Origin of the sequence: Allomuricauda sp. F6463D (genome assembly GCF_023015965.1) — a bacterium.
In the GTDB taxonomy this organism is placed as follows: Bacteria; Bacteroidota; Bacteroidia; order Flavobacteriales; family Flavobacteriaceae; genus Flagellimonas.
Map to the genome: position 1 here is coordinate 519042 of NZ_JALKAN010000002.1, position 230686 is coordinate 749727.

At 38.7% G+C, this 230686-nt stretch carries 190 protein-coding genes, 4 tRNA genes and 1 pseudogene (2 of these 195 only partly in view); 70 read left to right on the forward strand and 125 right to left on the reverse strand.

The genetic code is table 11. From position 1 onward, the window contains the following. From MWU56_RS10850 to MWU56_RS10860, 3 genes are all read left to right on the forward strand, one after another. A protein-coding gene (locus MWU56_RS10850) for an outer membrane beta-barrel protein (RefSeq protein WP_247044466.1) crosses the window boundary here: on the forward strand, nt 1-1276 show its 3' portion. 143 nt of this gene lie to the left of the window's left edge; only the last 1276 of its 1419 coding nucleotides appear in the window; its start codon lies off the left edge, out of view; its stop codon occupies nt 1274-1276. 141 nt (nt 1277-1417) lie between these two features. Beyond that, the gene (locus MWU56_RS10855; RefSeq protein ID WP_247044468.1) at nt 1418-2581 is read left to right on the forward strand and encodes a histidine kinase; all 1164 of its coding nucleotides are present in this window, start codon (nt 1418-1420) and stop codon (nt 2579-2581) included. A 3-nt stretch (nt 2582-2584) separates the two neighbouring features. Further along, complete coding sequence (locus MWU56_RS10860; protein ID WP_247044471.1) at nt 2585-4456, forward strand: sensor histidine kinase; 1872 nt, start codon at nt 2585-2587, stop codon at nt 4454-4456. A gap of 4 nt (nt 4457-4460) precedes the next feature. On the opposite strand, the gene MWU56_RS10865 is transcribed toward MWU56_RS10860, so the two are convergent. Continuing rightward, nucleotides 4461-5198 (reverse strand): lysophospholipid acyltransferase family protein, encoded by a 738-nt coding sequence (locus MWU56_RS10865; protein ID WP_247044473.1) that lies wholly within the window; start codon nt 5196-5198, stop codon nt 4461-4463. A 133-nt stretch (nt 5199-5331) separates the two neighbouring features. On the opposite strand from MWU56_RS10865, the gene trpS reads away from it, so the two are divergent. Continuing rightward, on the forward strand, nt 5332-6300 hold the full coding sequence (trpS, locus tag MWU56_RS10870; RefSeq protein ID WP_247044475.1) for a tryptophan--tRNA ligase: 969 nt from the start codon (nt 5332-5334) through the stop codon (nt 6298-6300). 332 nt (nt 6301-6632) lie between these two features. Here trpS and dprA read toward each other — a convergent pair whose 3' ends face one another. Then, complete coding sequence (gene dprA, locus MWU56_RS10875; protein ID WP_247044476.1) at nt 6633-7739, reverse strand: DNA-processing protein DprA; 1107 nt, start codon at nt 7737-7739, stop codon at nt 6633-6635. A gap of 105 nt (nt 7740-7844) precedes the next feature. On the opposite strand from dprA, the gene MWU56_RS10880 reads away from it, so the two are divergent. Together MWU56_RS10880 and MWU56_RS10885 are read left to right on the forward strand one after the other, a co-directional pair. Then, nucleotides 7845-8789: an SPOR domain-containing protein gene (locus MWU56_RS10880; protein WP_247044477.1), complete on the forward strand. Its 945-nt coding sequence runs from the start codon at nt 7845-7847 to the stop codon at nt 8787-8789. A 59-nt stretch (nt 8790-8848) separates the two neighbouring features. Beyond that, nucleotides 8849-9361, forward strand: a complete 513-nt coding sequence (locus MWU56_RS10885; RefSeq protein WP_247044478.1) for an acyl-CoA thioesterase — start codon at nt 8849-8851, stop codon at nt 9359-9361. A 3-nt stretch (nt 9362-9364) separates the two neighbouring features. Here the strand turns inward: MWU56_RS10885 and MWU56_RS10890 are convergent, their stop codons facing one another. The 19 genes from MWU56_RS10890 to MWU56_RS10980 all read right to left on the reverse strand — a co-directional run bounded on the left by MWU56_RS10890 (nt 9365) and on the right by MWU56_RS10980 (nt 27354). Beyond that, complete coding sequence (locus tag MWU56_RS10890) at nt 9365-10201, reverse strand: aldo/keto reductase (RefSeq protein ID WP_247044479.1); 837 nt, start codon at nt 10199-10201, stop codon at nt 9365-9367. Between the two features lie 4 nt (nt 10202-10205). After that, nucleotides 10206-11432, reverse strand: a complete 1227-nt coding sequence (locus tag MWU56_RS10895) for a murein hydrolase activator EnvC family protein (RefSeq protein ID WP_247044480.1) — start codon at nt 11430-11432, stop codon at nt 10206-10208. A gap of 1 nt (nt 11433) precedes the next feature. Next, the gene (locus MWU56_RS10900; protein WP_317236538.1) at nt 11434-12171 is read right to left on the reverse strand and encodes a DUF4292 domain-containing protein; all 738 of its coding nucleotides are present in this window, start codon (nt 12169-12171) and stop codon (nt 11434-11436) included. A gap of 41 nt (nt 12172-12212) precedes the next feature. Continuing rightward, nucleotides 12213-13088, reverse strand: coding sequence for a tetratricopeptide repeat protein (locus tag MWU56_RS10905; protein ID WP_247044482.1), 876 nt, complete (start codon nt 13086-13088; stop codon nt 12213-12215). 86 nt (nt 13089-13174) lie between these two features. Further along, nucleotides 13175-14191 (reverse strand): sugar phosphate nucleotidyltransferase, encoded by a 1017-nt coding sequence (locus tag MWU56_RS10910; RefSeq protein WP_247044484.1) that lies wholly within the window; start codon nt 14189-14191, stop codon nt 13175-13177. A gap of 86 nt (nt 14192-14277) precedes the next feature. Further along, nucleotides 14278-14712: a dUTP diphosphatase gene (gene dut / locus MWU56_RS10915; protein WP_247044485.1), complete on the reverse strand. Its 435-nt coding sequence runs from the start codon at nt 14710-14712 to the stop codon at nt 14278-14280. After that, nucleotides 14702-16165 (reverse strand): lipopolysaccharide biosynthesis protein, encoded by a 1464-nt coding sequence (locus tag MWU56_RS10920; protein ID WP_247044486.1) that lies wholly within the window; start codon nt 16163-16165, stop codon nt 14702-14704. Before MWU56_RS10920 ends, dut begins: the two co-directional genes overlap by 11 nt. A 139-nt stretch (nt 16166-16304) precedes the next feature. After that, nucleotides 16305-17165, reverse strand: a complete 861-nt coding sequence (gene atpG, locus MWU56_RS10925) for an ATP synthase F1 subunit gamma (protein WP_247044487.1) — start codon at nt 17163-17165, stop codon at nt 16305-16307. 79 nt (nt 17166-17244) lie between these two features. Then, nucleotides 17245-18825 (reverse strand): F0F1 ATP synthase subunit alpha, encoded by a 1581-nt coding sequence (gene atpA / locus MWU56_RS10930; protein WP_247044488.1) that lies wholly within the window; start codon nt 18823-18825, stop codon nt 17245-17247. A gap of 54 nt (nt 18826-18879) precedes the next feature. Then, nucleotides 18880-19419, reverse strand: a complete 540-nt coding sequence (gene atpH / locus MWU56_RS10935; protein ID WP_247044489.1) for an ATP synthase F1 subunit delta — start codon at nt 19417-19419, stop codon at nt 18880-18882. Between the two features lie 6 nt (nt 19420-19425). Then, nucleotides 19426-19926, reverse strand: coding sequence for a F0F1 ATP synthase subunit B (locus MWU56_RS10940; protein WP_247044490.1), 501 nt, complete (start codon nt 19924-19926; stop codon nt 19426-19428). Nucleotides 19927-20022: 96 nt separating this feature from the next. Beyond that, on the reverse strand, nt 20023-20214 hold the full coding sequence (atpE, locus tag MWU56_RS10945; RefSeq protein WP_053970734.1) for an ATP synthase F0 subunit C: 192 nt from the start codon (nt 20212-20214) through the stop codon (nt 20023-20025). 31 nt (nt 20215-20245) lie between these two features. Further along, nucleotides 20246-21382 (reverse strand): F0F1 ATP synthase subunit A, encoded by a 1137-nt coding sequence (gene atpB / locus MWU56_RS10950; protein WP_247044491.1) that lies wholly within the window; start codon nt 21380-21382, stop codon nt 20246-20248. Nucleotides 21383-21497: 115 nt separating this feature from the next. Then, on the reverse strand, nt 21498-21890 hold the full coding sequence (locus MWU56_RS10955; protein WP_247044493.1) for a DUF6168 family protein: 393 nt from the start codon (nt 21888-21890) through the stop codon (nt 21498-21500). Next, on the reverse strand, nt 21887-22117 hold the full coding sequence (locus tag MWU56_RS10960) for an AtpZ/AtpI family protein (RefSeq protein WP_247044494.1): 231 nt from the start codon (nt 22115-22117) through the stop codon (nt 21887-21889). Before MWU56_RS10960 ends, MWU56_RS10955 begins: the two co-directional genes overlap by 4 nt. Continuing rightward, nucleotides 22095-22514, reverse strand: a complete 420-nt coding sequence (locus MWU56_RS10965; protein WP_247044496.1) for a polymer-forming cytoskeletal protein — start codon at nt 22512-22514, stop codon at nt 22095-22097. The genes MWU56_RS10960 and MWU56_RS10965 overlap by 23 nt, the downstream gene beginning before the upstream one ends. 20 nt (nt 22515-22534) lie before the next feature. Then, nucleotides 22535-25066, reverse strand: a complete 2532-nt coding sequence (locus MWU56_RS10970; RefSeq protein ID WP_247044498.1) for a hypothetical protein — start codon at nt 25064-25066, stop codon at nt 22535-22537. 101 nt (nt 25067-25167) lie between these two features. Next, nucleotides 25168-25863, reverse strand: coding sequence for an ABC transporter ATP-binding protein (locus MWU56_RS10975; protein WP_247044499.1), 696 nt, complete (start codon nt 25861-25863; stop codon nt 25168-25170). 21 nt (nt 25864-25884) lie between these two features. Then, on the reverse strand, nt 25885-27354 hold the full coding sequence (locus MWU56_RS10980) for a DUF5687 family protein (RefSeq protein ID WP_247044500.1): 1470 nt from the start codon (nt 27352-27354) through the stop codon (nt 25885-25887). Between the two features lie 118 nt (nt 27355-27472). On the opposite strand from MWU56_RS10980, the gene MWU56_RS10985 reads away from it, so the two are divergent. After that, nucleotides 27473-28519: a ferredoxin--NADP reductase gene (locus MWU56_RS10985; protein ID WP_247044502.1), complete on the forward strand. Its 1047-nt coding sequence runs from the start codon at nt 27473-27475 to the stop codon at nt 28517-28519. Between the two features lie 12 nt (nt 28520-28531). On the opposite strand, the gene MWU56_RS10990 is transcribed toward MWU56_RS10985, so the two are convergent. Beyond that, nucleotides 28532-29305: a patatin-like phospholipase family protein gene (locus MWU56_RS10990; RefSeq protein WP_247044504.1), complete on the reverse strand. Its 774-nt coding sequence runs from the start codon at nt 29303-29305 to the stop codon at nt 28532-28534. 249 nt (nt 29306-29554) lie between these two features. Between MWU56_RS10990 and MWU56_RS10995 the strand changes: the two genes are divergently transcribed. Continuing rightward, nucleotides 29555-29890 (forward strand): arsenosugar biosynthesis-associated peroxidase-like protein, encoded by a 336-nt coding sequence (locus MWU56_RS10995; RefSeq protein WP_247044506.1) that lies wholly within the window; start codon nt 29555-29557, stop codon nt 29888-29890. Nucleotides 29891-29905: 15 nt separating this feature from the next. Beyond that, nucleotides 29906-30994: an arsenosugar biosynthesis radical SAM (seleno)protein ArsS gene (gene arsS, locus MWU56_RS11000; protein WP_247044508.1), complete on the forward strand. Its 1089-nt coding sequence runs from the start codon at nt 29906-29908 to the stop codon at nt 30992-30994. Between the two features lie 77 nt (nt 30995-31071). On the opposite strand, the gene MWU56_RS11005 is transcribed toward arsS, so the two are convergent. The 4 genes from MWU56_RS11005 to MWU56_RS11020 all read right to left on the reverse strand — a co-directional run bounded on the left by MWU56_RS11005 (nt 31072) and on the right by MWU56_RS11020 (nt 34348). Beyond that, nucleotides 31072-32088 carry an SPFH domain-containing protein gene (locus MWU56_RS11005; RefSeq protein ID WP_247044510.1) on the reverse strand — a complete coding sequence of 339 codons (1017 nt, stop codon included), beginning with the start codon at nt 32086-32088 and terminating at the stop codon, nt 31072-31074. An 88-nt stretch (nt 32089-32176) separates the two neighbouring features. Next, nucleotides 32177-33277: a DUF6620 family protein gene (locus MWU56_RS11010; protein ID WP_247044512.1), complete on the reverse strand. Its 1101-nt coding sequence runs from the start codon at nt 33275-33277 to the stop codon at nt 32177-32179. A gap of 33 nt (nt 33278-33310) precedes the next feature. Further along, entirely contained in the window at nt 33311-34078 is a 768-nt protein-coding gene (locus tag MWU56_RS11015) for a hypothetical protein (protein WP_247044513.1), read from the reverse strand. Nucleotides 34079-34117: 39 nt separating this feature from the next. Beyond that, nucleotides 34118-34348 (reverse strand): hypothetical protein, encoded by a 231-nt coding sequence (locus MWU56_RS11020; RefSeq protein ID WP_247044514.1) that lies wholly within the window; start codon nt 34346-34348, stop codon nt 34118-34120. A gap of 196 nt (nt 34349-34544) precedes the next feature. On the opposite strand from MWU56_RS11020, the pseudogene MWU56_RS16675 reads away from it, so the two are divergent. Further along, nucleotides 34545-34728, forward strand: a pseudogene (locus tag MWU56_RS16675) (radical SAM protein); the annotation flags it as partial. Here the strand turns inward: MWU56_RS16675 and MWU56_RS11025 are convergent. Genes MWU56_RS11025 through MWU56_RS11035 form a run of 3 tightly spaced genes read right to left on the reverse strand, consistent with a single transcriptional unit; the run spans nt 34725 to nt 37335 of the window. Continuing rightward, a complete protein-coding gene (locus MWU56_RS11025) occupies nt 34725-35774 on the reverse strand; it encodes a glycosyltransferase family 9 protein (RefSeq protein ID WP_247044515.1) in 1050 nt (349 codons plus the stop codon). The pseudogene MWU56_RS16675 and the gene MWU56_RS11025 overlap by 4 nt on opposite strands. Beyond that, on the reverse strand, nt 35758-36363 hold the full coding sequence (locus MWU56_RS11030; RefSeq protein WP_247044516.1) for a DUF4254 domain-containing protein: 606 nt from the start codon (nt 36361-36363) through the stop codon (nt 35758-35760). Before MWU56_RS11030 ends, MWU56_RS11025 begins: the two co-directional genes overlap by 17 nt. A 42-nt stretch (nt 36364-36405) precedes the next feature. Beyond that, the gene (locus tag MWU56_RS11035; protein ID WP_247044517.1) at nt 36406-37335 is read right to left on the reverse strand and encodes a DUF6427 family protein; all 930 of its coding nucleotides are present in this window, start codon (nt 37333-37335) and stop codon (nt 36406-36408) included. Between the two features lie 39 nt (nt 37336-37374). On the opposite strand from MWU56_RS11035, the gene MWU56_RS11040 reads away from it, so the two are divergent. Beyond that, a complete protein-coding gene (locus MWU56_RS11040) occupies nt 37375-37596 on the forward strand; it encodes a DUF6341 family protein (protein WP_247044518.1) in 222 nt (73 codons plus the stop codon). Here MWU56_RS11040 and purD read toward each other — a convergent pair. From purD to MWU56_RS11140, 20 genes are all read right to left on the reverse strand, one after another. Next, a complete protein-coding gene (gene purD, locus MWU56_RS11045; protein ID WP_247044520.1) occupies nt 37591-38862 on the reverse strand; it encodes a phosphoribosylamine--glycine ligase in 1272 nt (423 codons plus the stop codon). The genes MWU56_RS11040 and purD overlap by 6 nt on opposite strands. Nucleotides 38863-38904: 42 nt before the next feature. Beyond that, nucleotides 38905-39882 (reverse strand): UDP-glucuronic acid decarboxylase family protein, encoded by a 978-nt coding sequence (locus tag MWU56_RS11050; protein ID WP_247044522.1) that lies wholly within the window; start codon nt 39880-39882, stop codon nt 38905-38907. 5 nt (nt 39883-39887) lie between these two features. Further along, nucleotides 39888-41240 (reverse strand): undecaprenyl-phosphate glucose phosphotransferase, encoded by a 1353-nt coding sequence (locus MWU56_RS11055; protein ID WP_247044524.1) that lies wholly within the window; start codon nt 41238-41240, stop codon nt 39888-39890. 57 nt (nt 41241-41297) lie between these two features. Then, on the reverse strand, nt 41298-42194 hold the full coding sequence (locus MWU56_RS11060) for a GDP-mannose 4,6-dehydratase (RefSeq protein WP_247044525.1): 897 nt from the start codon (nt 42192-42194) through the stop codon (nt 41298-41300). Further along, on the reverse strand, nt 42178-43212 hold the full coding sequence (gmd, locus tag MWU56_RS11065) for a GDP-mannose 4,6-dehydratase (RefSeq protein WP_247044526.1): 1035 nt from the start codon (nt 43210-43212) through the stop codon (nt 42178-42180). Before gmd ends, MWU56_RS11060 begins: the two co-directional genes overlap by 17 nt. Nucleotides 43213-43227: 15 nt before the next feature. Continuing rightward, nucleotides 43228-44367 carry a glycosyltransferase family 4 protein gene (locus MWU56_RS11070; protein WP_247044527.1) on the reverse strand — a complete coding sequence of 380 codons (1140 nt, stop codon included), beginning with the start codon at nt 44365-44367 and terminating at the stop codon, nt 43228-43230. Then, entirely contained in the window at nt 44364-45407 is a 1044-nt protein-coding gene (locus tag MWU56_RS11075; RefSeq protein ID WP_247044528.1) for a glycosyltransferase family 4 protein, read from the reverse strand. The genes MWU56_RS11070 and MWU56_RS11075 overlap by 4 nt, the downstream gene beginning before the upstream one ends. 494 nt (nt 45408-45901) lie before the next feature. Beyond that, the gene (locus MWU56_RS16630) at nt 45902-47125 is read right to left on the reverse strand and encodes an O-antigen ligase family protein (protein WP_247044529.1); all 1224 of its coding nucleotides are present in this window, start codon (nt 47123-47125) and stop codon (nt 45902-45904) included. Further along, nucleotides 47112-48404, reverse strand: a complete 1293-nt coding sequence (locus tag MWU56_RS11085; protein ID WP_247044530.1) for an O-antigen ligase family protein — start codon at nt 48402-48404, stop codon at nt 47112-47114. Before MWU56_RS11085 ends, MWU56_RS16630 begins: the two co-directional genes overlap by 14 nt. A 56-nt stretch (nt 48405-48460) precedes the next feature. After that, nucleotides 48461-49489 carry a polysaccharide pyruvyl transferase family protein gene (locus MWU56_RS11090; RefSeq protein WP_247044532.1) on the reverse strand — a complete coding sequence of 343 codons (1029 nt, stop codon included), beginning with the start codon at nt 49487-49489 and terminating at the stop codon, nt 48461-48463. Then, on the reverse strand, nt 49486-50943 hold the full coding sequence (locus tag MWU56_RS11095) for an alkaline phosphatase family protein (RefSeq protein WP_247044535.1): 1458 nt from the start codon (nt 50941-50943) through the stop codon (nt 49486-49488). The genes MWU56_RS11090 and MWU56_RS11095 overlap by 4 nt, the downstream gene beginning before the upstream one ends. Before the next feature lie 80 nt (nt 50944-51023). After that, nucleotides 51024-52334, reverse strand: coding sequence for an oligosaccharide flippase family protein (locus MWU56_RS11100; RefSeq protein ID WP_247044537.1), 1311 nt, complete (start codon nt 52332-52334; stop codon nt 51024-51026). A gap of 74 nt (nt 52335-52408) precedes the next feature. Continuing rightward, nucleotides 52409-52951: a dTDP-4-dehydrorhamnose 3,5-epimerase gene (gene rfbC / locus MWU56_RS11105; RefSeq protein ID WP_410548943.1), complete on the reverse strand. Its 543-nt coding sequence runs from the start codon at nt 52949-52951 to the stop codon at nt 52409-52411. Beyond that, nucleotides 52951-53820: a glucose-1-phosphate thymidylyltransferase RfbA gene (gene rfbA / locus MWU56_RS11110; protein ID WP_247044539.1), complete on the reverse strand. Its 870-nt coding sequence runs from the start codon at nt 53818-53820 to the stop codon at nt 52951-52953. The genes rfbC and rfbA overlap by 1 nt, the downstream gene beginning before the upstream one ends. A 6-nt stretch (nt 53821-53826) precedes the next feature. Continuing rightward, entirely contained in the window at nt 53827-54888 is a 1062-nt protein-coding gene (gene rfbB / locus MWU56_RS11115) for a dTDP-glucose 4,6-dehydratase (RefSeq protein WP_247045240.1), read from the reverse strand. Between the two features lie 37 nt (nt 54889-54925). After that, a complete protein-coding gene (gene rfbD, locus MWU56_RS11120; protein ID WP_247044540.1) occupies nt 54926-55702 on the reverse strand; it encodes a dTDP-4-dehydrorhamnose reductase in 777 nt (258 codons plus the stop codon). 64 nt (nt 55703-55766) lie between these two features. Next, on the reverse strand, nt 55767-56816 hold the full coding sequence (locus MWU56_RS11125; RefSeq protein ID WP_247044541.1) for a hypothetical protein: 1050 nt from the start codon (nt 56814-56816) through the stop codon (nt 55767-55769). A gap of 2 nt (nt 56817-56818) precedes the next feature. Further along, nucleotides 56819-58507 carry a DUF6909 family protein gene (locus tag MWU56_RS11130; RefSeq protein ID WP_247044542.1) on the reverse strand — a complete coding sequence of 563 codons (1689 nt, stop codon included), beginning with the start codon at nt 58505-58507 and terminating at the stop codon, nt 56819-56821. Nucleotides 58508-58557: 50 nt separating this feature from the next. Continuing rightward, a complete protein-coding gene (locus tag MWU56_RS11135) occupies nt 58558-60057 on the reverse strand; it encodes a GH3 auxin-responsive promoter family protein (RefSeq protein ID WP_247044543.1) in 1500 nt (499 codons plus the stop codon). Then, nucleotides 60058-60927 (reverse strand): M23 family metallopeptidase, encoded by an 870-nt coding sequence (locus tag MWU56_RS11140; RefSeq protein WP_247044544.1) that lies wholly within the window; start codon nt 60925-60927, stop codon nt 60058-60060. Nucleotides 60928-61095: 168 nt separating this feature from the next. Here MWU56_RS11140 and tatA point away from each other — a divergent pair, with 168 nt between their 5' ends. From tatA to MWU56_RS11155, 3 genes are all read left to right on the forward strand, one after another. Then, nucleotides 61096-61293: a twin-arginine translocase TatA/TatE family subunit gene (gene tatA, locus MWU56_RS11145; protein ID WP_247044546.1), complete on the forward strand. Its 198-nt coding sequence runs from the start codon at nt 61096-61098 to the stop codon at nt 61291-61293. A 189-nt stretch (nt 61294-61482) separates the two neighbouring features. Then, nucleotides 61483-63570 carry an OmpA family protein gene (locus tag MWU56_RS11150; protein WP_247044548.1) on the forward strand — a complete coding sequence of 696 codons (2088 nt, stop codon included), beginning with the start codon at nt 61483-61485 and terminating at the stop codon, nt 63568-63570. Between the two features lie 251 nt (nt 63571-63821). After that, nucleotides 63822-63992 carry a DUF6747 family protein gene (locus tag MWU56_RS11155; RefSeq protein WP_247044550.1) on the forward strand — a complete coding sequence of 57 codons (171 nt, stop codon included), beginning with the start codon at nt 63822-63824 and terminating at the stop codon, nt 63990-63992. Nucleotides 63993-64125: 133 nt separating this feature from the next. Here MWU56_RS11155 and MWU56_RS11160 read toward each other — a convergent pair whose 3' ends face one another. The 3 genes from MWU56_RS11160 to MWU56_RS11170 all read right to left on the reverse strand — a co-directional run bounded on the left by MWU56_RS11160 (nt 64126) and on the right by MWU56_RS11170 (nt 68050). After that, a complete protein-coding gene (locus MWU56_RS11160) occupies nt 64126-65127 on the reverse strand; it encodes a DUF4837 family protein (protein ID WP_247044552.1) in 1002 nt (333 codons plus the stop codon). A gap of 12 nt (nt 65128-65139) precedes the next feature. After that, the gene (locus MWU56_RS11165; RefSeq protein WP_247044553.1) at nt 65140-66741 is read right to left on the reverse strand and encodes a LysM peptidoglycan-binding domain-containing protein; all 1602 of its coding nucleotides are present in this window, start codon (nt 66739-66741) and stop codon (nt 65140-65142) included. Nucleotides 66742-66859: 118 nt separating this feature from the next. Further along, nucleotides 66860-68050: a phosphoglycerate kinase gene (locus MWU56_RS11170; RefSeq protein ID WP_247044554.1), complete on the reverse strand. Its 1191-nt coding sequence runs from the start codon at nt 68048-68050 to the stop codon at nt 66860-66862. Nucleotides 68051-68232: 182 nt separating this feature from the next. Here MWU56_RS11170 and MWU56_RS11175 point away from each other — a divergent pair, with 182 nt between their 5' ends. From MWU56_RS11175 to MWU56_RS11190, 4 genes are all read left to right on the forward strand, one after another. Continuing rightward, nucleotides 68233-69384 (forward strand): ATP-binding protein, encoded by a 1152-nt coding sequence (locus MWU56_RS11175; protein ID WP_247044555.1) that lies wholly within the window; start codon nt 68233-68235, stop codon nt 69382-69384. A 12-nt stretch (nt 69385-69396) separates the two neighbouring features. Continuing rightward, the gene (locus MWU56_RS11180) at nt 69397-69792 is read left to right on the forward strand and encodes a DoxX family protein (RefSeq protein ID WP_247044556.1); all 396 of its coding nucleotides are present in this window, start codon (nt 69397-69399) and stop codon (nt 69790-69792) included. Nucleotides 69793-69946: 154 nt separating this feature from the next. Then, entirely contained in the window at nt 69947-70669 is a 723-nt protein-coding gene (locus tag MWU56_RS11185; protein WP_247044557.1) for a nitroreductase family protein, read from the forward strand. Nucleotides 70670-70769: 100 nt separating this feature from the next. Continuing rightward, nucleotides 70770-71345 carry a DUF7010 family protein gene (locus tag MWU56_RS11190; RefSeq protein ID WP_247044558.1) on the forward strand — a complete coding sequence of 192 codons (576 nt, stop codon included), beginning with the start codon at nt 70770-70772 and terminating at the stop codon, nt 71343-71345. A 46-nt stretch (nt 71346-71391) separates the two neighbouring features. Here the strand turns inward: MWU56_RS11190 and MWU56_RS11195 are convergent, their stop codons facing one another. The 5 genes from MWU56_RS11195 to MWU56_RS11215 all read right to left on the reverse strand — a co-directional run bounded on the left by MWU56_RS11195 (nt 71392) and on the right by MWU56_RS11215 (nt 79004). Next, the gene (locus MWU56_RS11195; protein ID WP_247044560.1) at nt 71392-71898 is read right to left on the reverse strand and encodes an OmpH family outer membrane protein; all 507 of its coding nucleotides are present in this window, start codon (nt 71896-71898) and stop codon (nt 71392-71394) included. 242 nt (nt 71899-72140) lie between these two features. Then, complete coding sequence (locus MWU56_RS11200; protein WP_247044562.1) at nt 72141-72971, reverse strand: class I SAM-dependent methyltransferase; 831 nt, start codon at nt 72969-72971, stop codon at nt 72141-72143. Nucleotides 72972-73412: 441 nt separating this feature from the next. Further along, nucleotides 73413-75281 (reverse strand): tRNA uridine-5-carboxymethylaminomethyl(34) synthesis enzyme MnmG, encoded by a 1869-nt coding sequence (mnmG, locus tag MWU56_RS11205; protein WP_247044563.1) that lies wholly within the window; start codon nt 75279-75281, stop codon nt 73413-73415. Between the two features lie 2 nt (nt 75282-75283). Beyond that, nucleotides 75284-75703, reverse strand: a complete 420-nt coding sequence (gene ybeY, locus MWU56_RS11210) for an rRNA maturation RNase YbeY (protein WP_247044565.1) — start codon at nt 75701-75703, stop codon at nt 75284-75286. Continuing rightward, on the reverse strand, nt 75696-79004 hold the full coding sequence (locus tag MWU56_RS11215; protein ID WP_247044567.1) for a hypothetical protein: 3309 nt from the start codon (nt 79002-79004) through the stop codon (nt 75696-75698). The genes ybeY and MWU56_RS11215 overlap by 8 nt, the downstream gene beginning before the upstream one ends. A 277-nt stretch (nt 79005-79281) precedes the next feature. On the opposite strand from MWU56_RS11215, the gene gltX reads away from it, so the two are divergent. Both gltX and MWU56_RS11225 read left to right on the forward strand, forming a co-directional pair. After that, complete coding sequence (gltX, locus tag MWU56_RS11220) at nt 79282-80778, forward strand: glutamate--tRNA ligase (RefSeq protein ID WP_247044568.1); 1497 nt, start codon at nt 79282-79284, stop codon at nt 80776-80778. Between the two features lie 92 nt (nt 80779-80870). Continuing rightward, nucleotides 80871-81803 (forward strand): SPFH domain-containing protein, encoded by a 933-nt coding sequence (locus MWU56_RS11225; RefSeq protein ID WP_247044569.1) that lies wholly within the window; start codon nt 80871-80873, stop codon nt 81801-81803. 73 nt (nt 81804-81876) lie between these two features. Here MWU56_RS11225 and MWU56_RS11230 read toward each other — a convergent pair whose 3' ends face one another. From MWU56_RS11230 to MWU56_RS11245, 4 genes are all read right to left on the reverse strand, one after another. Then, entirely contained in the window at nt 81877-82092 is a 216-nt protein-coding gene (locus MWU56_RS11230; protein WP_247044570.1) for a DUF6327 family protein, read from the reverse strand. Next, entirely contained in the window at nt 82089-82439 is a 351-nt protein-coding gene (locus MWU56_RS11235; RefSeq protein WP_247044571.1) for a hypothetical protein, read from the reverse strand. Before MWU56_RS11235 ends, MWU56_RS11230 begins: the two co-directional genes overlap by 4 nt. Before the next feature lie 3 nt (nt 82440-82442). Further along, nucleotides 82443-82772, reverse strand: coding sequence for a YtxH domain-containing protein (locus MWU56_RS11240; protein ID WP_247044572.1), 330 nt, complete (start codon nt 82770-82772; stop codon nt 82443-82445). Nucleotides 82773-83087: 315 nt separating this feature from the next. Further along, nucleotides 83088-84773: a glutamine--tRNA ligase/YqeY domain fusion protein gene (locus MWU56_RS11245; protein ID WP_247044573.1), complete on the reverse strand. Its 1686-nt coding sequence runs from the start codon at nt 84771-84773 to the stop codon at nt 83088-83090. Nucleotides 84774-85038: 265 nt separating this feature from the next. Between MWU56_RS11245 and MWU56_RS11250 the strand changes: the two genes are divergently transcribed. The 7 genes from MWU56_RS11250 to MWU56_RS11280 all read left to right on the forward strand — a co-directional run bounded on the left by MWU56_RS11250 (nt 85039) and on the right by MWU56_RS11280 (nt 105220). Further along, the gene (locus MWU56_RS11250) at nt 85039-87297 is read left to right on the forward strand and encodes a gliding motility-associated C-terminal domain-containing protein (RefSeq protein WP_247044574.1); all 2259 of its coding nucleotides are present in this window, start codon (nt 85039-85041) and stop codon (nt 87295-87297) included. A 6-nt stretch (nt 87298-87303) separates the two neighbouring features. Then, complete coding sequence (locus MWU56_RS11255; RefSeq protein WP_247044575.1) at nt 87304-89370, forward strand: PorP/SprF family type IX secretion system membrane protein; 2067 nt, start codon at nt 87304-87306, stop codon at nt 89368-89370. A gap of 12 nt (nt 89371-89382) precedes the next feature. Further along, complete coding sequence (locus tag MWU56_RS11260; protein ID WP_247044576.1) at nt 89383-103539, forward strand: T9SS type B sorting domain-containing protein; 14157 nt, start codon at nt 89383-89385, stop codon at nt 103537-103539. Nucleotides 103540-103560: 21 nt separating this feature from the next. Then, a complete protein-coding gene (locus MWU56_RS11265) occupies nt 103561-104520 on the forward strand; it encodes a type IX secretion system membrane protein PorP/SprF (protein WP_247044577.1) in 960 nt (319 codons plus the stop codon). Between the two features lie 44 nt (nt 104521-104564). Then, nucleotides 104565-104921: a dihydroneopterin aldolase gene (gene folB / locus MWU56_RS11270; RefSeq protein ID WP_247044578.1), complete on the forward strand. Its 357-nt coding sequence runs from the start codon at nt 104565-104567 to the stop codon at nt 104919-104921. 60 nt (nt 104922-104981) lie between these two features. Next, nucleotides 104982-105053, forward strand: a tRNA-Cys gene (locus tag MWU56_RS11275). A gap of 96 nt (nt 105054-105149) precedes the next feature. Further along, nucleotides 105150-105220, forward strand: a tRNA-Cys gene (locus MWU56_RS11280). A 31-nt stretch (nt 105221-105251) separates the two neighbouring features. Here the strand turns inward: MWU56_RS11280 and MWU56_RS11285 are convergent. The 3 genes from MWU56_RS11285 to rnr are packed head-to-tail and all read right to left on the reverse strand — an operon-like array spanning nt 105252 to nt 108828. Next, nucleotides 105252-105908, reverse strand: a complete 657-nt coding sequence (locus tag MWU56_RS11285; protein WP_247044579.1) for a LysE family translocator — start codon at nt 105906-105908, stop codon at nt 105252-105254. A 3-nt stretch (nt 105909-105911) separates the two neighbouring features. Continuing rightward, nucleotides 105912-106592: a head GIN domain-containing protein gene (locus MWU56_RS11290; protein ID WP_247044580.1), complete on the reverse strand. Its 681-nt coding sequence runs from the start codon at nt 106590-106592 to the stop codon at nt 105912-105914. A gap of 52 nt (nt 106593-106644) precedes the next feature. Next, nucleotides 106645-108828, reverse strand: coding sequence for a ribonuclease R (rnr, locus tag MWU56_RS11295; RefSeq protein WP_247044581.1), 2184 nt, complete (start codon nt 108826-108828; stop codon nt 106645-106647). 593 nt (nt 108829-109421) lie between these two features. Here rnr and rpiB point away from each other — a divergent pair. From rpiB to MWU56_RS11310, 3 genes are read left to right on the forward strand one after another with little or no spacing between them, the layout of a single operon-like run. Beyond that, the gene (rpiB, locus tag MWU56_RS11300; protein WP_247044582.1) at nt 109422-109853 is read left to right on the forward strand and encodes a ribose 5-phosphate isomerase B; all 432 of its coding nucleotides are present in this window, start codon (nt 109422-109424) and stop codon (nt 109851-109853) included. A gap of 5 nt (nt 109854-109858) precedes the next feature. After that, on the forward strand, nt 109859-110779 hold the full coding sequence (locus MWU56_RS11305) for a cation diffusion facilitator family transporter (RefSeq protein WP_247044583.1): 921 nt from the start codon (nt 109859-109861) through the stop codon (nt 110777-110779). Next, on the forward strand, nt 110779-111219 hold the full coding sequence (locus tag MWU56_RS11310) for a GNAT family N-acetyltransferase (RefSeq protein WP_247044584.1): 441 nt from the start codon (nt 110779-110781) through the stop codon (nt 111217-111219). Before MWU56_RS11305 ends, MWU56_RS11310 begins: the two co-directional genes overlap by 1 nt. Nucleotides 111220-111229: 10 nt before the next feature. Here MWU56_RS11310 and MWU56_RS11315 read toward each other — a convergent pair whose 3' ends face one another. The 8 genes from MWU56_RS11315 to MWU56_RS11350 all read right to left on the reverse strand — a co-directional run bounded on the left by MWU56_RS11315 (nt 111230) and on the right by MWU56_RS11350 (nt 120746). Continuing rightward, a complete protein-coding gene (locus tag MWU56_RS11315) occupies nt 111230-111838 on the reverse strand; it encodes a hypothetical protein (RefSeq protein WP_247044585.1) in 609 nt (202 codons plus the stop codon). Continuing rightward, nucleotides 111816-113063 (reverse strand): DNA (cytosine-5-)-methyltransferase, encoded by a 1248-nt coding sequence (gene dcm / locus MWU56_RS11320; RefSeq protein WP_247044586.1) that lies wholly within the window; start codon nt 113061-113063, stop codon nt 111816-111818. Before dcm ends, MWU56_RS11315 begins: the two co-directional genes overlap by 23 nt. Nucleotides 113064-113104: 41 nt before the next feature. Beyond that, on the reverse strand, nt 113105-114061 hold the full coding sequence (locus MWU56_RS11325) for a hypothetical protein (protein WP_247044587.1): 957 nt from the start codon (nt 114059-114061) through the stop codon (nt 113105-113107). A gap of 113 nt (nt 114062-114174) precedes the next feature. Next, nucleotides 114175-115800 carry a S41 family peptidase gene (locus tag MWU56_RS11330; RefSeq protein WP_247044588.1) on the reverse strand — a complete coding sequence of 542 codons (1626 nt, stop codon included), beginning with the start codon at nt 115798-115800 and terminating at the stop codon, nt 114175-114177. Further along, entirely contained in the window at nt 115784-116236 is a 453-nt protein-coding gene (rnpA, locus tag MWU56_RS11335; RefSeq protein ID WP_247044589.1) for a ribonuclease P protein component, read from the reverse strand. Before rnpA ends, MWU56_RS11330 begins: the two co-directional genes overlap by 17 nt. Nucleotides 116237-116347: 111 nt before the next feature. After that, nucleotides 116348-118201: a M1 family metallopeptidase gene (locus MWU56_RS11340; protein WP_247044590.1), complete on the reverse strand. Its 1854-nt coding sequence runs from the start codon at nt 118199-118201 to the stop codon at nt 116348-116350. Between the two features lie 3 nt (nt 118202-118204). Continuing rightward, a complete protein-coding gene (locus MWU56_RS11345) occupies nt 118205-119854 on the reverse strand; it encodes a S8 family peptidase (RefSeq protein ID WP_247044591.1) in 1650 nt (549 codons plus the stop codon). A 25-nt stretch (nt 119855-119879) separates the two neighbouring features. Continuing rightward, a complete protein-coding gene (locus MWU56_RS11350; RefSeq protein WP_247044592.1) occupies nt 119880-120746 on the reverse strand; it encodes an MBL fold metallo-hydrolase in 867 nt (288 codons plus the stop codon). 218 nt (nt 120747-120964) lie between these two features. Here MWU56_RS11350 and MWU56_RS11355 point away from each other — a divergent pair, with 218 nt between their 5' ends. Further along, a complete protein-coding gene (locus MWU56_RS11355; RefSeq protein ID WP_247044593.1) occupies nt 120965-122815 on the forward strand; it encodes a cation:proton antiporter in 1851 nt (616 codons plus the stop codon). A gap of 198 nt (nt 122816-123013) precedes the next feature. Here MWU56_RS11355 and lepA read toward each other — a convergent pair whose 3' ends face one another. Next, complete coding sequence (gene lepA, locus MWU56_RS11360; RefSeq protein WP_247044594.1) at nt 123014-124810, reverse strand: translation elongation factor 4; 1797 nt, start codon at nt 124808-124810, stop codon at nt 123014-123016. 151 nt (nt 124811-124961) lie between these two features. On the opposite strand from lepA, the gene MWU56_RS11365 reads away from it, so the two are divergent. Further along, on the forward strand, nt 124962-127382 hold the full coding sequence (locus tag MWU56_RS11365) for an outer membrane beta-barrel family protein (RefSeq protein WP_247044595.1): 2421 nt from the start codon (nt 124962-124964) through the stop codon (nt 127380-127382). Between the two features lie 52 nt (nt 127383-127434). Then, nucleotides 127435-128427, forward strand: a complete 993-nt coding sequence (gene dusB / locus MWU56_RS11370; protein WP_247044596.1) for a tRNA dihydrouridine synthase DusB — start codon at nt 127435-127437, stop codon at nt 128425-128427. Here dusB and MWU56_RS11375 read toward each other — a convergent pair. Both MWU56_RS11375 and rbfA read right to left on the reverse strand, forming a co-directional pair. After that, nucleotides 128424-129629 carry an ABC transporter permease gene (locus MWU56_RS11375; protein ID WP_247044597.1) on the reverse strand — a complete coding sequence of 402 codons (1206 nt, stop codon included), beginning with the start codon at nt 129627-129629 and terminating at the stop codon, nt 128424-128426. The genes dusB and MWU56_RS11375 overlap by 4 nt on opposite strands. A 2-nt stretch (nt 129630-129631) precedes the next feature. After that, nucleotides 129632-130027, reverse strand: a complete 396-nt coding sequence (rbfA, locus tag MWU56_RS11380) for a 30S ribosome-binding factor RbfA (protein WP_247044598.1) — start codon at nt 130025-130027, stop codon at nt 129632-129634. Nucleotides 130028-130128: 101 nt separating this feature from the next. On the opposite strand from rbfA, the gene mce reads away from it, so the two are divergent. Together mce and MWU56_RS11390 are read left to right on the forward strand one after the other, a co-directional pair. After that, a complete protein-coding gene (gene mce, locus MWU56_RS11385) occupies nt 130129-130536 on the forward strand; it encodes a methylmalonyl-CoA epimerase (protein WP_247044599.1) in 408 nt (135 codons plus the stop codon). Between the two features lie 59 nt (nt 130537-130595). After that, nucleotides 130596-130669: transfer RNA gene (locus MWU56_RS11390), tRNA-Ile, on the forward strand. A 169-nt stretch (nt 130670-130838) separates the two neighbouring features. On the opposite strand, the gene MWU56_RS11395 is transcribed toward MWU56_RS11390, so the two are convergent. Together MWU56_RS11395 and MWU56_RS11400 are read right to left on the reverse strand one after the other, a co-directional pair. Next, nucleotides 130839-131576 carry a hypothetical protein gene (locus MWU56_RS11395; protein ID WP_247044600.1) on the reverse strand — a complete coding sequence of 246 codons (738 nt, stop codon included), beginning with the start codon at nt 131574-131576 and terminating at the stop codon, nt 130839-130841. A gap of 71 nt (nt 131577-131647) precedes the next feature. Then, on the reverse strand, nt 131648-132307 hold the full coding sequence (locus tag MWU56_RS11400) for a hypothetical protein (protein ID WP_247044602.1): 660 nt from the start codon (nt 132305-132307) through the stop codon (nt 131648-131650). Between the two features lie 391 nt (nt 132308-132698). Here MWU56_RS11400 and MWU56_RS11405 point away from each other — a divergent pair, with 391 nt between their 5' ends. After that, the gene (locus MWU56_RS11405; protein ID WP_247044603.1) at nt 132699-134021 is read left to right on the forward strand and encodes a sigma-54-dependent transcriptional regulator; all 1323 of its coding nucleotides are present in this window, start codon (nt 132699-132701) and stop codon (nt 134019-134021) included. A gap of 178 nt (nt 134022-134199) precedes the next feature. Then, nucleotides 134200-134559, forward strand: a complete 360-nt coding sequence (locus tag MWU56_RS11410) for a hypothetical protein (protein WP_247044604.1) — start codon at nt 134200-134202, stop codon at nt 134557-134559. A gap of 160 nt (nt 134560-134719) precedes the next feature. Here the strand turns inward: MWU56_RS11410 and MWU56_RS11415 are convergent, their stop codons facing one another. Genes MWU56_RS11415 through MWU56_RS11425 form a run of 3 tightly spaced genes read right to left on the reverse strand, consistent with a single transcriptional unit; the run spans nt 134720 to nt 137887 of the window. Then, nucleotides 134720-135166, reverse strand: coding sequence for a 3-oxoacyl-ACP synthase (locus tag MWU56_RS11415; RefSeq protein WP_247044605.1), 447 nt, complete (start codon nt 135164-135166; stop codon nt 134720-134722). Nucleotides 135167-135170: 4 nt separating this feature from the next. Beyond that, nucleotides 135171-136523: a sensor histidine kinase gene (locus MWU56_RS11420; protein ID WP_247044606.1), complete on the reverse strand. Its 1353-nt coding sequence runs from the start codon at nt 136521-136523 to the stop codon at nt 135171-135173. Further along, nucleotides 136523-137887 (reverse strand): sigma-54-dependent transcriptional regulator, encoded by a 1365-nt coding sequence (locus MWU56_RS11425; RefSeq protein WP_247044607.1) that lies wholly within the window; start codon nt 137885-137887, stop codon nt 136523-136525. The genes MWU56_RS11420 and MWU56_RS11425 overlap by 1 nt, the downstream gene beginning before the upstream one ends. Nucleotides 137888-138092: 205 nt before the next feature. Here MWU56_RS11425 and MWU56_RS11430 point away from each other — a divergent pair, with 205 nt between their 5' ends. The 9 genes from MWU56_RS11430 to MWU56_RS11470 all read left to right on the forward strand — a co-directional run bounded on the left by MWU56_RS11430 (nt 138093) and on the right by MWU56_RS11470 (nt 154348). Further along, the gene (locus MWU56_RS11430) at nt 138093-139433 is read left to right on the forward strand and encodes a TolC family protein (protein ID WP_247044608.1); all 1341 of its coding nucleotides are present in this window, start codon (nt 138093-138095) and stop codon (nt 139431-139433) included. An 8-nt stretch (nt 139434-139441) separates the two neighbouring features. Beyond that, nucleotides 139442-140692, forward strand: coding sequence for an efflux RND transporter periplasmic adaptor subunit (locus tag MWU56_RS11435; protein ID WP_247044609.1), 1251 nt, complete (start codon nt 139442-139444; stop codon nt 140690-140692). 66 nt (nt 140693-140758) lie between these two features. Continuing rightward, entirely contained in the window at nt 140759-141454 is a 696-nt protein-coding gene (locus MWU56_RS11440) for an ABC transporter ATP-binding protein (RefSeq protein ID WP_247044610.1), read from the forward strand. Between the two features lie 106 nt (nt 141455-141560). Continuing rightward, entirely contained in the window at nt 141561-143909 is a 2349-nt protein-coding gene (locus MWU56_RS11445) for an ABC transporter permease (RefSeq protein WP_247044611.1), read from the forward strand. A gap of 21 nt (nt 143910-143930) precedes the next feature. Further along, entirely contained in the window at nt 143931-146348 is a 2418-nt protein-coding gene (locus MWU56_RS11450) for an ABC transporter permease (protein WP_247044612.1), read from the forward strand. Nucleotides 146349-146373: 25 nt separating this feature from the next. After that, nucleotides 146374-148773: an ABC transporter permease gene (locus tag MWU56_RS11455; protein ID WP_247044613.1), complete on the forward strand. Its 2400-nt coding sequence runs from the start codon at nt 146374-146376 to the stop codon at nt 148771-148773. 32 nt (nt 148774-148805) lie between these two features. Beyond that, nucleotides 148806-151238, forward strand: coding sequence for an ABC transporter permease (locus tag MWU56_RS11460; protein ID WP_247044614.1), 2433 nt, complete (start codon nt 148806-148808; stop codon nt 151236-151238). 24 nt (nt 151239-151262) lie between these two features. Further along, on the forward strand, nt 151263-153674 hold the full coding sequence (locus MWU56_RS11465; protein ID WP_247044616.1) for an ABC transporter permease: 2412 nt from the start codon (nt 151263-151265) through the stop codon (nt 153672-153674). Between the two features lie 11 nt (nt 153675-153685). Continuing rightward, nucleotides 153686-154348, forward strand: a complete 663-nt coding sequence (locus tag MWU56_RS11470; protein WP_247044618.1) for an ABC transporter ATP-binding protein — start codon at nt 153686-153688, stop codon at nt 154346-154348. Here the strand turns inward: MWU56_RS11470 and MWU56_RS11475 are convergent. The 7 genes from MWU56_RS11475 to pdxA all read right to left on the reverse strand — a co-directional run bounded on the left by MWU56_RS11475 (nt 154345) and on the right by pdxA (nt 160541). Continuing rightward, complete coding sequence (locus MWU56_RS11475; RefSeq protein WP_247044620.1) at nt 154345-155463, reverse strand: NAD(P)/FAD-dependent oxidoreductase; 1119 nt, start codon at nt 155461-155463, stop codon at nt 154345-154347. The genes MWU56_RS11470 and MWU56_RS11475 overlap by 4 nt on opposite strands. A 33-nt stretch (nt 155464-155496) precedes the next feature. Next, nucleotides 155497-156855 (reverse strand): acetyl-CoA carboxylase biotin carboxylase subunit, encoded by a 1359-nt coding sequence (gene accC, locus MWU56_RS11480; RefSeq protein ID WP_247044621.1) that lies wholly within the window; start codon nt 156853-156855, stop codon nt 155497-155499. A gap of 87 nt (nt 156856-156942) precedes the next feature. Then, the gene (accB, locus tag MWU56_RS11485; RefSeq protein WP_247044622.1) at nt 156943-157440 is read right to left on the reverse strand and encodes an acetyl-CoA carboxylase biotin carboxyl carrier protein; all 498 of its coding nucleotides are present in this window, start codon (nt 157438-157440) and stop codon (nt 156943-156945) included. A gap of 26 nt (nt 157441-157466) precedes the next feature. Continuing rightward, nucleotides 157467-158462, reverse strand: coding sequence for a beta-ketoacyl-ACP synthase III (locus tag MWU56_RS11490; RefSeq protein WP_247044623.1), 996 nt, complete (start codon nt 158460-158462; stop codon nt 157467-157469). Nucleotides 158463-158636: 174 nt separating this feature from the next. Next, nucleotides 158637-158837 carry a 50S ribosomal protein L32 gene (gene rpmF, locus MWU56_RS11495; protein ID WP_247044624.1) on the reverse strand — a complete coding sequence of 67 codons (201 nt, stop codon included), beginning with the start codon at nt 158835-158837 and terminating at the stop codon, nt 158637-158639. Nucleotides 158838-158844: 7 nt separating this feature from the next. Further along, nucleotides 158845-159378, reverse strand: coding sequence for a YceD family protein (locus MWU56_RS11500; RefSeq protein WP_247044625.1), 534 nt, complete (start codon nt 159376-159378; stop codon nt 158845-158847). Between the two features lie 110 nt (nt 159379-159488). Further along, a complete protein-coding gene (gene pdxA, locus MWU56_RS11505) occupies nt 159489-160541 on the reverse strand; it encodes a 4-hydroxythreonine-4-phosphate dehydrogenase PdxA (protein ID WP_247044626.1) in 1053 nt (350 codons plus the stop codon). Between the two features lie 58 nt (nt 160542-160599). Between pdxA and MWU56_RS11510 the strand changes: the two genes are divergently transcribed. Continuing rightward, on the forward strand, nt 160600-161190 hold the full coding sequence (locus MWU56_RS11510) for a riboflavin synthase (RefSeq protein WP_247044628.1): 591 nt from the start codon (nt 160600-160602) through the stop codon (nt 161188-161190). Here MWU56_RS11510 and MWU56_RS11515 read toward each other — a convergent pair whose 3' ends face one another. Next, a complete protein-coding gene (locus MWU56_RS11515) occupies nt 161191-162993 on the reverse strand; it encodes a sodium:solute symporter family protein (RefSeq protein ID WP_247044630.1) in 1803 nt (600 codons plus the stop codon). It abuts the gene before it with no gap. 68 nt (nt 162994-163061) lie between these two features. Here MWU56_RS11515 and MWU56_RS11520 point away from each other — a divergent pair, with 68 nt between their 5' ends. Beyond that, on the forward strand, nt 163062-163817 hold the full coding sequence (locus MWU56_RS11520) for a sulfite exporter TauE/SafE family protein (RefSeq protein ID WP_247044631.1): 756 nt from the start codon (nt 163062-163064) through the stop codon (nt 163815-163817). Between the two features lie 129 nt (nt 163818-163946). Here the strand turns inward: MWU56_RS11520 and MWU56_RS11525 are convergent, their stop codons facing one another. The 8 genes from MWU56_RS11525 to MWU56_RS11560 form a co-directional block, all read right to left on the reverse strand. Beyond that, on the reverse strand, nt 163947-166562 hold the full coding sequence (locus MWU56_RS11525) for a M14 metallopeptidase family protein (RefSeq protein ID WP_247044632.1): 2616 nt from the start codon (nt 166560-166562) through the stop codon (nt 163947-163949). Between the two features lie 130 nt (nt 166563-166692). Beyond that, nucleotides 166693-167103, reverse strand: a complete 411-nt coding sequence (gene arfB / locus MWU56_RS11530) for an alternative ribosome rescue aminoacyl-tRNA hydrolase ArfB (RefSeq protein ID WP_247044633.1) — start codon at nt 167101-167103, stop codon at nt 166693-166695. After that, entirely contained in the window at nt 167081-168100 is a 1020-nt protein-coding gene (locus MWU56_RS11535; protein ID WP_247044634.1) for a sulfate/molybdate ABC transporter ATP-binding protein, read from the reverse strand. Before MWU56_RS11535 ends, arfB begins: the two co-directional genes overlap by 23 nt. 126 nt (nt 168101-168226) lie before the next feature. Beyond that, nucleotides 168227-170383 carry a prolyl oligopeptidase family serine peptidase gene (locus MWU56_RS11540; RefSeq protein ID WP_247044635.1) on the reverse strand — a complete coding sequence of 719 codons (2157 nt, stop codon included), beginning with the start codon at nt 170381-170383 and terminating at the stop codon, nt 168227-168229. A 76-nt stretch (nt 170384-170459) separates the two neighbouring features. Continuing rightward, complete coding sequence (locus MWU56_RS11545) at nt 170460-171473, reverse strand: aspartate-semialdehyde dehydrogenase (protein ID WP_247044636.1); 1014 nt, start codon at nt 171471-171473, stop codon at nt 170460-170462. A gap of 192 nt (nt 171474-171665) precedes the next feature. Then, nucleotides 171666-172073 carry a large-conductance mechanosensitive channel protein MscL gene (gene mscL / locus MWU56_RS11550; RefSeq protein ID WP_247044637.1) on the reverse strand — a complete coding sequence of 136 codons (408 nt, stop codon included), beginning with the start codon at nt 172071-172073 and terminating at the stop codon, nt 171666-171668. A gap of 75 nt (nt 172074-172148) precedes the next feature. Beyond that, nucleotides 172149-173258 (reverse strand): alanine racemase, encoded by a 1110-nt coding sequence (gene alr, locus MWU56_RS11555; RefSeq protein ID WP_247044638.1) that lies wholly within the window; start codon nt 173256-173258, stop codon nt 172149-172151. Next, nucleotides 173251-173895 carry a thymidine kinase gene (locus tag MWU56_RS11560; RefSeq protein WP_247044639.1) on the reverse strand — a complete coding sequence of 215 codons (645 nt, stop codon included), beginning with the start codon at nt 173893-173895 and terminating at the stop codon, nt 173251-173253. The genes alr and MWU56_RS11560 overlap by 8 nt, the downstream gene beginning before the upstream one ends. A gap of 156 nt (nt 173896-174051) precedes the next feature. Here MWU56_RS11560 and MWU56_RS11565 point away from each other — a divergent pair, with 156 nt between their 5' ends. Together MWU56_RS11565 and rsmI are read left to right on the forward strand one after the other, a co-directional pair. Continuing rightward, nucleotides 174052-174738 carry a hypothetical protein gene (locus MWU56_RS11565; RefSeq protein ID WP_247044640.1) on the forward strand — a complete coding sequence of 229 codons (687 nt, stop codon included), beginning with the start codon at nt 174052-174054 and terminating at the stop codon, nt 174736-174738. 51 nt (nt 174739-174789) lie between these two features. After that, nucleotides 174790-175464 (forward strand): 16S rRNA (cytidine(1402)-2'-O)-methyltransferase, encoded by a 675-nt coding sequence (gene rsmI / locus MWU56_RS11570; RefSeq protein ID WP_247044641.1) that lies wholly within the window; start codon nt 174790-174792, stop codon nt 175462-175464. On the opposite strand, the gene MWU56_RS11575 is transcribed toward rsmI, so the two are convergent. The 3 genes from MWU56_RS11575 to MWU56_RS11585 all read right to left on the reverse strand — a co-directional run bounded on the left by MWU56_RS11575 (nt 175465) and on the right by MWU56_RS11585 (nt 177387). Beyond that, nucleotides 175465-176049, reverse strand: a complete 585-nt coding sequence (locus tag MWU56_RS11575) for a Crp/Fnr family transcriptional regulator (protein WP_247044642.1) — start codon at nt 176047-176049, stop codon at nt 175465-175467. A gap of 35 nt (nt 176050-176084) precedes the next feature. Further along, on the reverse strand, nt 176085-176702 hold the full coding sequence (locus MWU56_RS11580) for a hypothetical protein (protein ID WP_247044643.1): 618 nt from the start codon (nt 176700-176702) through the stop codon (nt 176085-176087). Nucleotides 176703-176784: 82 nt separating this feature from the next. Then, nucleotides 176785-177387, reverse strand: a complete 603-nt coding sequence (locus MWU56_RS11585; RefSeq protein WP_247044644.1) for a carboxymuconolactone decarboxylase family protein — start codon at nt 177385-177387, stop codon at nt 176785-176787. Nucleotides 177388-177443: 56 nt separating this feature from the next. On the opposite strand from MWU56_RS11585, the gene MWU56_RS11590 reads away from it, so the two are divergent. The 4 genes from MWU56_RS11590 (at nt 177444) to MWU56_RS11605 (ending at nt 181601) form a co-directional block, all read left to right on the forward strand. Next, the gene (locus MWU56_RS11590; RefSeq protein ID WP_247044645.1) at nt 177444-177869 is read left to right on the forward strand and encodes an OsmC family protein; all 426 of its coding nucleotides are present in this window, start codon (nt 177444-177446) and stop codon (nt 177867-177869) included. Between the two features lie 96 nt (nt 177870-177965). Next, nucleotides 177966-178637, forward strand: coding sequence for a lysoplasmalogenase (locus MWU56_RS11595; RefSeq protein WP_247044646.1), 672 nt, complete (start codon nt 177966-177968; stop codon nt 178635-178637). 9 nt (nt 178638-178646) lie between these two features. Further along, complete coding sequence (recJ, locus tag MWU56_RS11600; protein WP_247044647.1) at nt 178647-180335, forward strand: single-stranded-DNA-specific exonuclease RecJ; 1689 nt, start codon at nt 178647-178649, stop codon at nt 180333-180335. Nucleotides 180336-180341: 6 nt separating this feature from the next. Continuing rightward, nucleotides 180342-181601, forward strand: coding sequence for an MFS transporter (locus MWU56_RS11605; RefSeq protein WP_247044648.1), 1260 nt, complete (start codon nt 180342-180344; stop codon nt 181599-181601). Here MWU56_RS11605 and MWU56_RS11610 read toward each other — a convergent pair. From MWU56_RS11610 to MWU56_RS11625, 4 genes are all read right to left on the reverse strand, one after another. Continuing rightward, nucleotides 181598-182365 carry a UDP-2,3-diacylglucosamine diphosphatase gene (locus MWU56_RS11610; protein ID WP_247044649.1) on the reverse strand — a complete coding sequence of 256 codons (768 nt, stop codon included), beginning with the start codon at nt 182363-182365 and terminating at the stop codon, nt 181598-181600. The two genes, MWU56_RS11605 and MWU56_RS11610, sit on opposite strands and share 4 nt — an antisense overlap. A 101-nt stretch (nt 182366-182466) precedes the next feature. Continuing rightward, nucleotides 182467-183234 (reverse strand): enoyl-CoA hydratase/isomerase family protein, encoded by a 768-nt coding sequence (locus MWU56_RS11615; RefSeq protein ID WP_247044650.1) that lies wholly within the window; start codon nt 183232-183234, stop codon nt 182467-182469. Between the two features lie 34 nt (nt 183235-183268). Next, nucleotides 183269-184603: an MATE family efflux transporter gene (locus MWU56_RS11620; protein WP_247044651.1), complete on the reverse strand. Its 1335-nt coding sequence runs from the start codon at nt 184601-184603 to the stop codon at nt 183269-183271. Nucleotides 184604-184615: 12 nt separating this feature from the next. Further along, entirely contained in the window at nt 184616-185116 is a 501-nt protein-coding gene (locus MWU56_RS11625) for a GNAT family N-acetyltransferase (protein ID WP_247044652.1), read from the reverse strand. A gap of 53 nt (nt 185117-185169) precedes the next feature. Between MWU56_RS11625 and MWU56_RS11630 the strand changes: the two genes are divergently transcribed. The 6 genes from MWU56_RS11630 to MWU56_RS11655 all read left to right on the forward strand — a co-directional run bounded on the left by MWU56_RS11630 (nt 185170) and on the right by MWU56_RS11655 (nt 190958). Further along, nucleotides 185170-185967, forward strand: coding sequence for a universal stress protein (locus tag MWU56_RS11630; protein WP_247044653.1), 798 nt, complete (start codon nt 185170-185172; stop codon nt 185965-185967). 56 nt (nt 185968-186023) lie between these two features. Further along, nucleotides 186024-186097, forward strand: a tRNA-Ala gene (locus MWU56_RS11635). Between the two features lie 504 nt (nt 186098-186601). Then, nucleotides 186602-187291: a response regulator transcription factor gene (locus MWU56_RS11640; RefSeq protein WP_317236554.1), complete on the forward strand. Its 690-nt coding sequence runs from the start codon at nt 186602-186604 to the stop codon at nt 187289-187291. A gap of 4 nt (nt 187292-187295) precedes the next feature. Continuing rightward, on the forward strand, nt 187296-188678 hold the full coding sequence (locus tag MWU56_RS11645) for a sensor histidine kinase (RefSeq protein ID WP_247044656.1): 1383 nt from the start codon (nt 187296-187298) through the stop codon (nt 188676-188678). Between the two features lie 82 nt (nt 188679-188760). Continuing rightward, entirely contained in the window at nt 188761-189243 is a 483-nt protein-coding gene (locus MWU56_RS11650; RefSeq protein WP_247044658.1) for a universal stress protein, read from the forward strand. 38 nt (nt 189244-189281) lie between these two features. Then, nucleotides 189282-190958, forward strand: a complete 1677-nt coding sequence (locus MWU56_RS11655; RefSeq protein ID WP_247044659.1) for a SulP family inorganic anion transporter — start codon at nt 189282-189284, stop codon at nt 190956-190958. Nucleotides 190959-191117: 159 nt separating this feature from the next. Here the strand turns inward: MWU56_RS11655 and MWU56_RS11660 are convergent, their stop codons facing one another. Next, nucleotides 191118-191942, reverse strand: coding sequence for an RluA family pseudouridine synthase (locus MWU56_RS11660; protein WP_247044660.1), 825 nt, complete (start codon nt 191940-191942; stop codon nt 191118-191120). Nucleotides 191943-192115: 173 nt separating this feature from the next. On the opposite strand from MWU56_RS11660, the gene MWU56_RS11665 reads away from it, so the two are divergent. Then, nucleotides 192116-192826 (forward strand): SDR family oxidoreductase, encoded by a 711-nt coding sequence (locus MWU56_RS11665; protein ID WP_247044661.1) that lies wholly within the window; start codon nt 192116-192118, stop codon nt 192824-192826. Nucleotides 192827-192874: 48 nt separating this feature from the next. Here MWU56_RS11665 and MWU56_RS11670 read toward each other — a convergent pair whose 3' ends face one another. From MWU56_RS11670 to MWU56_RS11685, 4 genes are all read right to left on the reverse strand, one after another. Continuing rightward, on the reverse strand, nt 192875-195607 hold the full coding sequence (locus MWU56_RS11670; protein WP_247044662.1) for a PD-(D/E)XK nuclease family protein: 2733 nt from the start codon (nt 195605-195607) through the stop codon (nt 192875-192877). 62 nt (nt 195608-195669) lie between these two features. Beyond that, nucleotides 195670-197028 (reverse strand): OmpA family protein, encoded by a 1359-nt coding sequence (locus tag MWU56_RS11675; RefSeq protein ID WP_247044663.1) that lies wholly within the window; start codon nt 197026-197028, stop codon nt 195670-195672. A gap of 123 nt (nt 197029-197151) precedes the next feature. After that, nucleotides 197152-198345, reverse strand: coding sequence for a glycine C-acetyltransferase (gene kbl / locus MWU56_RS11680; RefSeq protein WP_247044664.1), 1194 nt, complete (start codon nt 198343-198345; stop codon nt 197152-197154). Nucleotides 198346-198360: 15 nt separating this feature from the next. Then, a complete protein-coding gene (locus MWU56_RS11685; RefSeq protein WP_247044666.1) occupies nt 198361-201486 on the reverse strand; it encodes a UvrD-helicase domain-containing protein in 3126 nt (1041 codons plus the stop codon). A 121-nt stretch (nt 201487-201607) separates the two neighbouring features. Here MWU56_RS11685 and MWU56_RS11690 point away from each other — a divergent pair, with 121 nt between their 5' ends. Then, the gene (locus tag MWU56_RS11690) at nt 201608-202216 is read left to right on the forward strand and encodes a superoxide dismutase (RefSeq protein WP_247044668.1); all 609 of its coding nucleotides are present in this window, start codon (nt 201608-201610) and stop codon (nt 202214-202216) included. 669 nt (nt 202217-202885) lie between these two features. Here MWU56_RS11690 and MWU56_RS11695 read toward each other — a convergent pair. The 9 genes from MWU56_RS11695 to purN form a co-directional block, all read right to left on the reverse strand. Beyond that, nucleotides 202886-203278, reverse strand: a complete 393-nt coding sequence (locus MWU56_RS11695; RefSeq protein ID WP_247044669.1) for a hypothetical protein — start codon at nt 203276-203278, stop codon at nt 202886-202888. Beyond that, nucleotides 203275-203562, reverse strand: coding sequence for a glutaredoxin domain-containing protein (locus MWU56_RS16680; protein WP_410548942.1), 288 nt, complete (start codon nt 203560-203562; stop codon nt 203275-203277). The genes MWU56_RS11695 and MWU56_RS16680 overlap by 4 nt, the downstream gene beginning before the upstream one ends. Nucleotides 203563-203597: 35 nt before the next feature. Continuing rightward, a complete protein-coding gene (locus MWU56_RS11700) occupies nt 203598-203903 on the reverse strand; it encodes a hypothetical protein (protein WP_247044670.1) in 306 nt (101 codons plus the stop codon). A 54-nt stretch (nt 203904-203957) separates the two neighbouring features. After that, entirely contained in the window at nt 203958-204713 is a 756-nt protein-coding gene (locus MWU56_RS11705; RefSeq protein ID WP_247044671.1) for a hypothetical protein, read from the reverse strand. Continuing rightward, nucleotides 204670-206145, reverse strand: a complete 1476-nt coding sequence (locus MWU56_RS11710) for a hypothetical protein (RefSeq protein ID WP_247044672.1) — start codon at nt 206143-206145, stop codon at nt 204670-204672. Before MWU56_RS11710 ends, MWU56_RS11705 begins: the two co-directional genes overlap by 44 nt. 440 nt (nt 206146-206585) lie before the next feature. Then, nucleotides 206586-208484 carry an amidophosphoribosyltransferase gene (locus MWU56_RS11715; RefSeq protein WP_247044673.1) on the reverse strand — a complete coding sequence of 633 codons (1899 nt, stop codon included), beginning with the start codon at nt 208482-208484 and terminating at the stop codon, nt 206586-206588. Nucleotides 208485-208527: 43 nt separating this feature from the next. Further along, nucleotides 208528-209454, reverse strand: coding sequence for a PfkB family carbohydrate kinase (locus MWU56_RS11720; RefSeq protein ID WP_247044675.1), 927 nt, complete (start codon nt 209452-209454; stop codon nt 208528-208530). A gap of 97 nt (nt 209455-209551) precedes the next feature. Continuing rightward, nucleotides 209552-210187 carry a viroplasmin family protein gene (locus MWU56_RS11725; RefSeq protein ID WP_247044677.1) on the reverse strand — a complete coding sequence of 212 codons (636 nt, stop codon included), beginning with the start codon at nt 210185-210187 and terminating at the stop codon, nt 209552-209554. Continuing rightward, nucleotides 210188-210751, reverse strand: a complete 564-nt coding sequence (purN, locus tag MWU56_RS11730) for a phosphoribosylglycinamide formyltransferase (protein ID WP_247044678.1) — start codon at nt 210749-210751, stop codon at nt 210188-210190. 162 nt (nt 210752-210913) lie between these two features. Between purN and MWU56_RS11735 the strand changes: the two genes are divergently transcribed. The 5 genes from MWU56_RS11735 (at nt 210914) to pyk (ending at nt 215265) form a co-directional block, all read left to right on the forward strand. Continuing rightward, nucleotides 210914-211147, forward strand: coding sequence for an acyl carrier protein (locus MWU56_RS11735; protein ID WP_009778413.1), 234 nt, complete (start codon nt 210914-210916; stop codon nt 211145-211147). 99 nt (nt 211148-211246) lie between these two features. Then, on the forward strand, nt 211247-212497 hold the full coding sequence (gene fabF, locus MWU56_RS11740; RefSeq protein WP_247044680.1) for a beta-ketoacyl-ACP synthase II: 1251 nt from the start codon (nt 211247-211249) through the stop codon (nt 212495-212497). 9 nt (nt 212498-212506) lie between these two features. Then, nucleotides 212507-213244: a ribonuclease III gene (gene rnc, locus MWU56_RS11745; protein WP_247044682.1), complete on the forward strand. Its 738-nt coding sequence runs from the start codon at nt 212507-212509 to the stop codon at nt 213242-213244. A gap of 105 nt (nt 213245-213349) precedes the next feature. Continuing rightward, nucleotides 213350-213820 (forward strand): IPExxxVDY family protein, encoded by a 471-nt coding sequence (locus tag MWU56_RS11750; RefSeq protein ID WP_247044683.1) that lies wholly within the window; start codon nt 213350-213352, stop codon nt 213818-213820. Nucleotides 213821-213822: 2 nt separating this feature from the next. Next, the gene (gene pyk, locus MWU56_RS11755; RefSeq protein ID WP_247044684.1) at nt 213823-215265 is read left to right on the forward strand and encodes a pyruvate kinase; all 1443 of its coding nucleotides are present in this window, start codon (nt 213823-213825) and stop codon (nt 215263-215265) included. A gap of 69 nt (nt 215266-215334) precedes the next feature. Here the strand turns inward: pyk and MWU56_RS11760 are convergent, their stop codons facing one another. Next, on the reverse strand, nt 215335-215913 hold the full coding sequence (locus MWU56_RS11760) for a TetR/AcrR family transcriptional regulator (RefSeq protein WP_247044685.1): 579 nt from the start codon (nt 215911-215913) through the stop codon (nt 215335-215337). Nucleotides 215914-216160: 247 nt separating this feature from the next. Between MWU56_RS11760 and MWU56_RS11765 the strand changes: the two genes are divergently transcribed. Further along, nucleotides 216161-218941, forward strand: a complete 2781-nt coding sequence (locus MWU56_RS11765) for a M16 family metallopeptidase (protein ID WP_247044686.1) — start codon at nt 216161-216163, stop codon at nt 218939-218941. 142 nt (nt 218942-219083) lie between these two features. Here the strand turns inward: MWU56_RS11765 and dinB are convergent, their stop codons facing one another. Next, complete coding sequence (dinB, locus tag MWU56_RS11770; protein ID WP_247044687.1) at nt 219084-220184, reverse strand: DNA polymerase IV; 1101 nt, start codon at nt 220182-220184, stop codon at nt 219084-219086. A 27-nt stretch (nt 220185-220211) separates the two neighbouring features. Between dinB and MWU56_RS11775 the strand changes: the two genes are divergently transcribed. After that, a complete protein-coding gene (locus MWU56_RS11775) occupies nt 220212-220685 on the forward strand; it encodes a CYTH domain-containing protein (protein ID WP_247044688.1) in 474 nt (157 codons plus the stop codon). A gap of 168 nt (nt 220686-220853) precedes the next feature. Continuing rightward, nucleotides 220854-221735, forward strand: a complete 882-nt coding sequence (locus MWU56_RS11780; RefSeq protein ID WP_247044689.1) for a DUF6268 family outer membrane beta-barrel protein — start codon at nt 220854-220856, stop codon at nt 221733-221735. Between the two features lie 115 nt (nt 221736-221850). On the opposite strand, the gene MWU56_RS11785 is transcribed toward MWU56_RS11780, so the two are convergent. The 6 genes from MWU56_RS11785 to MWU56_RS11810 all read right to left on the reverse strand — a co-directional run. After that, nucleotides 221851-222990: a permease gene (locus MWU56_RS11785; RefSeq protein ID WP_247044690.1), complete on the reverse strand. Its 1140-nt coding sequence runs from the start codon at nt 222988-222990 to the stop codon at nt 221851-221853. After that, the gene (locus tag MWU56_RS11790; protein WP_247044691.1) at nt 222990-224189 is read right to left on the reverse strand and encodes a pyridoxal phosphate-dependent aminotransferase; all 1200 of its coding nucleotides are present in this window, start codon (nt 224187-224189) and stop codon (nt 222990-222992) included. The genes MWU56_RS11785 and MWU56_RS11790 overlap by 1 nt, the downstream gene beginning before the upstream one ends. Nucleotides 224190-224648: 459 nt before the next feature. Next, nucleotides 224649-226049, reverse strand: coding sequence for an efflux transporter outer membrane subunit (locus MWU56_RS11795; RefSeq protein ID WP_247044692.1), 1401 nt, complete (start codon nt 226047-226049; stop codon nt 224649-224651). Nucleotides 226050-226066: 17 nt separating this feature from the next. Further along, nucleotides 226067-229210, reverse strand: coding sequence for an efflux RND transporter permease subunit (locus MWU56_RS11800; protein WP_247044693.1), 3144 nt, complete (start codon nt 229208-229210; stop codon nt 226067-226069). 32 nt (nt 229211-229242) lie between these two features. Next, the gene (locus MWU56_RS11805; RefSeq protein ID WP_247044694.1) at nt 229243-230319 is read right to left on the reverse strand and encodes an efflux RND transporter periplasmic adaptor subunit; all 1077 of its coding nucleotides are present in this window, start codon (nt 230317-230319) and stop codon (nt 229243-229245) included. A 21-nt stretch (nt 230320-230340) separates the two neighbouring features. Further along, on the reverse strand, nt 230341-230686 hold the 3' portion of the coding sequence (locus MWU56_RS11810; protein WP_247044695.1) for a transcriptional regulator. 143 nt of this gene lie beyond the right edge of the window; the window shows 346 of its 489 coding nt (coding positions 144-489); its start codon lies off the right edge, out of view; the stop codon is at nt 230341-230343.

Here is a 230686-nt window from a genome sequence, read left to right on the forward strand (position 1 = left end):
CTTAGGTGGCATTGCAGCTACTTTAGCCATACTTATGTTGGTGTTTAATCCGTTAACCGAAAATAAAGAAAAGGAACAGATTATTTCCGATATAGAGAATACGTCAGATCCAAAATCATTGGAAAACACGGAAAACAATACTGAAAGTTTAACAAATCCATCAAAGGGCAGCCAATTAACCGAACAAAATAAAATTCAGACTCCAAATCAGAAGATAGAATCAAGTGCTGACACGGAAATGACTAAAAATGGGGTTCCAAACCCTAAAAAGCACGGTTTGACTGTGGCAACCCGGACTGCAAACAATTTGAACAAATCAAAAACGTCCGCTGTCCCTAAAAATGCTATTTTAAACGATACTGATGTAATCGCAAGAAACAGGGATACTATTACATCTGTAAAAAATCAAGCTATTTCTGAAAGCCAACAGAACGTAGAAATAGTAGCAAGCACTGAAGAGAAAAAAGATAAGGCAGAAAAGAAATCCATATATGAGGCAATAGCGGAGCAGCAAGACGAAAAAGAAGCCCTTGCTACAACCCCATCGGGCAAATGGTCTGTTGGTCCTTCATTAGCACCAGTTTATTTTGATGCAAGCGGAGATGGTTCTCCTGTTGGGTCTGATTTCACCTCCAATTCAAAATCGGGAAAACTAAATCTAAGTTATGGTTTGGCCATTGCCTACGAAATAGGTAAAAAAGTGAAAATCCGCTCTGGTGTGCATAGGGTAAATTATGGCTATAACACCAATGATGTAGTTTTTTCTTCTACCCTACGATCTGCCTCCGGTGATAAGATTGCTAATATAGATTATAGCCAAAACTCTGAATCTATTGTTGTTGAGAGCAAAGAAAATAGTAAAAAAACTCCCTCGCTAAGCTCCAAGGAAATCGCATTGAACGAAGCTCCTTCCCTGGACGGAAGAATGGTTCAACAATTGGGATATATTGAAGTTCCATTGGAAGTAAACTATGCCGTTTTGGACAAGAAATTTGGGATTGACCTAATTGGAGGGGTAAGTTCCCTTTTTCTTGTTGACAATTCTATTTTGCTTGAATCCAATGATTTGATCACAGAAATGGGAGAAGCCAATAATATTAATTCCTTGAATTTTAGTGCCAATCTGGGTATGGGTCTCAATTATCAATTCTCACCAAAAATTAGATTTAATGTAGAGCCTGTGTTTAAATATCAACTCAATACATTTTCCAATGTATCGGGCAATTTTCAACCCTATTCCATTGGAGTCTATAGTGGATTTAGTTTCAGGTTTTAGAATTAAAGAAGTTGGTTAGGAAGATTGCTCCTTAATGCAATCAGTTAAGCGCTCTGATTAGATGGAGCGCTTTTTTTAGCCAATACATTCATATTATTTTCTTACATTATGAGCTAAAACAAGAACCAACTCCATAATAATGTGAAAACTGAACAGTTTGAGGATATCCTTATTTATTTTTCCAAATCACTTATGGGGAAGAAAAATGAAGAAGATATTTTGTGGGATATTGCAAAGAATTGTATCTCAAAGTTAGGTTTCATAGACTGCGTTATCTATTTAGTGGACGAAAATGAAAACTTACTGGTTCAAAAGGCTGCCTACGGTCCAAAAAGTCCAAAAGATCGAACACTTAGTAACCCTGTGGAAATCCCTATTGGTAATGGGATTACTGGAAGCGTAGCGAAATCCAGAAAAGCTGAACTTATTCTTGATACTTCCAAAGATTCTCGATATATAATTGATGACGATAACAGACTTTCGGAGATATGCGTTCCCATAGCTTATGAGGACAACCTTTATGGTGTAATTGATTGTGAGCACCCGGAAAGAAATTTTTTTACAAAAGAGCATCTTAGAATGCTCACTGCCATTGCCTCAATTTGTGCAATTAAAATTAAAAATATTAGGGACAACAAAATATTGGCGGAAAAAAAGGAAAATCTATTAAAGATAAAAGGAGAAATGATTGAGCTTAAGCTCAAATCCCTTAATTCCCAACTAAATCCCCATTTTGTTTTTAACGCCCTTAATTCCATCCAATATTTTATCACATCTGGAGAAAAAAAATCAGCGCTACAATATTTATCCCTTTTTAGTAAGCTTATTCGGTTTTACCTAAAAAGCTTGGACAGCGACACCGCAAGCTTGCAGGAAGAGGTTGAAATGCTAAACTTATATTTAAAACTTCAGAGACTTAGATATCATAATCGCTTTGAATATACAATTACATCAAATGCCAATTCAAAAAAAAACGATTGTATAATTCCTTCTTCCATTATTCAAACACTATTTGAAAATATAATAGAAACTATTATAATAAATCAGCATAAAAATGAAAAATTGGATATTAGTTTTAATGTTTCGAAAGCGTATGTCCTCTTAACTGTAAAACACCGGCATAATATCATCGGTCATGAACAGAAATACCAACCAGAATATAGACAACGTATAATTCAATGGGAAGATCATATTAAGTTTCTTAATTCCGTTAAAAACTATGGCATCGAAAAAAATGTAGTTTATAATGAAAAAACAACGGAACACTCGGGAGAAATCACCCTCAGATTACCAAATTTATCCTAACCCATGCCAGTATTTTCTAAATGCATCTATTTGTTTTTGGGTCTCTCCCTTATCTTAAATGGTGAAATAAGCGGGCAAAAAACCAATATAAACACTGAAAATGTAATTCCATTTACCATATTCAAAACCCAAAACAAAAGTATCTCTCTTCAAGATCTAGCAGGGTCTTCTCAAAAGTTTTCTGAACTTAACGATTCTTTCGAAAAGACACATCCTGATGATATTTTTTGGATAAAGTTGGATTTAAAAAAAGTAGCGCCTCTTTTAAACGAAAGTAGCTCGTGGTATTTAATCCATAACAGTTTCGATTATGGCACTTTGTTTTATCAAAAGAATGATTCAATACTAAAAAAAGATATTGGACGATTTAATCTAGACAATGCTGGTCAACGGATAAAATCCTCCAAGTACTTTGCCGAAGTAAAAATTAACCAAGATACTCTTATAAATGACCGTTTTATCTTTCTCAAAGTTCAACAGGTCCTATTTATTGACAACCTAAAGCACTGGAAGTTTACTGTTGATTTTGAGCCCTCAAAAGATATTTTTTCATGGGAAGAAGTAAAAAGAGTACTCCCAATATATATTTTTAGTGGCGTTGCTGGTTTAATGGCAGTAATTATGCTTGTTTTTTTTGGTTACTTTAAAAAAGCGGAGTTTTTCCTTTATTCTTTTTACGTTTCCTTTCTTCTCTTATTTGTGCTCAAAGATGATTTACAGTTATTTAATGCATGGTTGCCCAATAATATGCTTCTCAAGGTGTGGTTGCTGGAAAATATCGCCTTATTCGTGGGAGTAGGGTATATGTACTTTATGATTTACTACTTGAACTTAAAAAAGAATTATCGCTTTGCGTACTTTGTAATAATAACATTATTGGGCTTTCATGCAGTGTATCTAATAGTAGATATTCTCTTCTATGTTTATGATTATTATATAGGTCATATCTTTCTTGTCAAAGCACTACCTATTTTTGATACCATATTTGGCGGGGTTGCCATATTACACGTTTTAATCACGACCAGGAATTTAATAGGGTACCTGTTTGTTGCAGGATCCGCAACTTTTATGTTTAGTGTTGCCAGTCATTTCTATTTAGGTATAGATATCGACACCGACCCCTTAAGATATTACAATAAACTAAATTTAATTATTGGATCTACTGTTGAGATTGTGATCTTTGCATTTGGATTAACTTATAAAATGTTTGTGGATCATGTAGAACGCTTAAACTTTCAGCAAGAGGCTTTTATTAATAAAAACAAAGCCTTAAGAGCTCAGGTAAACCCGCATTTTATCTTTAACGCACTTAGTTCCATCCGGCATTTAGTATCCATTGACAACAAGAAAAGTGCATTAAAATACTTATCAAAATTTAGCAGGTTAACACGAAATATTTTGGAAAGCTCCCTAGAGACCAATGTTGTGCTCAATGAAGAGATAATCATGATTCAAGACTACTTAGAGCTTGAATCCCTTCGTTTTGACAATGCTTTCTCCTACACTATCAATATAGATGAAAATCTAAACATAGATGACATTGAAGTTCCTTTTATGATTTTGCAACCTTTCGTTGAAAATGCAATTATACATGGGCTTTTACCCAAGAAAGGAAATCATAAAGAACTTGTAATAAATTTTATAAAAGGAACGGATGTTGTAATCTGTGAAATTGATGATAATGGTGTTGGTAGGCAAGCGGCTAAGAAAAGACTGCATATCTATCAAAAAGAAAAAAAATCCAGAGGTATCGAATTAACCATACAGCGGTTGGAATCTTTGGGAAAAAATCAAGATTGCATAGCCATAATCGATAAAATTGATGACACAGAGCAACCTGCGGGGACAAAAGTGATTCTAGAAATCCCTTTGTGAGACTCTATTGTTTGGTCAACTCTGTAAAAATTACCGTTCTAACCTCTTCCCTCAATGTAGATGTATCCTCGGCGCTTAGTATACCCGTTTCAAAAAATTGATGGACCTTTACCCTTATCCTTCCAGGCCCCCCACTGTAAAAAGTAAACGAAAACCTCTTTTTATTATCCAAAAAAGTCATGGGTACCACAGGTATTTTATGGGCAATGGCCATTTTAAAAGCTCCATCCTTAAAAGTGTCCAGCACTATTTCTTCTTCGGGGACACCTCCTTCCGGGAAAATACAAATGCTCAAACCTTGATCTAATCGTCTTTGCGCTCTCCTATACACCCCGGTCCTGCTATTTACATTGTCTCTGTCCACCAAAATACAAACACGTTTATAAAAAAATCCAAAAACAGGAATCTTGACCAGCTCTTTTTTACCAACAAAAACAAAAGGATTCCTACTCACATGAAGCATCAACATAATATCGAGCATACTTGTATGATTGGCAACCAACATGTAGCTCATTTTTCTCCTCATCCGTTGCTCTCTCACAATTTTTGGAAAACAGCCCATACCAAATAAAATAGGGCGAGCCCATAAATTCCGGGCCAACCAAAAAAATTGCGCATATGTTTTTTCAGAAATGGTAAATACCAATAGTATGGGGAAAAACAATAATATAGGAACCGCAACCAATACATAGAACCATACCCTGTACAAAACGTGCCCAACATTTCTGATTATTCCAAGCATCTGCCAAAAGTAAAGTATTTCAATATTTTACGCTACATCCATATTTAATAGGGAACATACCTTTTATAACTAGTGGTCCTTCCCGCTTTTTTTATATGTCTGGGATGCTTACATTTACTGGCAAAAATTTAGCATGGCCCGAATTCTCACTGGAATACAAAGTACAGGAACACCACACTTGGGTAATATTTTAGGTGCGATCTCACCCGCCATTGACATGGCAGAGGATCCTAACAACGATTCGTTCCTTTTTATTGCCGATATGCACTCACTGACCCAGATTAAAGATGGGGAGCTTTTGAGAAACAACACCTACGCCATTGCAGCCACTTGGCTCGCTTTTGGTCTTGATATTGAAAAAACTGTATTTTATCGACAAAGTGATATTCCACAAACTGCAGAATTGGCTTGGTATCTTAGCTGTTTTTTTCCTTATCAGCGTTTGACCTTGGCCCATGGTTTCAAGGACAAAGCCGACAGATTGGAAGATGTAAATGCTGGGCTGTTTACTTATCCAATGCTTATGGCCGCCGATATTTTGCTGTATGATGCAGAAATTGTCCCCGTAGGCAAGGATCAACTTCAGCATTTGGAAATGACCCGTGATGTAGCTTCCCGCTTCCACAACCAAATGGGAGAAACCTTTGTGATGCCCCAGGGTAAAGTTCACGAACAAACTATGTATGTTCCTGGTACAGATGGTCAAAAAATGAGTAAAAGCCGTGGCAACCTCATCAATTTGTTTCAAACGGACAAGAAACTGCGCAAGCAGATCATGGGCATTGTTACGGACAGTACACCAATGGAAGAACCCAAAGACCCAAGCAAGGATAATGTGTTTGCATTGTACAAACTACTTGGAACTCCAGAACAGGTTGAGGAAATGAGCGCCAATTACCTCGCAGGAAACTATGGATATGGCCATGCAAAACAAGCACTGTACGAGCTTATATTGGAAAAGTTTGAAGAGCCTCGCGAAAGGTTTGAATATTACATGAACAATAAAAGTAAGGTGGACGAAGCTTTGGCCTTTGGTGCTGAAAAAGCACGTAAAGTAGCGGATCAAGTATTGGTGCGCGTTCGTGAAAAATTGGGATATTAGCCATTCATCGAACATGGGGCCATTTACCCTCCTTTGCACCAATTTAAAATACTGCAAACATCTATAAACCCAAGACACATTTTTTAGCCAATTCTCGATTTTTGGCGTTAACCTTTCGTTGAAATGCACTTAAAAACAGAGTGACCGTTCTGTTAGCTCCCGTCTCGACATACAGTTATTTTCTTGTTTGTTCTACGATAATTTCTATTGGAAATTAAGTTCAAAAGCTTGGATAGTTCGACCAATAACCCTGATTTTATCAATTTGTAAAGTTACTCGACCAACGTCTTCAATTTGTAAACTTTCAGTACTTAAAGCATAAAATTGTACGCTCACACTACCTCGAACAGTTTACCGGGCAATGGACGGACAACACCTTTCATTTCCATATTTAAAAGTGTGGACGAAACTTTAAAAATGGGCAATTTACACTCCAAAGCAACGGTATCCAGTAACTGTTTACCGTTCAACTGCAAATAAGAGTAGATTGACTGTTCTGTTTCGTTCAACTCGACGAACAGCTGTTTTTGTACTGTTTTTTCTTGATTTTTCTCATCAATTTCCCATCCCAGAAGATAAATTAGTTCTGCTGCCGATGTCAATAAATGGGCTTTTTGATATTTGATAAGGTCATTGCAGCCTTTACTCCATTTGTCCGTTGCCCTCCCTGGAACCGCAAAAACATCTCGATGGTAGCCGTGAGCCAAATCCGCCGTAACCAAGCTGCCTCCTTTTTCAGCAGATTCAATTACAATGGTCGCTTCACTTATACCTGCAATAATTCGGTTACGCTTCAGAAAATTTTCTCGGTTCGGTTGACTCGTACTCCAAAACTCGGTCATAAAACCACCGTTGTCTTCAATCTTGGATTTATATTTTGAATGAACCTTTGGATAAATTTGATTTAGGCCATGGGCCATACAGGCTATAGTCTGTAACCCATGATTAATGGCCGCTTTATGTATCGCAATGTCCACCCCGTAGGCCAATCCACTAATTATAATGGGGTTTAAGGGCGCTATTTCCTCTATAAATTGATTACAAAAAGAAGTGCCGTAATTCGTTACGTTCCTTGTTCCTACTACGCTGATAATCTTTTGATCTTTTAAATTGATATTGCCCTTTTGGAACAATAAAATTGGCCCATCCAAACAATGTTTTAAACGAGTCGGGTAGTCATCGTTCATAAAATAAGAGAAGGTGATGTTTTCTTTGGACAAAAACGCATACTCTTTTTGGGCTTCCTCAAGGTAAATAGGGTCATAAAGTCCTTTCAAAGTCATCTTCCCTATACCATCAATGGTTAAAAGATGTTGTGGTTTAGTCTCAAAAATGGCGATTGGGCTCCCACAATGTGCAATTAATTTCTTGGCCGTAACATCTCCGATATTGGGAATATTTTGCAGCCGTAAAGCCGCAATAATTTCAGGTTCAGTCATTTGATTTGGGTGTCAAAGTTGTTCACAAAATACAGATTTATAAATGTTAATAAAAAGTAATCAGGCTTATTTCGTACTCTTTCTTTTTTTGCAATATTTGTGGCTATGCGGATCGATTCATATATAAAACAACTGTTGTTTGATTACAACTGTGTAGTAATACCGGGTTTTGGGGCTTTTTTGGCACATACTAAATCCGCAGAAATTGATTTGGCCACCAACACTTTGGCACCGCCAAGTAAAGCTATTTCCTTTAATGCCCAACTTTCCAAAAACGATGGTTTATTGGTTTCCCATATTTCCAAAGAAAAAAAACTGGGATACGAGGAAATGCTCGTAGAAATCGAGAAAATTGCCCAAGATTGGAACAATACCCTCCATAAAGGTGAAAGCATAGAACTTTTTGGTATTGGTAAACTTTGGCACAACAACGAAAAACGAATCCAGTTCCAACCAGAAGAAAAGGTGAACTTTTTAACCTCTTCATTTGGTCTAACATCTTTTGCCGCAACACCTGTACAGCGCGAAGTGATCAAAGAGGAAGTGGAAGCACTTGAAGAACGAATTCCATTCATTATTACTCCGGAAAAAAGAGAGCAAACCTCTTTTAGACCTTGGTTAAAGTATGCAGCTGTCATATTATTGGCAGTTTCAATGGGTGTTACTTCTTACAGCACCTATGGAGATATACAACAAAAAGAAGTGGCTGCACAGCAAGATGCACAACAGGAAGTGTCCCGCTTGATCCAAGAAGCTACTTTCTTTGAAAGCTCCCCGTTAGAGCTTCCTGCAATAAACATTAAAGTGACCAAAAAACAATTGGGCAAACACCATGTTATCGCAGGGGCGTTCCGTGAGGAGAAAAACGCAGATAAAAAAGTGGCCCAACTTAAGGAAAGAGGATATAATGCCTTTTATTTGGGCGTGAACAAATACGGGCTACACCAAGTGGCCTACGATAGTTTTGAAAACCCGAAGGAGGCACTTGCCTTTTTAAGAAAGGTTAAAGCTTCAGATTCTAGGGATGCTTGGATGCTTTCCGAGAAATAACCTCCCTTTCCTTTAAAAACCATTCTACACTTCAATATCTTTGCGCAAAATTTTAAGCTATGCAGGCTAAAGCACCAAGTGAATCCCGTACGGTAATGACCGATTTGGTATTACCCAGTGAAACCAACCCCCTCAACAATCTTTTTGGCGGAGAACTATTGGCCCGTATGGACCGAGCTGCCAGTATATCTGCACGTAGGCACAGTCGTAGGATTACGGTGACCGCTTCGGTTAACCACGTAGCGTTTAATCGTGCGGTCCCACTGGGCAGCGTGGTAACGGTTGAAGCATCGGTTTCCAGAGCGTTTAAAACTTCCATGGAAATATTTATTGATGTTTGGATCGAGGATCGGTTCACGCAGGAACGTACAAAAGCCAATGAGGCAATTTATACGTTTGTAGCAGTAGATGATACCGGAAAACCGACAGACGTCCCACCTTTAAAACCAGAAACAGAACTGGAAAAGGAACGCTATGCCGCCGCCCTCCGAAGAAAGCAATTGAGTTTGGTGCTTGCCGGCAAAATGAAGCCTGCCGATGCCACGGAATTAAAGGCTTTGTTTACTTCATAAAATCTAGAAATCAAAATTATCCGGATCTGGGCCAAATCGTTTGCCTACGTCCAGTCCATCGAGCAGTTTCACATCCTCTTCTGAAATTTCAAAATTGAAAAGGTCAGAGTTAGCAATGATACGCTCTTTTTTGGATGATTTTGGAATGGTGACCACACCTTTTTGTAGGTCCCAGCGTAGCACGATCTGGGCGATGGTCTTATTGTATTTTGCTGCTAATTCCTTCATAACATCCAAATCAAATATATTCCCCTGCATTAGTGGGGACCATGCTTCGTACTGGATACCTTTGATATTGCAGAATTCTATTAAATCTTGTTGCACCAAATACGGGTGAAACTCCATTTGGTTCACCATGGGTACAATCTCTGCCGAAGTTAACAGGTCTTCTAAATGGTGCTTTAAAAAGTTGCTGACACCAATAGCGCGTACTCGTTTTTCCTTATATAACTTTTCAAGTGCCCTCCAAGTTTCTTTGGATATTTCACCTTTGGGCCAATGAATCAAATACAGGTCTAGGTAATCTGTACCCAAACGCTCCAAACTGGCATCAAAGGCTTTTAAGGTAGTATCATACCCTTGATCGGTATTCCAAACCTTACTCACCAAAAACACATCCTTCCTATCCATATTACTTTCCCTTATCCCGGCACCAACACCTTCTTCATTTTTGTAAATGGCAGCAGTATCAATATGCCTGTAACCATGGTTTAATGCCTCTTTTACCGCATTTATCACTTCATTTCCATCTTTGGAAAGATATACACCCAATCCCAAATAAGGCATTTTCACGCCATTGTGCAGTTCAAATGCGCCTTGCAAGTCTGTTATTTTTTTCATAGTACTAAAGTTGATAGATCCATTCTTCGGGGTTCAGTCTATTGGCGTCCTTATAAAGGTAAAACTTTAGCTTTGTAGCGCCGTCAAACCGATTGGTATTTATTTCTCCAAGAAGTTCTTTGGCGGCAACCCGATCCCCCTTTTTTACATATAGATCGGATAAGTTGTAGTAAGTGCTAATATAGTTACCGTGTTTTATCTGAACGCCTTTGTTCCCTCCAGGTGCAGCGAGTATAGCTATTACTTCTCCCTCGAAAATGGCCCTCGCTTTACTACCTTTATCGGTTGTTATGGTTACCCCATTGTTTCTATGTTTAATACCGGGATAAAGTTTATCTGCATAAACACCGTATCCTTGGCTCTTGATTCCCTTTTCCACTGGCCAAATCAATCTTCCTTTATTGGATGAGAAATTATCCGCCAACAATTTTGCCTCAGGTGTAAGTGCAAATGTTGCGCTACTGACCGAATTTCCGGAACTTTTGTTGGAACTGGCAATGGCACTTTTTATTAAACTCTCAATCTCACGATCAATCCTACGTGCCTCAGCTTGCTTTTTTGCGATTTCGGCAGTGTACTTCGTCTCATTTTGTTTAATGCTCCTTAAAAGGTTCTTCTGTGCGTCTATCTCTAGCGAAAGTTCGTTTTTGGCACGTTGGTTTTCTGCAAGAAGTTGTTCTTTCTCTTTTCTTTGACGTGCCAAATCCTGATTTAATGCGGTAAGCTCTTCCGTTTTTTGCTCAATGTCTTCACCTTGCTTTTTACGATGTTTTGCATATTGTTGCATATACTGAAGCCTCTTGAATGCCTGAAAGAAACTTTCCGAAGATAAAAGGAACATCAATCGATTGTTTTGGGATTTGTTCTGATACGTTTTTTGAATCAGATTTGCGTAATCTTCCTTTAATATTTTTAGATCCTCCCTAAGTTTACTAATGCTTCTTATGTTAACATTAATTTGTCTATTGAGAAGGTTAGCCTGTTGATTGGTTACACGTATAAGTTCCTGCCTAACATTTATTTTATTATCCAATGCCTCCATTTGGTCCAATACAGTACCTTTTTCCTTACGTTCTGCAAAGAGCAATCTATTGATTTCCTTTATTTCTTTTTGCAAGTGCTCCCGTTTTGTCTCCAGCATTTTTTGTTCGCTGGTCTGAGCATGAATTTTAGTAGAGGTAATAAGTATAACTACCGCACAATAAAGCCAATATGGTATTTTATATTTCATATTACTTTAATGTAATTTTGTCAAACCCTTTTGGGACTTTATAGGGAAAACTCATAGGCTTGTCCAATTCCAAATTACGAAAACTTAAATCTATTGTAGTTAAATTATCTGCCTCTTGTGCCACAATTTGTATTTCATCTGGAAACACGTTTCCGTAAATATCCTGATAGGTATATTTAGCCTCTAACTGTCTTGTTTGTTCTGGTTGTGATATTTCTTGTGCAGCAATTTTAAAGTTTTTGGGTTCCAACTGAAATAAAATTTTAAAAAACTCTCTGGCTTTTTTGGGCTTTAATTGGTAGTTACCATTATACACTTCCGAATTGAACTTTTCTTCCCTAAGGTCCAATACAGCATTCCCCAGCAATAGATTTTGTACTTTTTCAAAATCAAGCTGTGTACCTAGCATTTGACTCAAATAACTAAAATCTCCATCAAAATATTCATTTTGAAGTTTATTGTAGAAAGAGACTTTATTTGGGGTAATATGTGCCTTAACAATGCCCAGAGGTGCACTCATCCAAATTACCTTGTCCTTTTCCATGCGTAAGCTCACATTGACACCTTGTGATTCTTCTCCATTGGTATAATCAATTTTGAGCCTTCCTCTCAAGGTCTTAAAGTTTGGTTGGTTTAGATAGTGGGCATGGATAATGTTCTTAGCGGACATTCTCGAATTTGCCTCTCCTCCTGTAATGGACTTGGTACTTTTACAGGAGCCCAACGTAATCAGAAGCACTGTAAATAAGCCGATTTTTGTTATGTGTTTACATAAAAACATTATAATCCAGAATTAATCTTGTTCAAATATTCATTTGCTTTTTGTGTGTTTCCTATTTTGGAGTGGCCTTGTGAAAGCTCCTTATATATCCTATTTTTCAAGGTATCATCATCTAAAAGGTAATCGAGTCCACTTTCCAAAACCTCTATACCTTTGTTTGGGTTTCCAGTATTATTAAGAGCTCTGCCATACGCATAATAAAAATACGGCTGTAATGGATATGAATCCACGGCACCTTCAGAAATCTCCAGTAATTCTTTATAATTGGATTCCGATATCAACTGTTCCATGTTTGATCTTAGCGCTTCAAAAGGGTTATCAGCTTCATCTTGGTCTTGATTAGCTATTGGAACTGTTGGTTTTTCTTTTCCTTTTTGAAGAGAGTCTTTTATTTTTTGATTCAAATCTGATTTAAGTTGAGAATTTTCCAGTTGGTCGAGCACCTTTAAGGCTTCTTCATACTTCTTCATTTTGAAGAAAAAGACAGCCATATTCTGTTGGAGCTTTTTGTTCTCATAAGGTATTCGTTGTTTTACGGTCTCTATTGGACTGCCCTGCTTATCCAATATAGTGAGTAAGTTGTCCAAATACCAATAATCTGTAGGTTTTGATTGCAGTGCTTCAATTGCATAATCTTGCGCTTGAATATATTTTTTATCGAGCATATAAGACTTGCCCAACTCATAATCCACTACACTATTGTTGGGTTCCAATTGCTTACATTTTAGAAACAAATCTACCGCCCTATCATAGTTTTGGATGCCTTTTTGCTTTAAGGCTTCAAAGAAATTTTCCTGAAACTCATCGGTATATTCTTCAAGATAGACTTCGGCGCTTTCCTGTTCTTCTTGGCCATAAGCTGTGTGAAGTGTCATTGCTGACACCGATAAAAGCACACAAAGAAAAAGCGTTTTTCTCATAACATCCTATGTCCCCATCAAACTAAAAATCTATTGTAAAGTTATTCCAAAACCGAATAATCACCAATACTAATGGTCTCAAAATTACCATTGTAAACAACATGGTTACCAATCATGGCGTTGTCCAAGTTGGCATTGCTGATTTTACTATTGGTCTGTATAAGACTGTTCTTTACCGTTGAGTTTTCTATCACGGTATTTGCCCCAACTGACACATAAGGCCCTACCGTAGTATTTTTTAGCTCTACATTTTCTCCTATAAAACAAGGTTCAACAATATTTGCATTTTCTTGTTTTACGGTTTTGGCAATCATCTGTTCTCCTTCTTTATCCAAAAAGCCCAGCATGCGTTGATTGGTTTCCACGGTTACATTCTTATTGCCACAGTCCATCCATTCATCCACCTTACCGGGAACAAATTTCATGCCCTTTTCCATCATTCGTTTGATACCGTCATTGATCTGGTATTCCCCACCATGTGTAATATCATTATCCAATACGTGCTGAAGTTCGTTTTTGAGCACTCCCACATCTTTAAAATAGTAAATACCTATTACAGCAAGGTCGGATACAAACTCTTCTGGTTTTTCGACCAACTCAACTATTTCGTTGTCTTGATTTAGTTTAACCACTCCATAAGCTTCAGGTCGCTCCACTTGTTTTACCCAAATAACGCTGTCTGCAGATTTATCTAGATCAAAATCAGCTCTTATCAAAGTATCGGCATAGGCAATCACTGCTGGGCCACTCAAGGATTCTTTGGCGCTCATTATGGCATGGCCTGTGCCCAACGGTTTGTCCTGCCTGTAAATTGAACCTTTGGCGCCTAATTCTTCGGCCAAAGTCATTAAACTCTCTATAACGTCATCACCAAAAAAGGCTGGGTCTCCCAAAATAAAAGCAACTTCCTCGATGGGTTCTCCCAATACTTCGGCAATATCGCTTACCAAACGATGAACAATGGGCTTTCCGGCTACAGGAATCAAAGGTTTTGGAACTGTTAATGTATGTGGTCTTAATCGAGATCCTCTTCCCGCCATTGGTACAATTATCTTCATAATGAATTCCCGTGTATACAGGTGAGTTTTAAAGTTAGACTCTATTTAAAAAAAGATCGCGACTTTACACGATCTTAATTATATTTTTATTTGGTGCCCGTACTTCCAAAGCCGCCTTCACCCCTATCGGTATCGGACAGGGTTTCAACTTCTTCCCATTCGGCACGTTCGTGCTTGGCTATGATCATTTGGGCAATACGCTCGCCGTTTTCTATGGTAAAATCCTCATTGGATAGGTTCACCAAGATGACCCCAACATTTCCACGGTAATCGGCATCAATGGTGCCTGGGGCATTTAGCACGGTTATTCCTTTTTTGGCTGCCAATCCGCTACGCGGTCGCACTTGCGCCTCGAAACCCACGGGAAGCTCCATAAAAAGTCCTGTCGGTACAATGGCTCTTTCCAATGGCTGTAATACTATTGGCGATTCAATGTCTGCCCTTAAATCCATTCCTGCTGATGCAAGGGTTTCATAATGGGGCAACTTATGGCCTGATTTATTTATAATCTTAATCTTCACGTCTTATTAATATGTTTCGTAGTTTATCTCCTTCCATCTTGTATACTAACCCCAAAAATAACAAAAGTAGTATGCTGCCAGCTATTAAATTTCTATTAAAAACATAGAATGAAAGTATTGAAAATAGTAGCGACACGGATAGGTAAAACACAATTTTTCGCATGTTATAGGGAACGGGGTAGTACTTTCTTCCAAAATAATAGGATAGGAGCATCATACTGCCATAAGCAGCCAGAGTGGCCAAGGCGGATGCCATATATCCGATTGTTGGGATAAGTGCAATGTTGATTACCAATGTAATAATGGCCCCAATGGATGAAATATAGGCCCCGAATTTAGTGCGGTCCGTTACCTTGTACCAAACTGACAAGTTGTGGTATATGCCTAAAAAAAAGCTTCCCAAAAGAATTATGGGTACTACATCCAAGGCTTCCCAAAAGGCAGGGTCTCTGACCAGTAATCTTTTCAGTGGGTCTATCAAAACAATAACGCCCAAAAATATAATACTGCCCATAATCACAAAATAGTTGGTAATCTGTGCATAGGTTTTTTGGGGGTTTTCCGAATTGGCATGGCTAAAAAAGAATGGCTCCACTCCCAAACGAAAAGCAGTGCCGAACAGGGTCATAAAAACCACTAACTTATAACAGGCCGAATATTTTCCTATCTCTGCCTTGGCAACATCTTCTGGCAACAAATAATCAAGTAGTATGCGATCAAAAACCTCATTTATGGTAAATGCTATTCCAGCCACCATTACAGGCAGCGCGTATTTGACCATTTCCTTCCATAAACGTTGGTCAAAACTATATTTACTATCAAAATAGATTCCGCTAACCCATAAAAAGGCTACGCCGCTGGATATTACATTGGCAATAAAGACATATTCAATCTGAAAATCCGGTTTATAAAGAGTCGCCCAAATTGATTCCCCATTTTGAGCCAATTCGGGTAACATGGTCAAGAAAAATATGTTTAACAGCAAGTTCACTGCCACTGTGGCCACTTTTACCACAGAATACCTTAGTGAGCGTTCTTTGGCCCTTAGCCATGCAAAAGGAACAATGGTCAAAGCATCCAAGACCAATATCAATATGATATAAACCATTAAGGATTCCTTGACTGCTATCAACGATGCAAACGCTTGTTTAAACAGTAGGGAAGCACCAAAGAAAACCAAAGAGGAAATCAACAATGAAACCAAAGAAGTCGAAATTACACGTTCTCTATCCTCATATTTATTGAAAAAACGGAAAAATGCCGTTTCCATTCCGTATGCTAACACCACATTAAATATGGCAAACCATGAAAAGATTACGGAAACTTCTCCATAGGTTTCTGGGTCCATTACCGATGTGTACAAAGGCACCAATAGAAAGGAGAGTACCCTCGGCAAAACCGTGGCCAAACCATAGATAAATGTTTGTTTAAAAAGCTTTTTTAGTGGATTCAATCGGTGTTGCTTCTTTAAAAACCATGATTAGGTGGCTACAAGTTACGCAAAAGCCCTTATTACCTAAACCTTATTGTCCTAAGAAAAACAAAAAGGCCACCGAATGGGTGGCCTTTGTATATGTAAAAATATAACTATTCTAATTGTTCAATGCCTCCGCACCACCAACAATCTCTAAAATCTCGCTGGTAATTGCTGCTTGACGTGCTTTGTTGTAGGTCAATTTTAACTCATCTCTAAGTTCGGCCGCATTGTCGGTTGCCTTGTGCATGGCTGTCATACGGGCACCGTGTTCACTTGCAAAGGAATCCCTAATGGCCTTGAACAATTGTGTCTTCAAGGATTTAGGAATCAATTCCTTAACGATTTCAACTTTGGACGGCTCAAAAATATAGTCTGCCGCTATGGCCGTGTCACCTTCAGCTCCCACAATAGGTAAGAACTGTTCGGTCATTACGATTTGCGTAGCGGCATTCTTGAACTTGTTGTATACCAACTCAATTTTGTCATAATCACCTTTGGTGAACAAACGCATCAAAAACTCGGCAATTTCGGCAACATTCTCAAAAGTCAAATCATCGTACACCTTGCTTTGGTCACCCAAAATTGTGTGCTTTTTACCAAGGATATCATTTCCTTTCTTACCAATGGTATAAAAATCAACTTGCTTTCCTGAGTACTTGCTGGACACCAAGCTGTTGCTCTGCTTGATGATATTGGAGTTGAATCCACCACAAAGACCACGATTTGAAGTAATGGCAATCACCAATACCTTGTTCACTGGCCTGTTATCGGCATACTCGCTTCCTCCATCCCCTTCCAAACTGGCACTTAACCCTTGTAAGAGTTCAGTAAGCTTGTCAGAATAAGGACGCATAGCTGTGATAGCGTCCTGCGCTTTTTTCAACTTTGCAGCAGAAACCATTTTCATGGCACTGGTTATCTGCATCGTTGAAGAGATGGATGATATCCTGTTCCGTATTTCCTTTAGATTCGCCATATTGTTGAGTATCTAGACTCTAGTATTGAGTATTGAGCTCTTTTAAACTTACTCAATACTAACTACTGAATACTTTAGACTAATTTTTGTACTTACTTGAAAGGTCTTTACAAACAGCGGTCAATGTATCGGTAACCTCGTCAGTCAATTTACCGGCTTTAAGGGTGTCCAATACATCTCTGTGCTTAGCATTCAAGAACTCTAAGAAATCCTTTTCAAACTCTTTTACCTTGTTCACAGGAACATCCCTCAACAAGTTTTTGGAACCTGCAAAAATGATTGCTACCTGATCTTCTACGGTAAAAGGATCATTTTGACCTTGTTTCAAGATCTCAACGTTTCTACGTCCTTTTTCAATTACATTCAATGTAGCGGCATCCAAATCGGAACCGAACTTGGCAAACGCTTCCAATTCACGGAACTGCGCTTGATCCAGTTTCAAGGTACCTGCAACCTTTTTCATAGATTTAATCTGAGCGTTACCACCAACACGTGATACGGAGATACCTACGTTGATCGCAGGGCGAACTCCTTGGTTGAACAAGTCTTGCTCCAAGAATATCTGACCATCAGTAATAGAAATTACGTTCGTTGGGATATATGCGGAAACGTCACCTGCTTGTGTTTCTATAATTGGAAGTGCAGTCAAAGAACCGCCTCCTTTCACAATCGGTTTCAATACCTCTGGAAGATCGTTCATGTTCTTGGCGATATCATCATCTGCGATAACCTTCGCGGCACGCTCCAACAATCTTGAGTGCAAGAAGAAAACGTCACCTGGATACGCTTCACGTCCTGGAGGTCTTCTCAAAAGCAAAGACACCTCTCGATATGCAACAGCTTGTTTCGACAAATCATCATAGATTATCAAAGCAGGTCGCCCTGTATCTCTAAAATATTCGCCAATTGCTGCGCCAGCAAATGGAGCATAAACTTGCATTGGTGCAGGATCGGAAGCGTTAGCGGCTACAATGGTCGTATAGGCCAATGCGCCTTTTTCTTCCAAAGTTTTGGCAATTGCGGCAACCGTTGATGCTTTTTGACCTATGGCAACATAGATACAATACACAGGTTCACCTGCATCGTAAAATTCTTTTTGGTTCAGGATGGTATCGATACAAACAGTAGTTTTACCAGTTTGCTTATCTCCAATTACCAACTCCCTTTGTCCACGGCCTACTGGAATCATGGCATCAATTGCCTTAATTCCTGTTTGCATAGGTTCATCTACAGGTTGTCTAAAAATTACACCAGGAGCTTTACGCTCTAAGGGCATTTCGTAGGTTTGACCAGAAATTGGTCCTTTACCGTCGATAGGTTTACCCAAGGTGTCCACCACACGGCCAACAATCCCTTCACCAACATTTATGGAAGCAATTCGTTCGGTTCTTTTAACAGTTGCGCCTTCCACAATTTCTTTAGATGGGCCCAACAATACAACACCTACGTTGTCTTCCTCCAGGTTAAGAACGATACCTTGCATACCACCCTCGAACTCTACCAACTCCCCATATTGGGCATTGGCAAGTCCATATACACGGGCAATACCATCACCCACCTGTAATACGGTACCTACTTCGTCCAAAGAAGCGGACGCTTCGAAACCTGATAATTGTTTTTTCAAAATTGCTGATACCTCAGCGGCTTTTACTCCTGCCATTTTACTTAGATATAAGATGTAGACGTAAGGTGTTGGACACCTCTTGTCCTTTATTTATAGACTATTTGTAAATTCTCTTTTTAATCCGTTCAATTTATTTGCGATACTCGCATCATATTGAGTGTCTCCTACCCTTAACACAAATCCTCCGATAATACTCTCATCGATTTTATTTTCTAGGGTAATTGAATTGCCCGTTGCCGTGGTAACGGTATCCAAAATTTTCTTTTCCAACTCTGCCGTCAATGGAACTGCGGTTGTCACATAAGCAACTTCCTCACCCTTCATTTTTTTGTAAAGGATGATGTATTTATAAGCCACTTCCTGTAACATTGCAATCCTTTTGTTGCCGATCAAAGTTTGTAACAATCCTTTGGTGATTTCGTTGGCACCTTTAAAGATTTCCAACAAACTATTTTTCTTCACCTCCGATTTTATGATGGGGCTTTCCAGAAGGTTCTGGAGCTCCACGTTTTCAGAAATGGTTACAGCAATCTCCTGCATGTCCTTTTCAACGGCTTCTGCCGCCTTCTTTTCAACTGCGAAATCCAAGGTTGCTTTTGCGTAGCGTATGGCTGCCCTGTTTTGGTTCATGGTTTGTTAGTTCAGTTTAATATCACCCAACATATCCTCAACCAACTTTTGTTGTTTGCCTTTATCGGACAATTCTTCTTTGATCACTTTCTCAGCAATTTCCACGGATAGGTTTGCTACCTGCGCCTTGATATCGGCAACAGCTGCTTTCTTTTCACTTTCTATGGCTGCTTGAGCTTGTTTGATCATTTTATCACCTTCTACCTGTGCTTGTTCTTTAGCCTCAGAGATAATGCTCTCCTTAATTTCTCTAGCCTCTTTTAATAACGAGTCTCTTTCAACTCGCGCTTCTTTCAAAAGCTTTTCACTGTCTGCAGTAACATTCTGCATTTCTTTTTTTGCAGCTTCTGCAGCTTCAAGAGCACCTTTAATCCCTTCTTCTCTCTGCTCTACTGCACCAAGAATTGGTTTCCATGCATATTTCCTCAACAAAAATAAAAGGGCCACAAAAAGCAGCAATTGCCAGAAAAACAACCCAAAGGAAAACTGTTCTATTAATTTTTCCATTTATATTATACTATTAAGTTCTTTAAAAATATATCATTAAAATTAATGAAGGGCCATAGCCAACCGCTATGGCCTTCACTAATACTGTTACGGTTATTACGCTGCAAAAAGAGCGGCGAAACCGATACCTTCAATAAGGGCTGCTGCAATCAACATTGCTGTTTGAATCTTACCAGAAGCTTCAGGTTGACGAGCAATGGCTTCCATTGCCTGTCCACCGATTCTACCGATACCCAATCCTGCTCCGATTACAATCAAACCAGCACCTACGATGTTTGGAATTGTCATGATATATGAATTTAAATATTAAACGTTCTACTTAATGATCTTCTTCTACCGCCATACCAAAATATAATGCGGACAACATGGTAAAAATATATGCCTGTAATGCGGCCACCAGCAATTCCAATAATGCAAGTGCAAAAGCCAACAAAAAGGACAATGGACTTCCTATCCAGTTCTTAAATATGAACATAAGTCCTATAATACTCATTAAAACTACGTGACCCGCAGTAATGTTGGCATACAAACGAATCATCAACGAAAATGGTTTAATGAACGTTCCCAACAATTCAATGGGCGCTAAAATAATTTTCATAGGAACTGGTACACCGGGCATCCAAAAGATATGCTTCCAGTAATTCTTGTTTCCTGTAAAGGTTGTAATTAGGTAAGTAATCATTGCCAATGCAAAAGTAACAGCAATGTTATTGGTTACGTTGACCCCAAGTGGCGTTAATCCCAATAGGTTTATAATCCACACAAAAAAGAAAACGGTAAGCAAATAGCTCATATATTTCTTGTATTTGTGCTCGCCAATATTGGGTATGGCAATCTCGTCCCGAACGAAAAGCACCAATGGCTCTAAAAATCTTCCCACACCTCTCGGCATCGTGCTTTTTTGATACCTTTTAGCCATGGAACGGAACACCAAAAACATTAAAAGCGATACGGCTATAATAAAAACAACGTTTTTGGTAATGGAAAAATCCAAAGGTTTTTCGTTCGATGGATGAGCATCCTCGACAACCAGGTTCTCGCCAAAAGCATCTTCAGTATGCGTTTCTTTAGCGTGGTCAACGTCATAATTGATGGTTCCGTTAGAATCTGTTTTGTAAATTTTATTATGGTACAAAGTGTAGTAAACACCGTCAACTTCTGCAACGCCTTCTCCATGCTTTAATTTAGAAGAGGAAAAAACCTTAAGTCCGTTATCCCATAATATTACTGGAAGAGGAAACCCTATATATTTGTGATTCCCATCTTCTGTTGTATAAGAATATAGATTAAAATCATGCGAATCCAGAAGGTGGTGATCTATATATTCCTTAATCTGGGTCTTTAAATCGTGTGCGCCCGCTTCAACATCTTCTCCCTCATGGTTTTGGGCCGATAAAACTCCCGCAATCAAAAAAATTACGGCTACTAATTTTTTACTAAAAAAAGAATTTCGCATATGATCCAAATATGGGTCCTCAAAAATTGGTGCAAAAATACATCCCCCATTCAAAAGAAAAAAGCTTTTTTCAGTATTATTTTTCCCTTTGCTTTTTTTTAATGGTTTTGGCTATTTAGCTCTCATTATTAAGCAATTTCACCAAAAAGAATGTTTCTAGGATAAGTGCAAATCCGTAGGGAACAAAAAATGCAAGAAACTCTAAACGCTCCAATGCTCCATCTTCATTATATCCTCGATATAGAAAAATGAAGAAAAGTGTAAATTTTAATAAGCTCCCGCCCAAAAAAAAGAATCCGAGCAAATCCCTGTATTTATTTCTGAAAATATAAATGGTAAAAAAAACGATCAAGGCCATAATAACATTGAGCGTATAACTCTTTGTCAATTGAAGGGAAGAAAGATCGTGCCCATTGTTTTCTAAAAACCTTGTTTGGAGAAAGTATAGAAGAATCAATCCCACAAAAAGGAAAGAAGTAAAAAGAACCGGAAAAAACCTGATTTTCAATCGTTGATCTTTTTTAATTGTTGAATCACCAAATATATGGAAATAGCAACGGCTAAAATTGTACAGATCGGTAAGAACACCTTATTGGTGTCAAAATGGGTGTCGAGCCATTTTCCACCCCACACTCCTAAATAAATAACAATGCCCATTTGAATGGCGGAACCAGACAAACGGGCGGCTGTATTAATCGTCTTTTTATATTTTTTACGAGGCTTTTGCTGGCTCATTTTTCTTTGTAGACGGCATTTTTGGCGCAGATGTTACTCCTTTGCCCATGGTACAGGCAGCATTAAAGGTAGCTCCGGGTTCTACTGCCAACTTAGCCACGCTCACGGTGCCCTCTATAGTGGCTGAAGATTTAAGAGAAAGCAAATCCTTTACCATAAGTTCTCCATTAAACCTGCCCTCGATATCAGCATTTACGCATTCCACTTTTCCATTGATATAGCCATCTTTTCCAATGACTACTTTACCGGATGTGGTTACATTTCCCTCCAATTTACCATCTATTCTAAAATCGGCTTCGGAGGTAATATCACCCTTTATCTTTGTGTTCTTTTCTATTCTATTTGGTTGTCCGCCAAATTCATTCATGGGTCGGGGTTTTTTGTTGTCAGAAAACATGGTGTTCTAGGATTTTGGGGTTAAAATTGTGCTTTGTATGATTCTATGTTCTTATGTACCTGTATTATTTTGTAATTGTCTGATAAAATTACAAAATTCTCATCTTTAATAAGGTAGTCCCTGTTGTTTTTTATAAGCTCCGCAAAGCCAAGGGCAAAGTCTTTGGAACGGAAACCGTGGACCACAATAAACTCGTCTTCTAAATTATAGATGTCTTTAGATACAATATTGCCATATCGCAGTTCTTCGATCACATCTTCCAAACGCTGTTTTAGTTTTACGGCTTTTTCATCATTTTTGATTTTAAAATGAAAAACCACTTTCCAATTTCCAGCTCCTGTCGAACCTGTTTCCGGTGAGAATTCCTTATTCTCCAATTTGGGAAGCTGTTCTTCTACCATTTGTTCTGCTTTCTTGCCTTCGGGATTGTTAGGGTAGGTAAGCGCCACATAGTTGAGCGCTTCCTTAAAGGGTTCAAATCCCTGCAGGCGGCCGATTGCATTGGCCTTCAACATTTCAAACTTGGGTACGATGGGGTCGCCGGTAAATTTGTTGATATAGTCCTCAGATTGGGTTATTACTCTCAAAAAATGTTGTTGTCGGTATTCTTTGAACAAGGCTGCGTATCTGGCATCGGGGCTATCGGTATTACCATCGAGAACGGCCTGAGGGTTCAGCAAAATTTCGGCATATCGAGTATTCGCATGGTTTGTAACAATGTCTTGTTTCATGCTACTGGCCAAGGGACTCCCCGTTTCCTCATAAATTTTGTAGAGGTTATATTTTGAAGGTAAAATCAATCGTTCTTCTGGGTTCGAAGATAGTACCCGTTCCAATTTCGCTGCCGCCAATAAATTGTCCTTGAATTTTTCTTTATAAATCAGCCCCAACTGATAATTGGCAAAGTTGCGTTCGTTTTTTAAGCTATCTATTTCAGTAATTCTGGTAGGTACTTGTTCCAGATAATAGTCCGCAGAATACTTTTGATCCTCGGTCACGCTTTCCTCTGCACTTACAATTTCCTCGCCCGTAGCTTCAGAAAAAGAGACATTGGCTTTATTGCTCCAGCGCCAATCATCTTCTAATGTTCTATTGCCCCAACGGGTTTTAAAATCATTTCTGCCATAGCCCAAACTTGTGATGTTATAAAAATAAAACTTTCCTTGGTTCTCTTTTCCGCCGCTACTATTGGCAAAAGTGGCAAAGCCAGCTGTGGTTCGTTCCAGTTCTTTTTCTGCAGCGGCTGCTTCCTTTCGCTTCAATTCCGCAATATGCTCCTCGAAATACTCCCTTCGTTCCTCTAGAGGCATTTGGTACAATGTAATCACGCTATCGGCATGGTGTACAATATCCTCGTATTTGATAACGTCCTCAAGATTGTCCAACTTCTTTTTAATATCACGGTGCTTTCTTGTGTTTTCGTTGAGATTGGTCAAGGTACTGTCATAATATGCCCCCGCTATTCTGTATTCATCTTCATCAAAAAAATGATCGGCCAAGCTTTGGTAGTTAAGTGCGTTCAATTTACGTTCTCCCAAAGTTGCCTGCAATGACTTATTGTAGTAGACCAATGCTAAACTATCGGATTCGTAAGCCATATGAAATTGGGCCACTTGCCGATAAATTTTATCCAAAAATGGCCGGTTCTCTCTATTTTCTTCCAAATCGGTGAGGTATTCCAACATTTCTTCCCGGTTGGCTTCGGTAAGTTCGGTGTTCTGGGTTTTTTTCAGATGTGCGTTGATCATATACACCCTTGGCGATTTACGGTTAAGGGCTATTACCTTTTCATAGGCAATATTGGCACTATCCTTATGCCCCAATTGATCATACAACTGTCCGATTATAAAAAGATATCTTCCTTTTTCGGGGTTTTTTTTGGTATAAGCGTGGGAAATTTTCAGTTTTTGTATAGCTGTATCGGGTGCATTCAGGTTAATGTAACATTGCGCTAAAACGGCATTGGCATCTGCATATTCCTGATCTTTCAGCTTTTCATATTTGAACAAACGCTTCAAGTTTTTAATGGCCACTTCGGGATTGTCCAATCGCATGTTGGTTTTTTCACGCCAAATGGTAGCTTCGTTCAACTTGTCGCTCTCTACATATTTTCTTAGGATATAGTTGAAAGATTCCAAAGCGGGTATATAGCGCTGATCAAAATAACGAGATTTTCCTAGCAATAGGAACCCTTCATCTGTTTGAGGATTGCGCTCCTCATCTTTGATGTCCATACTGTGCTTTTGAATGGCTTTCGTGGCCTTTTCTTCTGCAATGATGAAATTGGGATTGTTGTCCTCGGAATCCAATTTTATCTCATCGGTGACCTTGAGTCGCTCCACGGGCAGTATTTCCCAATAATCGTCACGATAGTTGGCATTGATCTCTTCCAAACCTTTTTGAAATGCGAGATTACCATTGTACAAGGTGTTGTACTTGGTATTGAGTGCGTGCCAATTTCGGTTTATAAATTTATCCTTTTGGGTGGAACATGCATTAAATACAAGCCCTCCCAAAATTATGGCACCTAAAAATGTGTGTTGAAGCTTCAAAATTATCGATAATCTTGTGTAACCATAAACTCAAAAAAAAGCAGATTATTATAAGGCTTATCGATAAAATACAAGAATTTTTACGGATCAATTTTCAAATATCAACCTGCAAAGAAAGCTTCCAGTTCTTTCATAGTCTCTGTTGATGTATGAAGGTCCTTCACAATTTCTCCTTTGTTAAGTACCACTATGCGTTCACAGACTTCTGTAACGTGAATCAAATCATGACTGGAAACCAAGACAGTAACCTCTTCTTTTGCTGCTAAATCCTTAATAATTCCTTTTAATCGGATTTGGGTGGTCGGATCTAAATTGGCAAAGGGCTCGTCCAAAATCACCACTTCGGGGTTACCTATAAAACTGGCCACAATGCCCACCTTCTTTTGGTTTCCTTTGGAAAGATCTCGCAGGTATTTTTTTTGTCCCAATATCTCTCCATGAAAGAAATCATCAAATTGGGACAATAAACCATCTACATCTCCTTTGTTCCTACCGCGCAGTTCTCCGATAAAGTAGAAGTATTCTTCCGCTGTTAGATAGCCTATCAAGAAGGACTCGTCAATAAAAGCGGAGGTAAAAGGTTTCCATGCTTCACTCTGGTCTACTTGCACCCCATTGTTTATTATGTGTCCGGATGTAGGTTGTATCAAATCCAATAACAGACTGAAAAGGGTGGTTTTACCGGCCCCATTATTCCCCACCAAACCAAAACTCTGTCCTTTCGGAATTTCCAAATGTTCTATGTTTAAAACGGTTTGCCCTGCGTAGGTTTTGGTTAAATTATGAACTGTAATCATGTATTTTATGTTAATGGTTGATTATTTCTGTTTGTATGCTAGTAATGTTTTGTACTTCTCTTTTTTATAGATGCCCTCGATCATGGTAAACACCCTTTCCTTGAAAATAAATCCTAGCAATCCAAAAACAGCTACAAAAATGTACCCGGCAACGGGGCCAATCAAAAAATGACCGACGGCATAAATTATAATGGGCAATACCAATTTGGGCAAAGTGAGCAAAAGTGTTTTGGCGTTAAAGGCTTGTTTGTCGCCAAACGCCTTTTTATTGGAGGTAAGCTCAATTGGGGTTTTCACATACGCTCCTCCCCAAAGCACCAAATAACTATTAATGCCAATATTGTAAATTCCACCAACCAATACAGCTGCATAGGCCTCCCATCCAAAATAGAGGTAAAAAGTGGCCAAAATGGTAGAAATAATGGTAGCAATGATCACCAAATACCATTTGGATGACAAATATTCCCGGTATTTAATGTTCTGGCTCATCATGAGCGGATAGTAGCTACTGTCCCAACTGGGCACATACTGTCCAAAACTGAACATGAATCCTCCTGTAACAAAGATTCCTGCAAATATTTTCCAAAATGGGCCGTCGTACACCTCTATAGCACTAGTAAAAAAAAGAAGCCCATAAAAAATAAAGAAAAAGCCCATAAGCACTGCAGTCCGTGATCTTTTATTTCGTTTGATGAGTTTGATATCGTTCTTTAAAAAGGTTCCAAGGTTACCAAAGCGATCCAACCATTCCATATTCTCCATTTTGGCCTCGGTCTGTTTTTTCGCTAAGCCACCATCGAGATACATATGTTTTTTAAAGTATGTGAAAGCACCGTAGTACAATCCTACCAATACCAGCCAAGGGATGGTGGCCGTCCAAGGAATATCGTAGAAAAAATCGAAAATGGGTTGTGTATACAGGGTGATATCGAACCACTGATAATATTGTGAAGCTCCGGCGAACAGAAACAAAACCACAAATACATAAAAAACTGAATTCTTGTTGTTTACCATAACATTCAAAAAGTTGTTACAGTAAATAAGGGCCATAAAGGCCAAATGCCACCCAATTACTTGGATGGGCGAGTAACCCTGGGTGAGCAGTACAATGCTGAACGGTATAAAGAAAAATGCATGGGAAAGGTTAAAGAACGAGATTACAGTTTTACCTAAAGAAAAATTGACCACCTTGGTTTTATCAATAGGTAAATACAGCAAGGGTTTAATGTTGGTCACTGGCATTTTTTGCAGCATATACCTAAAAACAAGGTCGAAAGCCAGGTAATACACCATAAACCTATTGACCACACGCAAAGGGTCGCCAATATCCATTTTTTCTATAATAAAATAGGCACCGACACCCATTCCCAAGAAAACTGCTATAAAATAAAGTGCTCCCAGGGCCATCAATATTTTAAACCAGATCTCTGTTTTAAAGCTGGCAGACCTGAAAAATGACTTCCATTGGAGTCCAATAAAATATTTGAGCATGGCTGGTTTTTTTTAGTAAGTATCTAATTTATTGGATTTGTTACATACAGGCACGCTTTTTCTTAAAATTGCTGTGCAAAAGATGTGTAATGCTTAATTTTGTATCAAAATTCTTTACATGAGCGATTTCCATGCTTTAACTATAGCTGCGGTGGATAAATTGACCCCAAATGCCGTAGCACTTACTTTTGACATTCCAGAAAATCTTAAAGATGCCTTTTCCTTTAAGGCTGGGCAGTACATCACCATAAAACACCAACTGAACGGAAAGGAGCTACGTAGGGCCTATTCCATTTCTTCTCCTCCATCTTCCGGAAAACTAACCGTGGGTATTAAGAAAATGGAGGGCGGCACATTTTCAGTGTATGCCAACGAGAGTTTAAAGGCGGGAGACACTTTAGAGGTGATGCCTCCTGAAGGTCGTTTTGTCTTTGAGGCAACCACACCACAAAAAATTGCTGCATTTGCAGCTGGAAGTGGGATTACTCCGATAATGAGTATTGCCCAAAGTGTTTTGCAAAGCAATCCAGAAAGTACATTTGTATTGGTTTTTGGCAACCAGTCTCCTGAAGAAACCATGTATTTTAAGGAGATTCAGGCTATTAAAGAACAATATGGCGAACGCTTTTTTGTACAGTATGTGTACAGTAGATCCACCGTAGATGAAGCTTTGTTTGGTAGGATTGAAAGATCATCGGTAAATTTTGTCTTAAAAAATAAGTTCAAGGAAACGGAATTCGATGGATTCTATCTGTGTGGCCCTGCAGATATGATCCATCAGGTATCGGACACCCTAAAAGAGAACGGTATTGGTGAAGATAAAATTCATTTCGAGCTTTTTACCAGCCAGGATACAGAAGACGAGCTTGCAGAAGAATTGGAGGGAAAAACCCAAGTTACCGTTATCTTGGATGACGAGACCTTTACTTTTGTAATGGATAAAAAGGAAATAGTGCTCGATGCTGTTTTAAAACAGGACATTGACGCTCCCTATTCTTGCCAAGGTGGGGTTTGCAGTAGCTGTATTGCACGCCTTACCGAAGGAAAGGCCGAAATGGTAAAGAACCAGATTCTTACCGACGGGGAAATTGAAGAAGGTTTTATACTGACGTGTCAATCACATCCACTCACACAAGAAATTACAGTGGATTACGATGATGTTTAGCTCGGGAACCAACTAGGTCTGGGACAATAGTTTTTCCAGAGCCCTACTTGCGTGTTCATATCCAATGTTAAATGCTTTTTCGATACCCTTTTTGTCCAACACCGCTATTTTGCCCAATCCATGGGGTTCAATAACAAGGTCGCACTGGTGCAATTTTTCGTCGTTGGACGCATGGATCATCAAACTAGTGACCCTCCCTGTTAGCTGAAAAGAATTACGAAGGTCTTTCTTTTCTAATGGTACAGTTACGGATACGTTGCTTCCGATGATAAACTCGGTTTTATCATCCACATACTTCTTTGGGAAATTGTTCATGATTCCTCCGTCTGCATAAAGGATACCATCTATATCCACCGGACTGAATACAGGGGGAAGCGCCGCTGAGGCCAATAAAGGTTTTATAAGCTCTCCCTTATTAAAAACAGTTTCCGTACCATTCAGTAAATCTGTAGCTACAATGTATAATGGCCTGCCCAAGCTTTCAAAAGAATTGGTCGGGAAAAAATTCTTGAAAATATTGGTGTACCGCTCCGTATCGATAAAACCAGGTTTGTTAATGGTGAAAAAGCTATACTGGAACAAGGGGGTTTCCTTAAAAAAGGAAAGCATATCTTCTGCCGAATTTCCATTGGCGTAAAGTGCACCGACCAATGCTCCAATACTTGTTCCTGATATAATGTTGGCTTCAATGCTGTATTCTCTCATTGCTTTAATGAGTCCAATATGTGCCATTCCCCGTATACCCCCACCGGAAAGAACAAGACCTATGGATTTATTTTCTAGCATTTTCTGATTCTATTTTCACAAGAGCAAAAATAACCTATTGATACATTTCTTTTCTCATATTTTTGAATACTATCACCATTTTACGTACTTCATCACATTAGGTAATTCTCTCATTATCAAAACCAAGTAAATTCTTTATAGATGATTATAGTGATTATCCTGATAAATTGTAATCTTTTATGTAGACTTGCGACGAAAGTATATAATGATATTTGTTGTATGTTTAAGTAAAACATTAAATTAGAAAACATGGCCAAATCATATTACGACCCAGCTGACTTGAGAAAGTTTGGTAAGATTACCGAGTGGAGCGAAGAACTGGGCAACAAGTTTTTTGACTATTATGGAAAAGTTTTTGAAGAGGGAGCATTGAGCGCCCGAGAAAAATCTTTGATTGCCTTGGCCGTAGCACATGTAGTTAAATGTCCATATTGTATTGATGCCTACACCAAAGATGGACTACAACGTGGAATCACCAAAGAAGAAATGATGGAGGCCGTACACGCTGGAGCAGCTATAGAAAGCGGAGCTACCCTCGTACATGGTGTACAGATGATGAACAAGTACGATAAACTTTCGATGTAACCCTATATTTGATTAATGGCACAAAGCATACTCACGGACATAAAAAAAGCGGCAAAGAAATCCTTAAAAGCACAAAAAGACGTACTTGCCAATACCCAAATGCAATTGGAAATACTGAACGGAGAACTTTTTGCGGATGGAGAACTCCCCTATTTTAAGGATATAATTGCGGAAACCGGTCAATTTCCGTTACGTCCCAAAAAGTTAGAGGTACTACAAATAAATGTGGGGTACATGTGCAATCAAGTATGTGGTCATTGTCATGTGGACGCGGGACCGGACCGAAAGGAAATTATGACAAGGGAAACCATGCAACAATGTTTGGATGTAATACGAAAAACGGGCGCCCACACTCTTGATCTTACAGGCGGTGCTCCAGAAATGAATCCTGATTTTCGTTGGTTTGTTGAGGAAGCTTCCAAAGCGGGCATCAAGGATTTTATAGTTCGTTCCAATCTCACTATTATTTTAGCAAACAAAAAGTACCACGATTTGCCAGAATTTTTTAAAAGGCACAATGTACACGTGGTATCATCCATGCCGCACTACACCCGAGGAAAAACGGACAAACAACGTGGTGATGGTGTTTTTGACAAATCGATAAAAGCCCTGCAAATGCTCAATGAAGTTGGGTACGGAATTCCCGGCAGCGATTTAAGGTTGGATTTGGTATACAATCCATCGGGAGCATTTTTGCCTTCCGACCAAGTGGCTATGGAGCATGATTTTAAAAAAGCATTGAAAGAAGATTTTAATATTGACTTCCACAACCTTTTTGCGATTACCAATCTACCCATTTCACGGTTTTTGGACTACCTTATCGCCTCAGATAATTATGAAGATTATATGTACTCTTTGGTGGAAGCCTATAACCCCACTGCAGTAAAAAGTGTGATGTGCACCAACACCATTTCCATAAGCTGGGACGGTTGGTTGTACGATTGTGATTTTAATCAAATGTTGGATTTGAAAGTGGCGAGCAAGGTAAAACACATTAAGGACTATAATGATGAGGTTTTGAACAACCGAGACATTATCATTTCGCAGCATTGCTACGGATGTACAGCAGGAGCGGGAAGTAGTTGCCAGGGAGCCGTGGCTTGATTAAACAACTAAAGAAGAGCCTTTACTATGTTCCATTGACCAAATAAAATTGCAACTTTGGTATCCTGGATCAAAAACTACATTTTGTCCAATACTTGCTGTTTTTTACTACTGTATTCATTTTCAGAAATCAATTCCTTCTCAAACATTTCCTTTAACATTTTTAGTTTGGTCATTGAATCGTCAGAAGCTGGCTGATATTGAGTCTGTTGCTGCATCGGACTCCCTATATTCTGCCCCATCATATTTCCAACTTGCATTCCAGCACCCAAACCTGCTCCAATTCCAGCAACTCCTCCTTCATTCTTAGCAGCATCTCGAAGGGCCTTTAGCTGCTCAACTTGAGCGTAGTCCAGACCCGCCAGTTTGGCGGCCTGAACCTCTGCATTCATATCGGCTATTTTACCAATACGTTTTTGAGTATCCTCATCAAAAGAATTGCCCTCGATTCTAAAATCCAATAAATCAAACCCTAATTCAACAAAAATGCTTTTTGTTTCTTCTTTGGAATATCTAGCTATTTCATTTAATTGACTATCAATGTCCGCATAAGAAAACTTGGCCTTGGCCAAATAATCCATAATAGGCTGAACAATTCTAGAAACAAAAATCTCCTGTATTTGATCTAATGTAAATGTGTTTTCTCCGGCTACTATGTTTTTAAAAAAGCTTTTGGCATCGGTGATTTTTATAGAGTAGTTTCCAAATGCCCTTAATCCTACCGGAAAGGTATAGATAGGATCATTGTATTTGATTGGTGAACGAGTCCCCCATCTCATATTTACGATATCTGCCCTTCTATAAAACCATAAGCCTGTCTTATGTTCACTCTCGCTGCTTTTGTATAGGGTAATAAATTTTTTAATCGTGGTAAAAAAAGGGGTGTTGTCGGTCTTTAAATTATATAATCCCTCTTCCTCCAATACCCCTTCAATTTTTCCCTCATACACAAACAAACATCCTTGACCTGGACCGATTATTAATTTAGAAGCATTTTTTAGTTCATCGCCACTTTCTCTAAACTTGAAAAAAATGTCGTTTGGGTTGGGATTTTCCCACTGTACTACCGACTTTAATTGATTCTGAAATGCCATAATTAAGGTGTGTTTATTTGTTTGCTTTCTTTTTAAAGAGGAAAGAAAACATCCTATGCTATTTTCGATTTTATTCTATATAAAAAGATTAAAAGTCTATATCCTCTCCGGCTTTTTTAGTGTTGGCAGCGAATTCAGCATCATATTTCTGTGTTAATTCGGCCATTTTCATGACCAAAGATATATCTGTAGTCATTTTAACTGCCCAATGAGCTCCAATAGCTCCCCAATCAGCAGGGGACAGGCCATATTCTTCCAAAATGGTATTGGCAGCTATTCCTTGTGAAAAGGCCACATTTTGATGTGATTGAATCTTTATATAAAGTTCAAAATCATCTTTTACTTTTTGCATAGCACCAGAATCAACACCCTGGGCACTTTCACTCCCTTTTGTGGTTTCGATGGAAGCAAATTTTCCAATATTGGGATTTACAAAAGCGTCTGCATATACTTGAGAAATTGCATAAGTGGTATCCTGTGACATTCTGGCGGTCCAGTCTGCAGAGACCTTATCCCATATTGGTTTTTCCACTCCCACAACTTTTAACACCTGTTCCAAATCAGCTCCATTGGCAATTTTGGCATTGACAGCTGCCCAAGTTTCGATATCTACTCCTTCTATTGGGTCTAATAATCCTCCTGTTTTAGCTGCTTCCACATTGGCATTCTTCTGGTGCTCCATGTTTGTGGAAAGATCCTTTAACGTTTTGTTTGTCTTATAGATCTCTTGTTGGGACAACTGTGTTTTTTTGTTATACAGATAATGCCAATAATCAAAATGCTTTGCATCAATAAATTCATATTCTTGCAGTTTTTGATAGAATACATCAGCATTACTTGTTTGTAATTCCTTCATTTTTTCAAGTGTCTTTTTAATATCAGACTGAAGTTCACACTCTAATTTCTCTGGTAGTTTTAATTTAAGCAGATACCCATACCTTTCAAGTCCATTACGAAATTGGTTAAGGTCTACCCAACTTACTGCATGCATTGACATATCAATATCTGGTTTAAAAGGCCATACATCATGTTTTTCATTCGGGTCTAAATCAGGGAAGCTCATATCAGCACATGGCCATTTAGTAGGATCATAGCTTTCCCAATCCATTTCTTTATCGATTTTGTTAATATAGGTAATGTCTTTACCCATTCCTTTGTGATTTTCGTACAAACTATTGTTGTCGCTCATAATTTTAAATTTTTAGTTTTTATTTAATTAACTTCAAAAAGTTGTTTTTTGGATAAACTCCAACTTTGCTTCAATATCTTTTTCATATCGTTTCTCATACTCTGGGATAATTTCAATTCTTTTATTGAGGAATTTTTCTATATAGGAACGGTATGCCTTTAACACATCTTTCCTAGTGGCATTATTTTCCGTTCTCAGTTTTTGTATCTTGACGTACTGAAAATATTCATTCAAGGCTGCTTCTTCTCCAAGTGCATTTAGCGCAAAATGCTCCACCATTCTGGCGATAGATCCAGGCTCAAACGTATTTGTCGTTGTACAGAATTCACAGATTTGATAGTAGGATCTAAAAAAATTGTCCTTAACGTTTAATTTGGCGTTGCACTGTGTGCATAAAAAATCTTTAGAGAGTTCTTCTTTCGCTTTTTGAACTAATTTTTTAGCCGCATTAGCATAGGTTCTTACTTCGTAAGATTTAAGTTCATTTTCCAGTCTTTCCTGCGTTTCATATAGTTTGTCACGTTCAATCCCTATTTTTTTAGAAAAACCCTCCGAATTATCATCTTCATTTTCAAAAGCTTGTTCAACTTTATCGTCCCAAGAATTCTCGATCTTGTTTATCAAGTTTTTTGCTTGCATTGATATGCCATTCCAAGCATTGATGAATGAACCGGTCTCAAAATTCTGATAATCCAATAATGTTGGTAAGACTTCCTCAGCCTTTTTCAAGGTGTTATGAAAACGGTCTTCAATTTTATCAAGGAATCCGTCCCACCTTTGTTGCACACTTTCAAATGACATCTATTAATAATTGCTTATACAATATGCTTTGATTGGGGTTTACTGATTCATATGATAAAATTCATAGCCACAATAATCACAATATTTTAAATTGGTATCTTTTGGTCTTGCAGCACCACAATTCTTACATATTTTGGTTTCAAGCCCTGCACTGGTCTGCACATTGTTTTGATTAGATTCAATGGCATTTGTCAATATTCCATTCAATAAATCCTTCTTAGAGGATACATTTTCATTATTGCCAGTTTTATTGTCCTTTGAGTTATTCATTAATATGGCTATTGTTTACTTAAATCGAATTTCTCATATTTAATATTAAGAAATGGTGTGTAATTTATGGATTGCCCATATTATTTGATGAATGCCTGTTTTTGATTGACAATTGAAACTTTTACCTATTGAATGCCCTATTACAATTCATTTCAATAACCTCATTGTTCTTTTTAAGTTATTTAATCCCTTGGGTAATAATGAAGAAACTTTACCCCAATTGATAAAAGTCTATAATCCAGTGTAGTAACTATTATTGTACATACCAACACGATTGCCATAGATTGGGCTGGTTGTACGATTGTGATATTATCATTTCGCAGCATTGCTACGGATGTTCAGCAGGAGCGGGAAGTAGTTGCCAGGGAGCCGTTATCTAAATCTCCAAAAGCCCCAATAACTTATTCAAAACTTCTTGTTGCTTAATGGTTTTCATAGCATCTTCATAGCCATCCGGAACTTTGTTGCCATACACGGAGGTAGGAATTAATGGATAAGCTTCACGATTGGCCAAAAGTGCATTTTCCAATGATTGACCAAACGGATAAAAACCAGCATAGGGGTGGGTAACTCCCCAAAGGGTTACCACAGGAATACCATAGTTTGTTGCCATATGAGCGTTGCCACTATCCATGGACAACATCACATCTAAGTTGGAAATGAGTTGCAGTTCTTCAGAAAGATTAAGTTTACCGGCCATGCACAACGCATTTTCATAAGTGTCCGCAAGCTTTTCCAGTACTTCCACTTCCTTTGCTCCACCACCGAACAATAGTATTTTATACTTTTCGGTATGGTTTAGGGTTTTAATTATCTCCTCTGTGGATTCCAACGGATACATTTTACCCACGTGAGCAGCAAATGGCGCAATCCCCACCCATTTTTTGGTGTCTTGCTGTACCAACCCGAGCACTTTCTCAGAAAGTTGGACTCGTTCCAAGGGTTTGGCATTGGATAAATTTATTGGAAAACCGAGCTTTCGAAAAACATCAGCGTACCGTTCATGTGTACTCTTTAATTGCTGGAAGACTTTGTTTTTAGAACGGGTTAGGGCTTTTTTCTCCTGCCGGCCTTTATCAATTTGTACAAACGGCACTCCCTCTAATCCAAAATATTTTTTGAGTATGCGACTTCTTAATACATTATGTAAATCTGCAACGGCATCAAATTTTAGGGGTTTAAGTTCTTTATATAATCGCCACAGCCCCATAAGTCCTTTGTGCTGTTTTTTTACATCGGCTTCTTTTACCTCTACGTTCTCCAACCCATCAAAAATGGGTTTGAAATGTTTTTTAGTGAGTATGGTAAGCCTTACCTGTGGATATTGTTGGGTAAGTGTACGAATAACGGGAATGGTCATGGCCACATCACCCATAGCCGATAACCTGATCAATAAAATATGGGTCTGTTTACCCTTTTTGTCCACGAAGTACTGGGTTTAGTTCGTCGTCGTTGTACATTTTCATCTGCTTGTAGACTTTCATGTACTTCTCACCAGCCTCAATATCGGCCAATAGCTGATCAATGGCTGTGGAAAGGTCTTTTTTCTGCTCCAAGAGTACCGCGAGTTTTTCACTACATTTTTGAATATGTTCTGGAGAGGCATCCTTACGGTTCACCTCTTCTTGCATATGATATATTTTTAAGGCCAAAATAGAAAGTCGGTCAATGGCCCATGCCGGGCTCTCGGTATTTATAGTGGCACTGTCCATTACTTGTACCGATTGGTATTTGTTTAAAAAATAACCGTCGATAAACTCCACCAAATCCGTTCGATCTTGATTACTGGCATCTATTTTGCGTTTAAGATCTAACGCGACCACAGGTTCAATATCTGGATCACGGATAATATCTTCATAATGCCATTGCACTGTATCTATCCAGTTTTTTCTATAGAGCAAATGCTCAATTTTATCCTTTGAATAAGGGTTCGAGAATTCTTGGTGCACATCATCCTTAAGGTGATAGGTGTCTATACTTTCTTGAAAAATCTTATATGCAAAATCGCTGAACATAGCTCAAATAAATTTATTCAAAGATATTGCTTTATGATATACTTACTTCAGGTGGAAGGCAAAAAGGCTTAAGGCAACCAACAAAGAAAGTATCAAAATCATTTCCTGAAGTTTTCTTTTTCTGATGCTTTCAAAATAGTTGGTGAAAAAAATAGATGCTGGGAAAAATGTGAGCAATACCGGAGAATCGTCTACTGGATTGAATAAAATCAAAACAATTCCCAACATAAAAACAAGAAATACAATTCGAAGCAAGAGCAGTTTGCCTCCACTTACATTTCGTAATCGAATAAAAACGGCAATGGAAACAATGATTGTCAAAATAAGATACACCAGGGTCTTTATGTTCAGCACCTGAAAAAATGATTTCGTAGTGAAAAGTCCCAATGAAAACTGATAATGATTTTCAAAATAATCCAAGGAACCTTGTAATGTAAGTACAGTGAAGGTTAAAATAAAAATTGCCATCATTCCCAAAAATGGAACCAACCAGTTCTTAAATGTCTTGCGGTCGTAGGCCCCTATGACAAAAAAAACAAGTAGCATAAATACCAAGGCCCAATCGTAGAACAAACTTGCAATAGAGATCAATAAAGAGGCATCAAAAATTTTATGCTTTACATTTCTTATAGATTTGATGGACAATATTCTCCAAAATGCCAGAAGCAAGAAAAAGTTGGAAAAAATCACGTTTTGAACAATAAGTTCGTCAGAAAATGCCACGATCAATAGCACAAAAAAAACCATGGCATAGGAATTAAACTCTGTTGCCTTTTCAGTCTTTATAATTAAGTTGATGATGAACATCGCCAATAATAAAGCGACAAACAGTAAGATTTCCAAAGGAATAAACTCATTCAATCTTTGCCCTCTCAGCTGAAAAATGACATTGGCGAAGTAAAAAAGAAACAAAAAGATTGCAAGAACAATATAATTTATGGGTTTTGTTTTACCGAAAAAGCTTGAAATCATACTATCTTTTGCTACTTTTGTAGAGTAAATATAACCAACATGAGCAAGTTTTTTTACGGTATAGATGACTTATTTGTTAACTACCTTTTCGCACCATTGGATTTTTTCCGTTTTACGCACAGCTGGTGGGGTGCCAATACCATTAACTGGATATTCATGATTATAGGTGCTATAGCCATGGTATATTGGATGGGGCAGTTAAAAATTTTCAACGATAGCGGTGAAGAGAACAAAAGCAGTACTTCTCACTCTTATTTATAGATCGAATCCTAAATCCTTTCGGTAATACATTCCATCAAAATGGAGCTTTTCCATATTTTGATAGGATTTCTGTAGTGCCTCTTTATAGCCTTTACCAAAGGAGGTAATTGCTATTACACGTCCTCCATTGGTTACCACTTTGCCATTGGACTCCTTGGTTCCTGCATGAAACACAATGGAATCTTCAATATTTTCGGTTCCTGTGATTTCCTTGTCTTTTTCGTAGGCTTCTGGATAACCTCCCGACACTGCCATGACCGTTGTTGCAGTTCTTTCGTCGATATGGAGATCCACTTGATCCAAAGTTCCATCTGCCATTGCCGATAATACTTCTACAAGATCGTTTTTAAGCCGCGGTATCACCACTTCGGTCTCGGGATCACCCATTCTAACATTATACTCGATTACTTTGGGTTCTTCCCCAACTTTTATCAAACCAATAAAGATAAAACCAACATAGGGCAAATCGTCCTTTTTAAGCCCTTCTACAGTAGGCTTTACAATTTGGCGCTCAATCTTGTCCATAAAAACCTTATCGGCAAAAGGGACTGGTGAAATTGCGCCCATTCCGCCCGTGTTGAGGCCTGTATCTCCTTCGCCTATCCGTTTGTAATCTTTAGCCGTTGGAAGTATTTTATAATTGGTACCGTCAGTAAGTACAAAACAACTCAATTCTATACCATCCAAAAATTCCTCAATTACCACAGTGGCACTTGCACTACCAAACTTAGAATCCAGTAACATGGATTTTAATTCATCCTTGGCTTCTTGAATATCCTGAAGAATCAATACGCCCTTGCCTGCTGCCAAACCGTCGGCCTTGAGCACGTAGGGTGGTTTTAGGGTTTCCAAAAAGGCATAACCTTCTTCCAAGGTTTTATCTGTAAAACTTTGATATGCTGCCGTTGGAATATTATGTCGCATCATAAACTCTTTGGCAAATTCCTTGCTCCCCTCGAGTTCGGCTGCCGCTTTTTGAGGTCCTATAACCGCAACGGGTTTTAATTCTGTATCATTCAAGAAAAAATCGTGAATTCCATTTACCAAGGGATCTTCGGGTCCAACAACAACTAAATCAATGTTTTCTTTTAACACTAATGTTTTGATGGCTTCAAAATCGTTTACCCCTACCTCAACATTTGTGGCTATTTCAGATGTCCCGGCATTTCCAGGTGCTACAAATAGTTTAGATGTTTTTGGGCTTTGGGAAATTTTTAGGGAAATGGCGTGTTCGCGTCCGCCAGAACCTAGGACCAAGATGTTCATGTTTCAACGTTTTGGCAAAAATACGTTTTGACGGGAACTTGTCTAGCTATTTGATGAAAAATCTCTGTGCACTGCCCACAACTGATCGGGAGATAGTGATTTAAAGTATTCATATACTTTTTTGAGTCCTTCGGAGCGATGCACTTTGGGTTCCCAGTCCAAAATATTCTTGGCTCTAGAAATATCGGGCTGACGTTGCATGGGGTCGTCCTGTGGTAAGGGTTTAAAAATAATCTTTTGGTCCGTCCCCGTTAGATTGATGATTTCTTGGGCAAATTCCAAAATAGTAGTTTCATCCGGATTCCCAATATTAATGGGCTCCACATAATCACTCATCAACAAGCGGTAGATACCTTCGACTTGATCATCAATATATGTAAAGGATCTTGATTGTGAACCATCTCCAAAAACGGTCAAATCTTCTCCTCTCAGTGCCTGCCCCATAAAAGCGGGAACTACTCGACCATCATTCAATCGCATACGTGATCCGTAGGTGTTGAATATCCTAACGATTCGAGTATCCAGGCCATGGTGTCTATGGTAGGCCATGGTTATTGATTCCATAAATCGTTTAGCCTCGTCATATACTCCTCTAGGGCCTATTGGGCTCACATTGCCAAAATAGTCTTCGCTTTGCGGATGTACCAAGGGGTCTCCATATACCTCTGAAGTCGATGCTACAAGGATACGTGCTCCATGATCTCTGGCCAACCCCAACAGGTTTAACGTGCCCAAGGAACCCACTTTTAGTGTTTCGATGGGGATTTTTAAATAATCAATTGGGCTTGCAGGTGAGGCAAAGTGAAGGATGTAATCCATTTTACCTGGAACATGGACAAATTTGGTGACATCGTGATGGAAGAAATCAAACCTTTTTAGGTGAAACAAATGTTCAATGTTCCTAATATCTCCCGTGATTAGGTTATCCATACCAATTACATGATGCCCTTCTGCTATAAACCGATCACAAAGGTGTGAGCCTAAAAATCCTGCTGCTCCGGTAATGAGTGTTTTTTTCATATAACCTAATAGGCTTTAGCCTCTCCTTTTAATGCATTAAGAATTGTTTGCAACATAATCTTTAGGTCAAGAAACATAGACCAGTTCTCAATATAAAAAATATCGAACTTAATCCGGTTTTGAATATCGGCCTCCTGTTCAATTTCACCGCGATATCCCCTTACTTGTGCCAATCCTGTAATGCCTGGTTTAACAAAGTGGCGAACCATATATTTGTCTACACTGGAAGCATACTCGTTGGTATGCTTAACCATGTGTGGGCGAGGTCCTACTACGGACATCGTTCCAAAGAGCACGTTGTAGAATTGTGGAAGTTCATCTATACTTGTCTTTCGAATAAACCTCCCTATTTTGGTAATGCGCATATCATTTTTTGTGGCTTGTATATCATCAGCTTTGTGATTCGGCGCCATAGATCGAAACTTATAACAGTAAAATTCCCGATTATCTATTCCATTTCTTGTTTGTCTAAAAAATACTGGACCTTTAGATTCAAGCGTGATTAACAAGGCTAACAGCGGTGTTAACCATGAGAGCAGACCGATAATTACAAAAAGAGAAAAAATAATATCAAAACTTCTTTTTATAAATGCATTTATAGGGTTATCCAAAGGGATGTCCCTTAATGAAAGAACCGGAATATAATCGTAATACTCAAATTTTAATTTTTTGGCAAAGATGTTTTTATTGTCCGGTATAAATTTAAGAGTCTTTAAGTTGTTATCTGCGAAACTGATGAATTTAGCTATTTCTTCGTTTTTAAGTTCTGATATGGAACAATAAATTTCATCGACTTTATTGTCATGAATATAGCTGAAACAACCTCGAATATCAAAGTCGTGGGATTTTGGAGAAAATTGTTTTTTAAAATTATACCCGAACTCCACTCTTTCATTAAAAACCTGCCGAAGTTGATCGGTTTTCTTGTTTTTTCCAATAATCACTACATTCCTTATGTTTCCCTTTACTCTTTCCCGATACCTCATCAAAAGAAAATAGCTTAAGAACTTTAAGGTTGAAATAATTATAAAAGTAATAACAAAATATTCAGCCAAAGCAAGTCTACTTATGACAGGTTGTTTAAAGAATCCTATAAACGCATAAAGTGTTAAAAAGAAAAAAACAAATTGTACAAATATAAGCCTTATGACATATGTTACTTTGGAGAATCTGTAAATGGTATAAAACTCATTTTTTGTTGAAATTATGATCCATGTGAGTGAGATATAAACATGCATCAATACGGGTGTTTGAAAATTTATTGGTAAAATGTAAAGAAACATGTTCAAAACTACCAAATCAAGAGAATATGATATGGGGGTTATTAAATTTGAATACCTGTGCTGCTTAAAAAACATAATAGCCAAAAGTTTACAACGTCTGTTCTCTCTGAGAGTATAAAAATAGGCCTTCTTTTAACCAAGATACATTTCAGCCAGAGTATCCTTTAACGAAAAAATAGAATCAGTTTCTCCAATTATAGTATATAATTTTACTGAAGAACCCTTTAGCTCTTTTATTTCATTTTTCCTTACAAAATTGTTGTCAACTTCCACATTCAATTGGTGGGAAGATAAATCTGTCATTATTGATAAAACGTCATTTATCGAATATGTTTTTCCACTTGCTATATTAACTACGTTGGATTTAAAGTCACTATTTAACAATTTTCGATAGCAATCAGCTAAAAATCTTACATCATTATACTCCCTATATGTATTAAGGTTTCCGAGATGTATTACACTTTTCTTCTCCTTGAAGTGCTTAATTATTTTAGGTATTACAAAACGTTCTTCTTGTCCAATACCCGTATAATTGAATGGTCGTGCAACTATAATATTCAGCTTATCAAAATAATTAGCCGCCATATTCTCCATGGCCAATTTACTGTTTCCATAATGATTGACAGGTTTTGGGCACATTTCTTCTGATAGAACATTTCCTATGTTTCCATAAACCGCAGCGCTGCTAACAACAATGATTTTTTTAATGTTCCTCCCCAATTTAAGCAACCCGTCTAAAAGATTGAGTGTTCCTTGAACATTGGTGGCATATATTTTTGGGATATCCTTTGTCGCCACAAAGGAAACCGCTGCAAGGTGTATAACGTAGTCCGGCCCAACCCTTGTAACAACCTCTGTCAACTCGTTAAAATCTAAAATATCACATTTGAAATGATTTTCTTGCGCCGGCTCTGAGAAGGTTGTCCCATAAACCTGAAAACCGTTTTCGACCAATATAGATTCTAAATGTTTTCCTGTAAACCCTGTAATGCCCGTTATTAAAACCGTTTTATTAATAGGACTTTCCATTCTTGTTTTTTTCGATGTCTGATTTCACCATCATTTCACATAACTCTTCCAATGAAGTTTTGGCTTCCCATCCTAAAATATCTTTAGCTTTCTTGGGATCTCCAATCAATAGATCAACCTCAGCAGGCCGGTAAAATTTTGGATTAACTTTAACCAGCGTTTTTCCTGTAAGCCGATTCAAGCCTATTTCATTTTCCTCTTTCCCCTGCCATTCCATATCGATATTTATAGCCTTAAATGCCATTTCTACGAAGTCTCTGACCGTTTCCGTTCTACCTGTTGCCAACACAAACACATCTGGATTTGCAGCTTGCAATATTTTATACATTCCTTCCACATAGTCTTTGGCATAGCCCCAATCTCTTTTGGCATCTAGGTTACCCAGTTCAATAACATCCAACATCCCCAAAGATATTTTTGCTACAGAATCCGTAATTTTTCTTGTGACAAATTCCTTTCCTCTTAAAGGCGACTCATGGTTGAACAGTATGCCGCTAGAAGCAAATAAGTCGTAGGATTCTTGATAATTTAATGTGGCCCAGTGTGCAAATACTTTCGCAACTCCATATGGACTTCTAGGATGGAAAGGTGTTTCCTCGGACTGAGGAATTGCTCTAACTTTTCCAAACATTTCGGAGGTAGAAGCTTGATAAAACTTAATTTTTGGGTTAATGGTCCGGATTGCCTCAAGTAAATTCATCGCCCCAACACCTGTAATTTGAGCAGTAGCTATTGGTTGTGAAAATGATACACCTACAAAACTCTGTGCGGCTAAATTATATATTTCATCAGGTTGAATTTCAGAAATTATCCTAAAAGCACTTGACAAATCCACCAAATCATATTCCAATAAGTGAAGATTGGAGTGGTTTTCAATACCAAGGTCCTCTATCCTCCAAAAGTTTGTTGAGCTAGTCCTCCTATATGTGCCATAAACCTCATAATTTTTATCTAACAAAAGTTGAGCCAAATAAGCAGCATCTTGACCTGTAATTCCAGTTATAATTGCTTTTTTCATTCTATCTAAATTGATTTATATCCAATTATTATAAATTTCATCCACTGTTTCCTTAAATTCCATTTCGAATCGTTCAATGCTAAACCTTTGTGCGCTTTCCCTAATAATGTCCTTATTGAATAAATCTAAGTTCTTTTCAAAAAAATTAACCGCTCCCAACAATGAATCTACCTTTTGATTTTCATAAAACACCCCAGTAATAGCTTTATCTATTTTTTTCGTGCCCGGAAAGACTCCTTTCACAGTCTCCAAAATACCACCCTTTCCAAATGCAATAACCGGCACTCCAGATGCCTGTGCTTCAATTGGTGCAATTCCAAAATCTTCTTCCGCAGCAAAAATAAATGCTTTTGCATTTTTAATGAGCTCTTGCATTTTTTTCTTTTCAACAAAACCTAACAACTCCGTATTCGAAGTAGCTAATTTTTTTATCTTATGCATATCTGGCCCATCGCCAATAACCAACAACTTCTGCTTGGTTTTGGAAAAAGCCTCAACAATCAAATCAATTTTTTTATAAGGAACCATCCTAGAACATGTAATATAATAATCCTCTGTTTTATCAGAAATTGTAAAAGTCTTAGTATCTACTGGCGGATAAATTACTCTTGATTCCTTTCCATAAACTTTTTTTATACGCTTTGCCACATATTCTGAAATGGCAATATAGTAATCCGGTCGATTTGCAGTAGTATAATCCCACATTCTTATCTTATGTAAGAAATATTTGGCCAAGAGCCCTTTAAATCCTTTTTGCATTCCAGATTCTTCAAGATATTGATGATATAGATCCCAAGCATATCTTACTGGCGAATATACATATGAAATGTGCAGCTGGTCCGGTCTAGTTAGAACTCCTTTGGCCACTGAAGATGAAGAAGAAATAATCAAATCATATTCATTTAAATCAAACTGTTCTATTGCCAAGGGAAACAATGGTAGATAACTCCTATATTTCTTTTTTCCAAAGGGCATTTTTTGAATGAATGAATTTTTAGTTTGTTTACCTTTTAATATAATTTGTCTGTTTTCATCTGAAAGTGTATCTATCAAAGAGTAATGATCAAAGTCTTCCCAAATATTTGTAAAGCTCTCTATACATCTTTCTGCTCCACCATATACAGAATACCAGTCGTGTATTAGTGCTTTTTTCATAAAATATCCTTAATTATCTGTTTTAATTGCTCAGTCGAATTGTCCCAACTAAACCGTTTTAAATTTTCGAATCCCTTGTCTCTTAGCTGTATTCTAAGTTCTGGGTTTTCAATTAGATTTTTCATTGCAGATTTAATTGATTCCAAGTCTGTAGGTTCACAATAATGTACTGAGTCTTGGTAAACCTCAGGCAAAGAAGTTTTATTTGAAACAATGCAACAGCAGCCACAAGCTTGAGCTTCTAAGGGAGGCATACCAAAGCCTTCAAAAAAACTAGCATAAATAAATATTTCGGCCTTATTATAAAGTTCTATCAATTCCTTGTCCGATAAATATCCGGTAAAATTGATGTTACTATCCCCCATTTCTTCTTCCAGGTCCAGATTCGAAAATATATGGTTGCTCTTGCCTACAATTACAAGTTTATAATCTGTATCCAATTGTTTATACGCTTGAATAACGGATTTTAAATTCTTTCTTGGATCAATCGATGAAACTGTCAAAATAAATTTTTCTCTCTTTAATCCTTTGTCACGAAACATTTCTGATGGCGCGGCATAAATTACCTCAATTTTATTATCCTCAATTTTATATGTTTCAATAATATCATCTTTCACATAATTGCTATCAGTCACTATTCTTTTTGAATTTTTCAAACCAATAGGAATCAGTGTGCTATACACCTTGTGAAAAGAATAAGTAAACCACTCCGGATGATGCTCATACGCTAAATCATAAAGGGCCATTATTTTATTCTTATACAGAACAGGGCCCACACCTGCTAAATTTATCAACAAAGGGTTTCCGTTTCTTTTCAAAAAAATTGGCAATTCAATTTGCTCCCAAAGTATTGCCGGTAATCTACCAAATTGAATAGGTTGAACATCCGTGGAAATGACATTTATCTGTTCTGCTTTAGGACTTACAAAAACCACTTCTTCACCTTGTATGGTTCTTGGAAGCCTTTTACAAAGTTCAAGCGCAAAGCGTTGAACACCGGTTATCTTTTGAGTGAGGAATTTTGCGTTTATTACTATCATACAATTAAATTACTTGAATAGTTTTAAACAGGTATCTTATTCTTGACATATTATATTAATTCATTAATGAAATTCAGTATTTTAAAGAGTATAAATCATAGTTATTAACTGATTGATTCCCTTTAAAATAAAGCTACTAATAATTTTCTTGACTTGACCAAAACATAAACAACCTATAGTTCCTATGGATTGTTTACCTTGTTATTTTATTAATATCATCACAAAAAATAGAACTAAACACTGTTTTTCCCATATCGTTTAAATGATCTTGTAAGCTTCCCGTCTATTTTTTATTGTAGTGTTTAGTTAACTACAGTCTATAATTATTTAGCGATTACAATCTTTCATGGTTATCTTATATATTCGGACAAATTTTCATAAAAATTATGCTTCCATTAATTAATATCCGAACATAGTTTAGATGTTTCTTGAATAATATTGGTGCTTAATTAACCAACTTTAATGATAATTAATTTTATCAATGCTGTTGGTTGTTAGTCATTAGCTTTTAAATAACTTTTAAAATATAATATTGTATTAAAAATACTATAAACCATTATCCCTGTATTTCTACTCAAAATATTTTCGAATAAAAAACAAATTAGCATAAAGGTCAAAAATACGATATAGACTTCATCTCTATTTGAAATTGCCCGTTTATAGAAAATAATGTATGTTACAAACATCAAAGTTAACCCCCATATGCCATAACTTAACCAATAATACAAATATTGATTGTGAGTATTGAATATTCCATTTTCGTACGCCTTGGTTTTATATTCATTTTTATAACACAAGTCCAATTCTTCTTGTACATCTCCAGGACCAAGCCCTATAAAAGGAACTTTCTTTCCAATTTTTATGGCGCAATTATAGATGCCCACTCTAGTATTAAAAGAATTAAAATAGTCTCCACTGGGATATATCTCTGTTGTGTTAATAAATTCATTGACCCTATTTTGAAATGGTGATAATGTCAAAGCCGATAAGACTATCACCAAAAATGCAGCTATTATCGTTAATTTTGATTTAAGTCTTATCGGCTTTAATATAATAGCCAGCAACACAGCAATTAAAAGTGCGAGCATTGGTCCAATGCTTGCGGTCATAAATAGAGCAATAGTAAGAATAATGCCAAAAATTAGATTTAACCAGAACCTTTTAAAATAAAAATAAAATAAAAATAGTATGGCGGTTCCTATCATCAATGCTAAGTAAATTGGGTGCTCCCCAATAACTAAAACTGACTCAAATTCACCTCTGTATTTTTTTATGAATGATATTATCGGTAAATGTTCATTCTCATATAAACTCACCAAAGAAACAATCGAATACACTATAAAAGTACAAGCAAGCAATACATTTGTAATAATATAAATTTGAAAAAACTTTTTGATTGTCCTAATAGTTCTAAAGGGCGGCAATAAAAGAATAATCAAAGGAAATATTATAACAGGCAAAGACCTTTCTACAAATGTGTATCCACTTTTAATATTCTGTGTCCAAAACAGGGCCGTTAAGCTTAGTAAGAATGGTAATGACAAAATCAAAATGTCTATTATCTTCCTTTTTGTAAATCGTTTCAAAAAACCTCCCTCTTCATAACATATCACAATACTTCCTAAAACAAAAACTGCAATACCAATATTGATGAGTTTAAAGTCGAATAGTGGAAACGCGGCCAAAACGTATATAAGGCGTTCTTTAATTTTGTCCACTATACTTTATTTTAGGTTGGGTATGATAAAATTTATGAGCATAAGGAATGGCCAAGTACACCCATATAAATAACATTATAAAAGAAGGAAATGCATTTAAGGACACATACATTGCAATAAGACCGGCCGTTATTGTAAGATTTTTGCTTTTTATCGACAGTATTAGTGTTTTGATTAAAAATGCAATAAAAAGCAAAAAACCTACAATGCCGTATTCTGCCCACACTTCCATATATACATTGTTTGGAATTGCCCTTTTCCCCTTTCTATTAAAAAAATTAATGGAAAATTCGCTTTGATTGTCAATGATTTCATCAATATTATTGTAATGATCATAATGAAGACCATAATTGAATGGCCCAACTCCAAGGATTGGATTATCAATTCCAGCTTCTAACGCAATTTTTCCTGTTAAATACCTGTCTACTTTAGAAAAATTGGATGTTGTGAGTGTATTCAGTGGGGTAAACAACTTTTCTTCCACATATTTTTGATAAAATAGACTTTTAAAAAAAATTACTGAACCAATTATAATAACTGGGAGTAATAACAAAAATATTTTAAGATTCCTTTTTCTAAGCAAATATTTTTTAAAATATATAATCAAGAAAAAAGCAGCACTGATAATACTTATTGTAGAAAATGTGGAAAGAATAGTAAACATTAAAAACCAGGCAACCCTATCTTTGTTCAAATAAAATGCGACAGCGCTTGATAAAATTAAAAATAGTCCAAAAAAATTACCTTCTTTAAACGTGCCCGCCCTTATAAACCCCATAATTGTCTGCGGGTTTTCTTGCATTCCGAACATCTTTATAAATGGTATATTTAAACCTGATGAAATGAATAAATACCAAGCATAAATAGATGCTGCCAATGCACCATATACCCATAACTTAAGATAATTTTTTGGTCTACCTATAAAATAAATTGAAATGACAAATGCCAAAATATTTAAAATAATATAGATTGTTCTTAGCAGACTGTCAGCTTGCCTATTTATTCGGTAATCTATAATCTTTGGTGGGTAAGTATAAGACCAATGGGAGTTCACAAAAAATGAAAGGATAGCCAAAAATAAAAAGACATATATAACTTTGGCACTCCATAACGTTTTTAAAAAAAATCTATCAAACTTTAGTTGCATAAAAATGAGTATCAATACAACCAATAACAGTTCCGAAATCTTTAATGGAAAGAAAACATTGACTGTAAGTGCCTGAGTAAAAGGTAGAAAAAATAAAAACAGACCGAATATTAAACTAATTTTTATTTTCAAAATTACCAAGACATTGATTTACCCATTACATCGGGCAAAGTTAAATATAACCTATTTTAAGGCTCTTGAATATTCTGCAAGGCAGTTTCGATAAACTTGTGCCCAATATTTGAATAATCTGCAATCTTCTTCTCTAACATGGAATAGTCTATAGATTCAAACCTACTGTTCCCATCAAAAATACGATCATGTATGTCCAAAGTGTCTAACAAATAAGAAAACTTTTGTAGTCGGTACGGATCCATAAAAGTCGTGAAATTCCTTCTAGTAAGTATGGAATAAATTGTGCCATGAAACATGCTCGTAAAAACATATTTGGCTTTTTTAAAGAAGCCTATCCATTCAAATGGGCTTATGCCCAGATAGTTTTCATCACACCAAGAATAGTAAAAGCCCACTGAAACCAATTTAATCTTTTTTTCTTTGGAAAATTGCTTCATTGCTTTGATATGTTCTGGCTTTAAAACATAGGCATAAACCAAAATATATTCTTCTTCTATTTCTGGTTCTACAGCCCAATTTAATTGATCTACAAGAAAAGTCGGGTCAGGAACAATGGTTGGTTTAGTGCCGGTTAGTTTTTCTGCGATTTTTTGAGAGTTGTTATCCCTCACCGAAATTGCATCAAAATCCAACAGATATTCCTTTACCAGTGACAATTTTTCATCATCAGACTTTGTCGAGCCAAAACTAGGGGCGTATGCAATCTTTTTGGTGTTTCTCAAGCCTTTACCAAAGTAGCTTAAATCATAACCAAAACCAAGATTATTAATGTTCCATATCTCGTCACTTCCAAAAAATACCACATCGTATTTATCTTCGAAACTAGCCAAATCCGAGTTTGGTTTGGTCATGTCCATCAGTTTGTGCGCACTACGAAACTTCCAGATTTTTTTAGCATTCTTTACAAACTTGCCATTCATTCGAAATGCATAGGCAAGTTCCTTGAATGCAAACCAAGTGTCCTTATAATTAATAATCTCTACTTGATGACCTAAAAGCTCAAGTTTTTGCTTTGTACTGTATGCCTGTAAAAAGGCGCCAAAATTTATTCCATCGTGAAATGTCAGTATCCCTATTTTCATTTAAAAAAACGATCTGCTATTTTATAAGTAAGTGTTAAGTTTCTCTCATCATCCTCTTTAACAAAATTGTGTAATGAAGGTGTTAAAAAGAACAAAGCGTTCGGTTTTTTTGTTCCTGTCCAATTATCATGCTTAACCTCTTTTAAATTAATGGGTTTATCAAACCAACTGTTTTTCGTGATAAACTGAGATGTAGTAGTGGTCATGGATTTCATATTCATTGGTTTAGAAACAAATATGTCGGGTATTAATTTTTCATAAGGTTCTCCCACAAAAGCTGGTTTTGAAGAATACGCTTTCAAATTAAATTCTTTTGCTTCATTAGAATTATTGATTGCATTGCAAATTTCGGTCACATTCTTCATAATATCCCCTTCTGAAACGGGACCATTAAATCGACTTTTATCATTTATGAATATTCCTGCCACATCTCCTTCACTTCTACAAAATGCAATACTTTTTTCTGAATTGAACCATAGTCCCTTTTTGACACTAGACTCGATTAACTTATTTTTCTTAAGTTTCTTTCTTAAATTAAACGGAACCAGATTTTTAAACCTATGAATTAAGTTCTTGCTTGGGGTTTGAGATTTTTTTACCTGATAACCATATTTTTGGAGCAAAAAATTAAAATTTACTCGGCTATCATAAGGAGATATGCCATGGTCTGAAATTAAAATAATATTTTGGATATCAATATTTTCATAGAGCTTTTGGATATTAACATCCAAAGCTGTGAAAAACCTCTTTAGCTCCTCAAAATAAGCATCGTCGAGCGGTTCCTTCCCTTCTATTACTCTTTGTATTTCACTCATTGACAAATATGCAACTGTTGCAACTGCTCTATATGCCAAGAAACCAAAACTTGTTGGTTGTTTATCATAAATATCAATGTATGAATCCGTTCGACGATTCATCATTTCAATAAGTTGATCAAAAAAAAGAGTGGGATTAAATATTTTTTTGTCAAACAACAATGAAGGTACTCTTTCATCAACAACATATTTGTTTTTAACTAGATGTTCAACAATAGCTTTAGGATAAAACATAGTGTCATCATTATATGTGCTATCTAAAGATTTACCTCCTCCCCCGCCAGCAACAAAGAACCCACTAATCTTAGGTGCAGGAAAAGTTGTGGGTACACCCATAAATCCAACAGAAACATTTTTTTTGTTGAGCGTATCCCATAATAAGTTTGATTCTTTGTCAATAATATTTAAATTAAATGACAGCGAGGTGTCATACGAATTGTCCATTAAAGGAAATTCATAAAATCCTTTAGTTCTTGACGCTGGTTGACCAGTGTACGCTTCAACCCAGCCCCTACTTATTAAGTCTTCATTTATCTCCTCTTTATGTAAGGTGTCTAATAATTTATGCGTAAAAGGCATATCGAAAGCTCTGAGCATTTCCTCCGAAGCAGCATCAATTCCAAGAACAAATAATTCCATGTTTTATTTATGGGTTAAAATAGGTAAGTAATTGCAAACTTATCAAATTTGTTGCTATGAATTCCTTGCTACTTGAAATTTTAAAATGGTATAGGCAATATTCCAACCTTTTTCTTAGCATAAATAACCTTCAAAATATTTTCTAAACCTATGGTGAAAGCTGTTGCGACCGCAGCTCCTATAATTCCAAAAAATGTTATAAGGAAAAAGTTCAGTAAAATATTTATCGCTACTGAAACAAGTGAAATATTTCTATGCGTCTTTTCGTATCCACACATTATCAACAACAAACCAGAACATCCAGTAGAAACATTAAGGAATTGACCAAAACATAAAATCATTAAAGGAACATAGGATTCGGAGAACTCCTCTCCCCAAAGTGATAAAATGGGCTTTCCAAATAAAAGAAAAACTAATAAAAGCAAACCAGCAACAACAATAACGCCTAGCGTTGTTTGTCTAACCATTTTTTGCATGCCTTTTAAGTTGCCTTCAGAATACATAAATGCCAATTTTGGTGATATGGCGGTGTTTGAAACCAACAACATAAAGCTTGTAAGCATTGCTATTCGAGAAGCGACACTATATAGTCCAACTCCTTCCACATTATTTAAAAAACCTAACATTATTGTATCTATATTCGTCGCCAAAACACTGGTAGAGGAAACAAGCAATAATGGTAAGGCTGTTTTTAGCAAAGGCTTTAAATCAAATCTTCCCATATACGTATTTGAGAAGATAAAACGCCAATAACCTATAGCAATTAAAAACACTATTAGTCTTGCCAATGCATAAAGCCAAGCAACATGAATGATTGTTATTTCAATTTTGCATAAATAACTGATGAACAATCCTATGACAACAAACCCAGAACTTAAAACTTGTTCGAAGAGATTACTTTGCCATACTTTTCTCATTCCATTTATAGCAGAAGCATAAACACGTGTAAGTGTTTGTGGAATGAGTGCAATTAAAAAGATTATCAATGGGATTTTAATACTCGTAGTCTTAAAGATATTCTCAGAAAAAAAATAGACCAAAATTATTCCAAGAGCCGTTACTACAAGTGATAAAAATCCATTAAACAATAACGCAGTTTTAACATTATTCCCAATAATTTGATCTTTTCCTTGACCGTGTCCTATAGCAATGTTTTTAACCAAAACATGTTGCATCCCAAACATTGTCAAAACCAAAAGAACCATTAGGATTTGATTGGCTAAATTAATAACACCCAAACCACTGGGCCCTAACATTCTACCAAGAAAAACACTTGCGCCGAAAGCAAAAGCCATTCCAAAAACCTTAACAAAGATTGATGACAATGATTTCCTAAAAACCTCTAATGTATTAATATCAAGGTTTTTTAATCTTTTAAAGTGTTCTTTCATTTATGTTATTATGGTGCAATCATCTGGTTTAGCAAAACCTATTATTATATATTTATGGTTATTTTCATTTTTAATTAATGGAGATTACATTTGTTAGACAAGTTCTTATCTTTTTTAGATTGTAACAGATTAATTGGATCTAATAACCACTTTATATTTAGTTTAGAGTCATCATAACAAATCCCCCCTTCAGCCTCTTTATTATAATAATTATCGCATTTATAAAACACTTTTACCACATCACTCAACGCCAAAAACCCATGAGCAAAACCTCTGGGCACAAATAACTGTTTTTTGTTTTTACCACAAAGCTCAATGGATATATGCTGGCCAAAAGTAGCAGAATCTTTACGTAAATCAACCACCACATCCTGAATTCTTCCTTCCAATACAGAGACAAGCTTTGCTTGGGCATGTTCTCCATTTTGGAAATGCAAGCCTCTTAATACACCTTTTTTAGAAAAAGACTGGTTATCCTGAACAAAATTGATTTCCTGACCAATGGCTTCGCAAAAATCCCTGTGGTTATAACTCTCGAAAAAATAGCCCCTTTCATCCTCAAAAATGGTGGGCTCAATTATAAAACATCCTTTTAATTTGGTCTCTGTTGCCTTTATCATGCCTCTATGTTCAATATGCCCAACAATCTTTTACCATAGCCGCTTTTCATCAAAGGTTTTGCCAGTTCTCTAAATTGCTCTTGATCGATATATCCCATTTCGTAGGCGGCAACTTCTATAGATCCGGTTATCAATCCTTGCCGTTCCTCAATCACTTCCACAAATTGCGAGGCTTGCATTAAGGCTTGAAATGTTCCTGTATCCAACCATGCCGTTCCCCTGTCCAAAATACTCACATTAAGCCTATTCCTTTTTAAATACTGTTTGTTTACATCCGTAATCTCTAATTCACCGCGTGCACTTGGTTTTATGCATTTTGCAATGGAAATTACATCATTATCATAAAAATAAATCCCTGGTACTACATAGTTGGATTTGGGTTCTATTGGTTTTTCTTCAATACTGATGGCTTTTCCATTTTTATCAAACTCAACAACCCCGTAGCGCTGTGGATCATTTACCCTGTAAGCATAGATAATCCCCCCTTCTGGGTCATTATTTTTTTGCAGTAATTTGGACAGTCCAGCGCCGTAAAAGATGTTGTCTCCCAAAATGAGGGCCACCTTGTCGTTACCAATAAAATCCTCTCCTATAACGAATGCTTCTGCCAAACCGTTTGGTGCTTTTTGAACCGCATAAGAAAAGGTACAGCCATACTTTTTTCCATCCCCCAATAGTTCTTGGAATAACGGAAGGTCCTTTGGGGTGGAAATAATCAATATTTCATTGATGCCGGCATACATCAAAGTGGATATTGGATAGTAAATCATCGGCTTGTCGTAAATAGGCATGAGTTGCTTGCTCACCGAAAGTGTAAGTGGGTGTAATCTACTACCTGTCCCGCCTGCCAAAACAATTCCTTTCATTGTGCTTTATTCTTGATACTGGTTTTTATAATATTCCAAATAGTCTTTTGAGGTAACATTGTCCAGCCATTCCTTATTATCAAAATACCAATCAATCGTTTGTTCCAATCCCTCTTCAAAGGTTACTGATGGTTTCCAACCCAACTCTTTCTTTATTTTGGACGCATCGATAGCATATCTTAAATCGTGACCAGGGCGGTCTTTTACAAAAGATATCAGTTTTTCCGATGTTCCTAGTGTTCTTTTGAGCTTTTTATCCATCAATCGGCACAACAAATGGGTCAAATCGATGTTCTTCCATTCATTTAGCCCCCCAATATTATACGTTTCTCCTTTTTTACCTTTATGAAATATAAGCTCAATAGCTTTTGCATGGTCCTTTACATATAGCCAATCCCGGGTATAATTTCCATCACCATATACGGGCAGTGGTTTATTTTGTATGATATTGTTAATGAACAAGGGGATCAATTTTTCCGGGAATTGATTAGGGCCATAATTATTGGAGCAATTGGAAATTACAAAAGGTAATTTATAGGTTTCTCCATAAGCCCTAACAAAATGATCTGAGCTTGCCTTTGAAGCGGAATAAGGGGAGTTTGGGTCGTAAGATGTAGTTTCTTTGAACAGGCCCTTTTCTCCTAAACTTCCATATACCTCATCTGTACTTATATGGTAAAACAGAAAGTTTGGATTGTTTTCGAATTGCTGCAAGGACGCATTCAATAAATTGACGGTGCCCAGAATATTGGTTCGAACAAAGGACAAGGGATCTGTAATGGACCGATCTACATGGGATTCGGCAGCCAAATGAATGACCCCATCAAAACTATGTTTTGAAAAAAATTCGTTTATAAAGTCCGTTTTGGTGATGTCTCCCTTTATAAATTCATAGTTCGGTGCTCTTTCGACGTCTTTTAGGTTTTCGAGGTTTCCTGCGTATGTCAGAGCATCGAGGTTGAACACATTGTAATTACTATTCAAGGTGATAAATCGCCTGACCACATGAGAGCCAATAAAACCAGCGCCTCCTGTAATTAAAATGTTTTTTTGAATGTTTTTGTCCATAAAAGCATCCATAAAATTCACGGTCTTTCTCACCCAATCAAGAAAGAACACTGTTTTTTGGCCTCTTTGCGAAAGTACGATAATTCGAATCCAAAACAAGCCTGGCTTTGTTCACCAAATTATTCTCCTTAAGAATTTGTTTGGCAAAATCGTACCATGTCATTGGCTTTCCATCCGTATAATGATATATGCCAAATAGCTTTTCCCCTAAGATAATCTCTTCAATGATAAACCTTACCAATGCATCAGTATTGGTAGGACAGCCTCTTTGAGCATCGGTAATATATAAATCCTCTCCCTCCATCGCCTTTTTTATAATTGATCGATAAAAGTTATGACCGTACTTTTTACTATACAACCAAGATGTTCGGACAATAAAATGGTTGGGTAAAATCTCTTGAATAAACTGCTCTCCCCTCAATTTGGACTTTCCATATTCGTTGATAGGATTCGGTTTGTCCGTTATAGTATAAGGCTCTTTTTTCTCTCCATCAAAAACGTAATCGGTAGATATATGTATCAAGACAGTTTTATGGGCTCTACAGGCCTCCGCCAGATTTTTTACACCCTCTGCATTGATGTTAAATGCCTTTTCGGGGTTCTTTTCAGCTTGTTCAACATTGGTGTAGGCGGCACAGTTGATACAGAAATCATAGTGGCCTTGCTCAAACACATCAACCAATTGGGAGGGTTGGGCAATATCAAGTTTGTCAGCTGTTTTAAAATCAAAATAAATCTCTGGAAAATCAAGGGCACGCTCTTGAAATGTCAGACCCAATTGGCCCCCAGCTCCAGTTACCAAGATTCGCTCCATACATTTCTATTATTGTTTTGATTTTCGCCCTAAGCCTAAAACCATACTACCAACAATTGTTCTTTTACTTCTGATTGTAGGATTTTAAATACTTGTTAAGCTCCAATAATGCTAAAACCCCAAATACTAAAATCAACAATGCCATGGGAAGTTTAAATTTGTAACTGTTCCATATTCCCTTTAGTTCAACTCCTCTTGTTGGGAAGTCACTTATAACATTGACAATGGTTGATTTGTTAGCCTTTTCCTTGTTCAGTTCTACCAATTTCTCCTTTAAAACATCTTTTTCTTGAATAAGGGCAAGTTCTCGTCCTTTTGAATCCCCTCCTTCGGCTAAATTAATACTGGTGCCCTGCATGGGTCTGTCTGCCTCTTTGACCAATACCGTTCGGTATAGGCTTTGTAGCGAATCTATTTCAACCAACTGTTTTTTGTAGATATCTTCCTGGAGGACCAAGTTATCATCATTGATTTTTTTCTGTAGCTTGAAGTATTCATTTACAGAAATAGAGTTTATAATTGCTGGTTGTGCTTTTTTGGCAACTCTGTTATCCGTACTAACAATTGATATTTGGTGAAATCTGGCATCCAGAGAATTAAAATTTTCCAAATAATTCTCGTAATCAATTGCTTTAATAGTGGTTGTGTCCAATTCCTTAATGAATTGGTCAAAAAGTTTTATTTTCTGGTTTTCATCAGAATAGGAATCGGTGAAAATTTCTTTAATACTAGCTGCTTCGTGCTCTGTGATATTTAATGCGGTGGCCAAAGCAACAGAGTCTTCAGCTTTTGCCAAATCATTGTAAAAGGCTATGTTATTGTATAGCTGCTGAACACTATTAAAATTAGGTTCGACCACCATTCTTGAGATATATTCTTCCGAAGACACCTTATCCAAAACAAAACCCCCAATTCCTCCAATAATAATAGCTGCCCCAATTATTATGATGTTCTTCTGAACAAACAGAAGAAATAGCATTATAATATGGAAAATACCCTTGAAAATACTACCAATAAAATTGAAGAATTTTTGAAAACCTCTTCCAATCATTTGGAACAATTGCCCCAAATCTATTTCATCGGAATTATTCTGGTTTACTGGTTGGTCTGCCATGTTTATGTATTAAATATTTGTTTTAAAATCCTGTCAGTTATTAAATAAGTGGGTTTTACCCCGGTTGTTCCCAGTCCGCCTGAAGCCAAAGTACTCCCTGTTTCCAATGGATTGTCCGATGCATAATAAGCATACCGCACCTTGACATCTTTTTTTATGCTTTTACGTATCCTGGACGCTGATTGTATCGCCTTTTGATAATGTACCCCTTCCATTTCCAGTCCTATCACGTTCCATGTAGATTCATTAAAAAACTGAAGGATATCCCTGTTTTGCAAAGAAGTGCCCAATACCGTAACCATAGTGCCTTCCATAACTTTAAGGCCGTGTCCTTTAAAATCGGATGCACAAAATTCATTGTCAAATGGGTAATTGTCTGCAGTACCTTCAAATATATGTGCCGATGGAATCATTAAATCACCCTTTCCTCCTTCCAATATTCCAGCTTTACCCATAATAGAGATGGAATCAACATTTAAGAAAATCTTTTCACCATCTTGTTCCAATGGTTTCAATAACTCATCTATGGTTTCATAAGCCTGTTCTCCAAAGGCATAGTCCATTACGAATATAATTGGTTTTTCATTCTCCAACATATCTTCCGGCAGCTTATAACAACAGCTTTCAACATCAAATTTCGCAGAATCGAAAATTTGAACGTCAATATTGGCCCCGGATTCATCGTCCAAGAATATCATTCCATTTCTTTCAGCAAGATTTTTTACCTTTTTATTCAGCGCTTTATGTTTCTCCGACCCAAGAGCCTCATAAATATTCAATGAGTCATCCTCCGGAAATTCCTGATGAAGTGCCTTTTTTGCAAAAAGTGAATTCATAACACTGTGCATATTGGCGCTAATAATATGGAGTGGCCTATGAATCAAATTATGTTGTTTTAGTCTTTTTTTGATTTTCTCGGCCCATTTTTCTCCGTGGATATGGTGTCCCAAGCGCTCTCGCAATAGCGGACTAAAAGTGATTGTTCTTTTGTTTCCCGTAGTTTCTTCCTCAATCGCTAATTTGCCCAGCCAATAGATTACATTTAAAAATCTGTCAGGGTCTTTGGGTGTCTTTAGTTTATTTTGAATCTCAACAACTTCATCAAAAGTTCTTCCTAGAATATTTGCGCAATGTATAAGCGCCACTTCTCGTTCATCATTGTCTTTTTCATCACGCAACACAAACTCGGTTAGCTTAACCCAATCACGAATGGTAGCATTTCCATCATCGACCAAAACTCTGCTTGAAATTTTACCAGACTCAACATACAAAAATGTAAGATGGGTCAAAATGTCATAAATATCGCTTCGCCCACGTGTAATCTCAATGTTCATCTGTTCATCGTCTATACGATAACAGTTCCGTCTCCTTTTGGGTGGTACAATTGGTTTTAAGTGTGATTTGGCAAAGCCTTCGTCGGAAGTCAAATTGATAAACCGGCATTCTTCGATGCCTTCAGGCAATCGTTCCAGTACATAGATTAGTCCGTTAAGTTCCGATTTGTCCTCTGCAATAGAACCATAAATTTCGGGCCGTAGCAATAAAAGTGCACTTCTTAAGGCATTGCCGCTTACACCAGAGGGTTTATAAAATCCACGATTGAGCAAGTGACGCATGGTAATATACAAACGCTCAATTGCGTTGGTGGATTCCTGTGCCCTAGTAGTCTGTTTTACTTCTGTTGCCATCATATCTACAGGCAAAAATAAGTGAATTCCTTTGAAAATTAAGCTGTTCCGTGTCAACTAATTTTAAAGGGTTGCAGTCCATCGGCCACTTTACGGTCGTTGGCAAGACGCTGTACCTTGTTTTGACCTCCCAATTTACCAATAGATTTCATATAATCTTGAAACCCATTTGGTTTGATATTACTAATTTTTAAAGGTTGAAGGATATGCCCATCTATCAAATCAAAATAATAGCTGTTCTGCTTCTTCATGCTCTCCTCAATGATCCTTGAAAATTCAACAGGGTCAGATGGTACCTTCTCAAACTCTATAAACCATTCATGGTAAGGAAGTTCATCATCCTCCGGGTTCGTTTGCGGAGCGACTGTAAATTCGTTAACCAGCGCATCCGTACCTTCTACGGCCAATCTAAGGGCTTCTTCTACTTCTTTGGCAATTACGTGTTCCCCAAAAGCCGAAATAAAATGTTTTATCCTCCCTGAAACGATAATTTTATAGGGGTCCAATGAAACAAACCGAATGGTATCTCCAAGATTATAGCCCCAGAGTCCAGCGTTAGTAGAGATTACCATGGCGTAGTCCACATCCAATTGCACATCTGCAATGGTCAATCGTTTTGGGTTTTCGTCAAAAAATTCATCCGCTTTTACAAATTCATAAAAGATTCCTGCATCCAATAATAGGAGCATCCCTTTTTCATTTTGGGAATTTTGATATGCGAAAAAACCCTCGCTGGCCGGAAATAGCTCTATACTGTCAATCTTTCTTCCGATAAGATTTTCAAATTTGGCCCTATAAGGTTCATAGTTTACCCCACCATAAATAAATAATTGAAACTCCTTGAAGAGCTCACTAACTTTTTTTCCTGTCTTAGCATTGAGCTTTTCAAAATACATTTGTACCCAAGATGGGATGCCCGCAATAACGGTCATGTTTTCTTTTTCGGTCTCCTCCACAATCTTGTCGACCTTTGTTTCCCAATCATCAATACAGTTGGTCTCCCAACTTGGCAATCGGTTTTTTTGAAGGTAATTGGGCACATAGTGTGCAGAAATTCCCGAAAGTCTACCTAGTTTGATACCATGTTTTTCTTCCAAAATAGGGCTGCCTTGCAAAAAAATCATTTTTCCATCTACAAAATCTGCATTACCAGTTTCATTGATGTAGCCTAGAATGGCATTCCGGGAAGCTTCAACCTGGTTCTTTATGGATAATTTGGTAATTGGAATGTACTTTGCACCAGATGTTGTACCCGACGTTTTGGCGAAATAAATCGGTTTTCCCGGCCAAAGCACATCGTCTTTACCGTCTAAAATCTGTTGAACGTAGCCTTTTAATTCTTCATAATCGCGAATAGGAACTCGTTCCACGAAGTCTTGATGGGACTTGATTGTGTTAAACTGATGTTCCATACCAAAAACTGTGTTCTTGGCTTGTTTGATTAATGCATTAAAAACTTTTTGCTGGGTTTTCACAGGAGTTTTAACCCACTTATTGGTTTTTTTGGCAATTCGGTTCGCAAATATTTTTGCTGCAAATGCTTTTACGGACATTTAATTGAAGTCTATATAGTTTTGGGGGTCTACGGGCTTACCTTTTCTCCAAAGTTCAAAATGTAGGTGTGGTCCTGTCGTGAGTTCTCCTGTATTTCCGATGGAGGCAATCACTTCGCCGGCCTTTACCATATCGCCTTGAACTTTGCTCAGGGAGCCATTATGTTTATATACAGATGTTATTCCTTCTTGGTGCTCAACAATGATTACATAACCAGTCTCTGTGGTCCACTCAGCAAATAGAACGGTACCATCGGCAATGGATTTAACCGGTGTATCCCTTGGAGCAACCAAATCCACCGCATAGTGCTTTGTTTTTTGATCAAACCCTTGGGACAATGTTCCATTTACGGGCGAAAAAAACAGAGTGCCCAAATTCTCCACATCCCTTTCAAATAAGTTATATTTATCTTCCAACTCTACCTCTTCCCTTAAAAGCAAATCTTCACGAATGGGAGAAAGATCTACTGAAGCCGGATCAAGTTTATACTGTTCAAACAAGGAATCTCGATTCGTCTGATTGTTTTCAATATCTCCTCGCAACACTTTTCTAACATTATCTAAATACCGATTGGTGTAATTTAGAACGGTAACTAAAGAGTCCGTTTTATAGGTAAGATCCGTGGCCTGTCGCTTTAATTTTGTGGAAGAATATCCTGGAATATATTCCTTTAAAGGTGTGAATGCAATAAATAATGTTGTAAGGCCGATCAAAACAATAATAAACATAGTGCCCGTAACAAAAACATTAAGCCTATTGAGCTTAAACGATATTTTCTCCTCAAAGGTGCTTTCGTTAAGAATCACTAAGCGATACTTGTGTAACAGCTTGCGTTTTATCTCTTTTCTTTTCTTTTTGTCCTTTGCCATGATAAACAAAGATAGGCTTAGATTTTAATATCCATGTTAAGCTTTTTAAAAAGCTATGCTGTGTAAGGTCTTAAAAATACTATTTCAAATGCTAATTTTAGTTAATCAAATATACTCTTCCACAACTTTTTATTACCTTTACCTTTCTAATCAAAGGTTTTTGAAGATATGATTGCTCAAACTATATTATTAGGAATGTTAGGTCCGTGGCAAATTGTTTTAATTGTCGCCGTGGTAGTTTTGCTTTTTGGAGGAAGAAAAATTCCAGAGCTTATGAAAGGTCTTGGAAGCGGAATCAAAGAGTTTAAGAACGCGACCAAAGAGGACGAAAAATTGGAAAGTGGTAGCAATGAGTCAAAATCTTAGTTGACTTTTCAGGGTACAAACTTGCCGTGTTTTAAATAGTTATGACCTGCCAACATCATTTTTTTAACATTCAACGCCACAAATCAACCCTTTCACAACAAAAAATTATCCGCTTACTTACCATATCCTATTTTAGCAACTTAAACTAAACTGTTAGGTTTACTGTGCTTAACCTTCAAATGAACTTTTATGTTCATTTGTGCCGATGGAGTGGTAATGAAAAGACTAATCTTGCTTTTTTTCTTCTCATACATACTTGGGTCACATGCCCAAGAACTCGTCTTGTCTGATTCTGGAGCAGAGCGGTTGCCTATATTCTCACACTCAGAAATGGAGAACGATGGCACTGCCTCGTCAAAAAGTTTCATAAAGCAACTTGAAGGGTTAAACAGCAAAAAACTACGTAAGTATCTTAGTAAAAAAGGTGTTCCTCAAAGACTTATAAAAAAAGGGAACGCCTATTTCGAAAAAATGTGGTATGCTGAAGCTGCCCGAATTTTTGACATTGTCTTAGAAAGAACAGAAGCCAAACATACTTTGCCCTTGTTGTCAAGAGCAGGTGATTCACACTATTATAGTGGTAACCTTGAAAAATCGTACAAATGGTACAATGAAATTTACCTAGTGTACCAAGACGAAATGCAAGACGCTACTTTTTTTAAGTATACCCAAACCCTAAAGGGAACGGGCAAATACCGGAGAGCTGCAGCATTGACTAAAATTTTAAGGCAAAAAAGAAATGAACCCCTAAATGATCTTAAATTAGAAGAAGGCATCTGGAAAGGCGCTACAGAGGTCCAAATAAAAAACCTGGATATAAACTCTGAGTATTCTGACTTTTCCCCCATGTTTCACCAAGACTCCGATATTGTTTACGCCTCTGCAAAAGATTCTTCTATATTGACTACCCGCCGTTATAGGTGGACCAATCAACCATTTCTGGATTTATATGTGGCTAAAAAGAAAAATGATGAAGGTGATCTATTTGCGTCAAAAAAATTTTCCAATAAAATAAATACCAAATTTCATGAAGCTTCCTTAGCTTTTTCACCCGACCAAAAAACTATTTATTTCACTAGAAATAATTATGGTAAAAAATTGAAACGGGGAAAGAACGGAATCAATCATTTAAAAATTTATCGTTCTCATTACACAAATGGTGGATGGTCGGAGGCCGAGGAACTTCCGTTTAATAGTGAAAATTATTCCACAGGGCATCCAACCGTAAGTTTAGATGGGAAAAAAATGTATTTCGTTTCCGATAGGCCAGGTGGTTTGGGTGAAACCGATATATATGTAGTGGACATATTTGAAAACGGAACGTTCTCCGAGGCAAAAAACCTTGGTAGGACAATTAATACCGAGGCAAAGGAAATGTTTCCTTACGTAACCGAAAACGCACTTTATTTCGCTTCCAATAGGCCCATGGGATTTGGGGGCCTTGATGTTTACAAATCAGAAGGCAAAAACGATATGTTTAGTGTAGGCATTAATTTGGGTAAACCCATAAACAGTATTAGAGATGACTTCTCTTATATTATTGATTCGACAGGAGAGAAAGGTTATTTTGCCTCTAACCGAAAAGGAGGAAAAGGTGATGATGACATCTACTCTTTTACATACAAACTCAACTTAAACGCCATATCCGGTTCCGTGGAAAATATGGCTACGGGAGAAGTAATCAAAAGAGCAAACGTTTCCTTATACCAAGAACAAGGGTTAATAGAGGAAACCATAGCTGATACTACTGGAAAGTATACCTTCAATTACTTAAGCCCTACAACAGATTATACCGTGGTGGCCAAGAAAGAGGGGTTTTTAAATGATAGTTTGTTAGTAAAAACCAACGAAAACATAAATATAAACGTAACCCAACGACTACAACCGCAAAATGAGGTTGTTGATACACCTACCGTAGAGTCTTTTAACCCTAAAGATGTATATTTCAATTTTGATAGTTACAAAATTACATCCGGTTCAGCCCTTGAGCTGGACAAGCTTGTTACAATTTTAAAGGAGAACAAGGACTTATCCCTTAAAATTGAATCGCACACTGATGCTATTGGTCCAAAAGCCTATAATAAGTACCTCTCCGAAAAACGGGCCAAATCTACCAAGGATTACCTTGTTTCCCAAGGCGTCGATTCTTCAAGAATTCTTAGTGCCGTTGGATATGGCGAAGAACGATTGCTGAACAATTGTGGTGATGGCCAAAAATGCAATCGAGATCAAAATCGATTAAACAGAAGGTCTGAATTTATCCTCGTTTCAGAATAACGTTCTTTATTAGAAGGCCGTATTATCCAAGTTTTTCTAATTATTCTCCAAAACTACGCTGTTAATCGGTGTTTATGCTCGTTCAACTGTTTAGAGCTCTGCGTGTTTTATCGATCAAACAGATAGCTTTAAGGATTTAAGACACTGCTTCCCCTCGTTTACCCCTTTTTATTGCTATTCATCCCTTTGTTTTTCATTCTCTTCTGCAAAAGCGAATCTTTGACCTGTCTTTAAATCTTAAAATCAAGCTTATGAAAAAATTACTACTCGTTAAAGAAATTTATATGGAAGGTTTCCGCAATTTGGGCCATATCGTATTGGAAAAATACTTCAAAATATTCGCCTGGTTCAGCTTCATCTTGTTCTTTATTGTGCTATACGCATTTGTATACAGGATTGCTACAGGCTTTGCGTTTGATTAACCAACCCTTAGCTTTAAAGAACAGAAAAGCCCAGTGCAACACATCTGGGCTTTTTTGTTTTTATCAATGTCCTGTCCTGAAATAAATCGAATTTGTTTCAACTTATTTAGTACGATGCAAAAAATTGCATTCCCTAATCTGCAGAAGTAAGAGGCAAATCAAATTTTATGGTTTTCAAAATGGCTTCCAATTCGAACATATAATCTCTTTTTGCTTCGGAAGGAGCAAAAGTGAACCCTTCGACAATTATTTTTCTATTGTGTTCCTTATCATTGATGATATAGGTTAAAAAAGGGCCTGCCATCGGGTATCCATGAATTTCCCAAACACCTTTTACCTCAGCGGCTTTTTTTCCTCCAATTTCCGCAGGAAATACATAGGGAGCAAAGGCTTTCTCGGTAATCATATATGTGTTTTCATAAGGCCCGGGAATATATTTTTGGCCTATGGAGTCTCTCATTTTTATAATATCCTCCACAAAAGTGGAATCATTGCTGAAATAATCCCAAGGCATTTCATAAGCCACGATGTTCATGGTCCCCTTAGGAATCTGAATATCCATCCAAACAAAGTTGTCCTCTCTTCTTCCCACCTTATAAAGCGATGGTACATCAAGGTGGATTCCTAATTCTTCTTCCAAGGCTTTGTCCTTGCTCAATGAACGCTCAAATCGTCTTTGCGCCTCGGCAATTTCATTTGCCTTAAATTCATTAATCGCTCTATCGGCCAAAGAATCAAGGTTCTTGATCAACACCTCCTGGGTAGGTCCCGTAACCACGGCCACTTTTTGTGGTTTTGAATATGCATCATCCTTAATATGGGCCAAGGAAGTTGAATCCTGTTCCACATACAACAGTGATCTTGAGTGGGTGGTAGTGCCCTTAAATACCTTTGGCGGTATTTGTGTAATGGTAAATTTGGGCTCGATTTGTGGAAGACCCACAATCTGTGCTGCAAACTCATCCCTGATTTTCTCCCCTACCGGCCCTCTCCAAAGCTCGGTATCCATAACAACCATAAGAGAATTAATCCCTCCTGTGGATGGTGGAAGAAATCTTTCTTTTGAACCTGAACTGTTACAGGCTCCTAACGCCAACAAAGCTGCGGCGATTACTAGTGTTCCTAATTTTTTCATCTTGCGTTAAATTTACGAAGAACAATCACACAATTTAAGTATTGTGCCAGGTTTTAGATTATTCCCGCTAATACCGTTCCATTCTCGCAAATTTTCTATGGTAATGCCAGGGTATTTCTTAGAAATTGTCCAAAGAGAGTCCCCAGATCTTACCTTATGCATTTTAGATCCATTTACTGAAGTTACAGCAGATTTTGTACTACTGGGCTTTGATGTGTTTTTAGCAATATATGGTTTTCTTGGGTAAATTGTCAATCGTTGTCCTACACGTAAATTGTTGCTTCTTAAACCGTTCCATCTTTTTATTTGACTTACCCCTACGCCATATCGTTCAGCTATCTTTCCTAAATAATCTCCACTTTTTACCCTATACCTGATCTGATTTTGAGCGGTAACCATGTTCGGCAATGGTTTTTCTATAGAGTCCAACTCTTTTTTTACATAAGCGTAAATTTCTTTTTCATTGGAAACAAACTTTCCAATTTTTGATACTGGTAAACGCAAAACATAATTCTTTCCTTCTACTTTTGGAATAATATTCAGTTTGTAGGCTGGATTTAACATCTCCAGTTCTTCCGTACCTATGTCGACCAGTTTGGATATCTGATCAAAAGTTATCAGGTTTTTAACGTGGACCGTATCCGTTTCAAAATAAGGACGCTCTGCTTTTTTATATTGTAATCCATGCTCTTCGGCATACTCGAAAATATACATCGTTGCTAAAAAAGCGGGCAGATATCCGGCTGTTTCTCTAGGAAGAAAAGACCTAATGTTCCAATAGTTTTTATACCCCCCAGAACGCCGAATGGCTTTGTTTACATTTCCTGGGCCAGAGTTATAGGCTGCCAAAGCCAAATCCCAATCACCAAAAATAGTATAAAGTCTGGAAAGGTATTTACTGGCAGCTTTTGTTGCCATAATGGGGTCGTGCCTTTCGTCTACATAACTACTTACATCCAAACCGTACATTTTGCCGGTACTGTACATAAATTGCCACAATCCCTTGGCCCCCACCCTGGACCTTGCCTTAGGGTTAAGCGCAGATTCAACAATGGCTAAATATTTTATTTCCAAAGGAATGTTTTGGTTGTCCAACTCCTGTTCAAATAATGGAAAATAAAACTGGCTTGCAGTCATCATGCGCTGCATCAAATCTTTTCTCCTTGTCAAAAAAGACTTAATTACACTTTCCAGCGACGAGTTATACGTAATGTTGAACGGAGTTTTCTCGTTCATCCGGGCCAAACGCGCCTTTAATGTATCTGTTGGCAGGTCTACCACATAAATGGAATCTTGACCTGGTTCTTTTTGAATCTCCAACAACATATCACTAAACAAATCTGCATTGTTGTGTAACTCGTTCAGCCAAAGACTATCGTATTTCCATGCCTCTTCTAGGTCGCGCAATCGAAACTTTCCATCCTCATGTGTTTCCAAGGCCATAAGTTGGCCATCGATTTTAATATTGGACACTGCAATGGCTGTCTCTTTTTCTTTGCTAAGCAAGGTGGAATCTTTATCCGTATTCTGTGTTGCTTCCATTTGCTGAGCACCAATATAGGGAGCTGCGGAAAGCATGATAGAAAAAACAGCTATTTTGAATTTTTGATTCATTTGGAAAAGATTTGATTTATGGGGCAAACTAAAATGGTGTTTTTTTCTGAAATAGTAAAGCCAAGAGACAAAATTCTCTGTCTTTTAACGTTTTCCCCAATAACTCACAACGTGTTACTTAGCCCAATATTGCAGCAATGCCCGGTAAGGTTTTACCTTCCAAGCTTTCTAACATGGCCCCTCCTCCCGTAGATACATAACTTACTTTATCTTCGAAACCGAATTGCTTCACTGCAGAAACGGAGTCTCCGCCACCAACAAGGGAGAATGCGCCGCTTTGCGTGGCTTCAACAATATAATTGCCCATAGCAATGGTTCCTTTGGCAAAGTTTTCCATTTCAAAAACGCCTACTGGGCCGTTCCACAAAATGGTCTTGGACGCCAAAATCACCTGTTTGAAGATTTCCAAGGTTTTGGGACCAGCATCCAAACCTTGCCATCCTTCAGGAATTTTATCTACGTCAACAATTTGTGTATTGGCTCCATTGTCAAAATCATCGGCTGCCAAAACATCTACAGGCAAATAAACATTTACATTTTTTGCCTCCGCTTGCTTTAGGATGTCCAAAGCCAATTCCATTTTATCGTCTTCACAGATAGAATCTCCAACATTACCTCCTTTTGCTTTTACAAAAGTATAGGTCATACCCCCACCAATAATAAGGTTGTCTACTTTATCCAATATATTTTCAATAATGGTGATCTTGGAAGACACCTTGGCACCACCTAAAATGGCGGTAACGGGTTTTTCTCCTGTTTTCATCACTTTGTCTATGGCTTTAATCTCTTTTGCCAAGAGATATCCAAAGCATTTGTTTTCTGGAAAAAACTTGGCCACAATAGTTGTTGAGGCATGTGCTCGGTGGGCCGTGCCAAATGCATCGTTCACGTAAATATCACCGTGCTTGGACAATTGTTCGGCAAACGATTCATCACCCGACTCTTCTTCGGCATGAAAACGAAGGTTTTCCAACAAAAGTACTTCCCCGCTTTGTAGGTTCGATGCGGCTTCATCAGCCTTAGCGCCAACACAATCTTCAGCAAACTTTACTTGCACCCCGATAATATCGGATACAGATTGGGCTATGTGTGAAAGCGACATGTCCGGATTAGCTTTACCTTTTGGTCTGCCCAAATGGCTCATTAAAATAGCTGCTCCCCCATCTTCCAAAACTTTAAGAATTGTGGGTTTTGCGGCATCGATCCGGCTAGTATCGGTTATATTGAAATCAGTGTCCAATGGCACATTGAAATCAACCCTTATCAATGCTTTTTTGTCTTCAAAATTAAAATCGTCTATCGTCTTCATGTAGTGTGCTCTTTTTAGAGAATCTCAAAAATAAAGATTTCTTGCTTTCTCCTTGATTTGAGAAGCTTATTATTTCAAAGATTCACAGTTTTTAACCTTTTTGATTTCATAAGTTATCAAAGCAAGCGTCCGCACTTGGCACGCAACCGCAATTTCAGCACTTAAAAATGTATCTTTGGGTTATGCTTTTTAAAAATGTTCTAGGTCTCGAACACATCAAAAACCATTTGGTGACCACAGCTGAAAACGGTCGGGTGGCCCATGCTCAATTATTTGTGGGACCTGAAGGTTCCGGAGTGCTGCCCATGGCTATTGCTTATGCCCAATACTTACTCTGTGGCAACACAAATGGTGAAAATACTGGGGAAAACACAGCTTGTAATTCTAAGTGCAATTCGTTGATGCACCCAGACCTTCATTTTGCATTTCCCGTTTCTAATTCTGAGAAGATAAAATCGCATGCGGTAAGCGATCATTATATGGAAGAATGGCGACAGTTTGTACAAGAACAACCTTATGGAAACCTCTTTGACTGGTATCGGCATATCGGCATTGAAAAAAAACAGGGACAAATCGGGGTGGACGAAGCACAGGACATGGTTAAGAAATTATCGTTGAAATCCTATGAGGGCGGATACAAAATCCTCATTGTTTGGATGGCCGAAAAAATGAATGTTTCTGCCGCCAACAAGCTTTTAAAGCTCATAGAGGAGCCTCCCAACAAAACAATCTTGCTTCTTCTGGCAGAAGATGAAGAACAGATTATAAATACTATACGTTCCCGTTGCCAAATTTTGAACTTCCCCCCTCTTGCGGAACAAGTCATTACCGATGAACTTTTGGTTCGGGGCGTTGCCCAAACCGAGGCGCTTACCATTGCACTTGAAGCAAATGGTAATTTTAACAAGGCCCTTGATTTACTGAACAAAGATTCTGAAGATTTGGTTTTTGAACGTTGGTTTGTGCAATGGGTTAGAAGTGCTTTTAAGGCCAAGGGCAATAAGAGCGCCATTCAAGAATTGATATTGTGGAGCGAAGAAGTCGCCAAAACAGGTCGAGAAGTACAGAAAAAATTCTTGAGCTACTGTCTCACGATGATGCGGCAAGCACTGTTGCTCAATTACAAGACAAATGAACTTGTATATGCCAAGGTACATATGGAGGGTTTTAACCTAAACAAGTTTGCCCCGTATATACACGAAAACAATATTTTAGAGATTGTGGAGGAATTGGAACAAGCCATTTACCATGTGGAACGTAATGGAAATTCCAAACTGATCTTCACAGATTTATCCATCAAACTTACAAGGCTTTTACACGCAAAGGCTGCCTAAATAAAATAATTTATGACGACTATCTTCGCAAATACTACGGAGCTTTTATTGTTAGGTTTTTTGACCATCACTTTTTTACAAAGTGGAATAGATAAAGTGTTGAACTGGAAGGGGAACCTTAGTTGGTTAACGGGGCATTTTGCCAAGTCCCTTTTTAAAGGGACAGTTCCAGTACTTCTTGGAACTATTATGGTTCTTGAAATGCTTTCAGGAATACTTTGCGGCATAGGAGTGTTTCAATATGTTGTTGATGGAGATAGCATACTTGGTTTTTATGGGGCCGTTCTGTCCGCAATTACTTTATTGATGTTATTGTTGGGGCAGCGTGTGGCTATGGATTATGAAGGTGCAAAAACCATTGTGATCTATTTAATCCCTACCATTTTTTTGGTGTATCTCATGCAATAAAGCCACACCTTCTGCCTCAACTAAAACCATTACAAATTATTTGAATGCTGAGCATCGGAAACTAATGCGGGCTTTGTAAAAGCATTCAGAAATTTCAGAATAGTTCTTATGACCCTTATTTTAATTTTAATGTAGTCTGCTTAATCATGAACCTATGACTTTCGAAGAAACTGTAACCCACCGGCGCTCCGTAAGAAATTTCAAGGACGAAGCTATTGATGAAGCTATTGTGAGACAATGTCTGGAAATGGCCACGTTGGCACCCAACAGCTCCAATATGCAGCTTTGGGAATTTTACCATATCACGAATTCAGAGACACTTCAAAAGCTTTCGGTGGCATGCTTGGGCCAACAAGCGGCTACAACGGCCCAACAATTGGTGGTATTTGTCACAAGACAGGACCTTCACCGGAAAAGGGAACGAACCATGTTGAAACTTGAAACCATAAACATCCAAAAGAACAGCCCGAAGGAGAAACAAGAAGCTCGTTTAAAACGGTGGCAAGTTTATTATGGAAAAGTAATGCCATTTTTATATACTCGTTTTTTTGGGGTGTTCGGGTTAATTCGAAAAATTATGGTAAATATAGTCGGGTTGTTCCGACCTATTGTTTATCAAGTCTCCGAAGGGGATATGAAGGTGGTTGTACACAAAACCTGTGCGCTGGCTGCCCAAACTTTTATGTTGGCCATGTCGTCTAAAGGATATGACACCTGTCCTATGGAGGGGTTCGATAGCAAGCGGGTAAAGCGTATTTTAAATTTGCCGTATGGGGCACAAATCAATATGATTGTTTCGTGTGGCATACGTGCAGAGGGAGGAGTTTGGGGCGATCGAATGCGCATTCCTTTTGATGAAGCGTACAAACGCGTTTAGAGGGAGAGGCATACACTAGTATTGTTATTAAGAGACCTCTTAATCAAGTTTTATTTTAATTAGTTGGGCATACCTTTTTAAAATCCAAGCTCATTTTGACATGAACAAACCAGAAAACAATCCATCCATTCAAGATTTGAACAATATTTCCATTGCTCAATCCGATTTGCGCAAAGGCTACGGAGATGGTGCTTTTGGCGTTTTATCATCAGGGTTTGTATGGCTGGTTTCTTCTTTGGTAGCCTTACTGGTTTCGGACCAAACTGCGGTTTGGACACTTTTTTTCGGTGGAATGCTCATTCATCCCTTAGGCCTGTTGTTGGCTAAACTAACAGGAGTTCCCGGCAAGCATTCCAATCATAATTCTTTAGGGAAACTAGTTATGGAAGGCACTATTTTTATGTTAATGTGTATTCCTTTGGCCTTGTTGCTCTCTTTACAGGAGCATGCGTGGTTTTTCCAAGGCATGCTATTGATCATTGGCGGAAGGTATCTAACCTTTACCACACTTTATGGCATTAAAACGTATTGGGGGTTGGGCGGAATTTTGGGTGCCGCGGCCTTTGCTTTGTTCTTCTTTAACGCTTCTCCGGGAATTTCAGCACTTACAGGTGCAATTGTAGAATTGGGATTTAGTATTGTTCTATTCGCATCATTTAAAAAACCAAAAACATAAAAAACCCGCTTTTAAGAGCGGGCTAACTTTAGGTTGTTATACAGTCCTATTTCTCGTATTTATCATTTAAGATTGTTAGGATCACATCGGTAAGGTCGTGTGCTTCTTCACCATAAAGCACGGAACCTCCGTCACCACCACCTAGAATATACGTATAGCCATTGGCTTTTCCATATTCCTTAATTTCCTTTTTAACCTTCTTTACCAAGGTATCCATTTCGGTCTGACTGGTGAGTTGTAATTGTTGCTCTTCCTGTTGCAATTGTTGTCCCACAAACTGTCCGCGTTGTTGTAATTGGGCATATTCTTCCTGTGCACTGTTCTGGCTCATTTTCTGAGCTTTTGATTGGAATTCTTGTAATTCCAATTGGAAGGCTTGCGAAATACTATCCCTTTTTTTGGTCATTGCATCAGCTTTAATTTTGAATCTAGACTCAACATCAATTTTTTCTTGATACTCGTCCATGACCCTTACACTGTCCACAAATGCAATTTTGTTTTGCTGACATGCCATGGCTGTGATGGCAATCGCAAGAACTACTAATTTTTTCATCTTTTATTTTTTATCGATGAGCAAAAATAGAAAAGGTTTTGGAATGCCCATCATTAAGTTTTTGTGTTTCATTTATTAGCCTGATATATTTCATAAAGAAAACTTATGGTCTTTGAACCTGTTCATTTGGCCTGACTATTAAAAACGGCCTGTAGAAACACGGCCATTTACGCACTTCTCTTTTACGGAGCCCTATCGCACATAAGAACGGTATTTGTGCCGATAGAACGCATTAAAACGCTTTATTTCTTCTTTTTTAGGATATAAATCAATGAAGAGTGTTCTTTTGTAACTATAGCGCTACAATTAGACCATAGCCCGACAAAAAAAGCACGAATCATATGCAAACTGTTCCCTTTATACTTTTCAGAGAGCATGGAAACATAAAAGGCATCGAACCACATAGGTTTAATTTTAATGATTTCCATGTTGTGCCGGGAAAAAAGTTCTGAAATTGATTTTTTAGAAAAATGCCATAAATGTCTAGGCACATCATAAGCCGCCCAATGGCTTTTATAATATTTAGCATCAAAAGATTTAAAATTTGGGACGGCAATTACCAAGACCCCTTCTTTTTCCAATAGGGAAACCAAGGAGCTTATATCGTGTTCTAAATTGGGTAAATGTTCCAAAACATGCCAAAGGGTAATGGCTTTAAACTTTTGCCCTGACAAAGTTTCTAGATCTGGCTCAAGTTCCATTCCTTTTTTAGCGGCCAACCTTCTAGCGTTCACATTGGGTTCGATACCAACGGTTTTAAATCCTGAATTTTGCGCTGTAATTAAAAAATCGCCGGTTCCCGCACCAAAATCAAGCAGTGTTCTGCCATTATCTATTTGATTTTCAACTAATTGGGTCTTAGTATTAAGATTTCTCCGCTTTACGAGTTGGTATAATCTATCCGTAAAAGATTTTTTTGAGTCAGTGTGGGAAATATAATCCTCACTTTCATAATACACTGCTATATTTTTTGGTTGAGGTCGAGTTACCAGCATATCCAGGTCCTCATCCCAATGCAATTCAAATTGTTCTCCAGAAACGGAAAAGTCCTTAGTTTTTAAAAACAACTTCATTGTAAATATCTATAACCAAATGTTTATTACTTCAAATCCCGAAGATATGATAAAACTATATCTCTTGTAATGGTACAATCCTATAAACATCCTTTTCGATTGTATTAAAATCCTTTCTACTATAACATCAACTTCTAATTTAAGTTTCGTAGGGAACACAGAAACTAAATTAATTCCGACCTTTTATTTAAGAGAATCTCAAATTAAAAAAAGTGGTTTTCTCGGAATGTCGTTGTTTCTCTTTTTGCCAGAGTTGGTTGATGGTCGTTTTAAACACCAACGCATTTAAATTGAAATACAGACTTAAAAAACATTTTAAAGGAGGATAAAATAGTTCGTTTTTACTGTCATAATATCCTGTTTAGGTCTAAGGAATAATCAAAATTAGACGCTTACCGATTCTGTGTTAAAGTTATGTTCCACGTGGAACAATGATATTGGTTATCGACCTAAATACACCAACAGAACGCTTATATCTGCCGGAGAAACCCCGCTTATTCTTGACGCTTGAGATATTGTAACAGGCTGAATTGATTTTAATTTTTCTCGAGCTTCATAAGATAAGGACTTAAGCTTGGAATAGTCAAATCCATCCGGAATACGAACATTCTCCAAACGCTGTAATTTATCAGCGTTTGTTTTTTCCTTTGCTATATAGCCCGAATACTTAACTTGAATTTCCGCTTGTTCCAAAACCTCAGAATCCAACTCGTTCTCTTGTACAAATTCAGAAACCGAGCTTAATTGTAGCATATGGTCCATAGTAACTTTTGGTCTAGAAAAAACTTTAAATAGCTTATCGGATTGTTTAACCAACGACGAGTTCAACGACTCTAAAATGGGGTTGATTTCTTGGGTGCTAAAGCTGGTCTTCTTGAAAAAATCCACAAACTTTTTAGATTTCCCCATCTTTTCTTCCATACGTCTTAAACGATCTTCTTTGGCCAAACCAATTTCATATCCCTTAGGAGTTAGCCTCAAATCTGCATTATCCTGACGTAATAATGTTCTATATTCTGCTCTAGAAGTAAACATTCGATAGGGCTCTTCGGTACCTTTTGTAATCAAATCATCAATCAAAACGCCTATGTATGCTTCATCCCTTTTTAAAATAAAGGCATCCTCATCATTGATTTTCAAATGGGCATTTATTCCTGCCATCAAACCTTGCGAAGCCGCTTCTTCGTACCCTGTGGTTCCGTTAATTTGACCAGCAAAATAAAGATTCTTGACCAACTTGGTTTCTAGGGTATGTTTTAGTTGTGTGGGCGGAAAATAATCATATTCAATGGCATATCCCGGCCTAAAGAACTTCACTTTTTCAAACCCTTTCACAGATTTTAAAGCTTTATATTGAACATCTTCTGGTAAAGAAGTTGAGAACCCGTTCACATACACCTCCACAGTATTCCAACCTTCAGGTTCTACAAATATTTGGTGAGAATCCTTATCCGCAAATCGATTGATCTTGTCTTCGATAGATGGACAATATCGAGGCCCAATACTTTGTATTCTGCCATTAAACATAGGAGAGCGCTCAAACCCTTCCTTAAGTAAATCATGTACTAATTTACTTGTATGGGTCATATAACAATCCCTTTGCGTTTGTAAGATTTGAGTGTTTGAATATGAGAATTTCTCAGGAGACTCATCTCCTGGTTGTACAATCATTTTTGTATAATCCAAAGAGCGACCATCAACTCGTGGCGGGGTTCCTGTCTTCATTCGACCGCTATCGAAACCCATATCCACCAATTGCTCGGTGATTCCAGTTGCAGCCTTTTCTCCAGCTCTTCCACCCCCTAATTGTTTTTCGCCAATATGAATTAGCCCATTCAAAAAGGTTCCATTAGTAAGAACTACAGATTTGGCCCGAATCTCTAAACCAAGACTGGTTTTTACACCAACTACTTTATCGCCTTCAATTAATAAACCACTAACCATTTCTTGATAAAAGTCAGCATTTGGAGTGTTCTCCAAAGCCATCCTCCATTCTTCGGCGAAACGCATTCTATCGTTCTGTGCCCTTGGACTCCACATTGCAGGTCCCTTGGATTTGTTTAGCATCTTAAATTGGATAGCCGATTTATCTGTGACTATCCCGCTATAACCTCCCAAAGCATCTATCTCTCTAACAATTTGCCCTTTTGCAATACCTCCCATAGCAGGGTTACAGGACATTTGACCAATAGTTTGGAGGTTCATTGTAACCAACAACGTACTTGAACCCATATTGGCGGCGGCGGCGGTTGCCTCCGCGCCAGCATGGCCTCCACCTACAACAACTACATCATATTCCTTTTCAAACATAACTACTGTTCCACGTGGAACATTTTAATTTTTTCATCTTCCTTTCCTCTCATAATAGCTTTTTCCTCATTGGATTTGTCGTTATAATCAACTAAATGAAGAATGCCATGACTCATTACCCTGCGTAGCTCATTTATAAATGCTACGTTAAACTTTTCTGCGTTATCCCTAACTCTTTCCGTTGAAATAAAAATATCCCCTGAGACTGTCTTGCCGTCTCTATAATCAAATGTTATAATATCTGTAAAAGTGTTGTGATTTAGATATTCTTCATTGAGTTTTAAAAGATAAGCATCATTGCAAAAAATATAGTCAATTTGGCCAGTGATAAAACCCTCAGAGCATATTATCCTATCTATCCAATTGGCGTACTTGGTTATATCCTGTAATACGAACGCATTTTTAAAATGAAACTCAATCATTATTGAAATAACTCTTTACCTTTTTCTCAAAATTTTGCCGCAAAGGTAAAGCTTGTCTATTTAATATTTCAATGTCGTTCTGGTATTCCCGTAGTAACTCTGGTTTAGTGGTAACAGGGTTCTTAAAACGATCCAAATTGGTCTGACTTTCCCTTTTATTGTCCTCTCCTTGTTCCATAGCAGCATTTTCAAGTTTTAACAATTGATGCTGAATCACGTTCGCTTTACTACGTGTTCTTTCGGTAATTCCATTTTCTAGCAAATCATTTTCAAAATTCTCCATTTGCTGGATTAACTTCTTGGCCAGATTTTTATCCGATTCCCGCATCATATCCTCCAACTGTTTTTCCAGGTTCTCTCTTAAAAATTGTTGTTCCTTATATATTTCATAAACCTCTTCAAGACTCATTTCTCCGAGCCCATTTGAACTAGAATTGCCTCCTTTTCCCTCTTGAGAGTTATTTTGCCCATTGTCACTTTGGCCTTCTCCTCCGCCCTCTCCTTTTTCACCATCCCCCTTAGTGCCTTTAGATCCTTGCTGTTGGTCGCCTTGATCTTCACCAGCTTCCTTTCTTTTACCCTTCGATTGCTGACCACTTTCGCCCGAACCACCCATTTTTTCTTGAATATTCTGTTGTCCTTTGATAATATCCGGAAGTTGAAAGTCCTGACCTTCTCCACCACCTTGACCGGGGTTCATGTTTTGTTGCATATTATCCAAAACATTTGCGAGAAAGTCTGCAAGTGCATTAGTGGCATTAATAACATACTGTTGGTATGATGCGCCTTGGTACATCTGATTTTCAGCAATACTTTCCAAAGATTTATCTATATTATAATAAACCTCGGATATCTGCTCATTAACAAACTCAGACAATTCAACCTTTCGTAGCGAAAGAGCAAAAAGACTATCATCTACGTGTTCGAACAATCGTTTAAGGTTCTGTTGATCCTTTACGGTTCTGGAAAATTGAGAAATATCTCCATCGTTGGTTTGAAGATTATCAAAAAGGCTTTCCTGCTTAAAAGAAAAAGTAATAAGATTATCCAAGATTTGACGTAACATTTCAGCATCTTCAGCCTCAGACTCACTGCCACCCATAGCGCCCGATTTCATAGAATCGCTCATTTCTTGCATCTTTTGTGCAGCTGACTTTTGCTTTTTGGAGGCACCTTCCTTGGTCTTTTTATGTTCTTGAGAATCTGAAGAACCATCCAAATGCTGATGTTTTTGTAACTCGTCTAACGCATCCTCCTGATCTTTCTTCACATCTTCTGAATTAGTATCATCGATATTGAAATCAAGGGGCTTTTGCAGGGCTTCATTATCCCTTTGAAGTTCTCGCAATTCTTCAGCAACTTTATTGAACTCTGAATTCAGCGTATTCTGTTCCTCAGTACTTTCTTTTGAAATTTCAGAGTCTGACAAATTATCTTGTTTATTAGCCAATTCCTCAAGGTCTTTTGAAATCTGGGATGCTTTTTCTGTAACGTAGTATCGTTTTGTCAACTCTAATATCTGTTCAAGATTTCGGGTGTTCTTACCTTGGTTTTTACCCAATTCCTCCAACCGTTTTTGAAGATCTTCCTTATCAATTTTGTCTGCTATCTTGTCAAGCTCCTCTAACAATTTAGCGTTCTTTTTCGCTTCAGCCTCTTGCCGCTCCAAACGTTCTTGGAGCATCCGCTTCATTTCCGAATTCTCTGAAGTTTTCTCTATACTTTCATTCAACTGCCGACTAAACTTTTCCATCAGCTCATCCTGTTGTTTCTGTTGTTGTAAAAAGTTCCGTATTTGATTTCGATCCTCAAAACTTAAGGTCTTTTCCTCCCTTTGGATGTTGTTTATATCAGTAAGCTTATCTTCTTGCTGTTTTAATTTCTTTAGGGTCTCACCCATTTGGTTCAATGTTGAGTTTTGATACTCTAACTCCTTGTTTTTCAACTCCTTATCATCATAAAACACTGCGTCAAATACTCGGCTTTTTGTTACCTTACCACCTCTAACACCATCATTATCAACCACTTCGAAATACAATTTGTATCGTTTACCTGGTTGCAGAGTTAAACCACTTGGAAATGTGTAGTAAAACTGAGAAACATTTGTACTAGGTGACTCTAATAATACTTTTTGACTGTTGTTAATATCATCTATAGGATAATAAACCAACCTGATTTCACTTATACCATGGTCATCCCCAGCTTGTCCGGCATAATAAGACTGGTTAGGGTTCAATGAATCCAATACTTGATCAACTTGAACAGTGGCCATTTCATCCTTTACAACCCTCAACCCATAAGCCAATCTTTCAAAGTCAGACACCTTCTCATTTGAAGTGCTAAGTTCATAGTCGAAATTATCATATACAACTTTAGAATCAGAAAATAGGTTGCCTTCCTTTTTTAGATAAACCATGGTATCACGAGCAATCATTTTAATAGTATCCACATGATCTCCACGAATGCCCCATGTTACAGTAGTTCCTTCCGGGATCTCGGTATTACCTGTCCCAGAAACCACCTCTGGTTCCATATTTAGGTATCTTGGATACTCTAATTCCATACTAAAATCAACCACTGTGGGCGTTCTATAGCTTCGTATTAAATATTGTTTGGAGGACCAACCATTGGCCGTGAAGTAAATAGTATTTTCCGGAACTGGTGCTTCAAAGGTATATTCATAGAAGTCTTGTCCACGCTGCATCAACAATTCCTCGCCATTAACGACAATAGTTACATTATCCGGTCGAACTTCACCAACCGTACCAACCCTAACAGTTAACGACTGATTATCCAACACTTCCAAACTAGTGTTCATCAACTCGAACCTAAATGGTGCTGGCTTTTCGTATGCCATATCATAATGCATTACACGTTGATGTGAGTTGAAAAAAGAAACGATATCTCCAGTAAACCAAATAATACCAAACAAGGCCACAGGTATAATAAAATACTTTGCGTATCTATAGCTATCCTTAAAATTAACAGCCTCAGTGAACGGAACGGTACCTAAACTAGAAGCACGCTGTTTAATACTGGCTAGTAAAAGATCGGATTTTTGTTGATTTTCAGATAATTCAAGTAGATTGAACAATTTATCATCAATATCAGGAAAATGTTTCCCAATCAACTGTGACGCCCTCTTCTTGTCAATTCCGTCCCTAATTTTGAACAGGTACATCAACGGAACTATAATATAATTATATAACAGAAAAAGCTCCACTACTATAAACAAGAGAAAAAGTGTAAGCCTCCAAGACTCATTGAGCCACAAGACATATTCAAAATATGTTATGGTCATCCAAAAAAGACTGCCCAGAGTAAGAAACAGGAACACTCCCCTTATCAGTTGTTTCGTATAAAACTTCCTGATAAATTGTTCGAGCTTTGATATTATTAACTGGTATGGATCCAAAATAACATATTAGTATCACCAATTTACCTGATCCATAGTAATTCAAAAGAAAAATTTTGTTAAACATTCAGTCAAGGGCACTACCGAAACATAAAAAAGACAAGCCAGAAACCCTTTCCAGTTCATTGGTAGCAATGTATCTTTGCCAAAAACAAAGCTTATTATGAGCCAAAAAGTACGTGTTCGATTTGCGCCGAGCCCAACGGGACCGTTACATATAGGGGGGCTTCGTACCGCTCTTTTCAATTATTTATTTGCCAAGAAAAATGGTGGTGATTTTATACTTCGTATTGAAGATACAGATCAGAACCGTTTTGTTGATGGAGCAGAACAATATATAATAGAAGCCTTGAACTGGTGCGGAATATCCTTTGATGAAGGACCCGACAAGGAAGGCGCTGTAGGCTCATATAGGCAAAGCGAACGCAAAGACCTTTACAAGAACTATGCTCTTGAGCTTATTGAGAAGGGCAAGGCTTATTATGCTTTTGACACCGCTGAAACACTAGATTATCATAGAAAGGACCACGAATCCAAAGGGAAGACCTTTATATATAACTGGCACAATCGTTTAAAATTGACCAACTCCCTATCACTATCCAAAAAACAGGTAGCGGATAAATTGAATGCCGGCGAACCCTATGTTATCAGATTTAAATCCCCTGAGAATGAAGAAATTCATTTAAATGACATTATACGTGGACAAATATCAATTGATAGCAGTACTTTGGATGATAAAGTTCTCTTTAAAAGCGATGGCATGCCAACCTATCATTTGGCCAATATTGTAGATGACCATTTGATGAAAATTACGCATGTTATCCGTGGTGAAGAATGGTTACCCTCACTGGCACTACACAATCTACTGTACAATGCTTTCGGTTGGGACACACCTGAATTTGCACACCTGCCGTTGATAATGAAACCTGTTGGTAAAGGAAAATTGAGCAAGCGGGATGGTGAAAAAGGAGGCTTCCCTGTTTTTCCATTGACTTGGAACCAATCAGAAGGCTATCGCGAAGCAGGATTTTTCCCTGAGGCAGTAGTTAACTTTTTAGCCTTACTAGGGTGGAATCCAGGGACCGAACAGGAAATCTTTAGCCTAGAAGAATTGGTAAATACTTTTAGCTTAGAACGTGTAAACAAGTCAGGTGCCCGCTTTGACCCAGAAAAGAACAATTGGTATAATCAACAATGGTTACAGAAAAAATCTAATGATGATTTAGCCGCCTTGTTCGCTTCCGATTTAGAAAAAAGAAACATATCATCAACCAAGGAATATACTACCCAAGTTGTATCATTAATAAAAGAACGCGCAACATTCGCAAAGGATTTTTGGGAATTGGGAGATTATTTCTTTCAAGCACCCCAGTCCTACAACGAGAAAGCCGTAAAAAAACAATGGAAAGAAGGCACGCCAAAAATAATGGCAGCTATTGTTGAGGTTTTGCAAAATATCACTGATTTTGATTCTCCAATAATAGAAGAAGCCGTTAAAGGGTGGATTGCAGAACAAGAGCTTTCTTTCGGAAAAGTTATGCCGCCGTTGCGTTTGGTTCTCGTTGGTGATATGAAAGGTCCTCATATTTTTGATATTATGCACCTAATCGGTAAAAAAGAAAGTGTAAATCGTATAGAAACCGCAATTGCACAGCTTTAGAATTGATAGAACTGTAACTTTAATTGACGAATGACTACTAATACTATGTTCAAGTTTCGTAATTTCCATTACTAAAATAAAACATAAATACCATGGGCAACTTTTTATTTATACCTATTGCGTTTATAGCGCTGATCATTCTATTTAAGTTTTTCTTCATTGTTAAACAACAAACCGCTGTTGCCGTTGAGCGATTTGGTCGGTTCCACAGCATCCGAAACTCGGGTCTGCAAATGAAAATTCCAATTGTAGATCGCATAGCGGGTCGTTTAAGTCTAAAAATTCAACAGCTAGATGTAATTGTTGAAACGAAAACCTTGGACGATGTATTTGTTAAATTGAAAGTATCCGTTCAATATGTGGTTATTCGTGAAAAAGTCTATGAGGCATTTTACCAACTAGAATACCCACATGATCAAATTACTTCTTATGTGTTTGATGTGGTACGTGCAGAAGTTCCGAAAATGAAACTTGATGATGTCTTCGTAAAAAAAGACGACATCGCTATTGCCGTTAAATCGGAACTGCAAGATGCAATGTTGGATTATGGCTTTGATATTATAAAAACATTGGTTACCGATATTGACCCAGACGGACAGGTTAAGGAGGCCATGAACCGTATAAATGCATCTGAACGTGAAAAAATAGCCGCACAATTTGAAGGTGATGCACAACGTATTCTTATTGTAGAAAAAGCAAAAGCAGAGGCAGAAAGTAAAAGACTGCAAGGTCAAGGTATTGCAGATCAGCGTAGGGAAATTGCACGTGGTTTAGAAGAATCCGTTGAAGTGCTCAACAAGGTTGGTATCAACTCGCAAGAAGCCTCCGCCCTTATTGTAGTAACCCAACATTACGATACACTACAGGCCATTGGTGAAGAAACAGACACCAACTTAATATTACTGCCGAATTCACCACAAGCAGGTAGCGACATGCTAAACAATATGGTCGCTTCTTTTTCGGCAAGTAACCAAATCGGGGAAGCCATGAAACGTAAACAAAAAGAAAAAGATTCTAAAGCATAACGAATGCTTATTAAAATAAAAAGGCTCCTTATAAGGAGCCTTTTTTATGCTGTTACCGTATAAAACCTGAACACTAATCAAATTTTTTAAGCAGTTTTTTTGCTATTAAGGATATAGCAATCTTTTGTAACAAAGGAGCAATACCACCCAGTATATTTGTAGGGTATAATTCTGCTTTGGTCTGTTGTATTGCAAGTTTCACCTTCTCTTCATCTATCTCTCTTTGTAGCTTTAAGACTTTGAGGTCTCGATCAATATCTTCAAATGATGTGTATTGTGACTGAATCATAGTTCATCAAAATAAAATTTAGAAAACTTTTTTAATAATGGTCTTTCGATCAACTTTCTGGCCAAGAACAAAACAATAACAATGAGTACGTAAAACCCTCCCACAATTAAAAAGCCCTGGGCGGTACTCTCCAACTCATCTCCAATCCAAAATGCAGCGCTAAACGAAAGAAACAAAAGAGATAGAAATGTGATTCCATAAATAACAAGCGCTTGGGCTGCCATTGTTACGCCCTTCATCATAGAGCGAAAACTTTGGAGCCTATAAAAATCCAAGCTGTTCTTCACATAGGACCTAACTCCTTGTTCAACATGATCTATTTGTTCTTTAATCTCCTCGAATGCCATATTTTACTTCTGTAGTTTGGCGTTCTTAGTTCTTAGGTCTTCCAGCTTTTTTTCAAGTGCAACAAGAATATCATCTGCTTTGTAACTCATACTGGAAAGGGTGTCCTCTAATTTTTCTTCAAATTCCTCCTTTTTGGCATCAGCAGTTTTGCTAAACTCATCTTTTGCATTGTTCAAACTTTGGGAAATATCATCTTTTGCCTTAACTGCACTTTTTTTGATTTTCTTCCTAGTTCTTTTTCCCTTATCGGGAGCATATAAAATTCCAATACCGGCTCCAACAACTGCTCCTGTTAATAATGCGGTTAAAACGTTTCCTGTGCTATTTGACATAATATTATTATTTTAAATTAAACTTCATTTAAAAAATCAATAATTCATTTTTCATGTATCTAAGTACATTCCCCTTATCGATTTGTTCAAAATTAACATACAATTAAAGCAAGTATTGATGCAATAGGTAGAAACCTTAACGCATAAACTAAATTTTGACCAAATATTGAAAATAATTGGATTTAGAAACACTTTAAGACCGGTGATGTGAATTTATAAGGAATAGAGGAAAAGATTCGGCAAATCCCTCCCAGTGAACCCGTTTTTAATAGGATTCATCAATAAAAATAAAGTGTAAAATAAGAAAACGTTATTCTAACTTTTCTGTTCCAATTTGGCCCAGGTGTCCCTTAACGTAACAGTTCGGTTAAAAACCAGTTTTTCTGGAGTTGAGTCTTGATCTACATTAAAATACCCGAGTCGTTGAAACTGTACTTTATCACCGATTTGTGAATCCTTTAAACTAGGTTCCAAATATCCGATAACCTTTTTCAATGAGTCTTGATTAACAAAGTCCATAAAATCCTTATCCTTATGGCCATCCGGTGTAGGGTCGTTAAAAAGTCGATCGTATAACCTTACTTCGGCAGTAATGGCGTGAGGAATGGAAACCCAATGTAATGTTCCTTTTACTTTTCGTAAACTCTCCTCAGTGCCAGATCCACTTTTACTTTTAGGGTCATAAGTACATTGAACCTCGGTAATGTTACCTTCATCATCTTTGGTGCAACTTTCTGCTTTAATTATATACCCGTTTTTCAAACGCACTTCACCACCTAGTTTTAACCTAAAAAACTTTCTGTTGGCTTCTTCCCTAAAGTCTTCTTGCTCAATATACAGTTCTCGAGAAAATGGGACTTTTCTGCTACCTGCAGATGAATCTTCAGGATTATTTTCTGCATTGAGCCATTCTTCCTTACCTTCATCGTAGTTAGTAAGTACGAGTTTTAGCGGATTTAATACCGCCATTACACGGGGAGCAATTTTATTTAGGTGTTCCCTTACATGGAAATCAAGTAAGGATACATCTACCACATTTTCCCTTTTGGCTATACCTATGGTATCCACAAAATTTTTGATGGACTCTGGAGTAAAACCTCTTCTTCGGAATCCAGAAATCGTAGGCATTCTAGGGTCATCCCAACTTTCCACAACACCGGTTTCCACAAGTTGAAGCAATTTCCGTTTACTTACAACGGTATGACTTAAGTTCCTTCTAGCAAATTCCCTTTGTTTTGGACGCAACTTATTAGAAGATACCACTTGGTCCAAAAACCAATCGTACAACTCCCGGTGGGGCAAAAACTCGAGTGTACACAAAGAATGTGAAACTTGTTCGATATAATCACTTTCCCCATGCGTCCAATCGTACATGGGATAAATACACCAATCGGTATTTGTTCTATGGTGTGCTTTGTGCAAAATACGGTACATTACAGGGTCACGCATCAACATATTTGAGGAAGACATATCGATTTTGGCTCTTAAAACATGTTCCCCATCTTTGAATTCGCCCTCTTTCATCCCTTTAAATAGGCTCAAATTCTCATCTACAGAGCGATTTCTATATGGACTCTCGCTCCCTGGTTCGGTTGGAGTTCCTTTTTGGTTTGCAATGTCCTCAGAAGATTGGCTATCTACATAGGCCTTTCCCTCTTTGATCAGCAAAGTTGCCCAATCATACAACTGTTGAAAATAATCCGAAGCATAGCATTCTGTGTCCCATTCGAACCCGAGCCATTTAACATCCTTTTTTATGGCCTCTACATATTCCTTTTCTTCTTTTGCCGGATTAGTATCGTCGAAACGCAAGTTTACCGGTGCATTGTATCGCAATCCCAAACCAAAGTTGAGACATATTGAGCTAGCGTGCCCAATATGTAAGTAACCGTTGGGCTCCGGAGGAAAACGAAACCTCAAGTCCTTTTGAGTATAACCCATTGTAAGGTCCTCCTCAACAATGTGTTCTATAAAATTGAGCGATCTAGCTTCTTTTGACATACCAATATTTTGATGGGCAAATGTAATAAAATCCCCTGTTGATAGCTATTTTTCAAGCTTCTGTGTATACAAAGTAGACGATTTCACAACACTTTTGGTATAGCCTACAACAATATCTTTCTATTCGTCGAAATTAAAGACATATTTGCTATTAGAATACTATATGAAAAAGGGGCGACTGAACAACGTCTCTTGAAAGAAGTACAATTAAGGGGCGCAAACTAACAGGGCTAATATGCCCATAACCTCTTAAATACTAACGGTGATGAAAAAGACTAATTCAACGTATAGCATTCTAATTTTGGCTTTGGCTTTTGTGCTATTGGGTATCTCCAATATGGGCGCCCAAGTACTAAACCAACCTGTTCCGGCGGACAATCCAAACTTGGCCGGGAATTCTGCATGGACCGCTGTTTGTGCATCTGCAGGGTTTAACGAATATTTCGTGAACTTTACATGGGACCCGCCAATGGTCGGAGGTGATAATGAGTTTGTTTTAGAGCTATCCGATGCCAATGGCTACTTTTCCAACCCTACAGAGCTTGTGCGCGTTAGCGACAAAAACACAACTTTCGATTTTGAGTTCCAATTTGCCCTCCCATCGGATATGAGAGGTGATAACTTTAAAATGAGGGTCAGAAGCACCAGCCCCGCTAAGACAAGTCCAGCATCCGAAGCGTTTTCCATGTACTTTATTGATTATAACTCACCATTATTAATCAGTGAGAATGGTAGTGGAACAATTCCTTCGGGCGGACAGATTCAAATTTGTGGAGACGGCTCGGTAACCTTGAAACCTCATAATATACCTAACGCAGATACATATATATATAATTGGTACCGTAGTGGAACATTGCTTTCAGAAAAATCAGAAAGTATAACAGTTTCCGAACCAGGAATGTACTATGTGGAACTGGATTATGGAGATTGTTCGGGATCGGCAAACACGCTTTCAAATACTATTGAGATAACTACAGGAACAAGTTCAGGTTTGGCCATCAATGGCACAGACAATATAGAGATTTGCCCTGGAGAAACCCATGTACTTGAGGCAAATACCTCTGACTCGGGCTTAACGTATACTTGGTATAAAGATGGAACCGTGGTAAGCGGGCCAACCGTAGACGGAAACACTTACACTGTTGATGCTGGAATCGCTGGTTTCGAAGGATCTTATGAAGTTGAGGTTTCTGGTTCGGGTATTTGTACAGAATCATCAGAACCAGTAACAGTTTCAAGCTCTGGTTCTTTTGAAATCACCTTAAACAATGAAGAAAGTATTGTCCTTCTTCCATCCCAAACTAAAACTTTGTCTGTGAGCACAACCGCATCCAATGCAACCTACCAATGGTTTAAGGATGGTTCTGCCATTACAGATGCAACGAGCAATACATTAAATATTGATGCTGTTGGTGACTATTACGTTAAGGTAACAGAAAACGGAGGTCCATGTACCCCTGCGCCAGTAGCTTCAACAACAACAACAGTAGTATCACCGGATTCTTTTGAGCTAATAATAGACTATGTAAGTTCTTATGGTTCTTGTGAAAGCACGGAAGCAACATTGACCTTAACAAAAATAAATGCCATAAGCGATAGTGGTGCTACAACAGATGTAACTTCAGATTTGCAGGGTACTTTTGATTACCAATGGAAATTGGATGGAACCAATATTTCTGGAGAAACCTCAAAGACCATCACAATATCCAGTCATGAAAATAATGGAAGCTATACCCTTTTTGGTTCAATAGATACTTTTGATTCAACCTCAAATAACTTGCAGGTAAAACTTGCTTCCAATGAAACAGTGACAATATCCGCAAATGGTACCGTTCTGTGCGAAGGAGGTGAAGCCATTGTTTTAACAAGCAGTTCTGATCTGTCAGATGCATCCTTTCAATGGAAAAAAGATGGAGTTGTGGTCGATTCAGCGTCCGAAAGCTTTACTGCGAACGAAATAGGCGTGTACCAATTAGAAATCACAACCAATGAATGTCCGCTAATATCCAATGAAATCACGATAACAGAATTCGATGAATCCTTATTGGTATTGGACAATTCCCAAGACCTCATCATTATCGAGGGAGAAACAAAAACAATAACTGCTAGCGGCGCAGATTCCTATGAATGGTACGATGCGGGTAGCAACCAAATTTCCACAAGCAATTCTTACGGTTTTACCGAAGAAGGGGAATACCTATTAATCGCCAGCTTTGGCTCATGTACGGTAAGTAAACTAATTACTGTAACGTACAGGGATATGTTTGCGATACCGAACGTTATAACCGCAAATGGTGATGGTATTAACGACTTATGGGTACTACCCAATACATATTCAAGAGACCCCGATGTTCTCGTAACCATTTTTAATGAGCGCGGAGAACAAATATTTAGCCAAATCGGCTATGAAAATAATTGGCCCCAATCCACTACAGCTTTTAATAGACAAAACATGATTTTCTATTACAAGATTTCACGTGGTGGCAAAAATTTAAAACAAGGGACCATCACTGTTATTAAATAAACAGCAATGCAAACTAAACCTCTACTTCTACTTATTACCTTGCTACTTGCCTTCTCAGGAATGAGAGGACAAGAAGAAGAAGCGTATGTACCTTATAACGTGCCCTCTCAAAACCTTGTAAAGTTTAACCGGTTCTTATTGAACCCAACCTTTTCCACAGTAAGAGAGGACAAATCGTACATTAACCTCTTTCATAGAAACCAGTCGGTATCTTTTAATGACAATAACCAAGTATACTTCTTAAGTTACAGTGGTAGAGTAAGTGATAGGAGCGGTGTAGGTCTTAGTCTATTTACCAACAGAGAAGGGCTTTTCAATAATTTCGGTTTACACGCAAACTATGCCTATGGTGTGCGATTGAGTGAAAACAGTACATTCACATTTGGTGCCAACGTAAGTTATTATCAAAGCGCCTTTAATCAAGATAGAGTAAACTCTGTAGAAGAAGACCCGTTTTTAAATACATTGGAAAGTAGCTCATTAGTAAGCTTTCAACCTGGATTTAACTTTTCCATTGGAAAGTTTGATATTGGTGGTTTTGCTGAAAACCTATTTGACTACAACCTTAAATCCAGCGAATCCGTTACTGATTTCAATGAAAAGACATACTCGGGACACCTACAATATACCCATCAGTTTGAAAATGGAAGTGGAATGTTGGAAAGTGCTCGCTTAATGCCATTGGCCAGAGTGCGAAAAGTGGGTGAAGAAACGATTACACTAGGTGGTAACTTAATTCTTGACCTTCCCAAACTAGGATGGGTACAAGCGGGTTATGATGATTTTTATGGTGCTTCCGCCGGATTGGGTTTTAACCTTACCAAAAACATATCCTTGGGGTATACCGTCGAAAAAGGCCTGTCCAACCAGTTTGAAAGCTTTGGGGTAACACACGAAATTTCATTGGCCTACTCCTTTACACCAAACCTTACAGAAGACCGCGTAATGTTGGAAAAAGAGGGCGAAGAATTGGTTTCAAATGAGGAAGATGTACCTCAAGACAGCTTAAGCATTACAGACAAGGATCTCGAAATTGCACAATTAAAGGATAAACTGGCCGAAAACGACGCCATTTTGGATGAACTGCTAATGCGCCAAGACTCCATGGAGTCAACTCGTAAAAAAGACTTGGAAAAGCGTTTTGAAACTGTGATGAAAATGGTACAACGTGAAACAAGGGGACAAAGCCCTGCGTTGGAACAAAGAGCTAAAGAAGTATATTTTGCCAACATGGATAGTACGGATATCGTAACCAGGAAAAAACAACCCTTGGCCAACCACGGTCTGTCCAACAGCACATCTACCAAAAAGGTAATTAAAATCAATGAAGCCAAGACCAATAAGGGCACCACATATGCTTCCAGCACAAATGCAAAAAAAGACAATACTTACAGTCCTGCTAAAACAAAGAGGACAAAATTCAAATCTCACAATGTCCCAAATGTTAAGGGCGGACATTACCTAATTGCCAATGTATTTAGAGACACCAATAATTTGCACTCTTTTATTGAAAGACTAAGAGATCAAGGAATAAATGCAGATTATTTTGAAAATCCTAAAAATGGTCTCAATTATGTTTATATCGCCGATTTTGAGAATAAACAAGAAGCGTTGAACGCCTATCATACTAAAATGAATGGCACATATAAAGGAGACGCTTGGGTTATGAACGTGAATGCTGGAAACTCTCAAATCGCAGGATACACAGGGCAAGTTAACAATCCAAGCTCTAAATACGGGAATAACCTATTGTCCAAAAATGTGAGCGATAACGCTAATGGAAATAGTCACGTAGTCATTACGACTCAATCTGGCGATGGCTTGCCAGAAGGGTACTATCTAATTGCCAACGTATTTGAAAACTCAACGAGTGCCAAGGAATTTGTAAAGGAACTGAATGCAAGAGGATTGCATGCAAGTTACTTCATCAGTCCCAAGGACAAGCACAGGTATGTTTACTTGAAGAAACATGAAACCTGGAACAATGCCCTAACCTCATACTACACCAAACTAAACGCTTCGTATGATGAGGAAATGTGGATTATGCGCATAAAACCAAACATAACCAGTTAGCCTGCTAAACATATGAAAAAATCATTACTCAGGTGGAGCATTACTACTTGTTTATTGCTCTTCGCATACGCAGGTTTTTCCCAAGTTAAAAACGACTTTGATGTTCGTTACGAAAACAAACTTAAGGGAGATCTTACCTTTATTGCTAATAATATTGTGAATAGGGACTCTAACAATAGAGACCCTGAAGATTCATACAATAGAACCGGAAACAATTCATCTTATAATGATGATTTGAACATGCAGTATATTGATATTGACAATGATAATTCTACCTTTAGTTCCAGTAGCGCTACACTTTCGATACCAGATTCCGATTGTTCAAGAATAAGATACGCCGGGCTTTATTGGTCAGCTGTTTATAGGGATAACAATCGTAGAACTGATTTTGATGAAATCAAATTTCAGGTTCCAGGTTCATCCTATGTTGATCTTACGGCCGATGAAATTCTATTTGATGGCCAAGGAGACGCAGATTTTGGAAGCTATGCTCCTTATGCCTGTTATAAAGATGTAACCTCAATGCTTACGGGCCTATCAAATCCCGACGGCGAATACGTTGTTGCGAATGTTAGGGCCAGTTCAGGAGATAACGTAACAGGTGGTGTCTCTGGAGGTTGGTCTTTGGTCATTGTATATGAAAACCCTACGTACCCAGGAAAATACATCACCACTTTTGATGGTTATGCAGGAATCAAATCTGCAGAAACCGTAGACATCCCTTTTAGTGGTTTTACCACCTTACCAGCACCTTTTCCAGTAAACGCAAAGTTAGGTGTCGCCGCTTTGGAAGGAGATAATAGAATCTCCGGTGATCGTTTGTCCATTAAGGCAGATAGCAACGGTTCATTTACCACCCTATCAAATAGTGCTAATCCTTCAAACAATTTTTTCAACAGCAATATCACGGATGAAGGAGTTATTCAAACAAATCGTAACCCGAACAGTGTTAATACATTGGGGTGGGATGTTGATCTCTTTACCATTCCAAACCCAAGTCAATCTGTAATACCCAATGGAGAAACCGGCGCAACATTGCGCGCTTCCTCTTCTCAGGATAAATATGATATTTTCTTTACCTCATTGGATGTAGAAATTATTGAACCATCCATAAACCTAGGTAAAACAGTTGAGGACATCGGTGGAAATGATATAACGGGACTGGGTGTGCATCTTGGGCAATACTTGGATTATGTACTTACATTTCAAAATGTTGGTAATGACGATGCCACGAACTACACCATCCGAGATGTTTTACCTATAAACGTTACCTTGGATGAATCGAGTATAAGCATGCCCTCTGGCGTAACGTATATCTATGAGCCAGCTACCCGAACAATTACTTATACAATACCAGATAACATTGTAGAAGAAGGAGACCCACCAGCGGCTATCCGTATGCGCGTGCAAGTCGCAGAAAACTGTTTTGATTTTATAGATGCATGTACCGATATAATCCAGAATTTGGCTTATTCAACCTATCAAGGTGAACTAAACTCCGCCCAAATAACGGATGATCCCAGTGTATATGACTTTGATGGATGTGGCTTTGGAACACCTGGAGCGACGAATTTTTTATTGGATGACCTCAGCGCATGTGACTTTAGTAGAACTGTACAATTGTGCGGGGATGATGTTTTGCTCGACGCCGGCGACAATTTTGACAATTACATCTGGTATATCGACGAAAATGGAAACAATCAAATCGATATAGGAACGGATACTGTTATTACAGATAGTGATTCCGATAACGACCCTAGTACCATTTTGGTTAGCCAAGTAGGCACCTACATCGTGGACAAACAGGTTGCAGATCCCTGTAAGGATTTCCAAGAAATTATTACCGTAGAATTATTTGGTTCGGTTCAGTCCAACCCAATAACAGCTTTGATCAACGACACCTCCAACACCATTGATGGAGCTATTGAAATATGTCCAAATGATGGTAGTGAACTGCCAGAAATATTCTTGTGTGGGCTTAACGATACCGAACTTTTGCAAATAAATATCCCTGATGCCATAAGTATTGATTGGGAACAATTGGACGAATCTAGTTGTGGGGGATCAGTAGATGGTTGTGCAAACACCAACACAGGCTGTACTTGGAACTTGGTAGATTCGGGCAATGATTTTTTAGCATCTGATACAGGGCAATACAGAGTAGTTATTCAGTATGAAGATGGATGTTTCAGCAGATTTTATTTCAACATCTATAAAAACCCGCTAGACCCTCAGTATACCAGTAGCGACATCATTTGTGATACGGATGGTAACATTACAGTGACCAATATGCCATTGACATATGAGTTCCAACTCGTAGATCAAACCACTGGCACCGTTGAAGTACCATACCAGTCCAATCCAAGCTTTGATATAGACACCAATGGTGCGTATATGGTGGAGATGAGACAACAGGGGGTAACAGATGGTTGTATTTTCGTCTTGGACAATATCGGAATTTTAGAAAGAGATTTTCAAGTTGATGTTGTTCCCCAGGACACTGATTGTAATGGTCTTGGAGAAATAGCTATTTCCGTGCTTAATGTTGAGGCTCAGTATTATTACGAAATAGCCCAAGGAGGAACCGTGGTGGATACCCACGGACCGTCCAACGATAATAATTATACTTTTGAAAACTTAAATGACGGAGTCTACGATGTTACTGTAACCACTGACGATGGCTGTGATTATACAGAACAGGTAACCATTGAAGATCTAACAGATTTGGCGGTTAATGCCTTAACCACAAAAAACATCGATTGTACAGACGGTACAATTTCAGTTACAGCCTCGGGTGGACTTCCAGATCCAGATTATTTCTATGCCATTTGGAGCTATAACGGCACAGATCTTTATACCGATATTGGTGATATTCCACCAACTGCATATCAAACAACTAACGATTTTACCTTTACCAACGGAGAGGAAGGAACTTATGAGTTCGTGGTAGTGGACGGAAACAATTGCTATGTAATATCAAACAGTGCTGATGTCTCAATATCTCCTTCAGTGGAATACACAACTTCCACAGTTGATGAAACTTGTTTTGGTGCTGAGGATGGTTCGTTCGCTGTTAACGTTACCAACTCCAACGGATATAGTCTATCCTATACGTTAACCTATCCAGATACGACCACAACCTCCAACGCTTCGGGAACTTTTACCAATTTACCACAGGGGGATTTTTCTTTGACCATAACACAAACACAAGGCGTTGTATCTTGTGATTTTATTGAAACCTTTACTATTGGCGGACCCTCATCAGCTGTAACCGCCGATGTGGTTTTGACCCAAGATTATACCTGTTTGCAAGAAGGAATCATTGAAGTACAAAACCCAATAGGAGGTAGTGCTCCTTACGAATACAGTATTGACGGGGTTAATTTTGACGGAACATCAACTTTTAACAATCTAACCGATGGTACCTACACCATTACAGTAAGAGATGCAACCTTATGTACTTTTACGGACGATATAACCATAGGCCCCCTAGATCCTCCAACGGATATCAGTTTTTCTGCTACCGACCCACAGTGCCCCACATTTGTTTCGGATGTAACCTTGTCGATCACAGGTGGTGAGCCCAATTTAGTGTACGAAATAATTTCGCCGGCAGCAAGTACGGTGAACAATGGCAACAACAACACATTTGCTGATTTGTCCCCAGGAACCTATATGTTCCGAGTAACCGATAATGATGGTTGTTTCTATGACGAAAGCTTCACTATAGACCCGGTTACCGAAATCTCTGTTACCGGACAGCTAGTAAGCAACATCACATGTTTTGGTGATACCGATGGAGAAATAGCATATACAATCAACAGTTTTAACGCCGATTACGATTATAATGTTACAGGACCCGCTAGTTTCTCAGGAACTTCAGAAACCAACGGAACCATTTCCCTTACAGGATTGGCCGAGGGAACCTACACCATTACCGTAACCGACAACTTTACCAATTGTACGGACACTGCCGATGTAACAATTGCAGCGCCACCAGCAGCATTGACGGCTCCAGTTACCATAGTACAGCCTACTTGTGAGGCAGATGGCTCAATAGACATTGCTGTAACTGGCGGATGGGGAAGTTATACCTATGAAATTACAGCTGGTCCTGTCGGATATATACTTCCGGCACCACAGGCAAATGGTTTGTTCACAGGATTGAATATTAGTGGAAACTACACCTTTTCCGTGACCGATGCCAATGATTGTGTGCTTACGGATACCTTTACTATTAACGAGGCCATTGCCCCTGTTTTGGATATTGTTCCCAATGATATTTGTTATGATGACGCCACAGGGTTGATTTTAACCGTCAACGTTACATCAGGTGGTGACGGAAATTATGAATATAGCCTAAATGGAGGTCCATTTGTATCCAGTAATGCATTTACCGGTCTGGGCGCAGGAACCTATACTATAAATGTTAGGGATGGTAACGATTGTACCGATACAGCGTCCATTACCATTGACCCTGAACTAAGTGTGGTTGCTTCTGCCCCAAATATTACTGCATGTGCAACAGATACCGACGTGACCATTACTGCTGCCGGTGGTGATGGAAATTATGTTTATGCTGTAGTTTCTGATGGAGCAACACCAGTTGCAGGAGATTTTTCAACAACAAACCCAATTTCCGTAATCAGCGCAGGTGATTATGACGTTTATGTAAGGGACAACAATGGTGCTTCAGGATATTGTGAAGCCACCTATGATATTACGATTATACAAGATGACCCGTTGGCTATTTCAGTGACCAATACAGATATTCTATGTAGTGGTGAAGCGCAAGCAGAAATAACAATAACCGCAACAGGTGGTGAAGCACCATACACCTACAGCATTGACAATGGCACAACATATCAAACCTCGAACACTTTTGTAAACCAATCCGCCGGCAGTTTCAATATTCGGGTTAGGGATGCCAACAATTGTGATGTAACAGAGATTTACACCATTACCGAACCTTTGACTCTTTCAGCTTCTGCTGCCGTGACTGCTCTGGCAGAATGCTATCCTGGAATGGGCGCTGAGGTGCGTATTACCAACGCCATTGGAGGTACCGCTCCTTACGAATACAGCTTTGGTGGGGGCTCTAATTATGGGGCAAGCTCCATTGGGTATTTGCTGCCCGGCACACACACACTTTATATTAGGGATGCCAACTTGTGTACCTACCCAATGTCCATTACAATTGATCCTGAACCTACGCCTCCTACCGCAGCCGCAACTGTAGATTACGAGTGTGATGGCGAAGGAACTATTACCGTAACTCCAAGCAGCACGGATTTTGATTACACTTACGAAATAAACGGTAATCCAAATACGCCGAACACTTCAAACATCTTTCAAAATGTTGGTATCGGCAATCACACGATCACCGTAAATTATACCAGTAATCTAGCGCCCTCCCCAAGTATACTCCTTTCTGAAAATTTTGGGGTAGGACCAAATACAAGTATTACCGAAATAGACCCTGCCTATTGCTACGAACCTCAAAATGGTGCAGCAAACTCTTGTGGATGGGCCCCTATTAACACACATATACAAGATGGAGAATATTCTGTAACCCAAAATATTGTAAGCCCATATCCCTCATGGTTAAGTCCAAATGACCACACAGGTGTGGCAAATGGCAGATTCTTGGCCATAAACGTGGGCGGTGTTGCCGGTGTAGGCGGCATTGTGTATCAAAAAACAGGGGTGGAAGTAGTACCAAACCGTGATATTACTGTTTCCCTATATGCTTTTAACCTATTGCAAAATGGAACCGGAGGAGGAGATCCTTCCATTGAAATTCAATTGGTAGATGGTGGAGGGGCCATTATTGCAAGCACAACCACAGGGAATATCCCAAAAAATACCGGTGCCAACGATTGGCACAACTATTCCGTTGACCTAAACCCTGGTGCAAATTCAAACTTGGATATTGTTATTAGAACAAATTCCGCAGTAATCAACGGAAATGACATTGCTATTGATGACATCGAAGCGTTCCAAATCCCAGAAGTTTGTACAGATTCCTTGACACTTAATGTTACGGTTGAAGACGGCCATGCCTTTGATGGAGCAATCACTGCTTATACAGATATAACGTGTAACGGTGCTGCCGATGGAACCATCACCTTTGAAGCAGAAAACTTTGATCCAGCGACAGGCTTTACATATCAAGTGGATGGAGGAGCAGTTTCTGCCGCGCAATTTTCCAGTCCCATTACGGTTACCGGGTTGGCAACAGGTGCTCATACCATCAATATTGTTGATTTAAGAGACCCTGCCTGTTCTGTTGTACTGAACCAAACCTTGGCACAGCCCGATATCTTGGATGTTTCGGCATCGATTACCAATGAGCTTACCTGTACCAATGGTGGTGCAACCATAACAGCGATTGCTACGGATGGTACACCAACCTACCAATATCAATTGGAAGATGATTTGAGCAATATTATTACAGCATACCAATCATCGAATGTATTTACCGGCCTAGCAGCAGGTGATTATGTAGTAAGAGCTATCGATACCAATTTGTGTGAGGATACCACGACCATTACAATTGATCCTCCTGCGACAATCACTTTTGATGTAACACCAACAGTTTGTTATAGTGGCAATAATGATGGTTCCATTCAGGTAGATGTTACCGATGGAAACGGGAACTATCAATTTAGTTTGAATGGCGGTGCATGGATAACACCATCTCCTTCCACAGCTATAACCTATACATTTGAAAACTTAACGGCAGGAACCTACACTATAGACGTGCGTGATGATTATGGCTGTTCCGTTCAAGACACGGCTGTAATAAACCCTGCGTTGACCGCTTCTGCATTCCTTAACAATGATTTAACTTGTTTGGTAGATGCGACCATAACCATAAATGCAAATGGAGGTTCTGGACCTTACACTTATGAATGGTCAAACGACGGTGGAACCACATATAATTCCACTGGGTTTGCCGGAAATATATTCACAACAGATACCGACGGAACATATATTTTCCAAGTTACAGATAATGCTGGTTGTACAACCACCACCAACAGTATTGTTGTAACCCCGGCAACACAACCTGTAATCAGTAATGTTATTCCAACAGACATTCTGTGTTTTGGCGATACCACTGGAGCTTTGGATGTAATAATTGATACTTCGGTAGGAGTGCCACCGTATACAATCAATGTGGTAGAAACTAGTGGTCCAACGAACTATGGAGGTCAAACTACAGGATTGCCTGCAGGTTCTTATGAAGTAACCATAACGGATGATAAAGGATGTGTGTCCGCTCCGTTCCCTGTTGTGATTTCTGAACCAACCCAAATAATGCCAAATATCTCGCATACCAACCTTACTTGTGTTGCTTCTGTTACCGAGTTAGGAACAATAACTATTGATGCATCAGGTGGGACACCAGATTATATTTATCAAGTATACAATACAGATTACAGTGTTAATTTAACTTATGATACCTCATCAGGCACTAATGATCACACCTTTACAGGGCTAGATTTTGGGGATTATACGATACAGATTACAGATGACAACGGCTGTCAAAATATATCAGCTATTACAATAACAACTGGTCCAGATATTTTAATAACAACTGTCGGAGCCTCTGGTTGTACACCTGGCAGTGGAGAAATGACTGTTGAAGCTCAAGCTTCCAATGGAACTTTAGGAGCGGGAACCTTTTATTTTGCTCTTTATCCGGCACCTGCATTCAATGCTGCCGATCCAGCTTGGTTTCCAGAGGATTCGTTTCCTGCTCCGGACAATACCCATTTGTTCACTGGACTTACTCCTGGTGTTACCTATACTTTTATCGTGTTTGATACGGACACCAATTGTGAATATATTCAAGAAGCAACCGTTCCTGTAGCCACCAATTCTACTTTGGTATCAACTATAGATGCCGCAACCAATATTACTTGTACTGGAGCTGCCGATGGTACAGTTGACTTTACCGTGTCTGGATACGGAGGAAGCAATGTGAACTACGAAATTTTCTACACCAACACCCATACCACATCAGGAATTACAGGTACATTATCCGGTGCTGTTGGAGGTCCGGAAAGCGATACAGCATTAGGGTTGAGCCCTGGAGAATATTATATTCTTTACGAAGAGGCCGATGGACCTAACGCTGGTTGTGTAATTGCTTCGGATCCATTCCTAATTGAACAATCACCGACTTTGCTTCAGGTTACAGCAGATTCGCCAACAAACGACAATTGTAATCCTAATGCAGGTGTAATTACCGCATCGGCCCAATTTGGTCTTGCTCCATATGAGTATCTATATTTATTGGACACTGATCCTGCTCCAACAGCAGCTACAGCTGGATGGACAAGCAGTAGCACGGCAAATGTTGAAGCTGGCGATTACATTGTATATGTAAAAGATGCCAACGATTGTATCCAAAGTGATCCTGTATCAGTTCTGCTTGATCCAAGCCCAGAAATTTCAATTGCCATAGTAGATGAATGTGTGGATGAAGGCTTGTTTGAAGTCTTGGTTACCTTGGACAATCCCGCTTTGGCCATGGCCCCGTTCCAAATAAGTGTAAATGGCGGGGCGTACCAAAACTTTACATTCAACGGAAGTAATGAACATACAATATCTAATCTAAGTTCTGGCGTAGGTCAAACCATCTCCGTTAGAGATTTAAATGGCTGTATCGAAACAGAAACTTTCGATATTCATCCTCCTCTCGAATTCACGGTGACGCAAACAGTGGCCTTGGATTGTGAGCCGGGAGCAGCAGCAAATGCAGAATTGCTGATAGAAGTAATCTCTGGATCAGGAAGCTATCAGTATATGATAGATGGCCCAGGATCAAATGATGAAGCAAGAACTACGTTAACTTTAGACGCATCCAACCAATTTACATGGACTGGAGCAGCAGCGGCCGGCAACTACGATATTATTGTGTTTGATATGGGAACAGCTCCACCAAACTGTCCTAAAACCATCACAATTAATGTTCCGGACGCTCCAATACCAAGCTTTACCGAAACACACGTAGATGTAACTTGTTTTGGAGGAACCAATGGAAGCATTACCCTTACGGAAATTGATAATGGAATCAGTCCATTGTCCTATACCCTTACGCCAATGCCCGCTGGTGCAGTATTGAACGGCAATACTTTTGAAAACCTTCCTGCGGGAACATATAGCGTACGCGGTGTAGGAACCAACAGTTGTTTTGATGATATTTTCAACATTGTCATTTCAGAACCTGCGGACATATCCGTTCCAATTCCTTCGGTAGTGGAATTTGGATGTACCGCTGGGAACAACATGAACAATGCGACCATTACAGTTGATACCGCATCCATAACTGGAGGTAGTGGAAACTATATCACCTATGAATTTGTCAACGATGCTGGTTCCGTAGTGGTTCAATCTGGTAATAATCCAGTGTACACCGAAACCGATATTAACGGTGGTAATTATACCATCAATGTGTACGATAGCAATGGGTGTATTGGAACAACAACAGCTACTATAGCTCCGTTCGACAGTTTAGATAATGCAACAATTGCCATAGATGCCGTTGCTACTTGTGCTACCGGAGAGGATATCACAATTACAGCAATTGGATCTATCACCAATTCAACAACAGATCCTGCAAACTATGAGTTTAGGGAATTGCCTTCTGGTGTATTCCAGGCCTCGGGTAACTTTACAGGACTGAGCGTTGGTATACACAATTTTGAAGTAAGAAACACAGTAACCGGATGTGTTAGAACTGTTTCCCACGAAGTGGCAGATCCAGAAGTATTGGATTTGAATGTAGTAAACACTACAGATATCACCTGTTTTGGAGACACAAACGGTGAAGTGGAACTGAACCTTGTTGATGGTTCCAATATCACCTATGCAAGTGCTACGAGTTATACCTTGTACTATGATATAAACAACACACCAACGAATACAGGTGATGATGTAACGACCACAGGTTCTGATGCTGATGGAAGCTTTACTATTACAGGACTTGCTGCTGGGACTTATTTTATAGAAGTTACGGATACGAACCCTCCGGGAGCAGCTTGTTTGTACACCGAATCCTTTACTATTGCTGGTCCTGCTGCTGCCATTACTGGAGCTACAGTGGTAACCGATATTACCTGTTTGGGTAACGATGGGACCATTCAAATTACCAATGTTGCCGGTGGTTGGGGCGGATATTCCTACTATGTAGGAACTTCTTCGCCAACAGTGCCCGGTGACTATGTGGCCAGTCCAAACTTTACAGGTCTAGCTACTGGAACTTATGAAGCTTGGGTTATCGATTCAAGCGGTTGTGAACAGCTAGTGGACACTGTAACCCTAACTGACCCTATTCCAATTACTGCTACATTGCAAATCAATGTGGAAAATTGTACTGACCTACAAGGTGAGATTGAGGTTGTTGGAACAGCAGGAGGGCAAGGAAGCAACTATACTTATCAATTGATTAAAGATGGTTCTAATGTAGGTTCCCCACAAACAAACACCATATTCTCTGGTCTTGGTGCTGGTTCTTACGAGGTATTGATTGCCGATCAGTGGTCTTGTACCACAACTGTTGGTCCAGTAGTACTCACAGATGCTATGACAGCCAACACCACCGTAATTAAACCTATTGACTGTACCGTTGATCCTGGAGGTCACATTACCGTTAATGTCTCTGGTGGTTCCGCAAATTTAGAGTTCGCAGTAGAATTTCCTGATGGTTCCAATCCATTTCCAACAAATACCACGGGTATATTTACAGGATTAACCATGCCGGGTATTTACACCTTCACCGTAACCGACAACGATACAGCAACTCCTTGTACCTATATAGTTACACAAGAGCTGGATGACAAAGTTGATCCAATAATTGATAATGTTATTATTCAAGATGTAAGCTGTAATGGTGGATCTGATGGAAGCTTAACCGTAATTTTAGATCCTGCCACCGTAGTAGATCCTGTCTATACCTATGAACTTTATGAAATGTCCGATTTGGTAAATCCTTACCGATTTGCACAATCAAGTCCTGTATTTGATAATCTACCCGCAGGTGATTACCAAGCAAGGGTAATTTCATCAAGGGCTTGTGAAGATACTTTTGACGTTACCGTTGGGGAACCAACAGTATTGGGGGCCTCTGCCACAGCAACAGATTTTGCATGTAGTCCAAGCAACTCGGTTAACGAAGCAACGGTGACAGTTACTGCTTCCGGTGGAACAGGGCCTTACCTTTATAGTTTTGAAGGAAACAGCTTTACTTCGGTTGCCACTTTTGACGTAGTGGACGACGGAACAGTTCAAACTATCAACTATATCGTAAGGGATGCCAATGGATGTGAATATCCAGATAGTATTGATGTGCAACCTTTGAACACATTCACACTAAATTTAAATCAAGATATTGCCATCTCTTGTGTTGATCCAGAAACGGTGACCTTAACTGTAACTGAAAGCTTTGGTGGTGATACCTATACTTTTGAGTTATTGCCCATTGGAAATCCTTATGGATCAATGACGGCTTCAACGGGTACAACAGCTACATTTGAGTTGACAGAACCTGGAAGCTATACATTCAGGGCTACCAACGATACCACTGGTTGTTATGTAGAAACTACGCATACCATTGCTCCATACGACACAATTGACGTAGTGGCCACGGCAACTTCACCAATTATGTGTTTTGGTGATGCAGGAACCCTCGAAATCGATGTTACAGGATACACAGGAACTTATGATTTTGAGATTTTCAATGCCGATGGTACAACCACCAGCATAACCGGAAGTGGAAATACAACCACCAATCCAATGTCGATTACAGATCCATTGTTGGTAGGTGGAAACTATTTTGTGCGCGTTTCAGAAACAGGATATCCAGAGTGTATTGAAGATTCCAATACCATTACCATAGTTTCCCCAAGTTCAGCCTTGGATTATACGCCACAAGAAATGGCCAATGTAACCTGTACCAATGATCAGGGTGAAATTTTAATAGCTCCAACAGGAGGTTACGCACCATATGACATTGTATTGACCAACACCACTACAACCCAAGATTATACCATCAACGATGTGACCAGTTATTTGTTCACTGGCTTATCAGCAGGAAACTATACCGTAAGGGTAACAGATAATGGTAGTTGTGTTGAAGACAGGACATTGACCCTAACACAACCTGATCCAATAACAGCAGATATAGATGCTGCTCCAATAGATTTATTGTGCTATGGGGACAACAGTGCATCGGTATGGGCAGATAATGTATTGGGCGGAGAAGGTTCTTATATGTACCAATTGAACATTTACGATGAAACAGGTACAACCATCGCATTTACAACTGGCACACAAAGCAGTGATACCTTTACAGGTTTGGGTGCTGGAATTTATAGCATAACGGTATCCGATGGATGGAACTGTGGTATGGAAACCCCTCAAGTTACCATTACTGAACCAACAGAGGTTATGGCATCACTAATTCAACTTAGTGAAATGACCTGTACAAATGATGCACAAATATTGTTGAGTGCTTCTGGAGGAACAGCACCATATTTCTATAGTACAGACGGAATAAGCTTTGCCGCTATGAGTGGTGGAGATACCCATACGTTTGATGTAGGACCAAGTACTTACCAATATTACGTTCGCGATGCCAACGGTTGTGATGCTATGATATCCAACCAAGTTACTGTAGATGAAGTTCCAGATCTTATGCTGGAAATAGACGATTCAGCAGCCATCATAAATTGCATGGGGGAAGCTTCAGCAACCATTATTGCAAGTGCTACTGGTGGTCTGGGAAGCTATAGTTACGAATTGTTCAGTGATGCGGCCTTGACCAACCTTGTTGATGGACCACAAACCAGTGGAACATTTAGCGAGCTAATGGCAGGAGATTACTATGTAAGAGTAACCAGTGTAGACTGTGTTGAGGTATCTTCTGTAATTACCATAGTTGATCCAGAGCCTTTAGTAGTTGATAGAGAAGAATTTACCAATATAACATGTTCCGGTATGGAAGACGGTACCATTACCGTGGAAGTTTCAGGTGGAACTGGTGAGATACTTTATGCCATTTCGCCTAATCTAAATCAATTTGATACCGAAAATACCTTTACAGATTTAGCCCCGGGTATATATGATGTGATTGCCCAAGATGTGAATGGATGTTTCATAGCCTTCCAATTTGAGCTTACACAACCAGAACCTGTTGTTGCAGAAGCCAATAATATAATGCATGAAGTGTGTTTTGAAAGCGGAGATGGTGCATTCGAAGTACAAATTTCAGGTGGAACAGCTCCATATGAAACCAGCCTTAACTCAAGTGCATCTGATAACTTTGTTCAAGACCAGTTCTTGTTTCAAAATTTAACCGCAGGTACACATGTAGTGTTTGTTAGAGATGCCCAAGGATGTGAGACCAACGTAATTGTGGAAATAGAACCAGGAGTCAACCTTGCCGCTTCTGTAACCCCTGTTTATGAGTGTACCGGAATTATCCCGGACAATTATTTGAACATAGTTATGGAAGATGAATCCATTGTGGAAGATTTAATGTATGCATTGGATTCTACAGATCCGGCAGATATGCAATTAACCGCCGACTTTACCAATATGACACCGGGCGAGCATTACTTGACCATTGCTCATGCCAATGGATGTATGACAACCTACAACTTTACCATTGAAGCTTACGAACCACTTACATTGCTGTTGGAAAATAACAATATCAACCAAATAACAGCAATAGCTGAGGGTGGTGTGGAAGATTATACATTCTATTTCAATGATATTGATAATGGCTCCGATAATACCTTTTACATCAACAGAACCGATACTTATACAGTAACCGTTGTCGATGAGAATGGTTGTGAAGCAACTGCTGATATCTTTATGGAGTTTATAGATGTTGAATTTCCGAACTTTTTCACCCCTGATGGCGACGGTCTCAACGATCTATGGCTACCTGACAACATTGAGGGCTTCCCAGACGTACTAATTAAGATTTATGATCGTTATGGTAGAGTAGTGGAAGAGATGACCCGAAACATTAAAGGTTGGGATGGAAATTATGATGGAAAACCATTACCAACTGGCGACTACTGGTACGTTGTTCAACTTCAAGGAGAACAAGACGACAGAGAGTTTGTGGGACACTTTACACTATATCGACAATAACATTTAACCTACTTTAACCCCATGATAAAAAAAGTATACTCAACTATCCTATTGATTTCCTTGGCACTTTGTGCCAGAGCACAAGAGTTGACCGTACCCCAATTATCCCAATACATAGCAGATAATCCATTTTTAATGTCGCCGACCTATGCCGGTATTGGTGATCATATAAAGGTTCGTTTAAACGGACTAACGCAATGGGTCGGGATTGAGGATGCCCCAGACACACAAACCTTGGCAGCAGATGCCAGAATTGGTAATAGATCGGGAGTAGGTATGCTACTTTATAATGATAGTAATGGTTATACAAGACAACGAGGTGCCAGGGTTTCTTTTGCCCATCATTTGACCTTAGATAGGTATGATGATGTTTTTCTGTCCTTTGGTCTATCATACAACTTTAATCAGTTTAGAATAGATGTAGAACAGTTCCAAGCAAATAATGGACAATTACCATCAGACGATAAGGCTACCACAAACCATAATTTCGATCTTGGAGTACTTTATCGATATGACAAATTTTATTTTAGCTTAAATGCTGGAAATGTTCTTAATAAGGATTTATCAAATTTCAACACGGATATTATTCGCATCGAACCAAATAAACTTCGAAACTATTACGTGTATTCAGGGTATAGTTTTTCCAAAAGTAAAAACAGTAAACTGGAAATAGAACCATCGGTGTTTTTTCAATGGTTTGAGAGTGATGGCCGTTCGGTGACAGATCTTAACACCAAATTCCGTTTCCGTGATTTTGAAGACTATTATTACCTTGGTTTAACCTATCGTTTTTTGAACGATCAATTGGGAGAACCTCTTTATATTGCACCAATAGCTGGATTCAAAAAAAGTAATTTCTATTTTGGATATTCTTATCAAGTAATTACAAACGAAATTTTAGGTTATAGCACAGGTACCCATGTACTCACTGTGGGCATGGATCTCTTCCAAGGAATAAGTAACTGTAGATGTATGTATTGATTTAACCATTTTGCGCTATTTTTACGCAATCTTAATTCAGGATTTTGGGGAAAATTAAGTTAAAGAACATAAAGATACATTCCAACCATGGATGTTTAAGGGAAGAAATGCTTATTGGTAGCGATTACAGGGTAGATCTTGAAGTGACCGCTGATCTTTCCAAACCTGCTATTTCCGATCAACTAAATGAAACTGTGGACTATGTCCATCTCAATAATATTATAAAAGAGGAAATGATGGTGCGTTCCAATCTTTTGGAACATGTAGCTAAACGCATTGTTGACCGTATATTTTTAGAAATAATAGAAGTAACCGAGGTAGAAGTTACAGTTTCTAAAATAAACCCTCCTATCGGGGGTGATGTGGAAAATGTTTCGGTAAAACTTAAAATTACTCGATAAACCACTTCTACCAAAGAACTAATTAATTTAATTCTTTTATATTTTTGTAATAATTCAAAAGGCATTGTGGTCGAATTGGATAGACAAAATCCCGCAAGGATTTTTATGGTGGTTCGAGTCCACCCGATGCCTCAAAGATTTTATAATAACAAAAATAATAGGCAATTATATTTAGATTATTTTAAAACTAAATATTAATAAAATATTTTTAGCTTTGCACTCCAAAACGGCATCGTGGCCGAGTGGCTAGGCAGAGCTCTGCAAAAGCTTGTACAGCGGTTCGAATCCGCTCGATGCCTCAAAACCCAGTACTATGTGCTGGGTTTTTTGTTAACTTATCTTTTCTATTTCTTCTTTTAAATCAAATTTTTCTTTTGGTAAAAATCCTTTGCTGATAAGTACAATACCACAAACAATCAATACAATTCCCAATCCTTTTTTAATTAGCACAATGCGATCTTGGGTCAAATATCGTTTTAACTGCTTGGCCAATAGTATTTTAATAAGGTCGGTACCAAAATAAACCAACAACACCGTACTAAAAAATACTAATATTCTATTGGGATTGTTATCAAGACTCGGACCTACTACTATTATTAGACCCAGCCAAAAGGCAAGAACGCCAATATTAATAAAATTAAGAAGAAATCCCTTAACCATTAAACCAAGGTAAGTTCCTTTGGTTGCCTTTATATTGGATTTTTTTTTAGGCTTTTTAGCAAAAAGAAATATACCGTACACCAAAAGAATCATACCACCAAAAACAAAGAGACCTGGTTCGTTGCTCAAGTTTTCAAGTAATTGATAACTACTAAAATAGGCAATGATTAAAAAAACAATATCAGCAATAATAACACCAATATCCAAACTTATTCCAGCCCTAAATCCTTTGGTTGCACTTGTTTCCAATAAGACAAAGAATACAGGACCGATCATAAAGCTCAGTAAAAAACCCAATGGGATTGCAGCTTGGATATCTTCAATCATGTTTTAGTGCATTCTTATAATTTTTCCACCAAATAGTGTATGCTCATCCATTTTTGTTGGGTCTCCATACACCAATACTTCACCTCCTGCCTTTACATTGGCCTTTACATAGTCTGAGGCATAAATTTCTGCATTACCACCTGCATTTACGTTTATTGTCGTAAATTTTGTTTTAAACGTTTTTCCATTATACTTACCCCCGGTATTTATAATTATATCTTGAGTATTGGAGAATCCGCCGGTATATATTTCACCACCGGAAACAGCTTTAATCAATAGTTGCTCTACTTCGCAATTGATTTCCAATTCTCCACCTTCCTGTGCTTTAAGTTCTAAAATTCCTTGCACGTAGGTATCATCCGAAGAAATTCTTGCATCTTCATTAACATCAATTACCAGCAATTCTTCAGTATGATATAAATCCACGTAGGTTCTATATCCACTAAAGATTTTAATTATTTCCATCCTAATTTTTAATACCCCATCATTATTTACAATAGCTACATTGGTGGTATTTGCTCCGGTAATTACAGCTTTGTTTTCATTGGATTTGATAAGGTTTATGGAAATACCATCAAATCCTTTCACTTCCGTAAATTTTTGTAGGCTTTGTGTTACTGTTTCATCCTGGGCTTCAACACATTGTAGCGATAGGAAAAAAATAACAGTCGCAATAACTTTCATGTTATAAAAATTTGGTTATCAATAAAATAACAAATTTTATTCCAAAATAGTATCATGTGTTCTTACCAATCAACGCAAAGTCCAAATGTCTTTTGACCAAATCGGTACTTTTCACCATCACATAAACTTCGTCACCTAATTGGTACATTCGTTTGGTTCGCTCCCCTATAATGGCATATTGGCGATCATCGAACACATAATAATCATCCTTTATATCTCGGATACGAACCATTCCCTCACATTTATTTTCTATAATTTCCACATAAATTCCCCACTCTGTTACACCGGAAATCACACCCAAAAATTCTTGGTCCTTATGATCTTCCATAAATTTAATCTGCATATATTTTATAGAATCCCGTTCCGCATTGGCTGCTAATAACTCCATATTGGACGAATGTTTACACTTTTCTTCGTAAAATTCAGCTTTTGGTGTTTTTTGTTTATCAAGATAATGTTGTAACAATCGGTGAACCATTACATCCGGATAGCGTCGAATAGGTGATGTAAAGTGCGTATAATAGTCAAATCCCAATCCGTAATGGCCAATGTTCTCTGTAGTGTAAATGGCTTTGCTCATACTACGAATAGCCAAGGTATCCACAAGGTTCTGTTCTTTTTTACCTTTAACATCCTCCAATAACTTATTCAGTGATTGATTAATGCTCTTACTATCCTTTAAGTTAAGACTGTGTCCGAATTTGGAAACAACACTGTTCAGGGCTATTAATTTATCTTCATCGGGCTTATCGTGAATACGATATACAAATGTTTTCTTCTGTTTACCTATAAACTCTGCCACTTTTCTATTGGCCAACAACATAAACTCCTCAATAAGTTTATTGGCATCCTTGGTTTCCTTAAAGTAAACACCAATAGGTTCATTGTCTTCTGATAAATTAAATTTTACCTCTATTTTATCAAACGAAATAGCCCCTGCATCCATGCGCGCTTGTCGCATGATTTTTGCCAATCTATCAAAAGTTAGAACCGCGTCTACAACTTCTTCTGAAACCGAATAGGCATTGCCCCTAATAGAAATTTCCTTAGAAATTTTATTTTCTTCAGTTTCAATAATATGTTGCGCCTCTTCGTAGGCGAACCGCTCGTTGGAGTTAATGACCGTTCTTCCAAACCATTGATTTACCAGTCGAGCATTATCGTCCATTTCAAAAATGGCAGAAAATGTATATTTTTCTTCATTGGGACGTAGAGAACATGCTTTATTGGACAATACCTCTGGCAACATAGGAACTACTCTATCCACCAAGTACACGGAAGTTGCTCTGTTATAGGCTTCTTCTTCCAGAATGGTATCAGGTAACACGTAATGGGACACATCGGCAATATGAATCCCTATTTCATAATTACCATTTTCTAATTTTTGATAGGAAAGAGCATCATCAAAATCCTTGGCATCTTTTGGATCAATAGTAAAGGTAAGAACATCACGCATATCCCTACGCTTTGCAATTTCTTCTTCTTTTATACTGGTATCCAATGTTTTGGCAAACTCTTCCACTTCATACGGGAACTCATATGGAAGACCATACTCCGCTAAAATTGAGTGGATTTCTGTATGATGTTCACCAGGTCTACCTAATACTTCTACAATTTCTCCGTAGGGTGAATCTGCATCATCGGGCCAATCCCCTAAGTTTACCAATACTTTGTCTCCATCGTTTGCTTTATTTAGTTTTTCGGGTGGCACAAAAATATCAGTGTACATTCTAGAATCGGTAGGTCTAACAAAGGCAAAACTTTTTTGTTTGTCCACAACACCTACATAAGATGTTTTCTTTCTTTCTAGAACTTTGGAAATCTCACCTTCCATTTTTTTGCTCTTACGACGGGGTTTTATAAATACCTCAACCGTATCACCATGGAAGGCTCCGTTCAAATTATTGTTTTGTACAAAAATATCGTCTTCCAACTCATCCACAACAATATAAGCATTCCCACTTGTGGTAAGATCTACACGTCCTGTAAAATAGGTGTGCAATGATGGTATTTTTTGATATTTCCCCCTTTCTGGCTCAACTATACGTTCACTGGCCTTTAACTGCCCTAAACGATTGATTAATAGGTTCCTATCTTGTGTATCAGTTATACCTAATTTAGAAGCTATCTGCTTGTAATTAAATGCTTTAGAAGGTTCGTTTTCCAATACGGTGAAAATGCCCTTCGTAATTTCATTCTTTCGCTGACTACCAGCTCTTTTTTTTTTCTTTGACATTAACGTCCTTATTTTTTTGAAAAATACAAATTATAATCCTTGGCTAATAAGGAAAGGATGAGTAATCACAACAAAAAGACTTTTATCAACAATTATCAATATTATATTTTTTCTTCTTTTTTAAATTTAATTAAAATGATGATTATGATTGATCGTTGAAATGTAGAATAACATTTTAGGATAATAATTGCTTTGAACATAGAAAACAATTTGTTCACAATTTATCATGTTACAATAAATATAATAATCAGGATGTTATAAATTTTATGCACGGTCTTTAATAACCGTTGTCAACATAAAATTATTGAAAAGTAAATGTATTTTTAATGTTAACTACTACCAAAAATCGTTTCATATAGGTTGATTAATTTTTGATGGAATATCTACCCATGGTTAACTAATTATTAGTAATGATCTATTTTCTTGAAAAACAAAATTTGGTTACCATTAGTTTTGGGTAATTAATCAACAAAATTCCCTAATTGTTAATTGGTTGTTTTTTAATTAGATGTAAAAAGTAGCCTGGTTTTTATAAACAGTATCAAATTAAAAGATATTGTACCTTTGTTTAGCATCCATTTTAATAGAAAATCATGAAAATTGCAATAGGAAACGACCACGCTGGAACCGATTATAAATTAGCTATTATAGGTTTATTAAAATCTAAGGGAATTGAAGTTATAAATTATGGTACCGATAGTACCGATAGTGTGGATTACCCTGATTTTACACATCCTGTGGCTACCGATGTAGAAGAAGGAAAGGTAGATTATGGTATTGTTATTTGTGGGAGTGGCAATGGAGCTTCAATGACCATAAACAAACACCAGAACGTTAGAGGGGCACTTTGTTGGAACAAAGAAATTACCAAATTGGCCAGAGAACATAACAATGCCAATATTTTAAGTCTACCAGCTCGTTTTATTTCACTTCCGCAGGCATTGGAAATGGTTGAAACCTTTTTAAATACTCAATTTGAGGGAGGTAGACACGAAAGAAGAATTGAAAAAATACCATGTAGATAATATTTATGGGCAATCACCACCATAATCATGGACATTCGCATGCTCATGGCGATTTAATGGGTAGAAACCTATTAATATCCATTGTTCTAAATATAGGTATTACTCTGGCACAGATTATAGGTGGTTTTATTTCTGGAAGTTTGGCGTTGTTGTCCGATGCTCTTCACAACTTTAGTGATGTACTCTCTTTGATAATAAGTTATGGAGCTAGAAGGTTAGGTAAAAAAAAAGCATCGAAGCTAAAAACTTTTGGTTATAAACGTGCCGAAATTTTAGCAGCATTTATAAATGCTGCTACCCTTGTTGTTGTTGCTATTATTTTAATGAAAGAAGCTGTAGAACGGCTAATGAATCCTCAACAGATAGAATCCAACCTTGTAATTTGGATGGCTTTGATTGCCATAGCAGGTAATGGTTTTAGTGTCTTATTATTAAAAAAGGATTCCGACCACAACATGAACATGAAATCCGCCTATTTACATTTGCTTACGGATATGATGGCCTCCGTGGCAGTATTGATAGGTGGTATTTTAATGAAGTATTTTCAAATTTTTTGGGTAGATGCAGTATTGACCATGATTATAGGTGTATATCTTATTTATATGGGGTACGACCTATTGAAAGAATCGACCAAAGTATTGATGCTTTTTACTCCAAAATCCGTGGTTATACAAGATATTGTCGAATCTATTTGTACCATAGATCCCGTAAAAAATGTGCACCATGTTCATATTTGGCAATTAAATGAAGAAGAAGTGCACATGGAAGCACATATCGATTTTAAAAAGGATATCCGACTTTCGGAGTTTGATGAAATATTGGAAAAAATTGAGGAACATGTCTACCATAAGCATGGAATCAATCATGTGAATATCCAACCTGAGTTCGACAAATGTGATTCTAAAAACGTAATAGTCCAAGATTGATGCAAGTATCCGTAAAAACCTTTGATCAGCTCACTACTAAAGAACTCTATCAAATTTTACGCCTCCGCAGCGAGGTTTTTGTAGTGGAACAGGACTGTGTGTACCAAGATTTGGACAACAAGGACCAAAAAGCGCTCCATGTCATAGGAGTTAAAAATGATGATATTGTTGCCTACACTCGAATTTTTAAACCAGGGGATTATTTTGAAAATGTAAGTATCGGTAGGGTAGTGGTAAGCTCGGACCAACGAAAATATGGTTTAGGCAAACATATTATGCAATCCTCTTTGGATACAATCGATGCAAGATTTCCCAACAAGCCTATCGAGATTTCGGCACAAACCTATTTACTAAAATTTTATACGGAATTGGGTTTTAACGCCATTGGAGAAGAATATTTGGAAGATGGGATTCCACATAAGAGAATGTTGAAAAACTAAATTTTTTATATTAAACTAACCTTTTAGCCACACCAATTTTTATTAAATAGTCCAATTTAAGAATGAGGTTTATAGGTTGTTCTGCTTTGTTATTTCTTGAGAAGAACAGATATCCTTCGGTTTTAGGGTTGAGTTCATCCAGTATCAATTTACCGTGTCTATCTTTATTTTTGGAAATAAACCTTTTCAAATGTTCTTGATTAAGTCTCAAACTATGTAAACAGGAAATTAATTTTTCTCTGTTTACCATCGTGATATTACAGGATGTAAAAACATCCTCTTCATCCGAATAAATACTGGTGACCAAGGCGTAAAAATGTGTTTTTTTCGAAGAATCGAACAACCATCCCTGTTTTTGAACGCCATTTTTCTGATAATATAACTCAAAAGCAAACGTGGGCAAGCTTTCGTTTATATAATCCAACTGGGCTTTTTCATCCACAAAAAACTGCTTTTCCGAACGATTGTCCTTTAGGATAAGATCAATGCCCAGCAATTGACGTTTTAAGTCGAAAACACGCTCAAAACTATAAAGCTTCAAGTGTTTTTGATAATAAGAATCCAGTAAGGGGGTTAGTTTTTTTTCTTTGGATAGATCAGCTTTGAACTTGCTTTTCAATTTCGGTTATTTTCCGGAACAGGGAAGCACCAACTTTTTCCACAATCCCGACCACTAGTGCGTTGCCCATAAAAAAGGCACGTTTGGCATCAGAAATGCCATCCAATTTGGTGTGATTGTCCGGAAACATGTTCAACCGTTCCAATTCAATAGGTAAAAGTCTTCGCAGTCCCTTTGGGGTTTGGACCACGTGCTTAAACCGGGATGGGGATTTACCGCCCTCGCCGGTTATTATAGTTCTGGAAGGTTGATCAAGGGCGTCTGGGAAAACCATACTGCCCTCGCTGTAATTGTATTCAAAACCAGCTTTGGTCTTGCGTATTTCTTTTTTGGAGCCTTTTAAATATTCCCATTTGGGCAAATCGGCTTCGTCTATATAATATTCCGGAGCAATGTCGTCCTTTTCTAAAATATCGGATAGTACTGTTCGTTTTTCATCGAAAGAAGGTGTGGTTTTTAATGTGGTCACTTTACCTTCAATACAGACACCAGCATTTAAAAAAGGGGAAAGGCTTTTTTTATTATTAAAGGTATTGGATAAAGCAACCAAATCTTTGTCTAGCTCAAAAGAAACTAAATTTTGAGCAGTTTGTTCAAGTGGAAATGAATCACAGAAAGTGCCATCGTGCAAAATCCAATCAGCGGGAGGTGTATTTTTTAGTTTTGAGTGGATCGCACTACCTTTTAAATATGCCAGAAAAAAAACGCGCCTCCGGCGTTGGGGCATTCCGTATTCTGCCGCATTGATTACGCGCCACTCCACTGCATATCCCAAATCTGATAAACTTCGGAGCATTACCGCAAAATCCCGTCCACGTTGTGTAGAGGGCGATTTTAAAAGACGATCTACATTCTCTAAAAAAAGATATTTTGGTTTGTTCTTTTTTTCGGAAAGAATCCGATGGATGGACCACCAAAGCACTCCTTTTTTGCCAATAAGTCCTTTGGAATTTTTTAGAGATGTGGCCACGGAATAATCTTGACATGGAAAACCGCCCACGAGAATATCATGGTCAGGAATTTCTATTGTTTCCACAGTTTCTATATTGGTGTTCGAATGATTTTCGGCACCAAAACGAGCCTCGTAAACCAAGGATGCATGTTGCATTTTGGTAGAAGGCTCCCATTGGTTGCTCCACACTACTTTATAGTGTTCTGTGTTTTCCAATCCTAATCGAAAACCTCCAACCCCGGCAAAAAGTTCACAGACTTTTAGTTGTTGCATGCTCAAAAATAGGGTTTATTCCTTCTTTTTTAATTATAAATTCAAGTACCGAAAACGGTTTGGTAAAAAGAAAAGAGAAAAACCGCGGAAAAAATAAAGAACAACACCATAAACAGTATATTAAGAATGTTGTTAAACCCCATAGACTCCAGGTTTTCGGTAATTCGGGAAACCGAAGGGTTATTGGGAAGATACATAACCTCCAAATGATCGGTATCCTGAGGAGATTGATTGTTTTCCATGATTTTAGTATCATTTCCTTCTACTATTTGTCCATTATGGGTCTTAAATGTATAATGGAATTGTATCAAAGGATTACCCTTTATAAAAGTTCCGGTTTTCCGATACCCAGAAACAATTGCTGTAGCGCCAGTTCCATAATACAAAGAATTCCAATTTTGAGTCATGGCTTTACCATTCGATAAAACACCAATTTTTTGTAAAAGCAGGTAGAACAAAACACTTACAGGAATAAGTACAATACCTATTTGCCATGTATTGGATGATTTAAAAATAAGCTCATATCTGTTTGGTTCAGAAAATATCCTTTCCAATGCCTCGCTCATTAATACATAGCAGCCTGTAACATAAATGATGGTTTTTAAACTGCATATGATTACAAATACAAAAGAAAATCGGCACATCTGTTGCGAAAGAAACACTGGGTCTTTGGGTTTTCTGGCGATGTTAAGGCCAATAGGAATAGTTTTATCCGGTTCAAATCGATTTAATTGGGGCTTACTGTCCCAAACCCGTAATTTTCTATGAATATGATGCCCAGAAAAGTTTTCAAAAAGCAGCAATAGCTCCAACAAAGGTTTTTTGCTTTTTTTGAGGGTAGTCACAGAAATAATGGAAGCATCCTTTGTGGTAACGGAGCCATTATTTTGGTTTTTCAGAACACAAAAGGATTTAGAAAAACAATTGTACATTAAATTGTAAAGCCAGAACAAAAGAATAAACCCGACCAAAATCAAGGTAAGTACTGTATAGGTCATGAACAATTTTTTTCTTTAAGGTAGGGCTATAAACCCGACTCTATTTGAAAAAATTGACGGCTACATGATATGAATTGATGGATAACCCATATGGGTTGTTTTGAAGGATACGATTATTTTAAAATACTGGAATATTTGTTGCTATTGGAAAGCAGTTCCTTGGCGGTAAGAATGGCATCATCATGTGTAAGGTAATATTTATAAAGACCATTCCTGTAAAAATAACGGGTTATGATTTCGTCTTCCAGGTTTTTATTTATTTCACTTTTATAGCTGTCCAAAGCGGTTATTTTGCCCTTGCTTACAGCCAGTAAAAGATCTTTATATTTTCCTTGAACCTCTGAACCCAATAATGTGTCATCTGTATTGATGGATTCCTCTAAAAGCTTTTCTGTTTTTGTTTGAAAAGTAAAATTCTGTTCTTTTACATAGGATTTGAAAGCAGAGTAATCGCTATCTGAAAATATAAAATCATCAACAGAGCTGAAACTGTGGTCGTAGAAATAATCTGTTGCAAAATCAAAAATTATATTGTTTGTTTCTAAAGCATCAATAAGCGAATTTGTTCTTAAAGATTCTATGGTTACATCCGGCATAACTCCTCCACCATCCCAAACTTTTCGGCCATTTTTTGTTGTGTATTCATTGAATTTGGTGTTGCGAACCGCGTTTCCTTCAGCATCTCTATTCCAATAGTCCAATGATTGTATACATCGTCCAGAGGGGGTGTAGTATCTGGAAATAGTAACCTTTAATTGCGTTCCGTAGGTGAGCTTTAAAGGGCGTTGCACCAAACCTTTACCAAAACTTCTTGCCCCAACAATTACAGCGCGGTCCAAATCCTGCAATCCACCGGAAACTATTTCACTGGCCGATGCGCTTTTTCCATCTATAAGCACTACCAGCGGGATTTCTTCATCTTCGGCTTTATTTTTTGTCCTATATTCTTGGTTAAACTTTTTTACTTTGGATTTTGTGGTTACGATCAATTCCCCTTTGGGCACAAAAAGGTTTGTTACATTAATGGCCTCCGACAATAATCCTCCAGGATTCCCCCTTAGGTCCAAAACCAATCTTTCGGCGCCCCGACCCTTAAGGTCTTGCATTGCCGATTTGGTCTGGCTTGAAGCTTTCTTATTGAAACGGGACAAGACTATGTATCCTGTTTTAGAATCGATCATATCATAAAAAGGAACCGCATCCACCTCTACACCTTCACGGGTAATGGTGGCGGTTTTAGTTTCTCCCTGTCGTAAAAAAGTAACAGTCACTTTGGAGTTGTTTGCACCTTTAAGCAACTCTCCAGCATTGTCATCAAAATCGGCAACCAAGGTTTCCCCGATTTTGATAATTTCATCTCCGGCCTTTAATCCTGCTTTATCAGCTGCATAATCTTGATAAGTTTCTACAACCATCAATTTGTTTTCATAAGAACGTACTAGCGCTCCTATGCCCGAATACTCCCCGGCATTGTTAATTTTGTAGGATTCAACGTCCTGTTCATTCAAAAATTGGGTGTATGGATCCAGTTCGCCCAACATATTTTTTATGGCCGAATCCATCAATTCTGCTGGATTGGTTTCGTCCACGTAATTCATATTGAGCTCTTTAAATAGCGTGGTAAATATCTCTATCTGTTTGGCAATCTCAAAAAAGTCGCTTTTAAAACTGCTGGCACCGACCAAAAAGGCAACTGCCAAAACGGGAATCAAAACCTTCTTTTTAATCAATCTTTTCATGGAATTCTTTGTTTATAAATGCCCTTAACAGTTTTTTCATGGCAAAATCTACTTCACTAAAACTGGGTGTCTTCTTGCCAAGGTATAAAAATATGAACGCAAAATTTCCCTCAATGTTGTTAAAAATAGGAGCTTTGTTACGTCTGTACGCTTCTCGCAAAAGACGCTTTATTTTATTGCGCTGTACTGCGGTTTTAAACTTTTTTTTTGGAGCAACCACAGCAACTTTTATAGGCACTTCTTCTTTAAAAGCGGTGTTGAGGTAAATAAGTTTTAAGGGAAATTCGCGTAAATTTTTGCCTTCCGTAAAAAGTGCCTCAAATTGTTTTTTATTGGTAAGTTTTTCTTTTTTAGAAAAGGAAAAATCTACAATGCAACTTTCATTGGAACCAGAGGGTGTTTCAGTTTTATTTAAATCCGTATTTTCTTCTAACATAATCGGGGCAGCTCCTTTAAAGGGGTAAATTACTTAAATAAATTTTACCATCAATTAAAAAAGGGCGGCACAACGGGCCACCCTTAAATATTTATGTTTTAAAAGAACAATTTATTCTTCTACTTGATATATATTGTTTTCACCCTCTACATCGGCCATTAACTGAGACGGATCTATCATGATAGCCTGGACATTATCCAGTGACATGTCCAAAGTAAACTCATATGTAGGGTACGCCCAAGGCCAATCTTCCAAAACAGTTCGTTTTAAGTTGGGATAAGGATTGTCTTTTTCACCGTACATCATACGTAATGGAACGTAATATGTTTCTTGTGTGCCATCTTTTCCCACTACCAAGATATCTAAAGGCATTGGCATTTCCCCAATGCGCTCCATGGTCACTTTGGTTTTGTTGCCATCTGCTTCAACACTTTTAATACCGTAATCTATGGCATTGGTGGTCTGTGTCCAATCCGTTAAGTACCAGTTAAGTTCCATCCCAGACACTTTCTCTGCCGTTCTTTTGATATCGTTGGGCACAGGATGCTTGAATTTAAAATCATTAAAATACTTTTTGATGGTTTCCATGAGCTTGTCTTGACCAATAACATAACCAAGCTGTGAAAGAAATATGGCGCCTTTGCTGTAGGCGGAAATACCATAGGCAAAATTGGTTGTGTATCTGTCGGCATGTGTGGATTGTGGCATCTCCAAACCAGAATTTACCAAGGCATAGTAACCTCGGTAAGACCCCTCAAAAGGGTTTTGTTTGTTCTGTTCCATAATTTGGTTCATACAGAGGCTACTGATAAATGAAGTAAATCCTTCATCCATCCATTCGTGTTTGGATTCGTTGGTTGCGAGTACATGCTGAAACCACGAGTGAGCAAGTTCATGGACCATTACCCCAACGAGGCTTCCAAATTCGCGCTCACCGGTGATCAATGTACTCATGGCATATTCCATTCCACCATCACCTCCTTGAATAACAGAATATTGGTCGTACGGATATTCACCAATATTGTTATTAAAGAACGTCATTGCAGCAGCTGTTTTTGGCTGAAGGTTTTTCCAGTTTTCATTGAATTCTGGATTGTCTTTGTAAAAGAAATGAAGTGTTGGGCCATTCTCCATTTCGTATATATCGTGAATATATTCAGGGTCTGCAGCCCACATAAAGTCGTGTACGTTGGGCGCCTTAAAGTGCCATGTAAGTGTTTTCCCCTTAGTTTTTATTTTGGTTCCAGTAGCTTCATAACCATGTCCAATTTCTTGGGGGTTTTGTAGGTAACCCGTTCCTCCGACCGTGTAATCTTTGTCTAAAGTGATTTTTACATCAAAATCACCCCATACACCATGAAATTCACGGGCAATATATGGGTTAGGGTGCCATCCTTCAAAATCATATTCTGAAAGTTTTGGGTACCATTGGCTCATAGAGAGGGCAACGTCTTCGCTGCTGTTTCTCCCGGCACGTCTTATCTGTAGTGGAACTTGACCCTCGAAGGTCATTTCCAAAGTGGATTTTCCTCCTGCTGGAATAGGTTTGGCCAAATCTACCACTAGAATTGTCCCCTCCTCGAAAAAAGAAACAGGCTGATTATCTTGGGTAAGGGATTTTGCGTGCAAATATCCAATTTCACTTTCCGTAAGGGAGGCAATCCTGCTCTTTCCGTCCTCCATCATTCTTTTGTCCGGATCTTTAATGTTTTGGAGTCTAATATCCATTTCACTACCGGGCTGAAATGCATTGTAGTACAAATGATAATAAACACGCGTTAATTCATCTGGAGAATTGTTGGTGTAGACTAATTTTTGGGTGCCGGTGTACTGGTATGTTTTCACATCCATTTGTACGTCCATGGTATAATCCACATGTTGTTGCCAACTACTTGAACTTTGTGCGCTCAAATAAAAAGCGGCCCCGAAAAAAACTGTAAAAAAAAGGGATTGTAAATGTCTCATATATTACTTTGAATTGCTTTCTAAGGTCATTTTACCGTTTGAGATGTTGTTTGCCAAAATTAAGGCATTATATGCATTGACCATTTTACCTGATTTTGAGATTTTATCGAAAGTCGTGGCTTTGGTCTCGTCCCCAGCTACAATAATAGATGTTTTTGTTCTGAGACCGGACTGCATGATGATGGTTTTTACTTGTGATGCGGTTAATTCTGGGTTAAAGGAACGAATTAATGCGGCGACACCGGCCACTGCAGGAGCGGCCATGGAAGTTCCTCCTTGAAACGTGTATTCATTATTGGGCATGGTTGAATATATTTCGGCTCCCGGAGCAAAAACATCTACACTTTGATTGCCATAATTGGAGAAAGAGGCTACCATGTCAGAGCCATAACTGCTGGAAAGGGCACCTACAGTAATCATGTTATCAACAAACTCTGTGCCTCCAAATTGGTGGTCATTCGGATAATTTTTGTTTTCTTCAAGCTCTAAATCCTCTCCATCGTTTCCAGCGGCATGCACGATCAGAACATCTTTACTAGCGGCATATTTTATCGCGTCGTACACCCATTCGGCCTTTGGTGAAAAAGATTTTCCAAAACTACAGTTGATAATGGTAGCTCCATTATCAACGGCATATCGAATACCCAAAGCAATATCCTTGTCGTACTCGTCACCATTTGGAACTGCTCTAATACTCATAATTTTTACATTATTGGCAACACCATTCACTCCAATACCATTGTTTCTTTTTGCAGCGATTATTCCTGCAACGTGGGTTCCGTGGCTTTCAGAATCCACTTGGTTTTGTGGATTACCGTTACCATAAGGAACATCGGTAATATCGTAAGGGTCGTCACCCACCGCAGTACGTCCATCAAAGTCTTTGTTAAGGTTATAGTTTGCCTGTTCGGAAAAGTATTTGATTCCTTCTTCAAGTTCTTCCATGACCTCTGTAATACTATCGCCATAAGTAAACATTTGCGTTAACACAGCAACACTTTGCTCCATTTGTTCGGTTTTTGGCTCAATGGAGAGTAAGTCATCTTTAGTATATGTTTCTTTTCCTAAGTCGTCCTTAACCAATTGATCAGCCCCTTTTACAACTTGATAGATTTGCTCATACTGTTGTTTATTCTGAACGGCTTCTGGGTATTCTTTGTCCAACAAAAGTCTGGCTTCTGCTCTTTCCGATGCGTTTCCAATGTTCAAGCGGAGCATTCTAACATATTCCAGTTGCTCATTATAAGAATCTCCTAAAAAATTATAACCATGCACATCGTCTACATATCCGTTACCATCATCATCTTTGCCGTTGTTTGGAATTTCATCAGTATTGGTCCAGAGAACACCCTTTAAATCCTCGTGCTCTAAATCCATTCCTGAATCCAAAACAGCAACCACAACCGTATTACCTTTATTGTTTTTAATGATTTCGTTATAAGCCCTATTTACGCTCATACCCGGAATGGTGTCTGCCAGAAGGTCTAGGTGTCCCCAGTTTTTCTTTTCTGTATCTGTAAGCTCCGAGACTTTTAAGGGTACAGTGTCAATGTTCTCAACAGGTGTTGAAACCAAAGAGGTGGACCCACAACCCATTAAAAATAAGGCAGCGGCGATTGATAGGAACGATAGTTTGTTAAATGTGCAGTTCATAAATTTTTTTGTAAAAAGTATAGGATTATTGTGCTTTGAACAGTTCGTCATAGGTAAACAGTTGGTTTAAACGTGCTCCTTTCTCAGTTTGCTTCAAAGAACAGATTTGGTTGTGGGCATCATGCTCAAACAATAAAAGCCAATCATTTTCTACGGCTTGGTTTAAGAAAGATGCTTTTTCTTTTAGGGTTAATAAAGGACGGGTATCATATCCCATAACATATGGTAAGGGTATATGGCCTACCGTTGGAATTAGATCGGCCACAAAAACCAAACTTTTTCCCTTGTAGGATATATGCGGCAACATTTGTTTATCGGTATGGCCATCCACAAAATGGATACCAAAACCAAGTTCAGAATTTTCTATAAACGAACCGTTGTTACGGTCTATAAATTGTAATTGCCCACTTTCTTGCATGGGTGTAAGGTTTTCTTTTAAAAAGGAAGCTTTTTCTCGAGCATTTGGTCGTGTCGCCCATTCCCAATGATCTTTATTGGTCCAAAAACGTGCATTTTTAAAAGCGGGCTCGTATCCGGTTCGGTCTTTGTTCCACTGTATGCTACCTCCACAATGATCAAAATGCAAATGGGTCAAGAATACATCGGTTACATCATCACGGTGAAAACCAATACTCTCTAAAGAAGCGTCCAAGGTATGGTCACCCCACAGGTAATAGTAACTAAAAAATTTTTCAGATTGTTTGTTCCCAAGACCATTATCAATTAAAATAAGTCTGTTGCCATCCTCGATCAATAGGCAGCGAGCGGCCAAATCAATCATATTGTTTGCGTCGGCAGGATTGGTTCTGTTCCAGATAGATTTTGGGACGACGCCGAACATGGCGCCGCCATCCAACTTAAAATTTCCTGTTTCTATGGGATAAATTGTCATTTGGAAAATAAAATGACCTGCAAAATAACAAAAGCGCTGTCCAAATGGCGAAAAAACAAGGATATATTGGCCGTATTTTAACAAAAAAAAGGACTGTGTTTTTAAGAATGCTGTTTTTTGACAAAATAAACATGACGGATAAGCAAAAATCAATATGTGTTCCTGCGGATAAATGATTTTCTAAAAGAAAAACTGTAAATTTCCGCAAAACTAAGACTATGGTCGAACTTGCGGGAATTATAATTCTTGGCATTATTGCACAATGGGTGGCTTGGCGATTTAAATTACCTGCGATCTTACCTCTTATTTTGATAGGGTTGTTGGTGGGTCCTATAGCCACGCTCTACACAGTAGATGGATCAAAATTAATAGAACCCATCTGGAATGGTCAAAAAGGGCTGTTCCCTGGAGATGGACTTTATTATTTTGTGTCTCTTGCAATAAGTGTGATACTTTTTGAAGGTGGTTTAACCTTAAAAAGAGCTGAGATTTCCAATGTTGGCCCGGTTATAAGTAAATTGATAACCGTTGGCACAGTGGTTACCTTTTTTGGCGCAGGAATTGCTGCACATTATATTTTTGGCCTTTCATGGCAAATTTCCTTTTTGTTTTCAGGGTTGATCATAGTTACTGGCCCTACTGTAATCACACCAATTTTAAGAAATATTCCACTTAAAAAGGATGTGTCTGCTGTATTAAAGTGGGAAGGAATATTAATTGACCCCATCGGCGCTCTTGTTGCCGTATTGGTGTTTGAATTTATTAGTGTTGGGGAAGGGCAGGCATTTACCCAAACAGCATTGATTGAATTTGGTAAAATTATTTTGTTCGGTACAACCTTCGGGTTTACGTTTGCCCATGCGCTAGCATTTGCAATAAAAAAGGATTTTATTCCCCACTATTTGTTGAACGTGGTTTCCTTGTCCACAGTGCTTTTGGTTTATGTAGAATCAGATCTGTTTGCCCATGAATCAGGATTGTTGGCCGTGGTAGTTATGGGAATGGTTCTTGGCAACATGAACCTCCCGAACATAAAGGAATTGCTTTATTTTAAGGAATCTCTTAGTGTATTATTGATTTCCATTCTTTTTATTCTGTTGGCCGCCAATATAAATATTAGTGATTTGGAACTGATATACACATGGAATACGGTGGCCCTTTTTGCAATAATTGTTTTTATAATAAGGCCCTTGGGGGTGTTTTTAAGTTCTCAAGGCTCAAATTTAAAATTAAACGAGAAAATATTTATAGGGTGGGTAGGACCGCGCGGTATCGTGGCTGCAGGTATTGCATCACTTTTTGGCTCTAAATTGATGTCAAGGGGAGAACCTGGAGCAGAATACATTACCCCATTGGTTTTTATGATAGTGCTGGGTACCGTTTTATTGAACGCTACCACGGCACGTTTATTTGCAAAACTTGTTGGTGTTTTCTTGAAAAATTCTGAAGGCATTTTGATTATCGGCGCTTCTAAACTATCCAGGCTTATCGGAAACTATCTAAGGAAAAATAACCGGCACGTTGTGTTGATAGACAACAATCAAACCAATGTTGAAAAAGCTAAAAAACTAGGCCTTGAAGCTATTACCGCCAATATCTTCTCCGATAGTTTGGTTGATAATATTGAGCTTAACGATATGGGATATTTAATGGCATTGACGGGGAATTCGGAGATCAACAGGTTTGCGATAAATAAATTCCGAAAGCAATTTGGTGAAAACGGTGCATTTAGACTAGTAAACACCGATGAGGTAAATGACCCAAAAAACAACCCAAAAGAAGGACTTTTCTCCCACACAGATGATTTTATCCAATTGATGGACACGGTTCGCAAACACCCAACCATTCATGAGATAGACCTTAAAAACAAAGAACATTACGACAGTTTAATAGACATTACCAAAAAACAGAGAGAGATTGTTCCGTTGTTCACCAAATCTCCTGACGGCAACATTGAAATTATTCCTGCCAATAGCAAGGACTTTACGCCAAAGGGTGAAGGCAATAAATTGGTTTACTTGGGCAAATTATTGGAATTGGAGGCGGAACCTAATGCTGAGGAAGAATGATAACAATTTAAATAGGGGCAGCTATTAATTGAATTGAAAAAAAAGGTTAATCATAAGACGCTTGTGAGTTGCCATCCAAAAATTGCCAATCCGGAACCCCAATGGTAAAACAGTTTAAGCGAGGGATTGCGGCTATGGTATGCGGTTGGTGAGCGTCAGAAAGCCCATCAACAATAAGCAAGAGAACAATTATTTCTTTTAATCATTCAATTTAAGCACGGCCATAAAAGCTTGCTGTGGTATTTCCACATTGCCTACTTGGCGCATACGCTTTTTACCTTTTTTCTGCTTTTCCAATAATTTACGTTTACGGGAAATATCACCACCATAACATTTGGCGGTAACATCTTTTCGCAAAGCCTTTATAGTTTCTCTTGAAATAATTTTGGAACCTATAGCAGCTTGTATCGGAATATCGAACTGTTGTCTAGGAATCAATTCTTTTAATTTCTCACACATTTTTTTACCAATGTGGTACGCATTATCAAAATGAACTAGCGCAGAAAGAGCATCAACTGGTTGAGCGTTCAACAAAATATCCACACGAACCAGTTTTGATGTTTGCATTCCAATAGGAGAATAATCAAAAGATGCGTACCCTTTGGAAACAGTTTTTAAACGATCGTAAAAATCAAAAACGATTTCTGCCAAAGGCATATCAAAAATGAGTTCAACGCGTTCGGTGGTCAAGTATGTTTGATTAACAATCTGCCCACGCTTTTCTATACAGAGTGACATTACATTGCCAACAAAATCAGATTTTGTAATGATGGTCGCTTTAATATAAGGTTCTTCCACCCTGTCAATTGTGGAGGGGTCGGGCAAATCCGTGGGATTGTTTACAATAATGGGCTCCAAATCTCCCTTGGTGGTGTATGCGTGGTAGCTTACGTTGGGCACCGTGGTGATTACCGTCATATCGAACTCGCGCTCCAAACGTTCTTGGATAATCTCCATATGCAACATTCCCAAAAACCCACATCTAAAACCAAAGCCCAGAGCAGCGCTACTTTCGGGAGTAAAAACCAAAGAAGCATCGTTCAATTGCAACTTTTCCATGGAAGAGCGTAGGTCTTCAAAATCTTCTGTATCTACGGGATAAATTCCAGCAAACACCATGGGTTTTACATCCTCAAAACCAGCAATTGGGTTTTGGGTCGGGTTTGCGGAATCGGTAATAGTATCACCTACTTTTACTTCACGAGCATCTTTTATACCCGTGATCAAATAACCCACATCTCCTGTAGAAATTTTGTTTTTTGGGACTTGGGTAAGTTTTAAAGTTCCAATTTCATCGGCATTATAAGATTTTCCAGTAGCCACAAACTTTATCTTCTGCCCTTTTGTAATTTCTCCGTTTACGACCCTAAAATAGGTTTCTACCCCTCTAAATGGATTATACACGGAATCAAAGACAAGAGCTTGCAATGGCTCATCCATATTTCCTTTTGGTGCAGGTACGCGGTCAATAATAGCTGTTAGAATCTCTTGTATCCCCAACCCAGTTTTTGCACTGGCGGGTATAACTTCCTCAGGAGCACAACCCAACAAGTCCACAATATCGTCCGTCACTTCTTCAGGATTAGCGCTCGGAAGGTCTACTTTGTTGAGCACAGGAATAATTTCCAAATCGTTCTCTAGAGCAAGGTATAGGTTTGAAATGGTCTGCGCCTGAATACTCTGGGCAGCATCCACAACCAAAAGCGCACCTTCGCAAGCCGCTATAGATCTGGACACTTCGTATGAAAAATCAACGTGTCCGGGAGTATCGATAAGGTTGAGCACAAATTTTTCTCCGTTGTGAACATAGTCCATTTGAATGGCATGACTTTTAATGGTAATTCCACGTTCACGTTCTAGGTCCATATTGTCCAACAACTGGTCTTGTTTCTCGCGTTCGGTAACCGAGCCGGTAAAATCCAATAAGCGATCTGCCAAAGTACTTTTACCATGGTCTATATGTGCAATGATGCAAAAATTTCTGATCTTCTCCATATCAACTGTAACATACCCTAAAAAAGGGATATAACCAACTGCAAATATAATTGTTTTAAATGCCCTTAAATGGTTTTTTCTCAATAAGAAAATTACGGGCTATTTCGCTCAAAAATAATTTCTTAGATTTGATGTTCAACCCAAACCTCGAATGAAGAACCTCACCACTACAGTTTTATTGGTGTTATTAATGGTATGCGCCGCTTATGGCCAAACCTTTAAAATTACGGGAAGGGTCGTGGACGAACAAAACCAGATTATTCCGTACGCAAATATTTTGCTTCTACAAGCAAACGATTCCACCTTTGTTCAAGGGGCATCTGCCAATGATGAAGGTTTTTTTGAACTATTAGAGGTGGTTCCGACACTTTATTTATTACAAGCAAGCTATGTGGGTAGGGGTTCGGAGCCTAGAGCCTTGGACATTGCAGAGGACGTATCGCTTGGCGCCTTGGTTATTCCATTGGAGAACAACGAGCTGGACGAAGTCGTAGTGACAGCCCAGCGTCCTAAGCTTCAAAGATTGCCGGACAGACTGGTCTTTTCGGTGGAAAATACGGTGGTTTCCCAAGGAACATCCTGGGATATTCTTAAAAGCACGCCAGGGGTTATAGTAAATCAAGATAATTTAATGATTCGTGGTCAAAACGCAACAGTTTATTTGAACGATAGGAAGGTGCAGCTCTCCGGGCAAGAAGTTCAGGACTTGTTACAGGGACTTTCCGGGACCAACATAAAGTCGGTGGAAGTAATCGCCAACCCTCCCGCAAGTTATGATGCTGAAGGTGGTCCAATTTTGAACATTGTTACAAGCAAAAACATTGTTCCAGGATACAAAGGTAGCGTCAATGGAACATTTACTCAAGCCGTTTTCCCAAAATTTAGCATAGGAACCAGTCATTATTACAAAACGGAAAAGCTTAATCTGTTCGCTAATTACACCATCAACCCTAAAAAGGAATTAATAAAAACAGTCAAAGGCATAAATTTTATAGACGATGGCAACGAGCTTTTTTCTATTTGGGATACCGATTACAACCAGACGGATAAATCACAATCCCAAAACGCTAGTTTTATTTTGGATTATGATTTTAACGACCGAAATAGCATAAATATCACATCCAACCTTCTTTTTAGCTTGAACCAAGAACAGGAAACGCTGCTAAACAATGAAATTAGGAATGCCCAAGCACAGTTGGACTCCACATTTACTACACAGAACAACGCCAATATGGACAATAATAATTTGGCGTTTGACCTTACCTACGTTCATAAACTAAAAAAGCCTGGTGCACAATTGAGGGCAAATGGTCACTACACTCACTATAAAGGGGAATCCCTCCAACGACTTACCTCTAATTATTTTGATGCTGGTGGCACTTTTTTGAGAGACTTTGGATTTGATTCGGACACCGACCAAACGATAGAAATCTTAACGGGACAGTTGGATTATTCCACCCCACTGGGCAATGCCTCTATTGAAACAGGAGCTAAAATATCTTCAATTACTTCGAAAAACAATATAAACTTTTTCAATTTTGACGGGTCCAGCAATACGGTGGATGCTTCCCAATCCGATTTGTATACTTATGATGAAAATGTATATGCGGCCTATGTTAGTTTTGTGAAGAATTGGGAAAAATGGTCTATGAAATTAGGGGTTCGGGGAGAACTTACGGAAGCTAAAGGAGAATCATTGACTTTGAGCGAGACCAATACCCAAGACTTTTTTGAGCCATTCCCATCAGTGTATGTGGTTTACTCACCATCGGACAAGCACAGTTTTTCTTTTGATTATGGAAGAAACATCAACCGGCCCAAATATAACGACTTAAATCCGTTCCGTTTTTTTTACAATGAAAACGATTATAAGGAGGGGAATCCCGGCTTACGCCCCAGTTTTAGCAACAATTTCAACCTAAACTACTCCCTTAACAGCGAATATTTCTTGGATGTTTATTACCGGGACAATGGAAGCAACATTGCTTATTTGGTTTTCCAAGACAACAGCGATCAAACATTGGTGGAACTAAAACAGAATGTGTTGGAAAGTAAATCATATGGTTTGGATTTTACTTTGAGCAAAACCATTTTGTCTTCTTGGTTTATGTACGCGTATACCTCTTTGTTTCACGAAGAGGAAACATTTTTAGCCGAGGAGAGTGGAGGTGTACCATTTACTAACGAGGTAAATGGGGTTTATGCCTACTTGGGAAATTACGTAACATTGTCCAAGGACGGGACCTTTACTGGAGAGATTACCGGAACATACATTTCTCAGTTTTTATTTGGGTCCTACGTGTCCGACAATCAATTTAATTTAACGATTGGTTTACGGAAGACGTTGTTCAACAATCAAATAACGCTGTCGCTTGCTGCTGAGGATATTTTAGAACAATATGTGCCCACCTATCGTTCACAGTACCTTAATCAGGATAACTTTTACCGTAGACGCCCAGAAACACAGTTTATCCGTTTTGGCTTTACCTATAATTTTGGAAACTTCCGTTTGGAAGATAACCAAAGAGGAATCGACAAAACTGAGCGCCAGAGACTGCAGTCAAAAGATTAGCTTTTGTGTTCTCAGCTATTTTGTACTTTTGCAGTCCAAAAAAACGTAGGATTTGCCAAATATCGGTAACATAGAACTCCCTGATTTTCCGCTTCTTCTAGCGCCAATGGAAGATGTGAGCGACCCTCCTTTTCGCAAACTGTGCAAGGAACAGGGTGCAGATGTGGTGTATACCGAATTTATTTCTTCTGAAGGGTTGATCAGGGATGCTGCCAAAAGTGTCATCAAATTGGACATTTATGAAAAAGAACGCCCTGTTGGTATCCAAATTTTTGGCGCTGAATTGGATTCCATGTTACAGGCAGTGGATATTGTAGAAAAGTCCAACCCAGATATTATCGACATCAACTTCGGCTGTCCCGTAAAAAAAGTGGTATGCAAGAATGCTGGAGCGGGTATTTTGAGAGACATTCCGCTAATGGTTAAACTTACAGAAGCGATTGTAAAACGCACTAACCTTCCTGTTACAGTAAAGACCCGCTTAGGGTGGGATACTAATTCCATCAAAATAATTGAGGTGGCAGAACGATTGCAGGATGTTGGTATAGAAGCCATTTCCATTCATGGACGCACTCGTGTGCAGATGTACAAGGGAGAGGCCGATTGGAAACCAATTGCCGAAGTAAAAAACAATCAGCGAATGCACATTCCCGTATTTGGTAACGGTGATGTGGACACGCCCGAAGCTGCGGTTAAAATGCGGGATGAATACGGTTTGGATGGTGCAATGATCGGTAGGGCCAGCATTGGATACCCTTGGTTTTTTAAAGAAGTGAAGCACTATTTTAAAACGGGTGAACATGCGGCGCCACCTTCCATGCAGGAACGAGTTGAAGCCGCTCGCCGACATTTACAGATGGCCATTGATTGGAAGGGTGAGAAGTTGGGCGTATTTGAAACCCGAAGACATTACACCAATTATTTTAAGGGCATTCCCCACTTCAAAGAATACCGAATGAAGATGGTGACCAGTGATGAGGTTGCTGATGTTTTTGCTGCTTTTGATGAGGTAGAAGAGAAGTTTGGGGATTACCAGTTTGCTTAAGAGGCAATCATTTTCTTAGTGACTCGACTACTGGCAATTTTTGAAGAGATTAAACCCAAAACTACAATGGTACCTATCACAATAAGTAAATTCATTACATTGTATTCTACTGGATAAGCAAGCGAAGGGGTAATTTTTAACCACCCGAATGCCATTTGGGTGCCAATCAACAAGGAACCAATCAAAACCCCGATTAAGCCGCCAAAAGAGGTGACCAATATTCCTTGGATAAAATAAATGCGCCGCAATGCTGCAACAGTTGTGCCTAGGCTGTATAATGTTTTAGAGTTCTGTTGTTTGTCCAATATCATCATAATAATAGCTCCTACAACATTAAAAAGTGCGATGATCAACACCAAAGTGAAGATCAAATAAGTTGCTAAATTCTCCGTGTTCAACATTCGGTATAGCGAAGTGTTTTGTTCTTGACGCGTCAAAACCGACGTTTTTTCGCCCAAAACATTGGCAATGTCATTTCGAACTTGTTCGGGAGCGGCACCTTCTTTTAACTTAAAATTGATGCCAGAAACCTCCGTATCGTTTTTTTGCAACAAGTCCTGGACTACGGGAAGATGGGCAAACACGTATTTTTTATCCAAACTTTCTTCAACCGCAAAAACACCGCTTACGACCAATGCAAGCTCATCATACGGTTTGGAATTAAAGCCTTGTTGTGAAAAAGAGCCTTCGCCGGGCTTTGGAACCAATACTTCCATGGCGGTCCTATTGTTCATCGGCACACCCAATAAATTGTATATCCCTATGCCAATAACCCCGTTGTATACATCGCTCCCCCAGTTCCCAAAAATCAAAGTGCTGTCCACTCCGGTAACAGCGCGGTAGTTTTCATCTACACCCTTTATGTAGGCGATGGTGCTTTTTTCTTTGTATGTGAGGTAGGCACGCTCCTCCAATTCTTTGGAAAAGTTGGCCAGACCTTCAATTTCTCGAAGCGCCGATTCTTGGCCTGGGGAAATGGTAAAATGTTTCCCAATGGAGGGAGAAGCTTTTAAATCGGGATCAAATGTGTTGGAAAAAGAAAGGCTGAACGTTTTTAGACCGGCAAAAGCGGAAAGCACGATAAATAGTGCCGCGGAACCTATCACAATTACTAAAAAAGTAATGAAATTAATGATGTTTACCGCATTTTGGCTGCTTTTGGATCGTAAGTAACGCTTTGCGATATAAAACGGAAACTTCAAAACTAAGATTTCTTACGTTTATCAAGTAAATCCCTGTTTTCAATAGGGTTTTCTTCTCCTTTTAAGGATTTTTCAATCTTTTCGATGTACTCCAGCGAATCATCCAGATAAAAAAGAAGCTCTGGTACACGTCTTAATTGATGCTTGGTGCGTTGGGCCAACTCATACCGAATGGCAACTTGGTTATCTTTGATGCCTTCCAATAGTTCTTCGGCGCCTTTGTTCGGAAAAATACTTACATACACTTTGGCCAAGGATAGATCTACCGTAACAGAGACCTTGGAAACTGAGATTAAAGTTCCTTTAAGGCCACTATCCGTAGCGGCACGTTGTAAAATATCGGCCAAATCTTTTTGAATGATTCCTGCTATTTTTTTCTGTCGTTGCGTTTCCTCCATAGTGCAAAAATAAGCGAATTAATGACTATCCTCACGCTATTAACCATTTACAGTGTGTAATTTTGGGAAAAGGTGAACGTTTTAACGCTTATTGTATCTCTATGGATAAAGTTGAACATATCGGTATTGCGGTAAAGAATTTGGAAGTATCCAATATAGTATTTGAAAAGCTTTTGGGTGTGCCACATTACAAAATTGAGGAAGTGGCCTCTGAGGGGGTCAAGACCTCTTTCTTTAAATCGGGGCCTACTAAAATTGAATTGTTGGAGGCTACAAACCCTGATAGCCCCATTGCCAAATTTTTAGAAAAGAAGGGTGAGGGCATTCATCATGTGGCATTTGCGGTGGAGGATATTGAGTCGGAAATTGACCGATTGAAAGACGAAGGCTTTGTGGTTTTGAATGAAACTCCAAAAAAAGGGGCGGACAACAAACTGGTTGCTTTTTTGCATCCGAAAAGCACTAATGGGGTGCTTGTGGAGCTTTGCCAAGAAATAAAAGAAGGGTAGAAGGGACAAAATCTTGCGCTGAAGAAAAATAAACACTAATATTGCATCCGCAAAATGCGGGTCCTATAGCTCAGCTGGTTAGAGCACCTGACTCATAATCAGGGGGTCCATGGTTCGAGCCCATGTGGGACCACCTCAACAAAGATAAGCCTTTCAAGCAATTGGGAGGTTTTTCTTTTTTATATAAATACAACATTTCAAAAACTCCAATCTATACTCATAAACCGTTATTATTTGTCAGGTGATTGATATTATCAAAACAAGGCATCGTCTATTTGAACTTAGCTTGGTTTCTGATTATTTTAATAACGTCTTTTTCTTTTATTGCCTTTTTCTTTCCTCCTTTGTTTCCTAGAAATATTTTTTGCTTTCAAAGTATAGGGTTGGGATAAAACATACTTTCTCAGTTTGTATAAACATTGATATCGTTCATTGAACTCAAATTCATTAGAAATATTTTCGAATTTTTTTCTGTAAGATTGATCAATAAAGACGTATTCAATAAATGCAATTGAAAAATTGAATAAATCCTTTTTAGACGGGAATTTTTCAAGTTGATTGTATTGAAAATCGACAACATCAACCCAATTAATAACTGGGTTACTTCTTATCGCATGTAGTTTCTCGAAATTTTCATAAAACACTTTTATGTCATCATTAAGAATTGCAAAAAAACCCAAATTAAGATAAACTTGAACAGTGTTAGGAGCAATCGATTTGGCCTTATTTGTGTAATCGATTGCTTTATCCAAGTTGCCAATTTCATAATTCCATCTTGCTAGATTTATAAATAAATCAAATCTTTTGTTAGGTGCTAATGCTAGCTTTTTTAGAGGTTGTAAGCGTGAAATAGCTTTGAGAACGTCCCTTTTGTGGTAGCTCTCTATTGCTGAATCAAAATAAAGGTCTATTAAAATGGTTGCCAAACGAGCTTCAGCCATTTGAAACGGAGCTAACTCAAAAGTGACTTTATCTCCCTCTCTTTTCTTAATTTTAACAATTGTTTTACTATTATCATATAAAGCAGTTAGAATATTCAATGCGACTTCCCTCCGATTTGAATATATGGCATAAAAAGTTGTATAGTAGAGAATAACATTGTGAAAATTATTTAAATACTTTTTTTGTCTAAACCACTGTTGGAATCAACAAAATCCCAATCCCTGGATTGAATGAGAAGCCCCATATCTTTTGTCAAATCAATCGTATCATAAAATATTCTTTTTTTCCAAGATGTTGAATTTCTTTTAAAGGTGACAGAAAATTTATTTATGACAATCTTTTCTATGGATTCATAGTTTCCAGACTCTACAAAAACACGTATCATGAGATCATACATAAAGTAAAAATTTTCATGATACCTATTTATTTGACTTTCATGAGCACAAAAATTAGATGGAAGAAGTTTAAGTTTTAAATTTTTATTGAATTCATTGGACTGGTTAATCTTTGCAATAACTTTTCTAACTATCTTGTTTATTACAACTCGATCTTTTTCTTCATCGAATATCATAATCACCCCAACATAGATTTTCCTAGAGGAATTCCTAAAAAACAATCGATTAGTGGTAACGACCCATGTAATAAAAATCAATATTAATATTATAACTGGAAGAACAAGAAGATATAGGGTGGAAGAGATTTGTACTTCAAAAAATTTCAGACCAAAAAAATAAAGGCATATCAAGAAAACAAAACTCATTAAAAGCCCTTTCCTCGTTTCCCACCTATCGATTAATTTATCCCAAAAAACAAGTATATCAAACCCCATTATTATTTTGTTTTATGCTTTTTTTAAAATGTTTTTCTAACAAGAATTGCTCAAAAAACCTTTCTTGTTTATGTGATTTCTTATAAATGTAGGAATTTTCAATTTATAAAATTAGAGGTTTATATGTAGAAAGGTATAGGAGTGAAAAGGGTTTGATTTTCTTTTTATGCCCGAGAAACCAAATCTTGTAATAGGTGCAATTAAACGTTAGAATTGTTATGCGACTATTCCAATAAATCATTTATCCTTACCTTAATGTATATGGAAAAGGCCAATTAAGACTTGGCACGGTATTCGACATTGCACAAAACCATTAAGGAAGTGTTGTGTTAACCGATAATATATCGATTGGCAGTATCTTTACATTGGAATTCCCTAAAATTTAAGCACTTTGTTGAAAAAGGAGAATATATTGCTGGTTGACGACGATATTGATATTCTTGAGCTGTTGCAACGGCATTTAAAATCGATGGATTATCACACCTATAAAGCTGTTTCCGTAAAGGAAGCACTTTATATTTTAAAAGATACTAAGATTGATCTATTGGTAACGGATATTAACATGCCTGAGATTGATGGGTTGCAGCTGGTGAAGTATGTTGCTGAACATTACCCTAATTTACCCAAATTGGTGGTTACGGGGTTTCCTTCGGTCGAGGATGCATCTAATGTTATTCAACATGGGGCAACAGATTACCTCACCAAACCTTTTACCAAAGTTGAGCTCGAAGAAGCTGTAAAAAAGGCCCTAGTAAGTACTCAGATTTCAAGCCCGGTTAAAATTACGCCCAAAGAACATATCTCTAAAAACTATGCCGATATGATCGGGACATCTGCGGCGTTTCAAAAAGTTACGGAAATTATTGATCGGGTAAAAGATAACCGAGTTACGGTTTTGGTTCGGGGGGAAAGTGGAACAGGAAAGGAACTTGTTGCAAGGGCGATTCATTATTCCGGAAAATTTGCTAGAGCACCCTTTATAGCAGTAAACTGTGGAGCAATTCCCGAGAACCTGCTAGAGGCAGAACTTTTTGGTTATACCAAAGGCGCTTTTACCGGAGCCAATGAAAACCGTAACGGTTTTTTTCAAGCAGCACATGGTGGAACAATATTTTTGGATGAAATAGGCAATGCCCCTTTACCTGTGCAGAATAGATTGCTTAGGGTGCTTCAGGAAAAAGAAGTTACTAAAATTGGCTCGCAAAAAGTTGAAAAATTGGATGTGAGGGTTATTGCTGCCACCAATAGCGAATTGGAAGAGCTAATTCAAAAGAAAATATTTAGGGAAGACCTCTATTACCGACTTTCTGTAGTTACAATTGATGTGCCCCCACTCAGGGAGCGCCCTAGTGATATTAGCTTGCTGGTTGATAAGTTTATGCAGAAGTACGGGATTGAGTACAAAGATCGTTTTATCCGCATTTCGCCAGAGGCACTTGAGGTTTTACAAAGATATTCTTGGCCCGGGAACATTAGGGAGCTTGAAAATGTGGTGCAGAGAGCCATTATAATGTGCGATGGTCAAATTACGTTGGAGCATCTTCCAGATGAATTAAAGTATAAAATTGATTTCCCCAAAAAAGGGTTTAAAACACTTGAGGAAAAAGAAAAAGAATATATCCAAGAAGTACTCTTGTCCACCCAAGGAAACAAGACCAAAGCTGCTGAAATTTTGGGAATCAACCGGAAAACACTTCGTGAAAAACTAAAATAGCCCTGGCACAAAACACCCCGGTTGGGGTATATTTACCTACCCCGATTTTTATAGCAATTACATAAATATAGGGTTATATTATTAAGAATGAATTAGTTATAATTCCATTTGGTTAAAGGGCATATCCAATGGCATGGGCTTTGCCTTTTAAAGTACCATAAACCTTAAAGGTATAGTAATGAGAATAATAATTATGGCAATACTGTTGGTGGTGGCTACAGTTAATGTAACTGCCCAAAACGTAGACCCTTCTCAAGTAACCGTAGGAGATGTATTGGTAATTGGTCATCCAGATGCCCGTATTTATAAGCATATAGATTTCCCAAGGGCTAACTTTATAATAAAAAAAGGTGGAATAGCTGATTTTAAGGGTTTAGTTGGAAGCCAAGTCTTGGTAACCGCAGTGAAAGAGAATAAGAAGGGAACTTTGATAGTAAAGATTAAAAAAGCGAATGGCAAGAAATTTTTCAATAGTCATGCAGTGATAAGGGCGGATTTGAAAAATGCTCTTGAATCTGGCGAGTTAAGCATGCGATAAACAATCGATAGGACAATGTTTTCCGCTCGGTTCAAGGCTTGTAGGTTTGCTCAATTAGAATGGTTGGCCAAGGCTGGGCGGATACATCTCAAAATTTCTATTATACCTAGATAAAGCAACACCAAAAGTTAAGTTGATCCGAAATAACGCTTGACCATCATTAGATCACATCCAAAATAACTTGAGAAATTCCATTAAAAACATAGTGTTCACCGTTCTCTTTGCCAATAAGCAACTTAGCAATTGGCGCATTTGCCGAAATGCAGTAAACAGTTACATCGTTATATTTAAAACCTCCTGCTGATATGGAGATATAATAATAGGCCATACTTGTTTTAACAAGTGAACCCAAACGAATTTTGTTAGATGGAGTTTCTAAATTGATTTTATTGAGAATACTTCGAGTTATCTCGAGTTCCTGCAATTGTTGTCCGAGTTTTTCTTGCTCCAGTTGAACCATGGCCCTACCAGTTTCGTGTTTGTCACCCGCAGAACTTTTGGTTTCTGAGCCCAAAGATTCTTGGAGTGCAATGCCTTGTTTTTTAAGGCGTGCGGATCTACCGTCCACATACTCCCAGCAAAATTCTAAACAAGCTTTTTTCATCATTTGTCTAAACAAAGGTAAGTCGGAAAACCGTTTCTTTATTGGGAATAGACCTTACTTGTATTCCTCCCCCGTGAAGCTGCATTACTCTTTTGGAAAGGCTAAGCCCAATTCCCGAACCTTCACTTTTAGTGGTAAAAAAGGGGACAAATATTTCGTCCATAACCTCGGGCAATATACCTGGCCCGTTGTCCTTAATATCGATATACTTTGAACCGTTTTCATCAATACCCGCAATCATTTTCACCTGTCCCCCTTTGGTAGATGCCACGGATTGCAGACCATTCTTTGCTAAATTGATTAGGACTTGTGAAATTTGCTTTTCATCAATATAAAGTTCTAGATCCTCCGGATGACAAAGTATGGAAAACGTATGTTCACCATCAATTAATTTAGAGGACATGAGCACATCGATTTTCTCCAAAAGGTCTTTACCCTTTACAATTGTTTTATTTGGGTCGGGCACATGTAGCAGGCTTCGGTAGGATTGTACAAAATCCATAAGGTCGCCACCTTGGTCCTTGATTACTTCCAGTCCTTTTAAAGTATTTTTTATCTGGCTTTCCTCCAAGTCCGCCAATGGGGTGATCTTACCCCCTTTTCGGTAATATTTTATAATGGAGTCCGAGATGGAAACAATCGGAGTGATGGTGTTCATAATCTCATGGGTGAGTACACGAATGAGACGAACCCACGATTCAGTTTCTTTTTCCTCGAGCTCTTTATGAATATCCTGAACAACAACCAACAATAAGGATTGACCATCTAGCGATAATGGAGTGGATTTTAAGGCCAACTGAGTCTGTTCCCGCTCATTGGTCAATTGAAACAACTTGCGCTGAAAGGGTTGAAAGTTTTTAAAAATCTGATATAGATTTTCATCCACTTGCTTTATTTGTACAATGTGGTTCAAAGGGGAGTAATCCAATAATCGCTCTAAGGTGGGGTTCGCAAAAAGAATGTGTCCTTTCTCGTTAAATGTCATGATTCCGATACTAGCTTGTTTAAGAATCTCTTGATAATATTTTTCCCTTATCTGTAATTGGATGTGAACTTCTTGGATAAGGCCGTTTACTCGATTAAGGCTTTTGTTGAGCTCTTTAAATGATTCAATGGTGACCCCTTCTGGAAAACGTAGTGTAAAATCCTCGTTCTTTATGGCATCAAAAAAATAGGCAATTTTTCTGTTGGTGCTATTGATAAAAGTAACCAATGAGAATACTTGTACTACCAAAAGAATTGTAATGAACCCCAAAGTAAAGTACCATTTGTATGACAGTGAAAAAGCCAAGGCAATTGCCGTAAGCGTGAGAAAAATCACCCGTAAAATAAGCTGGATATAAAAATTTCTACTTGCCATCAGTTGTTCTTTTTCTTCAACTTATTGTAAAGGGTTTGGCGCGATATGCCCAATTGCTCGGCCGCTGCACTATAATTGCCCTCATTTTGTTCCAAAGCCTTAAAGATCATTTTTTGCTCCATTTCGTTGAGGGTCATGGTTTCGCTGTCCAAGGATTGCATGGGTTTGGTATGCAGTAAAAAATCAGCAGGCTTTAAAACACTTCCATCCGAAAGAATAACAGCGCGTTCCATCGTATGCTGAAGCTCCCGTATATTTCCAGGCCATGGATATTCCATCAGTTTTTCTTGTGCCAACTGGTTGATGCGTAACCCACTTTTATCATATTTATGGGCAAATTTTTTCAGGAAAAAGTCAGTGAGCACCAAAATATCATCATCGCGTTCCCGCAAAGGAGGCACCTTAATATGTATGGTGTTAATTCGGTACAATAAATCTTCTCGGAACAAACCATTGGCCACCATTTGCTCCAAATTACAATTGGTAGCACAAATTAACCGTATATCTACTTCAACGGGTTTATTAGATCCCACCCGGACCACAGTCCTGTTTTGTATGGAAGATAATAGCTTGGCTTGCATCTGTAGTGAAAGATTTCCGATTTCATCTAAAAACAGTGATCCTTGATTGGCTGCCTCAAACTTACCGGCCCTATCTTCCTTTGCATCGGTAAAAGAGCCTTTAGTATGTCCAAAAAGTTCACTTTCGAACAAGTTTTCCGCAATGGAACCCATATCCACTGGAATAAACACTTCATTTTTTCGGGTGGATAATCGGTGCAATTCACGTGCAATCAATTCTTTTCCCGTACCATTTTCACCTGTAATAAGTACATTAACGTCGGTTTTGGCCACCTTGGCTACAAGGTTCAAAACCGAAGTCAGTGCCTTGGACTGGCCAATTATTAAATTTTTTCCATCGTTAATGACCTGTTTTAGGTTGCTTTCTTTTGTTTTAAGATTATTAATTTCTTGTTTGGATTTTCTTAGCTCGTAAGCCGATTTTACCGTGGTCATTAAACGTTCGTTGTTCCAGGGTTTTAGGACAAAATCGGATGCTCCTTGTTTTAGCGCCCTCACAGCAAGGTCTACCGCGCCATAGGCGGTCATCATAATCACGGAAGTGTTGGGTGATCTTTTTTTTATCTCGTTGAGCCAATACAATCCCTCGTTTCCTGTATTCACCCCGGCGGAAAAATTCATGTCCAAAAGCACAATATCAATATCTTTCAAATTAGGGAAAGATGAAATCTGGTTGGGATTAAAAATGGTTTGAACGCTTTTGAACTCAAACTGTAAAAGAATTTCCAAAGCACTCAGCACACTCTTATTGTCATCTACAACTAATATTTTGGCATTAACCATACGGGATCATAATTGATATTCTAAAACTAAAGCTACGAATTGCTTCAAAACATTTTAAGGAAGTGTAAAATAATTTGACATTTTTTGTATAAATATTTTACATGAAGTAGCGGCTTAGCATTATAAGTTAATTGTAAAACACTTTTAATCAAATACTTATAATTTTGGCATAAGAATAGCAAATAATTTGGAACAGGATAAAATTATGAGGCTAAAAACATACATAACAACAGTATTGGTATTTGTTTCCATAAACGGGTTTTCACAGGAGATGTGGACGTTGGAGGAATGTGTGGATTATGCAATAGAACACAATCTTCAAGTAAAGAACACATTATATAATAATGACTCTAGCAAGGAATCGTACAGACAATCCATCAGGGACCTTTTACCCTCAGTAAATGGTTCAACGGACTATACCGTTAGATATGGTAGGTCTGCCGACCCCAATACCAATGATTATGTAAACACTGAATTTTTCAGCAATAATTACTCGCTCAACGCAAATTTGGATTTGTTCCGTGGTTTTCAAAAACTAAACACGATCAGGGCTTCCAAGTTTATCCACAAGGCAACCCAAGAAGATATTTTGCAAGAAAAATTTCTACTTGCATTTAGGGTAATGAGCGCCTATTTTGATATTAAATTTTTCGAAGGCTTAGTAACTAATTCTTTGGAGCAATTGGAAATCTCCCAAAGAAATTATGACTTGGTAAAAAAACAAGTTGAACTCGGTTTAATGGCCGGTGCCGACCTTTATGAAGCGGAGTCCAACCTTTTGGGAGATAAACTATTGTTGACACAGAACAGGAATCAACTCGCCAATGCGAAATTAGTATTGATTCAAGAAATGAATTTGTCGGGCGCATCCGATATACGGCTTCAAGAATCTTTTGAAGAAATTGAACAGAGTGTCAACGAAGATATTTCGTTGGATTCCCTTTATCAATCTGCCAGAGGATTTGTGCCTTTGGTGAAATCCCAAGAATACAGGGTAACTGCGGCAAAAAAACAATTGCATGCCACAAGGGGCTCTTTGTTACCATCCTTGTCCTTATTTGCGGGATACGGAACCAGCTATTTTGAAACCAATGTGGATGAAAGCGGCAATGTAATTCCATTTAGAACACAGTTTAGTGATAATACCTCAAAGTTTGTTGGCGCACAATTGAATATTCCTTTAACCAACGGATGGATAAATCATTCTAGAGTAAAGCAGCAGAAAATTGCATACATGCAAGCCAAGAACAATTTAGAGATTCAGGAGCAGGAACTTTTTCAATTATTGCAACAACTTGTACAGGATAACAATGCCCTCATTGCCGAATACGAACAGAGCACAAAACAAGTGGAATCGCAACAAATTGCATTTACTATTGCCCAAAAGAGATACGAAAAGGGCCTGATCAATGCCTTGGAACTTTTTCAGGCAAAGAACCTTTACGGTGTTGCGCAAAATCAAAACCTACAAGTAGGGTTACGGTTAAAAGTTAACCAAAGTACCATCGATTTTTATAACGGGCTGCCCATTTTTAATATCAACTAAAAAGAACCATGGATATACAATTAGAAAAAAAGAAAGGACTAAAACCCAAGCATTACGGCTATATCGCATTGGGCATATTGCTCTTGTTTGCTGGTTATAAATTGATTTTTGCCAGCTCCATTTCCACCTTTAGAACAGAACAGGAACGTTTGTCCCTTTCTACCGTTACCGATGGAAAATTTGACGATTATATTACCATAAACGGTAATGTGGCCCCGATTGCCACAATTTATATGGATGCTTATGAAGGAGGGCGTGTTTCCGAAAAACTGATAGAAGAAGGTTCCATGGTAAAAAAGGGAGATATCATCCTTAAATTGGAAAACATGGGGCTGTATGAACAGATTCTGGCCAGCGAAAGTAATCTGGCATTAAAGCAGAACGATCTGCGCTCCACCAAATTAACTTTTGATTCGAGACAAGTGGAGGGTAGAAAATCTTTAGCTACCGCAGAATACGATGCACAAAGACTAAGACGTGCTTTCGATCAGAACCGAGAGCTGTTTGAAGAAGAATTGATTTCCAAGGAAACCTTTTTAAAATCTGAAGAAGATTATCAATTGGCCAAAAAACAGTTGGAAATTATAAAATTACAAACAGAACAGGATGATGAATTACGGAAAACCTCTTTGACAGGATTGGATGCTGATTTGGAGCGCATGCAAAAAACCCTTTCCATGGTCTATGAACGCTTGGACCACTTAAATGTTCGTGCGCCTGCAGATGGTCAGTTGGGATTTTTGGACGCTGAGATCGGTCAAAGTATTTCAAAGGGGCAACGAATAGGACAGATAAACGTGCTTACCGACTTTAAAATTGAAGCAGATATAGACGAACATTATATAGACCGGGTAAAAAGAGATCTTTCAGCCACTCTGGAGCGCAATGGGAATGAGTATAAACTACGTTTACGCAAAGTGTATCCAGAGGTGAGAAACGGCAGGTTCCGAGTGGATTTGGTTTTTATGGACGACAAACCAGAAACAATCCGGGCAGGACAGAGTTACAACATACGATTGCAATTGGGAGCATCCAACGATGCCTTATTATTGCCCAAAGGCGGGTTTTTTCAAAGCACAGGAGGACAATGGGTGTTTGTGGTAAATCCCAATGGGGATGAAGCAAGTAAACGAAATGTGCGGTTAGGAAAACAAAATTCAAGATACTATGAGGTCCTCGAAGGATTGCAAGCGGGTGAACAGGTAATCACCAGCAACTACGACAGTTTTGGTGATGCAGAACGGATTGTTTTAAAATAATTGGAAGAAATGTAACATCGATCAATAAATAATAGTCTTTATATAAATTAAAAACAACCATTAAAAATGATGCAGATAACAAACCTTAAAAAAAGTTTCCGAACAGAAGAGGTAGAAACCTTGGCCCTGAACGGTGTAAACTTAAAAGTGGAAGAGGGAGAATTTGTGGCGATCATGGGGCCGTCCGGCTGTGGAAAATCCACATTACTGAACATTATTGGAATGCTGGACAACCCTACAGAGGGAAGCTACAATTTCGCAGGACACGAAGTGGGAGGATTAAAAGAAAGTCAACGAACCCAACTTAGAAAAGGAAACCTTGGCTTTGTTTTCCAAAGCTTTAACCTTATAGATGAGCTTACTGTTTTTGAAAATGTAGAACTCCCATTGATCTATCTAAAAATGGGCAAAGCAGAACGCAAGGAAAAGGTGATGAAGGTCTTGGAGCGTATGAAAATTGCGCATAGGGAAAAACACTTTCCACAACAACTTTCGGGAGGTCAACAACAAAGGGTTGCCATTGCCAGGGCCGTTGTAACAAATCCAAAACTCATCTTGGCGGATGAGCCTACCGGGAACCTGGACTCCAAAAATGGTATCGAGGTAATGAACCTATTGACGGAACTGAACCAAGAGGGAACTACAATTGTTATGGTAACACATTCCGACCGCGATTCACACTACGCGCACAGAGTGATTAACCTGTTCGATGGTCAAATAGTGACAGAAAGTCAAAACAAGCCCATGAAAGCTATGGTCTAGGAGTTTATTCATCAATCAACAAATAACTGACCAAAACCAAACCAACCAAACTTATCCTTTAATCACGGATAAATGATTCTAATAAATAAATCAAAAACCGATAACCATGTTAAAAAACAATATCAAAATAGCTTGGCGGAACCTTTGGAAGAATAAAGGCTATAGCTTGCTGAATATTTTTGGCCTGGCTATCGGTATTACTTGTGCCGCTATGATTCTACTATGGGTAGAAGATGAAGTAGGGTACGATAAAAATTTTGCCAAACAAGATGTGGTTTATTACGTTCCTACCAATCAGCAGTATGATGGCGAGTGGAGAACATTTTTCCAAGCTACTCCAGGCCCATTGGCAGAAGTATTAAAAGAAGAAATTCCCGGTATTGTAGGTTCTGCCAGAACAAAAGGAGAAGAGCTTTTATTTCGGGCAAATGAAATATCAATCAATAAGACCGGAAGATTTGCAGACCCTGATTTTTTAAGCATGTTCAGTCTAACTTTCGTAGAAGGCAACTTGGAATCCGCTTTCGATGAGGTGGATGCCATTATCATTTCACAAGAAACTGCAAAGCAATTATTTGGGGAAAACACATCAGCCATTGGTAAAGTGGTTAGAATAAACAACGATACCAATTATACCATTTCCGGAGTATATGAAGACTTGCCGAATAACGTGACATATAGTTTTGATTGGGTGGCTCCTTTTGAACGATTTGCAGCCGGTAAAGAATGGATGAAGGAATATGGGGCTAATTTTTCTGACACTTTTGTGGAACTATCTCCTGAAGCAAATTTCGATGTTGTCAATCAGAGAGTGAAGCAAATACTTCCCGAAAAGACCGAAGACGATGAAACCGTTGCCTTTTTGTTCTCAATGAAAGATTGGCATTTAAGGTCCACTTTTGAAGGAGGAAAAAATATAGGTGGTCAAATTACATATGTCAGGCTGTTCAGCCTAATTGCAATCATTATTTTATTAATCGCCTGTATCAACTTTATGAACTTGGCAACTGCCCGTAGCGAAAAACGGGCCAATGAGGTTGGAGTTCGAAAAGTGTTGGGGTCGGGCAGAAAAGGACTGATTTCCCAATTTATGGCAGAAGCCGTAATAACCGCGATAATATCCACTTTAGTGAGCGTACTGCTGTTAAAATTATTGGTGCCCCCATTCAATACACTTATTGATAAACAATTGGAGCTACGTCTTTTAGCCCCTGCTCACCTAGTTGCATTAGTTGGCATTACACTGGTCTGTGGCATTGTAGCAGGGTGGTATCCGGCTTTCTATTTATCCTCTTTTAAACCTGTAGATGTTTTGAAAGGATCTCGAAAAACAAAAGGAAGCGTATCATTTATTAGAAAAGGACTGGTGGCCACCCAATTTGTGGTTTCCATTGTATTCATCATTGGTACCATTATCGTCTACCAACAGATACAGCACGTAAAAGCTCGCGATTTAGGTTATGATAAGGATAATCTGGTTAAAATACCTGTAACCGGGGATATGATTAAAAATTTCATTCCCATCGAAGAGGATATGAAAGCATCGGGAATGATAGAGAGCATTGGGTTAAATAATTCGGACATCCTTTCCGGTGGAAACAATACATCAGGGTTGGAATGGCAAGGAGGAGTAGATACCGAGAACGTGTTGGTTTCGGTTAGAAATGTTACATCGGATTTTTTCAATACCGCAGGGATGGAAATTATTGAAGGAAGGGGTTTTAGTAAAAATCCCGCTCAGGATAGTACCAATATCATTGTAAGTGAATCTTTTACCAAATTGATGGGGAGTGGCAGCGCGATTGGAAAAACGGTGGAAGAAGATTATCCCGTAATCGGCGTAGTCAAAGATTATTTATACGACGATATGTACGGATCTAGTGACCCCGTCATTTTTTTTAACGATCCAAGCGAAGCACGCTTTATGTATGTGAAGGCAAAATCGGGTATAGCAACGGCATCCGCATTGGCCGCTATGGAGGCATCGTTGAAAAAGTTCAATCCCGCATTTCCTTTTGAATATGAATTTGTGGACGATGCGTATGATGCCAAGTTTAAGAGTGAGAAACTGATAGGAAACCTTTCCCAAATTTTTGCCTTGTTGGCCATACTTATTTCATGTTTGGGATTGTTCGGGCTGTCGGCCTTTACCGCAGACCAACGGAGAAAGGAGATAGGAGTCCGTAAGGTATTGGGGTCTAGCATCACGGGTATTGTTGGCTTGTTGTCCAAAGATTTTATGCGATTGGTGCTCATGGCCATTGTTATTGCCATTCCTATTGCATGGTTGCTTATGCAAAATTGGTTGGAAGGCTACGCCTATCGTATTTCCATAAATGCCTGGGCATTTGTGATAGCAGGGGCCATTGCCATAATCATAGCCTTGTTGACCATTAGTTTTCAAGCAATTAAGGCAGCTAGGGTAAATCCGGTGAAAAGTTTACGTTCAGAATAAATCAATCAAAAACGAACAATCATGTTTAAAAACCACCTAAATATCGCCTGGAGGGCCATTAAAAAGGACAAGCTCTTTACTTTTATTAAAATAGGTGGTTTTGCCATGGGCATAGCAGCTTGCCTTTTGATTGCTCTTTTTATTCGGCACGAAGTCGGCTACGATCAGCATTACGCTAAAAAAAATCAAATTTATAGAGTGGTAATGCAGGGCGTACTCCATGGGGAAGTAATGAAAAGCACCCATTTTCAATTGCCTTTTGCCGATGCACTACAATCCGATTTTCCAGAAATAATCAAGGCAGGTAAAATAAATACCATTGAGATTTTTGGAGCAGGAAAACGGGGTATGCGGTTGAGTGGAAAGCAAGAAAACACCTTTGAGAAGAACTTTGTCCTGGCCGATCAAGAAGCATTTGATATTTTGGAAATCAATTTGGAACAAGGCAACGCGGCAACTGCTTTAACCGAACCCAAAAGCATTGTTTTCTCCAAATCCAAGGCGGATAAGTATTTCCCCAATGGCAATGCTTTAGAGCAAACCGTTTTTTTGGACAATGATGCTACAACGCCTTACACCGTAACAGGTGTAATGGAAGATCTGCCCGAGAATTCCCATCTTAATTTTGATTTTTTACTTCCAGTCGAAGACAAGTACGGAAGTTGGACCAACCAGAATTACTTTACATACGTTTTGGTAAACCCAAACACCAATATTCAAGAATTGGAGCAAAAAATGTCTTCGATTGTTGAAAAATATATCATTCCAGCTCAAATAAAACGAGGACGTTCAGCAGATTTTATTGACGTGTTAAGAACTGCTGAATATAAACTGCAGCCGGTAACGGACATTTATTTAAAATCGGATCTTAAAATGCAGGATGGACTTGAACATGGCGATATTAAGTTTGTATGGTTGTTTGCAGCCATAGCAGGTTTTGTTTTGCTTTTGGCCATTATCAACTTTATTAATCTTTCCACGGCGAAATCGGCGAATAGGGCAAAAGAGGTAGGACTTAGAAAAACGATCGGTGCATTCAGAAATAACCTGATAAACCAGTTTTTAACGGAATCCGTTCTTTTTAGCATAGTTTCTTTTGTATTGGGAATTATACTCGCTAGGGTGCTACTCCCTACTTTTAATGAGATTGCCTCCAAAAACATGGAATTTCCATGGCTCGTTTGGTGGTTCCTTCCTTCGTTATTGCTCGCGGCAATATGTATCGGAATATTGGCCGGGTTATATCCAGCGTTTTACCTGTCCTCATTTAGACCGGCAAATGTTTTGAAAGGCAAATTGAGTGTAGGCAGCAAAAGCGGAAAATTAAGGAGCGGTTTGGTAATCTTTCAATTCACAACCTCTGTCATCTTGATTATTGGAACATTGATCATTTACCGTCAGATGGATTTTATCATCAATAAAGAGTTGGGATATGACAAAGAACAGGTTGTGGTGCTCGAGGGAACCAACATACTTGGAAATAAAATGGAAGCATTTAAAGAGCAACTATCAACAATATCTCAAGTAGAAAAGGTTACCTCCACCAATTATTTGCCCATTGATGGTGGCAGCAGAAACGGAAATACCTTTATGGTAGAAGGACAGGATGATGGTGGTAGAGGTGTCCCTGGCCAAATATGGAGAGTGGATTACGATTATATTGAAACGCTGGGAATACAACTTAAACAAGGGAGGAATTTTTCCAAGGAATTTGCCTTCGACTCCATAAGTTCCATTGTTATCAATACAAAAATGGCGTCCGATTTGGGTTTAAAGGAGCCAATTGGTAAAAAAATTGACAACGGCGGTCAAACATTTACAATTATTGGAACAATAGAAGATTTTCATTTTAAATCTTTAAAAGAAGATATTTCTGCACTGTCGTTGATTATTGGAAAAGATGCTGGTGCCGTTTCTGTAAAACTGGGGAAAGGAGATCCAACCGAAGCCTTAGTATCCATTGAAAATGTTTGGAACAGAAACATACCGAACCAAGCCCTTAGTTACACCTTTTTAGAACAGGAATTTGCCCAGATGCACGCCGATGTAAAACGTATGGGAAAAATCTTCAACAGTTTCGCACTATTTGCAATTCTTGTAGCCTGTTTGGGACTATTTGCCCTTTCCGCATTTATGGTGGAACAACGTAGAAAGGAAATTAGCATCCGACGGGTGTTGGGAGCCCCTTTCAAGAATATTTACCAATTGCTCACATTTGATTTTTTAAAGCTGATCGTTGTTTCCATTTGCCTTGCAGTTCCCATTGGTTGGTATTTAATGAGTCGCTGGTTGGAGGGCTTTGCCTATCGAATAACCATAGGCTGGGAAATATTTTTGTTAGCAGGACTTATAGCCCTCGGTGTTGCCATACTCACAATAAGTTATCAATCTATTGGAGCCGCCTTGCTGCAACCATCAAAAGGTTTACGAACCGAATAGAACAATCAATCAAAAAACGACTATCATGTTTAAAAATTATTTAAAAATAGCCTGGAGAAACCTCACCAAGAACATGGCCTATACCATTATCAATGTGGGAGGTCTTGCGTTAGGGATGGCGGTTGCCCTAATTATAGGGTTGTGGATCAAGGATGAGCTTTCCTATAATAATTATTTTTCCAACAAAAATCAAATAGCGCAAGTCTATCAATCCCAGACATTCAACGGTGAGGTGGGAACCGGACCTGCCATGCCCCGTCCTTTGGAAAAAGCATTTAGGGAGAGCTATATGGATAATTATAAAAATTTGGCCATGTCTTCATGGACCACTTCGCAGTACCTTAAATATGGAGAAACCAATATTTCTAGAGAAGGAAATTTTATACAACGGGAGGCTCCTGAAATGTTCGATCTGAATATTTTAAAAGGGGAAAAAGATGGACTTCGAGAAATTAATTCCATTATGATTTCCGAATCTACTGCTAATGCACTTTTTGGCAATGAAGACCCCATTGGAAAGGTTGTCGAAGTCAATAGCCAATACGATATGATGGTAACGGCGGTATTCGAAGACATTCCATTTAACACATCCTTTAACGACACCGATTTTTTGATGCCATGGGACAAGTATGTTTCCATTAATGAATGGATAAAGAATGCCGAAGACCAATGGGGGAACAACTCGTTCCAAATGTTTGTTCAAATTGCCGATAACACATCCATGGAAGTAGTAACTGATAAAATCAAGGATGTAAAGAAAGAGCTTAACGAAAACACTGCCGAATTTAACCCACAATTATTTTTACTTCCCATGAAAGACTGGCACTTACGTTCCCGATTCGAGAACGGAAAACAAGTTGGAGGTAGAATAAAATATGTTTGGTTATTTGGTATCATTGGTGTTTTTGTGCTGCTTTTGGCCTGTATCAATTTTATGAACCTTAGCACAGCCAGATCGGAGAAGAGGGCCAAGGAAGTCGGTATTAGAAAATCCATTGGATCCCAACGTAGCCAATTGATCAATCAATTCTTGGGAGAGTCGTTTTTGGTGGTGCTTTTTGCATTTATAATAGCCATTTGTATTGTAGTCTTGTCTTTGAATGGATTTAATGATCTGGCCAGAAAAGAAATAGTATTTCCATGGGGTTCTGCTGGGTTTTGGGCAGCATCTTTGGCATTCATCCTGTTTACCGCTTTGTTGGCAGGGAGTTATCCGGCACTCTATTTATCTTCATTTAGACCGGTTGATGTTTTAAAGGGAACTTTTAAAGCAGGAAAACATTCTGGTTTGCCCCGTAAAATTTTGGTCGTGGTACAGTTCACGGTTTCGGTAGCCTTTATCATAGGAACGGTAATCGTGATGCAACAAATTAATTACGCAAAAAACAGACCTGTTGGTTATGATAAAGAAGGTTTGTTACAAGTGCCGACCATGAGTCAAGATTTTAATGGAAAGTTTGATTTAATGCGGGAAGAATTCATCAATTCAGGGGCGGTAACTGAAATGTCTACGTCCAGTGCTCCCACCACCCGAATTTGGTCCAACCGCAGTGGTTTTGATTGGGAAGGAAAACCAGAAGGTTTTCAGGAGGATTTAGCTTGGACCGAAGTATCCCCGGAATATGCCAAGAGCCTCAATTTAAAAATTATTGAGGGGAGGGATTTTTCTAGGGAATATGCCTCGGATTCCACTGCGGTGCTTCTTAATGAAACTGCCGTAAAATACATGGGCTTGAACAACCCCGTAGGCAAATTTATTACGGATTCCGATACAGAAGATCCTTTTGAGCCCATGAAAATTATTGGCGTGGTGCAGGATATGATCGCACAATCTCCATACGAACCTGTAAAACAGGGAATGTATGTATTTGATAGAAACGGAAATGGTTCCTATTATAACTTGAGATTGAACCCTAACCAAAGTGCCAGCCAAAATATAGCGATTATTGAAAGGGTTTTTAAAGAGCATTTTCCCAATATTCCCTTTCAATATGATTTTGTGGATGAGGAGTACGGCGAAAAATTTGCTGCGGAAGAACGAATTGGTCAATTATCTGGAATTTTTACAGCCCTTGCGATTCTGATAAGCTGTTTGGGACTTTTTGGTTTGACATCTTATGTAGCTGAACAACGGACCAAAGAAATAGGAGTTCGCAAAGTATTGGGCGCCTCGGTGTTCAATGTCTGGAATATGTTGTCCAAGGATTTTCTGAAATTAGTAATTATCTCCTGTTTTATCGCGGTACCCATTGCCTATTATGTAATGAATGGATGGTTACAGGAATATCCCTATCGAATAATACTAAAATGGTGGATTTTCGCATTGGCCATGGTCGGGGCTTTTGCAGTCACCATTATTACAGTTAGTTTTCAGGCAATCAAAGCAGCAAAATCCAACCCTGCACGTAGCTTACGAACAGAATAAATCAACTAGCGTATCATCAAAAAACGATAATCATGTATAAAAACAACATCAAAATAGCCTGGAGAAGCCTTAAAAAACAGCCATTCTTCACCTTCCTCAACATTTTTGGATTAGCTATAGGAATGGCTGGTGGGCTTTTGCTCGGTCTCTACATTTATGACGACCTGAGCCATGATAAAATGTTTGTAGACGCGGAACGTATCTACAGAATCAATACCGACATGAAATTTGGAGGATCGGCAGAAAGCCATGCAGAGGTATCCGCACCCATGGCCCAAGCCATGGTAACCGATATACCCGAAGTGGAAATGGCTACAAGGTTTAGGAGTATAGGAAGTGTTTTTATCAGACCGCAGAACGAAAGGAACAATGTAAGGGAACCTCAAGTATCCTATGCCGATTCGACCTTTTTTAAAATGTTTGGCATCAAATTGCTATATGGTGATGAGCGAACCGCATTGGTAGAGCCCAATACTATGTTGATGACGAGGAGTGCGGCAGAAAAACACTTTCCCTTAGGCCAAACGATAGGACAAACCTTCGTGATCAACGATGAAGATACGTATACTGTTTCGGGAGTGATAGAGGACCTTCCCAAAAACTCGATATTTAAAGATAAGTCCATTTTTTTATCCATGGCAGGCTATGAAGATGCACAACTTGCCGAATGGGGGAACCATAATTATTACACATTTATAAAACTAGTCCCAGGGGCTTCAGGATTGGATATACAAGACGAAATGCAGGGGATGGTAGGAAAATACCTTATTCCATATGCCCAAAGATACTTTCCCGGAATAACCGAACAGCAATTTTTAGATTCCGGTAACTATGTCAACTACTCCACTATTCCACTGACGGATATTCATTTACACTCAAAAAGAAACCCAGAATTCAGTGCCGTAAGCGACATTAAAAACGTATACATTCTCGGGGCAATTGCACTTATTTTATTGGTGCTGGCCAGTGTAAACTTCATGAACTTGTCCACTGCACATTCCTTAAAAAGAGCCAAAGAAGTGGGTATTCGTAAAACATTGGGATCCCAACGTAGCAGCTTAATCGGACAATTTTTGACCGAGTCGGGATTGATTGCCTTGGCGTCGTTAATATTTGCGGTGATCATAGCATCCATTGCCATGCCATTATATAATGATATTTCAGGAAAAGAATTGTCCATTCCTTTTTCCAATCCTTTGTTTTGGTTGATTTTGCTTGTAGTAGCATTGGTCCTGGGGCTACTCTCCGGTAGCTACCCTGCCTTTTTTATGTCACGTTTTGTAGCTGCAAAAGTATTGAAGGGACATGGAGACAATGCTATAGGAGGAGGAAGGGTAAGGAATGTGTTGGTAATACTTCAGTTTAGTATATCTGTGTTTTTGATCATGGGGACCTTGACTGTATTTCAACAACTTAGATATATACAAGGGAAAGATCTTGGATATGGCAAAAACCAAGTGTTGGTAGTAAGTGGCGTAAATTCCCTTGAAGGCAAAAAACAGGCGTTTAAAGATGCTTTGTTGCGAATTAGCCAAGTCAACAAAGCGACTTTAAGCAGTTACTTACCCACTCCATCATCTCGTAGCAGTGGAACATATATGCTGGCCGAGGACCGTAGTCAAGAGAAGTCTATCAATATGCAACAATGGGCGGTGGACGAAGATTATTTATCCACTATGGACCTTGAACTTGTTTCAGGAAGAACATTTGATTTAACAAGGTATGCCACAGATTCATCCGCTGTAATATTAAATGAAAAAGCAGTGGCTGTTTTGGGAAAAACCCCTGAAAATGTTATCGGAACCCAATTTGTGAATGACATAAGAGACAGTACACTATCTACCGTTATAGGAGTGGTAAACAACTTCCATTATGAGACACTAAGGGAAGAGGTTGGGGCATTGGCCCTGTTCTACGGAACAGAATATGCCAGCAATATAGCCATTAAGCTCAATGGTGTAGACCTGTCCCGAACTGTTTCCGAAATTGAGAATATTTGGAGGGAAATGGCACCCACCCAGCCATTCGACAGTTATTTTATGGACGACTCTTTTAACACCAGTTATGAAGCAGAACAACGTTTGGGGAGGATTTTTATGATCTTTACCATACTTTCCATCATCATTGCATGCCTTGGACTTTTGGGCCTTGCCACATTTAATGCGCAAAAGCGTGTCAAGGAAATTGGTGTGAGAAAAGTTTTGGGAGCTGGCGTTGGACAAATTGTATACCGTTTATCCGTTGATTTTTTAAAACTCGTAGGGCTTTCAGTATTAATTGCACTTCCCGTAGGCTGGTACGCTATGAATCGCTGGCTTCAGGATTTCTCATACCGAATCGACATTCCTTGGTGGATTTTTGCCCTCTCTGCATTGTTAGCGGTGGGCGTTGCCCTCTTAACGGTGAGCTATCAAAGTATAAAGGCGGCCATTGTCAACCCGGTGAAGAGCCTTCGGACGGAATAAATAAATCATCAAAACCGAACAAAAATGTTCAAGAACTATTTAAAAATCGCTTGGAGAAATCTCATCAAGAATAAGATTTTCAGCATAGCCAATATTGTTGGGTTGACCTGCGCCTTTGCAGTGGCCATTTTATTGTCCATGACGGCCTTGTTCGAATTGTCTTTTGACCAATTCCATGAAAATAAAGACTCCGCCTACCAAATATATGCCACGAACCAAACGCCTCGTGGCACGGAGGCGAGTACATCCAACCCCGTGCCCTTGGCACCGGCACTAATGGAAGAGGTGCCTGGAATAAAACGAGTTACCCGCACTTTAAGCGAGACGGCCCTAGTATCCTACCAAGCGAAAGATTTGGATTTGGCCGCCGAATATGTGGATTCTGAGTTTTTCAATATATTCACATTTCCTGTAATTTCAGGTAACACCAAAAATCCACTCCCTTCAAAAAGCTCGGTTTCCATCACCGAGGAAACGGCCGCAAAACTATTTGGCAACACCGAGGTGATTGGAGAGACCGTTCTGGTCAGAATCGGAAGTGAAGAGCGCCCGTATACAATAGCAGCTATTTTGGAGAACAGCCCGGCCAACAGCAGCATGGGTTTTGATATTGTTATTCCATTTGAGAACCATCCGGAATATGAACTCAATAAAGATGTATGGAACTCCCAATTTCTCTCAGTATTTCTGCAGTTGGAAGAAGGAGTCACCCCAAAACAGTTTGAAGAAAATTCTAGGGCGTTCACGAACCTACATTATAAGGGAAGTATTGAGACAGACATAAGGGATGGGGCAGCCCCAGACGAAAACGGACAGTATAAGCAACTTCATCTTTTGCCCATTACCGACATGCATTTTGCATCGTACAAGGCAGGCAAGGCTGATGCGCCCCGTACATTTCCCTATATTATACTTGGGGTAGCATTGGTTATCATATTTATTGTATGCGCCAATTTCATCAATATGAACATCGCCTTAAGCGAAAAACGATTGAAGGAAATTGGTATGCGTAAGACCCTTGGAGCCGTCAAAAAGCAATTGTTCTTTCAGTTTTGGATGGAAAGTGTGATTGTTTTCCTTATTGCCGTAGGCTTGGCACTTTTGGTCAGTAATTTGCTCATAGAACCATTTAAGACACTTTTCAATACCAAAGCTACGTTCAAAGAGGTTACCCAACCAGGGATTATTGTACTATTTGTAGTATCAATATTTGTAATTACATTGATTTCAGGGGGTTATCCAGCATTGCTTTTGAGTAAGTTGGGTACAATAAGAGCTTTAAAGGGTAAGCTGAACCTTGGTAAAAACCGATTGCGCAATGGGTTGATTGTGCTTCAATTTGTTGTTGCCATTATTTTGATCAGTGGTACCTTGGTCCTGCACGGTCAATTAGAATTTTTGCGAAACAAAGACCTCGGTTACAACAAGGAGCAAGTTATCTCTATTCCCTTGAACGGAAGAAAGGACAGCTACGCTATCTTAGACCTTTTGCGAGATGAACTTTCCCAAAACCCGGATATCCTATCTGTTACTGGTTCTGATAGTAATTTGGGACTAGGCAGAGATGGAAGCATTTCCAGAAACATGATGGGATTTGATTATAAAGACAAGGGGTTGGTAACAAATGCACTAACAGTGGATTACGATTATGCCAAAACACTGGATGTTGAACTTAAATCAGGGCGCATGTTCAGTAGGGAATATAGTGCTGACAGCCTTAGTTTGGTGATTAACGAAAGCATGGCCAAGCAATTTGGGGAAGAAGATCCATTGTCCATTCAAATTCATATGTCCGACGCAGTAACCTATTCGGTTGTTGGTGTTATAAAGGACTTTTATTTTCAGGATGTGAAAAATGAGATAAAACCGCTTACCCTATTTTTAAACCGTAATTGGGACCTATACTACGCCTATGTGAAGATTGCGCCCCAAAATGTGACCAATTCCTATGATGCCATAAAAACCGCGTGGGAAAAAATAGAGCCCCAAGCTGAATTTCTTGGGTCTTTCTTGGATGAAAACGTAGACCGGACCTTTAAACGGGAAAAAACAATGGCAACCATAATTACCAGTGGCAGTGTACTAGGAATTATTTTAAGCTGTTTAGGACTTTTTGCCATATCCATGTTGGTGGTTACCCAACGAACCAAAGAAATCGGGGTGCGTAAAGTGGTTGGTGCCAGTATATCCTCCGTGGCGATTTTGCTCACTAAAGATTTTCTAAAGTTGGTAGGGATTGCCTTTGTCATTGCGACACCAATAGCGTGGTATTTTTTAAATGAATGGCTGCAGAACTATGCTTCACACGTAAGCTTAAGCCCTTTATATTTTCTGGGAGCAGGACTGTCTGCAACTGTAATAGCCTTTATCACAGTAGGGTCACATACCGTAAAAGCCGCTTCAGCCAATCCCGTAAAAAGTTTAAGAGACGAATAAATATATAAACCATGTTACTACAACTCAACAACATATTCAAATGGGTCAACTCTGGCGGCCAACGTATTTTTTTGCTAAAAGACATTAATCTAGAAGTCGTGGAAGGAGAATTTATCTCTGTAATGGGGCCTTCAGGCTCCGGTAAATCCACCTTGTTAAACGTTATAGGTATGTTGGATAACTTTGATGAAGGGGAATATAATTTTATGGACGAATCGGTACATGGCTTAAAGGAAAAGCACAGATCAAACCTGTATAAACAGTATATTGGTTTTGTATTTCAATCCTATCATCTACTGGATGACCTCACCGTAAAAGAAAACCTAGAAATGCCGCTGATCTATAAAAAGATAAAAGGCTCGGAGCGTAAGGCGATGGTTGCCGATATGTTGGATCGTTTCAATATCGTAGGCAAGAAAGACCTTTTTCCAGCTCAATTAAGTGGTGGACAACAGCAGCTGGTCGGCGTAGCAAGGGCGTTGATTACTAATCCGAAATTGATTTTGGCAGATGAACCCACAGGAAACCTAAATTCTAAACAAGGTGAGGAAATCATGGAGCTTTTTAAACAATTGAATGATGACGGAGTAACAATAATTCAGGTGACGCACTCTGAGAAAAATGCAGAATATGGCTCAAGAATCATCAATTTATTGGATGGGAGAATGGTTTAATCAGCCAGTTCGGCCAACTCTTTACCAACAAGACTGCCAAGGGCTACGCCCATACCACCTAACCGAACACCGCAATAGATGGAATTGGAAATAGGTTTTACAATAGGTGATTTTTGTGTGCCCACACCCATAATGCCGCTCCATCTACGTTCAATCTTTATAGGATGATTGGGCAAAATCATATCACGGAGCAAAGTTTCAAGCTTATTTTGAATAATCGAGGTTTCCCCGAACTCGGTAGTTTCTTCCGTTTTAAAATCAAGGTTTCTGCCACCACCGAATAGAATTCGATCATCAATATTGCGGAAATAATAATATCCTTCGTCAAAATGAAAGGTTCCCTTTATTGTTAGGTTTTTGATGGGTTCCGTGATTAAAACTTGGGCCCGTGCCGGTTTTACTACTTCTGTTTTCAATAGTTTGGAGGCAAATCCATTGGTAGCCACGAACACATTTTTGGATGAAAATTCGAAGTCATTTGTTATGATAGTCGCTCCGTTATTTGTTTCAATCAGGTCTTTGACCATTATCCCGTTTAATATCGGAATTTCCATGGACAAACATTTTTGAATTAAAGAACGCATCATTTTGCCCGTGTCCAGTTGTCCTTCCAACAGGTGTGTGATGTATTTTTCTTGAATGTTGCCAAAACGGAAGAGATTATTGTTGGTTACAAAAGGTTTTTCACCAAATATGGGCTCCATCAAACCGTTGAGGTATGGAATGGATTTCAAGCTGTTTTCATAGAATTCCGGTTTTTCCAAGGGAAAAAGTTCATGGCTTCCATGTCGTTCAAACCTTATAGGCTTGTCTCCCAACAAACGCCGTAAACGTTGGATTCCGTTCCATCGCTTTTGAACCAGTTGCACCACTTCTTCCTCGCTGTGATGCTCTAGGTCGGATAAAATTTCGGAGACGCTTCCAAAACAGGCAAACCCTGCATTTTTAGTGCTAGCCCCTTGTGGTAAACTGCTTTTTTCGAGAATCAAGATATTGCTCTTGGGATATTTCTCCTTCAGGTGGATGGCACAATTGAGACCAACAATGCCGCTGCCCACGATGGTGAAATCAACATTCGAAAACCAGGTCTTATGTTCCCAATAGCTTAGTTCCATAAAAGAAAAACCCCGATAATTACGGGGTTTTGTTTAATGACGATCTTTATATTTTGGATCCATTTCAAAATCTTCCATGAATTTGGTAGTGTAATTGCCGGCCAAATAATCAGGATGATCCATCAATTGACGGTGAAAAGGTATAGTGGTCTTGATCCCCTCTATTACAAATTCATCCAAGGCCCTTCTCATTTTGTTAATGGCCTCTTCCCTTGTTTGGGCTGTGGTTATTAACTTGGCAATCATGGAATCATAGTTCGGAGGAATCATGTAACCACTGTATACATGAGTATCCAACCGTACTCCGTGACCACCTGGCATATGTAATGTAGTGATTTTTCCAGGGGATGGCCTAAAGTTATTATACGGATCTTCCGCATTAATTCGGCACTCAATGGAATGTAATTTTGGATAATAGTTTTTCCCTGAAATTGGAACTCCGCCAGCAACTAAAATCTGCTCGCGTATCAAATCATAGTCTACAACTTGTTCTGTAATAGGGTGCTCTACCTGAATTCGGGTGTTCATCTCCATAAAATAGAAGTTTCGGTGTTTATCCACTAAAAACTCTATAGTACCAGCTCCTTCATACTTTATATGTTCAGCAGCTTTAACGGCCGCTTTACCCATATCTTCACGTAGTTTGTCCGTCATAAAAGGCGAAGGCGTTTCCTCGGTAAGTTTTTGGTGTCGGCGTTGTACGGAACAATCTCTTTCGGACAAGTGGCAGGCCTTCCCATATTGATCTCCCACAATTTGAATTTCAATATGTCGGGGCTCTTCAATCAACTTTTCCATATACATGCCACCATTGCCAAAGGCTGCTGTGGCCTCAGTGACGGCACTGTTGAAATTTTTCTCCATTTCGTCTTCAGCCCAAATAGCACGCATTCCTTTACCACCACCACCTGCAGTTGCTTTGATCATTACGGGGTAGCCCATTTTTTTGGCCTCCTTTATGGCGTGGTCAACATCTTTCAACAAACCTTCAGAGCCGGGAACAGTAGGCACTCCGGCCTTTTTCATGGTTTCTTTGGCTGTTGCTTTATCTCCCATTCTATCAATTTGCTCCCCAGATGCACCAATAAATTTGATATCATGCTCGGCACAAATTTTAGAGAATTTGGAGTTTTCAGAAAGAAACCCGTATCCTGGGTGAATGGCATCTGCATTGGTAATCTCTGCTGCAGCTATAATGTTAGGAATCTTTAGGTAAGATTCGTTGCTGGGTGCTGGACCTATACAAACGGCTTCGTCGGCAAAGCGTACATGTAGACTTTCCTCATCGGCTTTAGAGTAAACGGCCACGGTTTTAATGCCCATTTCCTTGCAGGTCCTTATTATTCGCAAGGCAATTTCACCCCTATTCGCAATCAATACTTTTTTAAACATAGAACACAATCTTAAATTCTGAATTCTAAATTTTAAATGGTTTTAAGCAACAGAAACTGTTGCCTAAAATTTATCATTTAAAATTCACTACGACGGGTCTACCAAGAATAATGGTTGGTCAAACTCTACAGGAGATGAATCATCAACCAATATCTTAACTATTTTACCTGAAACCTCCGATTCAATATCATTGAAAAGCTTCATTGCTTCTATCACACAAAGAACATCTCCTTGGTTAATATTGCTTCCAACTTCCACAAAAGGAGATTTGTCAGGAGCAGGTTTTCTGTAGAATGTTCCAATAATAGGAGACTTTATGGTAATATATTTTGAGTCATCTTCTCCTTTATTGGGATCTGATGAGGTTGCTGCAGTTTCTGTAGCAGCGATTGGTGCTTGTGGTGTAGGCGCAGCAGCAGGTGCCTGTGCCATAGGTATTTGTTGAACAATTGTAGTTTCCGGTGTGTTAGAGTCGTTACTCCCGGTTCGAATGGTGATCTTAATGTCCTCCATTTCCAACTTCACCTCGCTGGCACCCGATTTGGCTACAAACTTGATTAGACTTTGAATTTCCTTAATGTCCATGGAATATAATTTAGTTAGTTGTGTGATTAAGAATTATAGGCCCATTTTAAATAAATGGAACCCCATGTAAAGCCTCCTCCAAAGGCGGCAAATATGATATTATCTCCTTTCTTCAACTGCTTTTCAAAATCATAAAGCAGTAAAGGTAACGTTGCGGAAGTTGTATTCCCGTAACGGTCAATATTTATTAGAACTTTTTCTGGTTCTACACCCATTCTGTTGGCCGTGGCATCGATAATACGTTTGTTGGCCTGGTGGGGTACCAACCATTGAACATCATCTTTTGTTAAGTTGTTCCGTTCCATGATCAGTGCAGATACATCGGCCATGTTCGAGACAGCAAATTTAAACACAGACTTACCATCCTGATAGACGTAGTGTTTTTTATTTTTAAGCGTTTCTTCAGAAGCTGGTAAAATTGAGCCTCCGGCATCAATTTTTAAGAACTGACGTCCAACCCCGTCCGAACGAAGATACTCATCTTGTAGACCGAGCCCATCTTCATTGGGTTCAAAAAGGGCTGCTCCCGCACCATCCCCAAAAATAATACAAGTGGTTCTATCGGTATAGTCTAAAATGGACGACATTTTATCTGCGCCAATGACCAATACCTTTTTGTATCTACCCGATTCTATATAACTGGCCGCAGTGGACATGCCATACAAAAAGCTGGAACATGCAGCTTGTAAGTCATAGGCAAAAGCATTTACAGCACCAATTTCCGAAGCTACGTATGCAGCTGTAGAAGCGACCGGCATATCGGGTGTTGCCGTGGCAACAAGTACAAAATCTATTTCGGAAGCTTCAACACCACTTTTTTGTAATAAATCTTCCGCGGCTTTTATTGCCATGTAAGATGTTCCTGCACCTTCTTCTTTTAAGATTCTTCGCTCCTTTATTCCGGTTCTGCTGGTTATCCACTCATCATTGGTATCCACCATGGATTCCAATATTTTGTTGGAGAGAACAAAATCTGGAACGTACCCTCCGACAGCCGTTATTGCTGCTGTTGTTTTCTTCATTTTAGCCTTTCTTTATTGTCAAAAACATTGAAGTATGACCCAAAAGCGGTGAAAATTAGTCATTTTATATGACTTTATGGGTAAAACCAACCGATTTTGGGTGTTAACATGTGCGCATAAAAAAACTCCCGTTAATAATTGAACGGGAGTTGCTTTGTTCTAAGGTGTTTGCGGTTAGGCCGCAGTTTCCTCTTCTGTTTTGTCGATTAAAATCTGACCTCTATAATACAATTTGCCTTCGTGCCAGTGTGCTCTGTGAAACAAGTGCATTTCACCTGTGGTTGAGTCCTTGGCAATCGTTGGCGCAACTGCTTTGTAGTGGGTCCTTCTTTTGTCCCTTCTGGTTTTCGATGTTTTTCTTTTAGGATGTGCCATTATAAACCTATTTATCCGTTAGTAACTTTTTTAAATCATCCCATCTGGGATCTGTTTCTTCTATTGATTTTGTATTCTCTTTTGGCTGTAATTCTTCTAGCTTATCCAAGATATCCGACTGTAATGTTCCGTCTTCAACCCCTGGATGAACTCTTTTTCGAGGAGCAGCAAGCACTAACATTTCATAAATGTACTGTGCAATGTTAAATTGGTGCTCTCCGTGTGGAATGATCAATATCTCATCATTTTCATCATTATACTCATCACCAAATTTGACGACAAGTTTTAAATTGGAATCGATAGGCTGGTCAAAAGATTCACCTGTTAGATCACAATCCACATTTATGGTACCTTTCGCATTAATCTGAAGTTCCATCATAGTGCTCATCTTTTCCAAAATGGCATCTATCCGAACGGAAGCTCCGTTAAATTCTTGGTAGTCAAAAGATTCAAAGAACGCATTGTCAATATCGTACACAAATTTATGTTCTCCCAATTTCAGACCTGAAAAAGGGATAAAATACTCTTTCAGCTTCATCATTTCTACACTTAAGGTTTGTGTACCAGCCGGTAAAGGCGGGTGCAAAGATACTACTAATTTACAAAACTGCAATTGTTGCCACAACAAAAATCGAAATTACAGGCAACTTTTTAATTACTTCGCTTTATTTTCTGCTTTTGAAGCGGATTACTGGTCAGTTCCAGATACTCCTTTCTGTTTTTGAACACTTGGATAGCGGTGAACACAGCTTCTTTAAAAGAGCTCTCATCGGCTTTGCCTTTACCTGCAATTTCGTAGGCTGTTCCGTGGTCTGGTGATGTTCGAACCTTTTTTAATCCTGCAGTATAGTTCACCCCTTTTCCAAAAGAAAGGGTCTTAAATGGAATCAGGCCTTGGTCATGGTAGGCAGCAAGAATCGCGTCAAAGTTCTTGTGATTGTCAGATCCAAAAAAACTGTCCGCAGAATACGGTCCGTAAACCAAAGTTCCCTTATCAAACAATTCGCTTATTGTAGGTTTTAGAATTTTATCATCCTCTTCCCCAATGGTTCCATTGTCTCCGCTATGTGGATTAATGCCAAGCAAGGCAATTTTAGGTCTTCGGATACCAAAATCCATTTTAAGGGAATTTTCCATTGTGGCCACTTTGTTCCTTATTAATTTAGGAGTAATGGCTTCGGCAACATCCTTTACTGCAATATGATCTGTGAGCAGTCCAACACGCAAGGAATTGGTTACCATAAACATTAGGCTTTCACCCTCGAGTTCTTGGGCAAGGAAATCTGTATGTCCTGGAAACTTAAAATCTTCCGATTGTATATTGTTCTTATTGATGGGAGCTGTGACCAGTACATCAATTTTATCTTCTTTAAGTGCGGCAACGGCAGCTTTCAGAGAACGAATGGCAAAATCACCACCTTCCTTGGTGGCTTTGCCATATTCTATCCTAGGCACTTCTTTCCAAACATTGACAATATTGACCTTGCCCTCCAATGCTTGGTCGGCACTCCTAACACCATTAAACTTAATATCAATTCCCAAATCCTTTATTTGATGGGAAATGGTTTTGTTTGACGCAAATATGATGGGTGTACAAAACTCTAACATTCTAGGGTCTTCAAATGTTTTAAGTGCTACCTCGCACCCAATTCCGTTTATGTCCCCTATGGAAATCCCTAATTTTATTTTCTGCTCTTCCTTCATAAAATGAATGCCGTAATGGCTACTTTTGCATTACAAAACTAGTCAATTAATAAGAGACATGTTCACAGGGATCATAGAGACTTTGGGTAAAGTTGAAAAGCTTGAGAAAGATGGGGGGAATCTGCACCTAACCATTGTTTCGGATATTGCTCCGGAATTGAAAATAGATCAAAGTGTTTCGCACAATGGGGTATGCCTAACCGTGGTTTCTTTGACTGGGAACAGTTATACCGTAACGGCTATTGAAGAAACCCTGAATAAAACCAATTTGGGTGAATTGATGCTGGGAGATACCGTTAATTTGGAACGTGCCATGGTATTGGGTGCCCGTTTAGATGGGCATATAGTACAGGGACATGTGGACCAAATCGCTGTTTGCAAATCCGTTGAGGAGAAGGATGGTAGCTGGGTCTATACTTTTGAATATGACCCTAAACTGAATAATGTTACGATTGAAAAAGGCTCAATTACTGTGGATGGTGTTAGTTTGACTGTGGTAGATTCCCAAAAAGATAGTTTTAATGTAGCCATCATTCCGTATACCCACGAGCACACCCGCTTCCATACTTACCATGTAGGTACTATAGTCAATTTGGAATTTGATGTGGTAGGAAAATATGTATCTAGATTATTGGAATTAAGGAGCTGATCAAAAAACATTCCGCATCCCGCGCCAAATTCTTAACAGCACCAATGTGGCGACTATTACCATAATAGTAAGTCCTACGGCCAAAGGATAATTTCCATAAATCCAATTTCCTGTGGCAAAGAGACAACCATACACCAAAATACAGCCAACAATCATCGCCAAAACTCCTGATGGAACACTCCATTTTATATTCTCATCTTCCAATGAAACGCCTTCGGCTTTAGCATCATCATGAACCTTTTTCCAGCCAGGACCTCCAGGTTTTGTGATTTTGTAGAATCGATACAAAACTTTGTTTTCTTCTGGTTTTGTCAAAAATGTAGTCGCCAACCAAAGGATTGTGGTGATAAGTACGACCAACGGAAACTTGCTCCAAGTTGGGAACGGCGCTCCTTCTGATAAAAAGAGTATATCTTCATTCTGCCAGAATATTATGGAAATAATTCCAGATGAGAACATGGCAACGATTTCGCTCCATGCGTTGATACGCCACCAAAACCATCTCAGAATAAATATGAGTCCGGTTCCAGCTCCAAACATAATAATGATATCGAACAATTGTGTGGCATTGTTAAGTTCGAGTGCGAATAAACTGCTCAGAACCATAAGAACAACCGTGGAGATCCTTCCTACGTTCACCAATTCTTTTTCGGAAGCGTTTTTATTGACCTGCTGTTTATAAAAATCATTTACAATATAAGAGGAACCCCAGTTTAGATGGGTAGAAATGGTGGACATATAGGCAGCTCCCAAAGATGCCAAAACCAGTCCTAACAATCCGGTGGGCAACTTTGTCAACATCGCGGAATAGGCCAGATCATTTTTAAGGATGTTTTCCGGCACATCTGGAAAGGCTTGTCGGATACTTTCTAAATCCGGAAATACAACAATAGAGGCCAATGCAACCAAGATCCATGGCCATGGTCTTAGGGCGTAATGCAATATGTTGAAGAAAAAGGTTGCTCCAATAGCATGGTTTTCATTTTTGGCCGCAAGCATTCGTTGTGCAATATAACCGCCACCACCGGGTTCACCACCGGGATACCATGCACTCCACCATTGTACTGCCAGTGGGATGATCAATAGGCCAATTAATGCGTCGGTATCCGAAAAATCGGGTAGAATGGACATTTTTTCCTGCACTTGTGTATTGGCCAAAATATTGTCCAAACCTCCTACTTCGGGTATGTTAACTAAATAAATTGCAGCTCCTATGGCACCGCCCATGGCTACAAAAAACAAGATAAAATCAGTATAAACAACCCCTCGAAAACCACCTACGGCACTAAATATTACTGTGATGGTGCCTCCGAACAGCACGGTTTCAATTGGTTCCAAACCAAGCATTACCTGACCAATTTTTATGGCTGCCAATGTAACCGCTGACATGGCCATCACATTAAAAATTACGCCTAAATACAAGGCTCTAAACCCACGGAGGAAATGCGCTGGTCTCCCCCCATATCTTAGGTCATAAAATTCCATATCCGTGGAGACATTGGATTTTCTCCAGAGTTTGGCATACACAAAAACCGTGAGTAGTCCCGTAAGCAAAAAAGCCCACCACCCCCAGTTTCCGGATACACCATCTGTACGGACAAAATCCGTTACCAAATTAGGTGTATCGGTGGAAAAGGTAGTAGCCACCATAGAAAATCCCAAAAGCCACCAGGGCATATTCCTCCCTGATAAAAAATATTCAGATGTATTTTTGCCAGACTTTTTTGAAACATAGATTCCTATAAAAAGAACGAGGGCAATGAACCCAAAAATAATGCTGTAATCTAAAAGTTGTAGTTCCATTTGTTTGGATTGGCTGGAGCTAAAGATAGCTTTTTTGGGTTACTTTTGTGCATCGTTAAAACCGCCTCATGTTTTTCTCCTCATACACCGATGTTTCTGTTACTGCATGGACAATGGCTGTTACTGCGGCCTTTTTAATGGGGGTTTCCAAGGCAGGTTTAAAAGGAATGTCCATCTTTAATGTAACCCTGATGGCCTTGGCTTTTGGCTCCAAAGCTTCTACGGGACTTTTTATTCCTTTGCTCATTTTTGGGGATATATTTGCCGTGGTCTATTACAACCGTCACACGCAGTGGAAATACATTATTAAGTTTATTCCTTGGATGATTCTGGGGATTTTGGTAGGGGTCTTGATTGGAAAAGATCTCCCCGAACGTGAGTTTAAATGGGGGATGGTGGTGGTTATTTTCATTAGTTTGGGTATGTTGATTTGGTGGGACCGCAGAAAGTCCAAAAAAGTCCCAACGCATTGGCTGTTTTCTGGGTCTATTGGGATATGTGCAGGTATTTGTACCATGATAGGAAATCTGGCAGGAGCTTTCGCCAACGTTTTCTTTTTGGCGATGCGATTGCCCAAAAATGAGTTTGTGGGTACCGCGGCATGGTTGTTCTTTATTACCAACCTGTTTAAGCTGCCATTTCATGTTTTTGTTTGGAAAACAATCTCAGTGGAAAGCCTAATGATCAACTTAAGATTGCTTCCAGCTATCTTGGTGGGGTTGGTTGTGGGCGTTTTTTTGGTAAAGAAAATCAACGAGAAAAATTACAAACGCTTTATTTTGATTGTGACAGCGATTGGTGCGGTGGCGATTTTGTTTAGATGAGAGAGTAAATTCATTTTTGTCAACCGAACTTGTTTCAGGTTTCCATGTCTATTTGTTTTTTGAATGCGGTGCAAAAAAAAGCCGCATCAATTTGATACGGCTTTCCTTTATACACTAATATAATAATGACTATTCCGAAGCACCTTCGTAAATAGCGTTAAAAATCAATTTGTAAGTGCCACGGGGTTGTGCCCTAAACTGTGGTCGGAATGCAAACAAAACAGCCGAACCTTTTCCGTATTTGGCTTTTACCATGGCCGGTTTTTTAGCAATGAACTTGTCTTCACCCATGGCCCAGCCACTCATTAGTAAATTCTTGGCAGCGTAGTTTACAATTACTTCCACTTCGGGCGCGGGAGCATCTTTTATATCCTCTTTTCCTCCTTCTCCGGATTTTCGTTGTTTATCAATAATGAACGCTCTACTTTTATTGAACGATACGGCAACCGTATCCTTCATTCCAAAAGCTAGTGGGTTCGATGTGTCCACTCCTGCCTTGATCAATGATCCTGGAATAAAGAAGTCGTTACTATCGGCACCTTCTACTGCATCGCGTAAGGGTAGGCCAAATTGTTCAATTACAAAATCACTTGCTTCGTCAAAAGCAATTAAAGTACCTCCTTGTTCCACGTAGTCGCTCAATGCTACTGATCCTTTTAAACCGATTCCTCCAGTAAACTTTTCTGGCATACTCAACTTGCTATGACCGTGCAAAATGGATTTTGGTCTTTGGGATGGAATAATAATCGCATCATACTGGGACAAGTCCTTGGTTTTAATATCTGTATCGTGGAGGGTGTCCATGTCAAATTCATACTCGTCCATTATAAACCGAGTCCATCCTTCATCCATATTGGCTACCCATGATTTGTACAGACCAACTTTTGGCAAATGGATTTTTTTCAGTTGTACTTCTGGTTTTGCATTCAAACCTGTAAACACAATACCATATTCACTGGCCAGCGATTCCATCATTTCTTTATCGCCAGTAACAATGTAGGACCCAGCTGGGAATGTTTCTTTGCCCGCCTTGAATTCAGTCATACTTTTGTATGCGGTACCTCCAGCTTTCAAAACTTTATTGGTAGCCACTACAGATGCATTGGTGTTAACACTAAGGGCATATCCAAATGAACCATTTCTATTTACGTCTCCTTCGTAGTATTTTGCAAGACCAGAAACTTTTTCTGTCGAAGCGTTAAAGGGCTCAGCTATTTTATCCACTTCAATTCCCATTTGCATTGGCAACGTCCATCCGGCCAAATCGTAAGGCGTGTCCGGAGGTCCGCCGGGATATTGGAAGCGAGTTGGATAATCCTGTTTTTCCATTAGGTCCAACAAGTATGGTCTAAAGGCTTGTGATGTGTAAATAACATAAGAACCTTCTTCATATTCTTTACCATTTACTGTAAAATCCCTAGTTGCTTTTTCAACCTCTATTCCACCTCTGATCAGAACATTCACCAAGTTTACGGCCTCAAAGGAATCCCATTGCTCTTTACCAATAACATAAGCAAACAAGCCTTCTGTTTTTCCTTTTTCAACGGCAGATTTACCCATTTTGTAAATATTGTGTAGGTAATTGCTCTTGCGGTCGGCAGCAAGGTCCAATGTGGCCCAAGTAGCTGTCAACATATAATCTACAGCATCTCTAAAATGAGATTCGCCGCCTTTCCAAGGGTCTGGGTACATTATATCAGTCCCATCTGTTGGGGTACCACCCGCAACGGTTTTGGGCATTTTCTCAGGATCGTAGAACCTAGGAGTTGGGGAGGTGTGTCCGGTTTCGGTCAAAATACCGATCATGTTATGGTAGTATGGAACCGTACGTCCACCACCGTTCCAGAACATAGTGTAAAAGTTGTCCGCAATGGCTCCGGGCATATTTTCCAAAGAGAAGCGTTTGGTCATGGCGGAACCTACTTCACTAACCCCTGCAGTAATTGCTGGATGAATCCTTGGGTTTACTGGATCGGCGTATGGAGGAAGTGAGATTTTAGTCCAGGAGGGGGAGGATTGATGGTGGTTGTATACAATTTGTGGGTACCACTCATTGTATAATATCTTTGTAACATGATAGGTTTCTGGCATGTTGTTCATAAACCAGTCCCTATTGTTATCGTGACCCATATAATAATGGTAAAGAATTGGAGGGCGAGAAGTTTCAAAGGGCGTGCCTAAGTTTTTACGATACCAATCCACAACAATGTCCAGACCATCTGGGTTCATTACGGGCATTAAAAGGGTAATCACATTTTCTCTAATCTTTTTTATTTCTTCAGTTTCAGAAGTGGCCAAAGTATATGCCAATTCTGACGTCATTTGACCATGGGCCAACTCCGTGGAGTGCATACCACCATCAATCCAGACAATGGCTTTTCCTTCTTCGGATAGTTTAATGGCTTCTTCGTCGTTTACCTGAACACGGGCCAATTTGGTACTGATGTCTTTCCACTTGTCTAGCTGTGCCAAGTTTTCTTCCGAAGAAATAAACATAAGGTACATTTTACGACCAAGTACGGTTTCACCAATTTCAATTTTTTTCACCCTGTTGGAAGCAGCGTCCACTTGGGACAGGTAGTCTTCAATTTGTGAATAATCGGCCAATTTATAATCGGCACCAACTTTAAAACCATAGACATCCTCGGGAGAGGGAACATTTTGTGCTACGGAAACTGTAGCGAGAGTCAAAACCATTACTGCGGAAAGCAATACTGTTTTGAAGTTTGAAGTTTTACAAATCATGTTTTTGAATTAGTTTAATTTGACTGAAATTTAAGCATTTGTAATGAAGAAATTAAATGAAGTTGTTGAGAATTGTTATAAAACCTGTATTTTAAAGGTTATTTAGTGTATTGCATAAAAAAGCGTAATACTAATGTTCTCCTAAACCAGGCCTTTTTCTGAAATCTTTTTTTTCGCTGATTTTCTTTTTCGACTTTAATCGTTTTTCTTTTGAAGATTTCGTCGGTTTTGTTGGTTTTCGCTTTTTGGGAACGATAAGTGCTTTTTTTAGAAGGTCGAAAAACCGTTTCATCACCAAATCCTTGTTCCTGTGCTGACTTCGGGCCTCATCACATTGAAGTATAAAAACACCATCGTTGGTCAGTCGCGATTGTAGTTTTAATAAAATCCGCTGTTTTTCCCTGTCTGAAAGTCCATCCGAATCGGGAACGTTGAAAGAAAGTTCTACTTTGGACGAGACTTTGTTCACATGTTGTCCACCGGCACCACTACTCCTCATGGCTTTAAACTGTAACTCTTTATGTATTTGTTTTTTGTCCAATCTGGAGCCTTCTATTGATGGTTTCCAAAGATACATTAAGAAAAATGGTTGTTTCTTTTCCCTGTTTTTTTTCCGTGTTGAAAAATATGATGGTTCCGTCTTCTGCTTTGCCTTCATTAAGGTAATGACTTCCTTTAAAAAAGGAGTTGATCACTTCAACCTTTAGCCCAGAAGAATCAGAAAACTTGAACTCATAGGGATATACAAGTACTGTTCTTTCAATTTCAGAATAGGATTTTAAAAGTTTCATGGGAACTCGGTTCACCTGACCGAACAAAGAGGCGGTGTAGTAATTGATTGGATTTTTGTACAGGTCTTGGGTATTCTGATCGGCTATTATTTTGCCGTTCTCCAAAATTAATGTGCGCTCTGCAAAAGGCAAGACATCGCTTGGGTCGTGACTTGCGGTAAGTACGGTGACACCCTTTTTTTTGAGGTACAAAAAAAGATTTCTTCGCAGGGAATTACGCTTAAAGTTGTCGATATGGCCAAAGGGTTCGTCCAAGAGTAAAATTTCAGGTTCTTGGGCCAATACCCGGGCGAGCGCCACGCGTTGTTGTTGTCCTCCGCTGAGGTATTTTACCTTAGTTGTTGAGTAAGGTTTCATCTCGATCAATTCCAACAGATCGTTAATACGGTCCTCATGGGTTTCGCGCTCGAAAACGGAAAGAAACTGCCCAATGTTCTCTTCTACGGTAATGAAAGGCATCAGGTCAAAATCCTGCGCCAAATATTTCATGTACGATTCTCCCGGAACTAGATTAAAGTTAGGACCAAGAGCTTCTACATCACCCCAAAAAATAGAGCCTTTTTCTACATGGAGCAGGCCGTAGATGATTTTCAGCAAGGTACTTTTTCCCGAACCACTTTCACCCATTAAGGCTACATGTTCCCCTGGAGCGACTTCACAAGAAACATCCTTTAAAATGGTTTGGTCACGATAACCAAAGGAATCTATTTGGACTTTTAGCATATGCTCGAATAAAAAACTTTTCATAAAGGATGTCGTCAACCTGAACTTGTTTCAGGTTCTCATAAAACATTATTATCCTTTCTCATGAGATTCTGAAACAAGTTTAGAATGACGTTTTCATATACTTTTTGAACAGTTTAAAAATAAGTTTTAATCTTTAAATTCTTTGAGCACTGCTTGGTTGGGCAATTCATCGTACCCCATATTATAAAAAGTAAACCCAAAAATATCTGCGTATTGCTCAATGGTTTTGCTTACGGGTGTGCCAGCTCCGTGGCCTGCATTGGTCTCAATTCGGATGAGGGTAGGCTGATCTCCAGCTTGTTTTTCCTGTAATTCTGCGGCAAACTTAAAACTGTGAGCCGGTACCACACGATCATCGTGGTCTCCGGTAGTTACCAATGTGGCCGGGTATGCTGTTCCTGCTTTTACATTGTGCACTGGGGAGTAGCCTTGAATGTATTTGAACATTTCTTCGTTGTCCTCAGAGGTTCCATAATCGTAGGCCCATCCTGCCCCGGCCGTAAAGGTGTGGTAACGTAGCATGTCCATTACCCCAACAGCTGGCAAGGCTACTTGCATCAGGTCGGGTCGCTGGGTCATTGTTGCACCTACCAATAAACCACCGTTGGAACCTCCACGAATGGCCAAATATTCTTTTGAGGTGTATTTATTGTCGATCAAATATTCGGCAGCGGCGATAAAGTCATCAAAAACGTTCTGCTTTTGAAGCTTGGTGCCGGCGATGTGCCATTCTTTGCCATATTCTCCACCACCTCTCAAGTTTGGGACGGCATACACGCCGCCTTGTTCCATCCAAACAGCATTCACGATACTGAACGAAGGCGTTAAACTGATATTGAAACCTCCATATCCATAAAGGATGGTCGGATTTTTGCCGTTTAGTTCCACACCTTTTTTGTAGGTGATGATCATAGGGACTTTGGTTCCGTCCTTGGAATTGTAGAAAACTTGCTTGGATTCGTAATCATTTGGATTAAAATCAATTTGAGGTTTCCAGTATTGCTCGTATTCCCCAGTTTCCACATCGTATTTGTACAAAGAGCTGGGTGTATTGTAATTGGTAAAAGAAAAATAAAATTCCTTGTCCTCTTTTTTACCACCAAAACCTCCCGCACTTCCTACGCCGGGCAATTCTACTTCGCGAACTAAATTTCCTTCATAATCATATTGCAATACTTTGGAAATGGCATCCACCATGTATTCGGTAAAGAAATAACCTCCGCCAGTTCCCGCAGTCAATACATTTTCGGTCTCAGGGATTAAATCTTCCCAATGGTCCGGTGTTGGGTTGGAGGCATCTACAACAACAATTTTTTTGTTTGGTGCATCGCGGTCAGTAACCAAATAAAGTTTAGAACCTTCGTTATCTATAACATAGGTGTCAGAATGGGTATCATCCAAAATAGTGACCAACTCTGGATTATCTTGGGTAAGGTCCATCATAAACAATTTGTTTCCAGATGTGGAAATGGATGCGGAGATGAACAAATAGTTTTGATCTTCGGAAACGGAGCCACCTACATATCGGTGCTTTTCTTCTGGCGTACCCCCAAAGATGATTTTATCTTCAGACTGGGGTGTGCCCAATTTGTGGTAATACAATTTGTGCTGATCGGTCTTGGCGGAAAGTTCGCTTCCTTCAGGTTTGTCGTAGCTGGAATAAAAGAAACCATCGTTTCCTTTCCAAGAAACTCCGCTGAATTTGATATCTACTAAAGTATCCTCTACAATTTCCATGGACTCAGCGTCAATAACAATGGCCTTTCTCCAATCACTTCCTCCTTCGGAAATAAGATAAGCGGCCTTGGAACCGTCTTTAGTAAAGCTGAGGCCCATCAAGGAAGTGGTGCCATCCTCGGAAAAGGTGTTGGGGTCTAAAAAGACTTCTTCTTCACCATCACTCTTTTTACGGTAAACCACATATTGGTTTTGTAATCCGTTGTTTTTATAATAATAGGTGTAGTTGCCTTCTTTAAAAGGGGAGCCTACTTTTTCGTAGTTCCAGAGTTTTTCCAATCGATTTTTTAGGTCTTCTCGAAAAGGAATTTTATCCAGATACCCAAAGGTTGCGGCATTTTGTTCTTTTACCCAAGCCTCGGTTTCCTCGCTGCGGTCATCTTCCAACCAGCGAAAAGGGTCTGGTACATCGGTTCCAAAATAATTATCTACGGTATCAACTTTTTTGGTAGTGGGGTAGTTCACGGTTATAGGTTCTCTTTTTTGTGGTTCTTCTTGGCAGGCGGCAAATAAAACCAAAGTAGCCAACAGACTTATGTTTTTCATGTTTTCTCGGATTGATTCCGATAAAAATACCACAAAAACATATATTTAGTAGCTGCTTAGTATGCTTTAACGAAAATTAAGAAAGAGCTTCCGAGGTGTTGGAAACCAGATTGTTTTCTACCAAATACTCCGCAATCTGTACCGCATTGGTAGCCGCCCCTTTTCTTAGGTTATCCGCCACAATCCACATGTTCAAGGTGTTGGGCTGGGTTTCGTCTCTACGGAGCCTGCCCACAAAAACATCGTCCTTACCATTTGCAAAAATGGGCATGGGGTAAGTGTTGGTCTCAGGGTTGTCTTGAAGCACGATTCCTGGGGTTTCACGAAGTAGTTTTCGAACTTCGGTCAAATCAAAATCGTTGTGGAACTCCACATTTACGGATTCTGAATGTCCTCCCGCAGTTGGAATACGAACGGCAGTTGCCGTAACCGAAAACGTACGGTCGTCGAATATTTTTTGTGGTTCGCGGGCCAATTTCATTTCTTCTTTGGTATAGCCGTTTTCCAAAAATACATCGCAATGTGGCAAAGCATTCCGGTTGATGGGATAAGGATATGCCATTTCCCCTTCGATGCCGGCAGCTTCGTTTTCCATTTGCTCTACTGCTTTTACCCCAGTTCCAGAAACGGATTGATAGGTAGAAACCACCACACGTTTCATTTGATACTTTTTGTGCAAGGAATCCAATGCCAACACCATTTGAATGGTGGAGCAGTTTGGGTTTGCTATGATTTTGTCGTCCGCGGTCAATTCACTCGCATTGATTTCTGGAACGATCAATTTTTTGGTCGGGTCCATACGCCAAGCGGATGAGTTATCGATTACCGTGGTGCCCACTTCGGCAAATTTGGGCGCCCATTCCAAAGAGGTGTCACCACCTGCAGAAAAAATGGCAATATCCGGTTGGGCGGCAACCGCATCCCCCAATCCAATTACGGTATGTTCTTGATTTTTATAGGTAAGTTTTTTACCCACGGAACGCTCCGAGGCAACCAACAACAATTCTGTTATAGGGAAGTTACGCTCTTCCAACACTTTCAACATGACTTCGCCTACCATTCCGGTGGCGCCAACAACTGCTACTTTCATCTTAAATTTAATTTCTTGTCGCAAAGGTAGTCCAGTAAGCGATTTAAACAAGCTTTTTTGTGACCAATCAATAAAAAATAACAAAATGTTATAAATAAAACAACCATCAACATGTCAGCGAAACACATTGATGGTTTTTAAAGGTTATTGTGATGTAGCGGAGTGCTGAAATAAATTCAGCACCAACGATTTTTATTTCTTCAACAAATCGCGAATCTCTGCCAACAACTCTTCTTGGGATGGTCCCTTTGGAACTTCTGGAGCAGGCTCTTCTTTTTTCTTCGTCTTGTTGACGCCCTTTACAACTAGGAACATTACAAATGCCACAATAATGAAGTCGATTACATTGGTAAGGAATGCTCCGTACAATACGGCAATTTCCCCTACAATTTCTCCAGCATCATTAGGTGTTCCCTCTGTAACCACATATTTCAAATCGTTGAAATCTGAGTCGAACAACAATCCAATCAAAGGAGAAACAATACCTCCAGTGAATGAAGAAACCACTTCTTTGAAAGCGGCACCCATGACGAAACCTACGGCGATATCCACCAAGTTTCCTTTCATGGCAAACTCTTTAAACTCTTTTAAAAATCCCATGTAATAGTCAAGTATTGGTTAATGAGAGACAAATTAAGCAAAAAAGTTGCTTGATTCCTTATCTAAACGAAAAAATCACTTGTTTATCACTTGTCTTTTTACCCGTTGTGAAATCGCAGTAAGGATTTCGTAGGAGATCGTGTTGGCCGTTGAGGCAAATTTATCAGCAGAGTTTGCTGGCCCAAAAACAATGACTTCATCGCCCGCTTGACATTTGATTTCCGTTACATCCACCATAATCATATCCATACAGACGTTGCCAATAATAGGAGCTTTTTTCCCATTGATAATTACTGAACCTTTTCCCTTACCATATTGCCGGCCTATACCATCTGCATGACCTATAGGCAAGGTAGCGCTTCTTATGATGTTGGTTGATTTAAATGCCCGATTGTATCCAACAGATTGGTTTGCCCCAATTTCATGAATTTGTGAAATGATGGTTTTTAGCGTTGCAACTGGTTTTAATTGTTCATCGATTTCAGCTTGGTTTCCATAACCATATAATCCGATTCCACTGCGCACCATTTCAAATTGGGCCTCTGGATAGTTGATAATTCCAGATGTATTCAACATATGCCGCATGGGCGCATATCCCAACTTTTTGCTCAGTGAATCACTTAATATTTTGAAAGAATTGATTTGGTTTAAACTGAAATCACGTTCATTTAAATCTTCCGAGGCGGCCAAATGTGAAAAAGCAGAAACAATTTTGACATTTCCATTGCTCTTGCATTTTTGAGTAATAAAATCAATGTCACTTTCGGAAAAACCCAAGCGGTTCAATCCAGTATTGAATTTGATGTGGAGTGGATATTGGGATTGTTCCTTTTCCTGAGCAACCTCAAGAAATTGGTTCAGAATATTTTTGGAATAGATGCTTGGTTCCAAACATTGCTCTATCATTTCTTCAAAATTGGCAACCAATGGGTGCAATACTAAAATAGGTGTTTTTATACCTGCATCTCTGAGCAGGACACCTTCATTTACGTAAGCCACGGCCAAATAATCGACTCCTAACTGTTCCAGCTTTTGGGCAATTGCAATGGTATCGCTACCATATGCAAAGGCTTTTACCACTCCCAAAAATTTGGTGGTTGGCTTTATTTTAGACTGCAAGTAGTGGTAATTGTGTTCCAAGGCAGAAAGGTCTAAAACCAAGGTAGTTTCTCCGACCTTACTCATTGGATTTCTCTTTTTTGGTGTTTACTTCTTCCGAGTCCACGTCCATTTCTTTTATTTTTTCTCGCAACATTGCCTTGTAAAATGCGGCTCTGCTCAACGGTTCATATTCTTCGATTTCTCCTAAAAGCACCAAATTATCGTTAAGCGATTTTCTAAAACTATAATTTGCCAAATTACCGGTACGCGTACAAACCGCATGTACTTTGGTCACATACTCGGCAGTGGCCATCAAAGCGGGCATGGGGCCAAAGGGATTTCCCTTAAAATCCATATCCAGGCCAGCGATTACCACACGGACTCCCCGGTTGGCTAAATCGTTACAAACAGATATAATTTCATCATCAAAAAATTGGGCCTCGTCGATTCCTACAACATCACAGTCGTCCGCCAATAGGCGGATATTGGCTGCAGCGGGCACAGGAGTGGACCTAATTTCATTGGAATCGTGGGAAACTACCATTTCTTCATGATAACGTGTATCCACAATGGGTTTAAAAATTTCCACTTTCTGCTTGGCAAATTGAGCGCGTTTTAGCCTTCGAATTAGCTCTTCGGTCTTTCCGGAAAACATGGATCCGCAGATAACCTCTATCCACCCGAACTGTTCTTTATGATTGACTGTGTTTTCGAGAAACATACCGTATTTTTGAAAGAAATTGTTTGTTTTCCCGTTATAATGGGACAATCACAAAGCTACTAAAAAATTGCACCCATGTTTTCAATTGAATTTTAACCTTTTGTTTGTTAGGGTATTTATAAAATGATTATATTTTTATAGAAAAGAAGAAAAGCTATGATACGGAAATTGAGGGAAGAATTGATTAAGTTGTCCACAGAAATTATTACTGCGAGGGAAGATACCGATTTAGCGACACTTTATGATAAGTCCAAGGAGATTTATGAAAAGTTGGCCGTGCTAAAATTTATAGACGAAAAGCTTAGTGATGTTGAGGTAGATGTTTCTCAAAACGTGATTGCTTCAAGGTTCGAGAAAATGGCCAATGCTGTTTTAAGCGGCAATACTTCCGTGCCTGAAAGTAACCCACACCAAGAAGACATTATTACCCCAGGCATGGATACCATTAAGGATATGGTTTCCGAAATGCCATCCAATGCTGACTTGGAGCAGGTTTTTGCAGAATTTGTTGCCAAACCGGACTTAATGAAGAACGATAAGGAAAACGTGACACCTGTGCAATCGCAAACAAAGGAGCAATCACATAACTTAAAATCCTTAAACGATAAACTCGGTAAGGACTTACAGGTTGGACTCAACGATAAGCTTGCCTTTGTTAAGCACCTTTTTAACAACAATATGGAAGATTATACCCGTGTGCTTTCCCAACTCAACACTATTGACACGGAAGAACGTTCTATTGCTTTCATCAACAATATGGTGAAGCCAGAGTATAACAATTGGGATGGTAAGGACGAATACGAAACCCGTTTTATTAGCTTGATCCAAAGAAGATTCGCATAAATCTGTTTTTTCAATCCTAACTTTTTAATTGTAAGACCTTAACTTTGGGCAATGGGAAAGCTATACCTGGTTCCAACACCAATAGGAAATCTTGAGGATATTACACTTCGTGCCATTAAGGTATTGAAGGAGGTTGATGTGGTTTTGGCAGAAGATACCCGAACCAGCGGGAAGCTTTTAAAGCATTTTGAAATCAACACCCCATTGCAAAGCCATCACATGCACAATGAGCACAGACAAGTGGATTCTTTAGTGCAAAAAATAAAGAATGGCGTCATATATGCACTAATTTCCGATGCAGGTACTCCAGCTATTTCCGACCCCGGATTTTTATTGACCCGAGCCTGTATTGAAAATGATATTGAAGTGGAATGTTTGCCCGGTGCCACTGCTTTTGTGCCAGCTTTGGTGAATAGCGGTTTGCCCAACGACCGATTTATTTTTGAAGGCTTTTTACCTATTAAAAAAGGACGTCAAACCAGATTATTAGAACTTGCCGAAGAAACCAGAACCATGGTTTTTTATGAGTCGCCCCATAAGCTAATTAAAACATTGACCCATTTTGCCGAATATTTTGGGGAAGACAGACCTGTTTCCGTTTCCAGGGAATTGACAAAATTATATGAGGAAACTGTTCGGGGAACGGTCGCGGAAGTATTGGAACATTTCAACAATAAGGCCCCAAAAGGAGAATTTGTGATTGTGGTAGGTGGAAAGAAATCCTAATCAGTACAGAATGGACTTCCTTAACCGGCTAAAAGTTTCTGGTTTCATATTCAGGTAGGAGGCCAAATATTTTTGTGGAATTACCTTTAATTCATCAGGACACCTTTGCATAAATGATTTATACCGTTGGTCGGCCGTCAAGGTTAAAAGTTCTACTTCCCGTTCCAGTCTACCAAACAACACTTGTTGAAAGAATTCATTTCCCCATTTATAAAAGTTGGGAAAATCATCGAATAGTGTATCATAGTCACTTCGAGATATAGAAAATAGTTTTGAGGGTTTTAGTGCCTCTATAAATGTTTGCGAAGGTTTTTGTTGAATAAACGAATCAAACACACCAGAAGGACTACCAGAATAGGAAAATCCCAATATTACTTTTTCTCCTTTTTCATTAAGCACATAAAGGGCCTGAACGCCTTCCAAAACTACATAAAAAAAGCGTTCAGTACTACCAGCTTCTGTAATTAAATCGTATTGATTAAATGTTTTTATCGTCCAAAGGGAGTAAAAGTGTTCCTCTTCCTCTTTAGTCAAATCCAAGTTAAAAAAAAAAGTTTTTAAATGGTAAAATTCTTCATTGTCCATTTTTTAGAATAACTAGATTTCCATAAAAATAGGCACTATGAAATTGTGAATGTGATCGTTCTTGGTATTAAACTAAAGTCTGACTTTTTTAAGACCTCATCAATCTGAACCATGTGTCTTTCTAAATGGCACAATAAAAACTCAAAACTTTCGGGCAGATAGAACTTAACAATGGGCCCGATTCCTGAATTGATCCTGATTTTTGAAATATCCTTGGTTCTACTTTTTAATATGGCTTCCTTAAGGTGACCATGCAATTCAAAAAACTGCTGGAAAATCTGATCTATTTTTTTCTTTTCAAGGTTTTCATTGTCCAATAAAGGCTCAAAACGTTTCAAGGTTTTCATTTTCCATTTTCTTTTGGTTCCTTTAGGACGCTGCATTTCAATTATCATTTTTTGCCAAGTTTTAGCTTGAAAAGTTTTGCGCTCTTTTTTAAGGTCTGGCATCTTGGGAAATTCCTCATCATATTTAATGTGATAAGGACCATAAGCTATATTTAAGTGGGCTATAACTTCAATTATGCTCCATGATTTTGAATCAGCGGAACAGGTCAAGAGCTTTTTGTCCAATTCTTGAAGTGAGGCTACTTTGTTGAGGATAATATTTAATCTTTGAATTTGGTTTTCTGGAGATAGAATCAGCTTTGCCATAATGGATGTGTTTTTGGTTATGGCAAATTTTAAGCTATTGTAAGATATAAATATTGATACAGGTCAAGAAATAAACTAGGTCTTAATATTTGCTTCCATCATGTTTCCCTTTTTCCCAACCTACTTCACCTAAATATTGTTCTGCACTTTCCACTGCTCCATCCTCAATAGTAGTTCCCATGGAATCGTTCCAACGGTTGAGGTAGCCAAAAAGTGAAATCACTCCCATCATCTCAACAATTTCCCCGTCGTTCCAATGTTGGTGCAAACGCTTTTTAATGTTGCCATTGACCGTATTGGGAACTTGCGATGCTGCCAAAGCAAAATCCAATGCCGCTCTTTCAGCTTCGGTAAAAGCAGCATGTGTCCTATATTCCCAAATATTGTCCAGTTGTTCTTGTTTAGCCCCATAACGCTCCGCAGCACGTATGGCATGGGCTTGGCAATATCGGCAACCTGTCGCATTGCTGCTTACCCAGGCAATCATCCGTTTTAAGGCAGAGGTTACTTTGCCTTCATTGGCCATAACTGCTTTGTTCAGGTTGATGAATGCTTTGGAAATTGCGGGCCTATGCTGCATGGTAAGTACCGAATTGGGGCAAAATCCAAGTGTTTCGTTAAAGAATGCTGCCAGTTCTTTGGTTTCTAAATCATGATCGGGAGAAAGGGGGTTTACTAGGGCCATGGATGAGATTTTAAATTGTATTTTTGATATTCTACAAGAAACAAAAATTATACTTCATGACAAATCATGTGACAACTAAATGGTTGGGTGAAATGGCTTTTGAAAGCAATAATCCATCAGGACAAACGGTAAGAATAGATGCAGGACCGGAAGATGGAGGTTCAGGAGCTGGATTGCGTCCAAAAGCTTTAATGCTATCCGGTTTGGCAGGATGTTCGGGACTGGACGTAGCATCACTCATTAAAAAAATGAAATTGGATGTGGAAGATTTTAAAATCGAGACCATTGCCCACCTCACCGATGAACATCCTAAATATTATGATTCGGTAACCATAGAATATCATTTTATAGGGGTCAACCTAAACGAAGAAAAACTAAAAAAAGCCGTGGATCTTTCTGTGGAAAAATATTGCGGTGTAATGGAAATGTTCAGAAAATTTGCCAAATTGGACATACAGATTTTATATCATCACAAACAATAATTTATCGAGGACCATAACCCCTAGTCCCTTTTTGAGGAGATAGATTTTTTTTAAAAAAGCTATATTCCTACCATCAACATTAAAAGATCAAACACAATGTGGCTAAAAAAGAATGGGTTATACGTATTGTTGGCCGTATCGGTCGTCCTTGCAATCTTGGGTGTGACCACTGCAAATTTTATTTTTAAATCCGGCACGGCCGGGATGGGGATGCTGATAATCCTGATTCTGAATTTGAGGATAAAGGAAAAAGCCCGGGACATATGGACGATATTTTTGGCTTTTCTATTTTCCATTATCGGGGATTGGTTTTTATCCCACATGAATGGGGATAGCCAAATGTTTGTAAAGGGAATAGCCTTGTTTTTTTTGGCTCATGTGGGGTATTTGCTATATGCGCTGTTCAATGGCAGGATTAAAGTAAAGTTCACAGGAGTTTTATTGGTCACCTATCTTGTATTTTTCTTTTTGGTGCTTTATCCAACCTTTACGGATGTTTCTTTAATGGTAGCTTCATTGGTGTATTTACTCATTTCCTGCTTTTCATTAGGCGCAGCTATGGGCATGGAACGAAACCCCAAAGAAAAATGGAGCTATGTGTTCGGTATAGTTCTCATCATTTTTTCCGACACTATTATAGCCTTCAAAGAATTTGTAGATTATCACATGTTTGACTTTCTCATTACACCGACCTACTATCTTGCCCATATTTTCATAACATTTTCCTTGATGAAAAGATTTGAAGACACCGTCCCAAATACAAACTAAACAAATACAATGCGCTGGACTATAAAACCCAGACCCACTAAGGAAAACATTGACCATCTATCCAAAGAATTGGGAGTAGATGATTTAGTGGCTCAGTTATTAATCCAAAGGGGGATAACCAATTATGAAGAAGCAAAGTCATTTTTTCGCCCCGAACTTAATCATCTGCACAATCCTTTTTTAATGAAGGATATGGGTCTTGCTGTAGAGCGAATAGAACAAGCAATTGCCAATGATGAAAACATACTGGTGTATGGGGATTATGATGTGGATGGAACTACCTCAGTGGCTTTGATGTCTTCTTATTTATTAGAAACATACAGTAACGTGGCCACGTATATTCCGGACCGTTATTTAGAAGGATATGGAATCTCGTTGAAAGGAATTGACTTTGCCGCTGACAACGATATTAGTCTGATTATTGCATTGGATTGTGGCATAAAGGCCGTTGAACAGATAAAATATGCAAAGGAAAAAGGAATAGACTTTATTGTTTGCGATCATCACCGACCAGGCGATATTTTGCCGGATGCTGTGGCCATTTTGGACCCTAAACAAAAAGATTGTGAATATCCATACAAGGAACTGTGCGGGTGTGGTGTTGGCTTTAAACTGATTCAGGCTTTAGGGTCTAAACAAGGAAAAACCATCGATGATCTAATTCTTTATATGGATTTGGTGGCAACTGCCATAGCTGCGGACATTGTTCCCATTACAGATGAAAACCGTGTCCTTGCCTACCATGGACTTATGGTAATCAACGAAAACCCACGAACAGGGATAAAAGCACTCATTGATCAAACCAAAAAAACCGAGCTGACCATAACGGATGTGGTTTTTATTATAGCCCCCAGAATCAATGCCGCCGGCCGTATGAAGCATGGTCAACATGCCGTTGCACTTTTAATGGAAAATGATTTTACCACAGCAAAACGATATGCCTCCGAAATTGAAGACTTCAATATCGAAAGAAGAAGTTTGGATCAGGAAATCACAAAAGAAGCATTGGTTCAAATTCAAGAAAATCGAGAGGAAAAGAATTTCACCTCTGTGGTCTATAACGAGAACTGGCACAAAGGAGTTATTGGCATAGTAGCGTCCCGCTTAACGGAGACCTATTACAGGCCCACCTTGGTGTTTACCAAAAGCGGGGATAAATTGGCGGCTTCTGCGCGATCGGTCAAAGGATTTGATGTGTATAATGCTTTAGAATGTTGTTCCGATTGTTTGGAACAATTTGGTGGACACAAGTATGCTGCGGGCCTTACCTTGTTGGAGGAGCAATACGAAAAATTTAAAAAACAGTTTGAAAAAGTAGTTTCAGAAACCATCGACCCAAAATTGTTGCAACCTGAAATTTCGGTAGATGCTAAAATTTCTATGGATAAAATCACACCAAGATTGATGCGGATATTGAAGCAATTTGCGCCTTTTGGCCCCGGGAATATGGCCCCTGTTTTTATGGCCGAAGGATTAAAAGATACCGGATATGCTCGCGGTGTTGGCGAAGAAGAAAAACATTTAAAATGCAGCTTGTACCAACAGGGCTCCAATCCAATAGGGGCCATTGGATTTAATTTAGGTAATAAATTGGATGTGGTTAAGGGCATAAAACCATTTGATGCTGTATTTTCGCTGGATGAAAATGAATGGAAGGGAACGGTGAGCCTTCAACTCAAACTAAGTGATATTCGCTAGTAGCTTATGGACCCCTATGCTGCACTCCGCTATAAGGAATTCAATATATTTTTATTGGTACGCTTTGCCATGGTGTTCGCATGGTCCATGCAATTTATAGTGATTGAATGGCAAGTGTATTCTTTGACCAAAGACCCTCTTTCACTTGGAATTATTGGGTTGATGGAAGTAATCCCAGCCGTAAGCATGGCTCTTTTTGCAGGGCACATTGTAGATCAAAGAGAAAAGCGTAACCTATTGGTTATTTGTATTGCAGGATTTTCCGTTATAAGTTTCGGACTTTTTGTATTGAGCTGGCCCGGCCTTGAAGATTCGTGGGCACCCAAAAAACTCCTTTATTCCATTTATGCATTAGTGTTTTTAGGAGGTTTTGTGCGGTCATTTTTGGGACCAACAATATTTTCGTTGATTGCACTGATTGTACCAAAAAAAATATATCCCAATGCGGCAACGTGGAGCAGTTCCACATGGCAATTGGCATCGGTTTTGGGCCCTGCTTTGGCTGGTTTTTCCATTAGCTGGATCGGGGTACATTGGAGTATGTGCGTTATTTTTGGTTTCTCTTTGATGGCATTGATTTTTCTTTTCCAAATCCCTAAAAAGCCCATTTTAAATCCCAAAATCGGAGAGCCTGTTTTTCAAAGCCTGCGTGATGGGTTAAAGTTCGTTTTTGGAAACAAGGCAGTTTTTGGTGCTTTGACCTTGGACATGGTCGCCGTGCTTTTTGGTGGTGCCATAGCACTCTTGCCAATTTATGCACAAGACATTTTGCATGTAGGTTCCGAAGGGTTTGGAATTTTAAGGGCGGCACCAGCGGTTGGAGCATCCATAACCATGTTGGGGTCCACGCGGTTTCCATTGCATAAAAAGGCAGGTAAAAAATTATTGATGGCTGTGTTTGCCTTTGGGGTATGCATCATCGTTTTCGGACTGTCGGAATTATTTTGGTTATCGGTAATCGCCTTATTTCTGAGTGGAGCCGTGGATGGGGTTTCCATGATTATACGACAAACCATTTTACAATTAAAAACACCCGACAATATGCGTGGTAGGGTGGCCTCGGTAAACTCTATGTTCGTAGGGTCCTCCAATGAGTTGGGTGCTTTTGAAAGTGGTGTGGCGGCCAAACTTTTAGGAACAGTAACAGCGGTAGTGTTCGGAGGATGTATGACTTTGTTGACTGCCGGCACAACAGCCATTGTTTCACCTAGCTTTAGAAAATTGGACCTTCAAGATGATATTGATTTGCATGAAAAGGAGAATTAGCCCTCGAGCTTTTCCAAAGTCAATTTTTTTCCATCAAAAACGGCATAGGTAAAATAAGAAATCCAATCCCCGAGATTAGTGTAGGTTGAATTTTCGTTGAGTTTGATTTCCATGGGTAGATGGCGGTGTCCAAAAATAAAGTGGTCGTAATGCTGCTCTTCCAATTTTCGTTTGGCGTATAAAATGAGCCATTCTTTGTCCTCTCCCAAGAATTTGGCATCAGCCTCTCCAGAAATTATTTTGTTGTTTACGGATAGATGTTGACCCAAACGCACTCCCAAATCGGGATGTAACCATTTAAAGCACCATTTAGCAAGAGGATTGGTAAACACCTTTTTCATCCGCTTGAAACCTTTGTCGTGGGGACCCAACCCATCACCGTGAGCAATAAAAAAAGAGGTGTCGTTGATGAGAAACTGCTGAGGTTTGTGATAAACGGGGATATTAAGTTCTTCTTCAAAATAACCGTTCATCCAGAGGTCATGATTGCCCACAAAATAGGTGATTTGGATTCCCATATCGGAGAGTTCGGCCAATTTCCCCAAGGTACGTGTAAACCCTTTGGGCACAACGGTCTTGTACTCGAACCAAAAATCAAAAAGGTCACCCATTAGAAAAATGGCGCCTGCATCATCCTTAATGGAGTCCAACCAAGCCACGAATTTTTTCTCGCGGGGCAAACTATCCATTCGTGTAGGTGCACCAAGATGGTTATCGCTGGCGAAATAGACTTTTTTGCCTTTAGGAAGTGAGATGTTGTCCATTTACTTTTTAAATCGTCTGTTGCTACGTATTCTGTTAACTACATAGACTACTACAACAAAAAGGGCTAATATGGGGAATAATAAATCAGTCATGGTTTTATTTATTTTTTAAACTTTTCCAACGCATTTTTAGTATTTGGCGATAGTGCTAATTTTCCAGAAGCAACGGCACGCTCTAACAATAGGTCGTCCCAATGCTCGGTTCCTTCCCAAAGTACTTTTTTCATTTCGGCCAAGGCTTCAGGATTATAAGTCGCTAATTTTTGAATGTGAATGTCCAACTCTTTATCCATTTCGGAGATGGAATCGTATACCTTGGCATACAGACCTTGTTCTTTGGCCCAGTAAGCATTTTTCCACTCTGTAGGATATAGAGATAACTCGGCCAAGGCTGCTTTTCCCATTTTGCGTTCGACGGCAGGCGCAATTACAAACGGACCAATTCCTATAGAAATTTCTGAAAGTTTTATTGCTGCATCTACAGTAGCATGCACATAGTCACAAGCTGAGGCCAATCCAACCCCACCACCTACTGTTTTACCTTGAACCCGACCTATAATGGGTTTGGGACATTTTCGCATGGCATTGATGACATTGGCGAATCCACTGAAAAACTGTTTACCTTCTTCCGGATTGGAAATGGCCACCAATTCATCAAAAGAGGCACCGGCACAAAAGGCCCTTTCTCCTTCAGATTTTAAAACGATAATGGCAACCTCTTTGTTTTCTATAAGTTTATCAAACTCCTTTGCCAATCGAGCCAAAAGCTCAGAAACAAAGGAATTACTTGCAGGATGACCAAATTCTATGGTTGCTACCTTATTTTCAATTTTTGTATATAAACTTCCGTTGGTTCTATCTGTTGTCATTAAAATGAATTATCAGATTTCTTTGAGCACTAAATTACGGGTTTTGCACCAAGGGTCTTATCTTTCTTCTAAATTTCCAGACTAGGGCTAACCCACGAATCATCATCCAGACCACAAAGGCAATCCAAATGGCATAGAAACCAAGACCTAAATACATGCCCAAATAAAGACAGGGAACAAACCCTAAAAAGGTGGCTGCCAAGAGTACATTTCTTAAGTATTTCATCTCACCCATTCCTTTAAATATACCATCAAAAATAAAGGCGAGAGTATTCATTGGCAATCCTAGGATTACTATATAAAATATGCTGTAGAAGGTGCTTAGAACAATTTCTTCATTTGAAAAAAGATGACCAATTGGCCGATATAAAATAAAACCGACACACATTAAGGCAAAACTCACGATCATTCCATATTTAAAGATTGTTTTGGCCAATTTCCATAACCCATCGTAATCGGCAGCACCCAACAGTTTTCCGCCCATGCTATTGCCCGCCGCTGCATAACCATCAATAAAAAAAGCGGCAAACAACCATAGGTTTACAGCGATGGTATGTGCTCCTATAAAACGATCACCCAATGTGGTTGCTTCGCGAACGGCAAGCATTAAGGCGACATTAAGTGCCAAGGTCCTTACAAAAAGATTGAGGGTCATGAAAATCAACCGTTTGATCTCTTTGTTCAACGGAAAAGTCAATTTCATGCTGATATCTGTCTTTTTCACCAATAATATCAGTGCTAAAATGGCCATAATGGCTTGCGAAATCAAACTTGCCCACGCCGCGCCTTCCAAATATAGTGCTGGAACAAATCCATCAATCCCATAAACCAAAGCAAAATCCAAAATTATATTGAGACCTGCCCCAAGCATGGCAATGACCATTGGGTAAAAGGTGTTTTGCAGTCCACGGAATATACCGAAAACGGCAAAAGTAAAAAGCGTTAAGGGAAATCCCCAAACGCGAATGGAATAGTAGGAAACACAATACTCCAAGATTTTTCCTGATGCATTGAAAAGTGAAAAGATCTCTTCGATTGCAAATATGGTAGTTAGCAATACAACAATGCTTAAAAGAATATTGAAGAATATAGCTTGTGCTGGCAAGTTTTTAACCTCTTCCAACCTTCCTGCGCCCAAATATTGTGAGATGATGGCGGAAATGGAGCTACGTGTTTGTCCGAGCACCCAGATAAGCATGGACAAAAATGAGCCTACGATTCCCGCTGCTGCCAAAGATTCCAATCCATCTACGGGGATATTGCCTACTATGGCGGTATCTGTTATAGAAAGGATAGGTTCAGCGATTCCCGAAATAGTTGCAGGAATGGCCAGTTTGTTGATGCTATTAAAGTTTACTTGTGTGCTCAAATCGGCAGCAAGTTACAGCACTAATTCATAACAATAAAAAGGATGTTCGCTTTGTTTGGGAAAGTAGATATTCCCAAGCTTTTGGTAACCACGTTGTTCATAAAACCGTTGGTTTCGTTTATTTTGGGAAAAAGTGTCCAAACGAACGGAAATAAATCCGTTGTCTTTGGTATAGGCTTCGGCATAATCCATCATTTGCTGGGCAAATCCTTTACCTTGTTGGTTGGGATGAACGGAAAGTCGGTGGATATAGGTGCTGTTGCCATTGGGTGTCAACCATTTTACGGGTTTGTATTCTTCATCCACAAGTGTGGATATTACAATGGAGCCCACAATGGCATTGTTTTCGGTAATCACAAAAAGCTCTTTACGATCAATATCATTGCAAAAAGCTTCCTTGGAAGGGTAGTGCTCATTCCATTGAAAAATGCCATTCTCCTGCATTTTTATTGCACATGCTTGGGTTATGCTCAAGATATAGGGGATTTCAGATATCTTTGCGGGTCTTATCATTGATTCGTTTTAATTAAATTGTAAATTTAAGGTTTAATCATAATCACCAAACCATGAACAACATATTAGTACCCATTGGAACCTCTCCAAATGCTTCTCAAACTTTACAATACGCAGTAGACTTTGCTTCAGAATTTGGAGCGATGATTTATGTAATGGATGTATTTTCTGTAACAACTGCCGTAGGGAGCTTGGCCAATGTTGAGGAAAAAGTCGCAAAGACCAGCAAGGAGCACTTAAAGGAAGTTATAAATCAGGTTGACACTAAAGGTGTTAAGATAAAAATGGCCACTTATAATGGAGATATTATAGATGGTTTAAAGAGCATCAATAAAGAATTTGGAATCGACTTGATCATTATTGCCCCTAGAAGTAATGATATGAAAGAAGAACTATACTTGGGCAACACCTCTGGTAGGATCATAAAACAGACAGAGATACCGATGTTGATAGTACCTAAAGGCACTGCATTTAAGCCGACAAAAAAAATATTGACAGCTTTTGGTTCCGGTATCTTAAAGAGAAGTAGTATCCTAACTCCTTTGATTATGATCAAGAATAAATTTAGGTCTGATGTAAGCCTATTATTGGTGAAAAGACCTGGTTATACAGAGGATGATTTACAAGTGAACACTGCTTTGATGGATCTTAGCTCTCATTTGACTATTACCGAAAACGGCACTACATATTTGGGGGTAACCGAGCATTTTCAGAAAGAGCAGCCAGATATGTTGTGCGTGTTCAGAAGAAAGCGGGGATTCTTTAAAAAATTATGGGAAAAGAACACGATACCTAAATCGGAGTTCTTTGTAAAGATACCAGTATTAGTGCTGAGCGTTAAAAAAGATTAAGGAAGCAGCGCAATTTTTGATACTTTCGGAAAAAAGTATTTCCTTTGCGCTCCTTTGGGGGATTAGCTCAGTTGGCTAGAGCGCTTGCCTGGCAGGCAAGAGGTCACCGGTTCGAATCCGGTATTCTCCACTGAATTTTAAAAAGCTTCCAAGAAATTGGAAGCTTTTTTAATTTGGGTACAAAGCAATATTTTCAACTTTGCGATTTGGGTAATTATCTTTCGGAATCTCGGGATTTGACCAGTGTACGATTTTGAAAAAATGGTATTTGTGCTTCAATAACTTCATTGCTCGCTTTGTCGGTACCATTCATATTTTTAAACGAGACCACGCATCGTCTGTTTGGAGTTTTGAGAACAAGAATGCATCCTTTTTTATGATCATTTTAGTGACCGAATGCTAAAGTTACTAGTCTTACATTACGCTGTTAAAGCCTATTTGCACTATTTGGGATCACAATTTGGAGGAATTTATCCAGGTTGTCTGCTTTAAAATTGACCAAGCTTTTGTGTAACAGCTTATCATGCTTTTACTTTTGTTTATTACTTCAAATTTTAATGTAATTCTAACCTGATAACGAAAGCCCATTGCACTAAAAATATATCTTTGTAGAGAGCTTAAAGACCAAATTATCATCGGAAAACAAATTTTAGTTATAGAAGATGAGCCCAATGTGGCTGCATTCATTAGCCAAGGATTGCAAGAATCGGGTTACAAGGTATTTGTTGCCTATGACGGGCTTAATGGCTTGGATTTATTAAAACAGAAGGACATCGATTTAGTAGTCCTAGATGTAATTCTTCCAAAAATGGATGGAAGGGAAGTTGCAAAAAAAATCAGGGAACTAGGATATAGCAATCTTCCAATAATTATGCTTACGGCTTTAGGGTCTACTGAAAATATTGTGTTAGGATTGGATTCAGGAGCGAATGATTACCTCTTAAAGCCCTTTAAGTTTAAAGAGTTATTGGCCAGAATTCGAGCTCATACTAGAACAAAAAGTACGACCTATGACAATGTTCAGAAATTGGTTCTTGAAGATTTGGAAATGGATATTGACACGAAAGAAGTAAAAAGGAACGGAAAGGAAATACACCTGACTTCAACAGAATTTCGACTGCTGGAATATTTGCTGAAAAACAAAAAAAGAGTGCTAAATCGTGTTGATATACTGGAGAACGTATGGGACGTTAACTTTAATCTAGGAACCAATGTTGTTGACGTTTACGTGAACTACCTCAGAAATAAAATTGACAAGGGCCATGATTTAAAACTAATACACACTGTAATTGGCATGGGCTATGTATTAAAGGGCAATAGTTAACTTTATGCAGTTACGTACAAAAATCACCACAGTATTTGTTGTTTTAACAAGCTTGCTTCTCACAGGTATTTTTATTCTTATTTATTTTGTTTCAAAGGAATATACGGAGCGGGAATTTTATTTACGCTTAAGTCAAAGAGCGACCATTGCTGCCGAGGCATATCTAGAGGCAGATGAAATGAATGTCAATATATATGATGATATTCGGATAAGACACTTGCAGACCTTGCCAAACGAAAAAGAGGTTATTTATCCTGTGGATGTTGAACTTAACAAGCCTTTGAATGCATTTGACAATACCTTGCCAACGAGTTTTTTTCAGACAGTTTTTTCCAAGGAATATGCAGAGCTAAAAATAGGCGACTATTTTTATGCAGGAATGTTATTTCACGATGATCGAGGTGACTTTATCGTGGTATTATCAGCAACCGACCTTTACGGATTTGCAAAACTTGATAATTTGAGAAACACGCTTATCATCGCATTTCTGGTGAGTATCGTTTTTATTTTGATTTTGGGAAATTATTACGCAAAGCAAGCCCTGAGTCCAATTTCAAGAATAATAAATGAAGTTAATTCCATAAGAGCCAAAAATTTATCCCTTCGATTGAAGACCGCTACCGGAAAAGATGAGCTTGCAGAACTTTCACGAACGTTTAATAATATGCTAGATAGGCTACAATTATCGTTCGACCTTCAAAGCAACTTTATCAACAACGCTTCACATGAACTTCGAAACCCACTTACGGCCATTCTTGGTCAAACTGAAGTCGCGTTGGATAAACAAAGAAGTGCGGAGGAATATCATTCGATACTCAAAAAAATAGCCGCCGAAGCATCTCGTCTAGATTTCTTGGTAAACGGATTACTTAAATTGGCCAAAACCGATTTTGATTCCAAAGGGGTTGTTATAGATGAACTGCGTATCGATGAATTGATATTGGATTTAAAGCTAAATATAGATGTAGCAATTCCAAACAATAATATTATTTTGGATTTTGAAGGGTTGCCAAAAGATGAAGATGCCATAACCCTCTTGGGAAGTGATTCACTTTTAAGGGTAGCTTTAGGTAATATTTTCGAGAACGCCTGTAAGTTTTCTAACAATAAAAGAGTGGAAATTAAAATAGTTACAGATGCTGGTTATGTTTTAATTTCTATTAAAGACGAAGGGGTAGGTATTCCTGAAGAAGAGCTGAAAAATATCTATGAACCTTTTTTTAGAGCTTCGAATGTTAGAGAAATTGATGGTTTTGGTTTTGGCTTGCCACTGGCATACCGCATCATCAAAATGCACTCTGGCGAAATACGTGTGATTTCCCAAAAGGACAAGGGCACACTTGTAAAGATTAAACTTCCCAATAAAAAAGGTATAATTCCACGGTAGGTTGAAATTCTAATCTCGTTCTAATCTCCTTCTTATTTTATTCTAACAAAGGGCAATTATGTTTGTTCAAAAGTTAGAAAAGATGAAAAAGATACTTATTCCTACAGACTTTAGCGTTGCTTCATTACGTCTTGTAGAATACGCAATTTTAAACAACCCCAATACGCCACTCAATATTGTTTTGGTTGCAGGATATAGATTGCCGGATACGCGTTGGGCGTTAACCCATTTCAACAAAAGTGAAGAGGTAAACAAACAACTTACGGATAGCTTTGTAATTGCAAAACGCAGCCTTAGGCTAGAACATAAGAAAAGTATCCAAGCCATGAGTTTCGAACTGTTCACAGGCAACAATTCATGCGCTTTCCAGAATTTTTTAGAACAATCGGGTGCTGATGATGCTATAATTCCAAAAGCAAAATCACTGTATTGTAAAAACCGTAAATGGTTCGATACAACAAGATTCCTAAAGAAAAATGTAAACAATGTCACAGAGGTTCCAGTTGAGCGGGACGAAGAACTCTCTCAACAAAGGTACTCCTTGATAAACCTTCTCAATCTATAAAATCTTAACAGTAAGATTTTTTCTTAAAACATACAGCTATGAAAAATTTCACAACAAAATATTTAAAATCAGATATAAAAGCGGGGCTGGTCGTCTTTTTAGTTGCATTACCATTATGTCTGGGTATTGCACTTGCCAGTGGAGCCCCATTGTTCTCCGGAATTATTTCGGGTGTCGTTGCGGGTATAGTGGTTGGGTTGCTCAGTGGTTCACAATTAAGTGTTTCCGGTCCAGCAGCAGGCTTAACTGCAATCGTATTGGCGGCTATTGCCAGCTTAGGATCTTTTGAGGCTTTTCTTCTTGCAGGGGTTTTAGCAGGATTAATTCAATTGGTTTTAGGGTTTCTTAAGGCAGGCGTCCTTTCCAATTACCTTCCATCGAATGTAATAGAAGGAATGCTCGCGGCGATAGGAATCATTATTATTCTATCTCAATTGCCACATGCTGTAGGTTTTGATGAAATGCACGAAGGAGACTATTTCTATATCAATGCAGCAGGCGAACATCAAATATTCACTACTTTGGCGAACACCGTCAACTTTATACACCCTGGTGCTGTAATTGTTGTATTGGTTTCGTTGGCTATTTTGATAGCATTTTTAAAAGTTCCATTTTTAAAGAAGATAAAATCCATACCTGGCGCGTTGGTTGCTGTATTGTCAGGAATTGCGATAAATGAAATTTTTAAGGCAACTGGCTCTTCACTTGCAATTAGTCAAGACCATTTGGTTAGTCTGCCAGTTCCAGAAACCATGGGTCAATTTTGGAATCAGTTCAGTCTACCGGATTTTGGGCAAATAGGGAATATTGAAGTTTGGGTGGTCGCAATAACGATTGCCGCAGTTGCCAGTATTGAGACCCTTTTGTGTATAGAAGCTGCTGATAAAATGGATCCGCTTAAGCGTTATACCAATACAAATAGAGAATTGAAAGCGCAAGGGGTTGGAAACATGATCAGTTGCTTAATAGGTGGAATTCCCATAACCTCGGTAATAGTAAGGACTTCGGCAAACGTATCGTCCGGTGGTAGAACAAAGATTGCTGCTATTGCGCACGGTTTTTTCTTAGTGTTTGCTGTGTTGACCATACCGGCTTTGTTAAATAAAATACCGTTGGCATCACTTGCGGCAGTTTTATTGGTGGTCGGATATAAGTTGGCAAGCCCTCGGATATTTGTCCATATGTGGCACAACAGCAAGAAATTTCAATTCATTCCTTTTGTGGTTACGGTTATCGCGGTTGTAATGACAGATTTGTTAATTGGTGTAGGTATTGGTATGGTAGTTAGTATTTACTTTATTTTAAGAGGAAATGTGAAACTAGCTTATTTCTTTAAAAAGGATAAGCACAACGAAGGTGAAACCATACATATGGAACTCGCACAAGAAGTATCATTTTTGAATAAAGCAGCTATCAAACAAACGTTTGTCCATTTGCCAAAGAATAGCGACGTTATTATTGATGCATCCAATACCGTTTACATAGATTTTGATGTGCTGCAATTAATAAAGGAATATGCTGCGAAAGGAGCAAAAGAGCGTAATATTAATGTATCCCTTGTAGGGTTCAGAAAGGAGTATAAGATAGAAAATTCGGCCACACACGTAACTTCAATGGTGTCAGACAACGGTAGTCCCGTTTCGCCATCACAAGTTACTAACGGAACCAAAGTTCCTTCTAATGTGTTAAATGTTAGTGAGTTGGAAATAGCCTAAGGCCAAAAGGACTTAGCAAGCAACAACACATTTATTTTTAAACGTTTATATAATGTTTAAAAATAAATGTGTTGTTTTGGTTATAGCTGTGTTTTCAAGTCTATCAAAGATGACGTATTTGCAAATGAAATAGTTCACAACCTGCTAAGGGCAACATTTTCACAACTCAAAAATCTTTTTGAACTTCTTAGGGGTCTCATCCATTATTTTGATGCGCTGTGAGGTAAACGGATGCACAAATTCCAATGAATAAGCGTGAAGATACAAGCCTTTCCCTTTTAGAATTAAGTTTTCGAGAGCATAATCCTTATCTCCCAATATTGGATTTCCCAAGCTATATAAATGCTTTCGCAATTGGTGCCTTCTGCCTGTTTTGGGGTTTAACGTAACCAAATTGAGAGTGCCGAACCGTTCTGAATGAGCAGATTGTAGTACTTTATATTCTGATAGGGATGCTTTTCCATCTATTACTGATGAAATACTACCATCTGGCTCCATTTTACCAATGGTAATGGCATAGTATGTTTTTGCGATTGTTTTGTCTTCGAACATTTTGTTCAAAGATCGGATACTGCTGTTCGTTTTTCCCACCAGAACAATTCCCGTAGTGGCATAATCCAATCGGTGTACAGGTTGGGGCGTGGTTGCATCAGAAAGCGAACTGGTTTGCAGGTTTTGGGGCAAGGCATTGGAGATTGTTTTGAATTTATTGCCACTTACTTCGATACCGGCGGGTTTGTGGATAGCGGCCAAGTAATCGTCCTCGAACAACACTTGTAATGGAAAAATGAGTTGCTTTTTTGGTCCAGTTTCCTTTGGAATAGTAAAGGTAATGTGTTCTCCACCTCTTATTATTGTTGCCGTGGTCGCAATGGTGCCATTTATGGAAATGCACTTTTTCTTTAGTGCTTTTTTAAGCGCTGACTTTGTTGGTATTGCTTCAAAAATACCCACGCCGTATTCTTGTAACCTTTGTGGTTCCAAAATCTTTGAAACAATATGGGTTTCGGTTGCTTTTATATGAATAAAATTACAACATTTTATATCAAGCCCATTTAATCTATTACAGTTCTTTCTGCAAACATTAACCATCCTTTAGGATGGATTTTTTGTAATTGACTCATGCTTTTTTGAACTTTACTTCAAAACAATTCAATATGAAATTAGAAGGAAAAGTAGCATACATCACAGGAGGAACAAAAGGGATAGGTTATGGTATTGCCGAAAGCTTGTTGGAGCAGGGCATGAAGGTTGCCATTAGCGGAAGAAGTCAAGAAAGTGCTGACACCGCTGTAAAAAGCTTGAACAATCCGGACAAGGTATTGGGGTTGGTGTCCAATGTAGCTAAGTTGGAAGATGAGCAAAAGGCAGTCGCAGCCATTCTTGAAAAGTGGGGACAATTGGATGTGGTAATGGCTAACGCTGGTGTAGGGCATTTTGCCCCAATAGATGAATTGGAGGATGATAAGTGGCACCAAATGATCGATACCAACCTAAATGGGGTATTCCATACACTAAAGGCATCGGTAGAGGCTTTGAAAAAATCTGAAGGCTATTACATGACTTTGGCCAGTTTGGCAGGAACCAACTTTTTTGCCACTGCAGCGGGGTACAACGCCACCAAGTTCGGAGTGGTAGGTTTCACACAGGCAGCGATGTTGGATTTGAGAAAATACAATATCAAGGTAACTACAATTATGCCGGGTTCAGTGGCCAGCCATTTTAACAGTAACGAACCATCGGATAAAGATGCGTGGAAAATTCAACCTGAGGACATTGGAAAATTGGTCGTAGACCTTCTTGCTATGCATCCTAGAACGTTGCCGAGTAAAATTGAAGTACGTCCCACACGGCCCGATTTAAAATAGGAAACTACATTGGAACTAGCCTCGAAACGTTAAATCTCGATTATCGAGTCAGTCCACTTTTTCAGTAAGGGGAATTTCTACGTTGCAGATTTCGCGCATAAGTTGGTACAGGTAATTTTCAAAAGTGACTAGGGTATCCTCATTTATTTGGGTGTTCTTGTCCTCCGAAAAACGGAACAATCCTTGACCTAGTTTTTTAAAGGAGATAATTCCTGCCTGTACATCGCTTATACCGTGTTTTTTGTAATAGAGATATGCGTAGCATAGCAACTGGAATGCCTTGCTCTTATCGTAATCGGTGATCAGGGTTTCCCAATCCGTTATTTTTACGTTTTTGGACTCTACTTTACCTGTTTTATAGTCTATGATTCTGATTACCCCGTCAAACGCATCCACTCGGTCCAAAGTTCCCTTTAGTTTAATGGGAAATTCAAGACCGGGAACACTTATAAATTCTTCATAGCGTTCTTCAAGGGCCAATATTTTTATTTCGTGTTGTTTTATCTGCTTTTGTTCATCAACCAAAAAGTTGTTCAAATACTTTATAATCACATTGTATACCAGCAGAAATTTTCCTTTGGAAACATCAACTCCGGAAAGGTTTTTCTCAAAATGATGCTGTACTACATCGTCAACCTGCGTTTTTAAGTCATTGATGTTTTCTTTCGTCAACACTTGGTTGATGAGAGGGGTGTAGAGCTGTTCCAAACTATCGTGGATAATGGTACCAAAGGTGTTGGCCGCAATATTTTCTTCCACCTCTTCCAAGTCGTTGATTTTTAAGATATTTCTTGTATAAAAATCAATCGGGTTCCGAATGTAGTTAGTGAGTGATGTGGGTGAGAAACCTTTTAAGGCAAAAGCTTTTAAATCTTCCAACAGCAAATCACTTTTATCAATTTGAATTAGCGGTTTTGCGTCTATGGAAATTTTAGGCGTAGCAATGGTATGGGTTATGTAAGGTTTTACATTTTCATCTGTTAACAATTGTGTTACCAATCTACTTTTTTCTCCACCTTCCAGCACGTCTGGTTCGGTGTTGTAAGTTATATAAATGTTCTTGGCCCGTTGAATAAGTCTATAAAAGTGATACACATAGATGGCATCCTTTTCTTTATAGGTAGGCAGTCCATAATCACGTTTAACATCAAAAGGAATAAAGGAATTGTTGGATTTTCCCGAAGGGAGAATACCCTCGTTCACGGAGGTGATGATCACCGTTTCAAAATCTAGGTTCCTACTCTCTAACATTCCCATAATTTGAAAACCTGTTAGGGGCTGGCCAATAAAATCCAAGGTTTCCATATTGGCCAATTGCTTAAAGAGGTTTTTAATGGATTTGAGTTCACCCATAAAATCTACCTTGTCCAAATACTGCTGTAACTGATTGAATAGTGCATAGAACCGGTACAGGTATTCCAATTCCAAAGCATTTTTGTCTTTTTGATATATTGTTTTCAACCGGTCTATGAGCATGAGGCAGTTGTGTATCCAATCCATAGGGGAAATAGTGCCAGAGGGAAAAATAATGGATAGCAAGTCTTTAGCTTTGGGATATTTAGAAAGGATATCCGCGTTGATATAAAGTAAGTTGCCCTCTTTAATGTCCTTGGTCATCCGTTGTGCAAAATTGGCTTGATCTTCCGAAGATAGCGTTAGGGTGTAGGGGTTAGAAATGAATTCCAATACGCGCTTAAAAAACCAACCACGTTCTGACACATTCAAGTGAAGGTCCAAATAATTTACAAAAAATGAATAGAGCACGGTTTTGTTCAATGGCATCCCCATGGTAATGTTTACTTCTGGAATACCGGTGGGAATAGCATTGAGCATGGGGTTGAGCAAAGTTTCATCGGCAAGGACCAAAGCGGTTTTGGATAGGTCAATGTTTTTATTTTCGCCTATATTTTTCAACAACTGCCCCACATATTTCGTCTGTGATATATTTTTGGGCACTCCCGTTATGGTAATTTTCTTCTCTTTTAGAAAGTTGTGCTGTGGCGCTATTTTGTTTCCATGTTTGTAGTAAGGCCAGTTGTTTTTATAGTTTCTTACAAACAAAGCCGCATCGTGAATGGGATCGTTTAAGAAGTATGTGTCGATGTCCCAATACATATGGGAATTACCTTGTTCTAAATAATGCTGTATGATGGTCGATTCTGCCGCGTTTAAGGCATTGAAACCAACAAAGATGATGGGAGTGGTATATGTTATATTCTCACGTCCTTTTTGAGTGGCTTTGACCGCTTCACGTTGGATTAATCCTTGATATCCTTTTTTTTGCTTTAGTAGGACATCATAAAATTCACTATAGATTGTTTCAAGATTTTTCCATAGTTGTAGATAATTCTCAACTAATTCCGATTTTTCCTTACTGGTGGACCAATGATTGATTTCTTTAATGGCCGAGAGGTAGTTAAGGATGTCATGAGCGGGGATAAGGTAGCCATCTATTTCATTGAAATCCTGCAATAGTGTTTGACCCCAATTGATGAAGGATGTAAAATCATCGGATTCTTCAATATGTGACTTTTTATAAACCTTGAAAAGTAGTAGCAGCAAATCAATGTTTGATGCCGGGGTTAAATCGGATAGGTTTCCGATAAATTCTTGGATGGATATTATATCTGGACTGAATATGTTTTTATCCAGTCTGTTGGCTATATGTTTTTTTAAAAATGTACCCGAACGTTTGCTGGGTAGGACATAGGTACATTTTGTAATGTCCAGGTCTTTATTCTGGAGATCGTCCAATACATATTCTAGAAAACTTTCATGCATGGATTAAAAATAAAAAAGGCTCCGCATTTGCGGAGCCTTTTTAAAGAAAACTTTGTTTCTTATTATTTTACCAAGTTGATTTCAACTCTTCTGTTCTGTGCTCTACCAGCTCTTGTATTGTTAGTGGCAATTGGCTTAGCCTCACCATAACCGATAGCAGTAAGTCTACTAGAGGAAATTCCTTTGTCAATCAAGAAACTTCTAACAGAGTTAGCTCTTTCTTCAGAAAGTTTCTGGTTCAAGCTTTCGCTACCTACACTATCAGTATGACCTTCTACAGTAAACTGAGCGTTAGGATACTCGTTCAAGATTTGGATAATGTCAACCATTACAGAAGTAGATTCTGCTTTGATAGAAGATTTACCAGTATCAAACAAGATGGTTCTAGCGTAATCGTTCAATTGCTTCTGAACTTCTTCAGTAACTTCAGGACATCCGTTGTTTGCTACAGTACCAGCAACTTCTGGACATTGATCGTCTTTGTCAAGAACTCCGTCACCGTCAGCATCTGGCCAAGGGCATCCGTTGTTTGCAGCAGGACCTGCTTCGTTAGGACATTGATCATCTTTATCAGCAACTCCGTCACCGTCAGCATCAGGACAACCAGCTAAAGCAGGAAGACCTGGAGTGCTTGGACATGCATCATCTTTATCAGCAACACCGTCACCGTCAGAATCAGGACATCCGTTCATTTCTTTAGAACCAGCTTCGTTAGGACATGCATCTTTAGCATCTTCAATACCGTCACCGTCAGAATCAGGACATCCGTTGAATGCTTCAAGACCAGCAACTTCTGGACAAGCATCGTCTTTGTCGTAGATACCGTCACCATCAGTGTCAGTACCACCAAATTTGATGCTAAGACCAGCCATGTGTTGGAAATGAGAAACTAAATAATCTTCAAAAGCGTGCTTGTATTGTGTTTGAAGTGTGAAACCTAGGTTATCAGAAAACCAAAGGTTAACACCAATTCCACCGTTAGCAGTACCTGCACCGATTTCATCGATCCAAGTATAACCACCACCTACTTCAACGAAAGGATCGATAGTAGTGTTTTTAAGGAAGTTGTACTTAATAGTACCATCAATAGCATAGTGAGAAAGATCATCAACACTATAGTCTCCCAATTTTTCAATTCTGTTCAAAGAACCTCTTGCTCCTACGGAGAATCCATCACCAATATATTTGGAAACGCCTACGTAAGATACGGATGGTAAAATGTTCCAGTGATCTGTAACATTAAAGTATTCATCGAACAATGTAGAACTTGAATAAGGGTTATTGCTATCGTTAGTAGGATAAGCGTCTATCGCATTTACCCCTATGCTAACCTGCCAGGGATTATTTTCGTCTTGCGCTTGTATGCTGTTGATCCCTACAAATACAAGAGCAACAACTAATAATTTGCTAAGATGTTTCATGCTCAAAAATTTAAGTTTAAGTGTTTATCAGCAGCAAATGTAAGTTGTTAAGACTTATTAACAAAATCTTACTTTCTTTTTTTTTAACTCATTTGCTGCAAGATTTGCTGCATTTCATCGAATTTAGATGACCTTTAACGATTTTCCCACCTTAATAAAGGCTTTGATTGCTTGGTCTAAATGCTCTTTTTCATGCGCTGCCGAGATCTGGACTCGGATTCTCGCTTTGCCTTTTGGAACTACGGGATAAAAGAAGCCGATGACATAGATACCTTCTTTTAAAAGCATATCGGACATATTTTGAGATAGCTTAGCATCGTATAGCATTACTGGCACAATTGCTGAGTCACCATCAATTATATCAAAGCCAGCGTCTTTAATACCTTTTTTAAAGTACTCGGTATTGCTTTGCAATTTATCTCTTAAGGTTGTGTCCTTATCCAACATTTCAAAGACTTTAATGGAAGCCCCAACAAGGGCAGGAGCTAAAGAGTTGGAGAACAAGTAGGGTCTGGAACGTTGACGAAGCATTTCTATGATTTCTTTTTTTCCGGTAGTGTATCCACCCATGGCGCCACCTAAGGCTTTGCCCAAAGTACCCGTGATAATGTCTATTCGGTCCATTACACCTTTTTCTTCCAAGGTTCCCCGACCAGTTTTTCCTATAAAACCAGTGGCATGGCATTCATCTATCATTACCATTGCATCATATTTGTCTGCTAGGTCACAGATTTTGTCGAGTGGAGCCAAAAGTCCGTCCATGGAGAAAACCCCATCGGTTACTATAAGTTTAAAACGAGCACCGTCTGCCTGACTTTGTTTTAGTTTTTCTTCAAGATCCGCCATATCATTATTGGAATAACGATACCTCATTGCTTTGCACAAACGCACTCCATCAATAATTGAGGCATGGTTCAGTGAATCTGAAATGATGGCATCCTCTGCCGTAAGCAAGGGTTCAAAAACACCTCCATTGGCATCAAAGGCCGCTGCATATAATATGGTATCTTCCGTACCGTAGAAATCGGCTATCTTTTGTTCCAGTTCTTTGTGGATATCCTGTGTGCCACAGATAAACCTCACAGAAGACATTCCAAAACCATGCGTATCCATGGCGTCTTTTGCCGCTTGTATCACATCTGGATGTGAAGAAAGTCCCAAATAGTTGTTGGCGCAAAAGTTGATAACCTCTTCCCCCGATGAAATTTTTATGACAGCTCCCTGAGGTGAGGTAATTATGCGCTCTTTCTTAAATAGGCCAGCTTCTTCTATTGCTTCCAGTTCTTTGGCCAAATGGTCTTTAATTTTTCCGTACATATCCTTAAATTACTTTTAAATAAAAATAGGTTCTATCTGCTGGTCAATATAAACAATAATGCATTGTTTTATGTTATAATCCATCGCCGTTAAAATATCGGCATAATCTGCGATTTGTACTTTATGCTTTGGTGAGGGTTTACCTGTTTTATAATCTACGATGGTTGCTTGGTTGCCGTCAATGATAATTCTGTCCGGCCGAAGGGAATGTCCATCGGTGGTCAGGATTTCCTGTTCGTTCAATATCTGCTGATTCTTCACAAACAGATTCTTCAATTTTGGATGGTTCACCACGGCCATGATTTTTTGTTTGATATCGCTGGCGGATTCAGCAGGAAAGTGTCCTTCTATTTCCAACCGTTCCAAAACACCATCAATATCCTGTTCAGTCTCAATTTGGCTCAATGCAAAATGAATCAAATTTCCCATTTCAATGGCTTCCATACGTTCGTCGTCCCATAAACGGCCCGATTTTGTCGAAATGGCAAACCCTGAATCTTCCTTTGGACGGGTTACATAACTTATATAATTTTCGGTAGGCTCTAATGCGAAAATTTCCTGTTCTCCAATAGGAAAGTTGCCAATAGTGTATGATCCATCTTGGTTTTTGGGAACATTCTTTTGTTGCACGTACAATTGAAATAGATGCGAGTATGATGAAGCATCCTCAATTGAAACAATATCTTTATTATTTGTTTCACTAATGACGAACAGTCCTTTTACGGGACGGGTAAGTGCAACGTAAAGCACGTTCATGGAGTCCAATAAAGTCTTTTGTTCTTCTATTGAATACTTTTGATGTGTCAGTTCATTGTACTCCAACATATCTTTATTGTTGTTGATCAGAGATTCTTCCAGTCCTAAAGAGGCATCATTGGTAGCGGCAGGTACCCAAGATTTCTTTTTCTTCCGCTTATCGTCCATAATGGCATTCGCAAACGGAAAGATCACAAATGGAAACTCAAGACCTTTGGCCTTGTGTATTGTCATGATTTTTACGGCATCCACACCATCGGGAGCGGCAATGGAAAGCGAATCTTTTTTTACTTCCCAAAAAGTAAGGAAAGCGTACACGCTGGGCCCTTCCCTTTTTTCCAAATCGAGCACTTCATCCATCAAAAATGAAATATGTGCCACGGAATCGTAATAAAGTTCAAATTGTACAATAGCAGTTTCCAAAATGGTGAGTACAGGTTTTCCCTTTAATTCAACTATATTATAATGGTATTCGGTTGCCAGAAACGATTCAATGTTTTCTAGATTTTCAGTGATGAAGTCGTGTTTGCCATTTTCATCAGGGGATAAAAACTTTAGTATATGGTATGCCGCTTCACGGTCTTTTGCATTTTCAAAAATTTTGAGTATCGATATCAAAAAGATGATATTCTCATTTTTCGATAGCAAAAGGGCATCCGAAGAAATAATGGGAATGTTCTGTTGCGCCAAAAAATCTGCCAGTAACATTCCTTTTTTGTTGTCCCGAACCAACACACAGATATCCGAATAAGCATGGTTTTCTGAAATGATGTATTGAATGGATTTTAATGTTTCATTACAATAGGCTTGGTCTTTGTCTTCTTCATCATTATCCAAAAAAGATAGGTGTACGTATCCTCCTGGATTGTTATTGGTTTTTTGGTGAGAATCGTTCAAAAAGAGATTGCGATAATCCTCATTGTCGAGCATTGGAGCCATTTGGGTAAAAAAGCTGTTATTGAAGTTTACGATTTCATCATAGCTTCTCCAGTTGGTGTCCAGCGAATGAATACTGGGTTCGACTACAAAAGGATGTGATTTGCCATTTATTAGGTCGAGAAACTGCTCAGCTCTGCCCCCCCGCCAACGATAGATAGCCTGTTTTACATCGCCCACCAAAAAAAGTGAACCACGTTCGTGTTTTTCATCTTCACTTTCCAAGGCGTTGCCAATAAGCGGCACCAAATTTTCCCATTGCATTTTTGAGGTATCTTGGAACTCATCAATAAAGTAATGCCGATATTTTTCGCCCATCCGTTCATAAATAAACGGTACAGGTTGATTTTTGATTTCTTTGGATAGGATTGCATTCAATGAAGAAATAGGGATTATGTCCCTATCCAGCTCAATATTTTTAATTTCCTTGGCAATTTCGTTCAAAACTGTCATCGGAACAATGTTGCCATAAATGTTTTGAAGATAACTGTGCCGATAAATAAGTTCCTTTAAAGTTAAATAGTGTTCTAAGATGAGGATCGCCAAACTGGTCACATCTCTCTTGTCGCTGGCCTTGAGTAATTTGCCTTCGGTTAGATTGGGCTCCAAGGTTTTACTGGTGTATATTTTTTTAGGACTGAACTCTGCATCTATCATTTTTTTGAAATGATTGGGCAGTGTTTGTCTGGGAAAATCGGCAAAATCAAATCCCTGATTTTGTATTTCATCAAGCACGTGTTGAGCCAGTTGCTTTACCTTCTCCTCAATGAGCTTGCTTTCTGATGCTATCCGTTGTTTTATATGTTGAAAGTCTCCGATAGATTTTTCGCGAAGTGGGTCTATATGGCCTGCGTGGTTTTCCTGAAAGAGAAGTTTTCCTATTTCCACAAGATCGTAACTGATATCCCAGCTTTTATCGTCATCAATTTTTTCTAAAGAAAAAGCAATAAGTACATTGGTAAGCTTTTCATCGTTGCCGGCACGTTCTAGCAATCTTCCCACAGCTTCTTCCAGTAGTAGATCTATATTGAGTTCCACCTCAAAATTTTGGGAAAGGTGCAAATCGTGGGCAAATGTTTTTATAATCTTATGGTTGAACTTATCAATGGTCGAAATCTCAAAAAAAGAGTAATTATGGAGGATTCGTTTAAGGATAAGCCTTGCTTTTTTACGCAATTGTTCCTCGGTAAGGGATAGTTCATCACAAAGTGACCGGAACAGACTTTCTTGTTTTATGGGAACGGTATTAAGGCCAAAAGCGTAAAGGTTGTCCAAGATTCTGGTTTTCATTTCGTCCACTGCCTTGTTAGTAAAGGTTATGGCCAAAATCTGACGGAATTTTACCGCGGAATCGTTATTGAGCAACAATTTGAGGTATGCTTTGGCAAGAGCATACGTTTTGCCGGAACCTGCAGATGCGCTATATATTTTAAAATTAGACCCTTCCAAGGATGTTTTTCCTGCAAATTAAGGATTCCTTGCCTGATGTTAACATGCTTTTAGTGGAATATAAATGTTAAAACTTGTATTTTTACTTAATTAAAGTAATAACCTAAAAAAATAGAATATTATGGCTTTTGAATTACCGAAATTACCGTATGCATACGATGCATTGGAACCACATATAGATGCTAGGACCATGGAAATCCACCATACTAAGCATCATAATGGCTACACTACCAAATTAAATGCCGCTATCGAAGGTACCGATTTGGATGGAAAAGAAATTGTTGACATTCTATCCAATTTGGATATGACCAACGCTGCCGTTAGAAACAACGGAGGAGGATTTTTTAATCACAGTCTTTTTTGGGAAGTAATGTCTCCGAACGGTGGGGGAGCCCCATCTGGGGAATTGGCTTCTGCAATTGATGAGGCATTCGGTTCATTTGATGCTTTTAAAGATAAATTTTCCGCTGCTGCTGCCACTCAATTTGGATCAGGTTGGGCTTGGTTGTGCGTGCACAAAGGTGGAAAGGTGGAAGTATGTTCCACTCCTAACCAAGATAACCCTATTATGCCCGGCGTAGATTGTGATGGTTACCCAATTTTAGGGTTGGATGTTTGGGAACATGCCTACTATTTGAACTACCAAAACAAACGTCCAGATTATATATCCGCATTTTTTAATGTGATAAACTGGGACAAAGTTTCTGAGAATTACGCAGCTAGTAAATAATAACTGGTTGACTTATAATATGAAAGCCGTGCACAAAGTGCACGGCTTTTTTTATTTCTGTTTTTTCTAAAATAGAAAAGGGCGAGGAAGACCTCACCCTTTTCGTCCCAAATCTTACCATAAACTTAACCTACTTATGCTATGGCGAGACTAAAATACTGGTATTGTGTAAAATAACAAAGGGTTTTAAAAAATATTTTACGTTTTTAAAGAAAAATAAAACGTGCAGTTCATCGATAAAATTGTTAAAACCTTGGTAGTCAAACATAAAGAAGCCGGAGCATGCTCCGGCTTCTTTCCCCAAATCTTACCATGAACTTAACCTACTTATGCTATGGTCCTCCAAATGTAAGCCAAGCATTGTTTTTGTTCCTAAGCTTTTAGACGAAACCCCCTTTAATTGGTTAAAGTGTACAAAGGGATTCATTAATTGATATATGTCAAGAAACTAAGTTGAAATTTTCTGATTGGTGGAAGTGAATAAAATAAAAAAGGTGGAATAGCTTCCACCTTTTTTGATTTTAAATTATCTATGACTCCGCATTTTTTACCAACCCCTGCAGTATGGATTTTAATATCCCTTATTCTTTGAATATAAAACCCAATCAAATTCTGGTGACACACCAAATTCGGAAGTAAATTAAAGGTCTTTGGGTGCCATTGAAAAGATTAATCATAGAGTGTCAATTTTGGCTTTACCTGAACAACTTCACCATAACCATCATTTCCTCGTTTTATCAGATAAAATTTATATTCATTGTCGGAATACGTTTTATAAAGGGGGGCGTCATACAAAAACTCTAAAAGTGAATCCCTGCTAATGATGTTGCTCTCTAATTCCGTTTTGAGAAAGATAGAGTGTGGCTTTGAAACTGGATATAATTTAACATGCTCATTTTTTGTCTTTTTCAATATAACTGGAAAGCTGGAAACTGGATGGAAGTCCAAAGGTGCTTCGACATATACTTTCTTAGCTCTTAAGAAACAAAAGTTTATGGTCAACCCAATTATAGTAATAATGGCTAGACCAATTACAATCAATAACTTTTTTCTAAAAATCAATGTTTTGAGGCTAGATCTTTTATATATAACCGTAGGTTTGCGATGTCATGATCCAATCTGCCGTCGATAAGAAATAATGGGTAAAGTACCTTGTTCATTCCCGAACTTTGTAATTTCAGTAGCTTGAACATGTCTTTCAGGTATTCTTTATTATTTGAAGTGTTTATATATTTATAAGGTATTTTCTTTCTGTCTAACATCTCCTTTGCATATTTAGACCGAGGGCAGCCTTCCTTATAAAAAAATATAATAGGATTATTCTTGGTATCGAATAAATTGAACAACTCTTGTTTTCTGATTTTGCAACTTAGTTTCTAACTCAGTAGGTTTTGGAACATAGGTGTAATTGGTATTGTAAGACCATTTTTTGTTTTCCAAGAAAAAAAGTTTGATCATTTTTGTAGAATCTTTTGCCGCAACCAATTTTGGTTATTGGGTTATGATATCCTGATAGGTTTTTAGGTAATATGGTCAACGCTATTTCCTGTCTTACATCTGTATCGTTGATTGCATAGAAAATGATGCCATCGATAACTTTATGTGTGTTGACTTTGACCTCATTGTTTTGTGCCATTAAACTTTGAAAGGCCAATAAGAATAAATTAAGTATATAGATGTGTTTCATAATTTAAATTCTGTTAATTGCTCGTATTGAAAAAACACATGCAAATAGAAAAGTTTAGTCTGATGGCTGCCGAGTTAAAATTATTTTTTCTTTTTTGGGCAACTGAATTAGTATAATTTGGTTATTAGTTCTTTTTTGAATCAAAAAAAGCTTTTTAATTGACATATCTTTATAGATTATATCAGTAGACTTCAATTTCACTTCAATGGTAGAGCTATATCCAAAAAAAGGTTCAGTAAAGATTTCAATTTCTTTGTATTCTATAGTTGATAGAATTAATCTATGGAAAATAGAACTTTGCAAACTTAGTTCGGGAAATTCTCCACTCTCATCAGATGCAATGGCCATTAATGTTTTATTGTCAACATCTTTAAGCAAAAGGTTTGTACCTTTTAAGGGTGTGCCATTTATGTTCTTTACATAGATTTTAATTAAACAATGATTACTGTTTTCAAAAATCGGAGGAGATTGTAATTTGTTTTTACTAAGAATTGTTATGTTTTGTTGGGCATCCACTTTTTCGTAAGGCTCAAATTGTAATATTAAGGTGTCTTTACTAATGGTGTATAATCCTTTGGAGAGTTCTTTTGAACCTAAGTGAAGTAGTTTGGTTAGATTAAAAGTTCCCTCATTATTAAAACTATACTCAACCCCAATATCATTAACCATCACTGTTGGCGATTTATAAGTAAAATTTCCCGAAAGAGTGTTTTGGGCAAAGCAACTATTTATAACAATAGGAAATATTGCTATAAACAAAATAAATCTAACAACCTGCATTACTTCCTTTTTGGGATTCAGGATTTCCATTTGTGTCTTTTTTTGTTAATTCAATTAAAATTACATCATTAATTCTTTTTTGTGTTGCTACAGGCAGCCCATTAAAGGCACTAGTAGAATGAAGACCAGCCCAGGCCATATCTTCATAAAACTGTCTACTATGATGATAACCTTTTATATTACCAAACTCTTGTAGAGAATCAGCTATTGGTTTAATGTAATTGTTGGCAATGTATTCATGTCCATAGTTTAAGTATGCAGAAGCCCAGTCAGGTCCTAGCAAAGCTTGTTTTTGAGCTATGGTAGCAGCGTTGTAAGATGATGCAACAACATAAGAATGTATAGATTCATGCATCATAGTCCTTGCCCATGATAGGTCTGTTGCATTTCCCCATGCTTGTGAATCAAAGGTTGTGGTTACTGTGCCTGTAAGTTTGTTATATTTAGTAGATGTGGTTCCTGTTGCACCACCTAGGCTTCCATCCTTTACCTCCCAGTTAAAACCAGGGGTGTTGCTCGCAAACATTTGTAGAACATAGCCAACTCCTCTGTTAAGGGTCTTAAGGTCTTGGAGAATTGTTTTAAGACATGGCTTTAAAGCAGTATCATCAATCTTTTCTTCGAAATCCTCCTCATTAATCGGCAGTAGCGTATCCTCCTCGGGGCAGTCTGCGTTCTTACCCGTCAGTGCTCTTTTCCATATGCCGTCAGTCCCAAAACCGCCGAACTTGCCCTGGCCCACTTCCGCAAAGGGCTCAGTGTCATATCCTGCACCGCCGCCATTGTTCGGCGCATACATGTTCCAATAATCATAATAACTGCCGGGGTCGTGGTTCCCGCCACCGCCGTTGTCGTTGCCTTCCTCGTTGTTGTTGGCATTTCCGCCACCGCCATTGCCTCCGTCTCCATTGCCGCCATTGGCGTCTACTGTTAAACAGGGCTCAGGTTCGCTGCCCATTTTGCCGTTCTGGCCTAGCTGCAGGCCAAAGGCTTCCAATTTGTACACCCCTATGGTCCCTTTAAAGGGCTTTTCCTGTCTGGGGCCCGCCACATACTCCGGCCAGTAGTCCTCGTCCACCTCGTAGCGGAGCACAAAGGGCTCCCGCTGTACGCCTTCGTGGGTACGCTTGCCCACCACGTTGTAAAAAACGTTGTGGGGCGTACCCGTCACGTACATCCTTAGCGAGTAGGTGGTGTTGCCCACGGAGTCTGTCACCGCCAGCACACGGCTGCCGTCCAGCACCACGTCCTCGTCATTGTTCTTGGAGGCCCAGCCCATTTTGGAGCTTTGCTGTTTTATGGAGCCGGAAAAATCGGGCAGCTGTTCAATGGTCAACGCTTTCAACAGCACATTGTCCTCTGTTTCTTGGTTCAGTTCTGGATAATTGGTTTCCTCCTTTTGGCAGTTCCAGGCCAAAAGGGCCAATAGCATTGCGGGCAGTAGGTTTCGCAATTGTTTCATTACTTGTCAACTTTTAAATTATTAATAAAATCTGGGCGGGGACCTTAAAAAAATCACCGCAACATACGGCATACGAACATTATGCTCGTATACATTTTTGCTGCGCTTAACAAGTAATGGGGATTTGTGTTGGGACTAAACTAACAACTTTAACCCAATCTGCATTGTACAAAAACCTTAAAAAAACTGGGTTTTTTCCATAGTTTTAAAGCAAAAGGCATAGTTGACAGGAGAATAACAGCAATAATTTGGTTGTACAGAAAATAAAAAAGGTGGAATAACTTCCACCTTTTTTGCCCCAAATCTTACCATGAACTTAACCTACTTATGCTATGGCAGTTACTAAAATAGGATGGCGGGTTACTGATTGTATAAAAACCCGCTGTTCTACTAGTTTCATCGATAAAATGCACACTTTATATGCTTTTTATGATTTCTCCTTAATAAGCTCTTTCGTTTCTGCCTTCAAAAAAGTTTACAAAAGCCTTGTTGACTACTTTGTTTCCACCGGGTGTTGGGTAATTTCCGGTAAAATACCAGTCGCCCAGATTTTTTGGACAAGCGTTATGAAGCCCTTCAATGGTTTGGTAAATAATCTCAACTTCAGCGTTGATACCCTCGGGACTCAAAATCTCTCCAATTTTCTTTGAGATCTGTTTTGCTGTGAAAGGTGCGTAAAATTCTTGGACGTAGTTTACCGCTTTTTCATTCGAGGCATCGGTTTGGGTAAGACACTTTTCATAAATCTCTTTGATCAAATGTGTTGTGCCGTGATCTTCGTGCAATGCCTTTGCAGCTTTAAAAGCTACAAAATCCTCCAGTTTTGCCATATCAATACCATAGCAATCCGGATATCGTATTTGCGGAGCTGAGGATACCACTACTATTTTCTTTGGAGACAATCTGTCCAATATTTTTAGAATGCTTCGTTTCAATGTGGTTCCACGAACGATGCTGTCGTCAATAATCACTAGGTTGTCCGTAGGTTTTACGGAGCCATAGGAAATATCATAAACGTGGGTCACCAGATCATCCCTACTGCTATCTTGAGTAATAAAGGTTCTAAGTTTAGCATCTTTAATGGCCACTTTTTCTATCCGTGGCCTAATGTTCAATATTTTATGAAGCTCTTCGCCTGTCATGTTTGGTCCCAAGGCTAAAATTTGTTCCTCTTTTTTCTTGTTGAGGTAGTTTTGGGCCTCTTTTACCATTCCAAAAAACGAAGTTTCCGCTGTGTTTGGAATATAGGAGAAAACGGTATTTTGTAAATCGTCCTCAATGGACTTCAATATTTCCGGGAATACCAGTTTTCCAAGTTTTTTCCTTTCTTGATAGATTTCCTTGTCACTACCACGGGAAAAGTAAATGCGTTCAAATGAACACGCTTTCCGTTCGGTGGGCTCAAGAATTTCTTTGAGTGCCATGGAACCATTTTTCTTGATGATTATAGCATGTCCGGGATCTAATTCCTTTATATCATCAAAATCAACATTGAAAACGGTCTGTATCACGGGGCGTTCAGATGCTACCACAACTACTTCATCATCTTGGTAGTAATATGCGGGTCTAATTCCAGCGGGATCTCTCATTACAAAAGCGTCACCGTGCCCTAAGAGTCCGCTCATAGCATATCCGCCATCCCAGTTTTTAGATGCTTTTCTTAATATCTTGGCAACGTTCAAACGTTCCGCAATTAGTGGTGAGGCTTCTCTTTTGGTGTATCCTTCTTTTTTTATTTGTTTATAGAGCTTGGCTACGGCATCATCCAAAAAATGACCGATTTTCTCCATTACGGTAACTGTATCGGCTTTTTCTTTGGGATGCTGACCCAATTCTATTAAGTTGCCAAAAAGTTCATCAACATTGGTCATGTTAAAGTTACCGGCAACTATAAGGTTACGATGCATCCAGTTGTTCTGTCTTAAAAAGGGATGAACGCTCTCAATACTGTTTTTGCCAAAAGTCCCATAACGAACGTGACCCATAAGCAATTCTCCAATATATGGGATGTTCTTTTTTTGCCAATCCACATCATCTTCATGTTCCGGATGTTCCGCCAATGCGGTATTGATACGATTGTTGATTTGGGCAAAAATATCTTGTATAGGCTGTTGTTGGGCAGAACGCACCCGGCTCATATATCGCTCACCGGGATCCATGTCCAGTTTAATGCTTGCAAAACCGGCACCATCCTGTCCGCGGTTATGCTGTTTTTCCATCAACAAGTACATTTTGTTTACACCATAAAAAGCTGTGCCGTACTTTTCTTTATAGTACTCCAAGGGTTTAAGCAATCGGATCAATGAAATTCCACACTCGTGCTTAATGGGATCACTCATAACAAACTGAATAAAAAAGCCCTGAAAATTCCAGGGCAAATATTTATGTTAATTCAATATTGAACTGCGTCAATTTTTTAAATTGTGTCAGGCGGGTATCTATCTCGCTCTTTTTTAAATTCACCATCCTTTCGGTTCCAAATTTTTCAACACAAAAAGAAGCTAAATTAGAACCATGTATTATGGCATTTTTCATACTTTCAAAAGATATGTTTCTTGCTTCGGTCAGGTATCCTGCAAAACCGCCTGCAAAAGTATCTCCTGCTCCGGTGGGGTCAAAAACTTCTTCCAAAGGAAGCGCGGGGGCAAAGAAAATATTGTCCTTATGAAACAAAAGAGCTCCGTGTTCTCCTTTTTTTATGACCACATATTTTGGTCCCATTTCCTGTATTTTGGCTGCAGCTTTGACCAGGGAGTATTCGGAGGTCAATTGTCTGGCCTCTTCATCATTTATAGTGATAACATCAATTTTTGAAATTACGGTTATCAACTCGTCCCAAGCATTGTCCATCCAAAAGTTCATCGTATCCAAAACTATAAGTTTTGGTCGTTTTTCCATCTGATTAATTACACTTAACTGAATGGTTGGGTGAAGATTGCCGAGCATAACAATATCTGCGTCAGTGTAATCGTTTGATACCACAGGGCTAAAATCGGCCAAAGTATTCAATTCCGTAGCCAAGGTATCGCGAGAGTTAAGGTCGTTGTGGTATTTCCCCTCCCAAAAGAAAGTTTTACCTCCTTTTACAACCTCTACACCAGTAAGATCGATGTTTTTATTATTTAAAATGTCCATGTAGGATTGTGGAAAGTCATCTCCTACAACAGATACAATTGCGGAATCTATTTTAAACTGTGAGGCTGCCAATCCAATATATGTACCTGCGCCCCCTAAAATTCTTCCTGTTTTCCCGAACGGTGTTTCAATGGCATCAAAAGCCATAGTTCCCACGATCAGTAATTTGCCCATTGCCTAATTTTTGCTGCAAATATAAGATATAGCAATGCCATACAATAATAAGAGCGTTTCATTTATGAAAAATTGGGATAAATGAATGGATATAAGGTTACTTTCTTCCAAAATCGGCAGGTATTTCACCCCAAGCTTTCGTTTCCCATTTTACAATTGGAGTATTGAACCGGTTTTTTGTCAACCATTCTTCAGCACGCGCTATCAATTCAAAAAGCTGAGCGTTTTTAGCTGTTTTTTTAAGTTTGGTGCCACATTTCTTTTTTCGTACCCAACCAATGGCAATTCTAGAATCGGAATAGAGAATACGTTCACTTTTTTGTTGTTTTAAAAAAGCGAGGCCATGAACCAGGGCCAAAAACTCCCCTACGTTGCTGGTGCCTTGTTCAAAGGGGCCTTGGTGGAAAAGTACCCGTTTGGATTTGGTTTCTACACCACGGTATTCCATTTTTCCGGGGTTACCGCTCGAGGCTGCATCAACGGCTATGGAATTATAATTGGGGTCACCAATTTTTAACAATTCCTCTGGAGTAAGTTCTTTTTTGCCCTTGGACTTTCCTTTGTATTCCAGATAATTGCTGTTAAAGGCCTTTTTAGCTTCTTCAAATGTGGTGAAGGATTTGTATTGGGCTCCTTTGACCCCATCGATTTGGGCTTTGCAATCTGTCCAGGATTCAAAAATACCGGGATGTTTGCCTTTCCAAACTACATAAAACTTCTTTTTCTTGGCCATTTAGGATAAGAGTTTTTCAATCACTTTTGGAAAGTGTTCATATTCCAATTGATGTACCTTTTGGGCAATTTCAGCAGTATCGTCTGTAGGTTCGATCTTTGTTTTAGCCTGAAGTATAATAGCACCCTCGTCATAATTCTCATTTACATAATGTATGGTAATACCTGTTTCGACCTCTTTATTCTCTTTTACGGCCTGATGAACACTGTCTCCGTACATACCTTTTCCGCCGTATTTTGGTAAGAGTGCAGGATGAATGTTGATGATTTTATTGGGAAAAGCATCAATAAGGTTGGAAGGTATCCTCCAAAGAAAGCCTGCAAGCACAATTAAATCCGTGTTAAGTCCCTGTAAAAAATGTAAAACCGTATCGGAGCTTTTAAATGCGGATTTATTAAAGTAAAAAGCAGGTACTCCAAGGCGTTCGCAACGCTCTAAGACTTTTGCAGATTTCTTATTGGTGAGCACCGCAGCTACCGTCACCTTTGGGTTATCACTAAAAAAGGAAATAATGTTTTCTGCATTTGACCCACTGCCCGATGCGAAAATTACAATTCGTTTCATTCGTTAGGAATTCATATGATTTTGGATTAAATTACGTCGGCTAAAATAATGTACAGCACTTTATAATCTTTAATTTGATCCACATTTTATCGACAAATAGTGTATTTAATCCAAAGTTTTATATTTTTGCCAACGATTTAAATTTTTAAAACCACAATAATTATGTCAGACATTGCATCAAGAGTAAAGGCTATCATCGTTGATAAACTAGGTGTAGATGAAAATGAAGTAGTTGCAGAAGCTAGCTTTACCAACGACTTAGGAGCGGATTCCTTGGACACTGTTGAACTTATCATGGAGTTTGAGAAAGAATTTGATATCCAGATACCAGATGACCAAGCAGAAAATATTGCCACTGTGGGTCAAGCTATTAGCTACATCGAAGAAGCTAAGTAATTCAATGATATATCGCTAAAGATTATAAATTATCCATGTGGTGGCTATCACATGGATAATTTTTTTATAATTTAGGTCTAAAGGGTAAAAAATAGTTCAATGCAGTTAAAGCGAGTTGTAATTACTGGAATGGGAGCGTTGACCCCCATTGGTAATAATTTGGAAGCTTATTGGGAAGGACTACGAACCGGTAAGAGCGGTTCTGCCCCCATTACGTATTTCGACACCGAAAAATTTAAAACAAAGTTTGCTTGCGAACTTAAAGGGTACGATCCTGCTGATTATTTTGATAGGAAGGAAGCCAGAAAACTCGATAAGTTTGCTCAATATGCTTTAGTGTCCTCGGACGAAGCTATCGCAGACTCTGGAATAGACTTGGACGTTGTAGATAAGTTTAGGGTTGGTGTTATATGGGGCGCAGGAATAGGCGGATTGGAAACTTTTCAGAACGAGGTGATCAACTATGCCGAAGGCGATGGTACTCCCCGATTCAATCCTTTCTTTATTCCAAAAATGATTGCCGATATAGCACCAGGTAATATTTCCATTAAACATGGATTTATGGGACCTAATTATACAACTGTATCCGCATGTGCCTCATCGGCCAATGCTATGATCGATGCACTCAACTACATTAGGTTGGGACATTGCGATGTTATTGTATCCGGAGGTAGTGAAGCTGCCGTAACTATGGCGGGTATGGGCGGATTTAACGCCATGCACGCACTTTCCACTAGAAATGAAAGCCCAGAAACAGCTTCCAGACCATTCGACGCTACGCGTGACGGATTTGTATTGGGAGAAGGTGGAGGAGCACTTATACTTGAAGAGTATGAGCACGCCAAAGCCAGAGGAGCAAAGATATATGCAGAAGTATTAGGTGGAGGCCTATCCAGCGATGCGCACCATATGACAGCCCCGCACCCTGAAGGAATTGGAGTGGTAAAAGTTATGGAAAACTGTTTGGAGAACGCAGGATTAAAACCTGAAGACGTGGATGCCATAAACACTCACGGAACTTCTACACCTCTAGGAGATGTAGCAGAATTAAAAGCTATTTCCAAAGTATTTGGTGATCATGCCAAAAATATCAACATCAACTCAACCAAGTCAATGACGGGTCACTTGTTGGGTGCAGCAGGAGCCATTGAGGCCATTGCATCCATATTAGCTATGGAGCATAGTTTGGTACCCCCTACCATTAACCATAGTGTGGTGGATGAACAGATAGACCCATCGCTAAACTTGACCTTGAACAAGGCACAAGAACGAGAGGTAAAAGTTGCCATGAGCAATACATTTGGATTTGGAGGACACAATGCTTGTGTACTATTCAAAAAAATAGGGTAGTTTTGTAACATGAAATTTACTTCCAAAATATTCAATTCCCATCCAAAAACGGATGGGGATTTTTTTTTGGGGATCAAAAAAATACTTGGTTTTAAGCCCAAAAGTATTGAAATCTACAAGACAGCGTTCGTGCACCGATCCATGAACAAAAAGGACGAAAAGGGCACCCCAATCAATTACGAACGTTTGGAATTTCTAGGGGATTCCATGCTGGGAACCATCATTTCAAAATATTTGTATAACAAAGTTCCAGAGGGTGATGAAGGCTATTTGACCAAGATGCGCTCCAAAGTGGTGAGCCGAAAACACCTTAACGAACTAGGTAAGGATTTGGGCTTGTTAAACTATGTTGAGAGCAGGATTCCAAAATCACATTTCGGTGAAAATATACACGGAAACGTGTTCGAAGCATTGGTAGGTGCGATTTATTTGGACAGGGGTTATAACTATTGCGAAAAATTTATCGACGAAAGGGTTATTGAACCCTATGTGGATATTGAACAGCTTGAGGGCAAAGTGATCAGTTATAAAAGTTTGGTAATAGAATGGTGCCAAAAAGAAAAAAAACCCTTTAATTACGATGTGTACGAGGACACAGGAAACGATGAACTCAAACACTTCGCGGTTAAACTTACCATTGGGGATAGAATGTTGGCAAAAGCTAGAGCCACCTCAAAGAAAAAAGCCGAAGAAAAAGCATCCAAACGTGCTTATTTCGCATTACAGAACAAGATAGAAAACCAGTAGTTTTAAATAATTGTAAACTCAAACGTTTTCGCTTTATTTAAAGGTGTATTGTTTTGTATAAACTAGGCATTCATTAGGATTAAACCTATATTTACAGTTCGTTTTATGGGCATGTTAACCACGCACAAAATATCGGCAGACCTATTTGATGATAGTTTTAAGCTCATCGCAATACACAGTGATTTGGAAGATTATGCTATCACCTATGCCATAAATTCCACTTGTGGGCTATTTTTAAAACGGATGAAAAAAGACCTTTATCTTGAAGGAAATTTAGCTTTTTCCGTTTTTGATTGGGACGATGAGATGAACGATGTGTATTGGACATTGATCTCCAATAAATGCGAAGTTGAAGAGGTGTTGCCCTCAGTTGGGTTGTTCGGAAACAATGTTTCCAAAAGAACCGATCATTTGGTGAAAGAACGAAAAGAAGTGGATTATTTTTTGAAAGTTGACGCAGTGGACGAAACATTGTTCACCGAAAAAATTAAATCCATTAATCAGATAGCCAACGTAATTACTGCCTACCCGTTGGAAACAGACAATATGAAATCAAAAAGAAATTTAATCTTTTAAAAATGCCAACTAGAAAGAAGACTAAAATTGTAGCAACCTTGGGGCCGGCTACCAGTAAAAAGGAAACGCTCAGGGAAATGATAATGGCCGGAGTGGACGTTTTTAGAATAAACTTTTCCCACGCTGCATATGAAGATGTTGCTGAACGTATTAGAATCATAAGGGAACTTAATGATGAGTTGGAAGTCAACGTCGCCATACTAGCCGATTTACAAGGGCCCAAATTGAGAGTTGGGGTTATGGGAGGAGAAGCCATAGTTTCATCAGGAGACGAGGTTACTTTTGTTACAGGCGAGCCTTTTGAGGGAACTGCGGAAAGAGTTTATATGAACTATAAAAACTTTCCCAAGGATGTTAAGCCTGGAGAACGCGTACTTTTGGATGACGGCAAATTGATTTTTGAAGTAAAATCAACCAACGGAAAAGATGAGGTGGTCGCAACAGTAATACAAGGAGGCCCCTTAAAGTCCAAAAAGGGCGTAAACTTGCCCAATACAGCTATATCGTTGCCGGCACTCACAAAAAAAGATATTGAAGATGCCATTTTTGCCATTGGACAAGATGTGGATTGGATGGCCCTTTCTTTTGTACGCCATAGCCAAGATATTGTGGACCTTCAAGAGTTGATCAAAAAGCATTCGGAACATAAAATTCCGATAATAGCGAAAATTGAAAAGCCTGAAGCCGTTGAGAATATCGACAAGATTGTCACCCAATGTGACGGTCTTATGGTGGCTCGTGGAGATTTGGGTGTGGAAGTTCCAGCACAAGAGGTTCCATTAATTCAGAAGAAATTGGTGCTCAGTGCAAAAAAAGGGAGAATACCCGTGATTATTGCTACCCAGATGATGGAGACTATGATCACCAGTCTAACCCCTACACGTGCCGAAGTAAACGATGTTGCCAACTCCGTTATGGATGGTGCTGATGCGGTAATGCTATCAGGAGAAACATCAGTAGGGAACTATCCTGTTCAGGTTATTGAAAAAATGTCCAGTATAGTTACAAGTGTAGAGGGATCTAGCTTGATTCAAGTGCCACAGACACCTCCACATATTAGAACAAAAAGATACATTACAAAATCCGTATGTTACCACGCGGCATTAATGGCCAACGAAATTGAAGCAAGAGCCATTTCTACTTTAACGAATAGTGGTTACACGGCATTTCAAATTTCTGCTTGGAGACCTGCAGCACATATTCTCGTGTTTACATCCAATAAAAGAATTTTGACCCAGCTCAACCTGTTATGGGGAGTAAAAGCATTTTACTATGACAAGTTTGTGTCCACAGACCAAACCATCGAAGATGTAAACCAAATGGCCTGTAAAAAAGGATTTTTGAATGTTGGAGACATGCTAGTTAGCTTGGCAGCGATGCCAATCAAAGAAAAAGGGATGGTGAATACGTTAAGGGTAACTGAAATAGAGAATTGTAATTTTTAAACAGCTTATCTAAATCAATAAATTTAAAAAGGTGTGGAATGGAAATAGACCGCACCTTTTTTTATGCCTTTATTTTAAATCCATGTCTACGAAAAGGGATGGTGCTATGTTTCTTGCCATAAAAATAGGCCAGTCATTTTTGAACAGATGACTTTCAGTAACCGCGCTTTCGTACAAAAGATAAAGCCCGCTCGATATTTTTTCTATTTCCGCTTTGGACAGATTGGAAATATTGTTACCCACAACCTCACCTAGAAAAAGCAATAGTTCTTTTTTTTGCTTTTGGATTACTCCAAGAATTTTAGTTTGATGGGGAGAAAGCTCTCCCAGAGTTTTTATGTTCCAACAACCTTGAAAATTCTCTTCCATGTACATGTCGCGTAGCAAGTCAAAAATGGCCAATAGTTTGGGCCTACTTTCATTCCGCTCCCCCACATAGGCTTTTAGGCTCTCCATAAAGAATTTGTGTCTTTGCTTTAGATAGGCAATACAAATGTCTTCTTTGGATTTAAAATGAGAGTATAGTGTGGCCTTTGCAATATCACATGTTGAAATAATCTCGTTAATACCTGTTGAATTGTACCCTTGGGAATAAAAAAGGTTCCCCGCTGAAGTTATGATGTGTTCGTGCAAATCGTTTCGATGCATAAAAAGAAATAAATAAGAATAAAATTATCAGGGAACACTATTGCAAATTAATAAAGAAATTATGGGGCGGGCAATTAAACCGCGCTAACTATCTAACAGTATTTTGTGATTGTATACTGATTAAAACTTGAAAAAATCCTTAAAAAGGAAGCTAGAAATAGCCAACTAATTAATAATGTGACCATTGCAAACAAATTCCTATCTTGTATATCAAATAATATCAATCAATTAACAAAAAACAAGAGAAATGAAAAAATTACTTCTGGCCTTAATTATAGGCCTACTATTTGCTCCTATGAGCTATGGGCAGGGTTTTCAGTTCAAAGCTGAAGACATAGGCATCGAGTACAAAACATATATCCTTAAAAATGGGCTTACCCTTTTGGTATATGAAGATCATAAAGCGCCCATTGCAGCAGTTAATGTATGGTACCATGTGGGTTCCAAAAATGAAAAGCCTGGGAAAAGTGGTTTCGCCCATTTATTTGAACACTTGATGTTCAATGGAAGTGAGAATTACAACACCGATTATTTCCAAGCATTGGAAAGTATTGGCGGAACGGACCTTAATGGCACCACCAACACGGACCGGACCAATTATTTTCAAAATGTGCCAGTCTCCGCATTGGATCAAGTACTTTTTTTAGAATCTGACCGAATGGGGCATCTACTCGGGGCTATTGACCAAGAAAAATTGGATGAGCAACGTGGCGTAGTTCAAAATGAAAAAAGACAAGGGGAAAACCAACCTTATGGAATGCAATGGGATTATTTGACCAAGGCAATGTATCCTAAAGGGCATCCTTATTCGTGGACCGTAATCGGGGAAATGGAAGATTTGAACGCTGCATCTTTGGAAGATGTGCAGGAATGGTTCAAATCCTATTATGGCGCTGCCAATGCGGTTGTTGCAGTTGCTGGAGATGTTAATGCAGAGGAAGTTCATCAAAAAGTAATCAAATATTTTGGGGACATCCCTTCGGGACCAACAGTGGAACGCCAAGAGATAAACATTCCAAATAAAGTTTTTGATTCCCGACAGGAATATGAGGACCGTGTACCGGAGACCAGAGTGCTCTTTGCATGGAACACACCACCATTTGGATCTAAGGAGGACCTACACTTTGACTTGATTTCCGCTATATTGACCAATGGAAAAAACTCAAGGTTATACCAAAAATTTATCTATCAAGATCAATCGGCAAGTTCTGTCGTTTCTTTCCAGGCATCCAGTGAAATTGCGAGTAATTTTATCACATGGATAAACGTAAAAGAAGGTGAGGACGCAGAAAAATTGGAAAAGGAACTTTGGGAAGAAATTGACCGATTGATAAAAGAAGGCCCAACCGAAGAAGAGTTAAAAAGGGTTAAGGCTGATTACTTTGCCAATTTCATCAAAGGATTGGAACGTATTGGTGGGTTTGGAGGTGTTTCCGATATACTTGCTTCCAACCAAACCTATCACGGTGATGCATCTTATTACAAAACAAAATTGAAATTTGTAGAAGAGACAACTACCGAGGGTTTAAAAAAAACAGCATCCAAATGGCTTACCAAAGGAAAACATGTTTTGGTCTGCAAACCATTTCCAGAATATGACATGGTGCAATCTTCTGTGGACAGGAGCAAATTACCTGAACTTACAGCCCAAAAAAGCTCAAAATTTCCAGAACTACAGCGTACACAATTATCCAATGGTTTAAATGTTGTTTTGGCCCAGCGCAAAGGAGTACCTACGGTGATAATTAATTTGGTGGCCGATGCAGGTTACAAAACGGATTATTTGTCCAGTCCCGGCACAGCAAAATTAGCTATGAATTTGATGGATGAAGGTACCAAGGACAAAAATACTTTGGAGATTAATGAACAACTTCAACTTCTAGGAGCATCATTAAGCACTTTTTCCAGTCAGGATGAATCCAATGTGTACATGAGCACGTTAAAACCGAGTTTAGATGCCAGTTTGGACCTCTTTCTGGATGTGGTGCTCAATCCTGTATTTCCAGAAAATGAATTCGACCGCCTTAAGAATGAGCAGATCAATGATATAAAACAAGAAAAATCGCAGCCCATCTCCATGGCCCTAAGAGTAATGAACAAATATCTTTACGGGGAGGACCACCCATACAGCACTCCATATACCGGGACAGGGTATGAGGACACGGTTTCAAAGTTGACAAGGGAAGATGTTGTAGATTTTTATAACACGTGGTTCAAGCCCAACAATGCCACACTGATTGTTACTGGGGATGTAGATATGAACGAGTTAAAATCCAAACTGGAGAAAACACTTGGCAAATGGAAAAAAGGAGACGTGCCCAACATTGTATTCAATGAACCGAAAACAAACACCAAAAACACATTGTATTTGATGAACAGGCCGGAATCCCAGCAATCGGTTATTCTTGCCGGACACTTGACCGAAAAATATGGTGATGTTTCAGAGATAGCCATGGAGCAAATGGTGAATATTCTTGGAGGTGATTTCACATCGAGAATCAATATGAATTTGAGAGAGGACAAACATTGGTCTTATGGAGCAGGGGGATTTGTGATAGGTTCCAAAGAGGAGCGTCCCTTTATCGTGTATGCACCTGTACAAACTGATAAAACTGCCGAATCTGTTACGGAAATAAGGAAGGAAATATCTGAGTTCACCTCTACACGGCCTGCAACCAGTGAAGAACTCGAAAAAGTAAAGACCAATCAAGTATTGAAACTTCCCGGTCAGTGGGAAACCAATAGTTCGGTAAATAGTTCTGTCCGAAATTTAATCAGATACGATCTACCGGATGATTATTATCAAAAGTATGATGAAAACGTCCGAAATCTTTCTGTGGATGATATTAAACAGGTAGGTAACCAAGTGGTTCAACCAGAAAAGGTAAACTGGTTTATGGTAGGTGACAGGGCTGAAATCATTACAAAACTGGATGAACTTGGTTTTGACAACATTGTGGAAATAGATGCGGATGGAAATCCTAAGAAACCAGCGGTAGAATCGGTTAAAACTGATATCAAAAATTAAATATAGGAGATTGTCTGAAAAGTTTTTTGGGTCAAACTGAACTTGTTTCAGGTTCTCGTGAAGGGTATAAATTTACATGATAAAACTCCGAAACTAGTTCGGAACGACAGGTAACTTAAAAGCTTTTCAGACAGTCACTTTTTTAAAATTCAAATTTGAGCTGAACGAGCACAGACTCTTTTTCCTCATTCTTTTTTTTCTTTTCCGTGTTGAGGTTGGCAAGTGAAATACCCAATAACCGAACAGAATTTTCTAATGAAGACTGGTACAATAGTTCTTTGGCAGTCTCCAGTATCAAGTCTTTGGTTGCTATAAAATAGGGGAGGGTTTTACTGCGTGTCTGTAAGGTAAAGTCACTGTACTTTATTTTTAAAGTGATGGTTTTTCCAGCTATTTTGGATTTTTGAAGCCTTCTTTCCAGTTCTGTGGCAATATTTTCCAATTTTTCAAGCATAAAGATTTCACTGCTCAAGTTTTCAGAAAAAGTCCGCTCTGCACCTACAGACTTTGGAATACGATGTGGTTTTACCGGACTTAAATGAATTCCTCGCACTACATTGTAATAGTAGCGGCCACTTTTTCCAAAATGCTCTTCTAAAAATTCAAGCGATTTATTCTTTAGATCTAATCCTGTAAATATGCCCAAACGGTACATTTTTTCGGCGGTGACCTTCCCTACACCATAAAATTTTCGGATATCAAGGTTCTCCAAAAAATCGATTATTTCTTCAGGATTTACCGTTTTTTGTCCATTGGGCTTGTTGTAATCGCTGGCAACCTTGGCTATAAACTTGTTTATGGATATCCCCGCTGATGCCGTCAGCCCTGTTTTGTCAAAAATTTTCTCCCGTATTTCTTTGGCCATCATGGTAGCGGAAGGATTTCCTTTTTTGTTCTGTGTAACATCTAAATAAGCCTCGTCCAAGGATAGGGGCTCTACCAAGTCGGTATATTCAAAAAAGATGCTCCGAATCTGCATGGAAATTTCCTTGTAGCGATCAAAACGGGGTTTAACAAAAATAAGGTCAGGGCAATTTCTGCGCGCAATAGCTCCTGCCATTGCACTGCGTACCCCAAACTTCCGTGCCTCATAACTTGCGGCAGAAACCACGCCGCGTTTGGACCCTCCACCTACAGCGATTGGTTTCCCTTTAAGTTCGGGATTATCATACTGTTCTACGGATGCATAAAAGGCATCCATATCCACATGAATAATTTTTCTTAGTGGAAAATCAAACTCCATTTTCAAATTTAGGGTATATTTAGTTTGATGGAACATTTAGAAATAGAGCGAAAGTTTTTGGTCAACTCTGAGGCGTATAAACAGCAGGCAACTTCGCAATCGCGAATTGTGCAAGGATTCCTTAACACAAATCCAGATAGGACGGTCAGAGTTAGAATAAAAGGCGATAAAGGATATTTAACTGTAAAAGGTGCCAGTAATGACTCTGGAACTACCCGGTTTGAATGGGAAACGGAAATAGGTGCTGCCGAAGCCGCCAACCTTATCGACCTCTGTGAACCAGGTATTTTAGAAAAGGTGAGGTTTGAAGTCCCATTTGGTAAACATATGTATGAAGTGGATGAATTTTTGGGTGAGAACAAAGGTCTTGTTTTAGCTGAAGTGGAGTTGAACCACGAAGACGAACGTTTTGAAAAACCCGATTGGCTCGGGGAGGAGGTAACGGGTCAAATTCAATACTACAATTCCCAATTGAGCAAGCGCCCCTATCATAAATGGTAGGCATATAATTTGAATTTTATGCTTTTCGACCTGTAACCTAGTACTTGTTCATCGATAGATTTTTCGAGTTGGTAGATAACCTCCCTAAATCTTCTGTTAAAGGTCAAAATCCAGCTGGTTTTTCAATAGTTGGGGAATTAGTTTAGTGCTTTAAAACCACGTAAACTAATGAAAAAAGTAGCATTAATTATGGCCGTATTGAGCTCTGGCCTTTCTATGGCACAAATTTCTGATGAAATAGGATTTGAGCAAGGTTTGTTTTCTGGTAGTAATGTTGCCAAGATCAATAAAACCAAATTTGTTGTAGGTTTCCCATTGTTTAAAACGGATAGGTATAGCCTTAGTTTGGGAGGAGCTTATCAAGCGACCAATATTGAATATGTTGATGTCGATGTTCCATTTACAACAGAGATGATCGAAGATTTTAATATGTTTTCCGGTTCTTTAAAGTTTGCCCATGCACTTGCAGATAGTTGGAGCGTTATATTGACCGGAGAAGGACAGATTTCTTCAAATTTTGATAATGATATGGGAGGTGATGATGTGTTTTATAATGGGAGTTTGATTTTTCGCAACACAGATGTTGAAAACAATACTGTTTGGAAAATAGGCGCCATTTATGATCATCAATACGGACTTGACACTCCAATTCCATGGGTGACTTATTCTAAACAGTTAACGGAAAAATTCGGGTATCAAATCGGTTTCCCGGAGATGTATGCCAACTATAATCTAGGGCTTTGCCATCAATTTAGTGCTTTTGCCAAGTTAGATGGTTTTATGGGTTCTTTTAATGATGAAATGGAGGTTAAGGTATCGGATTTTGACGATACTGGTATCCTACGGCAAACCTCCGTTGTTTCAGGATTGGGTTATAGCTTCAATTTCTTAGATAATTTCAGTCTTAATATAGATGCAGGATTTAGCCTGTATAATAATATGACGGTTGAAGACTATGACGGCAATGAGATTTATGATTTTGATTATAACAACGGTTTTTATGGTACAATCGGAATCAAGTACCGTTTTAACAATAAGCACTTGGACTAGTTTTTAGTAGTTTTTATATTTTTCATGTTAGAGAGAGTGCCCGTTGTATCAAGGGCACTCTTTTTTGTTCAATCGTTTCGTATATCAATAGTGATTAATGAAGGGGAAGCAAGTCTTAAGCAGCTTGTTCAGTGGCTGCTGATTTCAGCTCATGGTCAATTAATTGTTGTTCTGACCACTTTTTTTTGCCTACACCACTAATCAGTGGAAATGTTAGACCAACCGCCAATAGTAAAATAGCCATCATGAAAATATTTAATGGATTTACAAAGAAGGATCCACTGTTCAAGGTTGCCAAAATCAATATGGTGGACAATGGGAAAGACAATGCTAAAATGGCCACTCCAAAGTCACCGTTAAATGTTTTTCGTTTGAATTCGCCATCCATTTCAATGCTATCAACTGCTGCAATATGGGCATAGGGCCAAAAGCTACAAGCGCTTAATCCAAAAGCCATAGTCAATAATATTTCTTTTTGTGCCTCGATACCCGATATCATAACAAAAACCCAGGAAATCAATAAAATCAACCCAGCACGGGTACACAAAAGTGAAAATATTTGAAAAAACTGTTTTCTTTTGATTTTTACTGCCAGTCCAATAAAGAGCAAAACCAAGGGAGTCATGATCAAGCTAAGTTTTTCCAGTGGCTCGCTAAGAAAGAAGGGCAACGAATCCATACTAAGACCAAATGCCAGTAATACCAAGGCTGCTCCAATAAATACATTCACTGGTTCGGAAACCATGGCTTTGATCAAGGGTTTTAATTTGGTCCCTCCGTTTTTCGTTTTGTTGGATTGAAGATTATAGTGCCAGTTCATGGCTACCAAGTACAAAAAGAAAAGCACAAAAATCTTGTTTCCAAGGTCGGACATGGCCGCCTTCGCAAGATATTCTTCACCTAAAAACTCCAAAATAAACGGAAATGAAGACAATCCGGGAGCCAATGAAGGAATCAATAATTTGGCCGTTCGATATTCCGATGTTCCTTTGCCAATGCCCATAAGGGGCAAAACAAGGGGCATTGCAAAAAACAATAGTAGGTTAAGCCCAAGAGCCAACAAGGGCAATAGTAATAAATGTAATTCCACCTTGATTCCCAGCAATGCAATAAATATAGTTGCGGGCAAAGCAAGGTTGAGAATTACTTTTTTTATTCCAGTTATTTCTTCTTTTGACTTAAACTTTACTTTAAGTAAAACTCCTATCAAAATAAAAAAAAGAAATACAATGGTCTTTTGAATTCCAACCTCCACTATACCAATACTTTATTTAGTGCGGCGGTAAAGGTTTTCATTTCGTCCATGGTTCCCATGCTTACTCGGCACCAGTTTTGATTCATAAATTCGAAGGCTCGAACTCCTACCCTTAATTCGGTCATATGCTCTAAAAATGCTTTACCTTCCATTTCAATAGGAAAAATTATAAAACTTGTTGAAGACGGAACATAGGAGGTAATACCCAATTGTTTTAGGCTTGTATATACATATTCCCTGCATTCGGCATTAAGAGTACGGGATTTATTTATAAAGTCTGCATCATCCATTGCAGCTATGGCTCCGTATACCGATGGCAATGTAATTCCCATGCCACCTCGGGTGATTTTTTGTAGTCTTCCCAAAGTTTCTTCAAGGGCTACAATGTATCCTACTCGAAGGCCAGCCATCCCGTGGATTTTGGAGAAGGTTCTGGCAATGATCACATCTTTTCCTTGGTTTACAAGTGAAACCATACTTTTTTTAGCCCCATCTTCCAAGAACCATAGATAGGCTTCATCAACAAAGACAGGAACTTTTTCCGATACTCGGGAGCAGAAGTCCACCAACTCTTCATGATCGGTCATAGAACCGGTCGGGTTGTTGGGATTGCATATATAAACCAATTTGGTTTCGTCGTCTATAGCTTCTTCCATGGCCTTAAGATCATGTGACCAATCATCTTTTAATGGAACAGGCTTCCATGATGCACCAACAGATTCGGCCACTCGAATTAGTGACATGTATGATGGATCGGCCGAAACCACGTTACCCCCGTTCAAAAATAAAACCATGGCAGTTTTCTCCAATAAATCGGAAGATCCAGGTCCCATCATAATATTTTTGCTCTCAACTTCTTCAAAATCGGCAATTTTGTCCACAAGCTGGTATAACTCCTTCCAGGCATATCTGTTTCCTCCAGATACTGAGTTTTTAAAAGCTTCTATAGCCATTGGGGAAGGGCCATAGGGGTTTTCATTTGCATTTAACTTTGCGGCCAACTCTGGCAGGTAATTATCAGGTTTTGGCAAGTATTCTTTAAAGAAAGGGCTATATACGGCATTTCCTTCGGTGTCCAAGGTTAATGGAGCCTTAGGTGTTTCGGCCAATCCTATATATGGCAAAGCCATTGCGCCACCTGCTGTGAGCACACTCTTTCTTATCCAATCACGTCTGTTAATGTTAGTTTTAGTTCCCATTGGTTTTTAGTTTTTAGAAGAAATTAAAATTATGTGATCAATTAACTAAAAACAAAGATAATAATGTAATAATCAGCGGTTTATATGATAATATATTAAAAAACAAAGATATTATATGAGAAATTAGCAGTTATAGGGGTAGTGCAGGGTATCCATTTTGAGGATATCACAATGAAAATTTATGGTGTTGATTATAGTTAACGATAAAGCTATCTGCCTGATACTATTGTTTTTGAACATGGTTGTACTTCCAAATACATTTTATACTCCTGTGGGAAATACGTCCAAAAATAGTGTAGCGGAGTGGGATAAGTCACTAAAAAGTAATCAACCCTCTACTAGTAAAGGGTTGATTGAATATTTTAAAGTATGTCTATGGTTGAGACCAATGCATCCATGGAACAACTAATAGGGGCAAACCTTGTATAGTACTCTTGATTATTCCTCTTCGTGCAAGTATTATTTCCAGCCTCCACCAAGCGCTCTGTACAATTCCACAATGGCATTTAATTGGGCATATTGTGAATCTACATAGTTAAGTTCGGAGCTCAAAGCATTTTGCCGCGCAGTTAGAACCTCCAAATAATTGGCTAGACCATTATTCAATAATTCTTCGGAATAGTCTTCAGCTTTGGAATAAGCGTTCAATTCTTTAGAGCGTGCCTCAATTTTCCTTGTTTCCGCTTCATAGGTATAGAGGGCATCGCTCACTTCCCTGCCTGCCGTAAGCAATGCTTGCTTATATGCCAAAAATGCTTGTTGTTGTTTGGCTTTGGACGCTTCCCACTGGGTACGTAGTTGACGTCCTTTGAAAATTGGCTGGGTCAAAGAACCTATTAAGGATGAGAACAATGAACTTGCATCCAACCAATTATCAAGTTCCAAACTTTGGAAACCTCCTGAAGCAGATAAGCTCAACGAAGGATATAGACTGCTTTTGGCTACATTCGTCAGTTCAAAAGCATTGATAAGACCATATTCCGCTTGTAATACATCTGGACGGTTGGCGAGCAATAAATATGGAATACCTGTACTCAACTCTGTGTCGATGATCTGATTGTCCAAACTTCCCCTTTGTATTTTTTGAGGGCCTTCTCCCAACAATATACTAAAGGCATTTTCCAAAAGCTTAATGTTGTTTTCCAAGTCAATCACGATAATCTCTGTAGAATGTACTTGTGCTTCGGTTTGTTTCACCGCAACTTCGGTAACCTGACCTGCGTCTTTAAGGCTAATGGTGGTTTCCAAACTATTTTTTCTAGCTTCCAAAGTTTGTTTGGAAACTTCCAATTGTTTATCCAAAGCCAACAATTGATAATAGGTAGAAGCAATTTTGCCAATCAAGTTAGTTTTTACAGCTTGATGGGCGGAAACGCTTTGTAGGTAAGCAGCACTAAAAGCCCTTTTATTACTTCTGATCTTTCCCCAAATATCAGCCTCCCATGAAAGGGTTCCGGATAATTCATATTGTTCTAGTGGACGGGTAAAAAAGCTACCAAATTGGCTATTTTCCGAATTTTTTGTTCTAGTAAAACTTGCCGTTCCGGATAGGGTAGGGTAAAATCCTGCCTTGCCCTGTTTTACATAGGCTTCGGAGGCAACAACATTTTGTAGGGCAATCCTAATATCTATGTTGTTTTTAAGCCCTTGTTCAATATAGGATTTCAATTGCTCATCTTTAAACAGGTCTTTCCAAGAGACGCTGGCCATGGAAATACTATCTTTTGGCAAATGATCCGTTCTGTAAAGGTTATCGGTTTCTATCTCGGGCCTCGAATAGTTTTTTGCTACAAAACAAGATTGTAACAGCAAAGAAACTGAGAGCAACAGAACAAATTTATATGTGGATTTTGATTTCATGCTTTTTAGCTTTGTAATTAAGCGTTTTTTACTTCAATAGATTCTGGTTTTCCTGAGACACGTTCTTGCAGTGCCTGGAATACCACAAAAAGGACCGGTACTGCAAAAACCCCTAAAATGGTTCCCACTAGCATTCCACCAACAGCACTTACCCCGATTGATTGGTTGCCAATTGCCCCAATACCTGATGAAAGAGCCAATGGTAATAGACCAAAAATGAAAGCAAAGGAGGTCATCAAAATAGGACGTAGCCTAGCACGGGCACCATCTGCTGCTGCATCGAAGAGCGATAATCCTGCCCGTCTTCGTTGCAATGCAAACTCTACGATTAAAATCGCGTTTTTGGCCAACAGACCTATCAACATAATTAAGGCAATCTGGAAATAGATGTTATTTTGCAAGCCTGCCAAGTTGATGAAAAGAATCGCACCTGCTATACCAAACGGAAGCGATAACAGTATGGAAAGTGGTAAAATATAACTTTCGTACTGTGCGCTCAACAAAAAATACACGAATATTAGACTCAAGATAAAAATGAGAATGGTCTGGGAACCTGCATTACTTTCCTCGCGTGAAAGTCCTGAATAATCATAAGTATAGGAAGTCGGCAATACTTGGGCCGCAACTTCTTCAATGGCCGTAATGGCATCCCCAGTACTATAGCCTGCATTAGGAACACCAGTCACTTTGACCGCACTTAACAAGTTGAATCGCTGAACAACCTCAGGGCCATATATTTTATTAAGTGTTACAAACTGACTTACTGCAACCGATTCCCCATTGCTGTTTCTCACAAAAATATGGTTCAACGAATTTTCATTGGCACGATGTTCGGGTTTGGCCTGGATCATAACACGATATTGTTTACCGAATTTATTAAAATCGGTCGCATAGATACCTCCAAAATATCCTTGTAGTGCATTAAATATATTGGTTGCTGTGAACCCTGCCATTTTCACTTTCTCCATATCTATATCCAAATCATATTGTGGAAACCCCGGGTCGAATTGGGAAATGGCATATTGTATTTCTGGTCTTGCATTTAGGGCACCCAAAAATTGGTTCTTCACATCGTTGATAGCGTCCCAATCCTCACCTGTTTTGCTTTGAAGCTGTACTTCAAAACCAGAACTGGTACCAAAACCTTGTATACTTGGTGGTGTAAAATAAATTATCTGTGCATCACTAAAGCCAGCGGTTATACCATACAACTTTTTCAAGGTTGCATCTACAGATAGTGAATCTGCCTTTCTTTCGCTCCAATCCTTTAATTTCATAATGGAAAAGGCATAGGAACCGGCACTGACCCTGTTCAAAATACTGAAACCTGCAACGCTCATCCTTGCGTCGATTACATCCATGGACTCATAAATGGAATCCAATTTCATGATGGTCTCCTCCGTTTTTTCGATAGTGGTACCGGGTGGCATGCTTACATTGGCAAAGATCATTCCGCGGTCTTCATCTGGTACAAATCCGGAAGGTGTGGATTTAAACAGAAATACTGCAACGATACAGAAGGCAATAAGAAATGCAAAAGTCACCCACTTTCTTTTAACCAACACGCCAATAGTGTTCGTGTATTTATTGGTCATTGTGGTAAAACCAATATTAAAGGCTTTAAAAAAGCGCTTTAAGAAATTGGACTTTTTACCTTGCTCGGGTTTATGTGGTTTGAGAAACAGGGCCGCCAGAGCAGGGCTTAAGGTTAACGCGTTTACGGCAGATATCAAAATCGCCACGGCCAATGTAATACCAAATTGCTGGTAAAATACACCGGAGGATCCTTGAATAAACGAAACAGGGATAAATACGGCAGACATTACCAAGGTAATGGAGATTATGGCACCCGATATTTCACTCATGGCATTTTTGGTTGCTGTTTTGGCCGACTCTGCTCCTTCTTCAAGCTTAGCATGGACAGCTTCGACCACCACAATGGCATCATCCACCACAATTCCAATGGCCAATATCATGGCGAAAAGTGTAAGCATGTTGATGGAGTAACCAAACAATTGTAGGAAGAAAAAAGTACCTATAATGGCCACGGGCACGGCAATAGCAGGAATTAAAGTGGACCTAAAATCCTGAAGAAACAGGAATACCACGATAAATACCAGTATAAATGCTTCGATCAAAGTTTTTACTACATGATCTATGGAAGCATCTAAGAAGTCCTTGGAATTAAAGGGGATAACATAATCCAGACCTTTTGGAAAATCCACTTTTGCTTCTTCCAAAATAGTTTCGATTTGTTCTATTATCTCGTTCGCATTTGAACCAGATGTTTGGTAGACCCCAACAGCTACACCAGGATTTCCCATACCGGAGTTTTTCCGAACATAGCTCAATGCTCCAAGTTCTATTTCAGCAACATCTTTTAATCTAAGGAAACCACCATCTTCAGTTGTTTTTAATATGATGTTTTCATAATCCTCAACTTCGGATAAACGTCCTTTATATTTCATGACATATTCAAAAATGCCATCGGCGTTCTCACCGATCTTTCCTGTTGCCGCTTCTCTGTTCTGTTCGCTCAACGCGGATTGTATATCAGCAGGGACTAAATTGTATGCAGCCATTTTATCAGGGGTTATCCATATTCTCATGGAATAATCCTTGGCTCCAAATACATTCACATTACCAACCCCTTTAATTCTCTGTAATCTTGGAACAAGATTAATTTTGGCATAATTCTCTACAAATGTGGCATCATAATCCGTGTTTTCAGAAAAAATAGAAAAGAAAAGCAAGGCACTGTTCTGCGCTTTTTGAGTGGTGACACCAGTATTTATAACTTCCTGTGGTAATAGACTGTTAGCTCTAGCGACACGGTTTTGAACGTTTACCGCAGCAATATCGGGGTCAACTCCAAGTTCAAAAAATACACTGATATTGGCTGCACCATCATTACTCGCAGATGAGGTTATGTAGGTCATTCCCTCAACACCGTTGATTTGCTCTTCAAGGGGGATAACCACACTGTTTAGTACTGTCTCGGCATTGGCGCCTGTATAATTTGCCGTAACCTGAACAGTTGGTGGAGCAATTTCCGGATATTGTTCAACGGGCAATGTACTTAATCCTAAAATACCCAAAATCACTATGATTACGGATATAACCGTGGAAAGTACAGGACGATCTATAAATTTTTGGAACATAGGTTGATTGTTCTATAAATAGTGGATAGTAATTATTGTTTTACAGGATTAATGGCCTGGCCATCTTTTAATTTGGAAACTCCTTCCGAAACTATGGTAGTTCCGTTTTCCAAACCTTCCTTAATTATAAATGAAGTATCCGTTTGAGCAACAATTTTGATAGGCACTGTGGTTACTGTGTTGTCCTCGTTCAATATAAAAACCATTTTGGTGCCCTGAAGGTCGATAGTGGCAAACTGGGGAATCACAAAAGTGTTGCTATATATTGAAGGAATTTTGATGTTGCCCGTACTCCCAGAGCTCAATAGGTGGTCTGGGTTGTCAAAATCTGCCCTAAGTGTTACACTACCGGTGGAGGAATTGATGATGTTGTTGATCATGGCAATTTTTCCTTTTTGCGGATAAGTTTCCCCATTGATCATTACAAGTTCCACTTCTGGGGAGCTTTCGGAAGAAACGGCTGACCCATTATCTGCCATTTGCATTTTTAATTTTAGCAACTCTTTTTCGTTCATAGAAAAATAAGCTCGGATTTTGTTAATATCCGATACCATGGTAAGTGGCTTGCCCATCGTACTGCTAACCAATGCACCTACTTTGTAAGGAATCTCGCCGATATATCCATTTACTGGACTTGTAATGTTAGAATAGCCAATATTGGCAGCAATGCTACTATAGTTGCTTTTTGCCTGTTTAAGTTGGGCCTTGGCGGTTTCCAATTGAATTTCACTGATTATGTTTTTCTCTACCAAGGGAACCAATTTGTTTACCTCTACTTGGGCCACGTTGACGGCAGCTTTAGCAGCCTCAGCATCTTGGGAAAGTGATGCGGTTTCCAATTTGAACAGTAATTGCCCCTTTTTTACTTGTTGTCCTTCTTCAACATAGATTTTTTGTACAAAGCCGGAAACTTTGGGCCATATTTCTACATTTTGCTCACCCTGAATATTGGTGGCATAGGAATTGAAAAGGGTGATATCCTGTTTTTCCAGTGTACTCACTTTAAGAGTGGGTGCTTGTGGTGCAGCAACTTGCTGCTGGTTTTTGCTTCCGCAGGAAGTCAAAAGTGCAAGACTAACGGCAGTAAGGACTAATGAAATCTTTTTCATTGCTATAATAGTTGGGGTTGTTTAATTGTGATTGTCTATTTCTTTAAGTGAATTAAGGGTATTGCTCAATAATTCTTCACTCTGTTTGATAAAAGAATGATAGATTTCTGCACGCTCTTTGTTAATCTCAAAGCGTTCTGGACTATATGTTTGATTGTATTTTCTAATTTTAGTGATGATGCGGTTTTCTTGTTCTATGCGCTTTAGCTTTTCTTCTAGTTTAGTTATATAGAAGGTGTTGGCAGCAGAAGTTTTAAAATACCGTTTGCGGTCGCCCGGCTTAGTAAAATAATTGATCAATCCTAACTTTAAAAGAAGGTTCAACGATGATGAAATGGAACTTTTACTAGCGGATCTAATCATTTTA

Bases quoted from the DNA above. Each gene is read 5' to 3' on its own strand.
- MWU56_RS10860 (WP_247044471.1), top strand. From the start codon at position 2,585: ATGCCAGTATTTTCTAAATGCATCTATTTGTTTTTGGGTCTCTCCCTT.
- MWU56_RS10865 (WP_247044473.1), bottom strand. From the start codon at position 5,198: ATGCTTGGAATAATCAGAAATGTTGGGCACGTTTTGTACAGGGTATGG.
- trpS (WP_247044475.1), top strand. From the start codon at position 5,332: ATGGCCCGAATTCTCACTGGAATACAAAGTACAGGAACACCACACTTG.
- dprA (WP_247044476.1), bottom strand. From the start codon at position 7,739: ATGACTGAACCTGAAATTATTGCGGCTTTACGGCTGCAAAATATTCCC.
- MWU56_RS10880 (WP_247044477.1), top strand. From the start codon at position 7,845: ATGCGGATCGATTCATATATAAAACAACTGTTGTTTGATTACAACTGT.
- MWU56_RS10885 (WP_247044478.1), top strand. From the start codon at position 8,849: ATGCAGGCTAAAGCACCAAGTGAATCCCGTACGGTAATGACCGATTTG.
- MWU56_RS10890 (WP_247044479.1), bottom strand. From the start codon at position 10,201: ATGAAAAAAATAACAGACTTGCAAGGCGCATTTGAACTGCACAATGGC.
- MWU56_RS10895 (WP_247044480.1), bottom strand. From the start codon at position 11,432: ATGAAATATAAAATACCATATTGGCTTTATTGTGCGGTAGTTATACTT.
- MWU56_RS10905 (WP_247044482.1), bottom strand. From the start codon at position 13,088: ATGACACTTCACACAGCTTATGGCCAAGAAGAACAGGAAAGCGCCGAA.
- MWU56_RS10910 (WP_247044484.1), bottom strand. From the start codon at position 14,191: ATGAAGATAATTGTACCAATGGCGGGAAGAGGATCTCGATTAAGACCA.
- atpG (WP_247044487.1), bottom strand. From the start codon at position 17,165: ATGGCGAATCTAAAGGAAATACGGAACAGGATATCATCCATCTCTTCA.
- atpA (WP_247044488.1), bottom strand. From the start codon at position 18,825: ATGGCAGGAGTAAAAGCCGCTGAGGTATCAGCAATTTTGAAAAAACAA.
- atpH (WP_247044489.1), bottom strand. From the start codon at position 19,419: ATGAACCAAAACAGGGCAGCCATACGCTACGCAAAAGCAACCTTGGAT.
- MWU56_RS10940 (WP_247044490.1), bottom strand. From the start codon at position 19,926: ATGGAAAAATTAATAGAACAGTTTTCCTTTGGGTTGTTTTTCTGGCAA.
- atpE (WP_053970734.1), bottom strand. From the start codon at position 20,214: ATGACAATTCCAAACATCGTAGGTGCTGGTTTGATTGTAATCGGAGCA.
- atpB (WP_247044491.1), bottom strand. From the start codon at position 21,382: ATGCGAAATTCTTTTTTTAGTAAAAAATTAGTAGCCGTAATTTTTTTG.
- MWU56_RS10960 (WP_247044494.1), bottom strand. From the start codon at position 22,117: ATGAGCCAGCAAAAGCCTCGTAAAAAATATAAAAAGACGATTAATACA.
- MWU56_RS10965 (WP_247044496.1), bottom strand. From the start codon at position 22,514: ATGTTTTCTGACAACAAAAAACCCCGACCCATGAATGAATTTGGCGGA.
- MWU56_RS10975 (WP_247044499.1), bottom strand. From the start codon at position 25,863: ATGATTACAGTTCATAATTTAACCAAAACCTACGCAGGGCAAACCGTT.
- MWU56_RS10980 (WP_247044500.1), bottom strand. From the start codon at position 27,354: ATGCTCAAATATTTTATTGGACTCCAATGGAAGTCATTTTTCAGGTCT.
- MWU56_RS10985 (WP_247044502.1), top strand. From the start codon at position 27,473: ATGAGCGATTTCCATGCTTTAACTATAGCTGCGGTGGATAAATTGACC.
- MWU56_RS10990 (WP_247044504.1), bottom strand. From the start codon at position 29,305: ATGCTAGAAAATAAATCCATAGGTCTTGTTCTTTCCGGTGGGGGTATA.
- MWU56_RS10995 (WP_247044506.1), top strand. From the start codon at position 29,555: ATGGCCAAATCATATTACGACCCAGCTGACTTGAGAAAGTTTGGTAAG.
- arsS (WP_247044508.1), top strand. From the start codon at position 29,906: ATGGCACAAAGCATACTCACGGACATAAAAAAAGCGGCAAAGAAATCC.
- MWU56_RS11005 (WP_247044510.1), bottom strand. From the start codon at position 32,088: ATGGCATTTCAGAATCAATTAAAGTCGGTAGTACAGTGGGAAAATCCC.
- MWU56_RS11010 (WP_247044512.1), bottom strand. From the start codon at position 33,277: ATGAGCGACAACAATAGTTTGTACGAAAATCACAAAGGAATGGGTAAA.
- MWU56_RS11015 (WP_247044513.1), bottom strand. From the start codon at position 34,078: ATGTCATTTGAAAGTGTGCAACAAAGGTGGGACGGATTCCTTGATAAA.
- MWU56_RS11020 (WP_247044514.1), bottom strand. From the start codon at position 34,348: ATGAATAACTCAAAGGACAATAAAACTGGCAATAATGAAAATGTATCC.
- MWU56_RS11030 (WP_247044516.1), bottom strand. From the start codon at position 36,363: ATGTTCAGCGATTTTGCATATAAGATTTTTCAAGAAAGTATAGACACC.
- MWU56_RS11035 (WP_247044517.1), bottom strand. From the start codon at position 37,335: ATGATTTCAAGCTTTTTCGGTAAAACAAAACCCATAAATTATATTGTT.
- MWU56_RS11040 (WP_247044518.1), top strand. From the start codon at position 37,375: ATGAGCAAGTTTTTTTACGGTATAGATGACTTATTTGTTAACTACCTT.
- purD (WP_247044520.1), bottom strand. From the start codon at position 38,862: ATGAACATCTTGGTCCTAGGTTCTGGCGGACGCGAACACGCCATTTCC.
- MWU56_RS11050 (WP_247044522.1), bottom strand. From the start codon at position 39,882: ATGAAAAAAACACTCATTACCGGAGCAGCAGGATTTTTAGGCTCACAC.
- MWU56_RS11055 (WP_247044524.1), bottom strand. From the start codon at position 41,240: ATGTTTTTTAAGCAGCACAGGTATTCAAATTTAATAACCCCCATATCA.
- MWU56_RS11060 (WP_247044525.1), bottom strand. From the start codon at position 42,194: ATGGAAAGTCCTATTAATAAAACGGTTTTAATAACGGGCATTACAGGG.
- gmd (WP_247044526.1), bottom strand. From the start codon at position 43,212: ATGAAAAAAGCAATTATAACTGGAATTACAGGTCAAGATGCTGCTTAT.
- MWU56_RS11070 (WP_247044527.1), bottom strand. From the start codon at position 44,367: ATGAAAAAAGCACTAATACACGACTGGTATTCTGTATATGGTGGAGCA.
- MWU56_RS11075 (WP_247044528.1), bottom strand. From the start codon at position 45,407: ATGATAGTAATAAACGCAAAATTCCTCACTCAAAAGATAACCGGTGTT.
- MWU56_RS11090 (WP_247044532.1), bottom strand. From the start codon at position 49,489: ATGAAAATAGGGATACTGACATTTCACGATGGAATAAATTTTGGCGCC.
- MWU56_RS11095 (WP_247044535.1), bottom strand. From the start codon at position 50,943: ATGGAATTATTTGTTCTTGGAATTGATGCTGCTTCGGAGGAAATGCTC.
- MWU56_RS11100 (WP_247044537.1), bottom strand. From the start codon at position 52,334: ATGAAAGAACACTTTAAAAGATTAAAAAACCTTGATATTAATACATTA.
- rfbA (WP_247044539.1), bottom strand. From the start codon at position 53,820: ATGAAAGGAATTGTTTTGGCAGGCGGGACAGGTAGTAGATTACACCCA.
- rfbB (WP_247045240.1), bottom strand. From the start codon at position 54,888: ATGGACAAAAACATTCAAAAAAACATTTTAATTACAGGAGGCGCTGGT.
- rfbD (WP_247044540.1), bottom strand. From the start codon at position 55,702: ATGGAGCGAATCTTGGTAACTGGAGCTGGGGGCCAATTGGGTCTGACA.
- MWU56_RS11125 (WP_247044541.1), bottom strand. From the start codon at position 56,816: ATGGCAGACCAACCAGTAAACCAGAATAATTCCGATGAAATAGATTTG.
- MWU56_RS11130 (WP_247044542.1), bottom strand. From the start codon at position 58,507: ATGATGGCAACAGAAGTAAAACAGACTACTAGGGCACAGGAATCCACC.
- MWU56_RS11135 (WP_247044543.1), bottom strand. From the start codon at position 60,057: ATGTCCGTAAAAGCATTTGCAGCAAAAATATTTGCGAACCGAATTGCC.
- MWU56_RS11140 (WP_247044544.1), bottom strand. From the start codon at position 60,927: ATGGCAAAGGACAAAAAGAAAAGAAAAGAGATAAAACGCAAGCTGTTA.
- tatA (WP_247044546.1), top strand. From the start codon at position 61,096: ATGATTGCTCAAACTATATTATTAGGAATGTTAGGTCCGTGGCAAATT.
- MWU56_RS11150 (WP_247044548.1), top strand. From the start codon at position 61,483: ATGTTCATTTGTGCCGATGGAGTGGTAATGAAAAGACTAATCTTGCTT.
- MWU56_RS11155 (WP_247044550.1), top strand. From the start codon at position 63,822: ATGAAAAAATTACTACTCGTTAAAGAAATTTATATGGAAGGTTTCCGC.
- MWU56_RS11160 (WP_247044552.1), bottom strand. From the start codon at position 65,127: ATGAAAAAATTAGGAACACTAGTAATCGCCGCAGCTTTGTTGGCGTTA.
- MWU56_RS11165 (WP_247044553.1), bottom strand. From the start codon at position 66,741: ATGAATCAAAAATTCAAAATAGCTGTTTTTTCTATCATGCTTTCCGCA.
- MWU56_RS11170 (WP_247044554.1), bottom strand. From the start codon at position 68,050: ATGAAGACGATAGACGATTTTAATTTTGAAGACAAAAAAGCATTGATA.
- MWU56_RS11175 (WP_247044555.1), top strand. From the start codon at position 68,233: ATGCTTTTTAAAAATGTTCTAGGTCTCGAACACATCAAAAACCATTTG.
- MWU56_RS11180 (WP_247044556.1), top strand. From the start codon at position 69,397: ATGACGACTATCTTCGCAAATACTACGGAGCTTTTATTGTTAGGTTTT.
- MWU56_RS11185 (WP_247044557.1), top strand. From the start codon at position 69,947: ATGACTTTCGAAGAAACTGTAACCCACCGGCGCTCCGTAAGAAATTTC.
- MWU56_RS11190 (WP_247044558.1), top strand. From the start codon at position 70,770: ATGAACAAACCAGAAAACAATCCATCCATTCAAGATTTGAACAATATT.
- MWU56_RS11195 (WP_247044560.1), bottom strand. From the start codon at position 71,898: ATGAAAAAATTAGTAGTTCTTGCGATTGCCATCACAGCCATGGCATGT.
- MWU56_RS11200 (WP_247044562.1), bottom strand. From the start codon at position 72,971: ATGAAGTTGTTTTTAAAAACTAAGGACTTTTCCGTTTCTGGAGAACAA.
- mnmG (WP_247044563.1), bottom strand. From the start codon at position 75,281: ATGTTTGAAAAGGAATATGATGTAGTTGTTGTAGGTGGAGGCCATGCT.
- ybeY (WP_247044565.1), bottom strand. From the start codon at position 75,703: ATGATTGAGTTTCATTTTAAAAATGCGTTCGTATTACAGGATATAACC.
- MWU56_RS11215 (WP_247044567.1), bottom strand. From the start codon at position 79,004: ATGACCATAACATATTTTGAATATGTCTTGTGGCTCAATGAGTCTTGG.
- gltX (WP_247044568.1), top strand. From the start codon at position 79,282: ATGAGCCAAAAAGTACGTGTTCGATTTGCGCCGAGCCCAACGGGACCG.
- MWU56_RS11225 (WP_247044569.1), top strand. From the start codon at position 80,871: ATGGGCAACTTTTTATTTATACCTATTGCGTTTATAGCGCTGATCATT.
- MWU56_RS11230 (WP_247044570.1), bottom strand. From the start codon at position 82,092: ATGATTCAGTCACAATACACATCATTTGAAGATATTGATCGAGACCTC.
- MWU56_RS11235 (WP_247044571.1), bottom strand. From the start codon at position 82,439: ATGGCATTCGAGGAGATTAAAGAACAAATAGATCATGTTGAACAAGGA.
- MWU56_RS11240 (WP_247044572.1), bottom strand. From the start codon at position 82,772: ATGTCAAATAGCACAGGAAACGTTTTAACCGCATTATTAACAGGAGCA.
- MWU56_RS11245 (WP_247044573.1), bottom strand. From the start codon at position 84,773: ATGTCAAAAGAAGCTAGATCGCTCAATTTTATAGAACACATTGTTGAG.
- MWU56_RS11250 (WP_247044574.1), top strand. From the start codon at position 85,039: ATGAAAAAGACTAATTCAACGTATAGCATTCTAATTTTGGCTTTGGCT.
- MWU56_RS11255 (WP_247044575.1), top strand. From the start codon at position 87,304: ATGCAAACTAAACCTCTACTTCTACTTATTACCTTGCTACTTGCCTTC.
- MWU56_RS11260 (WP_247044576.1), top strand. From the start codon at position 89,383: ATGAAAAAATCATTACTCAGGTGGAGCATTACTACTTGTTTATTGCTC.
- MWU56_RS11265 (WP_247044577.1), top strand. From the start codon at position 103,561: ATGATAAAAAAAGTATACTCAACTATCCTATTGATTTCCTTGGCACTT.
- MWU56_RS11285 (WP_247044579.1), bottom strand. From the start codon at position 105,908: ATGATTGAAGATATCCAAGCTGCAATCCCATTGGGTTTTTTACTGAGC.
- MWU56_RS11290 (WP_247044580.1), bottom strand. From the start codon at position 106,592: ATGAAAGTTATTGCGACTGTTATTTTTTTCCTATCGCTACAATGTGTT.
- rnr (WP_247044581.1), bottom strand. From the start codon at position 108,828: ATGTCAAAGAAAAAAAAAAGAGCTGGTAGTCAGCGAAAGAATGAAATT.
- rpiB (WP_247044582.1), top strand. From the start codon at position 109,422: ATGAAAATTGCAATAGGAAACGACCACGCTGGAACCGATTATAAATTA.
- MWU56_RS11305 (WP_247044583.1), top strand. From the start codon at position 109,859: ATGGGCAATCACCACCATAATCATGGACATTCGCATGCTCATGGCGAT.
- MWU56_RS11310 (WP_247044584.1), top strand. From the start codon at position 110,779: ATGCAAGTATCCGTAAAAACCTTTGATCAGCTCACTACTAAAGAACTC.
- dcm (WP_247044586.1), bottom strand. From the start codon at position 113,063: ATGCAACAACTAAAAGTCTGTGAACTTTTTGCCGGGGTTGGAGGTTTT.
- MWU56_RS11325 (WP_247044587.1), bottom strand. From the start codon at position 114,061: ATGACCTATACAGTACTTACCTTGATTTTGGTCGGGTTTATTCTTTTG.
- MWU56_RS11330 (WP_247044588.1), bottom strand. From the start codon at position 115,800: ATGAAAAGATTGATTAAAAAGAAGGTTTTGATTCCCGTTTTGGCAGTT.
- rnpA (WP_247044589.1), bottom strand. From the start codon at position 116,236: ATGTTAGAAGAAAATACGGATTTAAATAAAACTGAAACACCCTCTGGT.
- MWU56_RS11340 (WP_247044590.1), bottom strand. From the start codon at position 118,201: ATGAGACATTTACAATCCCTTTTTTTTACAGTTTTTTTCGGGGCCGCT.
- MWU56_RS11345 (WP_247044591.1), bottom strand. From the start codon at position 119,854: ATGAACTGCACATTTAACAAACTATCGTTCCTATCAATCGCCGCTGCC.
- MWU56_RS11350 (WP_247044592.1), bottom strand. From the start codon at position 120,746: ATGACAATTTATCCCATAGAAACAGGAAATTTTAAGTTGGATGGCGGC.
- MWU56_RS11355 (WP_247044593.1), top strand. From the start codon at position 120,965: ATGGTCGAACTTGCGGGAATTATAATTCTTGGCATTATTGCACAATGG.
- lepA (WP_247044594.1), bottom strand. From the start codon at position 124,810: ATGGAGAAGATCAGAAATTTTTGCATCATTGCACATATAGACCATGGT.
- MWU56_RS11365 (WP_247044595.1), top strand. From the start codon at position 124,962: ATGAAGAACCTCACCACTACAGTTTTATTGGTGTTATTAATGGTATGC.
- rbfA (WP_247044598.1), bottom strand. From the start codon at position 130,027: ATGGAGGAAACGCAACGACAGAAAAAAATAGCAGGAATCATTCAAAAA.
- mce (WP_247044599.1), top strand. From the start codon at position 130,129: ATGGATAAAGTTGAACATATCGGTATTGCGGTAAAGAATTTGGAAGTA.
- MWU56_RS11400 (WP_247044602.1), bottom strand. From the start codon at position 132,307: ATGGGGTTTGATATACTTGTTTTTTGGGATAAATTAATCGATAGGTGG.
- MWU56_RS11410 (WP_247044604.1), top strand. From the start codon at position 134,200: ATGAGAATAATAATTATGGCAATACTGTTGGTGGTGGCTACAGTTAAT.
- MWU56_RS11415 (WP_247044605.1), bottom strand. From the start codon at position 135,166: ATGATGAAAAAAGCTTGTTTAGAATTTTGCTGGGAGTATGTGGACGGT.
- MWU56_RS11420 (WP_247044606.1), bottom strand. From the start codon at position 136,523: ATGGCAAGTAGAAATTTTTATATCCAGCTTATTTTACGGGTGATTTTT.
- MWU56_RS11425 (WP_247044607.1), bottom strand. From the start codon at position 137,887: ATGGTTAATGCCAAAATATTAGTTGTAGATGACAATAAGAGTGTGCTG.
- MWU56_RS11430 (WP_247044608.1), top strand. From the start codon at position 138,093: ATGAGGCTAAAAACATACATAACAACAGTATTGGTATTTGTTTCCATA.
- MWU56_RS11435 (WP_247044609.1), top strand. From the start codon at position 139,442: ATGGATATACAATTAGAAAAAAAGAAAGGACTAAAACCCAAGCATTAC.
- MWU56_RS11440 (WP_247044610.1), top strand. From the start codon at position 140,759: ATGATGCAGATAACAAACCTTAAAAAAAGTTTCCGAACAGAAGAGGTA.
- MWU56_RS11445 (WP_247044611.1), top strand. From the start codon at position 141,561: ATGTTAAAAAACAATATCAAAATAGCTTGGCGGAACCTTTGGAAGAAT.
- MWU56_RS11450 (WP_247044612.1), top strand. From the start codon at position 143,931: ATGTTTAAAAACCACCTAAATATCGCCTGGAGGGCCATTAAAAAGGAC.
- MWU56_RS11455 (WP_247044613.1), top strand. From the start codon at position 146,374: ATGTTTAAAAATTATTTAAAAATAGCCTGGAGAAACCTCACCAAGAAC.
- MWU56_RS11460 (WP_247044614.1), top strand. From the start codon at position 148,806: ATGTATAAAAACAACATCAAAATAGCCTGGAGAAGCCTTAAAAAACAG.
- MWU56_RS11465 (WP_247044616.1), top strand. From the start codon at position 151,263: ATGTTCAAGAACTATTTAAAAATCGCTTGGAGAAATCTCATCAAGAAT.
- MWU56_RS11470 (WP_247044618.1), top strand. From the start codon at position 153,686: ATGTTACTACAACTCAACAACATATTCAAATGGGTCAACTCTGGCGGC.
- MWU56_RS11475 (WP_247044620.1), bottom strand. From the start codon at position 155,463: ATGGAACTAAGCTATTGGGAACATAAGACCTGGTTTTCGAATGTTGAT.
- accC (WP_247044621.1), bottom strand. From the start codon at position 156,855: ATGTTTAAAAAAGTATTGATTGCGAATAGGGGTGAAATTGCCTTGCGA.
- accB (WP_247044622.1), bottom strand. From the start codon at position 157,440: ATGGACATTAAGGAAATTCAAAGTCTAATCAAGTTTGTAGCCAAATCG.
- MWU56_RS11490 (WP_247044623.1), bottom strand. From the start codon at position 158,462: ATGAAGAAAACAACAGCAGCAATAACGGCTGTCGGAGGGTACGTTCCA.
- rpmF (WP_247044624.1), bottom strand. From the start codon at position 158,837: ATGGCACATCCTAAAAGAAAAACATCGAAAACCAGAAGGGACAAAAGA.
- MWU56_RS11500 (WP_247044625.1), bottom strand. From the start codon at position 159,378: ATGATGAAGCTGAAAGAGTATTTTATCCCTTTTTCAGGTCTGAAATTG.
- pdxA (WP_247044626.1), bottom strand. From the start codon at position 160,541: ATGAAGGAAGAGCAGAAAATAAAATTAGGGATTTCCATAGGGGACATA.
- MWU56_RS11510 (WP_247044628.1), top strand. From the start codon at position 160,600: ATGTTCACAGGGATCATAGAGACTTTGGGTAAAGTTGAAAAGCTTGAG.
- MWU56_RS11515 (WP_247044630.1), bottom strand. From the start codon at position 162,993: ATGGAACTACAACTTTTAGATTACAGCATTATTTTTGGGTTCATTGCC.
- MWU56_RS11520 (WP_247044631.1), top strand. From the start codon at position 163,062: ATGTTTTTCTCCTCATACACCGATGTTTCTGTTACTGCATGGACAATG.
- MWU56_RS11525 (WP_247044632.1), bottom strand. From the start codon at position 166,562: ATGATTTGTAAAACTTCAAACTTCAAAACAGTATTGCTTTCCGCAGTA.
- MWU56_RS11535 (WP_247044634.1), bottom strand. From the start codon at position 168,100: ATGAAAAGTTTTTTATTCGAGCATATGCTAAAAGTCCAAATAGATTCC.
- MWU56_RS11540 (WP_247044635.1), bottom strand. From the start codon at position 170,383: ATGAAAAACATAAGTCTGTTGGCTACTTTGGTTTTATTTGCCGCCTGC.
- MWU56_RS11545 (WP_247044636.1), bottom strand. From the start codon at position 171,473: ATGAAAGTAGCAGTTGTTGGCGCCACCGGAATGGTAGGCGAAGTCATG.
- mscL (WP_247044637.1), bottom strand. From the start codon at position 172,073: ATGGGATTTTTAAAAGAGTTTAAAGAGTTTGCCATGAAAGGAAACTTG.
- alr (WP_247044638.1), bottom strand. From the start codon at position 173,258: ATGAGTAAGGTCGGAGAAACTACCTTGGTTTTAGACCTTTCTGCCTTG.
- MWU56_RS11560 (WP_247044639.1), bottom strand. From the start codon at position 173,895: ATGTTTCTCGAAAACACAGTCAATCATAAAGAACAGTTCGGGTGGATA.
- MWU56_RS11565 (WP_247044640.1), top strand. From the start codon at position 174,052: ATGATACGGAAATTGAGGGAAGAATTGATTAAGTTGTCCACAGAAATT.
- rsmI (WP_247044641.1), top strand. From the start codon at position 174,790: ATGGGAAAGCTATACCTGGTTCCAACACCAATAGGAAATCTTGAGGAT.
- MWU56_RS11575 (WP_247044642.1), bottom strand. From the start codon at position 176,049: ATGGACAATGAAGAATTTTACCATTTAAAAACTTTTTTTTTTAACTTG.
- MWU56_RS11580 (WP_247044643.1), bottom strand. From the start codon at position 176,702: ATGGCAAAGCTGATTCTATCTCCAGAAAACCAAATTCAAAGATTAAAT.
- MWU56_RS11585 (WP_247044644.1), bottom strand. From the start codon at position 177,387: ATGGCCCTAGTAAACCCCCTTTCTCCCGATCATGATTTAGAAACCAAA.
- MWU56_RS11590 (WP_247044645.1), top strand. From the start codon at position 177,444: ATGACAAATCATGTGACAACTAAATGGTTGGGTGAAATGGCTTTTGAA.
- MWU56_RS11595 (WP_247044646.1), top strand. From the start codon at position 177,966: ATGTGGCTAAAAAAGAATGGGTTATACGTATTGTTGGCCGTATCGGTC.
- recJ (WP_247044647.1), top strand. From the start codon at position 178,647: ATGCGCTGGACTATAAAACCCAGACCCACTAAGGAAAACATTGACCAT.
- MWU56_RS11605 (WP_247044648.1), top strand. From the start codon at position 180,342: ATGGACCCCTATGCTGCACTCCGCTATAAGGAATTCAATATATTTTTA.
- MWU56_RS11610 (WP_247044649.1), bottom strand. From the start codon at position 182,365: ATGGACAACATCTCACTTCCTAAAGGCAAAAAAGTCTATTTCGCCAGC.
- MWU56_RS11615 (WP_247044650.1), bottom strand. From the start codon at position 183,234: ATGACAACAGATAGAACCAACGGAAGTTTATATACAAAAATTGAAAAT.
- MWU56_RS11625 (WP_247044652.1), bottom strand. From the start codon at position 185,116: ATGATAAGACCCGCAAAGATATCTGAAATCCCCTATATCTTGAGCATA.
- MWU56_RS11630 (WP_247044653.1), top strand. From the start codon at position 185,170: ATGAACAACATATTAGTACCCATTGGAACCTCTCCAAATGCTTCTCAA.
- MWU56_RS11645 (WP_247044656.1), top strand. From the start codon at position 187,296: ATGCAGTTACGTACAAAAATCACCACAGTATTTGTTGTTTTAACAAGC.
- MWU56_RS11650 (WP_247044658.1), top strand. From the start codon at position 188,761: ATGAAAAAGATACTTATTCCTACAGACTTTAGCGTTGCTTCATTACGT.
- MWU56_RS11655 (WP_247044659.1), top strand. From the start codon at position 189,282: ATGAAAAATTTCACAACAAAATATTTAAAATCAGATATAAAAGCGGGG.
- MWU56_RS11665 (WP_247044661.1), top strand. From the start codon at position 192,116: ATGAAATTAGAAGGAAAAGTAGCATACATCACAGGAGGAACAAAAGGG.
- MWU56_RS11670 (WP_247044662.1), bottom strand. From the start codon at position 195,607: ATGCATGAAAGTTTTCTAGAATATGTATTGGACGATCTCCAGAATAAA.
- MWU56_RS11675 (WP_247044663.1), bottom strand. From the start codon at position 197,028: ATGAAACATCTTAGCAAATTATTAGTTGTTGCTCTTGTATTTGTAGGG.
- kbl (WP_247044664.1), bottom strand. From the start codon at position 198,345: ATGTACGGAAAAATTAAAGACCATTTGGCCAAAGAACTGGAAGCAATA.
- MWU56_RS11690 (WP_247044668.1), top strand. From the start codon at position 201,608: ATGGCTTTTGAATTACCGAAATTACCGTATGCATACGATGCATTGGAA.
- MWU56_RS11700 (WP_247044670.1), bottom strand. From the start codon at position 203,903: ATGAAACACATCTATATACTTAATTTATTCTTATTGGCCTTTCAAAGT.
- MWU56_RS11705 (WP_247044671.1), bottom strand. From the start codon at position 204,713: ATGGAAATCCTGAATCCCAAAAAGGAAGTAATGCAGGTTGTTAGATTT.
- MWU56_RS11710 (WP_247044672.1), bottom strand. From the start codon at position 206,145: ATGAAACAATTGCGAAACCTACTGCCCGCAATGCTATTGGCCCTTTTG.
- MWU56_RS11715 (WP_247044673.1), bottom strand. From the start codon at position 208,484: ATGAGTGATCCCATTAAGCACGAGTGTGGAATTTCATTGATCCGATTG.
- MWU56_RS11720 (WP_247044675.1), bottom strand. From the start codon at position 209,454: ATGGGCAAATTACTGATCGTGGGAACTATGGCTTTTGATGCCATTGAA.
- MWU56_RS11725 (WP_247044677.1), bottom strand. From the start codon at position 210,187: ATGGCCAAGAAAAAGAAGTTTTATGTAGTTTGGAAAGGCAAACATCCC.
- purN (WP_247044678.1), bottom strand. From the start codon at position 210,751: ATGAAACGAATTGTAATTTTCGCATCGGGCAGTGGGTCAAATGCAGAA.
- MWU56_RS11735 (WP_009778413.1), top strand. From the start codon at position 210,914: ATGTCAGACATTGCATCAAGAGTAAAGGCTATCATCGTTGATAAACTA.
- fabF (WP_247044680.1), top strand. From the start codon at position 211,247: ATGCAGTTAAAGCGAGTTGTAATTACTGGAATGGGAGCGTTGACCCCC.
- rnc (WP_247044682.1), top strand. From the start codon at position 212,507: ATGAAATTTACTTCCAAAATATTCAATTCCCATCCAAAAACGGATGGG.
- MWU56_RS11750 (WP_247044683.1), top strand. From the start codon at position 213,350: ATGGGCATGTTAACCACGCACAAAATATCGGCAGACCTATTTGATGAT.
- pyk (WP_247044684.1), top strand. From the start codon at position 213,823: ATGCCAACTAGAAAGAAGACTAAAATTGTAGCAACCTTGGGGCCGGCT.
- MWU56_RS11760 (WP_247044685.1), bottom strand. From the start codon at position 215,913: ATGCATCGAAACGATTTGCACGAACACATCATAACTTCAGCGGGGAAC.
- MWU56_RS11765 (WP_247044686.1), top strand. From the start codon at position 216,161: ATGAAAAAATTACTTCTGGCCTTAATTATAGGCCTACTATTTGCTCCT.
- dinB (WP_247044687.1), bottom strand. From the start codon at position 220,184: ATGGAGTTTGATTTTCCACTAAGAAAAATTATTCATGTGGATATGGAT.
- MWU56_RS11775 (WP_247044688.1), top strand. From the start codon at position 220,212: ATGGAACATTTAGAAATAGAGCGAAAGTTTTTGGTCAACTCTGAGGCG.
- MWU56_RS11780 (WP_247044689.1), top strand. From the start codon at position 220,854: ATGAAAAAAGTAGCATTAATTATGGCCGTATTGAGCTCTGGCCTTTCT.
- MWU56_RS11790 (WP_247044691.1), bottom strand. From the start codon at position 224,189: ATGGGAACTAAAACTAACATTAACAGACGTGATTGGATAAGAAAGAGT.
- MWU56_RS11795 (WP_247044692.1), bottom strand. From the start codon at position 226,049: ATGAAATCAAAATCCACATATAAATTTGTTCTGTTGCTCTCAGTTTCT.
- MWU56_RS11800 (WP_247044693.1), bottom strand. From the start codon at position 229,210: ATGTTCCAAAAATTTATAGATCGTCCTGTACTTTCCACGGTTATATCC.
- MWU56_RS11805 (WP_247044694.1), bottom strand. From the start codon at position 230,319: ATGAAAAAGATTTCATTAGTCCTTACTGCCGTTAGTCTTGCACTTTTG.